The sequence below is a fragment of the Hydrogenoanaerobacterium saccharovorans genome (assembly GCF_016901815.1).
In the GTDB taxonomy this organism is placed as follows: domain Bacteria; phylum Bacillota; class Clostridia; order Oscillospirales; family Ruminococcaceae; genus Avimicrobium; species Avimicrobium caecorum.
Window position 1 is genome coordinate 1 of sequence record NZ_JACSNR010000007.1, and the last position, 166,064, is coordinate 166,064.

General features: G+C 55.7%; 169 protein-coding genes, 4 tRNA genes, 1 pseudogene, 1 CRISPR repeat array and 3 other annotated features. Of the genes and pseudogenes, 40 read left to right on the forward strand and 134 right to left on the reverse strand.

Annotated features, from left to right (window positions below):
• Positions 1 to 313 precede the first annotated feature (313 nt).
• The 11 genes from H9X81_RS07465 to H9X81_RS07515 form a co-directional block, all read right to left on the reverse strand.
• On the reverse strand, positions 314 to 571 hold the full coding sequence (locus tag H9X81_RS07465) for a hypothetical protein (RefSeq protein WP_204720992.1): 258 nt from the start codon (positions 569 to 571) through the stop codon (positions 314 to 316).
• A gap of 66 nt (positions 572 to 637) precedes the next feature.
• Positions 638 to 928, reverse strand: coding sequence for a type II toxin-antitoxin system YafQ family toxin (locus H9X81_RS07470; RefSeq protein ID WP_204720994.1), 291 nt, complete (start codon positions 926 to 928; stop codon positions 638 to 640).
• A complete protein-coding gene (locus tag H9X81_RS07475; RefSeq protein ID WP_204720996.1) occupies positions 925 to 1,200 on the reverse strand; it encodes a type II toxin-antitoxin system RelB/DinJ family antitoxin in 276 nt (91 codons plus the stop codon). Before H9X81_RS07475 ends, H9X81_RS07470 begins: the two co-directional genes overlap by 4 nt.
• A gap of 90 nt (positions 1,201 to 1,290) precedes the next feature.
• Positions 1,291 to 2,226, reverse strand: coding sequence for a ParB/RepB/Spo0J family partition protein (locus H9X81_RS07480; RefSeq protein WP_430673034.1), 936 nt, complete (start codon positions 2,224 to 2,226; stop codon positions 1,291 to 1,293).
• A 24-nt stretch (positions 2,227 to 2,250) separates the two neighbouring features.
• Positions 2,251 to 3,042 (reverse strand): ParA family protein, encoded by a 792-nt coding sequence (locus H9X81_RS07485; RefSeq protein ID WP_204721001.1) that lies wholly within the window; start codon positions 3,040 to 3,042, stop codon positions 2,251 to 2,253.
• Between the two features lie 80 nt (positions 3,043 to 3,122).
• A complete protein-coding gene (locus tag H9X81_RS11875; protein ID WP_243424076.1) occupies positions 3,123 to 4,190 on the reverse strand; it encodes a DUF6017 domain-containing protein in 1,068 nt (355 codons plus the stop codon).
• Positions 4,191 to 4,397, reverse strand: a complete 207-nt coding sequence (locus H9X81_RS07495; RefSeq protein ID WP_204721003.1) for a hypothetical protein — start codon at positions 4,395 to 4,397, stop codon at positions 4,191 to 4,193. It lies immediately after the preceding gene.
• A gap of 154 nt (positions 4,398 to 4,551) precedes the next feature.
• Positions 4,552 to 4,947, reverse strand: coding sequence for a class D sortase (locus H9X81_RS07500; protein WP_204721005.1), 396 nt, complete (start codon positions 4,945 to 4,947; stop codon positions 4,552 to 4,554).
• A gap of 67 nt (positions 4,948 to 5,014) precedes the next feature.
• A complete protein-coding gene (locus H9X81_RS07505; protein WP_204721007.1) occupies positions 5,015 to 5,308 on the reverse strand; it encodes a hypothetical protein in 294 nt (97 codons plus the stop codon).
• Between the two features lie 18 nt (positions 5,309 to 5,326).
• Positions 5,327 to 6,439, reverse strand: a complete 1,113-nt coding sequence (locus H9X81_RS07510) for a hypothetical protein (RefSeq protein WP_204721009.1) — start codon at positions 6,437 to 6,439, stop codon at positions 5,327 to 5,329.
• A 173-nt stretch (positions 6,440 to 6,612) separates the two neighbouring features.
• Positions 6,613 to 6,759: a hypothetical protein gene (locus tag H9X81_RS07515; RefSeq protein ID WP_204721011.1), complete on the reverse strand. Its 147-nt coding sequence runs from the start codon at positions 6,757 to 6,759 to the stop codon at positions 6,613 to 6,615.
• Between the two features lie 38 nt (positions 6,760 to 6,797).
• Here H9X81_RS07515 and H9X81_RS07520 point away from each other — a divergent pair, with 38 nt between their 5' ends.
• Positions 6,798 to 7,799 (forward strand): tyrosine recombinase XerC, encoded by a 1,002-nt coding sequence (locus H9X81_RS07520; protein WP_204721013.1) that lies wholly within the window; start codon positions 6,798 to 6,800, stop codon positions 7,797 to 7,799.
• An 813-nt stretch (positions 7,800 to 8,612) separates the two neighbouring features.
• Entirely contained in the window at positions 8,613 to 9,626 is a 1,014-nt protein-coding gene (locus H9X81_RS07525) for a tyrosine recombinase XerC (protein WP_345941534.1), read from the forward strand.
• Position 9,627: 1 nt separating this feature from the next.
• Here the strand turns inward: H9X81_RS07525 and H9X81_RS07530 are convergent, their stop codons facing one another.
• The 7 genes from H9X81_RS07530 to queA all read right to left on the reverse strand — a co-directional run bounded on the left by H9X81_RS07530 (position 9,628) and on the right by queA (position 15,196).
• The gene (locus H9X81_RS07530; protein ID WP_204721017.1) at positions 9,628 to 10,278 is read right to left on the reverse strand and encodes a hypothetical protein; all 651 of its coding nucleotides are present in this window, start codon (positions 10,276 to 10,278) and stop codon (positions 9,628 to 9,630) included.
• A gap of 130 nt (positions 10,279 to 10,408) precedes the next feature.
• On the reverse strand, positions 10,409 to 11,785 hold the full coding sequence (gene scfB, locus H9X81_RS07535) for a thioether cross-link-forming SCIFF peptide maturase (RefSeq protein ID WP_204721019.1): 1,377 nt from the start codon (positions 11,783 to 11,785) through the stop codon (positions 10,409 to 10,411).
• 88 nt (positions 11,786 to 11,873) lie between these two features.
• On the reverse strand, positions 11,874 to 12,020 hold the full coding sequence (gene scfA, locus H9X81_RS07540; RefSeq protein ID WP_177502278.1) for a six-cysteine ranthipeptide SCIFF: 147 nt from the start codon (positions 12,018 to 12,020) through the stop codon (positions 11,874 to 11,876).
• Positions 12,021 to 12,095: 75 nt separating this feature from the next.
• The gene (locus H9X81_RS07545) at positions 12,096 to 12,503 is read right to left on the reverse strand and encodes a TIGR04086 family membrane protein (RefSeq protein ID WP_204721021.1); all 408 of its coding nucleotides are present in this window, start codon (positions 12,501 to 12,503) and stop codon (positions 12,096 to 12,098) included.
• Positions 12,504 to 12,591: 88 nt separating this feature from the next.
• Positions 12,592 to 12,909 carry a preprotein translocase subunit YajC gene (yajC, locus tag H9X81_RS07550; protein ID WP_224762443.1) on the reverse strand — a complete coding sequence of 106 codons (318 nt, stop codon included), beginning with the start codon at positions 12,907 to 12,909 and terminating at the stop codon, positions 12,592 to 12,594.
• 107 nt (positions 12,910 to 13,016) lie between these two features.
• On the reverse strand, positions 13,017 to 14,147 hold the full coding sequence (tgt, locus tag H9X81_RS07555) for a tRNA guanosine(34) transglycosylase Tgt (RefSeq protein ID WP_177502276.1): 1,131 nt from the start codon (positions 14,145 to 14,147) through the stop codon (positions 13,017 to 13,019).
• 2 nt (positions 14,148 to 14,149) lie between these two features.
• Entirely contained in the window at positions 14,150 to 15,196 is a 1,047-nt protein-coding gene (queA, locus tag H9X81_RS07560) for a tRNA preQ1(34) S-adenosylmethionine ribosyltransferase-isomerase QueA (protein ID WP_204721023.1), read from the reverse strand.
• A 254-nt stretch (positions 15,197 to 15,450) separates the two neighbouring features.
• Here queA and asd point away from each other — a divergent pair, with 254 nt between their 5' ends.
• Positions 15,451 to 16,524: an aspartate-semialdehyde dehydrogenase gene (asd, locus tag H9X81_RS07565; protein ID WP_177502274.1), complete on the forward strand. Its 1,074-nt coding sequence runs from the start codon at positions 15,451 to 15,453 to the stop codon at positions 16,522 to 16,524.
• A gap of 193 nt (positions 16,525 to 16,717) precedes the next feature.
• Here asd and tyrS read toward each other — a convergent pair whose 3' ends face one another.
• The 27 genes from tyrS to yunB all read right to left on the reverse strand — a co-directional run bounded on the left by tyrS (position 16,718) and on the right by yunB (position 40,849).
• Positions 16,718 to 17,944 carry a tyrosine--tRNA ligase gene (tyrS, locus tag H9X81_RS07570; RefSeq protein WP_204721026.1) on the reverse strand — a complete coding sequence of 409 codons (1,227 nt, stop codon included), beginning with the start codon at positions 17,942 to 17,944 and terminating at the stop codon, positions 16,718 to 16,720.
• A 53-nt stretch (positions 17,945 to 17,997) separates the two neighbouring features.
• Positions 17,998 to 18,229 (reverse strand) — a binding site (T-box leader).
• 29 nt (positions 18,230 to 18,258) lie between these two features.
• The gene (gene recN, locus H9X81_RS07575; RefSeq protein ID WP_204721027.1) at positions 18,259 to 19,932 is read right to left on the reverse strand and encodes a DNA repair protein RecN; all 1,674 of its coding nucleotides are present in this window, start codon (positions 19,930 to 19,932) and stop codon (positions 18,259 to 18,261) included.
• Positions 19,933 to 19,945: 13 nt separating this feature from the next.
• Positions 19,946 to 20,401, reverse strand: a complete 456-nt coding sequence (gene argR, locus H9X81_RS07580) for an arginine repressor (protein WP_177502659.1) — start codon at positions 20,399 to 20,401, stop codon at positions 19,946 to 19,948.
• Between the two features lie 4 nt (positions 20,402 to 20,405).
• The gene (locus tag H9X81_RS07585; protein WP_204721029.1) at positions 20,406 to 21,287 is read right to left on the reverse strand and encodes an NAD(+)/NADH kinase; all 882 of its coding nucleotides are present in this window, start codon (positions 21,285 to 21,287) and stop codon (positions 20,406 to 20,408) included.
• A 19-nt stretch (positions 21,288 to 21,306) separates the two neighbouring features.
• On the reverse strand, positions 21,307 to 22,110 hold the full coding sequence (locus tag H9X81_RS07590; protein ID WP_204721031.1) for a TlyA family RNA methyltransferase: 804 nt from the start codon (positions 22,108 to 22,110) through the stop codon (positions 21,307 to 21,309).
• Positions 22,107 to 23,969 (reverse strand): 1-deoxy-D-xylulose-5-phosphate synthase, encoded by a 1,863-nt coding sequence (gene dxs, locus H9X81_RS07595; RefSeq protein ID WP_204721033.1) that lies wholly within the window; start codon positions 23,967 to 23,969, stop codon positions 22,107 to 22,109. The genes H9X81_RS07590 and dxs overlap by 4 nt, the downstream gene beginning before the upstream one ends.
• Before the next feature lie 24 nt (positions 23,970 to 23,993).
• Complete coding sequence (locus H9X81_RS07600; protein ID WP_177502376.1) at positions 23,994 to 24,497, reverse strand: divergent PAP2 family protein; 504 nt, start codon at positions 24,495 to 24,497, stop codon at positions 23,994 to 23,996.
• A 16-nt stretch (positions 24,498 to 24,513) separates the two neighbouring features.
• Complete coding sequence (locus tag H9X81_RS07605; protein ID WP_204721035.1) at positions 24,514 to 25,389, reverse strand: polyprenyl synthetase family protein; 876 nt, start codon at positions 25,387 to 25,389, stop codon at positions 24,514 to 24,516.
• Complete coding sequence (gene xseB / locus H9X81_RS07610) at positions 25,382 to 25,594, reverse strand: exodeoxyribonuclease VII small subunit (protein WP_191392552.1); 213 nt, start codon at positions 25,592 to 25,594, stop codon at positions 25,382 to 25,384. The genes H9X81_RS07605 and xseB overlap by 8 nt, the downstream gene beginning before the upstream one ends.
• On the reverse strand, positions 25,572 to 26,801 hold the full coding sequence (xseA, locus tag H9X81_RS07615) for an exodeoxyribonuclease VII large subunit (protein ID WP_204721037.1): 1,230 nt from the start codon (positions 26,799 to 26,801) through the stop codon (positions 25,572 to 25,574). The genes xseB and xseA overlap by 23 nt, the downstream gene beginning before the upstream one ends.
• A complete protein-coding gene (locus H9X81_RS07620; RefSeq protein WP_204721039.1) occupies positions 26,798 to 27,736 on the reverse strand; it encodes a peptidase M22 in 939 nt (312 codons plus the stop codon). The genes xseA and H9X81_RS07620 overlap by 4 nt, the downstream gene beginning before the upstream one ends.
• 3 nt (positions 27,737 to 27,739) lie before the next feature.
• The gene (gene nusB, locus H9X81_RS07625) at positions 27,740 to 28,150 is read right to left on the reverse strand and encodes a transcription antitermination factor NusB (RefSeq protein WP_177502933.1); all 411 of its coding nucleotides are present in this window, start codon (positions 28,148 to 28,150) and stop codon (positions 27,740 to 27,742) included.
• A gap of 98 nt (positions 28,151 to 28,248) precedes the next feature.
• Positions 28,249 to 28,629, reverse strand: a complete 381-nt coding sequence (locus tag H9X81_RS07630) for an Asp23/Gls24 family envelope stress response protein (protein ID WP_177502934.1) — start codon at positions 28,627 to 28,629, stop codon at positions 28,249 to 28,251.
• Between the two features lie 253 nt (positions 28,630 to 28,882).
• Positions 28,883 to 29,443, reverse strand: a complete 561-nt coding sequence (locus H9X81_RS07635; protein WP_177502935.1) for a SpoIIIAH-like family protein — start codon at positions 29,441 to 29,443, stop codon at positions 28,883 to 28,885.
• 14 nt (positions 29,444 to 29,457) lie between these two features.
• The gene (locus H9X81_RS07640) at positions 29,458 to 30,039 is read right to left on the reverse strand and encodes a hypothetical protein (protein WP_177502936.1); all 582 of its coding nucleotides are present in this window, start codon (positions 30,037 to 30,039) and stop codon (positions 29,458 to 29,460) included.
• Positions 30,036 to 30,506: a stage III sporulation protein AF gene (locus tag H9X81_RS07645; protein WP_204721041.1), complete on the reverse strand. Its 471-nt coding sequence runs from the start codon at positions 30,504 to 30,506 to the stop codon at positions 30,036 to 30,038. Before H9X81_RS07645 ends, H9X81_RS07640 begins: the two co-directional genes overlap by 4 nt.
• Positions 30,503 to 31,636 carry a stage III sporulation protein AE gene (locus H9X81_RS07650; protein WP_204721043.1) on the reverse strand — a complete coding sequence of 378 codons (1,134 nt, stop codon included), beginning with the start codon at positions 31,634 to 31,636 and terminating at the stop codon, positions 30,503 to 30,505. The genes H9X81_RS07645 and H9X81_RS07650 overlap by 4 nt, the downstream gene beginning before the upstream one ends.
• Before the next feature lie 12 nt (positions 31,637 to 31,648).
• Complete coding sequence (locus H9X81_RS07655; RefSeq protein ID WP_177502939.1) at positions 31,649 to 32,038, reverse strand: SpoIIIAC/SpoIIIAD family protein; 390 nt, start codon at positions 32,036 to 32,038, stop codon at positions 31,649 to 31,651.
• Between the two features lie 4 nt (positions 32,039 to 32,042).
• A complete protein-coding gene (gene spoIIIAC, locus H9X81_RS07660) occupies positions 32,043 to 32,237 on the reverse strand; it encodes a stage III sporulation protein AC (RefSeq protein WP_177502940.1) in 195 nt (64 codons plus the stop codon).
• Positions 32,238 to 32,252: 15 nt separating this feature from the next.
• Entirely contained in the window at positions 32,253 to 32,750 is a 498-nt protein-coding gene (locus H9X81_RS07665; protein ID WP_204721045.1) for a hypothetical protein, read from the reverse strand.
• The gene (locus H9X81_RS07670; protein ID WP_204721047.1) at positions 32,750 to 33,679 is read right to left on the reverse strand and encodes an ATPase, T2SS/T4P/T4SS family; all 930 of its coding nucleotides are present in this window, start codon (positions 33,677 to 33,679) and stop codon (positions 32,750 to 32,752) included. Before H9X81_RS07670 ends, H9X81_RS07665 begins: the two co-directional genes overlap by 1 nt.
• Positions 33,680 to 33,811: 132 nt before the next feature.
• Complete coding sequence (locus H9X81_RS07675) at positions 33,812 to 34,600, reverse strand: 4Fe-4S dicluster domain-containing protein (RefSeq protein ID WP_177502943.1); 789 nt, start codon at positions 34,598 to 34,600, stop codon at positions 33,812 to 33,814.
• Between the two features lie 188 nt (positions 34,601 to 34,788).
• The gene (gene gatB, locus H9X81_RS07680) at positions 34,789 to 36,228 is read right to left on the reverse strand and encodes an Asp-tRNA(Asn)/Glu-tRNA(Gln) amidotransferase subunit GatB (RefSeq protein ID WP_177502944.1); all 1,440 of its coding nucleotides are present in this window, start codon (positions 36,226 to 36,228) and stop codon (positions 34,789 to 34,791) included.
• An 18-nt stretch (positions 36,229 to 36,246) separates the two neighbouring features.
• On the reverse strand, positions 36,247 to 37,710 hold the full coding sequence (gene gatA, locus H9X81_RS07685) for an Asp-tRNA(Asn)/Glu-tRNA(Gln) amidotransferase subunit GatA (protein ID WP_204721049.1): 1,464 nt from the start codon (positions 37,708 to 37,710) through the stop codon (positions 36,247 to 36,249).
• 15 nt (positions 37,711 to 37,725) lie between these two features.
• A complete protein-coding gene (gene gatC, locus H9X81_RS07690; protein ID WP_204721051.1) occupies positions 37,726 to 38,001 on the reverse strand; it encodes an Asp-tRNA(Asn)/Glu-tRNA(Gln) amidotransferase subunit GatC in 276 nt (91 codons plus the stop codon).
• A gap of 16 nt (positions 38,002 to 38,017) precedes the next feature.
• On the reverse strand, positions 38,018 to 40,009 hold the full coding sequence (ligA, locus tag H9X81_RS07695) for an NAD-dependent DNA ligase LigA (protein WP_204721054.1): 1,992 nt from the start codon (positions 40,007 to 40,009) through the stop codon (positions 38,018 to 38,020).
• 138 nt (positions 40,010 to 40,147) lie between these two features.
• Positions 40,148 to 40,849 carry a sporulation protein YunB gene (gene yunB / locus H9X81_RS07700; protein ID WP_204721056.1) on the reverse strand — a complete coding sequence of 234 codons (702 nt, stop codon included), beginning with the start codon at positions 40,847 to 40,849 and terminating at the stop codon, positions 40,148 to 40,150.
• Positions 40,850 to 41,086: 237 nt separating this feature from the next.
• Between yunB and glpK the strand changes: the two genes are divergently transcribed.
• Both glpK and murC read left to right on the forward strand, forming a co-directional pair.
• A complete protein-coding gene (glpK, locus tag H9X81_RS07705) occupies positions 41,087 to 42,571 on the forward strand; it encodes a glycerol kinase GlpK (protein WP_204721058.1) in 1,485 nt (494 codons plus the stop codon).
• 319 nt (positions 42,572 to 42,890) lie between these two features.
• Positions 42,891 to 44,264, forward strand: a complete 1,374-nt coding sequence (murC, locus tag H9X81_RS07710) for a UDP-N-acetylmuramate--L-alanine ligase (RefSeq protein ID WP_204721060.1) — start codon at positions 42,891 to 42,893, stop codon at positions 44,262 to 44,264.
• A gap of 122 nt (positions 44,265 to 44,386) precedes the next feature.
• On the opposite strand, the gene H9X81_RS07715 is transcribed toward murC, so the two are convergent.
• The 3 genes from H9X81_RS07715 to acpS are packed head-to-tail and all read right to left on the reverse strand — an operon-like array spanning position 44,387 to position 46,836.
• A complete protein-coding gene (locus H9X81_RS07715) occupies positions 44,387 to 44,911 on the reverse strand; it encodes a hypothetical protein (protein WP_191392539.1) in 525 nt (174 codons plus the stop codon).
• Positions 44,912 to 44,931: 20 nt separating this feature from the next.
• Entirely contained in the window at positions 44,932 to 46,461 is a 1,530-nt protein-coding gene (locus tag H9X81_RS07720; protein WP_204721062.1) for an NAD(P)H-hydrate dehydratase, read from the reverse strand.
• A gap of 3 nt (positions 46,462 to 46,464) precedes the next feature.
• Positions 46,465 to 46,836: a holo-ACP synthase gene (acpS, locus tag H9X81_RS07725; protein WP_204721064.1), complete on the reverse strand. Its 372-nt coding sequence runs from the start codon at positions 46,834 to 46,836 to the stop codon at positions 46,465 to 46,467.
• 186 nt (positions 46,837 to 47,022) lie between these two features.
• Positions 47,023 to 47,280 (forward strand) — a binding site (T-box leader).
• Between the two features lie 85 nt (positions 47,281 to 47,365).
• Here acpS and pheS point away from each other — a divergent pair.
• The 3 genes from pheS to H9X81_RS07740 all read left to right on the forward strand — a co-directional run bounded on the left by pheS (position 47,366) and on the right by H9X81_RS07740 (position 51,116).
• On the forward strand, positions 47,366 to 48,385 hold the full coding sequence (pheS, locus tag H9X81_RS07730; RefSeq protein ID WP_191392536.1) for a phenylalanine--tRNA ligase subunit alpha: 1,020 nt from the start codon (positions 47,366 to 47,368) through the stop codon (positions 48,383 to 48,385).
• Between the two features lie 13 nt (positions 48,386 to 48,398).
• Positions 48,399 to 50,783: a phenylalanine--tRNA ligase subunit beta gene (pheT, locus tag H9X81_RS07735; protein WP_191392535.1), complete on the forward strand. Its 2,385-nt coding sequence runs from the start codon at positions 48,399 to 48,401 to the stop codon at positions 50,781 to 50,783.
• An 81-nt stretch (positions 50,784 to 50,864) separates the two neighbouring features.
• On the forward strand, positions 50,865 to 51,116 hold the full coding sequence (locus H9X81_RS07740) for an IreB family regulatory phosphoprotein (protein ID WP_177502965.1): 252 nt from the start codon (positions 50,865 to 50,867) through the stop codon (positions 51,114 to 51,116).
• A gap of 63 nt (positions 51,117 to 51,179) precedes the next feature.
• Here the strand turns inward: H9X81_RS07740 and H9X81_RS07745 are convergent, their stop codons facing one another.
• On the reverse strand, positions 51,180 to 51,563 hold the full coding sequence (locus H9X81_RS07745; RefSeq protein WP_204721066.1) for a winged helix-turn-helix transcriptional regulator: 384 nt from the start codon (positions 51,561 to 51,563) through the stop codon (positions 51,180 to 51,182).
• A gap of 142 nt (positions 51,564 to 51,705) precedes the next feature.
• Between H9X81_RS07745 and H9X81_RS07750 the strand changes: the two genes are divergently transcribed.
• Positions 51,706 to 52,089, forward strand: coding sequence for a pyridoxamine 5'-phosphate oxidase family protein (locus H9X81_RS07750; protein WP_191392533.1), 384 nt, complete (start codon positions 51,706 to 51,708; stop codon positions 52,087 to 52,089).
• A gap of 62 nt (positions 52,090 to 52,151) precedes the next feature.
• Here H9X81_RS07750 and H9X81_RS07755 read toward each other — a convergent pair whose 3' ends face one another.
• The 14 genes from H9X81_RS07755 to H9X81_RS07820 form a co-directional block, all read right to left on the reverse strand.
• Positions 52,152 to 52,739, reverse strand: a complete 588-nt coding sequence (locus H9X81_RS07755; protein WP_204721068.1) for a hypothetical protein — start codon at positions 52,737 to 52,739, stop codon at positions 52,152 to 52,154.
• Between the two features lie 64 nt (positions 52,740 to 52,803).
• Positions 52,804 to 52,877 (reverse strand) — tRNA-Cys (locus H9X81_RS07760).
• Between the two features lie 4 nt (positions 52,878 to 52,881).
• Positions 52,882 to 52,957: transfer RNA gene (locus H9X81_RS07765), tRNA-Gly, on the reverse strand.
• A 3-nt stretch (positions 52,958 to 52,960) separates the two neighbouring features.
• Positions 52,961 to 53,036 (reverse strand) — tRNA-Val (locus tag H9X81_RS07770).
• Between the two features lie 113 nt (positions 53,037 to 53,149).
• On the reverse strand, positions 53,150 to 54,022 hold the full coding sequence (gene hslO, locus H9X81_RS07775) for an Hsp33 family molecular chaperone HslO (protein WP_204721070.1): 873 nt from the start codon (positions 54,020 to 54,022) through the stop codon (positions 53,150 to 53,152).
• Entirely contained in the window at positions 54,023 to 54,793 is a 771-nt protein-coding gene (locus tag H9X81_RS07780; protein WP_204721072.1) for a class I SAM-dependent DNA methyltransferase, read from the reverse strand.
• A gap of 2 nt (positions 54,794 to 54,795) precedes the next feature.
• Positions 54,796 to 55,083: a YerC/YecD family TrpR-related protein gene (locus tag H9X81_RS07785; protein WP_177502971.1), complete on the reverse strand. Its 288-nt coding sequence runs from the start codon at positions 55,081 to 55,083 to the stop codon at positions 54,796 to 54,798.
• A gap of 158 nt (positions 55,084 to 55,241) precedes the next feature.
• Positions 55,242 to 55,850, reverse strand: coding sequence for a ribosome biogenesis GTP-binding protein YihA/YsxC (gene yihA / locus H9X81_RS07790; protein ID WP_204721074.1), 609 nt, complete (start codon positions 55,848 to 55,850; stop codon positions 55,242 to 55,244).
• Between the two features lie 9 nt (positions 55,851 to 55,859).
• On the reverse strand, positions 55,860 to 58,319 hold the full coding sequence (gene lon / locus H9X81_RS07795; RefSeq protein WP_204721076.1) for an endopeptidase La: 2,460 nt from the start codon (positions 58,317 to 58,319) through the stop codon (positions 55,860 to 55,862).
• A gap of 164 nt (positions 58,320 to 58,483) precedes the next feature.
• Positions 58,484 to 59,029 carry a peroxiredoxin-like family protein gene (locus H9X81_RS07800; RefSeq protein ID WP_177502974.1) on the reverse strand — a complete coding sequence of 182 codons (546 nt, stop codon included), beginning with the start codon at positions 59,027 to 59,029 and terminating at the stop codon, positions 58,484 to 58,486.
• A gap of 179 nt (positions 59,030 to 59,208) precedes the next feature.
• On the reverse strand, positions 59,209 to 60,528 hold the full coding sequence (clpX, locus tag H9X81_RS07805; protein WP_191392528.1) for an ATP-dependent Clp protease ATP-binding subunit ClpX: 1,320 nt from the start codon (positions 60,526 to 60,528) through the stop codon (positions 59,209 to 59,211).
• Positions 60,529 to 60,603: 75 nt separating this feature from the next.
• A complete protein-coding gene (gene clpP / locus H9X81_RS07810) occupies positions 60,604 to 61,185 on the reverse strand; it encodes an ATP-dependent Clp endopeptidase proteolytic subunit ClpP (RefSeq protein WP_204721078.1) in 582 nt (193 codons plus the stop codon).
• A gap of 51 nt (positions 61,186 to 61,236) precedes the next feature.
• Positions 61,237 to 62,667 carry a trigger factor gene (gene tig, locus H9X81_RS07815; protein ID WP_204721080.1) on the reverse strand — a complete coding sequence of 477 codons (1,431 nt, stop codon included), beginning with the start codon at positions 62,665 to 62,667 and terminating at the stop codon, positions 61,237 to 61,239.
• Positions 62,668 to 62,805: 138 nt separating this feature from the next.
• Positions 62,806 to 63,513 carry a metallophosphoesterase gene (locus tag H9X81_RS07820; protein ID WP_177502978.1) on the reverse strand — a complete coding sequence of 236 codons (708 nt, stop codon included), beginning with the start codon at positions 63,511 to 63,513 and terminating at the stop codon, positions 62,806 to 62,808.
• 83 nt (positions 63,514 to 63,596) lie between these two features.
• Here H9X81_RS07820 and H9X81_RS07825 point away from each other — a divergent pair, with 83 nt between their 5' ends.
• Entirely contained in the window at positions 63,597 to 63,761 is a 165-nt protein-coding gene (locus H9X81_RS07825) for a DUF1540 domain-containing protein (RefSeq protein WP_177502979.1), read from the forward strand.
• Between the two features lie 54 nt (positions 63,762 to 63,815).
• Here the strand turns inward: H9X81_RS07825 and thrC are convergent, their stop codons facing one another.
• From thrC to H9X81_RS07865, 8 genes are all read right to left on the reverse strand, one after another.
• Positions 63,816 to 65,315, reverse strand: coding sequence for a threonine synthase (gene thrC, locus H9X81_RS07830; RefSeq protein WP_204721082.1), 1,500 nt, complete (start codon positions 65,313 to 65,315; stop codon positions 63,816 to 63,818).
• Between the two features lie 45 nt (positions 65,316 to 65,360).
• Positions 65,361 to 66,287, reverse strand: a complete 927-nt coding sequence (locus tag H9X81_RS07835; protein ID WP_204721084.1) for a dipeptidase — start codon at positions 66,285 to 66,287, stop codon at positions 65,361 to 65,363.
• Entirely contained in the window at positions 66,274 to 66,654 is a 381-nt protein-coding gene (locus tag H9X81_RS07840) for a YraN family protein (RefSeq protein WP_204721086.1), read from the reverse strand. Before H9X81_RS07840 ends, H9X81_RS07835 begins: the two co-directional genes overlap by 14 nt.
• Positions 66,651 to 67,259 (reverse strand): ribonuclease HII, encoded by a 609-nt coding sequence (gene rnhB / locus H9X81_RS07845; protein WP_191392521.1) that lies wholly within the window; start codon positions 67,257 to 67,259, stop codon positions 66,651 to 66,653. Before rnhB ends, H9X81_RS07840 begins: the two co-directional genes overlap by 4 nt.
• An 11-nt stretch (positions 67,260 to 67,270) precedes the next feature.
• Positions 67,271 to 68,098 (reverse strand): PHP domain-containing protein, encoded by an 828-nt coding sequence (locus tag H9X81_RS07850; RefSeq protein ID WP_204721088.1) that lies wholly within the window; start codon positions 68,096 to 68,098, stop codon positions 67,271 to 67,273.
• Positions 68,088 to 68,999 carry a ribosome biogenesis GTPase YlqF gene (ylqF, locus tag H9X81_RS07855; protein WP_177502246.1) on the reverse strand — a complete coding sequence of 304 codons (912 nt, stop codon included), beginning with the start codon at positions 68,997 to 68,999 and terminating at the stop codon, positions 68,088 to 68,090. Before ylqF ends, H9X81_RS07850 begins: the two co-directional genes overlap by 11 nt.
• Before the next feature lie 132 nt (positions 69,000 to 69,131).
• A complete protein-coding gene (rplS, locus tag H9X81_RS07860; protein WP_177502245.1) occupies positions 69,132 to 69,473 on the reverse strand; it encodes a 50S ribosomal protein L19 in 342 nt (113 codons plus the stop codon).
• Between the two features lie 206 nt (positions 69,474 to 69,679).
• Entirely contained in the window at positions 69,680 to 70,207 is a 528-nt protein-coding gene (locus H9X81_RS07865) for a GNAT family N-acetyltransferase (protein ID WP_204721090.1), read from the reverse strand.
• 186 nt (positions 70,208 to 70,393) lie between these two features.
• On the opposite strand from H9X81_RS07865, the gene H9X81_RS11970 reads away from it, so the two are divergent.
• From H9X81_RS11970 to H9X81_RS07880, 3 genes are all read left to right on the forward strand, one after another.
• Positions 70,394 to 71,692, forward strand: coding sequence for a BclA C-terminal domain-containing protein (locus H9X81_RS11970; protein WP_275951267.1), 1,299 nt, complete (start codon positions 70,394 to 70,396; stop codon positions 71,690 to 71,692).
• A gap of 80 nt (positions 71,693 to 71,772) precedes the next feature.
• Positions 71,773 to 72,912, forward strand: coding sequence for a tetratricopeptide repeat-containing glycosyltransferase (locus H9X81_RS07875; RefSeq protein ID WP_191392515.1), 1,140 nt, complete (start codon positions 71,773 to 71,775; stop codon positions 72,910 to 72,912).
• Between the two features lie 113 nt (positions 72,913 to 73,025).
• The gene (locus H9X81_RS07880) at positions 73,026 to 73,733 is read left to right on the forward strand and encodes a DUF1275 family protein (RefSeq protein WP_204721094.1); all 708 of its coding nucleotides are present in this window, start codon (positions 73,026 to 73,028) and stop codon (positions 73,731 to 73,733) included.
• A gap of 58 nt (positions 73,734 to 73,791) precedes the next feature.
• On the opposite strand, the gene H9X81_RS07885 is transcribed toward H9X81_RS07880, so the two are convergent.
• From H9X81_RS07885 to alaS, 8 genes are all read right to left on the reverse strand, one after another.
• Positions 73,792 to 74,937 (reverse strand): DHHW family protein, encoded by a 1,146-nt coding sequence (locus H9X81_RS07885; protein WP_204721096.1) that lies wholly within the window; start codon positions 74,935 to 74,937, stop codon positions 73,792 to 73,794.
• Positions 74,938 to 74,970: 33 nt separating this feature from the next.
• Positions 74,971 to 76,314, reverse strand: a complete 1,344-nt coding sequence (locus H9X81_RS07890; protein ID WP_204721098.1) for a hypothetical protein — start codon at positions 76,312 to 76,314, stop codon at positions 74,971 to 74,973.
• Between the two features lie 37 nt (positions 76,315 to 76,351).
• Complete coding sequence (locus tag H9X81_RS07895) at positions 76,352 to 76,969, reverse strand: toprim domain-containing protein (protein WP_191392511.1); 618 nt, start codon at positions 76,967 to 76,969, stop codon at positions 76,352 to 76,354.
• Positions 76,966 to 78,003, reverse strand: a complete 1,038-nt coding sequence (gene holA / locus H9X81_RS07900) for a DNA polymerase III subunit delta (RefSeq protein ID WP_243424096.1) — start codon at positions 78,001 to 78,003, stop codon at positions 76,966 to 76,968. Before holA ends, H9X81_RS07895 begins: the two co-directional genes overlap by 4 nt.
• A gap of 21 nt (positions 78,004 to 78,024) precedes the next feature.
• A complete protein-coding gene (locus H9X81_RS07905; protein WP_204721102.1) occupies positions 78,025 to 80,067 on the reverse strand; it encodes a ComEC/Rec2 family competence protein in 2,043 nt (680 codons plus the stop codon).
• 35 nt (positions 80,068 to 80,102) lie between these two features.
• Complete coding sequence (locus H9X81_RS07910; RefSeq protein WP_177502235.1) at positions 80,103 to 80,639, reverse strand: phosphoribosyltransferase family protein; 537 nt, start codon at positions 80,637 to 80,639, stop codon at positions 80,103 to 80,105.
• A 102-nt stretch (positions 80,640 to 80,741) separates the two neighbouring features.
• The gene (locus H9X81_RS07915; protein ID WP_177502234.1) at positions 80,742 to 81,080 is read right to left on the reverse strand and encodes a histidine triad nucleotide-binding protein; all 339 of its coding nucleotides are present in this window, start codon (positions 81,078 to 81,080) and stop codon (positions 80,742 to 80,744) included.
• 43 nt (positions 81,081 to 81,123) lie between these two features.
• Positions 81,124 to 83,787, reverse strand: a complete 2,664-nt coding sequence (gene alaS / locus H9X81_RS07920) for an alanine--tRNA ligase (protein WP_204721104.1) — start codon at positions 83,785 to 83,787, stop codon at positions 81,124 to 81,126.
• 467 nt (positions 83,788 to 84,254) lie between these two features.
• Between alaS and H9X81_RS07925 the strand changes: the two genes are divergently transcribed.
• The 4 genes from H9X81_RS07925 (at position 84,255) to H9X81_RS07940 (ending at position 88,261) form a co-directional block, all read left to right on the forward strand.
• A complete protein-coding gene (locus H9X81_RS07925; RefSeq protein WP_204721106.1) occupies positions 84,255 to 85,502 on the forward strand; it encodes a 6-phosphofructokinase in 1,248 nt (415 codons plus the stop codon).
• Between the two features lie 89 nt (positions 85,503 to 85,591).
• Positions 85,592 to 85,849, forward strand: a binding site (T-box leader).
• 64 nt (positions 85,850 to 85,913) lie between these two features.
• On the forward strand, positions 85,914 to 86,657 hold the full coding sequence (locus H9X81_RS07930; protein WP_191392506.1) for a methionine ABC transporter ATP-binding protein: 744 nt from the start codon (positions 85,914 to 85,916) through the stop codon (positions 86,655 to 86,657).
• A complete protein-coding gene (locus H9X81_RS07935) occupies positions 86,657 to 87,325 on the forward strand; it encodes a methionine ABC transporter permease (protein ID WP_204721109.1) in 669 nt (222 codons plus the stop codon). The genes H9X81_RS07930 and H9X81_RS07935 overlap by 1 nt, the downstream gene beginning before the upstream one ends.
• A 90-nt stretch (positions 87,326 to 87,415) precedes the next feature.
• Entirely contained in the window at positions 87,416 to 88,261 is an 846-nt protein-coding gene (locus H9X81_RS07940; RefSeq protein WP_204721111.1) for a MetQ/NlpA family ABC transporter substrate-binding protein, read from the forward strand.
• Between the two features lie 68 nt (positions 88,262 to 88,329).
• Here H9X81_RS07940 and H9X81_RS07945 read toward each other — a convergent pair whose 3' ends face one another.
• The 3 genes from H9X81_RS07945 to H9X81_RS07955 form a co-directional block, all read right to left on the reverse strand.
• Entirely contained in the window at positions 88,330 to 89,616 is a 1,287-nt protein-coding gene (locus tag H9X81_RS07945) for a chloride channel protein (protein WP_243424078.1), read from the reverse strand.
• A 159-nt stretch (positions 89,617 to 89,775) separates the two neighbouring features.
• Positions 89,776 to 90,750 (reverse strand): ATP-binding protein, encoded by a 975-nt coding sequence (locus tag H9X81_RS07950; RefSeq protein ID WP_204721113.1) that lies wholly within the window; start codon positions 90,748 to 90,750, stop codon positions 89,776 to 89,778.
• 14 nt (positions 90,751 to 90,764) lie between these two features.
• Positions 90,765 to 91,721 carry a DnaD domain protein gene (locus H9X81_RS07955; RefSeq protein WP_204721116.1) on the reverse strand — a complete coding sequence of 319 codons (957 nt, stop codon included), beginning with the start codon at positions 91,719 to 91,721 and terminating at the stop codon, positions 90,765 to 90,767.
• A 366-nt stretch (positions 91,722 to 92,087) separates the two neighbouring features.
• On the opposite strand from H9X81_RS07955, the gene H9X81_RS07960 reads away from it, so the two are divergent.
• Positions 92,088 to 92,348, forward strand: a complete 261-nt coding sequence (locus H9X81_RS07960) for a TIGR03905 family TSCPD domain-containing protein (protein ID WP_191392502.1) — start codon at positions 92,088 to 92,090, stop codon at positions 92,346 to 92,348.
• A gap of 105 nt (positions 92,349 to 92,453) precedes the next feature.
• The gene (locus H9X81_RS07965) at positions 92,454 to 93,377 is read left to right on the forward strand and encodes an NAD(P)-dependent oxidoreductase (protein ID WP_191392501.1); all 924 of its coding nucleotides are present in this window, start codon (positions 92,454 to 92,456) and stop codon (positions 93,375 to 93,377) included.
• A 56-nt stretch (positions 93,378 to 93,433) separates the two neighbouring features.
• Here the strand turns inward: H9X81_RS07965 and H9X81_RS07970 are convergent, their stop codons facing one another.
• From H9X81_RS07970 to H9X81_RS07980, 3 genes are all read right to left on the reverse strand, one after another.
• Positions 93,434 to 94,975 carry a S41 family peptidase gene (locus H9X81_RS07970; protein ID WP_204721118.1) on the reverse strand — a complete coding sequence of 514 codons (1,542 nt, stop codon included), beginning with the start codon at positions 94,973 to 94,975 and terminating at the stop codon, positions 93,434 to 93,436.
• Positions 94,976 to 95,064: 89 nt separating this feature from the next.
• Positions 95,065 to 95,550 (reverse strand): threonine/serine exporter family protein, encoded by a 486-nt coding sequence (locus H9X81_RS07975; RefSeq protein ID WP_204721120.1) that lies wholly within the window; start codon positions 95,548 to 95,550, stop codon positions 95,065 to 95,067.
• Positions 95,547 to 96,314 (reverse strand): threonine/serine exporter family protein, encoded by a 768-nt coding sequence (locus H9X81_RS07980; protein ID WP_224762446.1) that lies wholly within the window; start codon positions 96,312 to 96,314, stop codon positions 95,547 to 95,549. The genes H9X81_RS07975 and H9X81_RS07980 overlap by 4 nt, the downstream gene beginning before the upstream one ends.
• A gap of 193 nt (positions 96,315 to 96,507) precedes the next feature.
• Here H9X81_RS07980 and sigG point away from each other — a divergent pair, with 193 nt between their 5' ends.
• Positions 96,508 to 97,272, forward strand: a complete 765-nt coding sequence (gene sigG / locus H9X81_RS07985; RefSeq protein ID WP_177503718.1) for an RNA polymerase sporulation sigma factor SigG — start codon at positions 96,508 to 96,510, stop codon at positions 97,270 to 97,272.
• Positions 97,273 to 97,346: 74 nt separating this feature from the next.
• Here sigG and H9X81_RS07990 read toward each other — a convergent pair whose 3' ends face one another.
• From H9X81_RS07990 to H9X81_RS12095, 9 genes and pseudogenes are all read right to left on the reverse strand, one after another.
• Positions 97,347 to 99,635 carry a xanthine dehydrogenase family protein molybdopterin-binding subunit gene (locus tag H9X81_RS07990; RefSeq protein WP_204721122.1) on the reverse strand — a complete coding sequence of 763 codons (2,289 nt, stop codon included), beginning with the start codon at positions 99,633 to 99,635 and terminating at the stop codon, positions 97,347 to 97,349.
• Positions 99,632 to 100,099, reverse strand: coding sequence for a (2Fe-2S)-binding protein (locus tag H9X81_RS07995; protein ID WP_177503714.1), 468 nt, complete (start codon positions 100,097 to 100,099; stop codon positions 99,632 to 99,634). The genes H9X81_RS07990 and H9X81_RS07995 overlap by 4 nt, the downstream gene beginning before the upstream one ends.
• Positions 100,096 to 100,857: an FAD binding domain-containing protein gene (locus tag H9X81_RS08000; RefSeq protein WP_204721124.1), complete on the reverse strand. Its 762-nt coding sequence runs from the start codon at positions 100,855 to 100,857 to the stop codon at positions 100,096 to 100,098. The genes H9X81_RS07995 and H9X81_RS08000 overlap by 4 nt, the downstream gene beginning before the upstream one ends.
• Positions 100,858 to 101,372: 515 nt before the next feature.
• Complete coding sequence (locus tag H9X81_RS08005; RefSeq protein ID WP_204721126.1) at positions 101,373 to 101,864, reverse strand: ATPase; 492 nt, start codon at positions 101,862 to 101,864, stop codon at positions 101,373 to 101,375.
• Positions 101,861 to 102,382, reverse strand: a complete 522-nt coding sequence (coaD, locus tag H9X81_RS08010; protein ID WP_177503708.1) for a pantetheine-phosphate adenylyltransferase — start codon at positions 102,380 to 102,382, stop codon at positions 101,861 to 101,863. Before coaD ends, H9X81_RS08005 begins: the two co-directional genes overlap by 4 nt.
• On the reverse strand, positions 102,375 to 102,923 hold the full coding sequence (gene rsmD / locus H9X81_RS08015; protein ID WP_177503706.1) for a 16S rRNA (guanine(966)-N(2))-methyltransferase RsmD: 549 nt from the start codon (positions 102,921 to 102,923) through the stop codon (positions 102,375 to 102,377). The genes coaD and rsmD overlap by 8 nt, the downstream gene beginning before the upstream one ends.
• A gap of 100 nt (positions 102,924 to 103,023) precedes the next feature.
• The gene (uvrC, locus tag H9X81_RS08020; RefSeq protein ID WP_345941535.1) at positions 103,024 to 104,880 is read right to left on the reverse strand and encodes an excinuclease ABC subunit UvrC; all 1,857 of its coding nucleotides are present in this window, start codon (positions 104,878 to 104,880) and stop codon (positions 103,024 to 103,026) included.
• A 63-nt stretch (positions 104,881 to 104,943) separates the two neighbouring features.
• Positions 104,944 to 105,534, reverse strand: coding sequence for a LysR family transcriptional regulator substrate-binding protein (locus H9X81_RS08025; protein WP_204721130.1), 591 nt, complete (start codon positions 105,532 to 105,534; stop codon positions 104,944 to 104,946).
• 74 nt (positions 105,535 to 105,608) lie between these two features.
• A pseudogene (locus H9X81_RS12095) lies at positions 105,609 to 105,767 on the reverse strand (helix-turn-helix domain-containing protein); the annotation flags it as partial.
• A gap of 218 nt (positions 105,768 to 105,985) precedes the next feature.
• Between H9X81_RS12095 and H9X81_RS08030 the strand changes: the two are divergent.
• Positions 105,986 to 106,417, forward strand: a complete 432-nt coding sequence (locus tag H9X81_RS08030; protein WP_204721132.1) for a hypothetical protein — start codon at positions 105,986 to 105,988, stop codon at positions 106,415 to 106,417.
• Between the two features lie 394 nt (positions 106,418 to 106,811).
• Here H9X81_RS08030 and H9X81_RS08035 read toward each other — a convergent pair whose 3' ends face one another.
• The 5 genes from H9X81_RS08035 to H9X81_RS08055 all read right to left on the reverse strand — a co-directional run bounded on the left by H9X81_RS08035 (position 106,812) and on the right by H9X81_RS08055 (position 110,281).
• Complete coding sequence (locus H9X81_RS08035) at positions 106,812 to 107,603, reverse strand: hypothetical protein (RefSeq protein WP_204721134.1); 792 nt, start codon at positions 107,601 to 107,603, stop codon at positions 106,812 to 106,814.
• The gene (locus H9X81_RS08040; protein WP_191392489.1) at positions 107,597 to 108,298 is read right to left on the reverse strand and encodes an ABC transporter ATP-binding protein; all 702 of its coding nucleotides are present in this window, start codon (positions 108,296 to 108,298) and stop codon (positions 107,597 to 107,599) included. Before H9X81_RS08040 ends, H9X81_RS08035 begins: the two co-directional genes overlap by 7 nt.
• 5 nt (positions 108,299 to 108,303) lie before the next feature.
• Positions 108,304 to 108,681 carry a GntR family transcriptional regulator gene (locus H9X81_RS08045; RefSeq protein ID WP_177503694.1) on the reverse strand — a complete coding sequence of 126 codons (378 nt, stop codon included), beginning with the start codon at positions 108,679 to 108,681 and terminating at the stop codon, positions 108,304 to 108,306.
• A gap of 101 nt (positions 108,682 to 108,782) precedes the next feature.
• Entirely contained in the window at positions 108,783 to 109,340 is a 558-nt protein-coding gene (locus H9X81_RS08050; protein ID WP_204721136.1) for a class I SAM-dependent methyltransferase, read from the reverse strand.
• On the reverse strand, positions 109,337 to 110,281 hold the full coding sequence (locus H9X81_RS08055) for a TIGR01212 family radical SAM protein (RefSeq protein ID WP_204721138.1): 945 nt from the start codon (positions 110,279 to 110,281) through the stop codon (positions 109,337 to 109,339). Before H9X81_RS08055 ends, H9X81_RS08050 begins: the two co-directional genes overlap by 4 nt.
• A 143-nt stretch (positions 110,282 to 110,424) precedes the next feature.
• Between H9X81_RS08055 and H9X81_RS08060 the strand changes: the two genes are divergently transcribed.
• The 3 genes from H9X81_RS08060 to H9X81_RS08070 all read left to right on the forward strand — a co-directional run bounded on the left by H9X81_RS08060 (position 110,425) and on the right by H9X81_RS08070 (position 113,178).
• Positions 110,425 to 111,336, forward strand: coding sequence for a LysR family transcriptional regulator (locus H9X81_RS08060; RefSeq protein ID WP_204721141.1), 912 nt, complete (start codon positions 110,425 to 110,427; stop codon positions 111,334 to 111,336).
• A 37-nt stretch (positions 111,337 to 111,373) separates the two neighbouring features.
• Positions 111,374 to 111,637 carry a hypothetical protein gene (locus tag H9X81_RS08065; protein ID WP_204721143.1) on the forward strand — a complete coding sequence of 88 codons (264 nt, stop codon included), beginning with the start codon at positions 111,374 to 111,376 and terminating at the stop codon, positions 111,635 to 111,637.
• 341 nt (positions 111,638 to 111,978) lie between these two features.
• Positions 111,979 to 113,178: a MalY/PatB family protein gene (locus H9X81_RS08070; RefSeq protein ID WP_204721145.1), complete on the forward strand. Its 1,200-nt coding sequence runs from the start codon at positions 111,979 to 111,981 to the stop codon at positions 113,176 to 113,178.
• 169 nt (positions 113,179 to 113,347) lie between these two features.
• Here the strand turns inward: H9X81_RS08070 and dctP are convergent, their stop codons facing one another.
• From dctP to rpsB, 7 genes are all read right to left on the reverse strand, one after another.
• Positions 113,348 to 114,355: a TRAP transporter substrate-binding protein DctP gene (gene dctP / locus H9X81_RS08075; protein WP_204721147.1), complete on the reverse strand. Its 1,008-nt coding sequence runs from the start codon at positions 114,353 to 114,355 to the stop codon at positions 113,348 to 113,350.
• An 11-nt stretch (positions 114,356 to 114,366) separates the two neighbouring features.
• Positions 114,367 to 115,827 (reverse strand): DHHW family protein, encoded by a 1,461-nt coding sequence (locus tag H9X81_RS08080; RefSeq protein ID WP_204721149.1) that lies wholly within the window; start codon positions 115,825 to 115,827, stop codon positions 114,367 to 114,369.
• A 14-nt stretch (positions 115,828 to 115,841) separates the two neighbouring features.
• Entirely contained in the window at positions 115,842 to 117,257 is a 1,416-nt protein-coding gene (locus H9X81_RS08085) for an MBOAT family O-acyltransferase (RefSeq protein ID WP_204721151.1), read from the reverse strand.
• A gap of 251 nt (positions 117,258 to 117,508) precedes the next feature.
• Positions 117,509 to 118,966, reverse strand: a complete 1,458-nt coding sequence (gene pepD / locus H9X81_RS08090; RefSeq protein WP_204721152.1) for a beta-Ala-His dipeptidase — start codon at positions 118,964 to 118,966, stop codon at positions 117,509 to 117,511.
• 190 nt (positions 118,967 to 119,156) lie between these two features.
• Positions 119,157 to 119,600 carry a hypothetical protein gene (locus tag H9X81_RS08095; RefSeq protein WP_204721154.1) on the reverse strand — a complete coding sequence of 148 codons (444 nt, stop codon included), beginning with the start codon at positions 119,598 to 119,600 and terminating at the stop codon, positions 119,157 to 119,159.
• A gap of 139 nt (positions 119,601 to 119,739) precedes the next feature.
• The gene (gene tsf / locus H9X81_RS08100; RefSeq protein ID WP_177502186.1) at positions 119,740 to 120,663 is read right to left on the reverse strand and encodes a translation elongation factor Ts; all 924 of its coding nucleotides are present in this window, start codon (positions 120,661 to 120,663) and stop codon (positions 119,740 to 119,742) included.
• Positions 120,664 to 120,769: 106 nt separating this feature from the next.
• The gene (gene rpsB, locus H9X81_RS08105; RefSeq protein ID WP_191392480.1) at positions 120,770 to 121,504 is read right to left on the reverse strand and encodes a 30S ribosomal protein S2; all 735 of its coding nucleotides are present in this window, start codon (positions 121,502 to 121,504) and stop codon (positions 120,770 to 120,772) included.
• A gap of 383 nt (positions 121,505 to 121,887) precedes the next feature.
• Between rpsB and H9X81_RS08110 the strand changes: the two genes are divergently transcribed.
• Both H9X81_RS08110 and H9X81_RS08115 read left to right on the forward strand, forming a co-directional pair.
• Entirely contained in the window at positions 121,888 to 122,232 is a 345-nt protein-coding gene (locus H9X81_RS08110) for a hypothetical protein (protein ID WP_243424083.1), read from the forward strand.
• 26 nt (positions 122,233 to 122,258) lie between these two features.
• On the forward strand, positions 122,259 to 122,426 hold the full coding sequence (locus H9X81_RS08115; RefSeq protein WP_177502189.1) for a DUF6440 family protein: 168 nt from the start codon (positions 122,259 to 122,261) through the stop codon (positions 122,424 to 122,426).
• Between the two features lie 151 nt (positions 122,427 to 122,577).
• Here H9X81_RS08115 and H9X81_RS08120 read toward each other — a convergent pair whose 3' ends face one another.
• Complete coding sequence (locus H9X81_RS08120) at positions 122,578 to 122,865, reverse strand: YlmC/YmxH family sporulation protein (RefSeq protein ID WP_191392478.1); 288 nt, start codon at positions 122,863 to 122,865, stop codon at positions 122,578 to 122,580.
• A gap of 45 nt (positions 122,866 to 122,910) precedes the next feature.
• Positions 122,911 to 123,789 carry a LysR family transcriptional regulator gene (locus H9X81_RS08125; RefSeq protein ID WP_204721158.1) on the reverse strand — a complete coding sequence of 293 codons (879 nt, stop codon included), beginning with the start codon at positions 123,787 to 123,789 and terminating at the stop codon, positions 122,911 to 122,913.
• A gap of 131 nt (positions 123,790 to 123,920) precedes the next feature.
• On the opposite strand from H9X81_RS08125, the gene H9X81_RS08130 reads away from it, so the two are divergent.
• Positions 123,921 to 124,172, forward strand: a complete 252-nt coding sequence (locus tag H9X81_RS08130) for a glutaredoxin (RefSeq protein ID WP_177502191.1) — start codon at positions 123,921 to 123,923, stop codon at positions 124,170 to 124,172.
• A 68-nt stretch (positions 124,173 to 124,240) separates the two neighbouring features.
• On the opposite strand, the gene H9X81_RS08135 is transcribed toward H9X81_RS08130, so the two are convergent.
• The 19 genes from H9X81_RS08135 to H9X81_RS08225 all read right to left on the reverse strand — a co-directional run bounded on the left by H9X81_RS08135 (position 124,241) and on the right by H9X81_RS08225 (position 142,245).
• Entirely contained in the window at positions 124,241 to 125,134 is an 894-nt protein-coding gene (locus tag H9X81_RS08135; RefSeq protein WP_243424085.1) for a 4Fe-4S binding protein, read from the reverse strand.
• Entirely contained in the window at positions 125,127 to 125,267 is a 141-nt protein-coding gene (locus tag H9X81_RS08140) for a CD1871A family CXXC motif-containing protein (RefSeq protein ID WP_177502192.1), read from the reverse strand. Before H9X81_RS08140 ends, H9X81_RS08135 begins: the two co-directional genes overlap by 8 nt.
• Positions 125,268 to 125,277: 10 nt before the next feature.
• Positions 125,278 to 126,729 carry a nicotinate phosphoribosyltransferase gene (locus H9X81_RS08145; RefSeq protein WP_204721161.1) on the reverse strand — a complete coding sequence of 484 codons (1,452 nt, stop codon included), beginning with the start codon at positions 126,727 to 126,729 and terminating at the stop codon, positions 125,278 to 125,280.
• A gap of 107 nt (positions 126,730 to 126,836) precedes the next feature.
• On the reverse strand, positions 126,837 to 127,352 hold the full coding sequence (locus H9X81_RS08150) for a hypothetical protein (RefSeq protein ID WP_191392475.1): 516 nt from the start codon (positions 127,350 to 127,352) through the stop codon (positions 126,837 to 126,839).
• 104 nt (positions 127,353 to 127,456) lie between these two features.
• A complete protein-coding gene (locus tag H9X81_RS08155) occupies positions 127,457 to 129,340 on the reverse strand; it encodes an ABC transporter ATP-binding protein (RefSeq protein WP_204721163.1) in 1,884 nt (627 codons plus the stop codon).
• Positions 129,330 to 131,057: an ABC transporter ATP-binding protein gene (locus H9X81_RS08160; RefSeq protein WP_207751045.1), complete on the reverse strand. Its 1,728-nt coding sequence runs from the start codon at positions 131,055 to 131,057 to the stop codon at positions 129,330 to 129,332. The genes H9X81_RS08155 and H9X81_RS08160 overlap by 11 nt, the downstream gene beginning before the upstream one ends.
• Before the next feature lie 60 nt (positions 131,058 to 131,117).
• Positions 131,118 to 131,630, reverse strand: coding sequence for a MarR family winged helix-turn-helix transcriptional regulator (locus H9X81_RS08165; protein ID WP_177503140.1), 513 nt, complete (start codon positions 131,628 to 131,630; stop codon positions 131,118 to 131,120).
• A 177-nt stretch (positions 131,631 to 131,807) separates the two neighbouring features.
• Complete coding sequence (locus tag H9X81_RS08170; RefSeq protein ID WP_204721167.1) at positions 131,808 to 132,095, reverse strand: hypothetical protein; 288 nt, start codon at positions 132,093 to 132,095, stop codon at positions 131,808 to 131,810.
• Positions 132,083 to 132,550 (reverse strand): GNAT family N-acetyltransferase, encoded by a 468-nt coding sequence (locus tag H9X81_RS08175; RefSeq protein ID WP_204721169.1) that lies wholly within the window; start codon positions 132,548 to 132,550, stop codon positions 132,083 to 132,085. Before H9X81_RS08175 ends, H9X81_RS08170 begins: the two co-directional genes overlap by 13 nt.
• Before the next feature lie 12 nt (positions 132,551 to 132,562).
• A complete protein-coding gene (locus H9X81_RS08180; protein WP_204721171.1) occupies positions 132,563 to 133,165 on the reverse strand; it encodes a thymidine kinase in 603 nt (200 codons plus the stop codon).
• The gene (locus tag H9X81_RS08185) at positions 133,162 to 134,529 is read right to left on the reverse strand and encodes an MATE family efflux transporter (protein WP_345941536.1); all 1,368 of its coding nucleotides are present in this window, start codon (positions 134,527 to 134,529) and stop codon (positions 133,162 to 133,164) included. The genes H9X81_RS08180 and H9X81_RS08185 overlap by 4 nt, the downstream gene beginning before the upstream one ends.
• Before the next feature lie 218 nt (positions 134,530 to 134,747).
• Positions 134,748 to 137,162 carry an endonuclease MutS2 gene (locus tag H9X81_RS08190; protein WP_204721176.1) on the reverse strand — a complete coding sequence of 805 codons (2,415 nt, stop codon included), beginning with the start codon at positions 137,160 to 137,162 and terminating at the stop codon, positions 134,748 to 134,750.
• Between the two features lie 31 nt (positions 137,163 to 137,193).
• On the reverse strand, positions 137,194 to 137,949 hold the full coding sequence (gene recO, locus H9X81_RS08195) for a DNA repair protein RecO (RefSeq protein ID WP_204721178.1): 756 nt from the start codon (positions 137,947 to 137,949) through the stop codon (positions 137,194 to 137,196).
• Complete coding sequence (locus tag H9X81_RS08200; protein ID WP_191392467.1) at positions 137,903 to 138,091, reverse strand: hypothetical protein; 189 nt, start codon at positions 138,089 to 138,091, stop codon at positions 137,903 to 137,905. Before H9X81_RS08200 ends, recO begins: the two co-directional genes overlap by 47 nt.
• Positions 138,092 to 138,181: 90 nt before the next feature.
• A complete protein-coding gene (gene era / locus H9X81_RS08205) occupies positions 138,182 to 139,066 on the reverse strand; it encodes a GTPase Era (protein WP_177502338.1) in 885 nt (294 codons plus the stop codon).
• Between the two features lie 18 nt (positions 139,067 to 139,084).
• Positions 139,085 to 139,588 (reverse strand): rRNA maturation RNase YbeY, encoded by a 504-nt coding sequence (ybeY, locus tag H9X81_RS08210; RefSeq protein ID WP_177502339.1) that lies wholly within the window; start codon positions 139,586 to 139,588, stop codon positions 139,085 to 139,087.
• Positions 139,589 to 139,630: 42 nt separating this feature from the next.
• On the reverse strand, positions 139,631 to 140,593 hold the full coding sequence (locus tag H9X81_RS08215) for a PhoH family protein (protein WP_177502340.1): 963 nt from the start codon (positions 140,591 to 140,593) through the stop codon (positions 139,631 to 139,633).
• A 164-nt stretch (positions 140,594 to 140,757) separates the two neighbouring features.
• A complete protein-coding gene (locus H9X81_RS08220; RefSeq protein WP_204721180.1) occupies positions 140,758 to 141,939 on the reverse strand; it encodes a sporulation protein YqfD in 1,182 nt (393 codons plus the stop codon).
• Between the two features lie 3 nt (positions 141,940 to 141,942).
• Positions 141,943 to 142,245, reverse strand: coding sequence for a YabP/YqfC family sporulation protein (locus H9X81_RS08225; protein WP_191392463.1), 303 nt, complete (start codon positions 142,243 to 142,245; stop codon positions 141,943 to 141,945).
• An 82-nt stretch (positions 142,246 to 142,327) separates the two neighbouring features.
• Here H9X81_RS08225 and H9X81_RS08230 point away from each other — a divergent pair, with 82 nt between their 5' ends.
• Complete coding sequence (locus H9X81_RS08230; protein WP_204721182.1) at positions 142,328 to 143,518, forward strand: nucleoside recognition domain-containing protein; 1,191 nt, start codon at positions 142,328 to 142,330, stop codon at positions 143,516 to 143,518.
• A gap of 76 nt (positions 143,519 to 143,594) precedes the next feature.
• On the forward strand, positions 143,595 to 146,414 hold the full coding sequence (locus H9X81_RS08235; RefSeq protein ID WP_204721184.1) for an N-acetylmuramoyl-L-alanine amidase: 2,820 nt from the start codon (positions 143,595 to 143,597) through the stop codon (positions 146,412 to 146,414).
• 169 nt (positions 146,415 to 146,583) lie between these two features.
• Here the strand turns inward: H9X81_RS08235 and recQ are convergent, their stop codons facing one another.
• The 3 genes from recQ to H9X81_RS08250 all read right to left on the reverse strand — a co-directional run bounded on the left by recQ (position 146,584) and on the right by H9X81_RS08250 (position 150,884).
• Complete coding sequence (gene recQ, locus H9X81_RS08240; RefSeq protein WP_204721186.1) at positions 146,584 to 148,407, reverse strand: DNA helicase RecQ; 1,824 nt, start codon at positions 148,405 to 148,407, stop codon at positions 146,584 to 146,586.
• 67 nt (positions 148,408 to 148,474) lie between these two features.
• On the reverse strand, positions 148,475 to 150,007 hold the full coding sequence (locus tag H9X81_RS08245; RefSeq protein ID WP_191392459.1) for a hypothetical protein: 1,533 nt from the start codon (positions 150,005 to 150,007) through the stop codon (positions 148,475 to 148,477).
• A 310-nt stretch (positions 150,008 to 150,317) separates the two neighbouring features.
• Positions 150,318 to 150,884 (reverse strand): flavin reductase family protein, encoded by a 567-nt coding sequence (locus tag H9X81_RS08250; RefSeq protein ID WP_204721188.1) that lies wholly within the window; start codon positions 150,882 to 150,884, stop codon positions 150,318 to 150,320.
• Between the two features lie 122 nt (positions 150,885 to 151,006).
• On the opposite strand from H9X81_RS08250, the gene H9X81_RS08255 reads away from it, so the two are divergent.
• Positions 151,007 to 151,345 carry a winged helix-turn-helix transcriptional regulator gene (locus H9X81_RS08255; RefSeq protein ID WP_177503760.1) on the forward strand — a complete coding sequence of 113 codons (339 nt, stop codon included), beginning with the start codon at positions 151,007 to 151,009 and terminating at the stop codon, positions 151,343 to 151,345.
• A gap of 130 nt (positions 151,346 to 151,475) precedes the next feature.
• Positions 151,476 to 152,132, forward strand: coding sequence for an endonuclease III (gene nth, locus H9X81_RS08260; RefSeq protein WP_204721190.1), 657 nt, complete (start codon positions 151,476 to 151,478; stop codon positions 152,130 to 152,132).
• 88 nt (positions 152,133 to 152,220) lie between these two features.
• Here the strand turns inward: nth and H9X81_RS08265 are convergent, their stop codons facing one another.
• Together H9X81_RS08265 and H9X81_RS08270 are read right to left on the reverse strand one after the other, a co-directional pair.
• Entirely contained in the window at positions 152,221 to 152,481 is a 261-nt protein-coding gene (locus tag H9X81_RS08265; RefSeq protein WP_191392457.1) for a YdbC family protein, read from the reverse strand.
• A 41-nt stretch (positions 152,482 to 152,522) separates the two neighbouring features.
• The gene (locus H9X81_RS08270) at positions 152,523 to 153,257 is read right to left on the reverse strand and encodes a YebC/PmpR family DNA-binding transcriptional regulator (RefSeq protein ID WP_177503753.1); all 735 of its coding nucleotides are present in this window, start codon (positions 153,255 to 153,257) and stop codon (positions 152,523 to 152,525) included.
• A gap of 158 nt (positions 153,258 to 153,415) precedes the next feature.
• On the opposite strand from H9X81_RS08270, the gene H9X81_RS08275 reads away from it, so the two are divergent.
• Positions 153,416 to 153,491 (forward strand) — tRNA-Thr (locus H9X81_RS08275).
• A gap of 165 nt (positions 153,492 to 153,656) precedes the next feature.
• Here H9X81_RS08275 and H9X81_RS08280 read toward each other — a convergent pair.
• Complete coding sequence (locus H9X81_RS08280) at positions 153,657 to 153,995, reverse strand: SLOG family protein (protein ID WP_243424087.1); 339 nt, start codon at positions 153,993 to 153,995, stop codon at positions 153,657 to 153,659.
• A 120-nt stretch (positions 153,996 to 154,115) separates the two neighbouring features.
• On the opposite strand from H9X81_RS08280, the gene H9X81_RS08285 reads away from it, so the two are divergent.
• The gene (locus H9X81_RS08285; protein ID WP_204721192.1) at positions 154,116 to 154,292 is read left to right on the forward strand and encodes a TraY domain-containing protein; all 177 of its coding nucleotides are present in this window, start codon (positions 154,116 to 154,118) and stop codon (positions 154,290 to 154,292) included.
• A 58-nt stretch (positions 154,293 to 154,350) separates the two neighbouring features.
• Here H9X81_RS08285 and H9X81_RS08290 read toward each other — a convergent pair whose 3' ends face one another.
• Positions 154,351 to 155,505, reverse strand: coding sequence for a tyrosine-type recombinase/integrase (locus tag H9X81_RS08290; protein ID WP_204721194.1), 1,155 nt, complete (start codon positions 155,503 to 155,505; stop codon positions 154,351 to 154,353).
• A 572-nt stretch (positions 155,506 to 156,077) separates the two neighbouring features.
• Here H9X81_RS08290 and cas3 point away from each other — a divergent pair.
• The 7 genes from cas3 to cas2 all read left to right on the forward strand — a co-directional run bounded on the left by cas3 (position 156,078) and on the right by cas2 (position 163,728).
• A complete protein-coding gene (gene cas3 / locus H9X81_RS08295) occupies positions 156,078 to 158,222 on the forward strand; it encodes a CRISPR-associated helicase Cas3' (RefSeq protein ID WP_204721196.1) in 2,145 nt (714 codons plus the stop codon).
• A gap of 224 nt (positions 158,223 to 158,446) precedes the next feature.
• Positions 158,447 to 159,109 (forward strand): type I-C CRISPR-associated protein Cas5c, encoded by a 663-nt coding sequence (gene cas5c, locus H9X81_RS08300; protein WP_204721198.1) that lies wholly within the window; start codon positions 158,447 to 158,449, stop codon positions 159,107 to 159,109.
• Positions 159,106 to 160,851, forward strand: coding sequence for a type I-C CRISPR-associated protein Cas8c/Csd1 (cas8c, locus tag H9X81_RS08305; protein WP_204721200.1), 1,746 nt, complete (start codon positions 159,106 to 159,108; stop codon positions 160,849 to 160,851). Before cas5c ends, cas8c begins: the two co-directional genes overlap by 4 nt.
• A complete protein-coding gene (cas7c, locus tag H9X81_RS08310) occupies positions 160,844 to 161,740 on the forward strand; it encodes a type I-C CRISPR-associated protein Cas7/Csd2 (protein ID WP_204721202.1) in 897 nt (298 codons plus the stop codon). Before cas8c ends, cas7c begins: the two co-directional genes overlap by 8 nt.
• The gene (gene cas4, locus H9X81_RS08315) at positions 161,737 to 162,399 is read left to right on the forward strand and encodes a CRISPR-associated protein Cas4 (RefSeq protein ID WP_204721203.1); all 663 of its coding nucleotides are present in this window, start codon (positions 161,737 to 161,739) and stop codon (positions 162,397 to 162,399) included. The genes cas7c and cas4 overlap by 4 nt, the downstream gene beginning before the upstream one ends.
• Entirely contained in the window at positions 162,396 to 163,427 is a 1,032-nt protein-coding gene (cas1c, locus tag H9X81_RS08320; protein WP_204721205.1) for a type I-C CRISPR-associated endonuclease Cas1c, read from the forward strand. Before cas4 ends, cas1c begins: the two co-directional genes overlap by 4 nt.
• A gap of 10 nt (positions 163,428 to 163,437) precedes the next feature.
• The gene (gene cas2, locus H9X81_RS08325) at positions 163,438 to 163,728 is read left to right on the forward strand and encodes a CRISPR-associated endonuclease Cas2 (protein ID WP_204721207.1); all 291 of its coding nucleotides are present in this window, start codon (positions 163,438 to 163,440) and stop codon (positions 163,726 to 163,728) included.
• A 170-nt stretch (positions 163,729 to 163,898) separates the two neighbouring features.
• Positions 163,899 to 166,056: a CRISPR direct-repeat array (repeat unit 32 nt; unit sequence GTCGCTCCCCGTGCGGGAGCGTGGATTGAAAT).
• Positions 166,057 to 166,064 lie beyond the last annotated feature (8 nt).

The following is a 166,064-nucleotide window of genomic DNA, read 5'->3' on the forward strand; positions in this document are numbered from 1 at the left end:
AATTTGACACGAAGTTAAGATTTTGTCCTGACACCCGGAAACTGACCCTCTGATTTGCTTTCCCCTGGTGGCGTCTCTGGCTGCCCTGGGGCGCCCTCGACTGCTGGGCCAACTTCGGGCCAATTTGGCCCGAAGTTAAGATTTTGTCCTGGCACCCAGGAGCTGACCCGGTGTTCTGCTTCCCCAGGGGCGTTGTTGCCGGCTCCGAGGCGCTCTCGACTGCTGGGCCAACTTCGTGTCAAATTGACACGAAGTTAAGATTTTGTCCTGACACCCTGGAGTCGGCCCATGATGCTGTGATAACTGTCATGGATCACCGGCTCCTTTCAATTTCATCAGCCAAGTCATCAGCAAAAACTCGGAAGGTAAAATTTGCCTGATTGCTTACAAAAGCGACCAATGTAAAGAATCTGAGAATAAAACCATTTGCTTGATCAAATGGGATATACCCTAATACTGTCATTCCCAATCGCACATGCACAACAATGAATGAAGCTATCAAGAGTAGCAGAAATGCTTTTTCTATTGCCTTATATATCACCCATAAAACTATCTTGGCGATTCTTTTCATTATGACTTTCCCTTCATATCTGATGATAATAAAAAAGCACTTCCGAAGAAGTGCTTTCTGCCTTGCTTATTTACCAAACAAATCGCTGTGCGTACCTGTGCGGGTCAGGGTCAGCACCAGAACATCGTTTTCAATCCGGTAGATCAGCAGCCAATCCGGTTGAATGTGACATTCCCGGTGCCCTATCCAATTACCAGACAAATCATGGTCCTTTTGATTCTCGGCGAGAGATTCTCCTGCCGCCAGCAACTCGATGGTGTTTTCCAACAGCTCAATTTTAAGGCCACGCTTTATTGCCCGCTTATAGTCCTTCTTGAACTGTGTGGTAAATTTCACAGTATATTTGAGTTCTTTCATGCCTTCAAATCCTTAAACAATTCATCGAGATCGCTGTATCCCTTTACAGCAGGGTCTTTCGCAATTCTCTCTGCTTCAATCATGGCAGCAATCGTTTCCTTGTTCGGATTCTCCAACTTGATCTCGAAGGGAATCCCACCCTCCCGAAGCGACTGACGGACAAAAATATTGAACGCAGTAGAGAGATTCATTCCCAAAGCGTTAAACAAGGCATCAGCCTGTTTTTTCAGCTCTGGATCCATGCGAATACTGATATTTGTAGTTTCTGCCATAGTATAACCACTCCTTTCGCCATATATTATACGCTGTTTGCACGGAAAATGCAATACATTGTATGATATTATATCCCAAAAGAGAGGGTTTTACTCTTCCACTCCGCTTTCGTCATTCTGTGCCTTCCACTTTTCCAGCAGCGAGAAGATCACTTCCTCCATCTGCTTCTGGGAATAGCTTTCCGGGAAGTACTGCCGGATCTTCTTCTCCTTGATAGTGATTCGGACTGGCGGCGCCGGCTTACTGCAAAGGGCTGAGTAGGCAATATCAAAGCTGAAGGATCCATCTTGGCTGCTCCCTCTAAGCTGCACAGCCTGGGCCAGCGACACAGAAGAATCCGTGGTCTTGAGGATCTCTGCCACCATCTTCTGGTCCTCTGGCTTCATGAATGACAGGTTATAGGCTGAGTTCAAGGGGATTTTCTTTTCGTCCACTCGATCAAGCAGCTCCGGGATCAGTTCTGTAAGACGGATAAAACGCTGGATGGTTCTCGCACTATTGTCGGTTCCCTTGGCTACCTGTTCATCCGCTCTTAACTTCGTGTCAAACTGACACGAAGTTAAATCCGTCCTGACGCCCTGGTGTTTCATGGCTTCCATCTTCATGCGATACGCCCACGCTTTTTCACTGGGCAGCAGCTCCTCTCGCTGGAGATTGCTGTCCACCATGACTATGGTGGCAGCGTCATCATCGAGATCCTGAACTATCGCCGGGATAGTTCCCAGGCCGAGCAGTTCACAAGCGTGTTTGCGGCGATGTCCGGCAATCAGCTCGTACCCCTCGCCCCGGTCCGCAGGCATGGGTCGGACGATCACCGGGACCAGGACACCCTGCTCCCTGATGCTGTCCACCAGCTCCTGCATATCGACATCGTCCCGCACCTGGAACGGGTGATGAGCGAAGCTGTGAAGGCTGGACAAAGGGATCTCTCGGATCTTCTCCCTATTGGCGCCCTGATCGCTGTTGCTGACAGCGAACAGATCGTCAATCGTGTTCAGTTTCATTTTGCTTTTCATGCTGTTCAATTTTGTTGACCTCCTATCACCGGGCTACTTCTCAAGTCTCAAAACCTCTCGTGTAAGATTGATATAACCTTCAGCCACCTTCCCGCCGGGATCATAAGCGAAAATGCTCTTACCCTCGACGCTGATTTCCTTGGCCCGGACGGAATGGGGGATCTCAGTGTCGAACACTCTGATCTGGCTGCCATAAGTCTCTCGCAGCAGAGCTGAAGTCTCCTTGGCAAAATTGGTGCGATTGTCCACCATGGTAAGCAGGATTCCTTCGATCTGAAGGCCAGGATTGATCTGCCGTCTCACTCTTTTGACCGTCTGCAGAAGCTGTTCAAGCCCCTTGGCGGGGAGGTACTCAGCCTGGACCGGGATAATGATCGTGTCGGCGGCGGCCAGGGCATTGATAGTCAACATACCCAGGGAAGGCTGGCAGTCGATGAGGATATGGGTGTACTGTTCCTTGACGGTGTCCAGGTACTGTCTCAGGACCGTCTCACGGCTCATGGCGTTCACCAGGGAGACCTCCATACCGGACAGCTGGATGTTCGCCGGGAGCAGATCCACCCCTTCCGAATGATGCAGGATGCCTTCCCCAGGACGCAGCGGTTCGTCCATCATGATGCGGCCCATCGCATCGGACAGTGTAAAGGGCAGCTGGTCCGGCTGGGGATAGCCCAGGCTGATGGTGAGGCTTCCCTGCGGATCGGCGTCGATCAGCAGGACTTTCTTTCCCGCCCGTGCGAGGGCGATACCCAGGTTTGCGGTAGTCGTGGTCTTGCCCACGCCGCCCTTCTGGTTGACAATGGCAGTTATTTTACTGGTCTGCATAAATGTTCCTTCCTTCTGAGAAATTTATAAAACGCCTTTCGGCAATTTCATACTGATCGCATTGCATAAAAAAGCACCGCCTAAAAATCAGGCGAAACCATGTCGTGGTTCACCTGAGAGGCGGTATGGTTACTCATGGTGGTAACAGAGTTGAAAAGCACTGTCAACAGGTATTGCTTCATGTTCCGTATCTCTGTGGTATTATTCTTCAGGCATTGCATTACATAGCGAATATGATCGCTATTCAGATTCAGAAAACGCTGACGCACAATCTCCGCATCGAAATCGCCGCTGGCTATCCGCATAACCTTGCGTTTGGCACATACAGTTTCGACTATCAGCTCAACTATTTCATCCAGCTCATCTTTGCGATCCAGAAATGCCTTACACAGATGCTCGTACTCGATATTCTCCAGCACCTGCTTCCGATAGCTTTCTGCTCTGGTGTACTTCACTGTTTCCCTTCCCTTCTCTTCCGGGTGAAAGGAAGGATAGGAAAGGAAAGGAATAGAATCAGTATTTGATCTATCAGTATTTGATCTATCAGTATTTGATCTATTAGTATTTGATCTATTAGTATTTAATTGCGCGGTCATTTCCGTATATGGCTTAACCATATCCGGATTTTCCGTATATGGTGAAGTCGTATATGGAGAAGCCGTATTTGGAGATGCTTCAGAAGAATCACTCGCTTCCGGTTCAGTGCTCGGGCATTGGAGGCCTCCGATCGGCTCGGGCACTGCGGCGGCGGCGCTGGAGGTGGCCTTCCGCTTTCCAGCCTTTCCCTTCTTCGGTTCCGCTGCCCCTGACTTGGGCGGCTTGGAGGAGGGCGGACATGGATCACTCGGCTTGCTCTGTGGCTGCTCGTAGATTATGTACTCGGTATCTGTGATCTGCCCTTTCTCATTGCGCAGTTGGTTCCGGACGATGTAGCCGGCAGCTTCCAGCTCCCGCAGAGCGCTGCCAATGGCATCCACCCCTTCCTTGCACATCTTTGCGAGGCCTCGGTTTGTATAGTTCCATTCATCGGGCAGCGACAGCATCATCGATAGCAGTCCTTTGGATTTTAACGACAATGCTGGATTGCGCAAATGATGGTTAGACATGATCGTGTAATCCCGGGTTCGTTGAACTCTGAAAATTGACATTCACTTCTGCCCCCTTTTCAATCCGCACCAATCACCCGTGTACAGCGTGAGGCAACGGTTGTTATCTTTGAACTTGACGAAGTTCTCAGACTCGGCAAGCACGGGATATATCAGCTGATTCGGATTGACCTGGGTAAGATCTCCATCCTCCCAAATTACCAGGGTCGGAATTTTGACGGTCCTTGGCCTTTTTGCATTCTGGTTCATAAATGGTTCTCCTTTCCGCTTCATGCAAAATTCATGTCAGCATGACGGTGAGGGGTATGGGAATCGAACCCATATACTCTTCCATTCTCCTCAAAAAAATAGCCGGGTGGTCGCCCGGCTATGTGCTGTGATTTTGCTGTGATCTGTTTCGTTTTTATTCCTGGACTTCTGTCCCTTGTACACAAAGGCGCTTCGTCAGGTCATGATTGACACAGGTGATAAGGGTGATCCTGTTATCGTCAGTCCGCCCGAGGTAGCTCCAATCCGTTTCATCGATCTCCTTGCTCATACTCACTTCGTAGGTCCTGGTACCCAGAGCTGTTGTCAGGGTGATTGTGTCCCCGATCTCCAGCTTGTAGAGGTCCTGGAAGAAGGTGTTTACGCCCTGGTTGTGCCCTGCCAATCCGACATTACCATCCCAGCAGCTTGTTTCTTTGAAGTGCGCCACCCCATGGACCATTGCTTCAAGTTCGTTGTCCTCAGTCTCATAGACAGGAACAGTCAGCCCGATCGACGGGATCTGAAGCGTGCCCAGACTCCCATCTTCCATCGCTACCGCCTCCGGCATCGTAAAACCGTCAGACCCAACCAAAGTGCCCTCTGTTTCGTTCCACACTTCATCGGGTCCCCAGGTCGGACCTGTATGCTATACCGGCATTCTCGGGGCTTCCAGGCCCCTCTGGGGCGATTTGAATCAATACTTCTCCATCTTCAGATGTGGCATACTCCGCATTTTCAAAATTTACCTTGTCTTTGAGGTCATTCTGAGTTGCGCTGTCATCCAGGACTTCCAATGTATCCTGGTTCGAGGACAGGGTATCCTGTTCTTTGACCGGGCCGCATCCTGACAGCGAAATAATGAGAAGAAGGCCGCTCAAGATTGGCAAAAAAATTCTTTTGGCTCTGTTCATTCTCGCCCGCCTCCTTTCTCATTCATAGGGGATCTCCACAGGGGGCTTATCATCGGTCTGACCTTTGGCCTTGGCCTTGCGCTTTGCAAGCCAGTTGCCCAGGGCGGGCACGATGATGATGCCCCGCAGGATCATCGCCACTACGGCGCCGGCGATTGCAAGCAGCGCCAGACCAGCAAAGAATCCGGTCCACGGGAAGGTGCCCTCCCCACGGTACACGATGGAGCAAATAATATCACCATCCACCAGCCGCTTCACTGTTCCGGTATAGTAGACGGTGCTTGTGTAGCCGGTCGCCTTGGTGCCATATCCGGTTCCGATGTAAGTTGCGATCGCTGTATATGTCCCAGGGATTATGTCCTCCTCCCGCTGCACACCGGTTTCCAGCTTCCACTCTGCGCTCTCCAGCTTCAGGCCGTCGAGGTCCTTGTCCAGGTAGGCATAGTCGTTGTTGGGAAGATTGTGGAACTCCATGGTCTTACGGATCGGGTACGAGTAGCTTTCAGTGTCCGTCTCCTTGGTGATGATACTGTCATAATCCAGGGCAAGCTGACCGCTGAACCCTCCTTCGTTGTAGTCGAGGATTGGACTGATGGCAGCCCGGATCGACTCCTCGTCATTTTTCTCCGTCTCAAAGGTGACCGGCTCTGCGACCATCTTCTCCTCAACGACCTGTTCCGGTTCATCAATCAGAATCTCTGACTGTGAATAGCGGTATCCATCCTGTTTCCAATCCGACTCGATCAAAACAGACGGATCTACATCCGCTGTGATTCTGAATGACTTGATGATAATCGGAACGCCGTTCTGTTCCTCGTACTGGATCTGGAACGGATAGTACCCTGTCCGGCTTGCCGTGGTCTGGATAGTTTCCCTGGTGGCTTCCGCCTGGCTGCTCTCCTCTTCCTGGGCTTCGCCCGGGGACTCCCCTGCCTCATCGCTGGCGTCAGACTGGTAGCCCAGCACCCCGTCCGTAACCTCAACGGTCATTTCAGAGCTGCTGTCGAGCTGGTCCACTTCATAGGAAATGGGGGTATGTTGAGCCGGCAGCAGCGGCAATGCGCTTGCTGTTCCCACCGTTGTTGATACAATAATGGCGGCGGTAATAGCTGCAATCTTTCGACTTTCCATTTTGTAAGCCTCCTTTTTTCAAAATCGCTGATTCTTCCTCTCGCCTTCAAGGACTTCGGTTTTTGGCTTTATGAGCTTTTCTCATCAAATCATTCCTTTCTCTGCGTCACAGTTGAAATATGCAAATTTTCAAGTAAAATTTGAAAAAAAGCGCTGATTTTCAAGCAAACAAACTATATTTTTCCTTTCTCTTTTACTGCAATTTTCCAATAATATTTATTTTTTTCCTTTTCTTCCGAAAAAAAGCGCAGCTGCAGCAAATACATATTTGCTGTAACTGCATCGTGGATCATCTCAGAAACTGTGATCTTAGGTGCCATAGCTAAAACCATACAAGAATCAAGGGAGGTATTTTTTTATGGAACCCAAAACAGCTCAAAAATGTCCTCAACTCCTGAGAGACTTTCTCTATTACATGGAGATAATCCGTGGCTGCTCACCAAAGACAGTGACAGGCTATTATCTGGATCTCAGCCTGTTTCTCAGGTATATCAAGGCAACTAAGGTCGAAAATCTCCAGGAATTAGATCTCAAAAAAGTGTCCATTGAAAATCTGGACAATGCCACAATCTGCAATGTATCGCTGTCTGACATTTATGCTTTTCTGAACTATGTCACATCTGTGAGAGGAAATTCTGCTGTTACCCGGGCCAGGAAGATCGGTAGCCTGAGATCCTTCTACAAATTCATCTGCACTAAGACAACTCTGCTGCAAAAGAACCCGACTTTGGATCTTGATGTTCCCATGCATCGGCGCAGCCTACCAATATACCTCAGTCTCGATGAATCCAAAGCATTCTTACAGGCCGTCAACGACGCTCAAGATTCCCGGGATTTCTGCATCTTTACCCTCTTGCTGAACTGCGGCATGCGGCTTTCAGAGCTGATTGGTCTCAACATGTCAGACTTCAACATGAAAGAGCGAACCCTGCGCTTACTGGGCAAAGGCAACAAAGAGCGGATCATTTATCTGAACCACGCCTGCATAAAAGCTATTCAGGACTATATTCCTATCCGCAATCAGTTACTGATAAATCACAACATTTCATCAGAGCCTGCATTTCTCCTTTCTGAGCGCTGTACCAGACTTTCCGGGCGCCGGGTCGAACAAATTATGAAAAAGTATCTCTCGGTTGCCGGGCTGGACAATCATGGATACACACCCCATAAACTGCGCCATACGGCTGCCACACTGATGTACCAATACGGAGGGACCGATATTCTCATCCTCCAACGAATTTTGGGACACTCAAATCTGTCAACAACTGAAATCTACACCCACGCTGCTGACGATCAAGTCAAGCATGCTGCAGACAGTTCTCCCTTGGCAGATTTTGTACTTAGTTCGGGAGCAGAGTAAATATCCCATAAAAAAAGCGGAGGTATAACCCCCGCTTTTTTCATATCGCAGCTCTATTCATCTGACAAGCAGTTATCTTTACATTTTCTCTTCCCTGGTCCATGGATAAGAAAAATCTCTCTTGCTTAACAGGGCCATAAGCATGGAATACCGTTTTGATACAAGCAAAAAGCCTGTAAAGGCAATTTGCTACACAGATGATAGTTAGACTTCGTAAATTAAAATTTAGCGAAATCAAGGCGAGGAGAAAATGACCATACAAGCGTCTGAATCTGTACGGATCATATATTGAGTTTCAGTATTCATGTTGCAGCATCTGATTGCCAGTCACACATATATTATAGAGATAATCTCTGTTAATATGTTGTGCGCTGTGATTGCTTGAGCGGTCTGGTTTCAGTTTCGCACTGGCTCAGGCTTTTATCAGCAGCAGACAACGACTCACGGATTGTTCGTCTGGATTGGCTAGGACTTAATATGCTGGTCTGTACACAGGAATCAGCTGCCAAGCAGTTTCTGAAGGGCTGCGTCGTAAACAAAGCGTCAGACAGGTTTCACAACAGATTATATCCAGCACCCAGGCATACAGGCTTAGGTTATATGGATTAGAGGGATCTGATCTGTACAGCCACTGGCTCTGACGACAGCTTTACCTGACGCCAATGGTAATTTACTCCCTATTTGTTAATTTTATAACAAATAGGGAACTTTTTTGCTTGCTGACCGTTTTCTTGAATTCGATATGGCTTTATACTATAATAAGTACAGTAACTATCAGTCACCGGATTCCAAATGCAGTCAGGAGGTTTTGCAGTGAAACGGGAATATGCGGAGGCCTGCCCTCCCCTGCTGAAAGATTTTCTCTACTATATGGAAACCATCCGCGGGCGCTCTCCCCGGACTGTGGACGGCTATTTTATCGACCTGCGCACCTTCCTGCGCTATATCAAGGCGGTCAAGGTGCTGGGACTGCGGGAATTTGATCTCTCGGAGATTACCATTGATGACCTGGATTCCTCGGTGATCTGCGGTGTGACACTGTCGGACATCTATGGCTATCTGAACTTCACCCTGACAGAGCGGGATAACTCCGCTGTGACCCGGGCCAGGAAGGTTTCCAGCATCCGCTCCTTTTATAAGTATATCACCACCAAGACAGATCTGCTGGAAGTGAGCCCTGCCAAGGAGCTGGATCTCCCGGCTATCCGGAACAGCCTTCCCAAGTTTCTCAGCCTGGAAGAGTCGCTGGATCTGCTTCAGACCGTGGCTGCTGCCCAGAATCCCCGGGATTTCTGTATGATCACCTTCCTCATCAACTGCGGAATGCGGGTTTCAGAGCTGGTGGGCCTCAATCTCTCTGATCTCCGGAAAAAAGAAAAAACGCTCCGGCTGCTGGGAAAAGGCAACAAGGAGCGCATAATCTATGTCAACGAAGCCTGTCTTCAGGCAATGGAAGCATATGAGCCCGTCCGGGCCAAGATTCTCTCGGACCGGCATCGCACCAATGAACCGGCGCTGTTTCTCTCAGAACGGGGCAGCCGGATCTCTGCCCGCCGGGTGGAACAGATTCTCGAAAAATATCTGGCTGCTGCCGGTTTATCCGGGCGAGGCTACTCCCCTCACAAACTGCGCCATACAGCCGCAACACTGATGTATCAGTATGGCGGCGCTGATGTCCGGGTGCTCAAGGAGATCCTTGGACACGAGAATCTCTCCACCACCGAGATCTATACCCATGTTTCCAGCCAGCAGATCGAACGGGCCATTGACAGCTCTCCGCTGGCAAAGGTAAAGGCGCCCAAGTCCCAGGAGGATTCCAAAGAATAGCCTATCCCATTCTGGAGGCAAGAAGCTGCACCCAGACACCATTTGCTGCTGCCAAAAGAACAGCGGCGCCAAGGGAACAGAAGAATTTCCGACAGTACTGACTCAGGGCAAGCGGTTCTCCGGTATTTCCGGCACAGAGGATTTTCCAGCACTGGAGGCTCAGTTTCATGGCTTCGGCTCCGAAGCGGACCCAGATCAGAGCGCAGCACAGGATAAACGGCGCCAGGAACAGCATTCCCATGAAAACAGAAATGCCATTCTGTGTGGTATATTCCAGCATGGCAGATACCGAAACACCATATCCCATCCCCTCGAACAGCAGTACCGCCGGGAACAATGGCAGTGCCAGAGCGCAGAATCCCAGCAGAAACAGCAAGGTCAGCGGGACTGCCGCCTGCCAGAATGCTGAAAGGACAGCCTGCTGCAAGGTCTGGGAAGTCCGGGCAGCCAGATGTTCGGAAAAGATGGTCAGCATTCCGCTCTGGAGATTTTCCGGGGCCAGTTCCATGGCCTTGGTGCCCAGGAGAATGCCGAGCAGATAGCTGATTCCCAGCAGTATTGTCCAGCGGTCCGGCAGATGGGCCTGACCTCCGGATCTTCCTGTAAAAGGCTTTTTCCCACGCAGAGCACTCAGGTCAACACTGGTATACATATTCACAGCCCGTCCTTCTTTCAGATTCTGTCTGATATATATGTGGACGGGCGCTCATTTAGTACCCCGGCTATAAGCAAAAAAGACCTGCGATATAAATCGCAGGTCTTTTCGTTTGTATAGGGGGATTTTATTCTGCCAGTGCAGCCTGGATCATAATGGCGCATTCCAGACGCTTCTTCTCCATCTCGCAGGCGAGATCGAAGGAATCCAGCACATTGCCCATATACTGCCAGTTGTTGGCGTTGCAGCCGCCGCTGCAGTAGAACTTGGCCCAGCAGTCCTGGCACTTGGGCTTGTGATATACAGTGGCCCGGGCGAAGTTATCCTTCATCTCCTTGTTGATGGAGAGATCGAATACATTGCCCATCTTCCACTCCTCATGACCAACGAACTGATGGCAGGGATATACATCACCATCGGGAGTGATGGCGACATATTCATTGCCGCAGCCGCAGCCTCTCAGGCGCTTGATGGCGCAGGGACCCTGATCCAGATCGATCATGAAGTGATAGAAGTTAAAGCCCTTGCCGGACTTCTGCTTTTCGATCATGATCTTGGACAGGCGGTCATATTCCTCGAATACCTCAGGCAGATCCTCATAGGTCAGCGCATAGGGCTGCTTGGGATCAGCTACAACCGGCTCGATGGAAATCTGATCAAAGCCCAGGGAGTTCATGTGCAGGACATCTTCGCCGAAGTCCTTATTGTACTTGGTGAAGGTGCCGCGGACATAATACTGCCAGTTTTCGGGATATTCCGAATTCTCACGCTTCCGGACCAGCTCCTGGAAGTGCGGGATAATGGCATCATAGCAGCCGCTGCCGTCCACACGGGCGCGCACGCGGTCATTGACCTCCTTGCGTCCATCGGTGGAGCAGACTACATTGTACATCTCCTTGTTGATGAAATCGATCATATCATCATTGAGGAGCAGGCCGTTGGTAGTGATGGTAAAGCGGAACTTCTTATCGTATTCCTTCTCCTTGGAGCGGGCATACTCTACCACCTTCTTGACTACGTCAAAGTTGATGGTCGGCTCACCGCCGAAGAAGTCCACTTCCAGGTTGTGACGGCCCTGGGAATAGTGCAGCAGGTAATCGATGGCTGCCTTGCCCACTTCCTCAGTCATGAGCATACGGCCCTGGCAGTAGTCACCCTTGCCGGCGAAGCAGTATTCGCAGCGCAGGTTGCAGTCATGGGCGATATTCAGGCAGAGTGCCTTGATGGGCGAAGAAACCATCATATCTGCGAACTGGGCATAATCATCCGCACTGAACAGCTGACCCTCCTTCTTGAGGGAAACCATCTCAGCATAGGTAGAACGGATCTCCTCTTCCGACCAGCGGTCCGAGAAGGCACGGACAATCTCTTCCGGGCACTCCTCAGCCAGATCTTCCGAAACATGGTCCAGCATATTATAGAACAGTTCATCCACTACATGCACAGCACCGCTGTTTACATCCAGTACGATATAATAGCCGTTCTGAAAATACTTATGTATCATTTTGATCTCCTTATATTTTTTCGGGGACAAAAGTTAAGGGACAGAAACTGTCCCTTAACTGTAACTGCGTTCAGTTTAGATCAACCGTTTAGCGGTTGGGGTTCTCGCACTTCTGGTTAGCAACGGTGCAGGAAGTCTTGCAAGCAGACTGGCAGGAAGCCTGGCACTCGCCGCAGCCGCCCTTGGCGCAGCTTTCCTTGAGATTAGCCTTGTTCAGAGTCTTAACATGTGTCATAGTTTATATCCTCTTTTCGTTCATAGGTTTCAGTGTAGCTAAATTATACCACAAAACCCATTCCTGTGTAAATAGCTATTTCACCGGAAGGGCTGTGTTCACCCCCAAAACACCGCCAATGGCGCCGCAGAACAGGAAAATCAATCCCTTCAGCCAGACTGAGGGTCCCAGTGCCCCGCCCATTGTCAAGCATCCGGTCAGGAAGATGATCCCGAATACCATCACTCCGCAGGCGGCGCCGGTGAGCAGACCGCTGCGTCCATGGAGCTTGGCACAGAGAAATCCAGCCAGCAGACAACCGGCACCACCAGCCAGCAAAGCCAGTGGTTCCACTGCGGAATGCGGAAGATCCTGCAGGGTCAGCAGGAAGGAAAATCCAGCCAGCAGAAGCGCTACGACCGCCGCGCCGATCAAAGAACAGAGCAGCACAGGCTTGACAGGATGAGGCAGATGTTTTCCGGTAGGGTGTTTTTCAGACATCATAAAGCGACGACCTCCTGATACGATATCGGTTTCCGCTATAAAGATATTACACCGAAATGCATATCAGTACACCTTTTGAGAAATTCTCTTACTTTTCCTTCTCAGCGGTGGTGTTGATGTCGATGGCCCAACGGGCGATCCGCATCTTGGTACGGTCGCTGCCGGTTTCGATCATTACATAGTCGTCCTTGAGGTTTACAACACGGCCGATAATGCCGCCGCGGGTAATAACCTCATCGCCTACTTCCAGAGCCTCACGCATCTTGGAAACTTCCTTTTCCCGCTTGTTCTGGGGACGGATCAGGAAGAACCAGAGTACAGCGATCATTACGATCATAACGCCGAGCTGACCGAACAGATAAGTATAGCTCGAGCTGTCAGCAGTGAGCATCAGATTGGAAAACATAGATTTGCACCTCCAAAAAATATACAAGAAATATTATACAGAAAAAAACGGCTGCTTGCAAGGGAGAACTGAAAAAATCCCCGATTTTACGCCAATTCTCTGGGCTGTCAGATGCGGCGGCCCAGGATCGGGACATATTTCTGATAAAATTCATCAAAGGTATCGTTGTCCAGTGCCTCCCGGATGCGTTCCATCAGGGTATTGTAGAAGTAGAGGTTGTGCATGACAGCCAGACGCATGCCCAGCATCTCCCCTGCCTTGAGCAGATGACGGATATAGGCACGGGAATGCTGCCGGCAGACCGGACAGTCACAGTGCTCATCAATGGGACGGTCATCCCGCTGATACTTGGCATTGATCAGGTTGATGACGCCATCCCAGGTGAAGATATGACCATGGCGGGCATTCCGGCTGGGCATAACACAGTCAAAGAGATCCACGCCTCTGGCGACTGCTTCCAGAATATTGACCGGAGTGCCTACGCCCATGAGATAGCGGATCTTGTCCACAGGCATATAGGGCTCCACTGCTTCGATGATATGGTACATCTCCTCAGCGGTTTCACCTACCGCGAGACCGCCAATGGCATAGCCGTCCAGATCCAGGTCGGCAATCTGCTTCATGTGCTCGATGCGCAGATCCTCAAAGGTCGATCCCTGATTGATGCCGAACAGCAGCTGGTTCTTGTTGATGGTCTCCGGCAGCGAATTCAGACGCTGCATCTCCTTCTTGCAGCGCTCCAGCCAGCGGACAGTCCGGGCAATGGAGCGGGCGGTGTATTCCCGGGTGGAGGGGTTCTCGATGCACTCATCAAAGGCCATGGCAATGGTGGAAGCCAGATTGGACTGGATGCGCATGCTCTCCTCCGGCCCCATGAAGATGCGCCGTCCATCGATATGTGACTGGAAGTAGACACCTTCCTCCTCAATCTTGCGCAGCGAGGACAGGGAGAATACCTGGAATCCGCCGCTGTCGGTGAGGATGGGACGGTCCCAGCCCATGAACTTGTGCAGGCCGCCCAGGTCCCGGATCACATCATCGCCGGGACGCAGGTGCAGATGATAGGTGTTGCAGAGCTCCACCTGACATTTGAGATCTTTGAGGTCATAGGACGAGATGCCGCCCTTGATGGCTGCCGATGTGCCGACATTCATAAAGGCCGGGGTCTGGACGGTGCCGTGAACCGTCTGGAATTCGCCGCGCCGGGCATTTCCCTGTTTCTTGATCAGTTTATACATTCTTACCTCCTGAGATCCGGCTGATCTGCAATGAACATTGCATCGCCGAAGCTGTAAAAGCGGAATTTCTTCTCCACAGCCTCCTTGTAGGCTGCCATGGTATGCTCATAACCTGCCAGTGCGCTCACCAGCATGATCAGGGTGCTTTCGGGCAGATGGAAGTTGGTGATCAGGCCATCCAGCACCTTGAACTTGTATCCGGGATAGATGAAGATGCTGGTATCATTGCTGCACTCATGGATGCGTCCGTTCTCATCCGCAGCGGATTCCAGAGTCCGGCAGCTGGTGGTTCCCACCGCAATGACCCGTCCGCCCTGTTCCTTGGTGCGGTTGATCTTTTCAGCAGTTTCCGGGGTGATGTAGTAGTGCTCGGAATGCATCTGGTGGTCGGTGATCTCCTCCGTCTTGACCGGACGGAAGGTGCCGAGGCCCACATGCAAGGTCACATAGGCAATGCCCACACCCTTCTGCTCAATGCGTTCCAGCAGCTCCTTGGTGAAGTGCAGACCCGCTGTGGGAGCCGCCGCAGAACCCAGATCCTTGGAATATACAGTCTGGTAACGCTCCTTGTCCTTGAGCTCCGCTGTGATGTAGTGCGGCAGCGGCATGTTGCCGATCTCCTCCAGCAGCGAATAGAACTCCCCATCGTAGTGGAACCGCACCAGACGGTTGCCGCCCTCGGTGGTGGAGAGCACCTCTGCCTTCAGGCGTCCATCGCCGAACTCAAAGACCAGGCCTTCCCGTGCCTTCTTGCCGGGACGGACCATGACTTCCCACACATCCTTCTGTACCTGCTTGAGCAGCAGGAATTCCATGTGACCGCCGGTTCCCTCCCGGTAGCCATACAGACGTGCCGGCAGAACACGGGAATTGTTGAGCACCAGCAGATCGCCGGGATTGAGCCGGTCGATGATGTCATGGAATATGCATTCACCAGTGGCGCCGGTCTCCTTATCCAGAAGCATGACACGGGACGCATCCCGGGGCTCAATGGGGGTCTGGGCGATCAGTTCTTCCGGCAGATCGAACCAGAAATCAGATTTTTTCATGTTGCAGGACTCCTTAGAAAAAGTATGTATATCACACAGATACAGAATATAGTTTTTTGTTTGGCGAAATAAGAATGCTCCAAAAAAGCATTGACTTTTCGGGAAACGGGTGATACTATATCATTCAAATACAATTGTTTCCCATTCGAGGACACAATCTGGAAAAAGAATGAACCCAATCTATTTCATTATAGAACAACCGGGGCCTCTTTTCAATAAAATCTTGCCTGATTCGGCTGAAAGGACTGATTTCTATGAAAAAATATAAGGTAGGCGTAGTAGGAGCAACTGGCATGGTCGGACAGCGGTTCGTTTCACTGCTGGAGCACCATCCGTGGTTTGAGGTTGTCAAGCTGGCAGCCTCTCCCCGCTCCGCCGGCAAAACCTACCGGGAGGCTCTGGGCAGCCGCTGGGCTATGCCCACTCCAGTTCCGGCTTCCATGGCAGATCTGGTGATGTATGACGCCTCCGATGTGGAGAAGATGGCAGACGGCCTGGACTTTGTGTTCTGTGCCGTGGATATGAAGAAGGACGAGATCCGTGCCCTGGAGGAACGCTATGCCAAGGCCGAATGCCCGGTGATCTCCAATAACTCTGCCCATCGCTTCACCCCCGATGTCCCCATGATTATCCCGGAGATCAACGCCGATCACATGAAGATTATTGATGCGCAGCGCCGCCGTCTGGGAACCAAGCGTGGCTTTATCGCAGTCAAATCCAACTGCTCGCTTCAGAGCTATGTCCCCGCCCTGGAACCCCTGCGGGACTTCGGCGTCCGTGAAGTACTGGCCTGTACCTACCAGGCGATCTCCGGCGCCGGCAAGACCTTTGAAACCTGGCCCGAAATGGTGGACAATGTGATCCCCTTCATCAGCGGCGAGGAGGAGAAGAGCGAAAAGGAACCCATGAAGATCTGGGGTACTGTGGAGGGCGATGAGATCAAGCTGGCTTCTTCCCCGTCCATCACAACCCAGTGCATCCGTGTCCCGGTTACCGATGGACATCTGGCAGCTGTCTTTGTACGCTTTGACCACAAGCCTTCCAAGGAGGAGATTCTCCGCCGCTGGAAGGAGTTTGCCGGAGAGCCCCAGCGTCTGAACCTGCCCTCTGCTCCCAAGCAGTTCCTGACCTACTTTGAGGAGGACAACATGCCCCAGACCCGGCTCAACCGGGATCAGGAACATGGCATGGGCGTATCCATCGGACGCCTCCGGGAAGACAGCCAGTATGACTACAAGTTTGTCTGCCTGTCCCACAATACCATCCGCGGCGCTGCCGGCGGTGCGGTGCTGATGGCAGAGCTCCTGGCTGAAAACGGCTACCTGTAAGAACGGTCCTTCCCTTTCTGATACAATAAAGAAACCCTCCTGCCCGAATCAAAATCGGACAGGAGGGTTTTTCTGTGCGGAAATCGGAACAGACCATCCGGATGGTCTGTTCCCTGTCTGAGGAGCTTTCAGAAGCGCCGCCCGTTTTCTGGGCAGCCGGTATACGGCAGAGCTGTTCCCCTGGGATTTCTGGTTATGCCAGGGTGATCTTCTTGAAGGTCTTCTTACCGCGGCGGACCATCACGCCATTCTTGACCTCTTCCTGGGTCAGGACAGCAGCCAGGTCAGTCACCTTCTCCTCACCAACGGTCACGCCGCCCTGCTGGATTGCACGGCGGGCTTCCGACTTGGAGGGGCAGAGTCCTGCCAGAGTGAGGACATCGATCACCGGAATGGTACCCTCTGCACTGAACTGAGCAGCTTCCAGAGCAAAGGACGGTACATTGGTGCTGTCAGCACCGGGGGTAAAGAGAGCCTTGGCAGCTTCCAGAGCCTTGTCGGCCTCTTCCTTGCCGTGAACCATCTCAGTGAGTTCGTAGGCCAGCAGTTCCTTCTTTTCGTTGATGCGGCTGGGGTCCCAATGCTCGATCTCTTCGATTTCCTCCAGCGAACGGAAGGTGAGCAGCCGGATGCACTTCATGACATCCTGGTCGTCAATGTTGCGCCAGTACTGGAAGAACTCAAACGGAGTGGTCTTGTTGGGATCAAGCCACACTGCGCCGCTGGCAGTCTTGCCCATCTTCTTGCCCTCGCTGTTGAGCAGCAGAGTGATGGTCATGGCGTAGGCGTCATCACCGGTCTTTTTGCGAATCAGCTCGGTACCTGCCAGCATGTTGCTCCACTGGTCGTTGCCGCCGAACTGCATATTGCAGCCCAGGGTGGTGTGCAGGTGCAGGAAGTCATAGGCCTGCATGATCATGTAGTTGAACTCCAGGAAGCTCAGGCCCTTTTCCATTCTCTGCTTGTAGCACTCGGCCCGGAGCATATTGTTTACCGAGAAGTGTACGCCTACTTCCCGGAGCAGCTGTACATAGTTGAGATCCATGAGCCAGTCGGCATTGTTGACCATAACAGCCTTGTCCTCGCCGAACTCAATGAACCGCTCCATCTGCTTCTTGAAGCAGTCGCAGTTGTGCTGGATGGTTTCGGGGGTCATCATGGTGCGCATATCGGTACGGCCGGAGGGGTCACCTACCATGCCGGTACCACCGCCGATCAGCACGATGGGACGGTTGCCTGCCAGCTGCAGACGCTTCATCAGGCAGAGCGCCATGAAATGTCCCACATGCAGCGAATCCGCTGTGGGGTCAAAGCCGATATAGAACCGGGCGCCGCCGTTGTTGATCAGTTCCCGGATTTCGGGCTCATCAGTCACCTGTGCGATCAGGCCGCGGGCCTGCAGTTCTTCATAAATTCCCATTTGTTTATCCTCCTTTTTCCATACAAAAAGCGCCCTCTATCCGCATCATACGGATAGAGGGCGCATCAATAGCGCGGTACCACCTCTGTTCGCTGCATTATGCAGCCTCAGCGGACACAGTTTCTGTGTCCAGGGCTGTTAACGCAGCCAACGCGGCTCATCCTACTCTTGGTTCAGACTGCAGCTCAGGGATGTACTCGCCAGCCGACCTCCGCCTTTTTCCACCAACCAAAGGCTCTCTGCAGTCCAGTCCTGCCGGTTACCTGTTCCCGTCACAGCTATTAGTTGCATTATAGTATATCCCATCGGGATTGTCAACGGGATTTTTCCAGCAGCTCCGCAGCGGCGCTGAGGGTTGCCGGTGTGATCACATCGCCGCCCATGATCCGGGCCAGCTCCTGGGTGCGCTCCTCCTCGCTCAGCGATTCCACACTGGTGAAGGTCTTGCCGTCCCGCACCTTCTTGCTGATGAGCAGATGGTGGTCGGCATAGGCTGCCACCTGGGCCAGGTGGGTCACGCAGATCACCTGCCGTCCGGCGGATACCTCATGGAGCTTCCGTCCGATCTTCTGGGCAGCCCGTCCGCTGACACCGGTGTCGATCTCATCAAAAATCATGGTGTCCACATTGTCCCGGTCGGACAGCACATTCTTCATCGCCAGCATGATCCGGGACAGCTCACCGCCGGAAGCGATCTTTGCCAGCGGCTTGGGCTCTTCGCCCACATTGGTGCTGACCTGCAGCTCAAAGTCGTCCATTCCCAGGGAGGACAGCGCCTTTTCCCGGAACACCGGAAGGAACCGTACTGCCGACATATCCAGGAACTGCAGCTCCTCCTGAATCTTGGCTGTAAACTCCTCCGCGGCCTTTTTCCGGTCTGCGGAGAGCTGCCGTGCCAGGTCATAGCACCGGGCAAACTGCCGGCTGCGCTCCTGCTCCAGCTGGGCCAGCTTCTCCTCTGAGAAGGTGATGTCGTCCAGCTCGGCCTTGGCCTTTTCCAGGAAGGCCAGGATCGCAGGAATATCCGCACCATACTTGCGCTTGAGCATATTGATGGTATCCAGACGGTTTTCGATATACTCCGCCCGGGCAGGATCATAATCCATATTGTCCAGGGCGTCCTGTACGCTGGAAGCACAGTCCTCCAGCTCATATTTATAACCGCTCACCGCAGTAGCTGTGGGCGCAAAGTCCTCCATGTACCGTCCGGCTTCCTCCAGCTGGGCAGCCAGTTCTTCCATCTGCTCCACAATGCCGGGGATTTCGCCGTTTTCATCGCCGCTCAGCAGAGCCAGAGCCGCTGCCAGAGCCTGGGTGATCCGCTCGGAATTGCGCAGAATCCGGCGTTGGGACAGCAGCTCCTCCTCCTCCCCGGAGGTCAGGGCTGCTTCGGTGATCTCATTGATCTGATAGGTGAGCAGGTCGGTTTTGTGCGCCTTTTCCGCCTCATCGGCTGAGAGTGCCCCGATCCGGTCATTGATCTCCCGGAGCCGGGTAAACTCAGTCTGGTACTCGCTCAGAGCCTGTCCCAGACCGCCGTACAGATCAATGTAGCCCAGATGCTTTTCTGCCGAAAGCAGCTGCTGGCTGTCGTGCTGTCCATGGACATTGATGAGCATGCCGGAGATGTTTTTGAGCATGGATACCGTAGCAGGCTGTCCGTTGATCTTGCACTGGGTCTTGCCGTCCTGGTGGAGGGTGCGCATGATGAGCAGACTGTCGCCCGATTCGATCTCATATCCCAGATCTGCCAGTGTACTCAGAACCCTGGGCGGGACATCGTCAAAGACAGCTGTGATCGAAGCCGAATTTTCCCCGGTCCGGATAATATCCCGGGAGGTACGCTCTCCCAGCACCGCGTTGATGGCATTGATCAGAATGGTTTTGCCTGCGCCGGTCTCGCCGGTAAAGACATTGAACCCCTGGGCAAAGTTGATATCCGCTTCCTTGATAACTGCAATATTCTTGATGTAAAGCTGGGAAAGCATTCGGATCGCCCCTTTACTTCCGGCTGATTTTGTGAAGCTGATCCACAAACTCTGCCGCCTGTTCTTCATTGCGCATCAGTACAAAGATGGTGTCATCACCGGAGAGGGTGCCAACAACCCCTTTCCAGTGCAGCTGATCCATGGATACACATACGGCATTTGCCATACCAGTCCTGCATTTGATTACCACGATATTGTTGGCATAGTCGATGTGCAGCAGCGACTGGGTAAAAATACTGCGGAACCCTTCCATATCGCCGGTCTGACGATCCTGGGTGGGTTTGGCATATATGTAGCGTCCGTCTGAGCTCTGTACCTTCACCAGACGCAGTTCCTTGATGTCCCGGGATACAGTGGCCTGGGTTACACGGAACCCTGCATCGGACAGCATTGCCATCAGTTCCTCTTGAGTGGTCACAGCATTATCCGAGATCAGTTCCAGGATTTTTCGATGTCGTTCGGTCTTCATGCGATCACGCCTTTCTCTCTATTTCAGCGGGTTCAGTTCCCGTGAGTTTCTTTCCAAGAGTCTGATAAAAACTGCTCGCGCTGAGCTGGATAAAACGGGATTTCCGGGCGGCAGCGGAAATTTCAAGCCGGGTACCATCCACCATGGGACAGATGGTTGTGCCATCCACTGCAACACCGGCATCCGGAGGTGTGTTCCGGGTGACCAGCCGCACTTCCAATGGGGCATCCGGCCCCAGCACCACACTGCGGTCCGCCAGCGAATGGGGACAGATGGGTGTGACGATCAGGCAGTCCATACCCGGATCGACGATAGCTCCGCCAGCTGACATGGAATAGGCGGTGGAACCGGTGGGTGTGGCAAAAATCAGGCCATCAGCCCGGTAGGAAGCAAATGCGGCTCCGCCCCGGAACACCTCGATGTCGATCATACTGGCGACCATCTGCCGGGCAATAACCACATCATTGAGCGCATAGCTCTGACAGGTGCTGCCATCCGGCTGACGGACTGTGACGGAAAGCACGGTCCGGGGCTGTATGCCGAACTGTCCGGCAGCCAGCTTCTGCAGGCTGTCCCCGAACGGTGGCTCAATCTGGGTGAGATACCCCAGCCGTCCTGAGTTGATGCCGATCACCGGGCGGTCAAATTCCAGTGCGTCCAGTGCGGTGTGGATCATGGTGCCGTCGCCGCCGATGCTGATGGCGGCATCACAGCTTTGCATGGCTTCCCGATCGTCCAGAACCTGACAGCCGGAACAGTTCAGCACCGCATTCAGCTCAGGTGTGAGCAGCACTTCCGCGCCGCAGCGCAGCAGCTCTGCGGCTGCCTCAGCCGCACAGTCTGCCGCATTGGCCTTATCCAGATTCACAACCAGATAAAAGCGCATGGCTGTCCCTCCCAATCAATCAGTCATCCAGATCCTCGTGCGAGGAGCCTACAATGGCGGAGAGATCCTCCTCAGACACGGTGGACGGTTCGCTGTCCTTGCACAGATACATCAGGTATTCGATGTTTCCCTTGGCGCCCTTGATGGGGGAAAAATCCAGTCCCCGCACCGAGAAGCCCAGTTCCAGGGCGAACCGGTAGATCTTCTGCAGCACTTCCAGATGCACAGCCGGGTCCTTGATGATGCCGTTTTTCCCGACCTTTTCCCGTCCGGCTTCAAACTGCGGCTTGACCAGGCAGGCACAGCTGCCGCCCTCCCGCAGGAAACGGTACACCACCGGCAGGATCAGGGTCAGCGAGATAAAGGACACATCCACCGAGATGAAGTCAATGGGCTCAGGGATCTGTTCATCGGTGAGGTACCGGATATTGGTGCGCTCCATATTGATGACCCGGGGGTCATTGCGCAGGGACCAGGCCAGTTCGCCATAGCCCACATCCACCGCATATACCTTGACTGCGCCGTTCTGGAGCATACAGTCGGTAAAGCCGCCGGTGGAAGCGCCGAAGTCACAGCAGGTCTTGCCCTTCAGTTCCAGACCGAAGGAGGCCATTGCCTTTTCCAGCTTGAGCCCTCCCCGGCTGACATACCGCAGGGTATTGCCCCTAACCTCAATCCGGTCGTCCTCCTTGACCGTGATTCCGGCTTTATCCGCCTTCTGGTCGTTGACATAGACGATGCCTGCCATAATCATGGCCTTGGCCCGTTCACGGCTCTGTGCCTGCCCTTGTTCCACAAGCACTACATCCAGTCTTTTTTTCAATGCAAACTCTCTCCCAATACAGTCTTGATGATCGAATCATGGTCGGCATGGAACAGCTGATAGCCATGCTCCACGCCGCACTGCGGAATAAAACAGTTTTCTACGGCAAACAGCCGGAACTGTCCCTGGTATCCCTGCTCCATCAGATGTAGGGCACAGAGCTCCCCGATGGACCCGCTGCGGATTCCCTCCTCATAGAAGAAGATCCGCTGGTAGCGCTCCGTCTGTTCCAGTGCTGCTTCCGGAATAGGATAGATGCGGTTGAGCACCAGGACATCCACCGCTCTTCCCTGTTCCTCCAGCGATTTCCGGGCCAGGAACAGCTCCTCCGCAAGCCGTCCATAGGTCACCAGCAGGGTATCGCCTCCCCGGTTCTCCAGGAACCAGCTGTCGGTGTTCTCTCCAAGGACAGACGCCGTCAGTGCCGGCTGGGCACCCTTGGGATAGCGCACCGCACAGATGCCGGTGCCATTGTCCACCGCTTCAGCCAGGTCGGCTTCCAGCTGCCGGTAGGTCACCGGGGAATAGATCACTGTCCCGGGCACCATCCGCAGCATGGACACATCAAAAAGCCCCTGATGGGTCTCGCCATCGGCGCCTACGATTCCCGCCCGGTCGATTGCCAGGACGATATGCTTCGGTTCGATGGCGGCGTCATGGATCAGCTGGTCACAGGTGCGCTGCAGGAAGGTGGAATAGACCGCGAACACCGGGACGGTTCCCTGGGTGCTCATGCCGCAGGCAAAGCTCACAGCGTGTTCCTCGGCGATTCCCACATCGTAGAACCGTCCGGCAGCCGCATACCGGCGCTCAAATTCCTCCAGGCCGGTGCCATCGGTCATGGCGGCAGTAATCACGGCGATCTGCGGGCGGGTCTGGGCCAGCTCACAGATGCTCCTGCCGAAGGCCCCGGAAAATCCAGGATCAGAGGGCTTGAGCGGCAGCCCGCTTTTCAGGTCAAAGGGGCTGACTCCATGGTATTTGCTGGGGTTTTCCATAGCGGGACGGTAGCCCATTCCCTTGGTGGTGTGCACATGGACCACACAGGGGCGGGCATATTCCCGGGCCCGCTCAAACACATCCCGGAGGCTTTCCAGGTCATGCCCGTCCACCGGACCGAAGTAACGCAGTCCGAAGTCCTCAAACAGATTGGAGTGGTACATCATCTGCCGGAGGGTCTTTTTGGAATTTGCCAGGGCATTCCGGATGGGTTTTCCCACTACCGGCACACCGCCCAGAAAACTCTTGGCGTTGTCCTTGAAGCGGAAATACTGCCGGGACGAACGCATTTTCGCCAGATAATTGGCAACATTCCCCACATTCCGGGAAATGGACATGTCATTGTCATTGAGGACAATGATGATTTTTTCTCCGCTGCGTCCGGCGTTGTTCATGCCCTCATAGGCAACACCGCTGCCAAAGGAGCCATCACCGATCACAGCGATGGCAAAGCCCTCTTCTCCATGCAGGCGCATGGCCTCTGCCATACCCAGTGCCGCCGAAATGGACACACCGGAATGACCGCCCAGATAGGCATCATACAGGCTTTCCTTCTGCTTGGGGAATCCGGACAGGCCGTTTTCCTGACGCAGGGTATCAAACCGGGCATTGCGCCCGGTGATGATCTTATGTGTATAGGCCTGATGGCCCACATCCCAGACAATCTTATCCTGGGGACAGTCAAATACACTGTGCAGTGCCAGGGTCAGTTCCACAGTGCCCAGGCTGGAAGCCAGATGACCGCCAGTCCGGGATACGGTGGACAGAATCCTCTGACGGATCTCTCCAGCCAGGTATTGCTGTTCTGCCAGGCTGAGTTTTTTCAGATCTGCCGGAGATTTTATCGATTCAAGATACATGGATCTCCTCCATTCCCATACGGATCAGAATACCGGCACTATCATTGCAATCAGAATGCCAAGCAAAGCTCCGCCCAGAACCTCCAGCGGAGTATGGCCCAGAAATTCATTGAGTTCCTTCTGTTCCCGGTCCTCGTCCTCATCCAGTTCCTTTTCCGGATGACTGCCCAGCAGCGCAAAAAGGCTGTTGGGATTGCTCAGATCCAGCACCATGCGGTTGAGCACCTTGGCCTGTTCACCGGCTGCCCTGCGGACACCCATGGCGTCATACATCACCACGCAGGCAAATGCCAGCGCAAGGGCGAATTCCGGCGAGGAATAGCCCACCTTCTTGGCAATGGCAATGGTGATGGAGCAGACAAAAGCCGAATGCGCACTGGGCATACCGCCGGCGCCGACCATCCGCTCTGCCTGCAGAATTCCGTTCTGCAGATAGAACAGCAGGGTTTTGATAAGCTGAGCGGAAAACCATGAAATCACCGCAACATCTATAAAGTAATTGCTCACAAGCAATTTGAGAAGTTCCATACGATCAGATCCAATCCTATTTTTTACGGCTGCAGAGCTCCACGGTCATCTCATAGAGCGGGTCGTCTTCCGCTACATTCAGCTGTTTCAGGGCATCCAGAGCGGTACGGGTGAGTTTTTCCGCCAGACTCTGTGCCCGCTCTGTACCCAGAACTGTGGCAAAGGTTGCCTTCTGCTGCTCAGCGTCACTGCCTACCGGCTTGCCCAGTTCCTCGGTGCTGCCGATGACATCCAGAATATCGTCCCGGATCTGGAAAGCCAGACCGATGGCATCAGCGTAAATATCCGCCTGAGCCATAGAGGCCTCATCCGCCCCTACCGACAGACATCCCAGGCGTACGGCGCATTTGATCAGGGCGCCGGTTTTCATCATGCACATGCCGGTGAGCTGTTCCACTGTCTGGGCAGTGCCCTCGATGTCCACCGTCTGACCGCCGACCATCCCTCTCGAGCCCGCCGCGGCTGCCAGTTCCCGGACTGCCTGCAGAACCTGAGCCGGTTCCAGTGAAGTGTTCCGGGCAAGGGTCTCAAAAGCCAGGGTCTGGAGCGCATCACCTGCCAGCAGGGCAACGGCCTCGCCGAATGCCACATGACAGGAGGGCTTTCCCCGGCGGAGGTCATCGTCGTCCATGCAGGGCAGGTCATCATGGATCAGCGAATAGGCGTGCATCATTTCAATGGCTGCGGCAAATTCCATGGCATCGTTGGCTGCTCCACCCAGAATGCGGTTGAAGTTGAGCACCAGCAGTGCCCGGATGCGCTTGCCGCCGCCCAGGACAGAATAGCGCATGGCTTCCAGCACATGGTCGTTATTGCAGCGCTGTGTGCTGACATACCGGTCCAGTGCCTTCTCCACCATTTCAATATACATCGTCTGAAGTGAATTATTCATCGTCATCTTCCCCCAGTACTTCCTGCGGGAACAGGGTTTCGATCTTGAGCTTGGCCTCGTCCAGCTGCTGACTGCTGGTGCGGATCAGTTCCGCCCCTTCCGCATAGAGTTTCAGCGCTTCATCCAGGCTGCATCCGGCTGAGAGCTGGTCGGTGATCTCCTCCAGCCGCCGGATTGCCTCCTCAAATTTCAGTTTCTTTTTCATTGACTGCTACCACCTTGGAAATGACCGTGCCGTCCGGCAGAACTGTTTTCAGTTCCATGCCGGGTGCTGCCTCCTTGACCGAGCGCAGCAGCTGACGGTCTGTATATGTGATGCTGTACCCGCGGCCCAGTGTTTTTAGTGGGCTGAGTTCCTCCATCAGAACGGATAAATATGCAAGCTGACGGCGGCGGGGTTCCAGTTCATCTTCCGAGAGCTTTTGTAATAAGTGTATCAAATCTTCCAGCCGCTGTCTATTCATATCCCAGAATTTTAACGGAGATTTTATGACTTCCCGGCTTTTTGCCCGCTCAAGCTGTCCGACACAGCTGTCCAGCATTCTGTATGCATGATCTCTCAGCCAGGCAGAATACTGTTCCAGCTGCCGCCGCAGCTGCATGGTGTCCGGGACAGCCAGTTCCGCTGCCGCGGATGGTGTGGGAGCCCGGAGATCCGCCGCAAAATCGCAGAGGGTGAAATCCACCTCATGCCCCACCGCGGAGATGACCGGAATGGGACAGGCAAACACAGCCCGGACCACCCGTTCATCGTTGAAGGACATCAGGTCCTCCATCGAGCCGCCGCCCCGGCAGAGGATCACCGTATCGAACCGGTCTGCCAGTTTGCGTACAGCCGCAAAGGCAGCGAGCAGTTCGGGCACCGAATCCTTGCCCTGGACTGCCGCCGGGAACACAGTCAGCTCCACCGATGGACAGCGCCGGGTAATGACATGGATCACATCCTGGAGCGCCGCTCCCCCTGCCGAAGTGATGACAGCGATCCGCTCCGGATTGGACGGGATCGGCTGCTTGTACTGGCTGTCGAACAGGCCCTCGGCCTCCAGACGGCGCTTGAGCTGTTCATAGGCCACCTGCAGCGCGCCGATGCCCGAGGGCTGGATATCGGTGGCGTTGATCTGGTAGGTGCCGTCCCGCTCATAGAGGGTCACAAAGCCCCGCACCAGAACCATCATGCCATTTTCCGGCTCAAACTGAAGCCGCATGGCATTGCTCCGGAACATGACGCCCCGTACAGCGGCGGCATCGTCCTTCAGCGCGAAGTAGATATGACCGGAGCTGTAATGCCGCACCACATTGGAGAGTTCCCCCTGCACATACACTTCCCGCAGCCGGGGATTCTCCTCCAGGGTGGAGCGGACAAACCGGTTGAGCTGCGATACAGTGAGCACCGCAGCCCGGCCCCGGATCACAGGGCACCGCCTTTCAGAGCGGTGAGCACGGCGATTCCGGCTGCATTGTCCGAGGAAAACGCCGGCTCCGCAAAGAACCCGCCGTACCGCCGCTGGATCTCCCCGGCAATATAGCGGTTGGACATGACGCCGCCGGCGTAGATCAGCGGCAGATCGCCGAATTTCTCCCGGGCGTTCCGGGTGATCTGATCCACCACAGCGAGGATATAGTCCAGTGTATAGTGTGCCACATCTGCAGGCGTTTCACCCGCCCGGAGCATCTGAGCGGCCTTATTTTCCAGACCGGAAATCGAGGGATTCCCGTCCTTGAAGCTGGGACGCACCCGGAAAGTGCGGCTGCTCTGGGCAGCCAGGCGCTCCAGTTCCGGCCCGCAGGGGAACTGCATGCCCATCATCACACCAATGCGGTCGATGGCCTGTCCGGTGTTGAGATCATCGGTATGGGCGAACAGCTGCACCCGGATCTCACCGTTTTCCGCCAGGCAGTGCACGCATTCAGTGGTGCCGCCGGAGAAGTGGAAGGCGATGAATTCGCCCTTTTTCAGCAGATCCAGCCGTCCGCAGGAATAGAGTGCCGCTGCGATGTGTCCCTCCTGATGGGAGAACCGGTAAAGCGGCAGTCCGCTGGCAGCCGCCAGGGTCCGGGCCGTGCCTTCCCCTACCAGGAAACAGGGCATGTAGGAACCCTCCTGACGCCGGGGAAACGCAGAAACACCTACTGCCGAAAGGTGGTAGGTGTTCTGGGAAAACAGTTGTTCAGTTAATTCGGGAAGCTGACGGGTATGCTGAAAAACCGCGTCACTCTGGCGCAGGCCACGCTCTCCCGGCCGTACAGTCAGGAGTTTCTTCACCTGGGTTACCGCACGGGTATCCATGTCATAGATGGCAGCCGAGGTGGTATAGTTGCTGGTATCAATCCCAAAGTAGTATGCCATGCGTTACTGTTCATCTCCGGTTCTGTTGGCCTTGGCAAATGCACCGAGCACACCGTTGATATAGGCGGCATCCTCCTGCATGGAGTATTTCTTCGCCAGTTCCACTGCTTCATTGATGGTAGCAGCCACCGGAATATCCCGGAAGTAGAGCATTTCTCCGATTGCCAGCCGCAGTACGGTCAGCGAAACCTTGGGCAGGCGGTTTACCTTCCATTTCTCCGAATAGCGGTCGATCTCCGCATCGATCTCCGCCAGATGGTCATTGACGCAGTTGGTAAGAGCCATGGCAAATTCATCCTCTTCAATAGCCCGGGCCTCTTCCGCGTCTGCGATGATCTCCTCCATGCTCTCATCCCGGAATGCCCGTTCAAAAATCAGGTGGAAAGCCAAATCTCTTGCCGCACTTCTTGTCATCTTTCAAAGTCCTCCGTCAAACTGTAATGATCCTCAGGGTGTTTTCGCATAAAAGATGCCCTCCTATCAAAAATGACCGGAGGGCAGGAATTAGTTGGTCAATCAGCGGTATTCGCACCCTTTTCCCCATGAAACCGGATATCTGCCACTGTAACATTCACCTTGGAAACATTGATCGAGGTCATGCTCTGCACTGCTTCCTTGACTGCCACCTGGATATTGCGGCATACAGCGGGAATATTGGCACCTTCCAGCAGGACAACATTGATGTCGATCACAGCGATGTCATCATGCAGCGAGATGAATACTGGTACCGGCACAGCCGACTGCTTCTTGGTGATCCAGTTCTTGATATTGGTAGTAAACGGCGCAATACCAGCTACGCCTTCAATTTCCTTGGTTGCATTTGCGGCGATCGTAGCCAGGACATCTTTGGAAATTCGCAGACTGCCGATCGGCTCCTTGATCTCATGGTTCATATAATTCGCCCTCCTGTATCTCAGTTCTGTGGGAATCCCCACAGAACGGTCTTGTGGATAGATTCTATATCACATTTGTGCGTACAAGTTCCGAATTTACCATTTTGTGCGCACAACTTCTGAAGTTATTATACCATATTTTTCGTGTTTCTCAACCTATAATACAAAAATAAATGGGTCAGACTTGTTGCCGGAACATGAATTTTTATAAAAAAACAGACGGAAAATGCCCTTCTCCGTCTGTATCCTGGATTCAGTTGTTGATCTCCACAATGGAGATGTTCTCCACCGGTACCGAAGTTTCCCGGATGGCAATATCCCGCATCTGCATCACTTCATCATCGGTGAGGCCGTCCGTCTTGACTACGATGTCCACCCGGTCGGTATCATAGTAGACCATGCATTCATCAAAGCCCTTGGCCTGGATCAGGTTTTCCATCTTGCCCTCGATCTCAATGGACTGGGCCAGCTCCGCTGCCTTCATCGCCAGTTCCGCTTTCTGATCGGCTTCCAGCTCGGCATCTGCCAGCATCTCACTGAGTGCTTCCGCTGCCTCGTCCCGGGACTTGGTGCGGGAGAGCTTTGCCTCGGCAAAATAGGCGTCCTCTTCCTCACTGCTGACAAACTGCGCGTCCCCGTAGTTCTTTCCGGTTTCCGCCACGGCAGTATCGATATTGGTGTCCATCTTGGTGTATTCCCAGTTCAGATACACAGCACAGCCCAGACCCATGACCAGAGCTGCCAGAACGATCTGCCGCTTACCAACCACCATATTCATCTTTACCTTGGGCAGTGTGGGCTTTTTGATTTTCATACGAGTATTCCTCCTCAGTTTGAAATTTTCTCAACGCAGATTCGTGATGCCGGAATGCCAAGCACAGTTTTGACAGCCTCGGTCACCCGCTGTTCTACAACCGGGTTTTCCGCGCCTTCACACAGGATCATGACGCCGCGCACCTGCGGCTCGATCTGTTTTTCCACCAGTGGTTCCTCGCCGGAGCCTCTGTCCATCAGGATATGCGTCTGTTCCCGGCTGATATTCCCGCTTTCGGTGGTCCGTCCGGACTCGCTGGAACTGCTGGTGTCCTCCGTTTCCCGGAGATCCTGGGCGTAGACCGCTTCCCGTGTGCTGTCCATGGTGACCATCACACAGCTGCGTCCTGCCCCATCGATCCGGGAGACCATTTCACTCAGCCGCTGTTCCAGGGTCCGGGTATCGGCAGACAGCAGCGTGCCGGCATCGCTCACCGATTCCGCTGGTTCTGCCTGTTCGTCCCATATATATGACGCCGCAATGAGAATTATCCCTGTGACTGCACAAATCAGAATCAGGTTCATGCGGTTTTCGGTCAGGCGCCGGAAGCCGTCCCGCAGGCGCTCCATCAGGGTGCCCGGATCTGTTTGACTCATTCTGCTTCCTCCTTTATCACATTGGTTTGGATCATGGGGTCCTGTTCCAGACAATCCGAGATTTCTGCCGGGTCCGCGGTGCTGTCCTTTGGGAGCAGGACGGTCACAAGGATCTGTTCCGATCCCAGTCCGATCTCGAGCTCATATTCCGCCGGGGACAGCCCGATCAAAGCCAGTTCCTCCTCCACCGCACTGCGTACCGAACCGGACAGGTCCTCCCCGATCCGCCCGGAAATTTCAGCGGCGTATTCCTCCGCCTGCTCCATTCCCTGCCCGGTTTTCAGAGAGATTTCGCTCCGGTGCGCCTCCAGACCAAGGGGCTGGATCAGGACACAGAGGAAGAATACCGACAGGACCAGGCGGGTCATCTTTGCAAGGGAGATGCTGGGCAGCAGCAGTTCGATCACAGCACAGGCCATGGCGGCAGCGCAGAGTGAAAATGCCCATTGGCGGACTGCGTCCATCATGCTGCACCTCCCATCGAGAGCAGCAGGCCGGTACAGGCGGCAGAAACAGCTGCAAAGGCAGTCAGAGCGGAGAGCAGCAGGCCAAACCCCGATGCAAAGCTGTCCATCAGGCTGCGCAGCGCCTTGGCGCCCAGCAGCTCCCCCAGAAAGGAACCGATGCTGAAAGCACAGTACCAGGCCAGTACCCGGACCATCGGCAGCAGGAAGATGGCTGCGATCACCAGAATCCCAAAGCCGCCCACACTGGTGCGGATCAGATCGATGCACCCCCGGGCCGCCATGACCGCATCGGAAACCGAAGATCCCACCACCGGAATCAGGCTGCCCAGCAGATATTTGGCGGACTTGGCGGTCACGGTATCCGCTGCCGCTGATACAGAGGTCTGCAGGGTCATCAGCCCGATGAACAGGATCAGCACCAGGCCGAGCGCCCAGCCGGCAGCACGGCGGATCATCTTTCCGACGCCCTGCAGCCGGGGATCCCCTGTGACAGACCCTGTGACCCCCAGGGCAAGCAGGATGCCTGCCACCGGCAGAAAAACACTGCGGATCAGCAGCGCCGCACCCTCACACCCCAGGAACATCAGGGTATTGTAGGAGGCGGCGGAGGCAGTGCGTCCGGCTGTGAGCAGAATCCCGGTCATCACCGGGATATAGGCGGTGAGGAAAGCCACGGCGCCATCGGTTACCTCGGTGATGGAGCGCAGGCAGTCCAGCACCGGAACGGACAATACCGCCGCCAGGCAGAGGACAGTCACAGCCCCGAATACCGGCTGAATGGATTTGGCCGTGTGCAGATCCTGGGTGCCCTCCAACAGCATGGTCAGCAGGGCGGCGCCCACCAGCACCGCAAGCATCCGGGCCGGCTGCCGGAACGCCTGCGCAAAGGCCTCCCAGGTGGTATGCAGGAACTGCTCCGGCGTCAGCGAGAGAAGACTCTCCTCCGACCAACCAGAGATCCCCAGATCGTCCAGCACTTCCTGCCCCTCCTGTGGGATCGCATCGGCGACCTCATCGGTATCGAAATAGTCTGCCGCCGACATGGGAAAGCTGTCGTCTGCCAGGGCGACCCGGCAGGACAGGAGCAGCGCCAGCACCCAGGGCAGGATCAGAAGGAATCGCAGTTTCATGGTTTTGATCTCCTATAAATTCATCAGTTCCCAGGCCCAGGCCAGCACTTCCTGAATCAGCGGCATTGCAGTCAGTAGGATGGCGGCACGGCCTGCCAGCTCAATTTTGGAGGCGATGGAACTCTCCCCGGAGTCCCGGCAGACATCTCCTGCCAGCTGGGTCAGCAGACAGATGCCCACCGCTTTGAAAAGGACAGCGGCATAGTCCCCGGTCAGCCCGGTGAGCTCCATAGTACTGCGGAGCTGTTCCAGCACCGGCGAAAGCTGTTCCAGTACCATCGCCATCAGCAGCAGGGTGACGGCAGCGGTGACCAGCATACGGAATTCCGGGCGATACTGCCCGAGGATCAGAGCCAGAACAGTGCCGACCAGTCCCGCGGCGGCAGCGGCTATGATCCACATGGCCTCAGAGCCCGAACACGGTTTTCACCGTGGTGAACAGGGTATTGATCTCATAGACCATCATGAGCAGGACGGTGATCAGGCCGGCAAGGGTCACCATCATGGCCTGTTCTTCCCGACCCGACCGCACCAGAAGCTGGTTGAGCACCGCAACAATGATGCCAATGGCAGCAATACGGAAAATCAGATCGACATTCATAGTTCGGAATCCTCCCTAAATGAGAAAAATAAAGACAAACAGTGCCCCAAAGACACTGAGACTGTGCCAGAGCCGGAGGGACGAATCGATGCGCTGCTGGTGAGCAGCGGTGATCTCCCGCATCCGGGCGAGAAGGGCATCCAGCTGTTCCAGCTGATGCTCCAGGCTCACTGTCCCCGGAATCTCCCCGGCCTGGCAAAGCAGCGGATAGAGTTCCAGCGAACGCACCTGACTCTGTTCCAGTGCCAGACGGTAGGCCTCCTGGAACCGGTGCTCCGGAAGGAGCTGGAGCGTTCCCGACACAAAGTCCAGTTCCCGGTACCTTGCAAACCCGGACAGCCGCCGGAGAATCTCTCCCGGAGGAGCGTGGGTATCGGCAAGAAGACGCCGGAATTCGCTCCAGAATGCCGCGGAAAGGCTGTAAAGGGATTGCCTTGACAGCTCTGTCTGTATGGACGAAAGCCCGATCATCAGCACAGCCAGCGCAAGGTTTGCAGCTCCCAGAAAGCGCATCAGCAGGCCTCCTTTTTACTGTAAAGCTGAAGTACATTACAGGGATTTCTGCCCGAATCCAGCTGCGCGACCCAGTCGAATAATCCCGCCTTGGTCAGCTCCCGGGTGATCCTTCTCTCCCGGAACTCCTCCGGGGAGCCAGCATGGACAGTGGCGATCAGTTTGACGCCGGTGCCCAGCGCATAGCTCATGGCACGGACTTCCTCCTCGGTGCTGATCTCATCACAGATGATATACTCCGGCGCCAGGGTGCGGGCAGCGTGGGTCACAGCCAGATGCTTGGGGTACCCGAGCAGGCGGTCCAGAGTCACCAGCCCGGTCTGCTCCAGGTGCAGCTCTCCCCTCTCGTCCGCCGCAGCCACGGTATGGTACCCATGTGCCCCGCCTGTCAGCTGACGGATCAGATCCTTGAGCAGGGTGGTTTTACCCGATCCCGGCGGGCCATAGATCAGCATTCCATAGCGCATGGTGAGCACAGCTTCCATCAGTGGGGCTGCCACGCCGGGAATTTCCCGGGCAATACGGACATTCAGCGAGGTGACCTGCTCGATGCCTTTGATCTCCCCGCCGCTTAGAACAGCCTGTCCGCAAAGTCCTGCCCGGCTCCCACCCGGCAGGCTGATATAGCCCTCCCGGATCTCCTGGGCATGGGTATGGACCGAATAGTCGCAGAGGGCGGCAACCAGTTCATCCATTTCGGGCTGGGTAGGCCTGCGGGCAGTCCTGACCGGAGCTTTCTGCAGAAGCCCCTGCTGATCCATGAACCAGGGCTCTCCCCGGATGGTCAGGCTCACCGGGCATCCGGTCCGGAAGCGCAGCTCACTGACCATCGCCTTCTTCCCCGGCTCCAGGCGGTCAAGTTCTTCCCGCCAGGGACTGCACAGACTGCGCAGCACCTCATCAAATTCTCTGGTATTTGGTGTTCCCATGATTTTCAGCTCCTTTACACTCCACTTATATGCCTGTCCCCGCCAGGTTAGAACCGGACAGGCCATGCTTTCGGGCAAAATAAAAAAGCCCTGGAAATCCAGGGCTTTGATGGGCTATAAGGGATTTGCGGATTACAGGAAGAACTCCGGCTCACGGCGGGCAGCGCAGTTGGCCTTGAGCATTGCCATACCCTTGAGGATACCCTCAGCGTCAAAGTACTTGGCCTGCTTCGGGCACTTCTTTACGCAGCTGAAGCAGCGCTGGCACTTGGATACATCGGTGATGTGGCTGGGATCTGCCGGATCGATGATGCCAACAGGGCAGTTCTTGACGCAGATGCCGCACTTGATGCAGGCGTCAGTGGTCTTGGGAGCTGCGGTGTTGGGAGCAGTACCTCTGGCCTTGTAAGGACGGTTGCCCGGGATCTCCGGAGCAGTGAGCTTACCGGCATCTTCAGCAGCTTCCAGCTTCTTGCGCAGAGCCTCGCCGAACTCCTTGGCCTTAGCCAGATCCTCTGCATCGGGACGACCAGTGGCGATTTCATGCCCGAAGGAATGCTCTGCCAGGCAGGCAGCGCCAGCGCAGACAACAAAACCATCTTCCCGGAGATAGTCAGCCAGCTCCAGAACAGCATCGTCATAGTGACGGTTGCCGTATACACCTACCACAGCGGCAGGAGTGCCATTAGCCTTCAGACCCTGGAAGAAAGGCTCTACCAGCAGCGGGATGCGTCCGCCATAGACCGGCACACCGGCAATGACCAGTTCATCGGCACCGAATACGGGGATTTCGATCTCCCGGTTGGTGGTGACATCATACTCCTTGACCTCCACAGAGAAAGCAGAAGCCATTGCTCTCAGAGTCTTGCGGGTGGTCTGAGTGGGGCTGAAATAGACGAGGTTGACACGAGTGATTTCCATAATTCAAACTCCTTCCGGTCTGACCAAACTGCATCCGTTTACCCACCGGATACTGGTACAGAACTTCCCTTATATTTTACAATGGATCGATATAAGAATCAAGCCTCGGGGCTTCCAGCAACGAAAAAACCGGACAAAAGCAGTGGCTTTTTGTCCGGTTTTGTATATAATATGCCGATTGTGCCGAATTACAGGGCTGCCAGCTTCTTCTCCATGATCTCACGGAGTGTAGTGGGATTGCCCTGGCCCTTGGAAGCGCGCATGCACTGTCCTACCAGGAAGCCGACTACATTGGTCTTGCCCTTCTTGTAGTCCTCTACGGCCTTGGGATTGGCAGCCAGAACCTCATCAGCTACCTTCTCCAGGAAGGAACTGTCGCTGATCTGACGGAGACCCTTCTCCTCTACAACCTGAGCCGGGGTCTTGTCCGAGAAGATGATCTCATCCAGAACGGTCTTACCGGCGTTGTTGGAGATCTCCTTCTTGTCGATCAGAGCAATCATCTCAGCCAGCTTTTCAGGGGTCAGCTTGGTATCCGAGAGCAGGCAGTTCTTCTCGTTGAGCACCTTGGTAACATCACCCAGCAGCCAGTTGGTTACACTCTTGGGAGCAGCACCCAGGGCAGCAGTCTTTTCAAAGAACTCAGCCTTGTCCACGTTCTCCACCAGCAGGTTGGAATCGAAGTACGGCAGGCCGTAGTCCTTCAGATACCGCTGCAGACGGTGAACCGGCAGCTCCGGAATGGAACGGCGCAGTTCTTCCACATGCTCCTCATCCACAACGATGGTCAGCAGGTCCGGGTCCGGGAAGTACCGGTAGTCCTGAGCGTCCTCCTTGGAACGGAGTACTTCGTTGACGCCGTGTACATCGTCCCAACGGCGGGTCTCCTGCAGAACAACGCCGCCCTTTTCCAGAACAGCGATCTGACGGGCTGCCTCATAGTCGATGGCACGCTCGGCAGCGCTGAAGGAGTTGACGTTCTTCATCTCTACACGGGTACCGAAGGTATCGCTGCCCTTGGGACGAACCGATACATTGACATCACAGCGGATGGAGCCTTCCTGCATCTTACAGTCGGAGATGTCCAGGTAGCCCAGAATGGCACGGATGCCGTCCAGATAGCTCTTGGCTTCCTTGGAGGAACGGATGTCCGGCTCAGAAACGATCTCGATCAGCGGAACGCCGCAGCGGTTGAGGTCTACCAGCGAGCCGGCGAAACGGTCGGAATGGAGCAGCTTACCGGCGTCTTCCTCGATGTGGATACGGGTTACGCCGATGCTCTTGGTATTGCCTTCCTCGTCCATGATGATGTCCAGATGACCATGCTCGCACAGCGGAACATCATACTGGGAAATCTGATAGGCCTTGGGCAGGTCAGGATAGAAGTAGTTCTTACGGTCCTGCTTGCAGACATTGTTGATCTTGCAGCCCAGGGCATGACCCATGCGGATGGCATAGTCAACAACCTTCTCATTCAGTACCGGCAGCGAACCGGGCATACCGGTGCAGACCGGGCAGCAGTTGGAGTTTACTTCCGAGCCGAAGGAGTTCTTGCAGCTGCAGTAAATCTTGGTTTGTGTATTCAGTTCGGCATGGACTTCCAGGCCAACGACGATCTCATAATCCATTGTGTTGTCCTCCTTTAGTTAGTCCAGATCTGCCACGGAGCCGAAGCCGCCGCAGATCTTCTCATAATTGGCCGCAGTACGCAGCAGAGTAGCTTCCGAGAACTTGGGGCCGATCATCTGCATGCCGATGGGCATACCGTCAGCGCCGACGCCGCAGGGAACCGAAATACCCGGCAGACCGGCAATGTTGACATTGATGGTGCAGATATCCGCAGCATACATCTTGACCGGATCGCTGGAGTTGGCGCCGAACTTGAATGCGGTGCTGGGCGATGTGGGAGTGATCATGATGTCGCACTCCTCGAAGCCCTTGGCAAACTCATCCGCGATCTGACGCTGCAGCAGCTTGGCACGGTTGTAGTAAGCATCGTAGTAGCCGGAGCTCAGTACGAAGGTGCCGAGCATGATTCTTCTCTTTACCTCTTCGCCGAAGCCCTCGCTGCGGGTGCGCTCATACATATCGGTGAGGTCGGTGAACTCCTTGGCACGGTAGCCGTACTTGACGCCGTCGAACCGGGCCAGGTTGGAGGAAGCCTCTGCCGAAGCGATGATGTAGTAAGCCGGCAGAGCATACTTGGTGCTGGGCAGGCTGATCTCCTTGACAATGGCGCCCTGCTCCTCGAGCTTCTTGACAGCAGCCATTACGCTCTCCTTGACCTCAGCGTCAATACCGTCGCCGAAGTACTCAGCGGGGATACCGATGCGCAGGCCCTTGACATCGCCGTTCAGGGCAGCCATTACATCCTCATGCTCATGCTTGGAAGAGGTGGCGTCCATGGGGTCACGGCCGCAGATGGCGCTGAACAGCATGGCAACATCTTCCACAGTGCGGCCGAAGGGACCGATCTGGTCCAGCGAGGAGGCAAATGCCACCAGGCCGTACCGGGATACAGCACCGTAGGTGGGCTTGAGGCCGACTACGCCGCAGAAGCTGGCAGGCTGACGGATGGAACCGCCGGTATCCGAACCCAGGGAAATGGGAGCCTCACCGGCAGCAACAGCAGCAGCCGAACCGCCCGAAGAACCGCCGGGTACACGGTCAAGGCCACGGGGGTTCTTGGTCTTCTTGAAGTAGGAGGTTTCAGTGGAAGAACCCATGGCAAATTCGTCCATGTTGGTCTTGCCCACCAGAATGGCACCGCAATCATTCAGCTTCTGCATAACAGTTGCGTCATAGGGCGGTACAAAGTTATAGAGCATCTTGGACGAGCAGGTGGTCAGCACGTCCTTGGTGCAGATATTATCCTTGATGGCGATGGGAATACCAGCCAGCGGATGGAGCTTCTCCCCTCTGGCGAACTTCTCATCGATTTCCTTGGCCTTGGCATAGGCCTGTTCCTTGGTAATGGTGACAAAAGCCTCTACCTTATCTTCCACAGCGTCGATCCGCTCATAGATCGAATCCAGAATCTGGGTGGAAGTGCATTTGCCCTCCCGAAGCATTTTTGCAAGCTCGGCGGCACTGAGTTTATACAGTTCCATTGATACGCTTCCTCCTTATTCCACTTCTACAGTCTTGGGCACCAGCAGACAGCCCGAACGGGTCTCGGGTGCATTGGCGAGGATCAGGTCACGCCTCATCGAAGGCTTTACCTCGTCCTTGCGCAGTTCCATGGGATTCTCCCGGTCAAGACCGCTGCTCTTGCCGGTGATCTCAGGCAGATTTTCTACCATTTCCAGTACCGAGAGCATCTTCTTCTGCACTTCTTCCATCTCGTCATCTTCGATGCGGAGCCGTGCCAGTTTCGCAATGTGCTTGATGTCGATTTCCATACTGTTACCTCCAAATTTATTCTACCGGTTGGGTACTGCCAAGCATTGCCCGCAATTCCTGCTCACCGATCACTGCTATGCCCAGTTCGTTGGCCTTGTCCAGCTTGCTGCCGGCTTCTCCCCCCGCTACTACATAGTCAGTCTTTTTGGATACCGAGGAGGAGACCTTTCCGCCTGCCTGTTCGATCATCTTCTTGGCCTCACTGCGGGAAAGTCCCGGCAGTGTTCCGGTCAGAACGAAGGTCTTTCCTGCCAGTTCGTCCGATTGGGGCTGATCCTGACAGGTCATATTGACTCCGGCATCCTTTAACCTTTTTATCATATCACAATTTGGCTGATGTGAAAAGAATTCTGCAACATTTTCTGCCATTATTTTGCCAAATCCATCAATGGATTCGATTTCTTCCGGCGAAGCAGCCTCAATCGCATCCATGGTGCCGAATTTCCGGGCCAGAAGCTGAGCCGCCTTGGCGCCGATTCCCCGGATGCCCAGCGCAAATACCAGACGGGAGAGGTCATTCCCCTTGGATTTCTCCACCGAGCGGCGGATATTTTCTGCCGAGGTCTCCCCCATGCCTTCCAGTGCCGCGATGCGGGCCGGGTCCATGGAGTAGAGATCGGTGGCGGAGGCGATGATCTTCTCCTGGATCAGCAGTTCCAGAATCGCCGGACCAAGACCGTCAATGTCCATGGCATCCCGGGAACAGAAGTGGATCAGGTTGCGCAGCAGCTGTGCCGGACACTCGATGTTGGTGCAGCGGATCACTGCCTCCCCTTCCTCCCGGGTCACTTCACTGCCGCAGGAGGGACAGCGGTCGGGAATCCGGTACACCGGGCCGCCGGCATGCTTTGCCACCGTCACCACTTCGGGAATAATTTCGCCGGCCTTACGCACGACAATGGTATCGCCAATGGCAATCTGTTTTTCGTCAATGAAATCCTGATTGTGCAGCACCGCACGGCTTACCGTAGTGCCTGCCAGGGTGATGGGATCAAACACCGCCGTGGGAGTCAGGGCTCCGGTGCGGCCCACATTGATCTCGATCTCCCGGAGGACTGTCTCCTTCTCCTCCGGCGGATATTTGAACGCCACCGCCCACTTGGGATACTTGGCGGTGACACCCAGCTGTTCCCGCTGGGAGAGACTGTCCACCTTTACCACAGCGCCGTCGATGTCATAGGGCAGCTTGCCCCGGAGAGTACCGATCTTTTCGATCTGTCCCACAGCCGCTTCGATATCGTCGGTGACAAAGTACTCCGGCGATACCCTGAAGCCCAGCGAAGCCAGGTACTCCAGCGACTGGGCATGGGAGGTGATCTCCTTGCCCTCGATCTGCTGCAGGTTGAAGATGAAGATATCCAGCATGCGGCTGGCAGTGATCTTGGGGTCCTTCTGCCGGAGAGACCCGGCTGCGGCATTCCGGGGATTCTTGAACCGCTGTCCGCCCTCCCGTTCCTGCCGCTCCGCCAGCTTTTCAAAGCTGGACCGGGGCATATACACCTCACCCCGCACCTCCAGGAAATGGGGCGCGTTGTCGATCTTGAGCGGAATGCTGTGGATGGTCTTGAGGTTTTCGGTCACATCCTCGCCCACAAAGCCATCGCCCCGGGTAGAACCCCGGGTAAAAATGCCGTCGGTATACTCCAGCGACACCGAGAGGCCGTCAATCTTGTGCTCCACCACATACCGGGGCGCTGTGACTGTTTCCCGCACCCGGCGGTCAAAGTCCCGGATCTCGTCCAGGGAGAACACATCCTGCAGGGAGTCCATGCGTACGGTGTGTTCCACCTGGGCAAAGGTATTGTACCCCGCCTCGCCGATCCGGAAAGACGGGCTGTTGGGCTGGATATACTGGGGGTACTGCTTTTCCAGGTCCATGAGTTCATGGTTGATGCGGTCGTATTCATAATCCGGTACCAGCGGATCATCCAGAACATAATACTGGTAATTGTATTTTTCAACTGTTTTGGTGAGTTCTATGATCTTCTTGAGAATCTCATCACTCATAGCTGAACCTCCGAATGCTTTCTGCAATGGTTTTGGCAGGTTCCGGCCCATGCCCGGACCAGAGAATGCCATTCAGAGGTTATTATACCACACCGCATGCAAAATTTCCATGAGTTCCCGCCGCATTCTTCGGCAGCTTTACTCCTCATTCCCCAGGTTCTGCAGAGCGGTGAGGTCGTAGATCTGCCGGGTATCGCTGCTGTCCGCCAGCTCCAGGAAGGTATCCGGCACAGTGCCCACAATCACCGTTTCCGCCAGACAGTATTCAGTATGAATATCCGTAGCCACCGTATAGCCCGGAATAATCGCCAGCACCCGCATATCCATCTTCAGCATGATCTGATGCCGGGTCTGGTTGATGCCGGCGGAATCAAAACGGTTTTCGATCTCGCTGGTCATGTATCCGGACGGCACCACCTTGAGGTTGAGATCCGGCCCCCGTCCGGACAGCAGCTGTACCCCGGACAGTGTACCCATCGAAAGATAGATGTCCTGCTTGCCCATCTCATCGATCTCCTGCAGCACCGCATCGGTCACCCGGCTCCGGAGCCGCCCCAGTGCCACCATATCGGTCTGCAGGGAGGTGATCTCCCCCTGGGCATTCTGGGTCAGGGTGACCAGGTTGTCATAGCGGACATTGTCCTTGGCAAGTTCCTCATAGATGGCGTCATTGATGACCCGGGTGCCATAGATCTGGGCCTGATAGGAGGAGATGCTCTGGATATACGGGCGCACCCGCAGATCCAGCAGAAAGATGGAAACGATCAGCCCGGTGAGGAACAGGATCACCCGGCTGCCGGGTGAAAGCGGTTTCCGGCTGTGAAAGAATCGGCGACGCATGGATCATTCAGCCCCTTTTGCGCAATACTTGGCATTTCTCTGCGGGTGGAGTATAATAGCTGGTAAAGACGGCTATTGTGCCATATTATGGCTCTTTTCCCCGCCGCTGGCGCTCTGTGGTACAATACGCCAAAATTCCTGCCGGTCCGTCTGCGGCTCTGACCGGACAGAAACAGCTGTGCTATTATATAGCATTCAGAGAAAAAATATCCAAATCCATCAGCAAGGAGCAAGAACATGAAGAAGTATATTATCGCTCTGGATCAGGGCACAACCAGTTCCCGGGCCATGGTATTCGATCACGAGGGAAACATCATTGCCTCTGCTCAGAAGGAACTGACCCAGATCTATCCCCGTCCCGGCTATGTGGAACAGGACCCGCTGGAGATCTATGCTTCCCAGTCCGGGGTACTGGCGGAAGTGATGGCCAAGGGCGACCTCTCCCCGGATGAGATCGCCGGCATCGGCATCTCCAACCAGCGGGAGACCACCATCCTTTGGGAAAAGGACACCGGACGCCCGGTTTACAACGCCATTGTCTGGCAGTGCCGCCGTACCGCGGAGATCTGTGAGGAACTCAAGGCGGCGGGCCATGAGGACTACATCCGGGAAAACACCGGTCTGCTGATCGACGCCTACTTCTCCGGCACCAAGATCAAATGGATTCTCGATCATGTTCCCGGCCTGCGGGAACGGGCGGAAAAAGGTGAAATTCTGTTCGGCACCGTGGACAGCTGGCTGATCTGGAAGATGACCGGCGGCGCTGTGCACATCACCGACTATACCAATGCTTCCCGTACCATGCTCTACAACATCCGCACCCTCTGCTGGGATCAGCATATCCTGGATATTCTGGACATTCCCGCCTGTATGCTCCCGGAAGTGCGCAATTCCAGCGAGATCTACGGGACTGTCAACCTCAGCGGCGTACCGGTGCCCATCGCCGGTGTAGCGGGCGACCAGCAGGCAGCCCTGTTCGGACAGACCTGTTTTGACAAGGGAGACGCCAAGAACACCTACGGCACCGGCTGTTTCCTGCTGATGAACACCGGATCGGAGCTCTGCATCTCCAGGAACGGTCTGGTTTCCACTATCGCCATCGGACTGAACGGCACAGTCAGCTATGCGCTGGAGGGCAGCGTTTTTGTGGGCGGCGCAGTGGTGCAGTGGCTCCGGGACGAGATGCGCTTCATCATCTCTGCCAAGGATTCGGAATACTTTGCCACCTCGGTGGAGGATAACGGCGGAGTCTATGTGGTTCCGGCCTTTACCGGGTTCGGCGCGCCCCACTGGGATATGTATGCCCGGGGTGCCATCTTCGGCCTGACCCGCGGCAGCAACCGCAGCCATATCATCCGGGCTTCGCTGGAGTCCATCGCCTACCAGACCAAGGATGTGCTGGACGCCATGATCCAGGATACCGGCGCAGCCATCACTTCCCTGCGGGCAGACGGCGGTGCCAGCGCCAACAACTTCCTGATGCAGTTCCAGTCAGATATTATCGGCTGCTCGGTTACCCGGCCCCGCAGTGCCGAATCCACCGCCCTGGGCGCCGCCTATCTGGCAGGCCTGGCTGTGGGATTCTGGAGCGGACTGGATGAGCTGCGGCAGAATGTCCAGATCGACCGCACCTTTGAGCCCGCTATGGACGATGAAACCCGCAGCAGGCTGCTGCATGGCTGGGAAAAGGCAGTTTCCCGCACCCTCGCCTGGGAGGACTGATCCCCGGTATACCGGCAGACGGCGGATTTGGTTCGCCGTCTGTTTTATTTCCAAACGGGCAGGATTCTGCCCGGGATCTGGAAAAGGAACCATTTTTTCGGATCTGGAATAAGATGTTAGAAAGAGCGGATCGCCAGAAACCTGACAAAATCGGGCCAAATCCGACACTCTGACGGGATTTTGACAAAATCAGGGCGATTCTTCCCTGGTTTTGGCGATTATTCATTTGGAATTTGCGCCATAATAGGGTATAATTAGTCAAAGAATCATAATCATACCAAACCGGAGTCAGTTCCGGGACGCGGAGGTCTTGTTTGCGATGAACACAGTTTCTGATACCAATATCCTCAAGGGGAAGCAGCATATTCATTTTATTGGCATCGGCGGCAGCGGTATGTATCCGCTGGTGCAGATCCTGGCCGCAGCCGGCTATCACATCACCGGCTCGGACAACAACCCCACCGATACCGTCGACGCGGAGCGGAAGCTGGGGATCTCCGTCACCATCGGACAGAAGCCGGAGAACATTGAAGGCGCCGATCTCATCGTCTACACTGCCGCGATCCTGCCGGACAATCCTGAGCTGGTAGCAGCCAAGGCCAGCGGTGTCCCCATGCTGGAGCGGGCGGAACTGCTGGGTCTGCTGTCCGAAAACTATGCGGACTGCATTGCGGTCAGCGGCACCCATGGCAAGACCACAACCACCTCGATGATCACCCAGGTACTGATGGGCGCCGGCAAGGACCCCACAGCGGTGATCGGCGGCAAGCTGCCCATTATCGGCGGCAGCGGACGGGCCGGTCAGAGTGAGATCATGGTCTGCGAAGCCTGCGAGTTCAGCGACCACTATCAGCACATTGCGCCGGGCTATGCCGTGATCCTCAATGTGGATGCCGACCATCTGGACTACTTCGGTACCCTGGAGAATATCATCGCCTCCTTCCGGCGGTTTGCTTCCAAGGCTTCCAAGGCGATCATCGCCAACCTGGACGATGCCAACACCATGAAGGCTGTAGAAGGCCTGCCGGTGCGGATCATCACCTTCGGGCACACCTCTGAGGCTGATTACTACCCCGAGAATATTCGGGTATCCGAGAGCCGCACTGTCTATGATCTGATGAGCGGCGGCAGGAAGCTCACCGAGGTAGTGCTCAATATCCCCGGTGTACACAATGTTTCCAATTCGCTGGCGGCTGCGGCAGCCTGCTTCGAGCAGGGTGTGACTCCGGAGGAGTTTGCCCGGGAGCTGGAGGGCTTCCACGGAGCCAAGCGCCGCTTTGAAATCCACGGCGAGAATATGGGCATCACCATTGCCGATGACTATGCCCACCATCCCAGGGAGCTGGAAGTGACCCTCCAGGCTGCCAAGACCATGCACTACAACGAGGTCTGGGCGGTATTCCAGCCTTTCACCTACTCCCGCACCAAGATGCTCATGGACGATTTCGCACGGGTGCTCCCCATTGCCGACCATGTGGTGATGTCCGAGATCATGGGCAGCCGCGAGGTCAATACCTACGGCGTCTACACCAAGGACCTGGCAGACAAGATCCCCGGCAGTGTGTGGTTTAATACTTTCGAGGAGATCACAGAATATGTGATGAACCACGCAAAGCCCGGCGACCTGGTAATCACTCTCGGCTGCGGCGATGTAAACAAGTGCGCCAAGATGATGATGGAATACCATCGCTGATCCGTTTCCGATCGAACACAAAGAGGTCTGTTCCCCTGAACGGGGCAGGCCTCTTTTCCATGCAAAAAAGCCGCCGGGAATCCCCGGACGGCTTCTGTTCTGCTATATGGTTCTCCCCTGGCTCAGCGGTAGAACTCAAACCCCGAGAACTCCATATAGAAGTCACTCTCGGGCATGGCGAGGGAGAGAAAATTCCCGGTCTGGCTGTCCAGCCGCAGCTCAAAATTGCCGCCGTTGTCCAGCCTGCCCTTGACGGTCAATACCCCGTCCTGCCGGGACAGCTCCACATTCTCGCTTCCCAGTGCTGTCTGGAGCGTATCCATCAGAATATCCCCAGCCATTCCATCTGTCAAGGTTTCTGGCTTTACAGATACCGACAGATCCTGGTACTGCACGGTGACCTTGTCCTCGGTGAATACCATCGCCACATCTGCCAGCGAAGCCGGTTCGGTAAAACTGAGGGTATAGCTCCGGGCTGCCCCATCCCCCTGGATGGTCATCCGGGCATCCACCCCCTGATACTGCAGATGCGCCGTGGTTTCAAACGGCGTATTCAGGCTCTGTTCCAGCAGCTCCTGATCCTGCTCCCGTGCGGTACAGCCGCTGAGCAGACAGACCGCCAGCACTCCGGCAAATATTCGTTTCAAATCCAACACCCTGTTCTCTCTTATAGTTTGGGATAAGCCTTCGAGAGATAGTGTGCCACATCCATGGGCTGCATATACATCTGCCCCAGCTCTGCCTGGCAGAGATCCGCTGCCTTGCCATGGTAATATACCCCGGCAGAGGCTGCCTTTTCCGGCGCAAGGCCCTGTGCCAGCAATGCGCCGATGATGCCGCTGAGCAGATCACCGCTGCCCGCTTTGGCAAGGCCGGCGTTGCCGGTGGTGTTCATATAGGCGCCCATGGCAGCGGGTGCCGTAAAGGTACGGTAGCCCTTGCAGACCACTGTGACACCATAGCGCTTGGCAAAGTTGCCCACCAGCTCATAGCGGTCATTCAGAATGCTCTGGCTGTCCACTGCCAGCAGGCGGGCCATCTCCCCGATGTGCGGAGTCAGAACCACCGGCACAGTCACACTATCCAGAACATTTATATTCTCGGACAGAATATTTATGCCGTCGGCGTCGATGATCACCGGGCATTTGGCGTTTTCCAGCACTGAGGCAAACAGCGCCCGGGTATCGTCATCAATGCCCAGACCCGGCCCGATGCAGATGGCGGTGGCCCGTTCCATGGCCTTCTGGAGCCGCCCAAAGGAGAGCAGATCCATGCGTCCGTTTTCATTCTCGTCCAGGCGCAGAAAGACACATTCCGGGCTCTTGGAGGCCACCATGCGGCAGACCTCGTCCACCGAAGCCACGCATACATAGCCCACGCCGCTGCGCTTGGCACCCTCGGACGCCATCACTGCCGCTCCGATATAGTCCCGGCTGCCCGCTATGAGCAGCAGATAGCCATGGTCATGCTTATTGCTGTCCAGCGCCCGCACCGGCAGGAAGGAGGACGCCAGTGCCTCATTGACCAGCGCATAGCGATAGGTCAGGTTCTCCTTGAACTCGGACGGAATGCCAATGTCCACAATGCAGATGTTGCCGCAGAGCTTGGCGGTCAGCGGCATGATATGCGATGGCTTCAGGCTGTCAAACACCACGGTAAAATCCGCCCGGACGCAGTCCGCATCCGACCGGAAGCTGTCTGTTTCCACGCCGCTGGGCAGATCCAGCGCAAATACCGCGGCGATGGCGGAATTGATCATCTTGCAGGCAGCCTTTGCCCGGGCAGGCAGCTCTCCATGGAAGCCGGTGCCGAAGATGGCATCCACCACAATATCCACGCCGCTCATCGCCAGCTCACAGCCGTAGGGACTGATCGCCAGATCCACCATGGGGACTTCTGCCGCATAGGCCTTTTCATAGGCTTCCCGGGCAGTGCGTCCCTTGGGCAGGTCAAAGCAGAGGATCACCTGCACCTCCGCCCCGAGCTTCTTGAGCTCCGCTGCCACGATGAAGCCATCACCGCCGTTGTTTCCGCTTCCGCAGAACACCACGCACTTCTTGCCCTTCACCGGAATGGTACCGTTGATGGCAAGGGCTGCCGCCCGTCCGGCATTTTCCATCAGGGTGAATCCCCGGATTCCCGCTTCAGCACAGCGGTCCTCCAAAGCCCGCATCTGTGCGGAACTGAGTGCATACATCGGTCATTTCCCTCCCTGTTTTTCTGCCAGTACAACTGCCGCTGCCATGGTATCCGTATGGCTGATGCTCAGTGAAAACGCATAGTCTGAAAACTGCTGTGCTGCCCGTCCATGCAGCCGTAGAACCGGCTGCCCCAATGGATCGTGAAGCACTTCCACCTCCCGGAGCGACCAGCCCCGCACACCGGTGCCCACCGCCTTGGAAAAGGCTTCCTTGGCGGCCCAGGCTCCGGCTGCGGACTGCTCCGGTGTATGGCGGGCGGTAATATAAGCCCGTTCGTTCTCGGTGAAAAATTCCAGCAGGAACCGGGGATTTTCCATGGCTTTCCGAATCCGGGAAATCTCCGCAAGATCCATTCCCACACTGCCGTTCATGCCATATCCTCCCCTTTCCCTGAAAATCTCTTTTTATACTACCATAGCAGCGGGATTTTTTCAAATGGATGCCGCCGGAAATTTTGGGCCCTCCTTTGCTGAACAGCCTGTTTTTGTCAAAATCCGGGAAACACCTTGCAATTTCAAATGGGCTGTGCTATCATAGTAGCTAAAGTTTCATACTTTCCAAACGCGATGACTGAGAGAGTAGACAGATTCCCCTCCGGTACCAGAGAGCATCGTCACCGGCTGAAAGCGATGCCCGAAGGCTCTGCCGAAGTTCACTCACGAGCGCACTGCTGAACCAGAAGTAGGCAGCTGCGGCAGGCCCCGTTACAGGCCGGGAGGGATATTCTGTCCCTCTGTGAGTGCCTGTGCCGTTTCTGGCGCAGGAAGCTGGGTGGTACCACGGAGTTTGCGGTGTAGCGATCCTTCGTCCCTGTTCGGGGCGGAGGATCTTTTCTTTTGTCCCGGCGGATCAGCCAAAACCGCGTTCCCTTTTTTCGAAAACTATGAAGAGGTGAATATTGTGAAAGAAGCACTCAACAACATTCTGGCGGCTGCCAAGGCAGAGCTGGAACAGGCTCAGGATGCCAAGGCACTGGAAGATGTCCGGGTCCGCTATCTGGGCAAAAAGGGCGAACTGACTGCCATTCTCAAGCAGATGGGCTCCCTCTCCGCAGAGGAGCGTCCGGTAATCGGTCAGCTGGCAAACCAGGTCCGGGCTGAAATCGAAACCCTGCTGGCTGAAACCGGTGCCGAACTCAAGGAAAAGGCTCTGGAGAAGCGTCTGATGGAGGAGCGTCTGGATGTGACCCTGCCCGGCAAGAAGCAGGTAATCGGTCATCAGCACCCCCTCAACCTGGTTCTGGATGAGCTCAAGGAAATCTTCCTGGGCATGGGCTTTGATGTGGTGACCGGTCCGGAAGTGGAGCTGGATTACTACAACTTCGAAGCACTCAATATCCCCAAGAACCATCCGGCCCGGGATACCCAGGACACCTTCTATATTGATGACAATGTGGTCCTGCGTTCCCAGACCTCGCCCATGCAGGTTCGTACCATGGAAAAGCAGAAGCCTCCGATCCGTGTGATCGTACCCGGCCGTGTATACCGGTCGGATGAGGTGGATGCCACCCACTCCCCCATGTTCCATCAGATCGAAGGCCTCGTAGTGGACAAGGGCGTTACCATGGCAGACCTCAAGGGCACTCTGGAAGTATTCGTGAAGCGTCTGTACGGCGAGGATACCAAGGTGCGGTTCCGTCCCCATCACTTCCCCTTCACCGAACCCAGTGCGGAAATGGACATCATGTGCTTCCACTGCCATGGCGAAGGCTGCCGTCTGTGCAAGGGCGAAGGCTGGATCGAGATCCTGGGCTGCGGCATGGTACACCCCCGTGTTCTGGAGCGCTGCGGCATCGATCCGGAAGTATACAGCGGTTTTGCCTTTGGTATTGGTCTGGAGCGAATTGTTATGCGCCGGTACAACATCGATGACCTGCGTCTGCTGTATGAAAACGATGTGAGATTCCTCAAGCAGTTTTAGGAGTGTGTGAAGAATGAACCTTTCAATGAAATGGCTGTCCGATTATGTGGACATTGATGTAACTCCCAAGCAGTTCTCTGACGACATGACCATGAGTGGTTCCAAGGTGGAAGGCTATGCCGATGAAACTGCTGAAATCAAGAATGTAGTAGTGGGCAAGCTGCTCTCGGTAGAACCCCATCCCAATGCCGACCATCTGGTGGTATGCAAGGTGGATGTGGGCGAAGGCGCACCCATTCAGATCTGCACCGGCGCCAAGAATGTCAAGGCCGGTGATATTGTACCCGTTGCCAAGGACGGCTCTACCCTGCCCGGCGGCGTATCCATCCACAAGGGTGAGCTGCGCGGTCAGGAGAGCAACGGTATGCTCTGCTCCCTGGGTGAACTGGGCCTGACAACCCATGACTTCCCCTACGCAGATGAAAACGGCATCTTTATCCTGCAGGGCGAGGAAGCTGCTGCTCCCCTGGGCACCGACATCTGCAAGGCCATCGGTCTGGACGATGTATCGGTGGAGTTTGAGATCACCCCCAACCGTCCCGACTGCCTGTCGGTGACCGGTCTGGCCCGGGAAGCCGCTGTAACCTACAATGTACCGCTGAAGCTGCATCAGCCGGAAGTAAAGGGCTGCGGCGAAGACATCCATAACTATCTCAGCGTCCGGGTGGAAAATCCTGAGCTCTGCCCCCGTTATATGGCAAGAGTTGTGAAGAATGTCCGCATCGGGCCGTCTCCCCGTTGGCTGCGGGAGCGTCTGCGTGCCAGCGGCATGCGTGCCATCAACAACATCGTCGACATCACCAACTATGTCATGCTGGAATATGGTCAGCCCCTCCATGCCTTCGACCTCAAGCACATGAAGGACGGTCAGATTGTAGTCCGCAACGCCCGGGAAGGCGAAACCATCCTCACCCTGGAAGGCGTGGACCGTGTGCTCTCTCCTGAGATGCTGGTGATCTGCGACAGCGAAAAGCCGTCGGCAGTAGCGGGCGTCAAGGGCGGCAAGTACAGCGGTATCTATGACGATACCACTACCATTGTTTTCGAGTCTGCCAACTTCTTCGGCCCGTCGGTCCGTGTCACTGCCCGTGATCTGGGCATGCGCACCGAGAGCTCCGGTCGTTATGAAAAGGGCCTCGATCCTGCCACCTGCCTGCCCGCAGTCATGCGTGCCTGTGAGCTGGTGGAACTGCTGGATGCCGGTGATGTAGTGGACGGCATCATTGATATTGACAATTCCAACCATACTCCCCGTCAGATCCGTCTGGAGCCCGAGTGGATCAACCGCTTCCTGGGCACCGATGACATCTCGGAGGAGTTCATGCGGGAAAAGCTGACCCAGCTCGGCTTCCAGCTGGACGGCGACATGATCACCGTTCCCTCCTACCGTGCCGATGTGGAAGGCAAGGCTGATGTTGCGGAGGAGATCGCCCGGTTCTACGGCTACAACAAGATCCCCACCACCATTATCCGTGGTGAGGCCGCTGCCCAGCTCACTCCCCGTCAGAAGTTCGAGCGCAAGCTCAACGAACTGCTCCTGGCTCAGGGCATGAACGAAATTGCCACCTTCTCCTTCATCAGCCCCAAGTACTATGACAAGATCGGTCTGCCGGCGGATGCTCCGGAGCGTCATTCGGTGGAGATCCTCAACCCCCTGGGCGAGGATACCAGTGTAATGCGTACCACCGCACTGCCCTCGATGCTGGAAGTGCTGGCAAGCAACTACAGCCACCGCACCCTGGATGTCCGTCTGTATGAGATGGCAACCGAGTATATTCCCGTGGAGGGTCAGCAGCTCCCCTATGAGCCGGTGCGCCTGACCATGGGTATGTATGGCGACTGTGATTTCTTCACCATCAAGGGTGCCATCGAAACCATCCTGGAAAACCTGGGTATTGAAGAGTATGACATCGTTCCGGTCAAGGACGATCCCACCTACCATCCGGGTCGCTGCGCCGAGCTGGTGATCGATGGTGATCCCATCGGACGCTTCGGCGAGATCCATCCCATCGTAGCCGAGCGCTATGAGCTGGATGCCCGCAGCTATGCTGCCCGTCTGGATGTGGAGAAGCTCTTCGCTCACTACAACCCCAACCGGGAGTACACTCCCCTGCCCAAGTTCCCCGCTGCTCAGCGTGACATCGCTGTGGTCTGTGATGATGATCTGCCGGTGCTGACCATGGAGCGTGCAGTCCGTGCCGCTGTTGGTCCGATGCTGGAAAAGATCGTGCTGTTCGATGTGTACAAGGGCAGCCATATCCCTGCCGGCAAGAAGAGTGTGGCGTTCAACCTGGTACTGCGCCGTGCCGACCGCACCATCACCGATGAGGAAAGCGAATCGGCAGTACAGAAGGCAGTGGCAGCTCTGGCTGAACTGGGCGCCGAACTGAGAAGCTGAAGAAGTTTCGTGTAAAAAATTACAAATGCGGTTGCTATTTTGACCGGATTCGTGTATGCTTATTGGTAAGAGGTGATTTTGATGAGACAGGAGCCGACAAGAGCGTTCTCCATTCGGGACGAAAAAGAATACCAGATCCGTCAGGTACTGACTGAAGTCTATGAGGCACTGAACGAAAAGGGATATAATCCGGTCAATCAGATCGTGGGATATATCCTCTCGGAGGACCCCACCTACATCACCACCTACAACAATGCCAGAAGCCTGATCCGGAAAATCGACCGGGACGAACTGCTCCAGACTCTGGTGCGTTCCTACCTGAACGCCAAGTAATTTTCCCATAACACCAAAACAGCTCCCCATTCCGGGGAGCTGCTTTTCGTTTACAGGGCAATTTTACGCATCTGCGGAACCGGAAGCGTTCTCTTCCCGTCCCCGGCATTTCCAGCAGTGGCTGCACACCGGCTCATGTACCGGGTCACATTCCAGACCCCAGCGGCGCATTTCCCGGAACACCACAAAGATGCTCTCCCCCATTTCGGTGAGAGCATATTCCACCCGGGGCGGCACTTCGGGATAGACCTTCCGGCAGACCAGGCCGTCTTCCTCCAGTTCCCGGAGCTGCTGGGTCAGTACCTTATAGCTGATCGTCCCGATGCTGGCTGCCAGCTGATTATAGCGCATCGGGCCCGGATGCAGTTCCAGCAGGATGCGATGCTTCCACTTACCGCCCAGAATCCCAAATACCGTCTGGATCGGACAAATTCCCTTCTCTGTCATAATTCCCTCCGCATTTGCGTGTTACTTACTATTTGGTAAGTTATATTACAAAAAAGTACATACTTGTAAAATCCATGTATTGGGATTATTATAACATCAGCAGCTGCAAAATACAAGCAATCCCAGACAGGAGGAAACAACGATGTATCAGCTCAACGAGCGTGTCAGCGCACTGTTCAATAAAACCAAAAACTGCACCCTCTCCACCAACGGAGAGTACCCCAACACCATTGTGATCATGTTCAAGGAGATCAACGCCCAGGGCGAGATCCTGCTCTGCGATGTGTTCATGAACAAGACCCTTGCCAACCTGGAAAAGGACGCCCATGTTTCGGTGGTTGTCTATGAGGGCCTGGAGGGCTATCAGATCAAGGGTACTGCCCGCTGGACCGACGACGCCGATCTGGTGGCAGCCGGCAACGCCAAGACTTCCCAGTTCGGCCTCAAGACCAAGGGTGTTGTGATCGTCACCCCCGAATCCGCTGAGGTGCTGACCCCTGGCCCCGAAGTCGGAAAGTCCCTGTAATCTTCCATAAAAGCAAAACACAGCCTGTACCCGGTCAGTTGGATACAGGCTGTGTTTTTTACCTATTCGGCTGTTTCTGCCAGCTCTGCGGACTTGATATTGTAATCCTCCGCCACAGAGTCGGAGAAAACGCCCTCCTTCATATTCCCCACGAACCAGAGTGTTCCGCCCTGGGGATTGGAGATCCGGACCGGCCCGGTATACATGCAGGATGGCACTGCAAAAATGCAGTTGACCGGCTCCCGGAAATTCTGCTCCTGGACCAGCTTGCGGACCGGCTCAAGCAGCTCGGGCCACTCCTCCAGCAGCAGGGAGAGATCCTCAGTAGGCTCCATGCAGTAATCGCACACTGCAAAGTCCTCATCGAACAGCAGACCGAAGTCATACTCAAACGCATTGTACTGGGTTCGGAAAGCCCGGCGCAGAGTAGCTTCCTCGGGGCGTTCCCCATTCTCCGGACGGAACAGCTTGTGAAGCCGCTCTTCAAACTCCGCCGGGGAGAAAATATACTCCGGGTCCAGTTCAGCCTCATCCAGTGTGCAGTAACAGGTCTGTACATACCGGTAAAATTCTTCCGGGTCCGCAAAAGTGCCCAGCCAGACTGCCATGGTCCCCACCTGATAAGAGGCGTTCATCATTGTATTGCCCATCACAAACTTCCTTTCCGCATAAAAATACCGCCCTCAGCAGAACGCTGAGAGCGGTACTCTGTTTTGGAGGCGCCAACCGGATTTGAACCGGTGGTGAAGGTTTTGCAGACCTCTGCCTTACCACTTGGCTATGGCGCCATACTGGAGCGGGTTACGAGGCTCGAACTCGCTACCTCCACCTTGGCAAGGTGGCGCTCTACCAGATGAGCTAAACCCGCATGTGGTGGGGGCATCAGGGATCGAACCCGAGACCCTCTGCTTGTAAGGCAGATGCTCTCCCAGCTGAGCTATACCCCCACATCGGCTGAATCACTTGTCGTGACTCAGCTTATTTATAATATCATATTCCGGATTCTTTGTCAACCCGTTTATCCGATTTTATGCAGGAAATCTTCCAGATATTCCGGATTTTATTTCTGCATGAACGAACGGATCTCATCCGGGGTGAATACATGGGTTGTGCCGCAGAAGTGACAGTTTACCTCAATGTTCTCCCCTTCTTCTACCATCCGGGCCAGCTCCTCCTGTCCCAGGCTGACCAGTGCTCTGCGCATCCGGTCACGGGAACAGTCGCAGCGATACTCTGCCGCGCGGTTGTCCAGGATCTCCGGCTCAAAGCCCTCCAGAGCGGCAAAAGCGATCTGCTCCGGAGTCATGCCGTCGGCGATCATCTGCGAAACAGCCGGCAGCTTGTTGATGTTGGCTTCCAAGCGGTCGATGACCGAATCGTCGGCACCGGGCAGCAGCTGCACCAGGAATCCACCGGCGCTGGCGACAGTCAGATCGGGATTGACCAGCACGCCCAGGCTGCACACAGTGGGAACCTGCTCGCTGACCGCATAGTAGTAGGTGACATCCTCCGCAATTTCGCCAGAAACGATGGGAACACTGCCGATGGTCGGCTGTGCGAAGCCCAGGTCCCGGATCACAGTCAGGGAACCGTCCTTGCCCACCGCACCGGCTACATCCAGCTTGCCGTAGCTATTGAGCGGGATCTCCACAATGGGATTCTCCACATCGCCCTTGACCATACCGGCACCGTCCGCCACAACGGTGAACTTGCCGGCAGGACCGCCGCCGCTCAGGCGCAGGGTCACAGAATCTTCAGAGTTCTTGAGCATACTGCCCATCATGGCGCCGGCAGTGAGCAGACGGCCCAGAGCCGCAGTAACTGTGGCAGAAGTCTTGTGAATCCGCTCTGCCTCTCCGGCGATCTTAGTGGAATCCACTGCGCAGCACATCACAGAGCCGTCCCGCGCAATGACACGAATCAGGTTATCCATTTAATTTTCCTTTCCGGTTTTCTTTGCAACATAAATGGCCCGCTGGGTGGTTTCCCCAGCCGGGTCAAAGCTGTCATCCCCATAGACAGTCACCAGCTCAAAGCCGTTTTCCGCCAGCAGGGTACACAAAAAATCATGGCTGTATGCCCGTTCCGCGAAACTATCGCTCTCCCGGTAATAACAGTCATTCTCCTCATCATAGACAAAAAAGTCCAGATCGATTGTCACCAGCAGACCATCTTCCAGGGTATTCTGCCAGACACAGTAGACCTCGTCGGTATCATAGACGAAGGTTTCATTCCCCAGAACCTGCCGGTGTTTGTATTCGGTATTCACATCAAACACGAACAGTCCGCCCGGGCGTACATACTCCCCGACCTTCCGGAACATCTTCCGGACACTTTCCGGTTCTGTGATGTGATTGATGCTGTCCAGTGCGCAGACTGCCGCATCCACCGGGCTGTACAATTCCAGCTCACAGAGATCCTGGCAGACAAACAGCGGATTGGTAAACGGCAGATCCGGGCGTTCCATCTTTTTCTGCATGGCAACAGACAGCATATCCTCCGAAAGCTCCACGCCGACCACATCATATCCCAGGTCGGCCAGTTCAAAGGATAAACTGCCTGTCCCGCAGGCCAGATCCGCAACCACGCTGGCACTGTCCATATTCTGTTTGATTATCGCATCAAAATACGCCGCCCGCTCCCCATAGGAAATATTCTGGGTAAGCTGATCGTAGTATTTCGCGAACGAGCCATATCCGTGCATCGTCACTTCTTGATCCGGGAGAAAACAATGGTATATCCATCCGCTCCATAATTGAGCGAGCGGTTCACACGGCTGATGGTCGCTGTGCTGGCTCCGGTCTGAGCCACGATCTCACTGTATACCTTGCCTTCCCGCAGCATTCCTGCTACCTGGAACCGCTGGGACAATGCCTTGAGTTCCGGAACTGTGCAGAGATCATCGAAGAAGCGGCGGCATTCCTCCACATTCTCCAAAGTCAGGATCGCTTTATATAGTTCTTCCAGGGTTGAAGTTTGTAGTTTCGGCTCCAATGTTATAACCTCCAGTGCAGTTTTGTTCACAAGTCATAGTTTATCATTTTAGTGTGCAAAAGTAAATAGGGAAACAACCAAAAATTCAAGAAATATTTGTTTACACAAAAAATTCAAGGGAACTGTGCAGTCTATATTGCATAATTCCCTTGAAGTTGTTATTCTTCCGTCAAATCCTCGGCATATTCCGCAGCAATTTCCTCAATGATTGCCTTGACTTCCTCTACCCCATCTCCCTTTTCGGACGAGAACGGGATCATGGTAATCTGATCCGCACAGGGAATCTCGGTCTGGAGTGCTTCCAGACGCTCTGCCAGCTGTGTCTTGGTCAGCTTGTCCTTCTTGGTCAGGATCAGCACAAACGGGAACTCGTTTTCAATGAGAAAATCGATCATCTGCAGGTCATCCTGGGAAGGCTTATGCCGGACGTCCACCAGCTGGAACACCAGACCGATGTTCCGTCCGCTGCGGAAGTACCCGTCAATGAGCTTGGCCCAGCGCTCCTTCTCCCCCTTGGCTACCTTGGCATAGCCATAGCCGGGCAGATCCGCAAAGCGCACACTTTCCAGCCGGAAGAAATTGATGGTGGCAGTCTTTCCCGGCACAGCGCTGACTCTCGCCAGCTGCTTGCGGTTGAAGACCTTGTTGATCATCGAGGACTTGCCCACATTGGAGCGCCCCGCAAAGGCGATCTCCACCAGATCCGATTTGGGAAGCTGGTCGAACCGACCAAAGGAAGTTTCAAAGACTACATTGTGAAAATTCATGCCAATCTCCTATCTGCTCGCCTGAGGCCGATCGGTCGTTTCTGCTTTCGGAACGGTGATCTCAAAGGATTTGGATTCCGCTTTCTGGCCCAGATGGTTCTCCTCATGCCGCTTTCCGGTGGGATGCGGCATGGAGCACAGAGCTGTTTCCAGTACATCTGCCACCGTATCTGCCGGAACGAAGCGGATCGCCTTCTTCACTGCTTCATCCACCTCATGCAGATCGGATACATTCTGCCGGGGGATTACCACGGTGTTGATCCGGTTGCGGTATGCAGCCATGGTCTTTTCCCGCAGGCCGCCGATGGGCAGTACCCGGCCCCGGAGAGTCACTTCGCCGGTCATGGCGACCTTGCCCCGCACCGGAATACCGGTGAGCGCCGATACCAGCGCTGTGGTGATGGTCACGCCAGCCGACGGGCCATCCTTGGGAACAGCACCTTCCGGCACATGGATGTGGATGTCCTTGTTCTTATAGAACTCATGGTCGATGCCGAAGCGATCCGCCATACTGCGCACATAGCTGATGGCAGCCTGTGCCGACTCCTTCATCACATCGCCCAGGCTTCCGGTGAGCTGCAGCTTGCCGCTGCCGTCCATCACCGCTACTTCCACCTGAAGCATCTCGCCGCCCACAGCAGTCCAGGCCAGGCCGTTGACTACGCCGACCTCATCCTTACCGGAGATGTCATCCGGCTTGAAGCGCTTGGGCCCGAGATAGGTTTCGATATTCTTTTCGGTCACGCTCACCTTCTCCACATCACCGGCTACCAGCTCCCGGGCGCTCTTGCGGCAGATCTCGCCGATCTTCCGCTCCAGGTTCCGGACACCAGCCTCCCGGGTGTAGCTGTCGATGATGGCATACAGCGCACCATCGGTGATATGCAGCCGCTTGGAATCCAGTCCATGCCGGCTGAGCTGCTTCTTGACCAGGTGCCGCTTGGCAATCTGGAACTTCTCCTCCCGGGTGTAGCTCGAGAGCTCAATCACTTCCATACGGTCCAGCAGCGGGCCGGGAATGGTTTCGGTGGTGTTGGCAGTCGCCACAAACAGCACCTTGGAGAGGTCATAGGGCACCTCGATGTAGTGGTCACGGAATGCGGAATTCTGTTCTCCATCCAGCACTTCCAGCAGGGCTGCCGAGGGATCACCCCGGTAGTCACTGCCCAGCTTGTCCACCTCATCCAGCAGCATCAGCGGGTTGCTGCTGCCGGCCTGCTTGATGGCAGCCATGATCCGACCGGGCATCGAGCCGATGTAGGTCTTGCGGTGACCCCGGATGTCCGACTCGTCCCGGACGCCGCCCAGGGACATGCGCACATACTTGCGTCCCATGGCTTCGGCAATGGACCGGGCAATGGAAGTCTTGCCTACACCGGGCGGGCCCACCAGACAGATGATCTGTCCGCTGATGTCCGGCGCCAGCTGACGCACTGCCAGCAGTTCCAGAATCCGCTCCTTGACCTTCTGCAGACCATAGTGCTCCCGGTCGAGCAGTCGGGCCGCCGCCTTGATGTCGATCTTGTCCTTGGTGTAGACATTCCAGGGCAGTTCCAGACAGGTATCCAGATAGCCCCGCACCACACCGGCCTCCTGAGAGCTGGGATGGAGTTTGCGCAGCTTGCGCACCTCCGCAGTCAGCTTTTCCTTGGCCTCATCATTGAGCGAGAGCGCCTCGATCTTCTTGAGGTACTCATCCGCCTCATTGTCGATGTTGTCCCCTTCGCCCAGCTCTTCGGCAATGGCACGCTGCTGCTCCCGGAGATAGTACTCCCGCTGGTTCTGGTCGATCTGCTCCTTGACCTTGGCGTAGAGTTCCCGCTCCAGAGTGAGGATATTGATCTCCCCTTCCAGCAGCGAAGCCAGCAGCTGCAGACGCTTGGCAATGCTGTTTTCATTGAGCAGTGTCTGCTTCTTATCAGGGGCGAGGATCATATTTCCGCCGATATAATCCACCAGGTACACCGCGTCATCGGTGAGCATGGCATTGGGGATCAGATCCTTGGACATCTTGGGCGACAGTTCACAGTATCTCTCATACAGATCCTTGACGGTACGCATCAGAGCGTTCATCTTATCAGTGGAGCCGGTGCGCAGTCCGCGATAGGGCAGTTCTGTGACTTCCGCCAGGAAAAAGGGCTCAAAATCGGTGACCTCATCCGAAATGGCAGCACGATACAGTCCTTCGACCATAATGCGCAGCTTTTCGTTGCGGGCACGCACGACCTGCTGGATCTCCGCTACAACACCCACCCGATACAGATCGGAAAAAGACGGGTCCTCCTGCTGGACATCCTTCTGAGCCACAATAAAAATCTTTCTGTTGTGTTTCATAGCATGCTCGATGGCACGGGCCGATTTTTCCCGGGCAACATCCAGATTGAGGATCGTCTGCGGGAACATCACCACTCCACGGAGCGGCAGAACCGGCAGGCAAATCGGCAGCATATCAGTTTTGGTATCCGCCATAAAACACACCTCCATATATTCGTAGAATCCCATGCGAAAGCACATTCTTCCGCATGATTGTTTTATTATACACGAAAACAGTCCGCTTTTCAAGAGCAAGACCAGGGTAAAACAAGACCTCTGCAGGCGTACAGCAGAGGTCTTGGGCATCCGTATGCAGCTCGTTACAGCTTGGCAAGCAAATCGGCGATTTCCGGCATATCTCCGGCATTTTTGGCACGATGCGCATATACCACATTCATACCGCGGTCCAGCAGGAACACTGCCGGCAGCTGGAGCTCATTGCCTTCATAGGCACCGTGCTCCAGACCCAGCTTCTTGGCTGCCTGGATCTTGCGGATGGTCTTGATGGAAGCCAGCCCCAGCTTGCTCCGGGCTGCCCCCACCTGATAGAGGTCATAGAGCTTGCCCTCGGGATCGCAGGCTACCTCGAACCGCAGCTCCTCCTCGGTAATGCTCTCGGCAATGGTAGCCGGAGCGCTCTGCAGTACCAGAAGAATCTGGGCATCCTTGTCCAGGAACTTCTGATAGTTCTCCCGATAGGCCCGGATATCCAGCTGACAGATGGTACAACCGTAATACCGCAGGAAGATCAGGAAGGTTTTATCTGCCTTCTGGACCTTTTCCTCCAGAGTGGATGTCTTTCCATAAGGGGTCTGATATGTAAAGTCTATGGCCTTGTCACCGAAAGAAATCAGCTTATTCTCCATAAAACCACGCCTTTCCGCCTAAACAGGCGCATTCTTACAAATATCATAGTATATTCGGCTGAAACTGTCAAGTATTGCCGAAATTTGCCTGGATTCCCCATAAAACAGCCAGCCGACAGGCAGTAAAGAAACCCGACGGCTGGCTGTGTGAAAAATCATGGATGGAATCTGCCAGGGGATCAGCCCGCAGTGCCGCTCCGGTGTGAGGAGGGCTTTTCGGGATTCAGCCGCAGCTTATGGGGCTGCCGCAGCTGATCGTAGGTGATCATCGGACTGCCCTTCCCATTCACAAAGTCCGCTGTGATGGTAATGGACTCGATGGTGGGATCAGAGGGCGCTGTGTACATCAGGTCGCCGAGGATCTCCTCCATCACCGACCGCAGGCCACGGGCACCGGTCTTGCGCTCGATTACCTTATGGGCGATTGCCGACAGGGCTTCGTCCTCAAACTCCAGCTCCACATCGTCCAGCTTGAACAGGGTCTTGTACTGCTGCACAATGGAATTCTTCGGCTCAACCAGAATCCGCTTGAGGGCTTCCTCATCCAGCGAATCCAGGGTGGCATGGATAGGCAGACGGCCGATCAGCTCGGGGATCAGGCCGAACTTGACCAGATCCTGGGGAATGAGCTGCTTGAGGTATTCATCCCGGGCCTTATCCTTGTTGGACTTGAGCTGTGCGCCAAAGCCCATGGACGAGGTCGCTACCCGGCTTTCGATGATCTTTTCGATTCCCTCGAATGCACCGCCGCAGATGAACAGGATATTCTTGGTGTCGATCTGGATGAATTCCTGCTGGGGGTGCTTGCGTCCGCCCTGGGGCGGTACATTGGCAACGGTGCCTTCCAGGATCTTCAGCAGAGCCTGCTGTACACCTTCACCGCTGACATCCCGGGTGATGGACGGGTTCTCGCTCTTGCGGGAGATCTTGTCGATCTCATCAATATAGATGATGCCGCGCTCTGCCCGCTCGATGTCAAAGTCAGCAGCCTGGATCAGACGGAGCAGAATATTCTCCACATCCTCACCCACATAACCGGCTTCGGTCAGGGTGGTGGCATCCGCAATGGCAAAGGGTACATTCAGCACCCGGGCCAGGGTCTGAGCCAACAGGGTCTTACCCACACCGGTGGGTCCCAGCAGCAGGATATTGCTCTTGGCAAGTTCTGCGTCATCGCTGCCGAAATAGATGCGCTTATAGTGGTTGTAAACCGCAATGGACAGCGCCTTCTTGGCATTGTCCTGACCAATGACATAGTCGTCCAGGATCTTCTTGATCTCCATCGGCTTGGGGATGTCGATGGATACCTCTTCCCGGATGGTCCGGTGCGAATGCTTCTGCTCAAGCTCTTCCCCTTCGTGTACAACATTGTAGCAGAGATCCACACAGTAATTGCAGATATACACGCCATTCGGTCCGGCGATCATCCGCTCCACCTTATCCTGGGTCTTGCCGCAGAAGGAACAGCGGATCGGGCGTGTATCGTCATACTTGGGCATAGGGTCCTCCATTCTGGATACTGTTCACAATCAGCAAACAGGCGCCTGCCGGAGCAGACACCTGCGTGCGCTTTTTTATCGGTGTTCGATTACCTTATCGATCAGGCCGTACTCTGCCGCTTCCTCGGCGGACATGAAGTTATCCCGTTCACAGTCGGCGGTGACAACTTCCACCGGATTGCCGGTATTGTCTGCCAGGATGCGGTTCATCCGCTTCTTGATTACTTCCAGACGCTTGAGATGGATCGCCATATCAGTGATCTGTCCCTGAGTACCGGCAGAGGGCTGGTGGATCATGATCTCCGCGTTGGGCAGTGCGAACCGCTTGCCCTTGGCACCCGACGAGAGCAGGAATGCACCCATCGAAGCTGCCATACCGATACAGATGGTGGAAACATCACATTTGATGTACTGCATGGTATCATAGATTGCCATACCAGCGGTTACCGAACCGCCGGGGCTGTTGATATACAGCTGGATATCCTTATCAGGGTCCTGGCCTTCCAGATAGAGCAGCTGAGCCACTACCAGACTGGCACTGGCATCGGTTACTTCCTCGCACAGCATAACGATTCGGTCATTGAGCAGTCGGGAGAAAATATCATAGGAACGCTCTCCACGGTTGGTCTGCTCTACGACCATCGGAACTAAACTCATACTTTTGACACCTCCGGATCATCTTATGGCAGAGCGAGCGTCAAAATGCGCTTATTCAGCGTCAGCGGTTTCCTCTGCCTTCTTCTTTCTTGTGGTCTTCTTCTTGGGAGCTTCTTCTGCACCCTCAGCCGGAGCCTCTTCTGCCTTCTTGGCAGTCTTCTTGGCAGCGGTCTTCTTGGCAGGCTTCTTCTCTTTCTCAGCCCCAACCGGCTCAGCAACAGCATTGGCCTTGATCAGCTCGATTGCCTTGTTGACTACGATATCCTGGCTCAGAGCGTTGAGAGGCATGTTCTCACGAACTTCCTTCTCATCCATGTGGTACATCTCGGCGATCTTGGCGATCTCCTTGTCCACATCCTCATGAGTAGCGGTCAGGCCTTCCAGCTCAGCGATCTTCTCCAGAGCCAGACGGATGCGTACATGACGCTCAGCCTGCTCAGCGAAGGTCTTTCTCATAGCGGGCAGGGTCTCGCCAGTGTACTGGAAGTAGGTGTTCAGATCCAGGCCCTGGGATCTCAGACGGTAGTCGAAGTCCTGAACCATCTCATCGATGCGGGTATCGATCATGCACTGGGGCAGATCGATCACAGTGTTCTCCAGCACAGCGGATACCAGACCGTTCTCATAGTCCTCTTCGCACTTGGCTTCAGCTCTCTCCATGAGTCTTGCCCGGATATCGGCCTTCAATTCATCCAGAGTGTCAAACTCGCTGACATCCTTTACAAAGTCGTCATCCAGCTCAGGCAGCTGCTTCTCCTTGATGGAGTTGATGCTGGTCTTGAATACAGCCGGCTTGCCAGCCAGGTCAGTAGCATGATACTCCTCGGGGAAGGTAACAGTTACATCGAAGCTGTCGCCGGTGCTGTGACCAACGATCTGCTCCTCAAAGCCGGGAATGAAGTGACCGGAACCCAGTACCAGATCCACACCTTCACCCTTGCCGCCTTCAAAAGCAACGCCGTCAGCAAAGCCCTCGAAGTTGATGTTTACGGTATCGTTCATCTGAGCGGGACGATCCTCAATGGTTACCAGACGGGCAGCACGATCGCGCAGCTGAGCCAGAGTGGTCTCCACATCAGCCTCGTTGATCTTGGCTTCAGCCTTGGGAGCCTTCAGGCCCTTGTAGTTCTTGACCTCAACCTCAGGCTTTACAGTAACAGTAGCCACGAAGGTGAAGCCGTCCTTGGAAGCTTCCTTGACCTCAACCTGAGCAGCCTCAACGGGAGTTACATTGGCCTCACCGCAGGCTTCCTCATAAGCCTGGGGATACATGTCGTTGACAGCTTCCTCGATGAAGTAGTCGCCATACTGCTTTTCCACATAAGCTCTGGGAGCCTTGCCCTTACGGAAACCAGGAATGGTGATCTCCTTGGCATGCTTGCGGTAAACCACATCCAGAACGGGCTGGAATTCCTCAGCAGTGACGGTAACTTCCAGAGCTACCTTGTTATTCTCAAGCTTGTTGCACGAAACGAGTTTCATTGATCTTCGTCCTCCTGTAATTACAACGATATACTTTTGCAAGTATACCATAGATTTAATAAGAAATCCATACGATTTTATGAAAAAAACAGCACCAGAGGCGATGTTTTGTTCACGAAACGATAAAAAATGCCGGTTTTATGGCAGAATTACGCCCGGTGTTTCGATCCGGACCGGGTCAAAGCCCAGATGATCCGCCGAGATCAGCCGGAACTCGATCCCCATATAATTGCCGTTGAAGGCATAACTGCACCCGGTTCCATGGATATGTCCGTAATAGCAGCGGCGGATCTTGTGCCGGAGCAGCACTTCGATGATCTCCGGAGAGAGCTGCTCGCCATACACCGGCGGATAGTGCAGGAACACCACCTTCTCCTCCGGGATGTCCCCGGCGGACTGAATGGAAGCCTCCAGCCGTCCCGCCTCCCGGGCAATGACCTTCTGATCAGCGGGTTCCCCCTGATCGAAGAGCCAGCCCCGGCTGCCGCAGACGCAGACCCCCTCCACCAGATAGTGGTTGTTGTGCAGGATATGCAGGGTGTCAAAGCCGTTTTCCGCGAAAAAGGCGTTCATTTTATTCATGGTCGCCCACCAGTAATCATGGTTGCCCTTGAGAATGATCTTCTGTCCGGGCAGGGCATTCACAAATTCAAAATCAGCCTTGGCCTCCGCGAAACTCATGCCCCAGGAGGTATCTCCGGCGAGCACGACTGTATCTTCCGGCTGGATCTTTGCCAGCCAGTTCTGCCGGGTCCGGTCAACATAGTTATGCCAGCCGGGGAATATATCCATCGACTTGTTGCCCGACAGCGAAAGATGCAGATCGCCAATTACATAAAGTGCCATAAACGCCTCCTGTGAAGTAAATTTTTCTTGGTATGCCGAACCGGTGTCCGGGTAAGATAAAGGCGAAAGGAGATGATTCACCCATGGAAAAGCAGAATTGTACCTGTCAGACCGCGGTGTCCTGTGAAGTGGGAAGCTGCGTCTACAACCGTGACAAGAAGACCTGCACTGCGCCCTCCATCAAGGTAGGCCCGCAGTTTGCAAGCAGCACCGCTGAGACCAACTGTTCCACCTTCAAGGCCCGCTGACCATCGCCTGAGAACCGGCAGCTTCCTGTTTCCCATCCGGGCAGCAGAAAGCTGCTACATAGATTCATCCATCTTCCGCAGAGCATGCAGCAGGGCATGCTCCATCTCCTGGGGACGCACAGCCCCCTCGAACCGCACCGGAAGCTCCTCCAGCTGAGCCAGGCTTGCCGGAACCGCCAGACCGCTCACCTCGGAAAGCGCCCGCAGGCAGTCAAACTCCCCTGCCGGTACCTCACGGCCCAGTGCTGTGAGGACGCTGTCCGCAAACTTGAACGGGCTGGCAGTGGATACCACCAGTACCGGGGTCCTGTCCCCTGTTTCCTGCTGGTACTGTTCCAGTGCGTTCACCGCTACTGCGGTATGGGTATCCATCACATAGCCGCACCGGTCATGGATCTCCCGGATGGTGTCCAGGGTCTTCTGATCGTCACAGCTGTATGCGGCAAATTCCTCCCGGATCTGATCCAGAGCCTCGGCAGTGACCGAGTACTCCCCGCCCTCATTCAGACGGTACATGCAGTAGGCCACGGCTCTCGCTTCCCGTCCGAACAGCTCGAACAGATACCGCTCCAGATTGGAGGAGATCAGGATATCCATGGACGGGGTATTGGTGAGATGGAATTCCCGCTTCCGGTTATAGGTGCCGGTGGTGAGGAATTCGGTAAGCACATCATTGCGGTTGGATGCGCAGATCAGCCGTCCGATGGGCAGTCCCATGCGCTTGGCGTAATAGCAGGCCAGGATATTGCCGAAGTTGCCGGTGGGCACCGCCACATTGAGCTTGTCCCCCACCTGGATCTCGCCCGAAGCAGCCAGATCGGCATAGGCGCTGAAGTAGTAGACAATCTGAGGCAGCAGCCGTCCCCAGTTGATGGAGTTGGCGCTGGTGAGATACATCTTCTGCTCGCCCAGGCGTTCTGCCAGCTGTTCCTTGGCAAAGAGGTGCTTTACGCCGGTCTGACAGTCATCGAAGTTGCCTTCCACAGCCTGGACTGCCACATTGGAGCCCTGCTGGGTTGCCATCTGCAGCCGCTGGATCTGGCTGACGCCGTCCACCGGATAAAAGACCGCAATGCCGGTGCCGTCCACGTCCCGGAAGCCCTCCAGGGCTGCCTTGCCGGTGTCGCCCGAGGTTGCCACCAGCACAATGGCCCGGCGGTCATCGCCGAGATTGCGGCGGGCGGTGGAAACCAGACGGGGCAGCATCTGCAGTGCCATATCCTTGAAGGCACAGGTGGGGCCATGCCACAGCTCCAGCAGGCGCAGATCCCCTGCCGCCCGGACCGGAGCCGGCCGATCGCCGTCAAAGGTACCACGGTAGGCACCCTCGGTGCAGGCCTTCAGATCCTCCCGGGAGAAGTCGTCCAGATAGAGCGCCATAATGCGCTCTGCCCGCTCCCAGTAGGTAAGACCTTCCAGCTCCCGGATAAAGTCGAGATCCACCTGAGGAAATTCCTCCGGGACAAACAGTCCGCCCTCCGGGGAGATACCCTTGAGGATCGCCTGCGACGCAGTGAGTTGAATGGACGGGTCCCGTGTACTGATATACTTCATAATGTACCTCCAAGCATTTGCAAGCAGTTGCGGTATGTAAAAGGGTTACAGATTTTTCTCAAAGAAGCGGCGGGCATTCTCAAACAGGATCTTCTGAGTGATCTCCGGGGAGATGCCGCTGTCCAGCAGAGCCTGCCGGAAGTTTTCCACCCGATCCAGGCCGTTCAGATAATCCGGGATCTCGGCGCCGTCAAAGTCGGAGCCGCAGCAGAGGATATCCTCTCCGCCCAGGCTCAGGAAATGCCGCACATGGGCCAGCAGATCATCTATATCCTTCGAAATGCCATCCTCTTTAATAAAGTAGCGGTAATAGTTGAGCCCCACCAGACCGCCCCGATCCCGGATGGCACAGAACTGTTCATCGGTGAGGTTCCGGGAGTGATTGCAGATGGTCCGGCTGTTGGAATGGGTGGCGATAAAGGGCTTGGTCGCCACCTTGCAGAGATCGGCAAAGCCCTCGTCATTGAGGTGGGATACATCCACCAGAATGCCCAGCTCCTCCATCCGGCGCACCGCCTCGATGCCAAAGGGAGTCAGGCCCTTGTGGGTATCCGAGCCGCTGCCCAGCTCATTTTCCCCGTTCCAGGTGAGCGTGAGCATCCGCACGCCGCAGTTCCGGAGCTCGTCGAGCATTTCCAGCTGTCCGCCCAGAGCGGCGCCGCCTTCCACAGTCAGAATGGCAGCGAACTTCCCATCGTCAAACGCCTGCATGATCTCTTTATAATCAGAAGCCTGGACAATGCGGTCAGCGTTCTTCTCCATCTCAGCCCGGAAGAACCGGACATTCTCCCGGAAGAACTCCACCGCCTTTTCGCCCCGGAGCTCATCCGGGACAAAGATGGCAAATGCCTGGCCCCACCGGCTCCCAGCCGGCAGACGCTCCAGGCTGATATGCAGATCATTGCGGCGCAGCTCCAGATTTTTGGAACTGCAGACAGTAATGGTATCACAGTGCAGATCAAAGAGATCCATTGACATCAAACGCTCCTTTCCAGTAGGCCTGTTCCAGAATGCTCCAGCTGCCGTCCGCCGGCTGTGCGACGATCTCCATCACATCAAACCGGGGCTGATAGCCGGAATACTCCGGATGCTCCATGGTATAGTACAGGGCAGTTTCTATGAGTTTGCGGCGCTTGGCTGGCCCCACGGCCTCCGCCGGACGCACCAGATAATCCGGGCTGCGGGTCTTGACCTCCACAAAGGCAAGATCCTCTCCATCCAGTATGATGAGGTCGATCTCCCCGTGTCCGAAGCGCCAGCCCCGCTCCAGGACGGTACATCCGGACTCCTGCAGCCATCGGGCCGCATGGTCCTCGCCGAACCGCCCTAAGGCATTCATGACCGCCCTCCGGTGAACTTCTTCAGGAAACTGCGGCGGTGAACCGGCGAAATGCCGTATTCGGTCAGCCGTTCGTAATGCTCCTTGGTGGGATAGCCCTTGTGCTTTTTGAAATCATATTCCGGATACTGCTGATCCAGTTCCAGCATATAGCGGTCCCGGGACACCTTCGCCAGAATGGAAGCCGCCGCAATGGCCTGGGACTGTCCGTCCCCCTTGATGACCGTTTCGGTGGGAAGTCCCAGCCTGGGGTCCTGGTTGCCGTCCACCAGCACCAGTTCCGGCACCTGGGAGAGTCCCTCCACCGCCCGGTGCATTGCCAGGAAGGTGGCGCCGAGGATATTGAGCTCGTCGATCTCCGCTTCACTGGCGGAGGCAACACAGTAAGCCAGTGCCTCCTGCCGGATCACATCATAGAGGGCTTCCCTCTTCTTTTCCGAGAGCTTCTTGGAGTCGTTGAGCCCGGGGATCTCCTTGTCCGCCGGCAGGATCACTGCCGCCGCGAATACCGGACCAGCCAGTGGGCCGCGTCCGGCTTCATCCACGCCGCAGAGCAGCTGGATGCCTTTGGCATGATATTCCCGGTCCAATGTCAGTTCTGCCATCTTCTCTCTCCTTATCGCCGCAGATCCCGGATGCCTCTCTCCCGGAATCCGCCGTTTTCCCATACCCAGACGCTTCCGAAGCCCACTGTTTCCAGCAGCTCCAGCGGCTCGTCAAACCAGAACCGCAGCGCCGCTGTCTCATGGGCGTCGGCATTGACGGTTATGCGGGCATGCTTTGCGCACAGCTCCCGCAGCAGAAAATCCGCCGGATAAGGCGTACTGCGGTACTTCCGGAAGATCCCGCCGGTGTTGAGTTCAAACACCGCACCGGTATCCAGGCAGCGGTGAAGGCTTTCCAGTGCCGCCTGCCGGTACTGCCGGCTCTCCTCGTCAAACAGGCGTCCGCCTGCGTTGTTCTTTATAATAAGGTCAAAATGTCCGATGATGTCCGGACGGTACTGCTCGGCATTTTCCGCTGTGATCTCGTAGAACCGCCGGACCATGGCAAGACCATCGCCGCCGAAGGCTTCGTCCCGGCAGGCTTCGGCATAGGAAGCCGGGCCGTCGATGATGTACCGCTTGCCGGTGTCCGGGCTCTGGATCTCATGCACCGAACCGATGATATAATCAAACGCCTCCCGGTGCCGCACCGGATAGTACCAGTCGTGTTCGATGCCCACGGCGATCCGCATTCTGCCGGCGAACTGTTCACCCAGCTGCCGGAGCATAGCCGCATAGGCCAGCTCGTCCCGGATGCCGAAGTCGGCAAAGTCCACATAGGTATGCCCGGAAAAGCCCAGGTCGGTAAAACCCAGCTTCCAGGCTGCTTCCGCCATCTCCTCCGGGGTATTCTTGCCGTCGCACCAGGTGGTGTGGTTGTGCGTGGAACTACTCAGCATCGTCCTGCTCCTGTTCCCTGGCAGCCGGTGTGAACTTCGGCGGCTTTTCCAGGGTGATGCGCCCCAGCTTTCCGCCCCGGAACTCGTCCAGCAGCATGATGGCTGCCCGCTCGGTATTCACTACGCCGCCGGACTGAAGCATTCCGCGCTTGCGGCCCACCAGCTCCAGCAGGTCAAAGCCATCCTTGCCCTCAATCTCCTCGGGGGTGAGGTTGTAGCGGGCGCAGAGCAGCTTGGGATAGTTCTCCGCCACGGTCTGCAGGAAACGCATTGCCAGGTGCTCGATGTCCAGGATCTCGTCCTTGATGGAGCCGATATAGGCCAGCTTTTCACCGACCTCCTTGTCATCGAACTTGGGCCAGAGGACGCCGGGCATATCCAGCAGCTCCACACCGCCGCCGATGCTCACCCACTGCTTGCCGCGGGTGACACCAGGGCGGTCCTCCACCTTGGCCCGCTTGCTGCCGGCCAGCTTGTTGATCAGCGAGCTCTTGCCCACATTGGGAATACCCACGATCATCATGCGCAGCAGCTTCTGGGAAAGTCCCTTGGCCTCCCGGCGCTTCATCACTTCATCCAGCACCTGACGGGCGCCGGGAATGATTTCATTCAGTCCCCGACCGCTCTTGCAGTCGGTGGGAATGGCCAGAATCCCCTTGGAGCGGTAGTATTCACACCACCGGGCTGTGAGGTTGGGATCTGCCACATCGCATTTGTTGAGCAGGATCAGCCGGGGCTTCTGACCCAGCATCCGGTCAATTTCCGGGTTCCGGCTGCTCTGGGGAATCCGGGCATCGGTGATCTCCACCACAATATCCACCATCTTGAGGTTGGCTGCCATCAGACGGCGGGTTTTTGCCATGTGCCCGGGGAACCACTGGATGGACTGTGCATCTATCATATCTGAAACTCCCCTTAAAATATCAATTCTCTATCCTATTATTCTACCGTAAATCCCGAAACTTGTATAGACATTTTTCGGATAAAAACAAAAAAGGAGCTTTTAACAAGCTCCTCTTTGCCGTCACAGAATTTACTTGACTTCCTTGACCTTGGCAGCCTTGCCCACACGGTCTCTCAGGTAGTAGAGCTTAGCTCTGCGAACCTTACCGCTGCGGATCACTTCCACGCTGGCAACAGCGGGGGAATGAATGGGGAATACTCTCTCGATACCAACGCCGTGAGCAACTCTGCGTACGGTGAAGGTCTCAGCGATACCGCCATGCTTCTTGGCGATTACAGTACCCTCAAAGGCCTGGATTCTCTCTCTGTCGCCTTCCTTGATCTTAACGCCGACACGAACAGTGTCACCAATGTTTACGACCGGAAGGTCCTTCTTCATGCAGCTTTCTGCCATGAGCTTCAGTGCGTCCATTTGTTACATCCTCCTTGAAATATACAAGCGTTCATTCCCGATCACGGCAGAGGACCGCCTGCTTTAATGTCACCGCCTGTTTGGCGGGGCATCAAACCCCGCAGACGCCATTCTGGCCCCTGCGGTCATAGTATGCTGTAATATAATAGCACAATCCATTTCCGGATGCAAGCCATTTTTCAAAGTTTTCTGCGAAAAATCCCGCTTCAGAGCAGCTTTTCATAGGCATAGTACCACTTGAGGCCATAGACTTCCTCCAGCCCCAGATCGATGCGTCCGCAGCAGTGGTATCCACAGGCCTCATAGAACCCGATGGCAGTGCGGTTCTCCTCATAGACATCCAGGCGGATGGCCTGCAGCCCCGCTTCCCTGCCCATTTCGGCGGCGTGGCGGAGCAGTGCCCGTCCTACGCCCCGGTGCCGGTATGCCGGGTCCACTGCCAGGGTGTGCACCACAAAGACCGGCGCCTCAAAGGGAATCTGCCAGCTGGCCTGCCGGTAGGCACTGTCCTGCTCCCGCCGGAGGATCACCGAGCCGGCGATCTGTCCGTCCAGCTCCGCAATATAGAGCGCGCCGGCTTCCAGCCCCTCCTGGGCATCCTGCCGCAGCGGATAGACGCCACGCTTCCACCGGGAGCCATCCAGACGGCCCTCTTCCGCGTCGCCTGCCCGTCCATAGAGCTCTTCGATCCCATCCAGATCCCCTGCTTCTGCCCGGCGCACCCGGATCTCCATCGCCCATCCGCTCCCTTCTGCCCTGTGCTGGTTCCATTATAACCCAAACGCGCTGTTTCTTCCAGTTTTCAGAAAGAATTTTCCGGAATCTGAGAAAGATGGAACCTTTTTTCTCCTGCCGCATATCATAGTGATAGGCGCGGGGCAATGCTGCTGCCGCGTAAATCCACACAAAAGGAGCTTGCTATGAATATTTTCAGAAATACCGGCTGTTCATCCGGGTTCTGCCCCGACAGCTGCGGTAACTCCTGTCAGGATTGCGGCAATTCCTGCCAGAACTGCGGCAATTCCTGCTGCGGTATGCCCGGCTGCCCCTGCACACCCGTCTGTCCGGATACCATCACCATCGGCACTACCATCACCGGCGCCCCGGGCACCGAAGCACAGGTCACCAACAGCGGCACGCCGCAGAATCCTGTCCTCAACTTTGTGATTCCCCAGGGCGCTACCGGCCCTCAGGGTCCCCAGGGTCCGCAGGGGCCTCAGGGGCCGCAGGGCCTCCAGGGCGTTCAGGGCGAAATGGGTATGACCGGCCCCATGGGTCCCACCGGCCCGACCGGTCCTCAGGGCCCCACTGGTCCCACTGGCTCTACCGGCCCCATCGGTCCTGCTGGTGCCGGCCTGGAAACTGTGACTTCCTTCACCCCCGGCTTCCCCTATCCTCGTGGTTCCATGCTGTTCTACAATGGCTCGCTGTATCAGGCCGCTGTGGATAACCCCACCGGCACACCGGGTTCTTCCCCGGATTACAACCTCATCAGCGTTGCCGGTCCCACCGGGTCTGCCGGACCGACCGGCCCTACCGGTCCCACTGGGCCGCAGGGGCAGCAGGGTCTCCAGGGCCCGACCGGTCTGCAGGGTGCTGAGGGTCCCACTGGCCCCACTGGTCCTACCGGCCCTCAGGGTCAGCAGGGCGTAGCAGGTCCCACCGGCCCCACCGGTGCGGAAGGTCCTACCGGGCCCACTGGTCCCCAGGGACAGCAGGGCCTCCAGGGTCCTGCCGGTTCTGCCGGCGCCCAGGGTGCGGAAGGTCCTACCGGCCCCACTGGCCCCACCGGTCCACAGGGCGCCGCACCGACTGTGAATGCCCTCTATGCCACCAACACCAGCTCGCAGACCGCTGCCAGCACCGGAGATGACATCACCTTCGACACCAACCAGGTAGAAGAGGGCAGTGACATCACCCACTCCGCCAGCTCGGCAGACTTCTCGCTGACCCAGAATGGTCTCTACCGCATCACCTATTCGGCGGTGGTAACCAATACCTCCTCCACCGGCAATGTCGGCCTGGAACTGCAGGAGGACGGCACCTCCATCGACGGCAGTGTCAAGGAGGCCAAGGTCAGCAATACCTCCGACCCTGCCACTGTCGGCGCAACCGTTCTGGTGAATGTCACCAGTGCGCCGGTCACCATCACCCTCAACTCCACCGAGGACAATACCACTGTGACCAACGCAGCTATGACGATCCAGAAACTCAACTGACAATCAAGCTGTGATCAGACGGACAGTCCGTGTGGCTGTCCGTCTTTTCGCACTGTATCAAAATACTGGGAGGCAAGCGGATGAAAATCGTAGTTTATGCAATCTGTAAAAATGAAAGCGGGTTTGTGGACCGCTGGATGGACTCCATGCAGGAGGCAGACCGGGTCATTGTGCTGGATACCGGCTCCACCGATGATACGGTACAGAAGCTCCGCAGCCGGGGCGCCAGAGTCTATGAGGAGCAGTTCTCCCCCTGGCGCTTTGATACGGCCCGGAACCGCTCCCTGGAGCTGGTGGACGACGATGCCGATCTCTGCGTCTGCACCGACCTGGACGAGTACTTCCTCCCCGGATGGCGGGCGGAACTGGAGCGGGTATGGTCGCCGGGAGTGACCCAGGTGCGCTACCCCTATGTGTGGAGCTTCCGGGCAGACGGCAGTGACGGCGTGACCTTCTGGTACGAGAAGATCCACGCCCGGCACGGGTACAAATGGACGCACCCGGTGCATGAGGTGCTGAGCTGGATTGGAGAAGGTACGCCGGGCAAAACGGTGGACGCACCGGGCATGCGTCTGGAGCACCACCCTGACCCTGCCAAATCCCGGGGACAGTACCTGCCGCTGCTGGAGCTCTCGGTGCGGGAGGACCCGGACGACGACCGCAACACCCACTATCTGGGACGGGAATACTTCTACTACCGGCGCTGGGACGACTGCATCCGCACCCTGAAAAAGCATCTTGCCATGCCCAATGCCCTCTGGGCAGATGAGCGGGCGGCCTCCATGCGGTACATTGCCTCCTCTTACAGCCACAAGGGACAGCCGGATGAGGCAGTCCGGTGGTATCTCAGGGCCGCAGCCGAAGCGCCCCATCTCCGGGAGCCGCTCACCGATCTGGCCCTGGAGCTCTACTATCAGAAGGACTGGCATGGCGTGCTCTTTGCCGCCGGGAGGGCCCTGCGCATCACAAAGCGCCCCCGTACTTATATCTGTGAAGCTGATGCCTGGGGCAGTCTGCCCTGGGATCTGATGGCTGTGGCATACTACAACATCGGACGCAATACCCTGGCGCTGGAATATGCCCTGCAGGCCCTGGAGCTGGACCCCGGAAACGAGCGCCTCCAGAACAATGTGCGCCTGCTCCGGGAGCTGGAGGATGCCGCGGCACTTCCGCCGGTATTTAGAGACAGTAACCAACTGCCCGGAGAAAATGCGGAGTAAAATTGGCAGTCCCGCTCCAGGAGATTATGCTATAATATCACTTGGATTTAACGCCCCGGACACAATTTTGTCTGTCCGGGCCAGCCAGAATACAATATAGGAAGTGCAAACCTGTGATAGAAAAAACAAACAAGACTGTACCGATTTCCGCTGAGAAACCGGCTGTTGACGCCTCTGAAGCACTGCTGTTCAGCATCCTGCTCACAATCATAGGCGGATTCTTTGAAACCTACTCCTATGTGGCACGGGATCATGTTTTTGCCAATGGTCAGACCGGCAATATGGCCCGGCTGGGCATGAATCTGGCTGCCGGAGATTTCGGCGGCGCATTCAAATACCTGATCCCCATTGTCTGCTTCGCTTTGGGTGTCTACTTCGCCGAGATGGTGAAAACCTACTGCGAACGGCACAATCTCCTGCACTGGAAGCAGGCGATCCTGCTCATCGAGATCCTGCTCACCGTCGTCACCGCCCTGGTGCCCAACGAGTACAACACCGCCGCCAATGTGCTGATCGGCGTGCTCTGCGGCCTGCAGATGGAGGCATTCCGCCGTCTGAAAACCTACGCCTACAACTCCACCATGTGTACCGGCAACCTGCGCAGCGCCACCGAAGCCTTCTACCGCTTCTTTGCCCTGCGCCAGCCGTCTGAGGGCAGCAAGGCAACCCATTACTACGGGATCATCGCCATCTTTATCCTCAGCGCCGCACTGGGCAGCATCACCACCGAGCATTTCGGCAACTACGCCATCCTGTTCTGTGTCATCCCCCTCTGTGCCTGCCTGTGGATTCTGGCCCAGAACCGGGATACCCTCCGGTAATCTGCCCGTAAATTACTTTCTCCCCAGCAAAAAAGACCGCTCAGGTGAGCGGTCTTTTTTAATTCCCTGCGGCTTCTCCGGCCTGGGGCAGATAGCTGGAAAGCACCGTATGCATATCCTCATGCATGAAGGTATCCACCGAAACGCCGATGAGCACCTGGTTGTAGTCCTCCAGTTTTACGGCTGCCAGATCCTCCGGTGTGGCATGCTCCACATCGATGATGGCAATATCCGAATAGTGCACCAGAAGGAACGGGATATAGCTCAGCACTGTCTCATCCGCGAAGATCACCAGGCTGTTATCGCTGCTGGTGGAGCTCTTGAGGGTAATCACCGGCGAAAGTCCGCCGAGGATCAGCTCATTCCCGCCCTTGTAGCCGGAAAGCTGGGCTGTGAACTCCGGGAACAATGTGTAATAGGTCCGGGCTTCCCCATGGTCGTAATGGGTCACCTGGTATTCCCGGCGGTACTTGGAAAAGCGGTACAGCAGCACCCGGTCAGGCTGAATCCGGTCCACCGGAAGCTGTTCATACAGCTCGCCGTAGAAGTAGTCATCCGAATAGTCGATGTCGAACTGATCCAGGGTACGCAGCGGGGAAATACCCAGCCGCATGCCCAGCTGTTCATACACCAGATAGCCGCCCTTTGCCGTGAGGTTATCGGTGGTGCGGTAGTAGATGTACTCCTCCATGCCCGAGAGGAGCTTCAGATAGGTATCCACCACCGAAACCGAACCGGACATCTCCGTATAGACCGAATCGATATAACTGCGCTGATTGAACAGATTGATATATTCGGGCAATTCCTGCTGCTTGATGGCACAGGCGGTCGGAAGCAGCATCACATAGGTGGGATGCTCCTGGAAAGAGGCAAGGTCGATGATCGACTGCTTGTTCTTGGTGGCGATCTCGTCATCCGGCGGCTGGACATTCTTCATCAGCATGGTGTCCCCCACCAGGATTCCGTCAATCTCAGCAGAACCGCCGAACAGCCGTGCGTCCACCGCCAGCTTGTGCAGCATAGAATGCCCCGGCATATTCTCACAGGCGGCCTCCTCCAGCTGGGCGGAGACTTCGCCGTCCACCAGGGCCCGCAGGGTCAGTGTCAGACCATCGGCGCCGCCCGCTGAAAAACGGACGCACAGCACCGCAAACGCCGAGAAAATCACAGTGAGAAAGAAAATAGCGGAGATTCGTTTCGCCATGGGACACCTCCTGAATACAGAATCGAATCGGCCTTACACCAGCAGAGCTGTGGTAAGGATCAGCAGCGAGCCGTTGAATACCGCGATCACCCATTCAGACGCCACCGGGAATTTCTTGGAGAGGAACCCGGTCAGGCGGTCTGCCAGACTGGTGAAGAACAGCAGGCTCAGCAGGATCACAAGATAGTTGGAAGCCAGATAATAGCTTGTTTCGTCGGAGATCATACGCTGGGCCGAGAAGCCGAGCAGCACGGAAATGAGATCTCCGGTATTGGAAAACTGCGGCAGAACCAGCGGAGCCAGACTGAACAGGAACAGCCCGAAGGTCACGGCGGACTGCAGCAGGCCGGGGATATACCGGAACAGCCAGAAATACAGATACCGCTCCGCCAGAACCATCAGGAACAGGAATCCAGCCCAGAGCAGAACCTGCGGCACGGGATCAAACCAGATCCCCACCACTACAACTCCCGCCAGAACCGCAATGAGTTCCCGGGTGTCGGCGTGGCGGTACCGCCGGAGCTGGCGAATCCGTTCCGCCGAGCCGCTGACAATCTCCACCACCAGATCATAGAGGGGCATATTGATGCGGGATACGCATTCCACCACACTCTTGGCCTGATAGGGATAGTAGATCACCCGGGGAACTTCCAGCGAGAAGATGGAGCAGAGCCCCCGTGCCATATCGCCATAGGCGGAGATGGTGAAGAAGATCGCCATCGCAGCGGCAAAGACCAGCATCCAGGCGGAGAAAAAGGTGTACTCCTCCACCGGAAGCGATGCCAGCTCCTGATAGAGGATCAAGGCACCATCTGCAATGATAACCTTTTTCGCCAGCCCGATGACAAACTGCACAGCGCCCCGGCTGATGAGGGTTGCCGAGGAGCGCAGCTGAGAAAACTGCGGGACAAACCGGTCATACCGCACCACCGGCCCCAGATAGCTCTTGGCAAAGAAGGTGGTAAACAGCGCATAATCCCAGAAGGAGCGGAAGTACCCCGCCTTGCCCCGGCTGTGATCCCAGAGGTAGCCGATCAGCGTGGCAGTATAGACAAACCCGCCCAGTGAGGCTCCGGGGCTCCAGTGGGAATAGGCCATCACGAGGATCTGGACCACCACCGCCTTGGCAGCGAAGGCCAGATACCCCACCGGCTTATCCGGGCAGCGGGCAAGATAGAGTTCCAGAAAGCTCAGCAGCACGAAATCCAGCAGGCAGTTCGCCGCCAAAATCAGTGCCGCCGGAACACTTGCCAGCAGATAATAGCACCAGGAGAGCAGCGTCAGGCAGGCCACCCGGCGATGGGCCGGTGTCAGCCGGAATATAATGATCGCCAGCGGCAGATACAGATAGATAAAGCTGATGCTGCTGAATGTCATGCCCTGCTCTCCTTTCTTAATCGTTTTTTATGATAGTTCAGCGGGCCGGATCGGCTGCGGACTCGTCCTCCGCACGGATCTCCGCCGCAAGTTTCAGAAACTCCTCATAGCTGAGAATACATCCCAACACTCCCACCAGGGCGTTGGTGCCCAGGTGTTCCGGGAGCCCCAGTTTCTTCTTGAGCCGTTCCCGGAGCCGGGAGCTGTTTGCTCCGCCCGAAAATCCCTGCTCCATCAGGTCGGTCTTGGTGATGCGGCGGGTCTGTTCCTCTGCCGGCTCCGCAAATACACCGGCCTGTTCCAGCGCTTGGCGGATCACCTCGGCGGGCACCCCTTCCACCCCCAGCTTTCCCTCGGCAGAGGGCTTGTCCTTGCGCTTTTCCTTACCGAAAATATCCGGGATATAGGCGTTGATGATCTGCTCCTTCGGAATGCTGCCGCCCAGGTACCGTCTGATCCGGAATCCGGCTGTATCGGAATCGGTGAGGATCACCAAGCCCTGCCGCCGGGCGATTTCCCGGAGCATTGCCAGCTTCTCCTTATCCTTGAAGATCCGGAACCCGCCGGTTTCTATAATCACTGCATCCAGTATGGACGCCAGCTTTGCCTTGTCATACCGTCCTTCCACCACGACGGCCTGCCTGAGATGGATCATGCTCTCTCCTCCCCGAGCAGCAGGAACAGCTCGGTAATGGTTTTCTGCAGAACGATTTTCTCATCGTTTCCGGAGCTCTTCAGCTCAAAGTCTGCCCGGGCCAGTACCTCCAGCGCCCGGCGCAGGAACTGCTGGGGCAGCTTCCGGCAATCCCGGAAGGCGTTGCGCATGGCAAACTCCCTGCCCTTGTAGCCGAAATCCGCTGCGGCTTTGGAGGTTTCCACCCCGGCGGAAATAGCAGCTCTGGCCCGGCTGAGATCCACAAAGGACATACTCAGCACATAGAGGATATTCACTGCCGGCTCCCGCAGATAGAGCAGCGCCGACAGAATCCCCTGGGCTTTGGCATAATCCCGTGCCAGGATCGCTTTGGACAGACTGAACACCTCAGCCTCCACAGTGGCGCTCACCAGGCGGTCTACGGCCTCCCGGGATACCTCTCCGGACTGTGTAAAGGCAATGAGCTTGTCAGTTTCATTCTGTACTGCGATCAGCTCACCGGTGGTCTTGGATACCAGCCAATCGGCGTTTTCACGGGAAATGGTACAGCCTGCCGCAGCGCAGCGCTTCATCACGAAGGCTGCCAGATCCGCCGCACTGCGCTCCCCCAGCTCTGCCGCAATGCCCAGACGGTCCACTGCCTCCAGCAGCTTGCGGCAGCGGCTGGACTTCTTGGGCAGGAACTCATTCTGCTTGATGGCAATGATGAATACCGTCGGCTCCACAGCATCATTCAGAATCTGGAGCAGCTTGTCCAGATCCCCGGCAGACAGCTTATCGATGTCCGGATCGTCCAGCATCACCGCCCGGCGCTCTGCCATCATCGGCAGGGTCAGGATGCTGTCATACAGATGGTCGAAGTCAATCTTGGCTCCGTCCACCCGCTCATAGTTGAAGGTCTTATCCCCTTTGACCGCACGGTCCACAATCAGGGACGCATACCGCTCCACCAGATAACGGTCACTTCCGTAGAGCAGGAAAACCCCCGATGGCAGACCAGTGCGCAGGGCACGATTCAGTTCCTTTTCATTCATCTGCGCCACACGCAGTCCCTCCTATGTCCAGAACAGCAGTTCTGTGCGCTCGGCTGTGTTTTCCCGGACCCGGATGCCTCCCGCCCGGTACACCTGTGCCTTCTGCTCCGGCAAAAGCAGAACATCCGGCTCATACTGTTTTATTATATCATAAACATCCTGAAACTTTAAGAGCAAAATATCGCCGCAGGAAACTTCCACGCCCATACCCCGCTGATAGCGAAGCTGAAGGTCCCCCGGCAGCACCGCTTCGATCTGTTCCCGGCTGGTGATTGGCGCGTCACAGACCGCTTCGAGATAGCTGGTCACTGCGCCGCTGTCCGGAGCCGCAATCTGCAGCGGAGGATATTCCCGCAGCAATTCCAGCGTTCCCTCGGCCTGCAGCGGCGCATAGCTCTCCACAATGAGCAGATCGATCTGCTCTGCCCCATTCCGGCGGAGCTCCTCCAGCATTTCACTGTCCCGGTCTGCCAGCAGCACAACCGCATGGCCATCCTGCAGCAGCATAAGATCCTCGCCCCGGGAGATCACCTGCACGGAGCCGGCGAGTTCCCACTGCTCCCAGGCGATCAGCAGGCAGCAGATGGAGGCGCCTGCCAGCATAGCCGGACGGAAGAACCGCCGGGCTGCCGGCAAAGCCGTTATTACCACCAGCAGCAGGGTCATAAGCAGGACAACCGTCCTGGAAACCGGAGTATCCAGCGGGAAAATGAACGGCAGCCCGGAGAACCAACCGGCAATCCGCAGGAACAAGCTGCCCAGCAGTCTGGCGGGAAGCACCAGCAGACCTGCGCCCTCCGGGAACAGCCAGAGTGCCGGAATCAGCAGGTACCCCAACAGGAGCATGGGCGTCATCATCGGCAGGATCAGCATGCCTGCCACAATGCCATTGAGAACCAGGAGGGAATCCATATCCGCCAGGATCGGGAGAGTCAGGCACTGAGCTGCAATGGCACAGGCAAGCAGATGAACCGGACTGCTGCCGACTCGTCCGGTGAGCTGTGCCGGGAGGTGGCTCTTGAGAAATTCGGCGAAGGGACGCTCATAGAGCAGGATTCCCAGGGTCGCCAGCACCGAGAGCAGGAACCCATAGGAAAGCACCGCAAACGGGTCCATCAGAATCAGCAGGATCACAGCGAGTCCGAGGCTGTTAAGGCTATCAGCTTTACGCCCGATTACACGGCCAAACAGCAGAACTGAGTACATCACTGCCGCCCGGAGCACTGCATGGTTGCCGCCGGAGAGCAGCACCGGACACCACAGGCACAGCAGCGCCAGACTGTTGCGCAGCCGGCGGCGCAGCGGGAGCACCCTTGTAAGCGCCAGGATCAGATGGCAGAATACAGCGATATGCAGACCGGAAATCGCCAGCACATGATAGACACCGGCGTCCTTCATCATCTGCACCGAGTCATCAAATCCCGGGCGCAGTCCGGTGGTGATGGCGCTGAACAGATTGCCGGTTTCAGCTCCCAGGGCATGGATCAGCCGGTCACTTGTTTCCGCCCGCAGTCTGGCTGTCACAGCACGGACCGGGTAAAGCGATTTGTCCAGCAGTTCGATCTCTTCGCCGGTGGCACAGAACAGGAATCGGCTCTCCCCGGCAGAGGAGCGGTACTCCGATGTATAGGGATCATCGTAGGTCACACGGGCTGTGCAGCGGAAACTGTCCCCTGCTTCCAGTTCATCGGACAGTGCGTTCCAGAGCGTGAATTTAATATGCTCCGCACTCCCGGCTTCGGTGGATACAGAGCCGTATGCTTCATGCAGATTTCCGCTTTTCTTCTCTGTGACAACGCCGGTCACCTCTGCGGTCTTTCCATCCAGCGGTTTGAGTTCTGATTCCAGGGAAAGGCTGACTGACAGCATCAGAAGGATCGAAGCGGCAGCACTCAGGGCGCAGACCGCAGCCTTTCTCCAGCGGGGATTTGCTGCCCGGCCCGCACAGATCATCGCTGCCGCAAGCAGCATCGGAAGCAGCAGATAGCAGTATATATTTCCATACAAAACGACCGCTGATCCGAGCAGAACAGCAATTCCTACATCGAACAGCGGTCGTTTCATGACAGTATTTCCCCTTTAGCTCACAGATTCACAGCTTACTTGAAGAAGAGCGGGAGTTCACCCAGGAAGGTGACATCGGTACGCTCTCTGGCATCGCCTTCAGCCAGGACAGCGCACTTGCCGGCAATCACACCGCCGGACTTCTCCACCAGGCACTCCAGAGCGTGCATCGACTCACCAGTGGATACAACATCATCCACGATAAGGATGCGCTTGCCGCGGATCTGCTCCATATCGGTGCTGTCCAGGTACAGGGTCTGCACCTGAGCAGTGGTGATCGACTTCACCGAAACGGACACGGGGTCATGCATATAGAGCTTGATGCTCTTGCGGGCAAGGATATACTTCTTGCCGGACTGACGGGACATTTCGTAAGCCAGCGGAATACCCTTGGACTCTGCGGTGATCAGCAGATCAAAGTCACCCACACGCTTGAGCAGTTCCTCCGCGCTGCGGATTGTCATCTCCACATCACCAAACATTACAAAGCCGGCAATGGACAGATTGTCGTTCAGCGGGCAGATGGGCAAGTCACGTTCCAGACCAGCTACATGCAGCTTATAAGTTTCCATCTTTTACTTCTCCTTTTTTATTAAAGCAGAAAGCTGCCCATGCGAATCCTTGCACAGGCAGTTGCTGCTTTTCTGTATGGTTTTTACTGTACCGGAGCCTGATCAGCAGGCAGGCCAGGCCAGTTCCTTTCCGCCCAGGATATGGAAGTGCAGATGCGGTACGCTCTGACCGCCGTCCGCTCCGATATTGGATACAACCCGGTATCCGTTGGTGAGACCCTGCTCCTTTGCCACCTTGGCGATGACAGTGAAGATATAGCCTACCAGTTCACAGTTGGAAGCATCCACTGCATCCACCGACTGGATATGCTCCTTGGGAATCGCCAGCAGATGCACCGGAGCTACCGGGTTAATATCCTTGAATACCAGAACCCGGTCATCCTCGTATACCTTTGCGGACGGGATCTCCCCTGCCGCAATCTTACAGAACAGACAATCCATAATTCTTGCTCCTTTCCGGAAAACTGTATCTATACAGTCTGTATTACGAACGGCGCTTGTGAGAACCCAGCATCTTCTCTACCAGGCTGGGAATCTGTACAAAGGCCTCATCGATCTTGAAGATGTCGCTGGCACCGCCCATTGCGCTGTCCGGACGACCGCCGCCGCTGCCGCCTACCAGCGAACAGATCTCCTTCACCAGCTGACCGGCATGAACGCCATCTTCCACTGCGCTCTTACCGCAGCTTGCAGCGATGGAAGCCTTGCCGTCCAAAGTGGTGGAGAATACTGCTACGATGCTGGGATCGGTATCACGGAACCGGTCGGTGATCTTACGCAGAATATCCGGCTTGATGCCGTTGAGGCTTGCATAAACCAGCTTTACAGAACCTACTTCCACAGCAGTGTTTGCCAGAGCCTGGGTCTGCATCGAAGCCAGCTTGCCGTTGATCTCCTCGATCTCCTTGTCCTTGGCCTTGAGCTCAGCGGCAACAGCAGCAGCCTTGCCGGGCAGTTCTGCATGGCTGCCCACCTTCAGGGCCTCACAGGCCATGTCCATGAGATGGCGGTCTGCGTCAATCAGACCGAGTACGCCACGACCGGTCACAGCCTCGATGCGGCGTACACCGGCGGCAATGGAGGACTCCTTCACGATCTTGAACAGGCCAACCCGGGAGGTATTGTCCACATGGGTACCGCCGCACAGCTCGATGGAGCGTCCGCCCATATCCACAACCCGTACAGCATCGCCATACTTCTCACCGAACAGAGCCATTGCGCCCTTGGCCTTGGCCTCGTCCTGGGACATGGTCTCTACGGTAACAGGCAGAGCTGCCAGAATCATATCGTTTACAATGTTTTCAACACGGGCAATCTCATCGGAGGTCATGGCGCTGAAGTGCGAGAAGTCAAACCGGCAGAGGTTCTCATCCACATAGGAGCCGGACTGGTGCACATGAGTACCCAGTACTTCCCGCAGAGCTGCCTGCAGCAGATGGCAGGCCGAGTGGTTGCGCATGATGGAATCCCGACGCAGGCTGTCGATCTCAGCGGTGAGCTCATCGCCTACCCGGATCATACCGGCCTTCATCTCACCGATGTGCATGAAGTGGCTGTTGACCGACTTCTTGGTATCCAGTACCTGGAAGGTGCTGTTGGCGCCAAAGAGGATACCGCTGTCGCCTACCTGACCGCCGCCTTCGCCATAGAAGCAGGTGCGGTCCAGAACGATGATGCCGCTTTCGCCCTCATCGATCTCATCAGCCAGAGCGCCGTCCTTGATGATGGCAGCTACCTTGGCAGTGCAGGTCTTGTCGGTATAGCCTACGAACTCTGTGTTGCCGGGGATACCCTGCAGCACATCGCCTTCCCAGCCCAGGTCACCCATGGCTGCACGGGCAGCACGGGCACGCTCCCGCTGGTCGTTCATGAACTTGGCAAACTGATCCTCATCCACCGATACACCACGCTCACCGGCGATCTCCATGGTGAGATCCAGCGGGAAGCCAAAGGTATCGTACAGCTTGAAGGCCTCAGCACCCGAGAGAACCTTGCCGCTGGCAATCTCCTGGCTGGCGATCCGGTCGATCAGGTCGTTGAGCATGCTCATACCCTGGTCGATGGTCTTGGCAAAGCGCTCCTCTTCTGCCTTGATGATGCTGATAATGTAGTCCTTGTTCTCCAGCAGTTCCGGATAAGCGGGCTGATTCTCCTGAATTACAGTTTCAGCTACCTGATACAGGAAGGGCTCCTTGATACCCAGCAGACGGCCATGACGGGCAGCACGGCGCAGCAGACGGCGCAGTACATAGCCGCGGCCTTCATTCTGGGGTACGATGCCATCGCCGATCATGAAGGTGGTGCTGCGGATGTGGTCGGTGATAACACGCAGCGATACATCGCTCTTTTCGTTTGTCTTGTACTCAACGCCAGCAATGCGGCTGATGTGCTTCATGATGTTCTGAACGGTATCTACCTCGAAGAGGTTGTCTACACCCTGCATAACGCAGGCCAGACGCTCCAGACCCATACCGGTATCGATATTGGGATGCTCCAGAGGAGTGTAGTTGCCGTTGCCATCCGAGTCGAACTGGGAGAATACCAGGTTCCAGATCTCCATGTAGCGGTCGCAGTCACAGCCAGGAGCGCAGTCCGGCTTGCCGCAGCCATATTCCTCGCCGCGGTCGAAGTAAATCTCCGAGCAGGGGCCGCAGGGACCGGAGCCGATCTCCCAGAAGTTGTCGTCCCGGCCCAGACGAACCATGTGGGACGGATCAATGCCGATCTCCTTGGTCCAGATGTCATAGGCCTCGTCATCGCTCTCAAAGATGGAGATGTAAAGACGGTCCTTCGGAATCTCCAGAACCTGAGTCAGGAATTCCCAGGCCCAGGCAGTTGCCTCATGCTTGAAGTAGTCGCCGAAGGAGAAGTTGCCCAGCATCTCAAAGTAGGTACCGTGACGGGCAGTCTTACCCACACGCTCAATATCCGGGGTACGGATGCACTTCTGGCAGGTGGTTACACGCTTTCTGGGCGGAGTCTTGATGCCCAGAAAGTAGTTCTTCATCGGCGCCATGCCGGAGTTGATGAGCAGCAGGCTGTTGTCATCCTTGGGGATCAGCCCGAAGGACGGCAGGATCAGATGTCCCTTGCTCTCATAGAATTTGAGAAAAGCCTCACGCAGGTCATTTACGCCTGTCCATTTCATAATCGTTTGTCCCTCCTAAAGACTCTTTGCGAACAGAAAATAAAAAAGCTCCCGTCCCAGTCTGGGACGAAAGCTGTCGGTTTCACAGTTCCGCGGTACCACCCAAATTGCACCGGAGATCTTCCTCCGCTGCCTCTTGAAGCCGATCTAACGCATCGGATACGCCGGTATTCCTCATACCGGAGCTCAGGGCCGGCCCATTGCCATCGCTTCCAGGTCCCTTTCAGCCAGGAGGACCCTCTCTGAAGCAGCGGTCAGCAAATTCTGCCCGTCAACGCTGTGACTCTATTCGCATTACAAGATTCAGTATAGACAGTCTGACGGAAGTTGTCAAGATTTTTCTGCGATTTTGCCGGAAAAGAAGCCCTCTTTTTCTTCGGTACTCCGCCATTGTGCGTCCGCTCTCTTTATGTTACAATAAAACCGGATATGACCCCGCTTATTTTTGCGAAAGAGGTGCTTTGGATATGAAGAAAAATCTGCTTGTGGCACAGTCCGGCGGCCCTACCGCTGTCATCAATGCCAGCCTGTGCGGCGTAATCCGGGAAGGAATGCGCCATCCGGAGGAAATCGGTATGGTCTACGGCGCGGTGAACGGCATCCAGGGAATCCTGGAAGGAACCATCATCCGGGTGGACGACCAGTTCGAGACTGCCGCGGACTTTGAGCTGCTCTGCCACACCCCCTCCTCTGCCCTGGGCTCCTGCCGGTACAAGATGCCCTCGCCGGACAAGGGCCCGGAACAGTATGCCAAGATTCTGGCGATGTTCCGCAAGTACAACATCGGCTACTTTGCCTACATCGGCGGCAACGATTCCATGGACACCGCCAACAAGATCGCTGACTACTGCTATGAGCACGGCGAGGAAGTGCGGGTTGTAGGCGTGCCCAAGACCATCGACAATGACCTGCCCATCACCGACCACTGTCCCGGCTTCGGCTCGGCAGCCAAGTACATTGCCACCACCCTGATGGAGGTGGCAGCGGATGCCGAAGTCTACCCCATGAAGTCGGTGGTGATCGCCGAGATCATGGGCCGAAATGCCGGCTGGCTCACCGCCGCCGCTTCGCTGACCCGGGAACTGGGCGGCAGCTATGCGCCCCAGCTCATCTACCTGCCCGAGGCAGTCTTTGACCCGGAACAGTTCGTGGAGGATGTGCGCCGGGAACTGGACAAGCGTGACACTGTTGTGATTGCTGTATCCGAAGGTGTGCGTCTGGCAGACGGCAGCTATGCCGCCGAGAGCATGCAGAGCGGTCAGGTGGATGCCTTTGGGCACAAGTACCTGGCTGGCGTCGGCAAGTATCTGGAGCGCCTCACTGCCGACCGCATCGGCTGCAAGGTGCGTTCGCTGGAGCTGAGCGTCATGCAGCGGGCAGCGGCTCATCTGCAGTCCGCCACCGATCTGGAGGAAGCAGTCCGGGCCGGTGAGAAGGCGGTGGAAGCCATGCTCCGGGGCGATACCCGCATTATGATCGCCTACCGCCGCATCAGCGACGCCCCCTACCGCATCGCCTATGAGACCGCTCCGCTGGGAGAGGTTGCCAATGTGGAGCACAAGATCCCCCGGAAGTGGATCAATGAGGCCGGAAACGATGTCCGGGAAGAACTGGTGCGCTATCTTGCGCCGCTGATCCAGGGCGAGGTGTCGATACCCATGAAAAATGGCGTTCCCATGCACTTTTCCTTTGACAAGACCCGGCTGGCTGACTGAGGTTCTGCAGGATTTCTGAAAACTTTTTTCAAAAAATCCCTTGACAAATCCCAAAAGCCAGAGTATACTGGCAACCAAGTTGATAAACACCAAAGACGGTGATGAGGAGAGTACTCCTGCCGTAGCAGTTACAGAGAACCTCGGGAGCTGAGAAGAGGCGCTGCGAATCAGGACGAAAATGGCCTCGGAGTTGCGTACCGAACTGGCATCAGTAAGGCTACGACGGGTTTGCCCGTTACAGCAATAGAGTATAATCCGGGATTTCCCGGCCGTACTTGATGAGGTTCCGGATGCGAGTCCGGAACGAAAAAAGGTGGTACCACGAAGCGATTTGCCTCGTCCTTTGATCGAACGATCAGAGGACGAGGCTTTTTTATTTCCCCGCGAAATCTTTCAGAGGTGACAGCTGCTATGATAACCATTCAAAACCTGACCAAGACCTATCATACAAAATCCGGTGAAGTGGAAGCCCTCCGGGGCATCTCCGCCGAGATCCGGGACGGAGATATTTTCGGGATCATCGGACTTTCCGGCGCCGGCAAATCCACCCTCCTGCGGTGCATCGCCCTGTTGGAAACCCCCACTTCCGGTTCCATCTCCATTGACGGACGGGATCTCTCCTCCCTCCGGGGCCGGCAGCTCACCGAACACCGCCGGCAGATCGGCGTCATCTTCCAGGGCTACAACCTGCTGATGCAGCGCACCGTTTCCGGCAACATCGCTTTCCCGCTGGAAATTGCCGGTGTGCCCAAAGCGGAGATCCGCCGGCGCACCGAGGAGTTGATCCATCTGGTGGGGCTGGACGGCAAGGCTGATGCATATCCCTCCCAGCTCTCAGGCGGACAGTGCCAGCGGGTCGCCATCGCCCGGGCCCTCGCCAACAATCCCAAAGTGCTGCTCTGCGATGAGCCCACTTCGGCACTGGATTCCTTCACAACCAAGGCGATCCTGGACCTGCTTTCGGACATCAACCAGAAGCTGGGCGTCACCATTATCATCATCACCCACGAGATCGGCGTGGTAAAGCAGATCTGCAGCCAGGTGGCTGTGATCGAATCCGGTCGCTTCGCGGAATATGGCGTTGCTGCTGAAGTGCTGGCTGCTCCCAGAAGCGTAGCCGCCCGGCAGCTCATTGGAGTTGGAGGTGCATTGTAATGAACGAACTGATTGCCAGATATGCTCCCCTGCTGCTGCAGAGTCTTGAGGAAACCCTCTACATGACCGTCTTTTCCACGGTGCTTGCCTATGTATTCGGTCTGCCGCTGGGTGTGCTGGTCTATGTCACCAAGGACGGCGGCATCCATCCCAACCGCCCGCTCAACCGGGTACTGAGCTGGTTCATCAACCTGATCCGCTCTGTCCCCTTCCTGATCCTGATTGTTGCACTCAATCCCATTTCCAAGCTCATCGCCGGTACTTCCATCGGCCCCAAGTCCTCCATCTTTGCCCTGGTGGTAGCTGCTGCTCCCTTTGTGGCCCGGATGGTGGAATCCTCCCTGGAAGAACTGGACACCGGCGTGATCGAAGCCGCCAAAACCATGGGCGCTTCGGATCTGCAGATCATCACAAAGGTTCTGCTGCCAGAAAGTGTACCCTCCCTGGTACGGGGACTTTCCATCTCTGCCATCACTCTGATTGGCTATTCGGCTATGGCCGGTGTTGTAGGCGCCGGCGGCCTTGGCGATATAGCAATTCGTTACGGTGTACACCGCTACGAAGACTCCGTGATGTATATTACGGTGATCCTGATTGTCGTTGTGGTTCAGGTGATTCAGTCCACCTTTAACCTCACCGCCATTCAGATCGACAAACGAAACCGGTAGGAACTTCCGGATCTTCCCCACAACACGGAAATCCGGTCCTGCTTCCCCGGACTGCAAAGCTGTAACTAAAAAAGAAAAGAGGAATTTTCCATGGACAACACCAAGAAGATCATTGCACTGGCTGCTGCCGCAGCTCTCACCCTTTCCCTGGCTGCCTGCTCGGGCAACAACTCCAGCTCCACCGCCGATAATTCCAGCTCCGATGCCTCCAGCACCGTGATCCGTGTGGGCGCTTCCCCCTCTCCCCATGCTGAGATCCTGGAATTCGCCAAGGATCAGCTCGCTGCCAAGGGCTATGAACTGGAGATCGTAGAGTTCACTGACTATGTAATGCCCAATGTCGCCCTGTATGAAGGCGATCTGGACGCAAACTTCTTCCAGCACACCCCCTACCTCGATAACTACAACGAGCAGAACAGCACCGATCTGGTTTCGGCCTGCAAGGTTCACTTCGAGCCCATGGGCCTCTACTCCGAGACCCTGACCAGTGTTTCGGATGTGGCAGAGGGTTCCAAGGTCGGCGTTCCCAATGACCCCACCAATGAAGCCCGTGCCCTGAACCTGCTGGAAGCCCAGGGTCTCATCAAGCTCCGGGAAGGCGCTGGCCTGAACGCCACTCCCCTGGACATTGAGGAAAATCCCCTGAACCTGGAATTCGTAGAGCTGGAAGCTGCTCAGCTCCCCAGAAACCTGAGCGAGTTTGCCATCGCTGCCATCAACGGCAACTATGCCATTGAAGCCGGTATCCTGGACAAGGTTATCGTCAACGAAGCAGCTGATTCCGAGAGTGCCCAGGAATATGCCAATATCCTGGCTGTACAGAGCGGCGAGCTGGAGACCGACAAGACCAAGGCTCTGGTGGAAGCCCTCACTTCGGATGAAACCCGTGAGTTCATCAATACCCAGTATGAGGATCAGTTCATTCCCGTATTCTGATTCCCCGAAATACCCAGAAAGCCCGGACAGATTGTCCGGGCTTTCTTATTATATATAATAGGAAGAGGTCAGCGGTTTCCGGCGATATACTCAGCCCGGAACTTGGAATAGAGAATCTTCTGGGCGCCGTACAGACTGCAGTACCCCGACAGCATATAGGAGACCGCACAGCACAATGCATAGAGCGGCAGTCCTGCTCCGCCGAACAGCTCATAGGCCAGCAGAATGGAGGTGAGTGGGCAGTTGGTCACGCCGCAGAACACCCCTGCCAGCCCCAGACCCGCCCCAAAGGAGGCGGGCAGTCCGCAGACCGGCGCCAGGACACAGCCCAGCGTAGCACCGGTGAAGAAGGCCGGTGCAATATCCCCTCCCTTGTACCCGGCTCCAAGAGTTACGGAGGTGAAGAGGATCTTCAGCAGGAAGGCCTCCGGGCGGGCTTCTCCGGCAAAGGCCCGGATCACAACATCGGTGCCGGCGCCGTTATACGCCTGGGAGCCTGCCAGAAGGGTCAGCAAAATCAGCAGTCCGCCGCCTGTGAGGATGCGGAAATAGGGATTCGGCAGCAGTCTGCCGTAAGCATAGCGGGCAAAGCGCAGTCCGGAACAGAACAGCCGGGCAGCCAGGGCACAGGCGGCGCCCATCAGAGCCACCTGCCCGATAGAAACCAGCGACAAAGCTGGTACCGCCGCAACCTGGTAGGCATCAGCCGGAAGCCCCATGGCACCGGTCACCAGGAAAGAGCAGAAGGCGGAGAGCAGGCAGGGAAAGAACGCCGCATAGTACATCTCTCCTACGCTGATCACCTCCATGGCAAAGACAGCAGCCGTCAGGGGTGTGCCGAACAGCGCCGAAAATCCTGCCGCCATGCCGCACATGGTCATAATATGGCAGTCCTTCTCGTCCATTCTTGCCCAATGGCCCAGCGCCCCGGAAATGGAGCCGCCCATCTGCAGGGCTGCCCCCATCCGTCCTGCCGAGCCGCCGCACAGATGGGTCAGCACAGTGGATACGGCAATCAGCGGCACCATGCGCAGCTGTACGCCGGGATTGGTCCGAACAGACAGCAGCATATAGTCCGTACCCGGATCGGTACTGAGGCCGCAGGAACGGTACAGCCATACAATGAGGAGTCCCGCCAGCGGAACCGCAAACAACAGCGCCGGATGCTGGGCCCGGGACTGCACCGCCCAGGAAACAGCCATGCGGAACAGTCCGATCACCGTTCCGACGCTGCCTCCGACCAGCAGTGCAGCTACCGCCCACCGGATAAATTTCCCGACCTCTCCGGCTCCTGTATGTACTGTTTCCGCTGCCTGATGCTGCAGCTTTGCCATTTCTGTCCTCTTGTCCGACATGTGCCGTCCTCCTGTCGCAGCAGCCTGCGGGCCGCTGTGCGTTCTCGGCTATTATTCTACCATTCCAATCCCCCGGTTTCAACGGATTTCTGAGAATCCCGCCCCGGCTTTGTTCCCACAAAAAATCCCCCCGCACAGGCGGAGGGATCAGGGTTGCTGCTATCGCTTCAGGATGCGGATGTCATTGCCCAGGAACGGGATCGTATAATACCCGCCCATGATCCGGGAAACAACACGGGGAGAATACCGGGCTTCCAGCTCCTTGGCGGTCAGGTTGCTGGAAATAATGGTGGGCTTTCCTTCAACCAGCCGGGAGTTGATGATATTGTAGATCACCGACACCGAGAAGTTGGTGGAGAACTCCGCCCCCAGATCGTCCAGGATCAGCAGATCGCAGTCCAGCACAAAGTTGAGGGAATAGCTCTCCTCTCCCCGGCGGAACCGCTCCCGCTCCAGGGTTTCCAGCAGGGTCTGAGCCGGTGTGTAGAGGACATTGTACCCCTTGCGGATCACCTCTTTGGCAATGGACAGGGACAGATGGGTTTTGCCCAGACCTGTCTTGCCCTGGAAGAACATACTCCGGCTGGACGGTGTGAAGGTGTCGGCATAGTTCCGGCACTCCTCCAATGCCCGCCGCATCACGTCCCGGGCAGAGGATTTCGATCCGGGCAGCGGCTCCGCAGGATAGTAGTCCAGCGAAAAGCTCGCAAAGGAGATGTTATCGGTATTGGCAGTATGGGAGAGCCGTTCCAGCATCAGCCCCGCCAGAAGATCCTTCACGCAGTGGCACATCTTCCCGTCTGTATAACCGGTATCCTTGCAGTCTTCACAGGTGAAGTGCATCTCGTCATAATCCTCCGGCAGGCCGGCCTCCCGGAGCAGTTCCCGCTTGTGCTGCTGCATATACAGATTGGTGTCCCGCAGACGGGCCAGCTTCTGCTCCACATCCACCCCGGACAGCACAGTCCGGGCGATGGCGGCACTGGTGCCGGTCAGCTCCCGGCGCAGTTCCTCCACTGCCGGAGCCTTCTCCCGGATCACCTGCAGCCGGTACTGATAGTCGTTCCGGGCCTGGCTGCGCCGTTCTGCAAGGGTTTCAAACGCCTTGTCCATTATCTCCTTGGGATATGCCATGAGTCATCTCCTCCTCACCGGTTCATAAAATCTGCAAGCACCCGGTCTTCAATCTCCTGGATGTTGTAAGAGGTTTCGCCTCCCTGCACCGGCGCACGGCGGGCCGACGCATTGGCTGCATCCGCCGCAGTCCGCACTCCCTCCCGGTGCCAGTTCTGAAGCACTTTATTGATATAGGCAAAACTGAGCTTTCCGGTGTTCTCCACGGCACGCTCATAGGCCAGCCGGATCACATCGATCCCATAGCCCAGCTCTCCGTACCAGGAGGCGATCATCTCCTTTTCCCGGGTGGTCAGGCTGCGGTCGTTGATGCCGAATGCCGCCCGGACCTGCCCCTCATTGGAGTGCCTCCGGCTGAGATAGTCAATGTACCGCTCTGCCTCCGGAACTGTGTCGATTCCCTTCTCCTGCCAGCTGGCGGCGGTTTTCTCCACATAGCGCATGCTCAGTTTATCGATGGATTTGCAGTAGCCCATCACCGTGAGGATAAACTCCGGCGACAGCCCATAATAGGCATAGAGCGCCGTCAGGCACTGCATATCCATGGAGGTAAGCGTGCTGCCGATGATCTCCTGCGCCTTGTGCAGCAGGCTCATCAGTGTATTGTCCCGGGCAGCCAGTTCCGCGCACTCCGCCCGGGTGAACCGGCGGGAATCCGCCGTGATCACAGTACGGCGGGGCTCCTCCCGGGCCATTTCCCGGGCTGGGGCAGCAACCACTGCCGCCGGTTCCGGATTGGGGGCAGCGGTATGTTCCCCGTCCCCCTCGGACCGGAGCAGGCCGCAGTTCTCCCAGTAGAGCGCCGCATCCCGAATGTCCGCCGGGTCCTGCCGCAGAAAGGCCGCGATCTCCTGGTCGGACATAGCCCTGCCCTGGCGCAGCAAGAGGAGCAGCACCTTGAGCTGGAGCACCCCGCAGAGCCGCAGATGCTGATCTACAACGGCTGCCGGTACTGCAAACGCCGCCCCCATATTTTCAAAATTGACACTGTATTTCAAGATCCAACCGTTCCTTTCCGGCACAAACACTATGTAAAGTCAGTTTCCTTTACACTTAAAAAGTGGCCTGTTTTCCGGCTGTTCACGCACAAACCAGCCGGTGGGCCCCTTTTACTCTCTTTTATCAGGCAGAGATATTATAGCATATTCTGACGTGTTAGTAAATTGCAGAACGGTGTCCGGAACGGTTGGTGACTCAGTCACAGTTCCGGGTATATTCAAACTTCTCTATATTGAAAAATTTCCGGAAGTATACTATAATAATCTTCGTCACAAATCTTAGCTGTGTTCTTTCAGGGGAATGCAGCTGTCACTGGTAATCCAAAGGAGGAACTTTTTATGGTATATGTTTACAAGACCAAGGGCGTATGCTCCCGTGAAATGACTGTGGATGTAGATGAAAACGGCATCATTCAGAGCTGTGTCATCAAGGGCGGCTGCCCCGGCAACCTGCTGGGTATCTCCCGGATCGTGATCGGCATGAAGGCCGAGGATGTCATCGAGCGGTTCCGCGGTACCCGCTGCGGCTTCAAGTCCACTTCCTGCCCCGATCAGCTCTCCTATGCGCTGGAGGAGGCTCTGGCTGCTGCTGCCAAGTAAATCCTTTGCTTTGAATGGCTCCTGTCCCTTCCCCGGACAGGAGTTTTTTGTATATCCCGGAAAAATCCTGTTCCGCTCTGGTAATTTCCGCCTGCTTCCGATATAATGAAAGCAAGAAACCGCAGCGGATCTGCGGAACTTTGCAGGAAAGAGGCGATATTTATGAAAACAATCGGATTTATCGGCGTCGGCGTTATGGGCAAGCCCATGGTGCGCAACCTGATGAAAAAAGGCTTTCCCGTTTCCATTTATACCCGGACCAAATCCAAGGTTCTGGATGTGATCGAAGAGGGTGCCGTCTGGTGCGATGATGTGAAAACCTGCGTCCAGGACAAGGATGTCATCATCACCATCGTGGGCTATCCCAAGGATGTGGAGGAAGTCTACTTCGGAGAAAACGGCATCATTGCCAATGCCAAGCCCGGTGCAGTGCTCATCGATATGACCACCACCAGCCCCAAGCTCTCTGAACGCATCTATGCAGAGGCCAAGCCCCGGGGCATTTCCGCCCTGGATGCCCCGGTGTCCGGCGGTGACAGCGGCGCCAAGGCCGGTACCCTCTCCATCATGGTGGGCGGTGACCGGGAAGCCTTTGACGCCTGCCAGGATGTGTTCGCTGCCATGGGCACCAACATCATCTATGAGGGCGGCGCAGGCAAGGGCCAGCACACCAAGATGGCAAACCAGATCGCCCTGGCTGGCGCTGTTGCCAGTGTGAGTGAAGCCATCGCCTATGCCCGCCGGACCGGTCTGGATGTGGAAACCATGCTGGCAAGCATCAGCAAGGGTGCCGCAGGCAGCTGGCAGATGACCAACAACGCCCCCAAGATGGTTGCCGGTGATATGGCACCGGGCTTCTTTATCAAGCATTTCATCAAGGATATGGCCATTGCCGACGAAGAAGCCAAGGCCGCTGGTCTGACCATGCCGGTGCTGGAAGAAGTGCTGGAGATGTACCGGGAACTGGATCGCCGAGGCGAGGGTGATCTGGGCACCCAGGCTGTGATCCACTACTTCGATGAAAAGTAACTGACCTTATAAAACAAGCCGTCCGCTGCTGCACTTGCAGACGGACGGCTGTTTTGTTATTCTGTCAAGGCTCCGGAGGCCATTTGCTCCAGCTCCTCTGCCGCACGCTCCAGGCAGGCATCCCGTCCTGTCCGGAACGCCTCCAGCGAGACCGGCACTTCGATTCTGGGCTGGACACCATTGTTCTGGATGTCAGTACCATCACTGGCGATCTGCCGTGAGCCGGAAAAAGTGACAGCATACCCGGTGCAGAGCGGCACCACCATGAGATTCCCCGTAGCGCCGGCAGTATGGGTGCCGATGGTGGTCAGACCCCAGGCATTGGCATAGTCAGCTGTGGTATCCACTGCCGAACCGCTGAAGTGCGAAAACAGCACCGTCACCGGCGTACTGCACTTGGGAAGCCCCTGGAAGGGGTAGTCCCCCTCATCCAGCTCAAGCAGAGCGGAAAAGTCGCTCTCTTCCACACAGTACCGTCCCTCCAGCATCTGGCTGCCGGTATCAAACACCTCGTCCGGGTAGAGCTCCCGCATATTCTGGAGGGTCTGCCCGTCAAGCCCCAGCCGGTACAGGGTATCGGAATCCATGGACTGGAACCAGGCCAGCGTCATCAGGCGGGAATCCTGCAACTGGTAAAGCGAACTGCCCCCTCCGACAGTCCGGATGGTTTCGTCCGGCACAAAGGGCGCCAGCACTGTCATACCGTTGAGAGAGTTCCCGCCTCCGCTTGTGCGGAAATCAAGAATGCACCCCTTCACCCCGGACAGCCGGGACAGGATCTCCTGCTCATATTCCTCCCGGAAGGCTGTCGGGTCTGCGGTCAGTGTCTTTACCTGCACTACCAGAATGCTCTCCTCTGTGGGCGTGCCGCTTTCCAGCCGGTAGAGCCCGAAGGCATCCGAATCATAGAGCTGCTCCTCCCCGCACTGGAACACCAGCTGGGATTCATGGCCTCCCATGTCAAACAGTCCCAGCTCCTTGTAGGTATAGGTGAGCTCCTTTTCTGTGCCGTCCGGCAGCTCAAATTCCAGTGTCACTTCACTCCCCTGCTCGCCCTGGGTACAGAGGAAGTTCGCCCAGCGCTCCTCCTGGGTATCCGGTGTCTGCACGCCTACATAGGGCGCAACATGTCCCTGGAAATAGGCATGGACATCGCTGCCGTTCACCTTGGTAAGCCGGCTCAGCAGTGGCAGTTCTTCAGCATCCAGCGTCTCCCGGACATAGTACTCCCCTTCGATATGGCAGAGCGCCAGCGGCAGATTGCCCAACAGGTCGCTTCCTTTGGGCGGAATCACCGTGGTATGTCCGTCCTGGAGCTGGGCGGTCAGCCGGCAGAGCTCCAGGTAATAATCATATTCCGACCCTGTCTCGGCTGCCTGATAATAGGACTCCCGACAGGCTGCCTCCCATTCAAAGTCCTCCGGGAGCAATCCGAACCCGCTGTACAAGTCATCAGCGGCAGACTGGATCTCGGTAATGGAATAGGCCCGGTCCAGGTTATTCTCTGCGGCGCTGGGCCGGGTCAGACGATCCCAGACCTGGGTTTTCAGCAAAATGGCAGCTGCCAGCACTGCCAGCAAAATTCCCGCTTTCTTCATGCGTTTCCCTCCCTGCCTACCATTGTAACACAAAAGCTCTCCCGGAGCCGATCCAGAGGAGCCATTTTTGTATAAATCCAAGGCGAAGGTCAGGCGGATTCAGAGGATTCCTGTTTCTCCCGCCTGCGGCGCCCATAGGCTGCCAGAATCCGGGTCATCGAGGACACCAGCACAATGCCCATGGCAATGGCACCCGCTACAAACAGGGTATGGATTCCGGTTTCCATGGCAAGCTGGGTCTCTCCGCCCACGAGATATTCCATGGTATAATAGGCACCGCCGCCGGGCACCAGCGGAATATAGGAGATCACCAGATAAACTGTCACCGGGGAGTGGTGTTTCCGGGCCATATACTCGGAATAGAGGGAGACTGCCACCATCGAAAGGAAGAACTGCGGCACATCGCTGGAAAAGCAGCCGGCAAAGAGCAGGTAGACAAACCAGCTGAGCCCTCCGCCCAGAGCAGCATAGAACATATTCTTGCCCCGGAGGTTGAAGACATAGCTGAACCCGAAAGAGGCAAAGAACGCATAGATGCAGGGCAGGATCATATCAGGAGTGAGGTTCAGTTTCATACCAGCAGCACCTCCAGGAAGGGAGTGAAGATTGCCAGCGATACCACTACCCCAATGGCAATGCCAATGGCAGTGACCACTGCTTCCGCAAACTTGATCATGCCGGAGATCAGATCCGCGGCGATGAACTCCCGCATGGCGTTGGTCAGCGCAATACCCGGAACCAGGTTCATCAGCATGCCGATGATCATCTTATCCTGGCTGAGGGCAAATCCCGCCTTCACCGCCAGATAGCAGCCGCAGGCCGTGAACGCGCCTCCCACAATATTGACAAAGAAGGACGAGGCCTCCAGCTTTTCCAGCTGATGGATCACCACTTTGAGCAGTACGCCCAGCACAAAGGCAGCAGCCGCATCCACCAGGACACCGCCATAAAAGAGGGTGAAAAAGGCAGAGATCATACCGAACCCGAAGTACTGCATGGGCATGCTGTATACCGGACCCTGTTCGATCTCCTGAAGCCGGGCCATGATCTCCCCGTATTCCGGGATCTGTTCACAGATCTGGCGGCAGAGGGCATTGAGCTTATCCACCTTGTCCAGATCGGTATCCCGGCTCAGAATCCGGCGGGTCCGGGTGAGATAGGCACCGGTATCATCGGTGATGGTCACCACAATACTCGAGGGGATCACAAACACATCGGTATTCTGATACCCATAAGCCGCGCACATCCGGGTAATACTCTCCTCCACACGATAGGTTTCCGCTCCGTGGCTGAGTATGTCAAATCCCAATGCAGTCGAAGCTGCCAGGATTTCCTTCATTTCCAAATCATATCACCTGCTGTTATCTTGATCAGTCGGGCTGTTCCATTCCGATTATATCGGGCAAATTGGAAAAATACAAGGCTTCCGCCCAATTTCCGGGAAATTTTCCCACTGGTATCCTGCTGCATGGACAGCTGTACTCCGCCCATACTTCCAGTATCACCAAACGAAGTAAGGACGGTAACAACAGATGAACAAAGTGGAGATCACAGGCGTCAATACCTCCCGGCTGAAAACCCTGCCGGAAAGTGAAAAGACACGGCTCCTGCTCCTGGCACGGCAGGGTGACCCGGCTGCCCGGGAACAGCTGGTAAGCGGAAATCTCCGGCTGGTGCTGAGTGTGGTGCAGAAGTTCGCCGGACGCAGTGAAAATCCCGATGACCTGTTTCAGGTGGGCTGTATCGGGCTCATCAAGGCCATCGACCACTTTGACCCGGCCTTTGATGTACGCTTTTCCACCTATGCTGTCCCCATGATCGTTGGGGAGATCCGCCGATACCTCCGGGATAACAACGCGGTGCGGGTCTCCCGTTCCCTGCGGGACACCGCCTACAAGGCCATGCAGTCCCGGGAAGCCCTGACAGCCGAGCTGCACCGGGAGCCCTCCTCGGCGGAGATCGCCCAGGACATCGGCCTGGACGAACGGGCGGTCAATGAGGCACTCGGCGCCATTGTGGAGCCGGTCTCCCTCTATGAGCCCATCTACTCGGACGGCGGCGATCCCATCTATGTGATGGACCAGATCGGCAGCGGCGTCACTGACCATGACTGGATCGATGAGATGGCAATCAAGGAATCCATCGGCCTGCTGAGTGACCGGGAGAAAAAGATCCTCTCGCTGCGGTTCCTGGCGGGACGGACCCAGACCGAAGTCGCTGAGGAGATCGGCATCTCCCAGGCACAGATCAGCCGTCTGGAGAAAAACGCCATCCGTAAAATCAAGGAGAGCCTCTGATCTCCCCTGCCCCAATATACCAAAAAACACCCTGTCTTGCCTTTATGGGGCCAGGACAGGGTGTTTTGCTTTTATCAGCAATCCGATGGCTTCTTAGCCATGGCAATATCCTCCGGACGAACCGGCAGAGTATGGAACGCCACGCCGGTGGCATTCAGAATCGCACCCAGGATCGCCGGAGCCGGAGTATTGATCACCAGCTCACCGATGCTCTTGGCACCGAAGGGGCCGGTGGGCTCATAGCTGCTCTCAAACTCCACCTGGATTCTGCCTGCTTCCAGCCGGGTGGGAATCTTGTACTGCATCAGCGAATCACTCACCATGCGTCCGTCCGCATTGTACCAGACGTCCTCATAGAGCGCCATGCCGATGCCCTGTACAATACCGCCCTCGGTCTGCACCCGGGCCAGAGCCGGGTTGATAACCGTACCACAGTCCACAGCAGCGGCATAGTCCACCACCTGGACCTCACCGGTTTCGGGGTCGAGGTCGATCTCCGCGGCACCCACCATAAAGGGAGGCGGCGATACCGGCGACGAATGGGACTCGCTCGCCGACAGACAGCGGTTGTGTCCCTCAAAGCTGGCATAGCCGATCTCCGAGAGGCTGACCTCCCGTCCGTCTGCTGTCCAGACCCGCTTGCCGTCAAACTCGGCCTCCTCCTCGGAAACTCCCAGCATGGAGGCACCCTGCCGCAGGATCTTTTCCCGGAGCACCTCACAGGTCTTGACCACCGCCATACCGGTGACATAGGTGGTGGACGAAGCATAGGAACCGGTGTCGTAGGGGGACTGGTCGGTGTCCACGCCCCGCACCGAAATATCGGTATAGTCGCAGTCCAGACAGTCCGCTGCCATCTGGGCCAGAATGGTATCACAGCCGGTACCCATATCGGTACAGCCCACCAGCAGGGTGTAGAATCCATCGTCATTCAGGCGGATCTCCACGCTGGCAATGTCCACGCCGGAAATGCCGCTTCCCTGCATCGCCATCGCCAGACCCACACTGCGGATGTGTCCGTTGGGCAGCACCCGGCGGGGATATTTCTCGTCCCAGCCGATCATCTCCTTGGCCCGGGCCAGGCAGCGGTCCAGGGTACAGCTTCCGCACAGCTCATTGTAGTAAGCCGGCATAATCTGGCCTTCCCGCACCATGTTCTTCTCCCGGATCACCGAGGGGTCGATGCCCAGCTCTGCCGCCAGCTCGTTGACAGCGCTCTCCACAGCAAAAATGCCCTGGGTGGCACCGTAACCGCGGTAAGCACCCGCACCCATGGTGTTGGTGTAGACTACATCGCAGCTGAACCGGGACGCCCGCAGTCCGCCATAGAGCGGAATGGACTTGTGTCCCGCCAGGCCGATGGTGGTAGGGCCATGGTCGCCGTAAGCGCCCGCATTGGACAGCACATAGAGATCAATGGCCCGGAGCGTGCCGTCCCGGTCGGCACCAATGCGTACCGTAAGCTGCATCTCATGCCGGGGCGAACCGTTGGTCAGGCTCTCCTGCCGGGTGTATTCCAGGTAGGCCGGTCTGCCGGTCATGCGGGTGACAAAAGCCGGGAATACTTCGCTCACCGAGCTCTGCTTGGCGCCGAAGCCGCCGCCGATCCGGGGCTTGATGACCCGGATATCCGCCTTCTTCATCTCCAGGGCATTGGAGAGGATGCGGCGCACATGGAACGGCACCTGGGTGGAGCTGACCACACACAGGCGGCTGTACTCATCCAGGTAGCAGAAGGTGCGGAAGGTCTCCATCATCGACTGGCTGTTGGCCTTGGTATGATAGGTACGGGTGAGCACCACCTCACTGGCAGCCAGCTCCGCTTCCACATCGCCCACCTCACTCTGCTCAGTGCTGCAGAGGTTGCGGCTGGCGTCGGTCCCCACATCGCAGAGGGTCCGGAAGTTCTCCTCCGGATGCACCACAATGGGGTTATCCTTGGCTTTGGTGAAGTCCAGCAGCGGCTCCTGCACCTGATAGCGCACCTTGATGCGGTCCAGGGCCTTGCGGGCTGCTTCGGGGGTTTCCGCTGCCACGATGGCCACCGGATCTCCGGCACAGCGGATCTGCCGGTCGAGAATCAGACGGTCATAGGGGCTGGGCTCAGGATAGGTCTGTCCGGCGGTTGTGAACCGGCTCTGGGGCACATCCTGCCAGGTATAGATCGCCACTACACCCGGGATCTTCATCGCTGCGGTGCAGTCAATCTCCTCGATCCAGGCCCGGGCATGGGGACTGCGCAGCAGTTTGACGGTCAGGGCGCCTGCCGGCACCAGATCGCCTGTATATACCGGCTTGCCGGTCATCAGTGCCTGGGCGTCCTTTTTGCGGACTGCCCGGCTGACAAATTTTGCTTCGCTCATGCCCGGCTGGCCTCCTTTCGCTCGGTCAGGTACCGGCGGATGGCCCGCAGCTGACCCTGGTATCCGGTGCACCGGCAGAGGTTGCCTGCCAGATAGTGCCGGATCTCATCATCGGTGGGGTTCTGAAGTTCCCGGGCCATTGCCAGTACCGACAGAATCAGGCCGGGGCTGCAGAAACCGCACTGCTCTGCGCCCTCGTCTGCCAGACAGGCACCGAAGGCAGCCGCCTCTTCCTGAAGTCCCTCCAGGGTATCGATGGTATGACCATCTGCCCGGACTGCCAGCACACTGCAGGAGAGCACCGGATGTCCGTCCAGATGGACGGTGCAGAGTCCGCAGTTGGAGGTCTCGCATCCGCATTTTACCGAGTAACAGCCCTGCTCCCGCAGGAAATCAAACAAGGTCGTATCGGGACGCACCTCGGCAGTGCGCACCGTACCATTCAGTGTCACAGTAATATTCATGCCTGTTCCCCCTCCAGTTCCCGGATGCCCCGGTTTGCCAGAACCGATGCCAGGTGCCGGCGATAGGCGGCTCCCGCCCGGAGATTGGTGCCAAAGGATACCGCATCCAGGGCAGTTTCCAGCGTATCCGGTGTAACCTCCAGCGATACCGCCTTCATGGGACGGGCACCGATGCTCAGGCGATAAGCAGTCTCCCCTTCCCCGCAGGAAACAGCACAGGCCAGCACCGGGAAGTCGGTACCGGCATTGCGCACAGTATGGTACACTGCCTTCCGTCCGTCCAGCTGTACCCAGACTGCCGCCAGAATATCCCGGTCTGCCTTCCGGGCAGCGAAGTCCCGGAGCGGAATCCGTCCGGCCTCTGCCAGTTCCACTTCACAGTCCAGCGCCAGGAGCCCGGTGAGAATATCCGAAAAACCGAACCGTCCCCAGACACTTCCGCCGAATGTGGCGCACTCCCGGAACTGCACCCCGACAATATGACCGGTCATATCGGCAAACAGGCTTCCGAACCGCTCTTTGAGCAGCGCACTGGTCTCCAGCTGACGCAGGGATACCATTGCGCCAATGCGCACCCAGCCATCCCGTTCCTCGATCTGATCCAGGCCCAGGCCGCTCAGATCAATGAGCGTGCCGATGCGCTTCCTGCCCAGACGCAGCCAGCAGCCTCCGCCCAGGATCGTGCTGCTGCGTTTCCGGTTGAGTTCCAATGCCTCCTGCAGTGTGGCAGGACGCACATATCGCTCTGCTGTAAACAAAGCTCCATCTCTCCTCTATTCTGATTTTGCCGGCATGTCTGCACCGGCTGAGAACCCTTTTCCATTATTGTACCAGAAGTCGGGAAACTTGTCGATGTCCGACAGATTCCCGTACACACAAAACAAAGCCCTGTCATTCCGAAGAACAGCAGGGCCTGTTTTGGCCGCACCGTCCGATTGTCCGGGCTGTGCGGATCAGTTGTCAAAAAACCATGATTGACGAAGTACACTATACCATTTTTCCGTGAAAAAAGCCATCCTTTCCGGACGCTTTTTCACAAAAAAGCCAAAAACTGTACACTCCTGACAGATGCACAACACGAAAAGCACAAAAAAACACCAATACGCACAAGGCGCCTGTTTTTCTCCGTGAGGTTATGGAATCGGTGCTCTGTATGTGGAAAACTCCCCTGCTTCAGGCGCCATGCCGGCTTGTACACCGCCGCCGCTGCCCAGCCAGACAGCAAAAAAGAGCTGCCAGCAACTCTGACAGCTCTCGGGATATTTGGGGGTAATCAGCCCTGCTGGGAACGGGAATTGTTCTGCTGGGCAAACTGACGCTGAGCGCCCTTGAGTGCCTGCCGGGTCTGACGCACTTCTGTCAGCGAGCCAGCCAGGCTTTCCTCTGCCTTGCGCAGCACCTCGTCCGAAAATTCCTGGGAGGCCTGCCGGATCTCCTTGGACTTGGTCTGGGCCTGGGTTACGATTTCAGTAGCCTTGGCCTGGGCCTGCTTCATCACTTCGTCCTGGGCGATCATCACCCGGGCACGCTCTTCTGCCTTGCGGACAATAGCCTCTGCCTCACTCTTGGCAGAGGAGAGAATCTCGGTGCGGTCCTTGACAATGGCCTTGGCCTGCTTGATCTCATCCGGAAGATTCAGGCGGATGTCATCCACCATCTCCCGTACCTTTTCTGCATCGATCACGCACCGTCCCCCGCTCAGCGGAAGATTCCAGGCGCGGTCCAGAAGTTCATCCAGCATATCCAGAATTTCTTCGATATTCACATCAAGGCCTCCTTCCCAAGTTTTGCCATATCCGCATTGCCCAGACGGGCTACTACTTCATCATGGATCGCACGGGGCACCAGATCACTGATGTCGCCGCCGAATGTTGCCACATTCTTTACCAGGCTGGAGCTCAGGTACTGATAGTTCGCCGCTGTGGTGAGGAAGATGGTCTCGGCATAGGGCAGCATCTTCTTATTGATCAGCGCCATCTGGAATTCGTACTCGAAATCCGACATGGCCCGCAGTCCCTTGACAATGGCAACAGCACCCTTGCTGCGTACATAATCCACCAGCAGCCCCATATAGAGATCCACTTCCACATTGGGGATTCCCTCCACCGATTTGCGGATCAGTTCCACCCGCTCTTCCGGTGTAAAGCTGGTATTCTTTACAGGGTTCACAACCACCAGCACAATTACCTTATCGAACAGCACCGATGCCCGGCGGATAATATCCAGATGTCCCATGGTGACCGGGTCAAAGCTGCCCGGACAAATTGCGATTCTCTCATTCATCGGAATCCCTCCGACGGTATACCGTCAGCTTGCTCTTTCCATACCGGTATTCCCGATAAATCCCAAAGGGACCGGCCTGAGCAGGCAGTTCTTCTTTCTTATCGGTTTCACAGACGATCACGCCCGATTCGGACATCTTCTCCGCCAGGAGCGGCAGCGCCTGATCGATCATGCCCTTGGCATAGGGCGGGTCAAGCAGGGCAATGTCAAAGGTCTCCCGGGTGCTCTGCAGAAAGGCCAGATAATCCATCGGCATCACCCGGGCATTGGCGCCCAGGCCGGTGGAAGTGAGGTTCTGCCGCACCAGATCCTGGGAAGCCCGTGCCGAATCCACAAAGGTACAGAATCCGGCGCCCCGGCTCAGTGCTTCAATTCCAAGCTGTCCCGAACCGGCGAACAGATCCAGCACCCGGGCGCCTTCCAGCTCAAACTGCAGAATGCTGAACAGCGCTTCCTTGGTGATTTCGGTGGTGGGACGCACATCATATCCATCAGGCGAACGCAGCTTTCTGCCGCGTGCAATTCCTGTAATTACTCTCATAAAGTTCTTTCCTCCGTCCTGTCGGAACGATACTGATTCATCATCTATTATGATGGTTTTGGCGGCTCTTGTCAATAGCCGTGCCGGACCCTTCCGACATTCACTCCGGAGCACTTTCCGCCGGATGGAAATACCCGTACACCGCTTCCGCGGCGGGACGGGTCATACCCGGAGCTGCCAGCAGATCCTCCTCGCTGGCGGCAGAGATGGCCTTCACTGTCTTGAAATGCCGGTACAGCGCCGCCGCACGGGTCTTGCCGATGCCGGGGATTCCGGTGAGAACCGATTCCAGACCGCTCTTGCGATGTTTGGACCGGGAATAGGTGATGGAAAACCGATGGACTTCATCCTGAATGGCGGTCACCAGATTGAAGGCCCGCTTATGGGCGGAAATGGAGATCTCGCCGCCGTCACTGGCAATGGCCCGGGTACGGTGACGGTCATCCTTGACCATGCCATACATTGGGATTTTAAGCCCGAAGGCTTCCAGGATGGGCTGTACCGCATTCAGGTGCCCCTGTCCGCCGTCCAGCAGGATCAGGTCGGGCAGCCGTCCGAATCCGCGTCCGGTGTCCTTCTCCTGCTCATACCGTGCCAGACGCCGTCCGATTACCTCCTGCATGGAGGCGTAGTCATCGGTACCCTCCACCGTCTTGATGGTGAACTTCTTGTAGGCGGACCGCAGCGGCTTGCCGTTTTCAAACACCACCATGCCCGCTACCTTGGTCGCCGCTCCGAAGTTGGAAATATCGTATGCCTCAATATAGGAGGGCGGCGTCTCCATGCCCAGGGTCTTTGCCAGCTCATCCAGCGCCGCAATCTCCCGCCCGGTCTTGTCTGTTTCGTGGGAGAGAGTCTGGGCACAGTTCTTCAGCGCCATCTCCACCAGCCGGGCCTGTTCACCGCGCTGTGGAATGTGAATGGTCACCTTGCGGCCCAGACGGTCACTGAGCAGCCCTGCCAGCAGCTCCTGGTCCGCCACTTCCCCATCCACTGTTACCAGCGGCGGAATGCGGTCCGGCGTGGTGTAGTACTGGGCAATGAACTCCCGGCGCATCTCGTCCAGCGCACCCGGCTCACCCAGCAGATAGTCCTGCTTGTCCACCAGCCGTCCGCCCCGGAAGATCAGCATCGAGCAGACCGAGTTGTTATCGGTGGCCACAAAGCCCAGCACATCCTGGTTTTCCACCTTGGAGAAGATCACCTTCTGCTTGTCGCCGATCTTGCGGATGGCCATGATCCGGTCCCGGTACCGGGCTGCCTTCTCAAATTCCAGCTTTTCAGCGCACTCCTCCATTTTGCGGGTCAGCTCTTCGGTGAGGTCGCCGCCGTTGTGGATGTAGTTCTTGGCCTGGGCGATGATCTCCGCATACTCATTCTGGGGGACCTTCCCCTGACAAAGCCCCATACAGAGCTTCATGTGGTAATTCAGACAGGGGCGTCCCTTGCCGAACTCCGCCGGGAACTTCCGGCTGCAGGTGGGCAGCTGGAAGACCTTGTTCACCTCGTCCACTGTCTGGTTCACCACAAAGCCGGACATATACGGCCCGATGTACTCGCTGCCGTCGTCCAGGTGGTTCTTGTCCGACACAATACGCGGGAAAGGTTCATTGGTGATCTTGATATAGCTGTATCCCTTATCGTCCTTGAGCAGGATATTGTACTTGGGGTTGTGCAGCTTGATCAGGCTGCACTCCAGCACCAGCGCTTCAAATTCGCTGTCGGTGACGATGTAGTCAAAATCCACTACATTCTGCACCATCTTGTAGACCTTGGGCAGATGATGATCGATGGCCCGGAAGTAGCTGGATACCCGGTTCTTGAGCTTCTTGGCCTTGCCCACATAGATAACGGTATTGTTTTTATCCTTCATAATATAAACTCCCGGCTGCATGGGGAGCTTATGAACTTTTTCCTTGAGTGATTTCAGAATCTGTGCGTCCAATAGGATCAACACCCCCTGATTTCAGATTTGTCTTTACATATTATAGTGTAAAAGCTCCGGGTTGAAAAGGGCTGATCAGTCCTTTCCGGTAAAATGCCGGACCATCGCCCGGATCAGATCGTTCTCCTGATACTGCCGGTGCACCAGAAAACTGATGCCATACAGGTCAAACAGCGCCATGGGCACGATCTCGCAGTTCCGGTACTGCTCCGGGACATGTCCTCCCTCCGGCACAAAGGCTACGCTGCGGTCGTCCATGGGGTTCTCCCCCTCCTGGGGCAGATATAACTCCACCTGCATATCCGCCCGGCTGATGAGATGCACAACGGTGGAAAACGCCTGTTTATCCGTGCCGGTGAGCAGCAGCCGCTGACCGGAAAGATCCCTAAGACTGAGGGTGGAACGCTGACTGAGCGGATTATCCGGAGAAATCAATGCATAAATCCGATACGGAAGATCCCACCGCTCAAATCCGGCGATGCCTTCAGTGTGCCCGGGAAGCAGGAACGCACCGTCCAGTTCCCCGGACAGGAGCATCTGACGGAGCTCCACACTGTCCTGATAAGGCAGGGATAATGCGATTTTCGGGAACTGGGACTGGAGTACAGAAATATCGTGGATCGTATAGCGATGCGCAGACGCTCTTTCCCGGCATATCGAGAACATTTCATGTCCGATTTAATTTGTTCAAAACTCAAAATTGCCTGTTTAGCATCTTTGATAAAATTTTCGCCCACTTTTGTTAAAATTACCGTATTGCCATTCCGCTCAAACAACCGCACTCCAAGCTCTTTTCCCAGCTTGATAATCTGCTGAGAAAGCGATGGCTGCATGATAAACAGCTCTTTTGCCGTCTGGGAAAAGCTATGGGTCTCGCTGATTTTCACTGCATAACGCAATTGATTATATTGTATAAATCCACCTTCCGGTTTATCATCAGATTTACAATCATAGGCAAAACCTACAAGTCTATTATAATAAGATACTGGACATATTTTAAGAAGAATTCCATAATAAACATAACAGATTCCTCTATCATTGAAAGATTTTATACTATTTCTACAAACTATTTCTTCAGTGTGTGTTGTTCAAAATCTTCATCTCCAGCTGTATCCGAATGAGAGGCGGCCTGTATACTCAGTTCAGTATCCCCGTTGGTGAACGCTGGTCCGGTTACTACGGTATCATCTACATCGTCACCAAGATGACCCTGGCTATGTACTCGCTCTCCTTCGCACAGTACTTCATCGCACTGGTTCCCGGTGCTCCTGAAAAGGCTGTCGCCCTGGGCGTTGCAACCTTCTTCATCGGCCTGGCCTTCTTCGGCGTTGGTAACCAGAATCGTTATCCTGATCCAGGCTTCATTCATGATCAACTCGATCCGCTCGAATCCGATGCTGCTCGTCTTCAACGCTCTGTTCCTTGTTATCGCGGTTGTTTACTCCGGTATCCGCTACAAGCAGGGTGTTCGCCCGACCGTTTCCTACGAGTTCACCTGATATTCGATCGATTATGGTTTCCTGAAAAGGTGCGCATGCACCTCATGTAGACGCAAAAAGGACACACTTCGGTGTGTCCTTTTTGTTTGCCTTTCTATCCCCTGTCCCGGCGAGCACTTCTTCCATCCAGGCTAAAGCACCCCCTTCGGAACTGACCCCGGCCTGTTCTTCCTCCTGCCCGGACTGCAATGCTACTACTGGGATTGCCTCTGGGCTATCCTCCCTGCCGCTGGTGCCTGCTGCGGACTGTCCTCCCCCATGCGGTCATCGCTCGCTGTGCCGCAAAGCCGGAGCTTCCCACAGGCGGCAAGTCCATCGCAGCAATCAAAGTCCGAGCAGGCTGTCCCTCCGGGAGCAGGCAGAAAAACCAGGCAATCAACAAGGCACCCGCTGTCCGGCGGATGCCTTGTTTTGTTTCTTGGGAATTTCTTCTCACCTGCGGAATTATTCCAGGTTCAGGCGGTTTTCCAGAATATAGCGCACAGCATAGAACAGTCCGACGCAGAGCAGCAGCGAAGTCAGCAGCTGAGGGAGCAGCTCATCGCCGGAGTAAGTGGCGGTGCCCAGACCAGGGAGAAATGCCGTCTGTGCGGTGGCAATGGCTGTGCGGAGCAAGGCATTGACAAACGCGGTGACCTCGCCGAGCACAGCTGTCATCACAACATAGGAGAACACAGCGATCACAGCTCTTCCCCGGTAGAACAGGTGTCCGATGCAGGCCGCGGTGTAGACCATCAGGATTCCGCATGCGGATTTGGACAGGGACAGCAGAATCAACTCCAGTCCCACGATCAGACCATTCTGTCCGAACAGATCATAGAGGAAGAGAATGAACTCCTCCCAGAATGAGCGGAGCAGCAGGAAGAAAGAGGAGTCCGCTGCGATGATCAGCATGGAAATGGTACCCACCAGGAAGCCTGCCACCACAATCACCATGGCGGTGATCAGCTTGGAGAAGATATGTACAGTTGCGGATACCGGCAGGGTATGCATCAGGTAACCTTCCGGGCCCAGCATGGTCTTGGAAAAGCGCTGGATAATGGTAATGCAGGACATGACCATTACAGCGACAATCAGCGCGGCATAAACAAAGACGGTGATCCCTGTCAGTGAGCCGGAAAGATTGTAGAGATAGAACGGGCGCAGCAGAGAGGCAATGCCCAGCAGCGCGATATACAGGGTAATCAGTTCCCGGAACGCCGCCCGGAACTCGTATTTCAGCAGTTTGATCAGCATCGGAACACCTCCCGGAACAATGCGTCCACGCTCTTGCCCTTCTCTTCCCGGATGTAATCCACCGAAGCGGTCAGGGCGATATGACCCCGGTCGATGAAAATAACATCATCCAGCACCGGTTCCACATCAGCGATCAGATGGGTGGAGATCAGCACAGCGGCATCGGGATTGTAGTTGCCGATAATGGTACGCAGGATATATTCCCGTGCTGCCGGGTCCACCCCTCCGATGGGCTCATCCAGCAGATACAGCTTCGCCTCCCGGCTCATTACCAGGATCAGCTGTACCTTTTCCTTGTTGCCCTTGGAGAGGTTTTTCAGCTTGTCGCCTGTGGAGATATTCAGATGGGTAAGCATTTCCAGCGCACGCTGCTCCCGGAAATCGCTGTAAAACTCGCTGAAGAACTCCACCAGGTCCCCGACCCGCATCCAGTTGTTGAGATACTCCTTATCCGGCAGATAGGATACAATCCGTTTGGTTTCGATCCCCGGACGGTACCCGTTGATCCGGATCTCGCCGGAAGTGGGCGCCAGCAGTCCGTTCGCCAGTTTGATGAGGGTGGTCTTGCCGCTGCCATTGGGTCCCAGAAGTCCTACGATCCGCCCGGAAAATACCTCCAGGTTCACATGGTCCAGCGCCATTTTGCCGCCGTAACTCTTACTGAGATCCCTGCACTGCAGGATGATATTCTGCATAATCCTCACTCCTTTCCGCTTGCCGGCAGACTGTATTCCTCTGCCAGCCGGAGGCTTTCTTCCCTTGTGTAGCCCAACCGGCCCATCTCCCGGTAAAAGGCTTCCAGTGTCTGCCGGGCCAGGTCCTGCCGGATACTTTCGATCCGGGCTGTATCCTCGGTGATTGTCTTGCCTTCGGTACCTCTGGATACAATCAGTCCGCTGCGTTCCATCTCATACATGGCCCGCTGCACTGTATTGGGGCTGATCCCCAGTTTTCCCGCCAGTTCCCGCACTGGCGGCACCCAGCTGCCCGGGGCCAGTGTCCCCGAGGCGATCTCACGCTCGAGCCGCTCGGTCAGCTGAAGATATATCGGCCGGTCATTGGTAAAAGTCCAGTTCACAGCCTCCCTCCTTTCGGTTTCACTTGTATCAATCGTTCAATACAATAATACAGCCCATTGATTTCCATGTCAAGGAAAAAACGGTAATTCTCCCCTTTGGGTCACTGACGCTTCTGGAACGCAAGGATAAACGGACAATCCGGGATATTGATCAGACGGTAATAGGTGGCGTCATATTTCCGGTCACTGAGCGACGATGCGAATTCCAGCAGCAGTTCGCCCTCCCGCTTGCCCTCAGGATGTCCGGGATAGACGACAACCACAACCGTTCCACCGACCTTGACCCGCTCCAGCGCCTTGGATACCGCTGCCATGGTGGTTTCCGCCTTGGTGGTGACCACATGGTCAGAGGTGGGCAGGTATCCCAGATTGAACATGCCTGCATCAAACTCCCCCGGGACATACCGGTCGAAGTTCTCATGGCTGTCCAGGATCAGCTGGACATTGGGGCGTCCGCCTGCCTCCTCCAGACGCTTCCGGGTGCGTTCCAGCGCCAGAGGCTGGATATCGAAGGCATAGACCTTCCCCTCCGGCACCAGATCCGAAAGATACAGGGTGTCGTGACCGCCGCCCATGGTAAAATCGCAGATGATCCCATCCTTCGGGATCTCCTCATTCAGAAAGCTCTTGGCAACCTCGGTAATCGAGCGTGTTTTCATTTGGTTTCCCTCCCTTTGCCCTGCCAGCTGTTCCGGCGGGCCATCTCCTTATCAATGGCATTCATCACCCGGCGCTTTTTCAGACTCCAGAGCGGCGCCAGCAGTGTTGCCTCCTCGCCGTCCCCGGTGATCCGTTCGATCACCACTTCCGGCGGCAGCAGTTCCAGCTGATCGCAGACAATGCCCACATATTCCTCCATCGAAAGCTCCCGCACCTTGCCCTCCAGGTACTCCTGTCCCATGACCGTCCCTTTTATAATATAGAGCAGGTGCAGTTTGACAGCGTCCACCGGCAGCTTCGCCACCCGGCGCACCGTTTCCAGCATCATGGCACGATCCTCCCCGGGGAGTCCATCGATGAGATGGACGCACACCCGGATGCCCCGCTTCTTCAGCTCGGTGACCGCAGCGGTAAATTCCGCATAGCTGTGACAGCGGTTGATCCGCTCCCCGGTGCTGTCAAAGGCGGACTGGAGCCCCAGCTCCACAGTGAGGTCGGTGCGGCGGGCGATCTCCTCCAGATAGTCCAGCACCTCCGGCGGCAGACAGTCCGCACGGGTGGCGATGCTCAGTCCCACTGTGCCGGGCAGTCCGATAAACGGCTCGAACTTCTCCCGGAGCACCTCCACCGGAGCATAGGTATTGGTATGCGCCTGGAAATACGGGATATACCGTGCCTCAGGCCACTTGCTCCGGCTGGCTTCGATCCCCGCCCGAAACTGCTCCATCAGGGGTGTGCCGGGCAGACCGGCATGCTCGCCGCTGCCCCGGGAGGAACAGTAGGTACATCCGCCCCGTCCCCGGCATCCATCGATATTCGGGCAGGTGAACCCCGCATCCAGCGGGACTTTCACCACCCGTCCCCCGTACCGGCGGCGGTTCTCATATTCCAGCGTGTGATAACGCTTGTTGGTATCACTGTATTCAAACGGATTCTGCATCGCTTCGTCCCCTTTCCCATTCGGATAAAATGATACACGGTTCACGAAAAAATTACAATCCCTCCAGGGCCAGACAGTTGATTTCCCGGCAGCGAAAGGATATGATAAAAGTGACCGAATCTGTCCTGGGAGGGAGAAAACCGTTGAACATCAGTCTGGAATACTACAAGGTATTTTACAATGTGGCAAAGCTGGGGAGTATTTCAGCCGCAGCCAACAGTTTGTTTATCTCCCAGCCGGCGGTGAGCCAGGCCATCAAGCATCTGGAAACGGAGCTGGATGCCCGGCTGTTCAACCGTACTTCCAAGGGAGTCCGGCTGACCCCCGAGGGGGAAGCGCTCTATAACCTGATCAGCCAGGGCTATGATTATTTCCTGCGGGCTGAGAATATGTTCCGGGATATTCATGCGCTGCAGGCCGGTGAGATCCGCATCGGCGCCAGCGATATGACCCTGCAGTACTATCTGCTCCCCTATCTGGAGAGCTTCCATTCCAAGTATCCCAATGTGAAGATCCGGGTCACCAACGGCCCGACCCCTGAAACAGTCAAGGCGCTGCGTGCCGGGGAAATCGACTTTGGAATCGTCACCACACCGGTCATCAGCGACAAATGGATGACTGTCACACCGGTGCGGAAAATCCAGGACTGCTTTGTTGCCGGAATCAAGTTCATCGGGCTCAAAGGCAAGACCCTCTCCCTGGCGGAGCTTGCCAAATACCCGCTGACCATGCTGGAGAAGAAAACCAGCAGCCGCCGCTATATCGACAATCTGTTCGTCCAGGAAGGGTGTGTGGTACAGCCGGAATTTGAGCTTGCCACCAGTGACCTCATCGTGCAGTTTGCCCTGCGCGGACTGGGAATCGGCTATGTGACCCAGGATTTCGCCCAGCCCTATCTGGACCGGGGACAGCTCTTCAAGCTGCAGCTGGCTGATCCCATTACACGCCGCAGCATGTGCCTGATCACGCCCACTCAGTTTCCCATGCCGCTGGCAGCCAAACGCCTCATCGAAGAGGAACTCCGGGACGAGAAGGATTCGCACATCCATTTATAACAGGACCCATTAACCAACAGAAAGGCTGGTATTTATTATGAAACAGAACCATTGTCCGCTTTCCCAGAACCTGCGTATGGCTGCGGCAGCCCTGACCGCAACCTCCATCATGGCCAGCAAGGTATTCCGTCCGGTGATCCGGGCCGGTGTTGCCGCTGCGGTGATCCTGGCCGCGCTCATCGCCGCCGTTGTGACCGGCAAGAAGATCGCCGACCGCAGACGCTCCCCCTGGGAGAAGCTCACCGGAAACCTGCGCCGGATGCGTCCGGTTCGGAAAACCAAGTGGAGCATCCGCTTTTAACATTCCTGTTTCGTCAGTTTAACAAACCCTTTCACCCTCTGAACCGGTACAAAAATCCTTTGTACCGGTTTTTCATATCTATTTACCACAAAAAACATCATTTTCTTTTATCTAATACGACAACACAAAATTGCCTGTTTTCAAAATCCTTCCTTTCAGCTGTCAGTTTTTTGAATAGTTTGCACCAAAATTTTATTTCTAATTGCATTCAATCCATAGAAGGTGTATAATAAAGCCAAAGGTAAGGGTTAAGCGGAACCGCGCAATCCCGCTTATATGTTTCCCCTTGTCCAAAGATATACCGGTGTATCACAAGATATAAGAAAGGTTGGTTTTCCACTATGAAATTCGATTTTGAGTCGATCATTGACCGTACTGGTAAGGACTCCTCCGCGGCCAACGTTATCCCGATCCCCGGTGCAACAGTTAAGGAAGGCTTCTCTAAGATCCCGATGTGGGTTGCTGATATGAACTTCGCTACTGCTCCTACCATTCCGGAAGCAATGATCAAGCGTGCTGAGCATCCTCTGTACGGCTACTTCCCGATTTCTGATGAGTACTATGATGCAATCATCAAGTGGCATGCCGACAGACATCATGCTACTGTAACCAAGGAAGCTATCGGTTACGAGAACGGCGTTCTGGGCGGCGTTGCTACCGCTCTGCAGGCTTTCACCGCTCCTGGTGAGCCCATCCTGATCCACTCTCCTACTTACATCGGCTTCACCGGTACCATTACCAACAACGGTCGTAAGATCGTTCACTCTGAGCTCTACAGAGACGAAGAGGGCGTTTGGAGAATGGACTACGAGGATATGGATAAGAAGATCAAGGAAAATCATATCCATGTCTGCATCTTCTGTAACCCCCACAACCCCTGCGGCCGTGTATGGACCCGCGAGGAAATTGAGAAGGCTATGGAAGTTTACAAGAACAACAACTGCATCGTTATCTCCGATGAGATCTGGGCTGACCTGGTTATGAACGGCAACGTTCAGACTCCTACCCAGGAAATCTCCGAGGATGCCAAGATGCGTACCATCGCTCTGTACGCTCCTTCCAAGACCTTCAACCTGGCTGGCCTGGTAGGTTCTTACCATGTAATCTTCAACAAGTACCTGCGTGAGCGTATGGACAAGGTTGCTTCCCTGTCTCACTACAACTCCATCAACGTTATGTCGATGCATGCTCTGGTTGGCGCTTACAGCGAGACCGGTCGTGAGTGGGTTGACGAACTGCTGGAAGTTCTGAGCAGCAACGTTAACTACGCTTATGACTACATCTGCAAGAACTTCAAGGGCGTTAAGCTTGCTAAGCCCGAGGGTACTTACATGCTGTACCTGGATTGCGAAGAGTGGTGCAAGGAGCACAACATGTCTATGGACGACCTGCTGAAGGCCGGTGTAGCTGTTGGTGTTATCTGGCAGGATGGTCGTCCCTTCAACCGTCCCTTCGCCATTCGTGTTAACCTGGCAGTTCCGCACTCCCGTGTTATCGACGCTATGGATCGTCTGGACAAGTATGTATTCAACGCCAAGTAATTGTCGCTGATTACCTGCTAACTTCTCTCATAGCTTAAAAGGCTTCGGCTTCTTGCCGAAGCCTTTTTCTTTCCCTCTCTCCCCTCTCCCGCACCACGCATGGGAGAATAAAAAGCCACAGCCTCTGGAATCAACCAAAGGCTGTGGCTTTTATACTGTATTTCTGTTTTTACCGGATGATCATTGTAACTGCATCATACCGGCATTTATCAATCTGGGTGAAGAAGTCGGTTTCCGATGTCAGCAGTTCCTTGCCGGACTTGCGCAGGTTATCGGTGACGAACCGGGCGGTGCGCAGACCTCTTTCCTGCAGTGTGGCATAGGCGTCCTCATAGGCCTTGTTCCGGTCCGCATCCACATACGCCAGAGCGTAAGCCGAAGCCTCCCTCATAGCTGCCTGCAGCTCCTCACCTGCTGACTGGTAGAAGTCCTCGGACACATACAGCCAGTCCACTTCAATGCGGTGTGCTGTATTGATGAGGTAGGCATGCTCCATATCCTCATCCAGAAGCTGCGCCAGCTGGGCACTGTTGACCTCCATTGCTGTGACTGTTTCGTCCTGCCAGGTTTCGGTCAGGGTAGCACTGGCTGCGGTTGTGTCACCGAACAGGCTCTCAAAAGCCGCCGCCGTGTAATAATCAGAGGGCTCTGCCAGTGTGAACTCCTGCATATCCTTCACCGCACGGATGGGGCTTTCCTTGGTCATCACCATCATGGTGCCGCCATAGAACACACCCAGCTGGCGTGCCTTGAGAGTCTCGGCATAGTCCAGCTCGGTCAGCTGGATAAAGGTCGGCGAATTGAGGGTCATGGTCATGTGCTCGTAGTCCCGGAAATAAAACGGCGAAGCATAGATGGCAAAATCGCTGTCATAAGGGATCAGGCCAGCTGAATCCACATAGATCAGGTCCGCTTCCCCTGCCAGCAGGCTGGCTTCCGGGTCTTCCTCATAGAACAGACTGATGTCCAGCGGAACTTCGCTGTACTCCACCAGCTTATCGACGAACAGGCGCATTCCGTCCCGTTCAGTCTCATCTGCGGTATTGGATACAGAAATCCGGACTTCCAGGCTCTCATTCTGCCGGAACGGGGAATCCAGTTCCCCGGACGAACAGCCGGTCGCCAGTAATGCCAGCGCCAGCGTCATTCCAAGCAGACGCCGGTGTGTATTTCCCATTGGCTCTCCCCTCACTCCTCATCTTCGTCATTCTGATCCTTTTTCCGGCGGTCCTCATCTTCCTCGTCCTCTGAGGAATCCTTGTCCCGATCCGCATCCTCTTCGCCGTCCTCCGGCTCCTGACTGCTCTCGGTCTCCTCTTCCGATTCCTCAGTTTCCTCCTGGACCGGCGGAGCCCACTGCTGGGTCATCAATCCCTGAATCCACTGGATCTGTACCGCCGTATTGGCAGCAAAGACATTGTTGATGAAGATCAGATCCGTTACGCCGTTCTGCTTGATGAAGTCCAGCAGATTCAGCTCAAAATAGCGCTGATCCACAATATATACGGTTTCATAGTGTGCCACCAGGAACGGCGAGAAGGCATTGCCGAAGGATTCCTTCACTACCACTGCCTTGCGTCCGTTCTTGTTTTCGGTCTGGATCTCGGTAAGGGGCTGGTCGCCATGCAGGAAGACTGAGTACATATTCACGCCCGAAGCATAGTCCGCCATGATGGTGCTGGCATAGGGTGTGAACGGCTCGCCCCGCTTGTACATATATGCCTGGTGAGGCGTGGAAATGGTGGGGTAATCCACATAATCCGGATTCTCCCGCAGGGTGGAATCCTGGGTCTGGGAGTAGAGCGTTCCATAGAACGGCTCCTTCCGGTTCCACTCAAAGCTGTCATAGGGTGTGGGCGTGAAGCCCGCTTCCTTACAGAACGCCACATACGCATAGTAAGCGCCGGTTACCGTCCAGTGATGGTCGGTGCGGAAGTAGATATATTCATCCGTATGCTGGGCAATCTCGCCATAGGCATCCACTGTCTTGACCGCATCGCTCATCTGAGAGTAGATATAGTCGATATTCGGCTTTTCCGGAGCGGAAATATCCTGATACTTTTCCGGAAGATAGAACTCGATGGAGGTGGGCACCACAATGTCATATACCTGGACATCCGGCAGTGCCGCCGCATAGGAATTGATGACATCGGCATACCACTTGCCCATGGACTGGCTGCCGCCGAACATGGACATCGCCATCCCCTTATAGATGAATACCGAGCCATTCTGTTCGCCCACAGCAGTTTCCTCTGCCTTGCTGGACGAGGAGTTCTCGGTTTCTATGCCGCTGCCCGGCTCTGTGGGGACTTCCGGTTCCGAAGTGGATGGGGCTGTTTCATGGATCTTGGCGTCATCCAGACGCAGCCCACGCATTTCCTCCAGGGTGCTGCCCAGGGAAATCAGCGCATCCCGGAACGGGAAAGTATCGCTGTAAAAGGCATCGATCCCCGAAGCCAGCGATCTATCCCAGTATCCCTTGAGGGTCAGCTCGGGCATTTTCGCCAGGTCACGCTTTTCCTGCTCTGAATAGGTGGGCTTCTCCATGGCAATGGACAGTCCGCCCACAGCAAACAGCGCTGTACAGAATGCCGCAATGTTGAGCATGGAAGCAGCGGTAGGCCGCTTGTTGTTGTGTTCGTTTGCCATTTCAGTCCCTCCTCTCAGAACCGGTAATACAGGAACGGATTATAGCTCTGCCCGCTGAGCATGGCAGTACAGATCAGCAGAATCCCCAGATTCATCACCGGCACCAGAATGCCCAGGATGATCTGCCGGGGGCGGCTCACAGCTGCTGCCGCGGTGATCTGCTGCGATGCGATCCGGGCCAGCGGCAGACAGAATACCACCGCCAGAATCAGCCAGAACAGGTTGCCCTCCAGGGCCAGCAGGGTCTGGGAGTTGGTGAGCGGCTGACCCGACAAACCGAACATGATCCCAAGGTACTGTGCGGCCCGGGAGAGATCGGTGAAGTAGAAGATCACCCAGCTGATCAGTACCGCGAACAGCAGGTAGAAATGGCTGATGAAGCCCGGCAGCTTTTCCAGCAGATTGCGCAGGCCCAGGCGCTCCAGGGCGATCAGCACGCCAAAGAACAGGCCCCAGAGGATAAAGTTCCAGCTGGCGCCATGCCACAGGCCGGTGGCAAACCATACCACAAACAGGTTGCGCCAGGCATGGCTGCGGTTGCCGCCCAGCGGAATATACAGATAATCCCGCAGGAAGCTGCTCAGGGAAATGTGCCAGCGCCGCCAGAATTCTGTGGCAGTTTTGGCGATATAGGGATAGTTGAAGTTCTCTACGAAGTGGAAGCCGAACATCAGGCCCAGGCCGATCGCCATATCCGAATATCCGGAGAAGTCATAGTAGATCTGCAGCATGAACAGCACCGCGCCGAACCAGCTTCCCAGCACAGTCACTTTGGTAAGATCGCCGTCCATATACTGCACCAACAGCGAACCGGCAACATTTGCCACCGCAACCTTCTTGAGCAGGCCGATGCAAAACCGGGTAATGCCATGGCTGATGTCGTTGGCATTGGCGGTGCGGTGACCGATCTCCCAGGCCACATCGGAATAGCGGACGATGGGACCGGCTACCAGCTGGAAGTACATGGACACATACATGATAAACCGCAGGAAGGAAGGCTGGGCCTTGACATCGCCGCGATAGACATCCACGATATAGGAGATCATCTGGAAGGTGTAGAAGCTGATGCCGATGGGCAGCGAGAACTGCGGGACCGGCAAGGAAAGCGGCAAAACCGCATTGATATTCTCGATGAGGAAGCCGCTGTACTTGAAGATTCCAAGCAGCGAAAGGCTGATGGTCACAGCGAAAATCAGTGCGGCCTTTCCCCTGCGGGTTCCGGCGAACCGTTCCACCAGCAGACTGCAGAACCACACCATGAATCCCGAAGCGAGCAGCAGCAGAACCCAGACCGGTTCACCCCAGGCATAGAACAGGAACGACATCGCCACCAATACAAAATTCCGTACCGCATAGCTGCGGGTGGCATAGTAGAGGATCAGGTTGACCGGCAGGAATATATAGAGGAAAAACAGATTGGCAAATACCATATAAGAAACGCTCCGTTAACAGACTTGTGCAGAAAAAGCCACGGACTCTCCCGCGGCAAATACCGTTTCTATTTTATCACAAACCCCATGGAAATAAAAGCATTCTGTTCGCAGTTGCAGAGAAAAATCCCGTTTTGCCGCAGTCTTCTGCTCCAATAAAAACTCCCGGCTCCTCTCCCCTCGCTTTCCTCGCTGCCATGCAAAAAAGCCTCTGTCATCTGACAGAGGCTTTTGAGGGGTCTATCCTGTGATTACTTGCAGAGCTCTGCAATAAAGTCCTTCATGAACTGATATACCCGGGCATAGGAATCAATATCCATCCACTCGGTTACAGTGTGCTCATTGCCGGAGGTGCAGCCCAGAGTAACAATGTCCATACCGGGCATCTTCTCGCTGAACACGCCCAGCTCCAGACCGCCGTGTACCGCAAGTTCACGCATATCCTCACCGGTGCGCTCCTTGTACATCTTCTTAGCCAGCTCACGCATCTTGGAACCAGCCATGTACGGCCAGGCGGGCATCCAGTCGCCTACCCATACTTCCGGCATGCCTGCCAGCTTACCGACGGTGCAGATGTTGTCCACATAGTCATCGTTGAGGCTCTTGCTGGAAGAACGCAGCATGGTGTCGACTGTAATCTTGTCCTCCAGAGTCTTGACCACACCCATGTTGGTGGAGGTCACCGGCAGACCGGGAACCTGCTTGTTCATCATACGAACGCCGTTGGGCACATTGTACAGGCACTCTACTACAGCCTTGGTCACAGCAGCAGAGAGCATCTTGTCAGCCTTGGCGTCGGTCACAGTTACAGTCAGGCCGGGATCACTGGCTGCCAGCTCGTCCTGCAGCTCAGCAGTTACCTTGGCGATCTTGTCGATCACAGCCTGCTTCTTGCCCGGCTCTACGGCGATGATGGCATCTGCCTCACGGGGAATGGCATTGAACATGGCGCCGCCAGTGATATGGCACAGACGGAAGTCCGCAACCTTGGCTGCGTTGTGCAGCAGACGACCCATGATCTTGTTGGAGTTGCCCTTCTCATCGGTGATGTTCATGGCAGAGTGACCGCCCAGCAGGCCGCGAACCGAAACAGCCAGCACATCGCCCTTGACCGGCTCATACTCGGTGGGAATGGAGAAGATCACTTCCTGTGCGCCAGCGGAGGTGGTGGCTACAACACCTTCGGGGCCGGCATCCAGACCGATCATGCGGCGGGCAGTGATGTCCGAGCAATCCAGTGCCATAGCGCCCCAGAAGCCTACTTCCTCACCGGTAGTGAACAGGAATTCCAGCGGAGGATGCGGGAAGGCATCCGAATCAGAATCCATCAGAGCCAGCATGTAAGCAACGCCCTTGCCGTCATCTGCGCCCAGGGTGGTGCCGTCTGCCCGGAGGATATTGCCTTCCAGGATCAGCTTCAGGCCGTCCTTGGTAAAGTCATGGTCCGAGTCACTGTTCTTCTCGTTTACCATATCCACATGAGCCTGCAGCAGCAGTGCCGGCAGATGTTCATAACCCGGTGTGGCAGGCTTCTTGACTACCACATTGTTGCGCTCGTCGACACGGGCATACAGACCCAGCTTGGCAGCAGTGTCTGCGATGAATGCAGAGATTGCCTTTTCATTATAAGAACCATGCGGAATCGCAGAAATATCCTCGAAATACTTCAGCGGCAGCTTCGGCTCCTTGTCTGTGAGAATGTAGTTCATGTTGTTTTCTCCCCTTTGTGAAAAATTCCCCGGGTTCTCACCGGTTTACTTTTCAACCATACCACGCTAAAGCGCTTTCGTCAACGAAAATCTGTGTTTTTTTCCCATTCTCATCAAAGAACGGCGATTTACATAAAATTCCTTTGGATTTTCCCGCTTTACATTGTGAAAATTGAGACAGGATCTGATCCTAACCAAAGATTCTGGAAAGGGGTTCCATGATCTTTGCCAGGCTTTCAATGGAGCGGTTCAGACTGTCCATGTCCAGCTTCTGGATCTGTTCCAGGGCGGCATACAGCTCCTGGAGGCCCTCGTTATTCAGGGACTGAAGTGCCTGGCTGAGCTGCCGGCTGGCCTCTTCCAGCTCCACCGATGCAGAGTTGAGATGGCTGAGGATCTCCCCCAGCTGGCTGAGGTTGAGCAGCAGCATCACAGCCGCGGCTCCCGCCAGCACTGCCAGCAGGATCGCGCAGATACCGGTCACCCGCATCCAGAACAGCATCTTCTCCTCATGGGTTTCCGGGCGCTTCCAGCGGGAAGCCTTCTCCCCTGCCGGTGCGGCAGTGTCGGCAGGTTCAGGGATCGCCGGTTTGTCCTCCGGACGCAATATGGGCAGTTTGTTTTCGGTATTCATAAAATTCCTCCGTTTCATTCACTGCGGTTTCTCTCTGCCGTCATTATAGCAGGATTTTGGCAAACAGACAAGAAATGACAAAAACAGACCCCGGCAGGAAACTCCCACCGGGGTCTGTATAAAGAGATTCAGCAGTAAATTACTTTACCATGCTGGCAACTTCAGAAGCGAAGTCATCAGCCTTCTTCTCAATGCCCTCGCCCTTCTCAAAACGAACGAAGGACTCGATCTCGATCTTGCCGCCGAGATCCTTGGCAACCTTGGCTACGTACTGAGCCACGTTCATGTTGCCATCCTTTACGAAGGCCTGATCTACCAGGCAGTTCTCCTTGTAGAACTTCTCTACACGGCCGGTAACCATCTTCTCGATTACCTGAGCAGGCTTGTTCTTCAGCTTCTCATCGTTCTGGATCTGAGCCTCGAGAATCTTCTTCTCCTCCTCAACTACGGCAGCGGGAACTTCTTCACGCTTCAGGTAGCCGGGGTTGATTGCAGCGATCTGCATAGCAACATCATGACCGCACTCAACGAACTCAGCCTTGTCAGCAATGCCGTCCGAAACATCGAACTTAACCATAACGCCGATCTTGCCGCCAGCGTGGATGTAGGTAGCCAGAGTGCCTTCCTCACGTACGAAACGACGGATCTTCAGGTTCTCACCGATTACCAGGATCTTCTCACGCAGCAGTTCCTCAACGGTCATGCCGTTCTCAGTCTTGCAGGCCAGCAGAGCATCAACATCAGCAGGATTCTGCTCCATGATGATCTGAGCGCACTGTGCAACGAAGGCATTGAAGTCAGCATTCTTGGCTACGAAGTCGGTCTCAGAGTTTACTTCGATGATAGCGCCTACCTTCTTGGCAGCATCAGCAACAGCGTATACAACGCCTTCAGCAGCTACACGGTCAGCCTTCTTGGCAGCAGCGGACAGACCCTTTTCACGCAGGTATTCCACAGCCTTGTCCATATCACCGTTCGACTCGGTCAGTGCCTTCTTGCAGTCCATCATACCGCAGCCGGTCATCTGGCGCAGGGTCTGGACATCCTTAGCAGTAAAAGCCATTTTCATTTCCTCCTCAGCGATCAAGTCTTTCGACTTTTCTATCGGTTGCATTTTTGTAAAAAGAGGCCCGGATAATATGACCCGAGCCTCTAAATTCTGAATCTGATTACTCGGCAGCTTCTTCAGCCTCAGCAGCTTCAGCAGCCTCGGCGGTTTCAGCACCCTGACGGCCCTCGATAATCGCATCAGCCATAGCGCTGGCGATCAGACGAACCGCACGGATGGCATCATCGTTGCCAGGGATTACATAGTCGATCTCATCGGGATCGCAGTTGGTATCAACGATTGCAACAATCGGAATACCCAGCTTGTGAGCCTCAGCTACTGCGATGCGCTCCTTGCGGGGGTCAACGATGAACAGAGCACCAGGGAGCTTGTTCATCTCCTTGATACCGCCCAGGAACTTCTCCAGCTTCTCGATCTCGAGTTCCAGCTTTACAACTTCCTTCTTGGGCAGACGGTCAAAGGTGCCGTCCTCTTCCATCTTGCGCAGCTGAGCCAGACGGTCAATTCTGCGGCGGATGGTCTTGAAGTTGGTGAGCATACCGCCCAGCCATCTTGCGTTTACATAGTAAGCGCCGGCTCTCTCAGCCTCTTCCTTGATGCTGTCGCCAGCCTGCTTCTTGGTGCCGACAAACAGAACATTCTCACCGTTTGCAGACAGCTCACGAACGAACATGTAAGCCTCGTCCAGCTTCTTAACGGTCTTCTGCAGGTCGATGATGTAGATGCCGTTTCTCTCGGTGAAGATGTACTCAGCCATCTTGGGGTTCCAGCGACGGGTCTGGTGACCGAAGTGCACACCAGCCTCGAGCAGCTGCTTCATAGATACTACGCTCATTGATAAAATCCTCCTTTGGTTGTTCCTCCGCTCCGGCTCCGTTCCAGCCGACCTGAAACTGCTTCAGGCACCGGGCTGTTCTTGACCGGGGCGTGCGTTTTGCCCTAATATAATACCACAGCTTATCCAGGATTGCAAGTCCTGTTTTGCATTTTCTCCCGGAAAACATGCGATTTTTCCTAAAATCAGCGAGCAGGTGTCCTTCGCTTGATTGATCCGGGTAAAGCATGGTAAAATGGCTTTACTGTCAATACATCTATATCGGAATGGAGATGGGATGGATGAAATCAATCTGCGGACTGGACTGCTGTGAACAATGCAGTCGGCTTGAAGCATGCGGCGGCTGCCGGAAAACAGACGGCCACCCGTTCGGCGGGAACTGCATGGCAGCGGAATGCATCAAACACGGCGGCGAAGCGGAGTTCCAGTGTGTTAAGAAGGAGCTGATCTCTGAATTCAACGCATTGGGGATCAGGAATCTTTCGGTTCAGGACCTCAATCTGCTCAATGGCTTCTTTGTCAATCTGGAATATACCCTCCCCAACGGACAGCAGGTAAAGCTGCTGAAGGATTATGACATCTATCTGGGGAACCAGATCGAGATCCCCGGCAGCGACCGGTGCTACGGGCTGGCGGCGGATGACCGGATGCTGCTGGTGTGCGAGTATGGCTGCGGCGGAGAAAACCCGGAGATTATTCTCTATAAAAAGAGAAACTCCGCCATGTGACACCGATGAAAAAAGGAGGGACTGTCATGGAGCGATTCAAGAAAATCTATGAGCAGGGCTTTGTGGAAGTAATGGAGATCTGGGTCGATACTGAAACCGGGATCAACTATCTGTTCCACCGCAGCGGCAACGCAGCCGGCTTTACGCCGCTGCTGGACCAGGACGGCAAGCCCGTTGTGACACCGGACCGCTAAAATCAAAGGCAGCTGGAAAAACCGGCTGCCTTTTCTTCTGTCTGCGACTGAGCGTCAGGGAAACCGTCCTTTGACAGTGTAACAGATTGCTGTCTCCCTGAAAAGTCCCTGCCGGAAAAATCCGGGTAAAATCCGTTATAACCGCATCTTTTCAGAAGCCCAGGAAGGAGAACAGACCCTTCCTGGGCTCTGCCTGAGGCGGACAGTACCGCACCAGAACGGTATCCTCGCCGATGAGCTGAATGTCCTGCCAGCAGATCACCGTATCTTCCTCACGGCCCAGCAGCCCGAACAGCCGGCTACGCCCATAGATGACAATGGCGGTGAGCTGCGCCGTGCAGACATCTACCTCCACATCGTCCACCCGGCCCAGACAGACCCCGCTGTCCACGCAGACCACATCCTTTTTCCAGAGCTCTCCGATCCGGCAGCTTGCCATACGCGCTTCCCCCTCTCCCCCTATCTTACGCCCGGGGAAGCCGGGTTATGCCTGTCCCGCCTCCGTCAGTGCCGCCCGGGCAAAGGCCTCCATCGCCGGTGTCAGCCACTTGTCCGAATGGGCATAGATCCGGCTGTACAGCCGGGGCTCGAAGCCTGCGATCCCAAAGGCCTCCACCGCATGGGCCGCCTGCTTTTCCCGGGAAATGAACTCCGGCATGAAGCCGATCCCCAGCCCGGCCTCTACAAACCGCAGCACCACATCGGCGCTGCCCGTTTCCAGAAACACTTCGGGTGACAGCTCCTGGTCCTCCAGAAAGCGTTCCAGCAGCCTCCGGTAGGGGCAGCCCGGTTCGGTGTAGATAATCTTCTGCCCCAGCAGCTCTGCCGGGGCGATCTGCCGTCCCGCAAGGGGCGAACCAGCGGCACACAGCGGCTGTGTGGGGTGGGAAAACTCCGCCAGCATCCGGGTATGCTCCGGCGCGTCGTGCCCATAGACCCAGATGAGATCCACCTGGTCTGCCTGCAAACGGCGCTCCAGCTCGGTCCGGGGTGCTGTCACCACCGAAAGCACCGCCCCAGGCTGGCTCTGTGAAAAACGCCGGATGGTCCCCGGCAGGAATCCGCCGCAGAGCGACTCATAGACCCCCACCCGCACCAGGGCGTTCTCCTCACTCTGCACACTGCGCAGCAGCCGCTCCGATTCCGCCAGCATCACCCGGGCCGACTGTACCGCCTGCCGTCCGCTGTCGGTGAGCCGTATCCGCCGCCCGATGCGGTCAAAGAGCGGTGCGCCCAGCTCCTCCTCCAGCGCCTTGATCTGCATGGTCACGGTGGACTGGGTATAGCCCAGATCCTCCGCTGCCGCCGAAAAGCTCCCCAGTTCCGCAATCCGCACCAGAGTACGGAGATTCCGCAGCTCCATGGCCTCTGCCTCCTTTTAATTCAATAATTTTGATATTACCTATATAATAATTCAATTTTACAAATAAGTAAATCCCTGTTATACTGAAACCATCGAAAACAATCCACCCAGACATCAAGGAGGTCACACACATGAAAGTAACTGTTTATGGAAGCCATCTCTGCCCCGATACCCTGTACGCCATCAACCAGCTCATGTCCAAGGGCGTTGACATGTCCTTCAAGAACATCTCCGCTGCCCTCTCCGATCTCAAGGAGTTCCTGGCAATCCGGGAAAATGACGCCATCTTTGACAACGCCAAGAAGAACGGCGGTCTGGGCATTCCCTGCTTCGTCCTCGAGGACGGCACCCGCACCCTGGACATCACCAAGGTAATCGGCTGATTGCAGCACAGCATAACAAAAACCGGAAGGAACTGATCCTTCCGGTTTTTCTGTTTTTTACGGGAATATCAGAGCTCCACGCCTTTGTAAGGAGCGGTTTTGTCCGGGAGACCTGCGCCGATCTTCGGCTTCTGCAGCGCCCGGGTCGGACAGACTGCCACACACTCCCCGCAGCGGATGCACTCCGGCGAGTTGGGGTCCCGGGTGGGATCGCAGTCCATCGGGCAAATCGTAACGCACTTGCCGCAGTGGACACACTCCTCCGGCAGAAAGCGCAGCCGGTACAGTGAGAACTTATTGAAGAGCGCATAGATGGCGCCCAGCGGGCAGAGGTATTTGCAGAAGGGGCGGCTGACCATCACCGACAGCAGCACCACAGCCAGCAGCAGGGCAAACTTCCACTGGAACAGCGCACCCAGCGCCGCCCGGGTGTTTTCGCTCACCGCAGCCAGCGGGAGCGCCCCCTCCAGGATTCCCTGGGGGCAGAGGTATTTGCAGAAGGTGGGATCACCCATGCCCAGCACATTGACCATGAGGTTGGGCAGCAGGAACACAAACACCACCAGTACCCCATACTTGAGCCAGGTGAGCGGACGAAGCCGCCGGGTGGAGAACTTTTTCGGGAAGGGGATGCGGTGCAGCAGATCCTGGAACCAGCCGAACGGACAGAGGAATCCACAGACCAGCCGTCCGCCCAGGCCGCCCACTACCATCAGGAAGCCCAGTACCAGCAGGGACAGGGCATAATCCGGGGACCCGGCCAGTGCCTGCATGGCACCGATGGGACAGCTCCCCAGTGCTCCGGGGCAGGAATAGCAGTTGAGCCCCGGCACACAGAACTGTTTGAGCGGGCCCTTGTAGAGTTTCCCGTCCAGGAAGCCGGTGAAGTTGGCGTTGGTCAGCAGGGTCCAGAGCGCCTGGATGCCAAACCGCTTCCGGCGCTGTGTTTTCAGTCTATCCAATGCCCACACACTCCAGACACAGATTGATGGATTTCACAAAATAGACCCCCAGTTCTCCCCGGGTAAGTCCCAGTGCCATTAGACCTGCTCCGGTGAGCAGGATCACCGCCGTCACAATCCGGCTGTTCTTCATAGGCTGCCTCCTATCGGATGGAATCAAGCAGGTCCCGCTTGGCCTGCCACAGGTTCTGGGAGAGATCCACATAGTACCGGTGCGGGAACTCAAACCGCTTCATCTCGTCCCAGAGAGTATCCACCTGAGCCAGACAGTACTTCTGGATCTCGGGCAGCGACGGAGACTGATAAACCAGCTTTCCCTTTTCAAATACCGGGCAGAGCAGTTTCCGGGCGGTATAGTTCCGCAGTTCCTGACGCTTCCAGGTGGCAATGGGATCAAAGATGGTCAGCGGCTGGCTCTCATCGATCTCCTCGTCATGGAACGCGATGTAATCGGCAATGGCCTTGCCGGTGTCGTTGGCATACAGGCGGTACAGGGTCTTGAAACCGGGGTTGGTGATCTTGTCGATGCTCTCGCTCACCTTGATCTTGTTTGTATAGACTCCATTATGCTCCACTGCCGCCAGCTTATACACGCCGCCGAATACCGGTGACGACCGGCTGGTGATGAGGCTTTCGCCCACACCAAAGGAGTCCACCTGGGCGCCCTGCGACCACAGTTCCCCGATGATGTACTCATCCAGCGAGTTGCTCGCGACAATCGCCACATCGGGATAGCCGGCATCGTCCAGCATCTTGCGCATCTTCTTGGAGAGGTAGGCAATATCGCCGCTGTCGATCCGCACGCCCTTGGGACGGAAGCCCTTGGGCACAACAACTTCATCGAACACCTTGATAGCGTTGGGCATGCCGCTTTTGAGGACATTATAGGTATCCACCAGCAGGGTGCAGTTGTCGGGGTAGATCTCTGCATAGGTCTTGAAGGCCTCGTATTCGCTGTCGAAGGTCAGTACCCAGCTGTGCGCCATGGTACCCACTGCCGGCACGCCGAACAGCATATCCGACACGGTACAGGCGGTGGAGGTACAGCCGCCGATATAGGCAGCCCGGGCGCCGTAGATGGCACCGTCATACCCCTGGGCACGGCGGGAGCCGAATTCCATTACCGCACGCCCATGGGCTGCCCGGGCAATGCGGTTTGCCTTGGTGGCAATGAGCGACTGATGGTTGATGGTGAGCAGCAGCATGGTTTCCAGCAGCTGTGCCTGCACTACCGGTCCCCGGACGATCACCATGGGTTCGTTGGGAAAGACCGGTGTGCCCTCAGGCACCGCCCAGACATCGCATTCAAAATGGAAGTTTGCCAGATAGTCCAGGAACTCCTCACAGAAGATTCCCCGGCTCCGCAGGTAGGCAATGTCCTCCTCATCGAACTCCAGATTCTTCATGTAGTCGATGAGCTGCTCCAGGCCTGCAAAGATGGCAAAGCCGCCATTGTCCGGAATTTTCCGGAAAAACATATCAAACACCGCAATGGTGTCCTTCCGCCCGCTCTGGAAATAACCATTTGCCATGGTGAGCTCATAAAAGTCAATGAGCATCGACAGATTGCGGGCCGCAAATTTTTTCTCCTTCATGTGAATCCCTCGATTCCCGTTTTCAGATATACAGACGGGAGGTCGTATGAAACGGCCTCCCGCTGCGTAAAACCTGTATTTTATTATATCCCCGGCTCCGGGCAATGTCAATCAGCATTCCCGATCCGGAGTTCGATGGGCTGAAGCACATAGCCCACAATGACCCCGCTCTCCGGGTCCACTGCGAAAAGCCGTGCCTGTGCCGGATAGGTGCCGTCCTCCAGCTCCTCATCGAGGTCTACGGTATCAATATGGCTGTCTGGTTCCAGCACCGGCGAGGAATAGACTACCGTCCCATCCTCCAGCTCAATATCCGCCTGGAGATCGTAGCGGTTCTCCCGGGGATTTTCCAGATAGAGTCCCCCGTTCTTCCCGCCCTTCTCAAACTCCGGCGATGCGTCCAGCCGGAAACTGAGGGTGTCCTCGTCATTCTGATGGTCAGCGGCCTCATAGCCCTCCACCGGGCCTTCCTGTACCTGACCCGCCGCTCCGGCTGCGGAAACCGGCGCGCCAGGCCCCAGCAGCGCATATCCCAGCGCCGCCGCTGCCAGCACACCCGCTGTACCAGCCATCACAGCTGCCACCAGATGGGGCTTTTTCCACAGGCTTCGATAGTCTTTCATGTGATCCTCCCAAGGGTGCCGGAAGCACTGTCCGGCGGTTTCTGTCCCTCAGTATAGCCGAAAATTCCGGTCAGCGCAAGGGTGGTTTTCACGGAACTGCCCTGCTATACCGCCGCGCCGTTTTCCAGCTCAAACTGGCTGTTATAGAGCCGTGCATAGGCGCCGTTCTGAGCCAGAAGCTCCGCATGGGTGCCCCGCTCCAGCACCTGTCCGTTCTCCAGCATGAGGATCACGCTGCTGTCCCGGATGGTGGAGAGCCGGTGGGCAATTACAAAGACAGTCCGGCCCTTCATCAGGTTCTTCATGGCCTTCTGGATCAGCACTTCGGTACGGGTATCCACCGAGCTGGTGGCCTCGTCCAGAATGAGGATCTCCGGATCGGACAGGATCGCCCGGGCAATGGTGAGCAGCTGGCGCTGTCCCTGGGAGAGATTGAGGGCATCCTCACCCAGCACAAAGTCATATCCGCCCGGAAGCTGTGCGATAAAGCCGTCGGCATAGGCCAGCCGTGCCGCCTGACGCACTTCCTCATCGGTGGCGTCCAGGCGTCCGTACCGGATATTCTCCAGAATGGTGCCATGGAACAGCCAGGTGTCCTGCAGGACCATGCCGAACCGCTCCCGGAGCACTTCCCGGGGCATATCCCGGATATCCACGCCGTCCACCTTGATGCTGCCCTGGGTGACATCATAAAAGCGCATGATCAGATTGACAATGGTGGTCTTGCCGGCGCCGGTTTCGCCCACCAGGGCCACCTGCTCACCCGGCTGCACCGATACATCCAGGCCCCGGATCACTTCAATGCCCGGCTCATAGCCAAAGTGCACATCGGTGATCTCCACCGCGCCCCGGCTCTCCGGCGGGATTACCGGAGGTTCCCGCTCGGGGATTTCCTCATCGGCATCCAGCACCTCAAAGATACGCTCTGCCGCCGCCACAGTGGACTGCAATACATTGACGATGCTCACGGTTTCATTGATGGGATCGCTGAGCTGGCGCAGGTAACGGATAAACGCCTGCAGATCGCCCACCAGCAGTTCACCGCCGAGGATCATCATAGCACCCACGACCGTTACCAGCACATAGCCGGCATTGCCGATAAAGCCCACGATGGGCGACAGCACACCCGAGATAAACTGAGCCTTGCGTCCATAGTCCCGCAGTTCCCGGTTGATCTCCGAAAACTGCCGGCAGGCATCTTCCTCGCCGCTGTACGCCTTGATGATGCTGTGCGCGGTGTACATCTCCTCGATGTAGCCGCTGAGCCGTCCCATGGCGGACTGCTGTCCCTTGAAGAACCGCTGGGTCTTTTTCACCACGGTGGAGGAGAACCACAATGTGATGGGGACTGTCACCAGGCCGATGAGGGTCAGGCGGGGGCTGATGGTGAGCATCATCACCAGGGTGATGACCACCGACAGTGCCGACCGGAATGCCGAAATAATGCTGGACTGCAGCGAATCGGAAACGGTGTCCACATCGTTGGTGACACGGGAGAGAATATCGCCATAGGCATGGGTATCATAGTATTCCAGCGGCAGCCGGGACAGCTTGCGGTCCACGGCCTGACGCAGGTCATACATGGTGCGCTGGCTCACGCCTGCCATCACATAGTTCTGGGCATAGCGCAGCAGCGATGTGGCAACATAGACTGCCATCAGCAGCATGAGGATGCGGGCCAGCAGGCCGAAATCCACACCGCTGCCGCCTTCCAGCAGGGACCGGGCGCCCCGGACAATCTCGTTGGTGGCGCCGCCCATGATCTTCGGGCTCAGCGAGGAGGCAAGGGTCGTGGCGCCTGCCAGCAGGATAATGGCGGTCATACCCATCCAGTGCGGACGCATGAACCGCAGCAGCTTCCGGAAGGTTCCCCGGAAATCCTTGGGCTTGGCAATGATCATCCGGCCGCCTCTGCCCCGTCCGCCGCCCATACCGGGACCCCGGCGGGCTGTGGTAGTCGTAGTGGTAGAAGTACGGTTATCTGCCATTCTGAGTCGCCTCCTGTTCCGAAAGCTGGGAGAGCACGATCTCCCGATAGATCTCACAGGTCCGCATGAGCTCCTGGTGGGTGCCATGGCCCACCAGCTCGCCCCGTTCCAGCACCAGGATCTGGTCGGCATGCATGATGGTCGATACACGCTGCGCTACGATCAGGACTGTACTGTTTTCGGTTTCCGCTGCCAGTGCCCGGCGCAGTTCCAGATCGGTGCGGAAGTCCAGCGCCGAAAAGCTGTCGTCAAACAGATAGAACTCCGGACGCCGGATAATGGCACGGGCAATGGAGAGCCGCTGCTTCTGTCCGCCCGAGAGGTTCTGTCCGCCCTGCTCGATGGGGGAATCATATCCGCCGATCTTATCGAGTATAAACTCCTCCGCCTGGGCGATCCGGGCGGCGTGTTCCACCTGCTCCCGGGTGGCATTGTCCAGACCATAGGCGATGTTGTCTGCCACACTGCCGGCAAACAGCACTGCCTTCTGAGCCGCAAAACCGATCTTGTCCCGGAGCGCCTTGAGGTCATACTCCCGGTGGTCAATGCCATCGATGAGGATCTGTCCCTCCTGGGCGTCATAGAACCGGGGAATCAGGTTGAGCAGCGTGGTCTTGCCGCTGCCGGTGGAGCCGATAATGGCGACAGTCTGGCCTTTTTCAGCTGTAAAGCTGATATTCTTTACAGCCGGTTCATCGGCATTTTCATAGGAAAAGGTCACATTCCGGAACTCCAGACGGCCCCGGGTCTCACCGCTGTCGGTGACATTGCCGCCTTCAATGGCAGTATCGCAGTCCAGGATGGCATTGATACGCCCGGCAGAGGCTACAGCTCTGGGAATCCGGATAAAGATCATCGAGATCATCATCATCGACATGAGGATCTGCATCACATATTCCACCACTGCCATGATGTCGCCATAGGGCATCAGGCCATTGTTGACCTTGACACCGCCCACATAGATGAGAAAGACAGTGGCGCCGTTGAGGACGATCATCACCAGCGGCGACATGGCGCTCATGGTGCGCTGCATCCGGATGGAAACCCCGGTCAGGTCCTCATTGGCCCGGGCGAAGCGCTGTTCCTCATACTCCTCGGTTCCAAAGGCCCGGATTACCCGGACGCCCCGCAGCTTTTCCCGCAGGACAAGGTTGACCTGGTCGAGCTTTTCCTGCATGACACGGGTCAGCGGGATGGAAAACCGGGAAATGCCCACAACGATCAGAACAATCAGCGGCATGGCTGCAAAGACGATCATTGCCAGCTGGGCATTGCAGGAAAATGCCAGATAGACACCGCCAATGGCTGTGATGGGTGCAGACAGCATATTGCGGATCAGCATCATCAGGAAGTGCTGGATCTGGCTGACATCGTTGATGGAACGGGTAATCAGGGACGCGGTGCCGAAGCGGTCCACTTCCCCTTCGGAGAAGGACTGTACCTTATAAAAGAGTTCGTCCCGCAGCCGGGAAGAAAATCCCGTGGCGATCCGGGAAGAACAGTAGGTAGTGCCGAGCGAACAGCAGACTGCAAAGAATGCCACACCCAGCATCCGGATTCCGGTATGGGTCACATAGTCGCTGTCCCCCATAGCTACACCATTGTTGACTATATCTGCCAAAAGCGCGGGCATCTGCAGATTGGCAAGGCTGTTTCCAATAATGAACAGACCGGAACAGATTACCAATCCAATAAAGGGACGCAGGCGCAAAAACATCTTTTTCACACCTTCAACCTCCTGTCTGATTCCATGCGGCGGCAATTTGAATTGTGGTTTTTATTCCTCCCGGGACTCAGCCTGCTGACTGCGGCGTCCCCGTCCGGAGCAGTTATTCTTGGGGCTGGATTCGATCTGCTGATCCAGGTACCCCGATACCCGCTCCATAATCTCCATCAGCTTTCGGGTATCCTCCTCCCCCAGATATTCTGCCAGCCCGGCAAACATCTGGGCAGTCCGGCGGCGTTCCTCTGCTGCCATCTCCCGGGTCTTTTCCGTCACCGAGAAATAGACCTCCCGGCGGTCCTGGTCACTGTTGCGGCGGCGTACATATCCCCGCTCCTCCAGCGACCGCAGGCTCGGCGTAATGGACGGCTGCTGCAGCCCCATCAGCGCACTGATCTGTGAGGGCTTGATCTCCCCATCCGGGCCGTCGGTATGGTGCATAATACACCGCAAAATCGCAATCTCACCGGTGCGCAGATCCGCATTGCGGCTCCGGCGCTTGATGAAATGGCTGAATCGGCTGAAGTTCTGAATCAGCCGGCTCACATCATCTTCCATCTGTTTCATACAAATTCGCTCCTTTTGTTTTGTACACTATAATATTTTGTATTGCATAATATTTATAGTTACCTAAATACATTCCCAGTATAGCATAGGCGCACTGGAAATACAAGGGATTTTTATAAAATAAAAACAGGCAGTTCCAATCGCTGAAACTGCCTGTCTGCCTGTATTTTTCGGATGTCAGTTCTGGGAACCGCCCAGTTCCTGCCGCATCTCTGCCATGGCACGGAAAAGCTCTTCTTCCTTCTCCTTGAGCCGCATGAAGGAGACCATCTCATCCCAGATGGGGTCGATCTCCTCCACCGGCAGGCCCAGCAGTTCTGCCACCGCGGTAATGGATACCGGGCTGTCCGGGCCAAAGGTACAGATCACGCTGTACAGGCCCTTGGCTGCCAGGGTCATCCGGCGGTCCCGCAGAATATCCTTGGGAATATGCGCAAACTGTTCCGGTGTGTTCATAAAGTCCATTCTGTTTCCTCCTTGCTCCAGCGGAGCATCTGCATATCTTCCAGTACGGTTCCGTTTTCCAGCACCGGTTCCTGGTACTGCAGGAAAAATCCCCGGCGCACCCCGCAGGGCACAAATCCCAACCGACGGTAGAAACCCACTCCCTCCGGAGAGGTGCCCACCACCAGCGACCGCCCTGCCTCCCGGGCCTGACGCTGCACTTCCCGGATCAGGGCCGAAGCATAGCCCCGTCCCTCCAGCTCCGGGCAGGTTGCCGCGTTGCGCAGCTCCCAGTCCCCGGCCTCCGGCTGCTCGACGCACACCTCGCTGAGAACCTTCTCCCCTTCGCAGAGAGCCAGCATCTCACAGGCGGACAGGTATCGCTCCACCATCAGTGGGTCCGGGTCTGCCAGAAGCAGCAGCTCCCGGCAGCGTTCCCACCGCTCCTCCGGCGGAATCCGACAAATCCCGGGCATGGGTATCCCTCCTCAATCCTTCACAAAGCACAGACGGCAGCGGGCTTCATAGCTCTCCTGGTCGCCGATGAGCACCAGCTCCGAATCCAGGTTCCGGGCTGTGACCGGCTGTCCGTCGATCACCCGCTGGGTATACATCGCCGGACGTCCGCAGCACTTGCAGTAGGCCTTCTTCACGATCACCTCATCCGCATGGAGCAGCAGCTGTCCGATGCAGCCGAAGGGCCGTCCCAGATAATCCAGGTTCAGCCCGGCGATCATCACCTGCTTTTTCCGGTCGAGCAGACCCAAAGTCAGTTCCAGCAGACCCTCCGAGAAGAACTGTGCCTCATCAAAGGCCACCAGATCAGCTGTTTCACAGTCTACCAGAATGGTCCGGATCAGCTCCGGCGTGATCTCCTGACTGATATTATGAGCCGGCATCCGCAGTCCGATACGGCTGACTACTTCATCTTCGCCATACCGGTCATCAATGACCGGCTTATAGATCCGCACCGTTTTATTCTGATAGTTCTGGGAGAGCAGACACTGCTTGATGAGTTCTCCGCTCTTTTCCGAGAACATCGGGCCGATAATCACGGTGAGGAATCCCGCTTTTCCGTCGTTATAGATCATACTTCCTCCTGAAGCTGGTTTTCATTTTCCCGGGCAGCGATGCTGAACCGGGTCCAGCGTCCGGAGCGATAGGCTACAAACGCCAGAGCCAGAGCGCAGACCCAACCGATGGGCTGCGAAATGCTGATGGTGAGGTATCCCAGCGGCTTTGCCAGGGCATAGGCCGAACCGATGCGCACAAATAGAGCGATCATCGACATGGCCAGCGATACATTCATATCGCCGACGCCACGGAAGAAACTGGACAGGCTGAACATCAGCGCCTGCAGGAAGAAGAAGAAGAATAGGGTTGAAAGATAAAGGCAGCCATATTCAATCACGCCGGTTTCCTCGGCGCTGATGAAGATCTGCATCAGGTACTGGGGAATTGTAAGCGGGATAATACTGATTGCCGCGGTGATCAGCACATTGATCACCGTCACCTTCTTAAAACCGTCCCGCACACGGTCCAGCTTGCCGGCGCCGGTATTCTGCGCCACATATGTAGAGGTGGCGTTCGCAATATTGATCAGCGGCATCATCATAAAGGATTCCACCTTGTTGCCGGCCGCAAAGGCCGCCGCCGCGGTGGCGCCGAAAGAGTTGACCAAGCCCTGCACCAGCATGGAGCCAATAGCGCTGATGCTCTGCTGGATCGCAGTGGGGATTCCAAACCGGAGGACCGTGCGCAGGATTCCAAAGTCCACTCTGAGATCCTTGAGGCCCAGGCGGAACAGCGGAATGCGGATATTGGTGTAGATAATGCACAGTATGACCGATACCGCCTGAGACTGCACAGTGGCAACGGCAACGCCCCGGACTCCCATACCGAACTGGATCACATAGACGAGGTCCAGGACGATATTGAGGATCGAGGAGATAATCAGGAAATAGAGCGGAGTTTTCGAGTCGCCCACACCCCGGAGCACCGAGGTATAGAGGTTATACAGGAACATGAAGATCAGACCTTTGAAGATCTCATCCAGATAGGCCTTGGAATCGGCAATGATCTCCGGCGGAGTATTCATCAGCTCCAGAATGGTGCCGGAGGCAAAGTAACCGATCACACTGGCGATGACCACCAGGATCATCAGCGAAATGATCGAAGTGGCAAAGGTGGCGCGCATCCGTTCATGTTCTCCGGCACCGAACAGCTGGGAGATAATGATCTGCACACCCATGGTGATACCGATCAGCACCGACATTGCCAGGAACATAGCCGGGAATGCCGCGCCTACGGCAGCCAGCGCGTTGGCGCCGACAAACTGTCCCACGATGATGGAATCCACCGCGTTATACATCTGCTGGAACACGCTGGCCAAAATCATCGGAACGGAAAATAAAAGCACTTCTTTTACAGGATTGCCCTGTGTCATATCCTTCATTGGACTTTCACCTATCCTTTTCTCAGATTCTACGCTGCGATCCCAATTTCTCCCCTTTCCAACACAAAACGCCTGATCCGGCTGAACCTGCCGGCGGCAGCAAGGCTGTTTTGGCAAAATAAAAGCAAATCCTGCCGGAGTCTGACTGAGGTTCCGGCAGGAAAACCGGTATGGTAACTGGCTTCAGCGATGGAATTGCTGCTGGTGCTGAAGCTCTTTTATTTGAGTTCTACAATGGTGACGCCGTTTTCTCCCTCACCATAGACGCCGGTACGGAAGCTGCGCACACTGGGGTGACGCTTGAGGTGCTGCTGAATCGCCGCCCGCAGAGTACCGGTGCCCTTGCCGTGGATCACTGTGACGGTGCCGATATGGCTCAGCACACAGCTGTCCAGGAAGCGGTCCACTTCCATGATGGCCTCATCGGTGGTCATGCCGCGGACATCCACCTCAGTGCTGCTGCGGCCGGAACCGGAGCTTCCCCGTCCCCCGCCGCTGGCAGCGGTATTACGCTTGAAGGATACCTTCTGGTTGTTCACTGTCACCTTGCGGTCGCTGCGGTCCACCAGACGGAGATCCGCTGCCGGCGCCTTGGTCTTGATGATGCCGGCCTGGACCATCACATAGCCATCCTTATCCTCGTCGGTGAGGACGGTACCCTCCTTGTTGAACTCGGGAATGATGACAATATCGCCCCGTTTGAGGGCACGGTTGTGGTTCTGCTTCTCCTTCTCCCGTCCGGTGACCGGATCGGCGCTGTCATACAGCTTGCGGATGCCCGAACGATAGCTCTGACGCATCTTGGCAGCCTTTTCCGAGAAGTTCGCCGAATTCTTCTGCTTCTTGAGCTCTTCCAGCTCGTTCATCAGCTGATCCGCCTGGTACCGCACCTGCTCCACAATGGAACGGGCCTTTTCCCGGGCCTTTTCGATCTCGGCTTCCTTCTCCTTCTCCAGCCGCTCCCGGTAGGCCTGGTTCTCCTGACGGAGCCGCTCAGCCTCCTGGTTGAGCATGTGGGCGGAGGTGTATTCCTTCTCCAGGTTCTGCCGGGCGGTCTCCAGCTCGGATACCACATCTTCAAACCGCTGGTTCTCGCTGGAAATGCGCTCCCGGGCGCTATCGATAATCTCCGGGTCCAGCCCCAGCTTTTCGCTGATGGCAAAGGCGTTGGAGCGTCCCGGCACGCCAATGAGCAGCCGGTAGGTGGGACGCAGGGTCTCCACATCAAACTCACAGCTGCCGTTCACCACGCCCCGGGTCTCCAGGGCATAGAGCTTGATCTCGGGATAGTGGGTGGTCGCCATGATCCGGCAGTCCCGCTCCCGGAGCTTCTCGATGATGGAGATCGCCAGCGCGGCGCCCTCCACCGGGTCGGTGCCGGAACCCAGCTCATCCAGCAGTACCAGCGAGCTGTCCCCTGCCACCTCCAGGATTGAGACGATGTTGGTCATGTGCGCCGAGAAGGTGGACAGGCTCTGTTCGATGCTCTGCTCATCGCCGATGTCAGACAGCACCTCGTCAAATACCGACAGGCTGCTGCCGTCCGCAGCCGGAATCATCAGGCCGCACATCATCATCAGAGTGAGCAGACCCACTGTCTTGAGCAGAACTGTCTTACCGCCGGTGTTGGGGCCGGTGATCACCAGGGTGTCAAAATCAATGCCCAGGGTCACATCCACCGGGACGATCTTCTCCGGGTCAATGAGCGGATGCCGGGCCCGGATCAGCTTGATCTTCCGGTCACCGGTGATCTGCGGCACCGCAGCCTTCATCTTGTCCGCCAGACGGCTCTTGGCAAAGTAGAGATCCAGCTCCACCAGCACCTCATAGCTGCGGCTGATGGCCTCGGCATAGCTGCCCACTGAAGCGGACAGCTCATAGAGGATGCGGTCGATCTCCTTCTTCTCCTGGCTTTCCAGGACTTTGATTTCGTTGTTGGCTTCCACCACCGACATGGGCTCGATGAACACGGTAGCGCCGCTGGAGGAGGTGTCATGCACCAGACCCTTGACCTCGCTGCGGTACTCGGCCTTGACCGGCACCACATACCGTCCGTCCCGCATGGTGACGATGGAATCCTGTAAGTACTTCTGATAGCTGGAAGACCGGATCATGTTGTCCAGCTGGCTGCGCACCTTCTGCTGGTTGTTCCGGATCTTGCGGCGGATCTCCGCCAGCACCGGGCTGGCAGAATCGGAGAGCGTCTCCTCGTCGAGGATGGCGCCCTTGAGCTCATCTTCCAGGCTCTTGAAGGAGGTCAGGCAGGAGAACAGATAGTCCAGCGCGGTGACCTCTTCCTCACTCTGCTTCTTCCAGCCGATCATCCGGCGGATGGTTTCCAGCAGGTGCAGGATCGAGAGCAGTTCCGGAATGGGCAGCTGGGCTCCCAGCCGGGCCCGTTCCAGCGAGCCGGTGCAGTCCCGGACATTCTGGGCAGTGGGAGTGCCATACCGGTTGGTCAGACGGTTGGCATCCGCTGTGTACGCCATCAGCCGCACTGCCTCTTCCTCGGTGGTCACCGGAGTCAGACGCAGCGCCCGCAGCCGTGCCGCTTCACAGGTGGTCTCATTCGCCAGCTTCGCCAGTACCTTGTCCAGTTCCAGCGAAGTGATATATTTGCTCTGTATCGACACAGAAAAACTCCTTTCCTAAGAAAATCCCTGCCTATGAGAGCAGGAGCGATTTGTAAAAATCCAGGGAGCTGAGCCGGGTATCCAGCTGGACAATGGCGTAGTACTCACAGATGTCCCCGAGGTACCGCAGCTCCTCCTCCGATAGTGTAAAGTTAAACACCTTGCCAGCCTCCGAATAGAGGATATGGCGCATGGCAGCCAGTACGCCGGGGCTCAGGCGCAGGCGTACTATCTCATCCGGCGGGGCATCCCCCAGGCAGTCCCTGCACATGAGGTCGCCGGTGAGGGGCAGGAAATACATACTCTCCGCCTCATAGCAGCCGCAGACCTTGCAGCCCACCAGATCGGGCATATAGCCCGCCATGGCAAGCAGCCGCAGTTCAAACACGGCCTTCACCAGCCGCTGGGGGCGCTTGTCCTTCTCCAGCAGGTAGAGGCTGTTGAGAATCAGCCGCAGGAATTCCCCGGCCTCCTCCTCTGCCGGCGCCACCTGGGCACAGAGCTGTGCCAGGTACACTGCCAGCGACAGCTTTTCCACATCACTGCGCAGGCCGAAGAAATTCTGCTCGGTTTCCGCCGAATCCACCTGATAGCGGTCCCGATACTGGAACAGCACAAAACGAGAGCAGCAAAGCAGCTCGGTTCCGGACAGAAGCCGTCCCCGGAGCTTTTTCGCTCCTCTCGCATAGGCGGTGATGACACCGCGGTCCGCTGTCAGGATCGTGAGAATACGGTCATCATCATGTTCCCGTTCCCGAAGCACGATCCCCGTTGTGGTGATCTGCATACTGATCTGTCTCCTGAGAAACGGACATCGCCGCCGCAGCCGATTCTGCTGCCGGTCCGGCGTGCATCTGCCGGGCATACCGGAGATAATCCTCCACCCGTCCGGTTTCAGCAAACCGTTTCCATGCTGTCAGCTCATCCATCTTATTTCGCCTCCGGCCAAATTGATCTTACAGATTCAGTTTGGCAGAAAAGCGTTCCGATATAGCCGGAAAATTCAGGCGAGCCCTGGTTTATTCATCCACATAGCCGAAGTTTTTGATGAGGCCTTCCCGGTTGCGCCAGTCCTCCTTGACCTTGACCCAGCACTGGAGGTTGATCTTGGCGCCCAGGAACCGTTCGGCATCTTCCCGGGCCTGGGTACCGATGCGCTTGAGCATCTCACCCTTCTTGCCGATGAGCATGCCCTTGTGAGTCTCCCGCTCACAGTAGATCACCGCGTCAATGTCGATGATCCGGCCCCGGTCCTGCATCCGCTCGATGGTTACAGCGGTGCCGTGGGGGATCTCGTCCCGCATGTTGCGCAGGATCTTCTCCCGGATGATCTCAGCCACAATCACCCGCTCGGGCTGATCGGTCATGGCATCGTCCTCGAAGAAGTGCGGTCCCTCTTCGGCATACCGCAGCAGGATCTCCAGAAGTCCGTCCAGACCGTCATTTTTCAGCACCGATACCGGTACGATCTCATCGAACTCATAGGCACCCGCTACCTCGGCGATCTTCCGGAGCATCTCCTCCGGGGCGTCCAGCAGGTCGATCTTGTTGAGCACCGCCACCGCCGGCATTCCACGGAAGGAAGCAATGAGCTTCTTCTCCGCCTCATTGAGAGGACGGTTGGCCTCGGTGACAAAGACGATCAGATCCACATCCGCCACCGAACTGGTGACCTGACGGTTCATGTAGTCGCCCAGCTTGGTACGGGATTTGTGGACACCCGGTGTATCCAGGAACACCAGCTGGGTCTCCCCACGGGTGAGGACTCCGGTGATCCGGTTGCGGGTAGTCTGGGGCTTATCCGATACGATGGCGATCTTCTCGCCCACCAGCGCATTCATCAGGCTGGATTTGCCCACATTCGGACGGCCCACAATGGCGATAAATCCGCTTTTTGTCTGCATAATTCCCTCGCTTTTTCCTTACTGCTGCTCCGGCACATAGCTGGCATCCCGGGACAGTCCCAGCCGGCTGAGCACGGTCTCTTCCTTTTCCCGCATGATTACAGCTTCAATGCCGCCGTTCTCATGGTCATATCCCAGCAGATGCAGCATGGAATGAACGGTGAGGAAGCCCACTTCCCGGCTCAGGGAATGTCCATACATCTCTGCCTGCTCCACAGCCTTTTCCATCGAGATCACCACATCGCCCAGAATATAGGCGCCGGTATCCTCGTTGAGATCATATTCGCCATTTTCACCCATGGGGAAGGACAGCACATCGGTGGGGGCATCCTTCTGCCGGTACTCCCGGTTCAGGGTCTGGATCTCCTTGTTGTCCACAAAGGTGACGCTGACCTCTGCCGGCTTGCCGAAATTCTCCATCTCCAGCACGGCATGGCAGCACTTGCGGATCAGGAGCCGCAGTCCGGACGGGATCTTGACGGCCTTCTGCTGATTGGTGATATATACTTTTACAACTCCCATTGTATTTGAACCTCTTTTTCGTTTGACCACACAGGCGGCAGTTTACCGCTTGTTTTTATTGTAATAGCGCTCATAGGCTTTGATGATGTCCTGGACAATCTTGTGACGCACCACGTCCTTCTCTGTGAAGGTGACAATGGCGATGTCCTCCACTTCCCGCAGCACCCGCTGTGCCTCGATCAGACCCGACTTCTTGGAATCGGGCAGGTCGATCTGGGTGATGTCGCCGGTGATGACCGCCTTGGAATTGAAGCCCAGACGGGTGAGGAACATCTTCATCTGCTCCGGCGTGGTGTTCTGTGCCTCATCCAGAATGATGAAGGAGTCATCCAGGGTGCGTCCGCGCATATAGGCCAGAGGCGCCACTTCAATGTTCCCCTTCTCCTGGTACTTCTGGAAGGTTTCAGCTCCCAGCATATCAAACAGCGCATCATAGAGCGGACGCAGGTAGGGATCGACCTTGTTCTGCAGATCACCCGGCAGGAAGCCGAGCTTCTCGCCCGCTTCCACGGCGGGACGGGTGAGAATGATGCGGTTGATCTCATGGGCCTTGAAGGCCTGTACCGCCATTGCCACCGCCAGATAGGTCTTACCGGTACCCGCCGGACCAATGCCCAGGGTCACCGTGTTTGTGCGGATGCTCTCCACATACTTTTTCTGGCCCAGGGTCTTGGGCTTGAGCGGACGGCCCTTGGCGGTGATGCAGATCACATCGCCGGCAATCTTTGCCACCTGCTCGCTGCTGCCATCCCGCACCAGATCCATCACATACCGCACCCGCTGGTCATTGATGACCTCACCTTTTTCCACTAGCGAAAGCAGTGCATCGATGGCCTTGCAGGCGTTGTAGACACCTTCCGCGTCACCGGAGACCTTGATGTCAGTGCCCCGGCTGAGAATGGTGACGCCATATTCCTTTTCCAGCTCCTTGATATTCTCATCAAAGCTGCCGAAAAGCTGAACCGCCTGTTCCATCCGGTCTATATCAATCGTTTTTTCTATCATGAAACAGCCTGCCTTTATTTTCTCAGATCATTTCTTCGGTTTCCCGCATACAGGAAACACCCGAACCCGGCTATAAAACCGTACAACAAAAGAAGCGCCGGTTTTGCGCCTTCTCCTATATCATAACACAAATAGCCAAAATTTCAATCTACCCCGATACAATTTTATTGATTGACTTCAAATTGGCGCTCCAATGCCGCATCTTCCAGTACCAGATAATGGCCCCGAAGCAGGAAAACATTCCCGTCCACTGTACCGGTGAGCACCCGTTCCAGCACCTCAGCCTGCCCCAGCTGAGTCTGTTCCAGCTCTGCCAGCTGCTGCTCCGCCAGCGCCTCGGCCTCGGCTTCGGTGCGGGTGACCTCCTGCTCCTCCAGCAGCGAGTGCTCCCGTACAATCAGCACCACCGGCAGAGGCGTTCCAAAGGCTGTGAGCCGGTGCTCCCGGGTCTCGGTGCGGGTCTCTCCCACCGGGTCAGGGCCCAGCGGGATCTCCAGGCCGCAGAACTCCAGACTGCGCACCTGGCGCACCTCCCCGGTGGGCAGGAGCATCTGCTCGGTGAGCGGCACTGCCACTGCCAGATCCTCCTCATGTTCGATCATCACCCGTCCGGACGCCTGCTTGACCGAACTGCGCCCGTTGGTGGTCTCCACGATGGCGCCGATGAGCAGATCCCCGGCACAGACCGTGTCCCCGACCTTCACCTGGGGCGTGCCGGAATACACCTCGATGCTGCGCACCACCCCGTCATACAGCGACACCACATTGGCGGGCTGTCCGCCGGTGCCCGGCTCCTCCTCGATCCGGGTGCGGGGACGGACAATCACCTCTGCGGTGCTGCCCCGCAGGTTCACCGCTATAAAGGCCAGATCGTCATTGGCGATCATCATCGACTGTTCAATGGAGGCGGCGTCCAGCTCGGAGACCAGCGTCCCCTCCCGGAGGCCGTATTCCCGGAGCTGTTCCCGGAGCTGGGCCTCGGTGTAGTGCTCCAGCGTGCCGTCAATGCGCACCACCCACAGAAAACGGCTGAGAAACGCCATCACCAGCACCGCCGCCAGGATTCCGGCAAACAGTCCCCGCCGCTTCCGGTTCCGAAACAGCCAGAAGGAGATACCATGCTTTTCCCGCAGCCGAATCCGGGTTCCGGTGCGGCGGGCTGCCTTTGCCGCTTTGCGGTAGTACTCGGCGGCAATCTCCGCCTCAAAGCCCAGCTCGGTGGGTGTGACCCCGTAGAGCGGGATTCCGTCGGCGGCGAGCAGACCGGGCATCCGCAGCGCGTGACCGCCCTCAGCGGTGAACCGCACAGTCCCCCGGAACCGGCGGTAGAGCTGATCCATTTTCATCTGCTATCCCTCCGAACTCAGATATTCCACCGAAGCGATCACCCCGGTGATCACAGCGCACTGATCCTTCATGCTGCCGATCTGCAGGCCGCTGCCGGTGATGCGCAGCACCCATTTTCCAGCTGTGAGCCGGATGCACTCCCGCTCATATTCCAGAATCCCGGTACACCCCTCCACCAGCATCTTTGCGTTGGATGACAGCTCAATATACGGCCTTGCCGGCAGCAGACGCATCAGCGGCTCCTCACTGCCTGAATAGGACGCAAGATAGGCGTGCAGCCGTCCCGGGCCCTTGTTTTCTGCCATCGGATCACCTCCCTTTCGTGTGATTATATGGCCCGGGGCTGAATAGAATGACTTGACACGCAACTGACTGGAGGGACTCTGTATGCCTACAACCAAAAATACAAGCTGCCGCCCGGCTTCCGCGGCACCGTTCCAACCCCTGCTCCGGGCAGCCGGGGCCCTGGGAGTACTGCTCATCGGCGCCGGACTGCTCACCCACTCGGCCCAGACCGCCGAGGGCATCCGGGACGGTCTGGCCTCCTGTGCCACCCTGGTGATCCCCTCCCTGCTCCCCTTCCTGATCTTTTCGGGGATGCTCTCCACCACCCGGCTGGGGGAATGGGTCTCCCGTCCCCTGGAACCGGTCTGCCGGTGGGTCTTTCACTTGCCGCCCGAAGCCGGCAGCGCCCTGCTGATGAGCATGATCGGCGGCTACCCTGTGGGGGCCAGAACCATCGCCCAGCTGCTGGAACAGGGACGCATCCAGCCCCGGACCGCACGCCGGATGCTCTGCTTCTGCATCAATGCCGGGCCTGCCTTTGTGGTCAGCACAGTGGGCGCCGCGCTCTACTCTTCGGTCCAGGCGGGCCTTTGCCTGCTGGCAGCCCATCTGGGAGCCTCCGCCATTGTGGGATTCTTCATCTGCACCGGCAAGGAGACCTTTGAGCCTGCCCCGCCCGCGGAACCCCTGCCCCTGGGCACCGCCTTTGTGCAGAGCGTTTCCAGCGCCGCCCAGAGCCTGATCGGGATCTGTGCCTTTGTGGTGACCTTCTCCGGGCTGCGCAGCCTGCTCTGGGAGACCGGACTGCTCCCCCGCCTGGTGACCGCGCTGGAACGGCTGTGGCCCGTATCCGGCGGCTCAGCGTTCTACACTGCCCTGCTCCGGGGTCTGCTGGAAGTGACCGATGGCTGTATTGCCGCTTCGGCTTTGGGCGGTGAACAGGCCTTTGTCCTCACCGCCTTCCTGCTCTCCTTCGGCGGGGTCTCGGTGATCTGTCAGGCGGCAGCTGCCTTCCATCGGCTCCCCATGAGCTTCGGCCTGCTCTTCTTCTCCCGGTTCGCCGGGGCCTGCATTGCCGCTGCCCTTGCAAGCCTGCTCTATCAGCGATGCCTGGCAGATCTGCTGGCTGGTATGCAGTACACCCAGCCGGTGGCTCAGGCCACAGTTGCTGGCATAATTGGAGGACTTTCCCTCATCGGGATGGGATCGATCCTCCTGCTTTCTATGGCAATGAACGGAATTTCGACAAAAAACCGTTTCTCCACTGGAAAAACAGTCGGTGAAATGATATGATACTATATAGAATGCAGTAATATCGTACCAGACCGGTATATTTTGTCCGGACTGCTAAAATACAGGAGGTTCCATTATGAAGACCCATCGGTTTCGCCTGGCCGCGGCACTGACTGCGGCAATGATCGTCCTTACAGCTCTCACCGGCTGTATGACCGGCCCGCGCAAACCCAGCTCCCCCGCGGAATCCGCCGTCACAGTGGACGGTGAGATCCGGGGCTTGTTCATCCATGCCACCGGACAGGATCTGATCATCCAGTCCCCCTATGATGCCGGTACAGTGGCCCAGAGCCTGGACCAGATCATGTCCTATGCGGCGGAAAACGGAATCAATACCGTTTTCATGGATGTGCATGATGCCAAGGGCAGTGCGCTCTATACCTCCGACTATATGCCCACCAGTGAGCTCATGCTCGATGAAAAGGGCAAGAACTCCGGCGGGGACATCGTCTATGAGGCTGTCCGGGCTGCCAAGAAGCAGAATATCCAGGTCTATGCCGTCATCAACACCACCTACATCGCCGAAAGTCTGGGCATTGCCTCGGAGGATCACCCGGCAGTCTATGACAGCTCCCTCTCCTATGAGGACGGCAATGGCGCCCTGCGCTGGAATACCTCCAAGAAGGACTCCATCTCCACCCTGACCAACATCGCCCGGGAACTCTGCTACAACTATGGCATCTCGGGTCTGGTGCTCAATGACGACGGCACCGATCCCCAGACTATGGCGAAGGTCTTCTCTGCCATTGACCAAGCTGTGGATGAGCTGGGCACCGGCAAGAAGATCGGCGTCTATACCCAGATCACCCCCCAGGGGCTGGAGAGCGGCAACAATGCGCTGAACGCCTTCAGTGAAGAGGGCTATGCTCCCGACTTCCTGCTGGCAGACCTGCAGGGAACCACCGTCAGCGGTGACTATACCCAGCTTCTGAACGATGTCAGCGCCGCCACCGAGGGACGCTGCGACCTCATCACAGTCCACAACATGAACCTGATCTCGGCGGACAGCGGCGCGGACGGCAAACTCTATGCCGACCCCTATGAGCCCGCCTATCAGATCTACGAGAACCGGGGCCACTCCATCCGCGGCACTGCCATTGAGGGCTATTCCGCCCTGCGCAGCTCCAAGTACTATCTGATGGATCTGATGAACTCCCTGTACGATTCGAATTACGACATCTGCCCCTACGAGCTCACCGTTGAGCCCGGCTTCGGCAGCACTCTGCAGAGCGACACCTTCACCACCTCCTCTGCCAAGTACTTCATCAGCGTGATCTCCGACCCCGATCAGCCTCTCTACCTCAACGACTCCGAAGTGACCCGCACCACCAAGAACGGTCTGTACGGACAGCTGGTAAGCCTCTCCTACGGTGAGAATGAATTCGTATTCACCCAGGGAGATGAGAGCGTCACCATCACCATCACCCGTCCGGAGCCCACCTCCACCGGGGATTCCACCATCTCCCGGATCACCCAGACATCGATGTACCCCTCTGCCATCTCGGCAGCCCGGGTGGGCGAGGAACTCACCATCAGCTGTGTGGCACCGTCCGGCAGCACCGTCTATGCCAGCGTGCTGGGCCAGCAGGTACAGCTCAAGCAGGCCGTAGCCACTGCCAAGAACGGCATCGCCGCCACCTACACCGCTGATCTGATCTTTGATGCCCCCATCGACTCCAACGAAGTCAAGAATATGGGCAATGTAACCTACACTCTGGTATACGGCGGCACAACCACCACCTATACCTCCAGCGGCGAACTGTATGCCGTGGGTGAGAATGCCCAGCTCATCATGCAGGTGACTGACTATATGTCCGGCGTCACTGTGGATGACTCGTCTGAGAATGCCGGCAACTTCCTCACCACTCTGATTGAAGGCTCCCAGGACTATGTGGACCTCTCCAAGAGCTCGACCACTCACTTCTACCTGCAGTCGGGCGGTGCGATCCGCAAGGAAACTGTCACCCTGCTGGAAGGCAAGGATCTCTCCATTGATACCACCATCGGCACAACCGATACTGTAAAGGTGGATAAGGGCGATGAATTCGTAATCCCCGGCGCTGCCGGAACTCTCTGGCATGCCGATTTTGCCGACAACAAACTGGTGCTGGATCTCTACAACATCGAGGACGGCGCCCTGCCCACAGCGGACGGCAGCAAGTTCACCCTGGCCTCCACTATGACCTCGGACGGCATTGTCCAGCTCACAGTGACCCCCAAGGACGGCGTAACCTTCTGGGGCTACGATGTCACCTACGACGGTGAGGATCTGGTGCTCTACTGCAAGCAGAAGCCGCAGATCTCTGCCTCGTCCGACAAGCCGCTGGAAGGCATCTCCATTGTCATCGACCCCGGACACGGCGGCTATGATCCCGGTTCGCTGGGTGCCGCATACGGCTATGGTTCCACCGAAGATGAGATCAATATGGCCTATGCCGTGGCAACCGAACAGATCCTGGAAGGCCTGGGCGCTGATGTGACCCTGACCCTCTACCCCGATCAGCTGGATGACCAGGAGGAAAAGCTGGTGCTCTTCGACCGGATGAAGATTGCCAAGGAAGCCGACGCGGATGTCTTCATTTCCATGCATCACAACAGTGTGGACGCCACCGCGGACGCAAACAATGTCACCGGCCTGGAAGTATACTACTTCACCGACCATTCCGAAGCTCTGGCAGCGGACATCGCAGCCAGCATCAGTGCTTCCACCGGACGCACCAACCGGGGCGATTTCCAGTCCTACTATGTAGTGACCAAGATGACCTATTGCCCGGCTGTACTCACCGAGATCGGCTATATTGTCAATCCCGCCGAGTATGAAGATCTGATCCAGCCGGAGACCATCTTCCGCACAGCAGCCAGCTTCACCAAGTCGATTCTGGATGTGCTGTCCTGATACTCCCATTGACGCAGAACAGCGGACTGTCCTTTCGGACAGCCCGCTGTTTTTTGCTTTGTATGATGCTTACTGCAAACCCACCACGGCTTGGAAATGCAAAAATGCGTCATGGCCCTGGCTGATAAAAAAGGACGGGGGTTCAATTCCCCCCGCCTTTCTTGCTCTGTTACTTTTCTGCGCTTTTGCGGATCTCCTCCAGGAACAGACTGCCGAACCGCCGGAGTTTTACCTCTCCCACGCCCGGGATTGCCAGAAACTCCGCTTCGGTGCGGGGTCTGGCTGCTGCCATCGCCCGCAGGGTGGCATCGCTGAAAATGGCATAAGCCGGGACGCCAGCCTTCCGGGCCTCAGCCATCCGCACACGGCGCAGGCTCTGGAACAGTGCCTCGTCCACCGGGCCGAACTCCTGCATCTTGTGGGCAGCCAGGCGCTCCTCGGGAATATGGCGGGTACGCATCCGCACTGTCTGACCCTGGAACAGCACCTTCCGTGCCAATGGCGTGGTAGTGACGGTGGAATGCTCCTGCCGTGCCTCCAGGTATCCCTGGCTCTCCAGCGCCGCAAAGTAGTCCTGCAGCCGGGCGGCTGGCTCCTGAAGGATTCCATAGGTACTGAGCTGATCCAGCCCCTTTTCCAGCAGGCGTTTCTCCTCGCTCCCCCGCAGAATCTGGATATAGCTGCTCCGCCCCAGGGAATAGCCCAGCAGTTTTTCCGCCCGCACTACACAGGAGAGGATCTTCTGTGCCTGCACCGTGATGTCCTCCTCCACAGTTTCTCCCAGGCAGCTGCCGCAGTTGCCGCACTGATCCGGCGCCTTCTCCCCGAAATACCGCAGCAGATAGGCCCGCAGACAGCCTCCGGTGCGGCAGTATCCCACCATCCGGTTAAGCCGTTGGAAATCCCGGGCTGTGATCCGCTTCTGTTCCTCCGGAGTCAGCTTTTCGTTTTCCTGGGAGTTCTCGATCATGAACCGTGCTGTGTTCACATCTCCCGGCGCATAGAGCAGAATGCAGTCTGCCGGCGAGCCATCCCGTCCGGCCCGCCCGGCCTCCTGATAATAGCTCTCCAGATCCCGGGGCATATTGTAATGAATCACATAGTTCACATTGGATTTGTCGATCCCCATGCCAAAGGCGTTGGTCGCGGCCATGATCCGCACCCGGTCGTAGAGAAAGTCCTCCTGACTGCGGTGGCGCTCCTCATCAGTAAGCCCCGCATGATAGCGGGCTGCGGCAAATCCATTGTGCACCAGCAGCTCCTGGACCCGCTCCACATTTTTGCGGGTGGAACAGTAGACAATCCCGCTCTGATCCCGGCGCTTTTCCAGCAGTTCCAGCAGACAGGCATCCTTGCTCCGGGGCTGGCGCACCTCGAAGAACAGATTGGGGCGGTCAAACCCGGTGATGACCTCCGCCGGATGCCGGAGTTCCAGCAGCCGCACAATATCCTGCCGCACCTGTTCGGTGGCAGTGGCGGTAAAAGCCCCCACCGGCGGGCGGCGGTCCAAGGTGCGGATAAACCCGGCGATGTCCAGGTAGCCGGGCCGGAAATCCTGTCCCCACTGGGATACGCAGTGCGCCTCATCCACTACGATCAGCGACAGTTCCAGCTCATGGATCATATCCAGAAAACTGTCCGCCGTGAGCCGTTCCGGCGCCACATAGAGCAGCTTATAGGCTCCGGCCTTCAGCCCCCGGAGCACTTCCCGCTGTGCGGCGGTGGTCTGGGAGGAGTTGAGGAATGCCGCCGGAAGTCCTGCCTGTTCCAGCGCCGTGACCTGATCCTTCATCAGGGAGATCAGCGGTGAGATCACCAGTGTCACCCCCGGAAGCAGCAGAGCCGGCAGCTGATAGCAGACCGATTTGCCGGCGCCGGTGGGCATGACGCCAAAGGCATCCCGTCCCGAAAGCAGGGCGTCCACCATGGTCTCCTGCCCCGGACGAAAGGCACTGTGTCCGAAATATTGCTTGAGTGCCGCAAGTTTCTCCATCTTTTTCTCCCATCACAGAAAAAGACAGACGGAAAAGCCAGGCTTCCCCGTCTGTCCGTATCCAGTCCTATTTCTTTTCCCGATAGAATCCCATCATCAGCAGATGATAGTCGATTACATCGCAGGCCATGCTGCACAGACAGCGCAGTTCGGTCGGCTCCACTGCCGATACGCTCCAGGCCCGCTCGCCATTGGTGACATCCAGGATCGCACTGAACTCGCTGCGGCTCATAGCCCGTCCCCGGATGCTGTTGATTTTGATGTTCCGGGCATTCTTGATCTTATCCGAAACAGCGTCCTGCACCGCTTCCCAGAATGCCTCCACAATATCTGTGCCCACACCGGAGCTCAGACGCTTTTCGCCGCCCAGGGTGGATTCCATCATCACATGGGTGCGGTCATAATCGGTACCGGCGATCCGCTCGGTGAGCACCTTTACATCCTGAATGGTAAAGACGCTGTTGACCTTTCCCAGTCCCCGCAGGATCTGCAGGGCAATGGAAACCTCCGTGGCATAACCCCGGTGATACTCCTTCCAGATATCCAGCGAAGTGATCAGATCCCGGGTGACCTTGTACCCCATCTTGTTCATCCGCTCGATCAGCACAGTCAGGGCATAGCTGGTCATCAGGTTCATCCGGCGGCTGTTGCCCACCACTTCCGGATGCACCATATTGGCAGACCGGGAGTTGGGAATCATGGGGATTTCCTCGGCAAAGGCCAGGCGTCCCACATAAGGCATGGCAGGCGGTACGCTCACATCCATCTGATCGGCAATATACTCTGCCGCATGGGTCAGACGGTTGAGCTTCATATAGGGAATACAGCTGTATCCCATATTGATCTGCAGATTGGCGATGGTTACTGCCAGGCTGATATTGCCATTGGGGCCTGTCCCCAGGAAACTGCCCTGGATATGCATGACGCCGCTCTTGGCAGCCACAACGGCATTGGAATCGGCACAGCCAGAGGAATTGGCACACTGGATGCCGATCCGGCGGGTATGCTGCATCCGGGCTACATCAATGCCCGCAGTGATGTCATGGAACAGGGCATAACCGCTGCTGTCGCAGAGGACAATCCGGTCCGCACCGGCAGAAGAAGCCGTTTTGATGACTTCCCGGGTGTAAGCCGAGGACGAAGAAAGGGAATCAAAGAAATTGTGTGCGTTGAAAATCACTGCCTTGCCCCGGGAACGGAACCAGGAGATCACCTGGGAGATCTGCCAGAGGTTTTCCTCCAGGCGCATCTTGCCCTCGTCCCGGATCACATATTCCGAGCATTCTCCTTCCACGCAGACTGTCTGGGCGTCCATTTCCAGGATCTTCAGTACCGCCGGTTCCATACCGATCCGCCGTCCGCAGTCTTTGGCCCGGATAAACGGCGTCAGAACCGCGCTCTCCAGCTGCAGTTCCAAAGCCTGTTTGAGGAAACGGTCATATTCCTCACTGTTCTCCGGAGTTCCGATATCGATATAAGTAATGCCCATGCTGTCCAGCATCCGTATGATCGCCAGACGCTCTTCCAGCTTGATGCCTTCACTGCCTTCAAAGGTTGCAAAACGCAGTGTGGTATCATAGGTTTCGATAATTTTATCCAAAAAGACCGCACCTCACATTTTCTCTTGAGTGTACTGTTCGTATATCTATATCATAGTCAGTCGTTCACAAATTGTCAACAAATCACAAACAACACCCACTTCTTTTCTACATAGCACATAAAATTGTTGAGAAAATTTCTACTGACTCCCCTTTGGAATATCCAATCTGCACAAGTACTGCCTGCTACAAATTGTAATAAATTTCCCTGCCTTCTGCCCTGCCGGCACAGGGTCTTTCCAGGACTTCCCTGCCCCACGATACAAAAAGAGCCCTCCCCGAAAGAGGAGGACTCCCGATTCTGAACCAGGCTTATTTCTTCAGCTTCAGACCATCCTGGAAGGCTTCGCCCACCCGTTCGGTCACTCTGTAATAGCCATGGGTATAGGGATCAAAGGCAATGGCATTGACCTTGGACATATCGATTCTGCCATCCGTCATGACTTTTTCGTCCGCTGTGACATTCACGACCTTGCCAACGACGCCGCATCCATATTTACCGTCCTGGTACTCAATGAACTCGCATTCCAGGCAGATCGGGAACTCCTGGATCACCGGCGCATCCACCAGTTCCGCCTTAGCGGCAGTCAGACCGCTCCGGGCAAACTTATCCGGAACCCGATTGCCGGATTCTACGCCAAAGTAATCCGCTTCCACCAGATGTGCGGCATCTGCAATGCTCACAGTAAATGCACCCCGGGCCTTGATGTTCTTCACAGTTTTATGGCTTTCGGTCAGATTCAGGACTACGGTATCCCGTTCCTGCATCGTTCCCCATGCAGCATTCATGACATTGACGCTGCCATCCTCATTATAGGTTGCCACCATCAGGACCGGCATGGGAAAAATACCTTCTGTGATGTTCAGTTTGGTTCTCATAGCATCTTCTCCTCACAAAATGAATTGACAGGTTCCTAGGTCCTTGCCTATAATTATAGCTGTATGAGAATGAAATTCAAGTACTGTCAATTAAGACAGGTGCTATCTGTGAGGAAAGTATTATGATCCGCAATTACATCGAAAATGCCAACTTTGAGGATACCGGATTCCACTATACGCTGTCGCTGATCTCCGGCAAACACAAGATGGTGATCCTCTACTGCCTGATGGAATTTCAGGTTGTCCGGTTCAATGAGCTGAAACGGTACCTGAAAAATATATCCGACAAGACCCTCAGCACCAATCTGAAAGAACTGGAAGCGGATGCGCTGATTGTCCGAACCGAATACCCCCAGATTCCTCCCAAAGTGGAGTACACTCTGAGTGAGCGGGGCAAATCCCTGATGGCGGTACTGGATCAGCTGTGTGTCTGGGGCGAGAACAACCGACCCGAAACCTGATTCCCTCCCCTTTTCCGGACTGAGTGAAGTCTGTGAGCTGGATAAGGGCTTCCCTGATTTTGCTCCCTATACATTCCATACGAATTATGGTATACTGAACCCAGACTGATTCGACAGGAGTGGTGATCCTATGACAAAAAAAGAACGCGCACTGCTGGCTATTGAACTGCTCAAGCAGGTATATCCTGACGCGATCTGTTCGCTGGACTATGAAAAGCCCCATGAGCTGCTGATTTCCACCCGGCTGGCTGCCCAGTGCACCGATGCCCGGGTCAATATTGTAACCAAGGATCTGTATCAGAAGTACCAGAGCCTGGAGGATTTCGCATCGGCGGATCTTGCTGAACTGGAGGAGATGGTGCGTCCCTGCGGATTCTATCACACCAAAGCCAAGGATATCATCGCCATGTCCCAGATGCTGCTGGACCAGTATGACGGCGTTCTGCCTGACACTGTGGAAGAGCTGACCAAGCTGCCGGGTGTAGGCCGGAAAACTGCCAACCTGATTGTGGGCGACATCTACCACAAGCCCGCCATCGTATGCGACACCCACTGCATCCGCATTACCAACCTGCTGGGGCTCACCACCGGAAAAGATCCGGCAAAGGTGGAAGATCAGCTGCGCAAGCTGCTTCCTCCGGAGGAATCCAATGACTTCTGCCACCGCACCGTACTGTTCGGTCGGGAATACTGCAAAGCCCGAGCGCCCCGCTGTGAGGAATGTCCCATTTCCGCCGCCTGCAAGCATTATGCGGACACACATAAGTCCCCCCGCCCTTCCGACTGAGCCATCTGAACCAAACTGTCATATGAAAAAAGATCCGGGTCACCTGTCTGCGGCAGCCCGGATCTTTTTATTGCATATTGTGTTCCAATCAGAACTCGTCCATGGGTTCAATGGGCATTTCATCAGCATTTTCGTCGAAGTTTGCCATTGTATCCAGAATCATCTGCATTTCTTCCTTGCTCAGGGTAACACCCTTACCCATACGGGAATGCTCCGGAGCCCATTCACGGATATCGAACTTGGGTTCCCGGTCATTCCAGCTCACCAGATTGAGTTCCTTGGTCCAGCCTCTGGCACTTTCGGACAGCACACAGATCTCCTGGACAATCTCATATTTGATTTCAGCCATAGCACAGCCGCCTTTCTCTACTTATATAAAAGAGGGAAAAATCAGTCCTCATCCGGCATATCCCAGTTATGCCATACATTCTGGACATCATCGTTATCTTCCAGCATTTCCAGCAGCTTCTGCATCTTGGTGATGGATTCCTCATCGGTCAGCTTGACTGTGGTGGAAGGTACATATTCCAGCTCAGCCGATACAAAAGTATAACCCTTTGCCATCAGTGCATCACGGACTGCATCAAAATCTTCCGGACTGGTAGTGATTTCAGCAGCACCATCGGTATAGCTGAAATCTTCCGCGCCTGCTTCCAGACAATCGTCCATCAGCTTTTCCTCAGTGAGGTCCTCATCTTCGATTACCATGACGCCCTTATGCTCAAACATGAAGGATACACAGCCGCTCTGACCCAGGCCGCTGCCGAACTTATCAAAGTAATGACGCACATCTGCAGCAGTACGGTTGCGGTTATCGGTCAGGGCCTCTACCATAACAGCAATGCCGCCCAGGCCATAACCTTCATAGGTGATCTCAAAGAAATCGCTCTTATCGCTGTCTGCCACTGCCTTTTTGATGGCACGGTCAATGTTATCATTGGGAACATTGTTTGCCTTGGCCTTGGCAATGATCTCACGCAGCTTACCATTGCTGTTCGGGTCAGGACCTCCCTCCTTGATCGCAACTGCCATCTCGCGGCCCAGCTTTGTAAAGATCTTGGCACGCTGACCATCAGTCTTTTCCTTCTTGCGCTTGATATTATTCCATTTCGAATGTCCTGACATGGTCTCAACCTTTCTATATGATAAAGTGAAAAAAATCCCTTAATAGCTTATCACAAATCCATTGTCAATTCAAGGGCAAGCCTCCATTTAACCCCCAGTCCATGCGGAAATCATTGACTTTACAGCTGTGAAATGCTATAATTTGAGGGCAATTTTATGCTAGTGTAGCACAGTCGGTAGTGCAGCTGATTCGTAATCAGCAGGTCGCGCGTTCAAGTCGCGTCACTAGCTCCAAAAAATCCCCGTAAACGGCTTGTTTACGGGGATTTTTTCTATCTCGATGTGGGTGCTGTCGGGCCCTGACTCACACCCTGACCCACAAGCGGAAATATCCCGAAACGATTAGAAATCCCCGGAGAGCAGGCGAAACCAACTCTCCGGGGATTTTCGTTTGTGATTCTATGGCTGCTGCCGGTAAACAGTTACTTTCTTACCCTGCTTTCTGCACTCCTCAATGACAAATCGGGTACCGTGGGACTGCCCGTCCCAGAAGGCAATTACCTCGTCCGCATAACGGATGATCTCTAAATTTCGCCGCAGCGGTGCGCTGCGTCCATACCGCGGATAGTCCGGCAGGAATTCGGTCAGCTTTAGTCCTTCCCGTTGAGCATACTCTCTGGCACAGCTGTCAATCCCCTTCGCCCCACCAGATACGATCTCAGTCACATCCTGGAGCAGATATTCTTCCAGGTTCTGAATGGTCAGGTTTCTTGACCCTATTACTGCTACTTTCATCATTCCACCTCAAAAAACTATGCGTCATTTTTATGTCATATTACCACCATTTCTGTTTTGACGCAATAATACCACTATAATTAAGTCATAATAATGCTATTATGATGGTAGTGAGGCGTACAAATGACTGATAAGCTTTTGAGATATACTCTGCGTGTTGACCGTGTTCTGTTCCAGAAATTCCGCTATATTGCAGAATCCGAAGGGCGCTCTGCAAATAAGGAGATTGAGCAATACCTGAAGAAGCGTGTTGCCGAATACGAAAGTGAGTTCGGCACAATTGAAATTGAAAATAACTGATTTTGTATGAAATAATTTATAAAAGCACCGGAGAGGTTTTCTCTCGGGTGCTTTTTCTTTACATCACTCGTTCCATAAAGTTTCCCATCTTCTCCGCTGCCTGTTCCTGCATCTGCCGGGTGGCGTGGGTGTAGGTGCGCAGCGTGAATCCTGCGTCATAGTGCCCCAGCATACTGGACACTGTCTTCACATCCACTCCATTCTGTAATGCCATGGTAGCGAAGGTGTGCCGGAGGTCGTGGAACCGGATGTGCTCCAGACCTGTGTCTCTCAGAATCTTCTCATGGAGTTTGGCGATGGAGTCCGGGTGATACATCTCTCCTGTCCTGGGCGAGGGGAACATCCAGGGGTTATCCGGGTGATTTTTATGCTCCTGACGAAGCAGCTCCACAGCCGACTGGGGGATCGAAATCTTCCGCACTGAGTTCTCTGTCTTGGGACGGCTGATGGTGACATTCCGGTTCCTGTCCTCCACTGCCTGTTTACTCACTGAGACGGTGCGTCTTTCTTCGTCCAGGTCGGACCAAAGCAGGGCAGTCAATTCTCCCTTGCGAATCCCCGTCACCAGCTCCAGGTAGAACATGGGCAGGACTCCTCTTTTATCTGCTGCTTCCAGGTAGGCTTTCATATCCTCTGGATGCAGAATCTTCATCTCCTGCTTCTGAATCTTGGGAATGATGCAGTCCTCAGTGGGGTTGCGCAGGATCAACCGCTCCTTGACCGCACGATCCAGGGCATTGTGGAGCATCATGTGGATGCCACGAACTGTGCTGTTGCTAAGCCCTGGCTTCTCGCGCTTTTGGGATTTCCGAAGCCTTCCGTTCTCCTGCAAGTCTTTATACATCTTTTGTATGTCCCGGCTGGTAAGCTTCTTCAGCTTGATTTCTCCGATCCTGGGAATGACATGTGATTCAATCCCGCGGTGATAGTTGTCTGCGGTTGTAGGTCGGATATTGGGCTTGGCATAGAGTTCATACCAGAGCCGAAGCCATTCTGCTACGGTGTACTCGTCTGACCGGACAATGTCCAGTTTCTTGCTTTCCTCAATGGCCTTAGCCAGTTTCTCCTTTACCTCTGCCTGGGTTTTGCCCAACACATTTTTCGTGATTCGCTTTCCGGTCTCCGGGTCGTAACCTGCGGTGTACCGTCCTTCCCACCGTCCGTCTGAACGCTTGCGGATGCTCCCCTCGCCGTTGGCTCGTTTCTTCGCCATTCAAAAACCTCCTTTCTTTGTTTATGCGGCGCAGATTTTGATGGTCTACCCATCACCCCCTGTCAATCACACAACATACCAGCAAGGGGGAAGAATATCCAGACCACAGGGGCAGAGTTATCAGATTATTATCATTTGTGTATTCATTTTCGGAACCGGCTCAAAATCGGCAAAAAGCCTGTGGACGCCACCTTTGACCCCCGCGAAAATGGCTTAAAACCGGCATTCCTACTGACTGTGATGTCAGATCTGATGCCCGCATAGACCCCATGATGCCATATCTGACCCCCGACATTTTCGAAAGTGAAGGTCTCACAAACCGCTATTTCCGGTCTGCGTTGCGGGCCGAAAAATTCTTTCCAATCCGCGAAATTCTCACACAGGTGAAACAGTGAAGGGATATGTTTTTCTGCCTCCTTACCCTCAAAAAATCTTTCTCACTCTCAGCTGTGACTATTTGCATTTATGTACAAAATCGGAAAGAATTAAAACAGAAAATACAAATTGACTTTTCCATGGTATAATTTAGATGCTATATTTTGTTATTGCTGTGGTGAAAGGAGTTTGAACTCATGAATGATTCTCCTTATTGGGCACATATTTCCTCCAGCGGGCAAATTCAGGTTCTTTTGGATCATCTGAATGGAACCGCCTGTCTGGCCAGATCTTTTGCATCATCATTTGGTGCAGAAGGGCAGGCAGAGCTGGCTGCTTTGGCTCACGATATCGGGAAATACTCTTCATCTTTTCAAAAACGCCTGCGGGGAGAGTCGATCCAGGTCGACCACTCCACAGCAGGAGCTGCAGAGTGTTGGAAATTAAGGCAGCCATTCGCTGCTTTTGCAGTAGCCGGACATCACAGTGGTTTACCGGATGGAGGAAGCCGCACCGATACACTGGACTGCGCTACATTATATGGCCGCCTCAAACGCAAAGAACGTGGTCTGCTGGAGCCTTATGAAAGCTGGAAACAAGAACTCTCTCTTCCAGAAGCCCAAATTCCAAGCTTTCTCAAACAGCCAGGTCCGGAATGGGTATTTTTTACAAGAATGCTCTACTCCTGTCTTGTAGATGCCGATTTCCTGGATACTGAAGCTTTTATGGATGGGCAGAAACGGATGCCCAACACTCCCTCCATGGTTCAATTATTGAACCGGCTGCAGAATTATCTGTCCGGTTGGTTTCCACCAAAGGGATATCTTAACGAACAGCGCTGTAAGATTCTGGAACAGTGTGTGCAGTCAGGAGAAATTCAGTCTCCCGGATTGTTTTCTCTCACTGTTCCTACCGGCGGTGGGAAAACCATTACCTCTCTTGCCTTCGCGATTGCACATGCCCGAAAATACGGATTAAGGCGTATCATCTATGTAATCCCCTACACCTCCATCATTGAACAAACCGCACAGAAGTTTCGGGAGGTATTGGGGGAAGAAGCAGTGTTGGAGCATCACTCCAATCTTACCTATGATCTGGAAGAAGAGGCAAATCCTCAAACAATTCGGCTGGCCAAAGCTACGGAAAACTGGGACATGCCTGTGATAGTAACCACAGCTGTACAGTTTTTTGAATCACTATATTCCTGTCGCTCTTCCCAGTGCCGCAAACTTCACAACATCGCTGACAGCGTTGTAATTTTTGATGAAGCGCAGATGCTGCCTATTCCCTATCTGCGTCCTTGTGTCTGGGCTATTTCCCAGTTAGTAAAGAATTATAAGGTATCCGCTCTTCTTTGTACCGCAACCCAGCCTGCTTTGGAATCGATCTTTCAGGAATTTCTGCCCGGCAGCCCGATCCGGGAACTCTGTCCCCCTGGCACATATTCGCAGGAGGCATTCCGCCGGGTGAGCTTTCGCCGTCTGGGCAGCCTTACATGGGAAGACCTTGCCACCCAAATGAATTCCCAGCGCCAGGCTCTTTGCATTGTAAATACACGAAAATCAGCCCAGAAAGTATACCAGCAGTTAAAAGGAAACGGAAACTTTCACCTGTCCACCCTGATGTATCCGGATCATCGCAGACAGCAGCTCAATGAAATTCGTGAGCGTCTGAATCAAGGACTTCCCTGCAGGGTAGTATCCACCTCTCTTATAGAGGCAGGCGTGGATGTGGATTTCCCAATGGTATTCCGCGAACTATCCGGTCTGGACTCCATTTTGCAAGCTGCAGGCCGATGCAACCGGGAGGGGAAAAAATCTGCTGAAGAAAGCAATGTTTTCATCTTTGAGGGAGAAGACAAGGCACCGCCGCTCTTTTCTACTGCCATTGGTATTGGAAAACAGGTGATGAACCACTATGAGGACATCGCTTCTCAGGCAGCCGTTCATGAGTATTTCAGCCAGCTGCTGGATTTAAAGGGAAAAGAGGCTCTGGATAAAGAACAGATTCTGTACCTTCTTCAAAATGGATTTTTCCCTTTTCGCACAGTTGCTGAGCGTTTTCATCTGATTGATTCCCCGACCAGAACAATCTACATCCCTCTGGGAAAAGGCGCAGAGCTTGTAGAGGAACTGCGGTCCGGAAATATCAGTCAAAAACTGTTCCGGAAACTGGGTCAATACGGCGTATCCGTCTATGAACAGCATTTCACAGCCCTGGAGAACGCCGGTGATCTGGAAATATTGGAGAATGGTGCAGCAATCCTGCTGAATTCGGATCTCTACTCCACTGAAACCGGTCTGTCTCTGGAAGCGGATAATGGCAAGGCATTGTTTGTTTGATAAAAATAGTGGGGAAGCATATATGCTTCCCCACTATACTTTTTGCAAAAACCTTTCTAACTCAATATTTCAACCCACACATTTCTGTGACCCATTCAGTATAGCATAGAACTCTGCTAAATTGCAAATTTTTCTTTGATTTAGAAATGTTAAATTGACTTTTACTTAGTAATGTGGTACAGTGAAATCAAACAAATTAAAACTAACAGAAAGGAGTGACATCTGTGTCCATTAAACTGGAAGTCTGGGGAGATTATGCTCTGTTTACCCGTCCGGAAATGAAGGCCGAAAGAGTAAGCTATGATATCATCACCCCCTCAGCGGCCCGGGGACTGATTGAAGCGATCTACTGGCATCCGGGAATGCGCTGGCACATCGATCGCATTCATGTCTGTGCCCCCATCCGCTTCACAAACCTGCGGCGCAACGAGGTCAAATCCACCATCTCTGCACGAAATGCCCGCACCGTCATGGAACGGGGAACAGGAGAATTGTACCTCTGTACTTCGGAGGATATTCAGCAGCGGGCAGCTATGCTTCTGCGGGATGTACGCTATGTCATCGAAGCGCACTTTACAATGACCGAGAAAGCCTCCCCTGGAGATAATCCGGGCAAATTTCAGGATATAATCAAACGTCGGATCAAAAAGGGACAGTTTTACCACCAACCCTGTTTTGGCTGCCGTGAATTTCCTGCTCAGTTTCGTCTGTGTGAAGCTCTCCCCTCCTGCCCGGAAGAATTAAAGGGAAAACGGGATCTGGGCTGGATGCTGTATGATATGGATTACACACATCCTGAAAACATCACTCCCCTCTTTTTCCGGGGAATGCTCGAGGACGGTGTACTGGAAGTACCGCCGCTTGACAGTGAGGAGGTGCGGCGATGATCCTGCAGGCACTGACAAGATACTACCAGACTTTGGCAGACCGAGGTGAGATTTCTCCCCCTGGCTGGAATGAAGTCAGGATCGCCTACGCCTTATGCATCCGTGAGGATGGAACATTGGAGCAGGTCATTTCCACTCAGACAGAACAGAAAAAAGGGAGTAAAACGGTGATAGCACCTCAAGCAATGGAACTTCCCGCTCCTGTAAAGCGCTCCAGCGGCATCGCAGCCAATTTTCTGTGGGACAGCTCCACCTATCTGCTTGGAGTGGATAACAAAGGAAGGCCCCAGCGGGCTCTTGACTGTTTTAAAGCAGCCAAAGAACTCCATGAGAACCTGCTGAGCCAGGTCAGCACGCCTGCCGCCCGGGCGATTCTGGCCTTTTTCCAGACCTGGCAGCCGGAACAGGCAATCACCCATCCAGCCCTTGCCCATTGCCTGGATGAAATCTTATCCGGCGTCAATCTGGTATTCCGATTCAATGGAACCTATATCCAACAGGATTCTATGATCCGGAAAGCATGGAATGAACACTATCAAGCGGCAGGCGATGGTCCTTCCATGGTTTGTCTGGTCACCGGAAAATATGGACCGGTGGAGAGCATTCATCCTGCCATCAAAAATGTTCAGGGAGCACAGTCCAGCGGTGCAGCACTGGTATCTTTTAATGCTCCGGCCTTTTGTTCTTATGGTAAAGAACAAAATTATAATGCCCCTACCAGCAAATACGCCGCCTTTGCCTATACCGCTTCCCTCAACCATCTGCTCGCAGATTGGGAGCATGTCCACCATGTGGGCGACACCACTGTGGTTTGCTGGGCTAAATGCGGCGGCAATGTCTATCAGGATTTTATGGGGTGGTTTTCCTTCGGTCAATCAGAACCCTCCTATACGCTGGAAGAGCTGCAGTCCGCTCTGAAAAACCTGTGTGCAGGCAATACCGTGGAACTGAACGAAGAGCTGCTGGATCCCGATATGGAGTTTTACATCCTGGGGCTCTCTCCCAACGCGGCCCGGCTTTCGGTGCGGTTTTTCCTGAAAAACAGTTTCGGGGCTTTTCTGCGGAATGTTCAGGCGCATCAGCAGCGTCTGGAAATTGTCCGGCCTTCCTATGATAAATCTGACACCATTTCCCTCTGGAAACTGCTCAGTGAGACCGTAAACCAGAACAGCCGTGATAAATCACCAGCCCCCAACCTGTCCGGTGATGTAATGCGGGCCATTCTCACCAATACCTGCTATCCGGTCAGCCTGCTCAATGGTGTAACGCTCCGCATCCGGGCGGAGCACGCTATTACCCCGGGGCGAGCAGCGATCCTGAAGGCATATTATCTGAAAAATCCCAATCCTGACATTCCGAAGGAGGTCTTGACCGTGTCTCTCAATCCTGACAGCTGCAATATTCCTTACAATCTTGGACGATTGTTCTCTGTACTGGAAGCAATTCAGTCTGCTGCCAATCCGGGCGTCAACACAACAATTAAAGACAAGTATTTCAACTCAGCATCGGCAACTCCTGCGATGGTATTTCCTGTACTGACGAACCTCGCTCAAAAACATCTCAAACAACTGGATCCCGGGCTGCGCACCTATTACAATAAGCAGCTGACCGCAATCTTTTCTAAACTGGGTGAAAATTACCCCTCCCATCTGAATCTGCCTCAACAGGGCTCTTTCCAGCTTGGATATTACCATCAGACTCAGGCACGTTTTGAAAAAAAGGAGGAAAAGGAAAATGTCTGAACCGATCAAAAACCGATATGAATTTGTGATTCTTTTCGATGTGGAAAACGGAAACCCCAATGGCGACCCTGACGCCGGCAATATGCCCCGTGTGGATCCGGAAACCGGTCTGGGACTTGTAACTGATGTGTGCCTGAAGCGGAAGATCCGGAACTATGTAGAAACAGTCAAAGAGGACGTTGCCGGATACCGCATCTATGTCAAAGACGGAGTTCCCCTCAACCGGAATGATGCAGAGGCTTACAAACAGCTGGATGTCACCGATAAGAACATCAAGGAAAAGAAGAAGGCTGATCCGGATCTGGACAGAAAAATCCGGGACTGGATGTGTGCAAACTTTTACGATATCCGAACCTTTGGCGCAGTGATGACCACTTTTGTAAAAGCGGCTCTCAACTGCGGACAGGTCCGCGGACCGGTACAGCTGGGCTTTGCCCGCAGTGTAGACCCGGTTGTACCCCAGGAGATCACCATCACCCGGGTTGCCATCACCACGGAAGAAGATGCTGAAAAGAAGGGCACCGAGATGGGCCGGAAATATATCATTCCGTACGGGCTCTACCGGTGTGAGGGCTATATCTCCGCCAACCTGGCCCGGAAAACCACTGGCTTTTCAGAAGAGGATCTGAAACTGTTGTGGGAAGCGATTCTCAATATGTTTGAATACGATCGCTCCGCTGCCCGGGGAAAGATGGCAGTACGGGAACTGATCGTTTTCAAACATGACAGCGAACTGGGCTGCGCTCCTGCATGGAAACTCTTCGATGCTGTCACTGTTACCCGCAAGGATCCTGATTCTTCCGCGCCTGCCCGATCCTATCAGGATTATGTAGTCCATGTGGATGAGGATGCCCTTCCTGCCGGCGTTGTCTGTGAGCGCATGAGATGAATTACAACCAGGAAGAGTACCTCCAGCTTTCCGGACTGCAGCATTTCGCCTTCTGCCGCCGTCAATGGGCGCTGATTCACATTGAACAGCAATGGCAGGACAATTTACGCACTGTGGAAGGCGATTTGATGCATCGCCGCGCCCATGACGAGGCCATCCGTGAAAAGCGCGGAACTATTTTGATTTTGCGTGGGTTGTCTGTATCGTCCCCAACCCTGGGGATTTCCGGCAAGTGCGATGTGGTGGAATTCCATCAGGATCCTGCCGGAATATCACTGCACCAGGAAGAAGGACTCTGGCTTCCTTACCCGGTAGAGTACAAACGCGGTTCTCCTAAAGAACATCAGGCAGATGAACTGCAGCTGTGCGCACAAGCGATCTGTCTGGAGGAAATGCTCTGCTGCAAGATCCCGGAAGGTGCCCTTTTCTACGGAGAGACCCGCCGTCGTGTCGTGGTTCCCTTTACTCTCCCGCTGAGACAGCAGGTTTATACCATGACAGAAGAAATGCATCAGCTTTACTGCCGGGGATACACGCCAAAGGTAAAACCATCCAAAGGTTGTTATGCCTGCTCCCTGAAGGATTTGTGTCTGCCTGCACTGATGAAGAGCAAAAAGCTAGACTCTTATTTACAGAAGGCAATGGAGGACGATCAATGAGACAGTTGCTTAATACCTTATTTGTAACCTCTGAGGACATCTACCTTTCACTGGATGGAGAAAATGTGGTTGCTAATCGGGATAAGACAGTTGCTGCCCGTTATCCCCTCCATACCCTGTCCTCTATTATTTCCTTTTCCTATCCAGGAGCTTCACCGGCATTGATGGGCGCCTGTGCGCAAAGAGGGATCTCTCTGTCTTTTTGTACTCCCCGCGGAAAATTTTTAGCCCGGGTTACCGGAGAATCCAACGGAAATGTACTGCTGCGCCGTACCCAGTACCGGATTGCGGATGACCCGATGCAAAGCTGTGTCATTGCTCGCAATATGATTTTCGGAAAAGTCTATAATGCCCGCTGGAGCATTCAGCGTACCCGACGGGATCACGGCCTTCGGGTGAACAGCAACCACTTGGGCGAGGTATCGGATCAGATGAAAGCGCTGCTGCCACAGCTGTTGTGTCAGGATAATTTGGACAGTCTTCGGGGACTGGAAGGAGCTGCAGCTACTGCCTATTTCAGTGTATTTGATCAGTTAATTCTGAATGATCAATCTGTATTCTTTTTCCATTCACGATCCCGACGGCCACCGCTTGATCCAGTCAATGCGTTGCTATCCTTTTCCTACAGCTTGCTCTCCCATGACTGTGCCTCGGCACTGGAAAGCACAGGATTGGATTCTTATGTAGGCTTTCTTCATCGTGACCGGCCGGGACGTAGCTCTCTGGCTTTGGATCTGATGGAAGAATTCCGGCCATGCATAGCAGACCGTTTCGTCTTATCCTGCATTAACAATCACATCTTCCGCAAATCTGATTTTGACTACCGTGAAAATGGTGCTGTATTTCTCAATGAGAGCGGAAGACGCACTTTTCTGAAAAAATGGCAGGAGCGGAAAAAGGAGATTATCACTCACCCATTTCTTGATGAAAAAGTGCCATGGGGATTGGTTCCATATCTGCAGGCTATGCTTTTGGCACGTTATCTGAGAGAAGATCTGGAGTCATATCCACCATTTTTATGGAAGTGAGAATATTATTATGCTGGTACTGATTACTTATGATGTCAATACAGAGGATCCTGCTGGGCGCAAACGTCTGCGTCAAATCGCCAGACAATGCACCAATTACGGACAGCGTGTTCAAAACTCTGTGTTTGAATGTCTGCTGGATACAGCCCAATGCAAACTTCTGCAAGCAAAATTGATATCGATTATGAATCCGGAAAAAGACAGTATGCGATTCTATTACCTCGGGAAACACTATGAACAAAAAATAGAGCACTTCGGATGCAAACCCTCTTATATGCCGGAAGATCCTCTGATTTTGTAGTGCGAAGCGTCAGCACACATCAATCGCCGGACGGTTCGCACCCTTGCAATGCGGTTTTTTCATCGCATTCCTGCTTTTATCATGGTTTATCACAAACTATTTTTTGACAGATTCCAGTATTTATATCAAATTCCGGCAAATTTTACATATCAAATTTGTCCAAATTTGCTGTCGCTCCCCGTGCGGGAGCGTGGATTGAAATGCTGTTGCCCATGCGCGCCGCCGACTTTACAAAGTCGCTCCCCGTGCGGGAGCGTGGATTGAAATCCATATATCCGGTACAATGGGCGCATTGCATCAGGTCGCTCCCCGTGCGGGAGCGTGGATTGAAATTAATGGCTCTATAAGGCTCTACAATGCCCTTGTGCGTCGCTCCCCGTGCGGGAGCGTGGATTGAAATATAGAGGTGGTAATAGATGAATAAAAAGCAAATTGGTCGCTCCCCGTGCGGGAGCGTGGATTGAAATAACCTGAGTGGTTGCAGTGGTAATAGTAGCGGTAGCGTCGCTCCCCGTGCGGGAGCGTGGATTGAAATAGGGCGCTTGTGGTTGATATGGGGGGGTATGCCGTCGCTCCCCGTGCGGGAGCGTGGATTGAAATAAGCCTTACACAGGCTGATAAAGCTCTGTTGAGAGTCGCTCCCCGTGCGGGAGCGTGGATTGAAATGTTGTTGTCAAGGTTTGCGGTGGTTATGTTGTTAGTCGCTCCCCGTGCGGGAGCGTGGATTGAAATTCGTTGTAGGTGTACTGTCGGCAGTAGATCGGCTCGCGTCGCTCCCCGTGCGGGAGCGTGGATTGAAATCGTATGAGTGCTACAGCTTCCGCGGCGCTGGAATGTCGCTCCCCGTGCGGGAGCGTGGATTGAAATTTGTTTGTCTTGATTTGTACATGTTTTGAAGGTGGTCGCTCCCCGTGCGGGAGCGTGGATTGAAATTTTTGCCCCTGGTCGCTGTCTGGCTGTGTGCTGGTTGGTCGCTCCCCGTGCGGGAGCGTGGATTGAAATGGCTGCGTGCTGCTGGCTGCTCTCTCGTTCTGTGTCGCTCCCCGTGCGGGAGCGTGGATTGAAATTCTGGTGTATACTCTTTTTGTAAGCTACTTTGCTGGTCGCTCCCCGTGCGGGAGCGTGGATTGAAATGTATATGTTTGAAGGAGGTGATTGTTTGTCTCTGGGTCGCTCCCCGTGCGGGAGCGTGGATTGAAATTGGCTGATCGGCTGCGTGCTGCTGGCTATCTCGGTCGCTCCCCGTGCGGGAGCGTGGATTGAAATTTATTTTTGAGGTTGGGTCAGAGGGTGGACGGCTGTCGCTCCCCGTGCGGGAGCGTGGATTGAAATGATGACCCGGACGGCTGGCTCGGTGGTCTGATTGGTCGCTCCCCGTGCGGGAGCGTGGATTGAAATGTGATAGCTGCGCTTATATCGTCAGTCAGTACCGTCGCTCCCCGTGCGGGAGCGTGGATTGAAATTGCTTGGGCTTATCCTGTCAATCCTCCTTGGCAGGTCGCTCCCCGTGCGGGAGCGTGGATTGAAATTTGTTATGGTCTGCATGACAATAGTCTTGATGATGGTCGCTCCCCGTGCGGGAGCGTGGATTGAAATGGATTGTCCGTTTGTCCGCTGCGTACCTGATGACCCGTCGCTCCCCGTGCGGGAGCGTGGATTGAAATCTTTATCAGCTCGCCGGCGAAGCCGCTTCACATGCGTCGCTCCCCGTGCGGGAGCGTGGATTGAAATGGCTCTGACTTCTTTCTTTGATCTGATTTTTGATAGTCGCTCCCCGTGCGGGAGCGTGGATTGAAATTTTAGTGATCGGCTCGGCTTGCTGCTCTATCCCGTCGCTCCCCGTGCGGGAGCGTGGATTGAAATTTTTATCGTTTTAGCTCGATCGAGGCCTCTGGAAGTCGCTCCCCGTGCGGGAGCGTGGATTGAAATTTCACGGCTACTCTTGACCCTCGGAAGTATGATGTCGCTCCCCGTGCGGGAGCGTGGATTGAAATGGCTGCGTGCTGTTGGCTGCTCTCTCGTTCTATGGTCGCTCCCCGTGCGGGAGCGTGGATTGAAATCGTATGTCCCCCCTGGCATCCGCTGCGTTGGCATCTGTCGCTCCCCGTGCGGGAGCGTGGATTGAAATCGTATGTCCCCCCTGGCATCCGCTGCGTTGGCATGTCGCTCCCCGTGCGGGAGCGTGGATTGAAATCAAGATCTCATGGACTACGCTATGAACGAACGTGTCGCTCCCCGTGCGGGAGCGTGGATTGAAATGATTTCAGGTTTGGTTACCATAATATAGCCGGGAATGGTCGCTCCCCGTGCGGGAGCGTGGATTGAAATGTTTAATT

Coding starts and splice junctions, on each gene's coding strand:
- H9X81_RS07465 (WP_204720992.1), bottom strand. CDS start 571: ATGAAAAGAATCGCCAAGATAGTTTTATGGGTGATATATAAGGCAATA.
- H9X81_RS07470 (WP_204720994.1), bottom strand. CDS start 928: ATGAAAGAACTCAAATATACTGTGAAATTTACCACACAGTTCAAGAAG.
- H9X81_RS07475 (WP_204720996.1), bottom strand. CDS start 1,200: ATGGCAGAAACTACAAATATCAGTATTCGCATGGATCCAGAGCTGAAA.
- H9X81_RS07485 (WP_204721001.1), bottom strand. CDS start 3,042: ATGCAGACCAGTAAAATAACTGCCATTGTCAACCAGAAGGGCGGCGTG.
- H9X81_RS11875 (WP_243424076.1), bottom strand. CDS start 4,190: ATGTCAATTTTCAGAGTTCAACGAACCCGGGATTACACGATCATGTCT.
- H9X81_RS07495 (WP_204721003.1), bottom strand. CDS start 4,397: ATGAACCAGAATGCAAAAAGGCCAAGGACCGTCAAAATTCCGACCCTG.
- H9X81_RS07500 (WP_204721005.1), bottom strand. CDS start 4,947: ATGGAAGATGGGAGTCTGGGCACGCTTCAGATCCCGTCGATCGGGCTG.
- H9X81_RS07505 (WP_204721007.1), bottom strand. CDS start 5,308: ATGAACAGAGCCAAAAGAATTTTTTTGCCAATCTTGAGCGGCCTTCTT.
- H9X81_RS07510 (WP_204721009.1), bottom strand. CDS start 6,439: ATGGAAAGTCGAAAGATTGCAGCTATTACCGCCGCCATTATTGTATCA.
- H9X81_RS07515 (WP_204721011.1), bottom strand. CDS start 6,759: ATGGCACCTAAGATCACAGTTTCTGAGATGATCCACGATGCAGTTACA.
- H9X81_RS07520 (WP_204721013.1), top strand. CDS start 6,798: ATGGAACCCAAAACAGCTCAAAAATGTCCTCAACTCCTGAGAGACTTT.
- H9X81_RS07530 (WP_204721017.1), bottom strand. CDS start 10,278: ATGTATACCAGTGTTGACCTGAGTGCTCTGCGTGGGAAAAAGCCTTTT.
- scfB (WP_204721019.1), bottom strand. CDS start 11,785: ATGATACATAAGTATTTTCAGAACGGCTATTATATCGTACTGGATGTA.
- scfA (WP_177502278.1), bottom strand. CDS start 12,020: ATGACACATGTTAAGACTCTGAACAAGGCTAATCTCAAGGAAAGCTGC.
- H9X81_RS07545 (WP_204721021.1), bottom strand. CDS start 12,503: ATGATGTCTGAAAAACACCCTACCGGAAAACATCTGCCTCATCCTGTC.
- yajC (WP_224762443.1), bottom strand. CDS start 12,909: ATGTTTTCCAATCTGATGCTCACTGCTGACAGCTCGAGCTATACTTAT.
- tgt (WP_177502276.1), bottom strand. CDS start 14,147: ATGTATAAACTGATCAAGAAACAGGGAAATGCCCGGCGCGGCGAATTC.
- queA (WP_204721023.1), bottom strand. CDS start 15,196: ATGAAAAAATCTGATTTCTGGTTCGATCTGCCGGAAGAACTGATCGCC.
- asd (WP_177502274.1), top strand. CDS start 15,451: ATGAAAAAATATAAGGTAGGCGTAGTAGGAGCAACTGGCATGGTCGGA.
- tyrS (WP_204721026.1), bottom strand. CDS start 17,944: ATGGGAATTTATGAAGAACTGCAGGCCCGCGGCCTGATCGCACAGGTG.
- recN (WP_204721027.1), bottom strand. CDS start 19,932: ATGCTTTCCCAGCTTTACATCAAGAATATTGCAGTTATCAAGGAAGCG.
- argR (WP_177502659.1), bottom strand. CDS start 20,401: ATGAAGACCGAACGACATCGAAAAATCCTGGAACTGATCTCGGATAAT.
- H9X81_RS07585 (WP_204721029.1), bottom strand. CDS start 21,287: ATGCGCTTTTATCTGGTTGTGAATCTGGATAAGGCCAATGCGGCAGAC.
- dxs (WP_204721033.1), bottom strand. CDS start 23,969: ATGTATCTTGAATCGATAAAATCTCCGGCAGATCTGAAAAAACTCAGC.
- H9X81_RS07600 (WP_177502376.1), bottom strand. CDS start 24,497: ATGGAACTTCTCAAATTGCTTGTGAGCAATTACTTTATAGATGTTGCG.
- H9X81_RS07605 (WP_204721035.1), bottom strand. CDS start 25,389: ATGAATAATTCACTTCAGACGATGTATATTGAAATGGTGGAGAAGGCA.
- xseB (WP_191392552.1), bottom strand. CDS start 25,594: ATGAAAAAGAAACTGAAATTTGAGGAGGCAATCCGGCGGCTGGAGGAG.
- H9X81_RS07620 (WP_204721039.1), bottom strand. CDS start 27,736: ATGGCATACTACTTTGGGATTGATACCAGCAACTATACCACCTCGGCT.
- nusB (WP_177502933.1), bottom strand. CDS start 28,150: ATGACAAGAAGTGCGGCAAGAGATTTGGCTTTCCACCTGATTTTTGAA.
- H9X81_RS07630 (WP_177502934.1), bottom strand. CDS start 28,629: ATGAACCATGAGATCAAGGAGCCGATCGGCAGTCTGCGAATTTCCAAA.
- H9X81_RS07635 (WP_177502935.1), bottom strand. CDS start 29,443: ATGAAAATCAAAAAGCCCACACTGCCCAAGGTAAAGATGAATATGGTG.
- H9X81_RS07640 (WP_177502936.1), bottom strand. CDS start 30,039: ATGAGTCAAACAGATCCGGGCACCCTGATGGAGCGCCTGCGGGACGGC.
- H9X81_RS07645 (WP_204721041.1), bottom strand. CDS start 30,506: ATGATGGACGCAGTCCGCCAATGGGCATTTTCACTCTGCGCTGCCGCC.
- H9X81_RS07650 (WP_204721043.1), bottom strand. CDS start 31,636: ATGAAACTGCGATTCCTTCTGATCCTGCCCTGGGTGCTGGCGCTGCTC.
- H9X81_RS07655 (WP_177502939.1), bottom strand. CDS start 32,038: ATGTGGATCATAGCCGCTGCCGCCGCGGGACTGGTCGGCACTGTTCTG.
- spoIIIAC (WP_177502940.1), bottom strand. CDS start 32,237: ATGAATGTCGATCTGATTTTCCGTATTGCTGCCATTGGCATCATTGTT.
- H9X81_RS07665 (WP_204721045.1), bottom strand. CDS start 32,750: ATGCGCTTTCTGGGAGCTGCAAACCTTGCGCTGGCTGTGCTGATGATC.
- H9X81_RS07670 (WP_204721047.1), bottom strand. CDS start 33,679: ATGGGAACACCAAATACCAGAGAATTTGATGAGGTGCTGCGCAGTCTG.
- H9X81_RS07675 (WP_177502943.1), bottom strand. CDS start 34,600: ATGGAAATCACTCGTGTCAACCTCGTCTATTTCAGCCCCACTCAGACC.
- gatB (WP_177502944.1), bottom strand. CDS start 36,228: ATGGATTATGAGATCGTCGTTGGCCTGGAAGTCCATGCCGAACTGAAT.
- gatA (WP_204721049.1), bottom strand. CDS start 37,710: ATGGAACTGTATAAACTCAGTGCCGCCGAGCTTGCAAAAATGCTTCGG.
- gatC (WP_204721051.1), bottom strand. CDS start 38,001: ATGGAAATCGACATCAAGCACATTGCGAAACTGGCACGGCTCCGCATC.
- ligA (WP_204721054.1), bottom strand. CDS start 40,009: ATGAGTGATGAGATTCTCAAGAAGATCATAGAACTCACCAAAACAGTT.
- yunB (WP_204721056.1), bottom strand. CDS start 40,849: ATGCGTCGCCGATTCTTTCACAGCCGGAAACCGCTTTCACCCGGCAGC.
- glpK (WP_204721058.1), top strand. CDS start 41,087: ATGAAGAAGTATATTATCGCTCTGGATCAGGGCACAACCAGTTCCCGG.
- murC (WP_204721060.1), top strand. CDS start 42,891: ATGAACACAGTTTCTGATACCAATATCCTCAAGGGGAAGCAGCATATT.
- H9X81_RS07720 (WP_204721062.1), bottom strand. CDS start 46,461: ATGTATGCACTCAGTTCCGCACAGATGCGGGCTTTGGAGGACCGCTGT.
- acpS (WP_204721064.1), bottom strand. CDS start 46,836: ATGAACGGCAGTGTGGGAATGGATCTTGCGGAGATTTCCCGGATTCGG.
- pheT (WP_191392535.1), top strand. CDS start 48,399: ATGAACCTTTCAATGAAATGGCTGTCCGATTATGTGGACATTGATGTA.
- H9X81_RS07740 (WP_177502965.1), top strand. CDS start 50,865: ATGAGACAGGAGCCGACAAGAGCGTTCTCCATTCGGGACGAAAAAGAA.
- H9X81_RS07745 (WP_204721066.1), bottom strand. CDS start 51,563: ATGACAGAGAAGGGAATTTGTCCGATCCAGACGGTATTTGGGATTCTG.
- H9X81_RS07750 (WP_191392533.1), top strand. CDS start 51,706: ATGTATCAGCTCAACGAGCGTGTCAGCGCACTGTTCAATAAAACCAAA.
- H9X81_RS07755 (WP_204721068.1), bottom strand. CDS start 52,739: ATGGGCAATACAATGATGAACGCCTCTTATCAGGTGGGGACCATGGCA.
- hslO (WP_204721070.1), bottom strand. CDS start 54,022: ATGGATAACCTGATTCGTGTCATTGCGCGGGACGGCTCTGTGATGTGC.
- H9X81_RS07780 (WP_204721072.1), bottom strand. CDS start 54,793: ATGCACGGATATGGCTCGTTCGCGAAATACTACGATCAGCTTACCCAG.
- yihA (WP_204721074.1), bottom strand. CDS start 55,850: ATGAATTTTCACAATGTAGTCTTTGAAACTTCCTTTGGTCGGTTCGAC.
- lon (WP_204721076.1), bottom strand. CDS start 58,319: ATGGCGGATACCAAAACTGATATGCTGCCGATTTGCCTGCCGGTTCTG.
- H9X81_RS07800 (WP_177502974.1), bottom strand. CDS start 59,029: ATGGAGAATAAGCTGATTTCTTTCGGTGACAAGGCCATAGACTTTACA.
- clpX (WP_191392528.1), bottom strand. CDS start 60,528: ATGCCCAAGTATGACGATACACGCCCGATCCGCTGTTCCTTCTGCGGC.
- clpP (WP_204721078.1), bottom strand. CDS start 61,185: ATGAGTTTAGTTCCGATGGTCGTAGAGCAGACCAACCGTGGAGAGCGT.
- tig (WP_204721080.1), bottom strand. CDS start 62,667: ATGAAACTCGTTTCGTGCAACAAGCTTGAGAATAACAAGGTAGCTCTG.
- H9X81_RS07820 (WP_177502978.1), bottom strand. CDS start 63,513: ATGGCACTTTATGTAATTGGCGATCTGCATCTTTCGCTGTCGGGCAAC.
- H9X81_RS07825 (WP_177502979.1), top strand. CDS start 63,597: ATGGAAAAGCAGAATTGTACCTGTCAGACCGCGGTGTCCTGTGAAGTG.
- thrC (WP_204721082.1), bottom strand. CDS start 65,315: ATGAAGTATATCAGTACACGGGACCCGTCCATTCAACTCACTGCGTCG.
- H9X81_RS07835 (WP_204721084.1), bottom strand. CDS start 66,287: ATGGATCTCTTTGATCTGCACTGTGATACCATTACTGTCTGCAGTTCC.
- H9X81_RS07840 (WP_204721086.1), bottom strand. CDS start 66,654: ATGAATGCCTTAGGGCGGTTCGGCGAGGACCATGCGGCCCGATGGCTG.
- rnhB (WP_191392521.1), bottom strand. CDS start 67,259: ATGGCAGAACTGACATTGGACCGGGAATATCATGCCAAAGGCATCCAG.
- H9X81_RS07850 (WP_204721088.1), bottom strand. CDS start 68,098: ATGCTGAGTAGTTCCACGCACAACCACACCACCTGGTGCGACGGCAAG.
- ylqF (WP_177502246.1), bottom strand. CDS start 68,999: ATGATAGATGCACAGTCCATCCAGTGGTTCCCCGGGCACATGGCAAAA.
- rplS (WP_177502245.1), bottom strand. CDS start 69,473: ATGGACGCACTGAAGCTCATGGCAGAAAGCTGCATGAAGAAGGACCTT.
- H9X81_RS07865 (WP_204721090.1), bottom strand. CDS start 70,207: ATGGAGATCCGGGTGCGCCGGGCAGAAGCAGGGGATCTGGATGGGATC.
- H9X81_RS11970 (WP_275951267.1), top strand. CDS start 70,394: ATGAATATTTTCAGAAATACCGGCTGTTCATCCGGGTTCTGCCCCGAC.
- H9X81_RS07875 (WP_191392515.1), top strand. CDS start 71,773: ATGAAAATCGTAGTTTATGCAATCTGTAAAAATGAAAGCGGGTTTGTG.
- H9X81_RS07885 (WP_204721096.1), bottom strand. CDS start 74,937: ATGGCGAAACGAATCTCCGCTATTTTCTTTCTCACTGTGATTTTCTCG.
- H9X81_RS07890 (WP_204721098.1), bottom strand. CDS start 76,314: ATGACATTCAGCAGCATCAGCTTTATCTATCTGTATCTGCCGCTGGCG.
- H9X81_RS07895 (WP_191392511.1), bottom strand. CDS start 76,969: ATGATCCATCTCAGGCAGGCCGTCGTGGTGGAAGGACGGTATGACAAG.
- holA (WP_243424096.1), bottom strand. CDS start 78,003: ATGAATGAAAAGGAACTGAATCGTGCCCTGCGCACTGGTCTGCCATCG.
- H9X81_RS07905 (WP_204721102.1), bottom strand. CDS start 80,067: ATGAAACGACCGCTGTTCGATGTAGGAATTGCTGTTCTGCTCGGATCA.
- H9X81_RS07910 (WP_177502235.1), bottom strand. CDS start 80,639: ATGGAAACTTATAAGCTGCATGTAGCTGGTCTGGAACGTGACTTGCCC.
- H9X81_RS07915 (WP_177502234.1), bottom strand. CDS start 81,080: ATGGATTGTCTGTTCTGTAAGATTGCGGCAGGGGAGATCCCGTCCGCA.
- alaS (WP_204721104.1), bottom strand. CDS start 83,787: ATGAAATGGACAGGCGTAAATGACCTGCGTGAGGCTTTTCTCAAATTC.
- H9X81_RS07925 (WP_204721106.1), top strand. CDS start 84,255: ATGAAGAAAAATCTGCTTGTGGCACAGTCCGGCGGCCCTACCGCTGTC.
- H9X81_RS07930 (WP_191392506.1), top strand. CDS start 85,914: ATGATAACCATTCAAAACCTGACCAAGACCTATCATACAAAATCCGGT.
- H9X81_RS07935 (WP_204721109.1), top strand. CDS start 86,657: ATGAACGAACTGATTGCCAGATATGCTCCCCTGCTGCTGCAGAGTCTT.
- H9X81_RS07940 (WP_204721111.1), top strand. CDS start 87,416: ATGGACAACACCAAGAAGATCATTGCACTGGCTGCTGCCGCAGCTCTC.
- H9X81_RS07945 (WP_243424078.1), bottom strand. CDS start 89,616: ATGTCGGACAAGAGGACAGAAATGGCAAAGCTGCAGCATCAGGCAGCG.
- H9X81_RS07950 (WP_204721113.1), bottom strand. CDS start 90,750: ATGGCATATCCCAAGGAGATAATGGACAAGGCGTTTGAAACCCTTGCA.
- H9X81_RS07955 (WP_204721116.1), bottom strand. CDS start 91,721: ATGGGGGCGGCGTTTGCAGTACCGGCAGCCGTTGTAGATCAGCATCTG.
- H9X81_RS07960 (WP_191392502.1), top strand. CDS start 92,088: ATGGTATATGTTTACAAGACCAAGGGCGTATGCTCCCGTGAAATGACT.
- H9X81_RS07965 (WP_191392501.1), top strand. CDS start 92,454: ATGAAAGCAAGAAACCGCAGCGGATCTGCGGAACTTTGCAGGAAAGAG.
- H9X81_RS07970 (WP_204721118.1), bottom strand. CDS start 94,975: ATGAAGAAAGCGGGAATTTTGCTGGCAGTGCTGGCAGCTGCCATTTTG.
- H9X81_RS07975 (WP_204721120.1), bottom strand. CDS start 95,550: ATGAAACTGAACCTCACTCCTGATATGATCCTGCCCTGCATCTATGCG.
- H9X81_RS07980 (WP_224762446.1), bottom strand. CDS start 96,314: ATGAAGGAAATCCTGGCAGCTTCGACTGCATTGGGATTTGACATACTC.
- sigG (WP_177503718.1), top strand. CDS start 96,508: ATGAACAAAGTGGAGATCACAGGCGTCAATACCTCCCGGCTGAAAACC.
- H9X81_RS07990 (WP_204721122.1), bottom strand. CDS start 99,635: ATGAGCGAAGCAAAATTTGTCAGCCGGGCAGTCCGCAAAAAGGACGCC.
- H9X81_RS07995 (WP_177503714.1), bottom strand. CDS start 100,099: ATGAATATTACTGTGACACTGAATGGTACGGTGCGCACTGCCGAGGTG.
- coaD (WP_177503708.1), bottom strand. CDS start 102,382: ATGAATGAGAGAATCGCAATTTGTCCGGGCAGCTTTGACCCGGTCACC.
- rsmD (WP_177503706.1), bottom strand. CDS start 102,923: ATGAGAGTAATTACAGGAATTGCACGCGGCAGAAAGCTGCGTTCGCCT.
- H9X81_RS08025 (WP_204721130.1), bottom strand. CDS start 105,534: ATGTTCTCGATATGCCGGGAAAGAGCGTCTGCGCATCGCTATACGATC.
- H9X81_RS08030 (WP_204721132.1), top strand. CDS start 105,986: ATGAGAGGCGGCCTGTATACTCAGTTCAGTATCCCCGTTGGTGAACGC.
- H9X81_RS08035 (WP_204721134.1), bottom strand. CDS start 107,603: ATGCTGATCAAACTGCTGAAATACGAGTTCCGGGCGGCGTTCCGGGAA.
- H9X81_RS08040 (WP_191392489.1), bottom strand. CDS start 108,298: ATGCAGAATATCATCCTGCAGTGCAGGGATCTCAGTAAGAGTTACGGC.
- H9X81_RS08050 (WP_204721136.1), bottom strand. CDS start 109,340: ATGAAAACACGCTCGATTACCGAGGTTGCCAAGAGCTTTCTGAATGAG.
- H9X81_RS08055 (WP_204721138.1), bottom strand. CDS start 110,281: ATGCAGAATCCGTTTGAATACAGTGATACCAACAAGCGTTATCACACG.
- H9X81_RS08065 (WP_204721143.1), top strand. CDS start 111,374: ATGAAACAGAACCATTGTCCGCTTTCCCAGAACCTGCGTATGGCTGCG.
- H9X81_RS08070 (WP_204721145.1), top strand. CDS start 111,979: ATGAAATTCGATTTTGAGTCGATCATTGACCGTACTGGTAAGGACTCC.
- dctP (WP_204721147.1), bottom strand. CDS start 114,355: ATGGGAAATACACACCGGCGTCTGCTTGGAATGACGCTGGCGCTGGCA.
- H9X81_RS08080 (WP_204721149.1), bottom strand. CDS start 115,827: ATGGCAAACGAACACAACAACAAGCGGCCTACCGCTGCTTCCATGCTC.
- H9X81_RS08085 (WP_204721151.1), bottom strand. CDS start 117,257: ATGGTATTTGCCAATCTGTTTTTCCTCTATATATTCCTGCCGGTCAAC.
- pepD (WP_204721152.1), bottom strand. CDS start 118,966: ATGAACTACATTCTCACAGACAAGGAGCCGAAGCTGCCGCTGAAGTAT.
- H9X81_RS08095 (WP_204721154.1), bottom strand. CDS start 119,600: ATGAATACCGAAAACAAACTGCCCATATTGCGTCCGGAGGACAAACCG.
- tsf (WP_177502186.1), bottom strand. CDS start 120,663: ATGGCTTTTACTGCTAAGGATGTCCAGACCCTGCGCCAGATGACCGGC.
- rpsB (WP_191392480.1), bottom strand. CDS start 121,504: ATGAGCGTAGTATCTATGAAGCAGCTGCTCGAGGCTGGTGTGCACTTC.
- H9X81_RS08110 (WP_243424083.1), top strand. CDS start 121,888: ATGGCAGCGGAATGCATCAAACACGGCGGCGAAGCGGAGTTCCAGTGT.
- H9X81_RS08115 (WP_177502189.1), top strand. CDS start 122,259: ATGGAGCGATTCAAGAAAATCTATGAGCAGGGCTTTGTGGAAGTAATG.
- H9X81_RS08120 (WP_191392478.1), bottom strand. CDS start 122,865: ATGGCAAGCTGCCGGATCGGAGAGCTCTGGAAAAAGGATGTGGTCTGC.
- H9X81_RS08125 (WP_204721158.1), bottom strand. CDS start 123,789: ATGGAGCTGCGGAATCTCCGTACTCTGGTGCGGATTGCGGAACTGGGG.
- H9X81_RS08130 (WP_177502191.1), top strand. CDS start 123,921: ATGAAAGTAACTGTTTATGGAAGCCATCTCTGCCCCGATACCCTGTAC.
- H9X81_RS08140 (WP_177502192.1), bottom strand. CDS start 125,267: ATGAAGAACAGCCGGATTGTGACGGCGGTGATCCTGCTCACCGGAGCA.
- H9X81_RS08145 (WP_204721161.1), bottom strand. CDS start 126,729: ATGAAGGAGAAAAAATTTGCGGCCCGCAATCTGTCGATGCTCATTGAC.
- H9X81_RS08150 (WP_191392475.1), bottom strand. CDS start 127,352: ATGAAAGACTATCGAAGCCTGTGGAAAAAGCCCCATCTGGTGGCAGCT.
- H9X81_RS08155 (WP_204721163.1), bottom strand. CDS start 129,340: ATGGCAGATAACCGTACTTCTACCACTACGACTACCACAGCCCGCCGG.
- H9X81_RS08160 (WP_207751045.1), bottom strand. CDS start 131,057: ATGTTTTTGCGCCTGCGTCCCTTTATTGGATTGGTAATCTGTTCCGGT.
- H9X81_RS08165 (WP_177503140.1), bottom strand. CDS start 131,630: ATGAAACAGATGGAAGATGATGTGAGCCGGCTGATTCAGAACTTCAGC.
- H9X81_RS08170 (WP_204721167.1), bottom strand. CDS start 132,095: ATGGACTTTATGAACACACCGGAACAGTTTGCGCATATTCCCAAGGAT.
- H9X81_RS08175 (WP_204721169.1), bottom strand. CDS start 132,550: ATGCCCGGGATTTGTCGGATTCCGCCGGAGGAGCGGTGGGAACGCTGC.
- H9X81_RS08180 (WP_204721171.1), bottom strand. CDS start 133,165: ATGATCTATAACGACGGAAAAGCGGGATTCCTCACCGTGATTATCGGC.
- H9X81_RS08185 (WP_345941536.1), bottom strand. CDS start 134,529: ATGAAGGATATGACACAGGGCAATCCTGTAAAAGAAGTGCTTTTATTT.
- recO (WP_204721178.1), bottom strand. CDS start 137,949: ATGCAGATCACCACAACGGGGATCGTGCTTCGGGAACGGGAACATGAT.
- H9X81_RS08200 (WP_191392467.1), bottom strand. CDS start 138,091: ATGGATGAGCTGACAGCATGGAAACGGTTTGCTGAAACCGGACGGGTG.
- era (WP_177502338.1), bottom strand. CDS start 139,066: ATGCAGACAAAAAGCGGATTTATCGCCATTGTGGGCCGTCCGAATGTG.
- ybeY (WP_177502339.1), bottom strand. CDS start 139,588: ATGGGAGTTGTAAAAGTATATATCACCAATCAGCAGAAGGCCGTCAAG.
- H9X81_RS08215 (WP_177502340.1), bottom strand. CDS start 140,593: ATGATAGAAAAAACGATTGATATAGACCGGATGGAACAGGCGGTTCAG.
- H9X81_RS08220 (WP_204721180.1), bottom strand. CDS start 141,939: ATGAAAATGGATCAGCTCTACCGCCGGTTCCGGGGGACTGTGCGGTTC.
- H9X81_RS08225 (WP_191392463.1), bottom strand. CDS start 142,245: ATGGCAGAAAACAAGGGCCCGGGACGGCTGCACGCCTATCTTGCGTCC.
- H9X81_RS08230 (WP_204721182.1), top strand. CDS start 142,328: ATGCCTACAACCAAAAATACAAGCTGCCGCCCGGCTTCCGCGGCACCG.
- H9X81_RS08235 (WP_204721184.1), top strand. CDS start 143,595: ATGAAGACCCATCGGTTTCGCCTGGCCGCGGCACTGACTGCGGCAATG.
- recQ (WP_204721186.1), bottom strand. CDS start 148,407: ATGGAGAAACTTGCGGCACTCAAGCAATATTTCGGACACAGTGCCTTT.
- H9X81_RS08250 (WP_204721188.1), bottom strand. CDS start 150,884: ATGAGAACCAAACTGAACATCACAGAAGGTATTTTTCCCATGCCGGTC.
- H9X81_RS08255 (WP_177503760.1), top strand. CDS start 151,007: ATGATCCGCAATTACATCGAAAATGCCAACTTTGAGGATACCGGATTC.
- nth (WP_204721190.1), top strand. CDS start 151,476: ATGACAAAAAAAGAACGCGCACTGCTGGCTATTGAACTGCTCAAGCAG.
- H9X81_RS08265 (WP_191392457.1), bottom strand. CDS start 152,481: ATGGCTGAAATCAAATATGAGATTGTCCAGGAGATCTGTGTGCTGTCC.
- H9X81_RS08270 (WP_177503753.1), bottom strand. CDS start 153,257: ATGTCAGGACATTCGAAATGGAATAATATCAAGCGCAAGAAGGAAAAG.
- H9X81_RS08280 (WP_243424087.1), bottom strand. CDS start 153,995: ATGATGAAAGTAGCAGTAATAGGGTCAAGAAACCTGACCATTCAGAAC.
- H9X81_RS08285 (WP_204721192.1), top strand. CDS start 154,116: ATGACTGATAAGCTTTTGAGATATACTCTGCGTGTTGACCGTGTTCTG.
- H9X81_RS08290 (WP_204721194.1), bottom strand. CDS start 155,505: ATGGCGAAGAAACGAGCCAACGGCGAGGGGAGCATCCGCAAGCGTTCA.
- cas3 (WP_204721196.1), top strand. CDS start 156,078: ATGAATGATTCTCCTTATTGGGCACATATTTCCTCCAGCGGGCAAATT.
- cas8c (WP_204721200.1), top strand. CDS start 159,106: ATGATCCTGCAGGCACTGACAAGATACTACCAGACTTTGGCAGACCGA.
- cas7c (WP_204721202.1), top strand. CDS start 160,844: ATGTCTGAACCGATCAAAAACCGATATGAATTTGTGATTCTTTTCGAT.
- cas4 (WP_204721203.1), top strand. CDS start 161,737: ATGAATTACAACCAGGAAGAGTACCTCCAGCTTTCCGGACTGCAGCAT.
- cas1c (WP_204721205.1), top strand. CDS start 162,396: ATGAGACAGTTGCTTAATACCTTATTTGTAACCTCTGAGGACATCTAC.
- cas2 (WP_204721207.1), top strand. CDS start 163,438: ATGCTGGTACTGATTACTTATGATGTCAATACAGAGGATCCTGCTGGG.